Source organism: Sphingomonas sp., assembly GCF_039594485.1.
GTDB lineage: Bacteria > Pseudomonadota > Alphaproteobacteria > Sphingomonadales > Sphingomonadaceae > Sphingomonas.
In genome coordinates, this window is the sequence record NZ_JBCNNI010000001.1 from 1 (window position 1) to 228,224 (window position 228,224).

General features: G+C 65.1%; 211 protein-coding genes, 2 tRNA genes and 3 pseudogenes (1 of these 216 running past the window's edge). 110 read left to right on the forward strand and 106 right to left on the reverse strand.

The annotated features are described in order from the left end of the window. Positions 1-135: 135 nt before the first annotated feature. Positions 136-999 (forward strand): annotated as a pseudogene (locus ABDV78_RS00005) (IS256 family transposase); the annotation flags it as partial. Positions 1,000-1,206: 207 nt separating this feature from the next. Here ABDV78_RS00005 and ABDV78_RS00010 read toward each other — a convergent pair. The 4 genes from ABDV78_RS00010 to ABDV78_RS00025 form a co-directional block, all read right to left on the reverse strand. Then, positions 1,207-1,280, reverse strand: a tRNA-Gly gene (locus tag ABDV78_RS00010). Positions 1,281-1,391: 111 nt separating this feature from the next. Then, positions 1,392-2,027 carry a L,D-transpeptidase family protein gene (locus ABDV78_RS00015; protein ID WP_343525077.1) on the reverse strand — a complete coding sequence of 212 codons (636 nt, stop codon included), beginning with the start codon at positions 2,025-2,027 and terminating at the stop codon, positions 1,392-1,394. A 36-nt stretch (positions 2,028-2,063) separates the two neighbouring features. Then, the gene (gene dmeF / locus ABDV78_RS00020) at positions 2,064-3,023 is read right to left on the reverse strand and encodes a CDF family Co(II)/Ni(II) efflux transporter DmeF (RefSeq protein WP_343525078.1); all 960 of its coding nucleotides are present in this window, start codon (positions 3,021-3,023) and stop codon (positions 2,064-2,066) included. A gap of 35 nt (positions 3,024-3,058) precedes the next feature. After that, entirely contained in the window at positions 3,059-3,334 is a 276-nt protein-coding gene (locus tag ABDV78_RS00025; RefSeq protein WP_343525079.1) for a metal/formaldehyde-sensitive transcriptional repressor, read from the reverse strand. A gap of 112 nt (positions 3,335-3,446) precedes the next feature. Between ABDV78_RS00025 and ABDV78_RS00030 the strand changes: the two genes are divergently transcribed. Further along, positions 3,447-4,325 (forward strand): PEP-CTERM sorting domain-containing protein, encoded by an 879-nt coding sequence (locus tag ABDV78_RS00030; protein WP_343525080.1) that lies wholly within the window; start codon positions 3,447-3,449, stop codon positions 4,323-4,325. 3 nt (positions 4,326-4,328) lie between these two features. Here ABDV78_RS00030 and ABDV78_RS00035 read toward each other — a convergent pair whose 3' ends face one another. From ABDV78_RS00035 to hppD, 4 genes are all read right to left on the reverse strand, one after another. After that, positions 4,329-4,685 carry a Rieske (2Fe-2S) protein gene (locus ABDV78_RS00035; protein ID WP_343525081.1) on the reverse strand — a complete coding sequence of 119 codons (357 nt, stop codon included), beginning with the start codon at positions 4,683-4,685 and terminating at the stop codon, positions 4,329-4,331. Beyond that, positions 4,682-5,314, reverse strand: coding sequence for a maleylacetoacetate isomerase (gene maiA, locus ABDV78_RS00040; protein ID WP_343525082.1), 633 nt, complete (start codon positions 5,312-5,314; stop codon positions 4,682-4,684). Before maiA ends, ABDV78_RS00035 begins: the two co-directional genes overlap by 4 nt. Next, entirely contained in the window at positions 5,311-6,588 is a 1,278-nt protein-coding gene (gene hmgA, locus ABDV78_RS00045) for a homogentisate 1,2-dioxygenase (protein WP_343525083.1), read from the reverse strand. The genes maiA and hmgA overlap by 4 nt, the downstream gene beginning before the upstream one ends. Before the next feature lie 98 nt (positions 6,589-6,686). Further along, positions 6,687-7,748 (reverse strand): 4-hydroxyphenylpyruvate dioxygenase, encoded by a 1,062-nt coding sequence (gene hppD / locus ABDV78_RS00050; RefSeq protein WP_343525084.1) that lies wholly within the window; start codon positions 7,746-7,748, stop codon positions 6,687-6,689. 63 nt (positions 7,749-7,811) lie between these two features. Between hppD and ABDV78_RS00055 the strand changes: the two genes are divergently transcribed. Then, the gene (locus ABDV78_RS00055; RefSeq protein WP_343525085.1) at positions 7,812-8,282 is read left to right on the forward strand and encodes a MarR family transcriptional regulator; all 471 of its coding nucleotides are present in this window, start codon (positions 7,812-7,814) and stop codon (positions 8,280-8,282) included. On the opposite strand, the gene ABDV78_RS00060 is transcribed toward ABDV78_RS00055, so the two are convergent. The 4 genes from ABDV78_RS00060 to ABDV78_RS00075 all read right to left on the reverse strand — a co-directional run bounded on the left by ABDV78_RS00060 (position 8,261) and on the right by ABDV78_RS00075 (position 12,605). Beyond that, on the reverse strand, positions 8,261-9,268 hold the full coding sequence (locus tag ABDV78_RS00060; protein ID WP_343525086.1) for a glycosyltransferase family 4 protein: 1,008 nt from the start codon (positions 9,266-9,268) through the stop codon (positions 8,261-8,263). The genes ABDV78_RS00055 and ABDV78_RS00060 overlap by 22 nt on opposite strands. Then, complete coding sequence (locus tag ABDV78_RS00065) at positions 9,265-10,860, reverse strand: alpha-amylase family glycosyl hydrolase (protein WP_343525087.1); 1,596 nt, start codon at positions 10,858-10,860, stop codon at positions 9,265-9,267. The genes ABDV78_RS00060 and ABDV78_RS00065 overlap by 4 nt, the downstream gene beginning before the upstream one ends. Then, positions 10,857-11,972 (reverse strand): glycosidase, encoded by a 1,116-nt coding sequence (locus tag ABDV78_RS00070; RefSeq protein WP_343525088.1) that lies wholly within the window; start codon positions 11,970-11,972, stop codon positions 10,857-10,859. The genes ABDV78_RS00065 and ABDV78_RS00070 overlap by 4 nt, the downstream gene beginning before the upstream one ends. Before the next feature lie 69 nt (positions 11,973-12,041). Beyond that, positions 12,042-12,605, reverse strand: a complete 564-nt coding sequence (locus ABDV78_RS00075) for a TetR/AcrR family transcriptional regulator (RefSeq protein ID WP_343525089.1) — start codon at positions 12,603-12,605, stop codon at positions 12,042-12,044. A 330-nt stretch (positions 12,606-12,935) separates the two neighbouring features. Between ABDV78_RS00075 and mtnP the strand changes: the two genes are divergently transcribed. Then, on the forward strand, positions 12,936-13,841 hold the full coding sequence (gene mtnP / locus ABDV78_RS00080) for an S-methyl-5'-thioadenosine phosphorylase (protein WP_343525090.1): 906 nt from the start codon (positions 12,936-12,938) through the stop codon (positions 13,839-13,841). 9 nt (positions 13,842-13,850) lie between these two features. Here mtnP and ABDV78_RS00085 read toward each other — a convergent pair whose 3' ends face one another. The 3 genes from ABDV78_RS00085 to ABDV78_RS00095 form a co-directional block, all read right to left on the reverse strand. Beyond that, complete coding sequence (locus ABDV78_RS00085) at positions 13,851-15,143, reverse strand: MFS transporter (RefSeq protein WP_343525091.1); 1,293 nt, start codon at positions 15,141-15,143, stop codon at positions 13,851-13,853. A gap of 43 nt (positions 15,144-15,186) precedes the next feature. Beyond that, a complete protein-coding gene (locus tag ABDV78_RS00090) occupies positions 15,187-16,686 on the reverse strand; it encodes an alginate export family protein (RefSeq protein ID WP_343525092.1) in 1,500 nt (499 codons plus the stop codon). A gap of 104 nt (positions 16,687-16,790) precedes the next feature. Beyond that, on the reverse strand, positions 16,791-18,125 hold the full coding sequence (locus tag ABDV78_RS00095) for a dicarboxylate/amino acid:cation symporter (protein ID WP_343525093.1): 1,335 nt from the start codon (positions 18,123-18,125) through the stop codon (positions 16,791-16,793). Between the two features lie 192 nt (positions 18,126-18,317). Here ABDV78_RS00095 and ABDV78_RS00100 point away from each other — a divergent pair, with 192 nt between their 5' ends. From ABDV78_RS00100 to ABDV78_RS00115, 4 genes are all read left to right on the forward strand, one after another. After that, positions 18,318-20,108, forward strand: coding sequence for an ATP-binding protein (locus ABDV78_RS00100; protein ID WP_343525094.1), 1,791 nt, complete (start codon positions 18,318-18,320; stop codon positions 20,106-20,108). Next, the gene (locus tag ABDV78_RS00105) at positions 20,105-21,421 is read left to right on the forward strand and encodes a sigma-54 dependent transcriptional regulator (protein WP_343525095.1); all 1,317 of its coding nucleotides are present in this window, start codon (positions 20,105-20,107) and stop codon (positions 21,419-21,421) included. The genes ABDV78_RS00100 and ABDV78_RS00105 overlap by 4 nt, the downstream gene beginning before the upstream one ends. Positions 21,422-21,517: 96 nt before the next feature. Beyond that, a complete protein-coding gene (locus ABDV78_RS00110) occupies positions 21,518-21,823 on the forward strand; it encodes a DUF485 domain-containing protein (RefSeq protein WP_343525096.1) in 306 nt (101 codons plus the stop codon). A 23-nt stretch (positions 21,824-21,846) separates the two neighbouring features. Beyond that, positions 21,847-23,523 (forward strand): cation acetate symporter, encoded by a 1,677-nt coding sequence (locus ABDV78_RS00115; RefSeq protein ID WP_343525307.1) that lies wholly within the window; start codon positions 21,847-21,849, stop codon positions 23,521-23,523. Between the two features lie 275 nt (positions 23,524-23,798). Here ABDV78_RS00115 and ABDV78_RS00120 read toward each other — a convergent pair whose 3' ends face one another. Beyond that, positions 23,799-25,109 (reverse strand): MFS transporter, encoded by a 1,311-nt coding sequence (locus ABDV78_RS00120; RefSeq protein ID WP_343525097.1) that lies wholly within the window; start codon positions 25,107-25,109, stop codon positions 23,799-23,801. A gap of 114 nt (positions 25,110-25,223) precedes the next feature. Between ABDV78_RS00120 and pgsA the strand changes: the two genes are divergently transcribed. The 3 genes from pgsA to ABDV78_RS00135 are packed head-to-tail and all read left to right on the forward strand — an operon-like array spanning position 25,224 to position 26,475. Beyond that, on the forward strand, positions 25,224-25,778 hold the full coding sequence (gene pgsA / locus ABDV78_RS00125) for a CDP-diacylglycerol--glycerol-3-phosphate 3-phosphatidyltransferase (RefSeq protein WP_343525098.1): 555 nt from the start codon (positions 25,224-25,226) through the stop codon (positions 25,776-25,778). Continuing rightward, entirely contained in the window at positions 25,778-26,035 is a 258-nt protein-coding gene (gene moaD / locus ABDV78_RS00130; protein WP_343525099.1) for a molybdopterin converting factor subunit 1, read from the forward strand. The genes pgsA and moaD overlap by 1 nt, the downstream gene beginning before the upstream one ends. Then, positions 26,032-26,475 carry a molybdenum cofactor biosynthesis protein MoaE gene (locus ABDV78_RS00135; protein WP_343525100.1) on the forward strand — a complete coding sequence of 148 codons (444 nt, stop codon included), beginning with the start codon at positions 26,032-26,034 and terminating at the stop codon, positions 26,473-26,475. Before moaD ends, ABDV78_RS00135 begins: the two co-directional genes overlap by 4 nt. A gap of 56 nt (positions 26,476-26,531) precedes the next feature. Here ABDV78_RS00135 and ABDV78_RS00140 read toward each other — a convergent pair whose 3' ends face one another. The 3 genes from ABDV78_RS00140 to ABDV78_RS00150 all read right to left on the reverse strand — a co-directional run bounded on the left by ABDV78_RS00140 (position 26,532) and on the right by ABDV78_RS00150 (position 28,846). Then, positions 26,532-27,125 carry a fasciclin domain-containing protein gene (locus ABDV78_RS00140; RefSeq protein WP_343525101.1) on the reverse strand — a complete coding sequence of 198 codons (594 nt, stop codon included), beginning with the start codon at positions 27,123-27,125 and terminating at the stop codon, positions 26,532-26,534. A gap of 114 nt (positions 27,126-27,239) precedes the next feature. Continuing rightward, complete coding sequence (locus ABDV78_RS00145) at positions 27,240-27,701, reverse strand: fasciclin domain-containing protein (protein ID WP_343525102.1); 462 nt, start codon at positions 27,699-27,701, stop codon at positions 27,240-27,242. 242 nt (positions 27,702-27,943) lie between these two features. Continuing rightward, a complete protein-coding gene (locus ABDV78_RS00150) occupies positions 27,944-28,846 on the reverse strand; it encodes a hydrogen peroxide-inducible genes activator (protein ID WP_343525103.1) in 903 nt (300 codons plus the stop codon). Between the two features lie 156 nt (positions 28,847-29,002). On the opposite strand from ABDV78_RS00150, the gene ABDV78_RS00155 reads away from it, so the two are divergent. After that, complete coding sequence (locus ABDV78_RS00155; RefSeq protein ID WP_042488670.1) at positions 29,003-29,548, forward strand: peroxiredoxin; 546 nt, start codon at positions 29,003-29,005, stop codon at positions 29,546-29,548. A gap of 118 nt (positions 29,549-29,666) precedes the next feature. Beyond that, positions 29,667-30,188: a carboxymuconolactone decarboxylase family protein gene (locus ABDV78_RS00160; protein WP_343525105.1), complete on the forward strand. Its 522-nt coding sequence runs from the start codon at positions 29,667-29,669 to the stop codon at positions 30,186-30,188. 52 nt (positions 30,189-30,240) lie between these two features. On the opposite strand, the gene ABDV78_RS00165 is transcribed toward ABDV78_RS00160, so the two are convergent. Further along, positions 30,241-31,005 (reverse strand): sulfite exporter TauE/SafE family protein, encoded by a 765-nt coding sequence (locus ABDV78_RS00165; protein WP_343525308.1) that lies wholly within the window; start codon positions 31,003-31,005, stop codon positions 30,241-30,243. Between the two features lie 157 nt (positions 31,006-31,162). Here ABDV78_RS00165 and epsC point away from each other — a divergent pair, with 157 nt between their 5' ends. Together epsC and ABDV78_RS00175 are read left to right on the forward strand one after the other, a co-directional pair. Continuing rightward, positions 31,163-31,846 carry a serine O-acetyltransferase EpsC gene (gene epsC, locus ABDV78_RS00170; RefSeq protein ID WP_343525106.1) on the forward strand — a complete coding sequence of 228 codons (684 nt, stop codon included), beginning with the start codon at positions 31,163-31,165 and terminating at the stop codon, positions 31,844-31,846. Then, entirely contained in the window at positions 31,846-32,181 is a 336-nt protein-coding gene (locus ABDV78_RS00175; protein ID WP_343525107.1) for a DUF2794 domain-containing protein, read from the forward strand. The genes epsC and ABDV78_RS00175 overlap by 1 nt, the downstream gene beginning before the upstream one ends. 62 nt (positions 32,182-32,243) lie before the next feature. On the opposite strand, the gene ABDV78_RS00180 is transcribed toward ABDV78_RS00175, so the two are convergent. From ABDV78_RS00180 to ABDV78_RS00215, 8 genes are all read right to left on the reverse strand, one after another. Continuing rightward, positions 32,244-32,576, reverse strand: coding sequence for a hypothetical protein (locus ABDV78_RS00180; RefSeq protein WP_343525108.1), 333 nt, complete (start codon positions 32,574-32,576; stop codon positions 32,244-32,246). A gap of 110 nt (positions 32,577-32,686) precedes the next feature. Continuing rightward, positions 32,687-33,379, reverse strand: coding sequence for a phosphate regulon transcriptional regulator PhoB (gene phoB, locus ABDV78_RS00185; protein ID WP_343525109.1), 693 nt, complete (start codon positions 33,377-33,379; stop codon positions 32,687-32,689). Between the two features lie 13 nt (positions 33,380-33,392). Further along, the gene (phoU, locus tag ABDV78_RS00190; RefSeq protein WP_343525110.1) at positions 33,393-34,076 is read right to left on the reverse strand and encodes a phosphate signaling complex protein PhoU; all 684 of its coding nucleotides are present in this window, start codon (positions 34,074-34,076) and stop codon (positions 33,393-33,395) included. A gap of 11 nt (positions 34,077-34,087) precedes the next feature. Continuing rightward, complete coding sequence (gene pstB, locus ABDV78_RS00195; protein ID WP_343525111.1) at positions 34,088-34,849, reverse strand: phosphate ABC transporter ATP-binding protein PstB; 762 nt, start codon at positions 34,847-34,849, stop codon at positions 34,088-34,090. Continuing rightward, entirely contained in the window at positions 34,846-36,060 is a 1,215-nt protein-coding gene (gene pstA, locus ABDV78_RS00200; RefSeq protein WP_343525309.1) for a phosphate ABC transporter permease PstA, read from the reverse strand. The genes pstB and pstA overlap by 4 nt, the downstream gene beginning before the upstream one ends. A gap of 34 nt (positions 36,061-36,094) precedes the next feature. Next, complete coding sequence (gene pstC / locus ABDV78_RS00205) at positions 36,095-37,471, reverse strand: phosphate ABC transporter permease subunit PstC (RefSeq protein ID WP_343525112.1); 1,377 nt, start codon at positions 37,469-37,471, stop codon at positions 36,095-36,097. Continuing rightward, positions 37,468-38,514 (reverse strand): substrate-binding domain-containing protein, encoded by a 1,047-nt coding sequence (locus ABDV78_RS00210; RefSeq protein ID WP_343525113.1) that lies wholly within the window; start codon positions 38,512-38,514, stop codon positions 37,468-37,470. The genes pstC and ABDV78_RS00210 overlap by 4 nt, the downstream gene beginning before the upstream one ends. Positions 38,515-38,609: 95 nt before the next feature. Next, positions 38,610-39,851 carry an ATP-binding protein gene (locus ABDV78_RS00215; RefSeq protein ID WP_343525114.1) on the reverse strand — a complete coding sequence of 414 codons (1,242 nt, stop codon included), beginning with the start codon at positions 39,849-39,851 and terminating at the stop codon, positions 38,610-38,612. A 188-nt stretch (positions 39,852-40,039) separates the two neighbouring features. On the opposite strand from ABDV78_RS00215, the gene ABDV78_RS00220 reads away from it, so the two are divergent. Genes ABDV78_RS00220 through ABDV78_RS00235 form a run of 4 tightly spaced genes read left to right on the forward strand, consistent with a single transcriptional unit; the run spans position 40,040 to position 42,526 of the window. Then, on the forward strand, positions 40,040-40,387 hold the full coding sequence (locus tag ABDV78_RS00220) for a hypothetical protein (protein ID WP_343525310.1): 348 nt from the start codon (positions 40,040-40,042) through the stop codon (positions 40,385-40,387). 5 nt (positions 40,388-40,392) lie between these two features. Then, positions 40,393-40,671, forward strand: a complete 279-nt coding sequence (locus ABDV78_RS00225; RefSeq protein WP_343525116.1) for an HPr-rel-A system PqqD family peptide chaperone — start codon at positions 40,393-40,395, stop codon at positions 40,669-40,671. After that, complete coding sequence (locus ABDV78_RS00230) at positions 40,668-41,513, forward strand: HprK-related kinase A (protein ID WP_343525117.1); 846 nt, start codon at positions 40,668-40,670, stop codon at positions 41,511-41,513. The genes ABDV78_RS00225 and ABDV78_RS00230 overlap by 4 nt, the downstream gene beginning before the upstream one ends. After that, positions 41,498-42,526: a nucleotidyltransferase family protein gene (locus ABDV78_RS00235; RefSeq protein WP_343525118.1), complete on the forward strand. Its 1,029-nt coding sequence runs from the start codon at positions 41,498-41,500 to the stop codon at positions 42,524-42,526. Before ABDV78_RS00230 ends, ABDV78_RS00235 begins: the two co-directional genes overlap by 16 nt. On the opposite strand, the gene ABDV78_RS00240 is transcribed toward ABDV78_RS00235, so the two are convergent. Continuing rightward, a complete protein-coding gene (locus ABDV78_RS00240; RefSeq protein WP_343525119.1) occupies positions 42,486-43,178 on the reverse strand; it encodes an HAD-IA family hydrolase in 693 nt (230 codons plus the stop codon). The genes ABDV78_RS00235 and ABDV78_RS00240 overlap by 41 nt on opposite strands. Before the next feature lie 60 nt (positions 43,179-43,238). Here ABDV78_RS00240 and glmU point away from each other — a divergent pair, with 60 nt between their 5' ends. The 4 genes from glmU (at position 43,239) to ABDV78_RS00260 (ending at position 50,306) form a co-directional block, all read left to right on the forward strand. Further along, complete coding sequence (gene glmU, locus ABDV78_RS00245; protein ID WP_343525311.1) at positions 43,239-44,606, forward strand: bifunctional UDP-N-acetylglucosamine diphosphorylase/glucosamine-1-phosphate N-acetyltransferase GlmU; 1,368 nt, start codon at positions 43,239-43,241, stop codon at positions 44,604-44,606. A gap of 5 nt (positions 44,607-44,611) precedes the next feature. Next, positions 44,612-46,435, forward strand: coding sequence for a glutamine--fructose-6-phosphate transaminase (isomerizing) (gene glmS, locus ABDV78_RS00250; protein WP_343525120.1), 1,824 nt, complete (start codon positions 44,612-44,614; stop codon positions 46,433-46,435). 92 nt (positions 46,436-46,527) lie between these two features. Further along, the gene (locus ABDV78_RS00255; protein ID WP_343525123.1) at positions 46,528-48,438 is read left to right on the forward strand and encodes an EAL domain-containing protein; all 1,911 of its coding nucleotides are present in this window, start codon (positions 46,528-46,530) and stop codon (positions 48,436-48,438) included. Positions 48,439-48,503: 65 nt separating this feature from the next. Then, positions 48,504-50,306, forward strand: coding sequence for a HAMP domain-containing sensor histidine kinase (locus tag ABDV78_RS00260; RefSeq protein ID WP_343525124.1), 1,803 nt, complete (start codon positions 48,504-48,506; stop codon positions 50,304-50,306). A gap of 89 nt (positions 50,307-50,395) precedes the next feature. Here the strand turns inward: ABDV78_RS00260 and ABDV78_RS00265 are convergent, their stop codons facing one another. Continuing rightward, a complete protein-coding gene (locus tag ABDV78_RS00265) occupies positions 50,396-53,740 on the reverse strand; it encodes a PAS domain S-box protein (RefSeq protein ID WP_343525125.1) in 3,345 nt (1,114 codons plus the stop codon). Between the two features lie 204 nt (positions 53,741-53,944). Beyond that, positions 53,945-54,487: pseudogene (locus ABDV78_RS00270) on the reverse strand (Gfo/Idh/MocA family oxidoreductase); the annotation flags it as partial. 438 nt (positions 54,488-54,925) lie between these two features. Here ABDV78_RS00270 and ABDV78_RS00275 point away from each other — a divergent pair. The 3 genes from ABDV78_RS00275 to ABDV78_RS00285 are packed head-to-tail and all read left to right on the forward strand — an operon-like array spanning position 54,926 to position 58,171. Next, on the forward strand, positions 54,926-57,220 hold the full coding sequence (locus ABDV78_RS00275) for a two-component regulator propeller domain-containing protein (protein WP_343525127.1): 2,295 nt from the start codon (positions 54,926-54,928) through the stop codon (positions 57,218-57,220). Continuing rightward, positions 57,153-57,899, forward strand: a complete 747-nt coding sequence (locus ABDV78_RS00280) for a GGDEF domain-containing protein (protein ID WP_343525128.1) — start codon at positions 57,153-57,155, stop codon at positions 57,897-57,899. Before ABDV78_RS00275 ends, ABDV78_RS00280 begins: the two co-directional genes overlap by 68 nt. Positions 57,900-57,946: 47 nt before the next feature. Beyond that, the gene (locus tag ABDV78_RS00285) at positions 57,947-58,171 is read left to right on the forward strand and encodes a DUF5818 domain-containing protein (protein ID WP_343525130.1); all 225 of its coding nucleotides are present in this window, start codon (positions 57,947-57,949) and stop codon (positions 58,169-58,171) included. 11 nt (positions 58,172-58,182) lie between these two features. Here ABDV78_RS00285 and ABDV78_RS00290 read toward each other — a convergent pair whose 3' ends face one another. Together ABDV78_RS00290 and ABDV78_RS00295 are read right to left on the reverse strand one after the other, a co-directional pair. Next, the gene (locus tag ABDV78_RS00290) at positions 58,183-59,121 is read right to left on the reverse strand and encodes a DUF808 domain-containing protein (RefSeq protein WP_343525132.1); all 939 of its coding nucleotides are present in this window, start codon (positions 59,119-59,121) and stop codon (positions 58,183-58,185) included. Positions 59,122-59,203: 82 nt separating this feature from the next. Next, a complete protein-coding gene (locus ABDV78_RS00295) occupies positions 59,204-60,076 on the reverse strand; it encodes a LysR family transcriptional regulator (protein WP_343525134.1) in 873 nt (290 codons plus the stop codon). A gap of 115 nt (positions 60,077-60,191) precedes the next feature. Between ABDV78_RS00295 and ABDV78_RS00300 the strand changes: the two genes are divergently transcribed. Genes ABDV78_RS00300 through ABDV78_RS00315 form a run of 4 tightly spaced genes read left to right on the forward strand, consistent with a single transcriptional unit; the run spans position 60,192 to position 64,905 of the window. Then, positions 60,192-62,291: a malate synthase G gene (locus ABDV78_RS00300; RefSeq protein WP_343525135.1), complete on the forward strand. Its 2,100-nt coding sequence runs from the start codon at positions 60,192-60,194 to the stop codon at positions 62,289-62,291. After that, positions 62,291-62,860: a gamma carbonic anhydrase family protein gene (locus ABDV78_RS00305; protein WP_343525137.1), complete on the forward strand. Its 570-nt coding sequence runs from the start codon at positions 62,291-62,293 to the stop codon at positions 62,858-62,860. The genes ABDV78_RS00300 and ABDV78_RS00305 overlap by 1 nt, the downstream gene beginning before the upstream one ends. 9 nt (positions 62,861-62,869) lie before the next feature. Beyond that, positions 62,870-63,580 carry a response regulator transcription factor gene (locus tag ABDV78_RS00310; RefSeq protein WP_343525138.1) on the forward strand — a complete coding sequence of 237 codons (711 nt, stop codon included), beginning with the start codon at positions 62,870-62,872 and terminating at the stop codon, positions 63,578-63,580. Beyond that, complete coding sequence (locus tag ABDV78_RS00315) at positions 63,577-64,905, forward strand: ATP-binding protein (RefSeq protein ID WP_343525139.1); 1,329 nt, start codon at positions 63,577-63,579, stop codon at positions 64,903-64,905. The genes ABDV78_RS00310 and ABDV78_RS00315 overlap by 4 nt, the downstream gene beginning before the upstream one ends. A 470-nt stretch (positions 64,906-65,375) precedes the next feature. On the opposite strand, the gene ABDV78_RS00320 is transcribed toward ABDV78_RS00315, so the two are convergent. From ABDV78_RS00320 to ABDV78_RS00370, 11 genes are all read right to left on the reverse strand, one after another. Continuing rightward, positions 65,376-68,468: a PAS domain-containing protein gene (locus ABDV78_RS00320; RefSeq protein WP_343525140.1), complete on the reverse strand. Its 3,093-nt coding sequence runs from the start codon at positions 68,466-68,468 to the stop codon at positions 65,376-65,378. Between the two features lie 87 nt (positions 68,469-68,555). Continuing rightward, a complete protein-coding gene (locus tag ABDV78_RS00325; protein WP_343525141.1) occupies positions 68,556-69,185 on the reverse strand; it encodes a TIGR02281 family clan AA aspartic protease in 630 nt (209 codons plus the stop codon). Positions 69,186-69,270: 85 nt separating this feature from the next. Continuing rightward, positions 69,271-69,459, reverse strand: a complete 189-nt coding sequence (locus ABDV78_RS00330; protein ID WP_343525143.1) for a hypothetical protein — start codon at positions 69,457-69,459, stop codon at positions 69,271-69,273. 96 nt (positions 69,460-69,555) lie between these two features. Further along, complete coding sequence (locus ABDV78_RS00335; protein ID WP_343525145.1) at positions 69,556-70,140, reverse strand: DNA-3-methyladenine glycosylase; 585 nt, start codon at positions 70,138-70,140, stop codon at positions 69,556-69,558. Next, positions 70,137-71,441, reverse strand: coding sequence for a nicotinate phosphoribosyltransferase (gene pncB, locus ABDV78_RS00340; protein ID WP_343525147.1), 1,305 nt, complete (start codon positions 71,439-71,441; stop codon positions 70,137-70,139). The genes ABDV78_RS00335 and pncB overlap by 4 nt, the downstream gene beginning before the upstream one ends. A 3-nt stretch (positions 71,442-71,444) precedes the next feature. Next, a complete protein-coding gene (treY, locus tag ABDV78_RS00345) occupies positions 71,445-73,850 on the reverse strand; it encodes a malto-oligosyltrehalose synthase (protein WP_343525148.1) in 2,406 nt (801 codons plus the stop codon). A gap of 27 nt (positions 73,851-73,877) precedes the next feature. Beyond that, positions 73,878-75,788 (reverse strand): 4-alpha-glucanotransferase, encoded by a 1,911-nt coding sequence (malQ, locus tag ABDV78_RS00350; RefSeq protein WP_343525150.1) that lies wholly within the window; start codon positions 75,786-75,788, stop codon positions 73,878-73,880. Continuing rightward, on the reverse strand, positions 75,773-77,467 hold the full coding sequence (gene treZ, locus ABDV78_RS00355) for a malto-oligosyltrehalose trehalohydrolase (protein ID WP_343525151.1): 1,695 nt from the start codon (positions 77,465-77,467) through the stop codon (positions 75,773-75,775). The genes malQ and treZ overlap by 16 nt, the downstream gene beginning before the upstream one ends. Then, entirely contained in the window at positions 77,464-79,566 is a 2,103-nt protein-coding gene (glgX, locus tag ABDV78_RS00360) for a glycogen debranching protein GlgX (protein WP_343525152.1), read from the reverse strand. The genes treZ and glgX overlap by 4 nt, the downstream gene beginning before the upstream one ends. A gap of 102 nt (positions 79,567-79,668) precedes the next feature. Continuing rightward, a complete protein-coding gene (locus ABDV78_RS00365; RefSeq protein ID WP_343525153.1) occupies positions 79,669-79,944 on the reverse strand; it encodes a DUF2934 domain-containing protein in 276 nt (91 codons plus the stop codon). Between the two features lie 87 nt (positions 79,945-80,031). Further along, positions 80,032-81,168: a Gfo/Idh/MocA family oxidoreductase gene (locus ABDV78_RS00370; RefSeq protein ID WP_343525155.1), complete on the reverse strand. Its 1,137-nt coding sequence runs from the start codon at positions 81,166-81,168 to the stop codon at positions 80,032-80,034. Between the two features lie 135 nt (positions 81,169-81,303). Between ABDV78_RS00370 and ABDV78_RS00375 the strand changes: the two genes are divergently transcribed. Then, positions 81,304-83,109: a glycoside hydrolase family 15 protein gene (locus ABDV78_RS00375; RefSeq protein ID WP_343525156.1), complete on the forward strand. Its 1,806-nt coding sequence runs from the start codon at positions 81,304-81,306 to the stop codon at positions 83,107-83,109. 387 nt (positions 83,110-83,496) lie between these two features. Here the strand turns inward: ABDV78_RS00375 and ABDV78_RS00380 are convergent, their stop codons facing one another. The 3 genes from ABDV78_RS00380 to ABDV78_RS00390 all read right to left on the reverse strand — a co-directional run bounded on the left by ABDV78_RS00380 (position 83,497) and on the right by ABDV78_RS00390 (position 85,720). After that, complete coding sequence (locus tag ABDV78_RS00380) at positions 83,497-83,769, reverse strand: DUF1488 family protein (protein WP_343525158.1); 273 nt, start codon at positions 83,767-83,769, stop codon at positions 83,497-83,499. 65 nt (positions 83,770-83,834) lie between these two features. Further along, positions 83,835-84,269, reverse strand: a complete 435-nt coding sequence (locus ABDV78_RS00385; RefSeq protein WP_343525159.1) for a DUF2147 domain-containing protein — start codon at positions 84,267-84,269, stop codon at positions 83,835-83,837. A gap of 116 nt (positions 84,270-84,385) precedes the next feature. Beyond that, the gene (locus ABDV78_RS00390; RefSeq protein ID WP_343525160.1) at positions 84,386-85,720 is read right to left on the reverse strand and encodes an MFS transporter; all 1,335 of its coding nucleotides are present in this window, start codon (positions 85,718-85,720) and stop codon (positions 84,386-84,388) included. Positions 85,721-85,891: 171 nt separating this feature from the next. On the opposite strand from ABDV78_RS00390, the gene cyoA reads away from it, so the two are divergent. From cyoA to ABDV78_RS00425, 7 genes are read left to right on the forward strand one after another with little or no spacing between them, the layout of a single operon-like run. Beyond that, positions 85,892-87,088: a ubiquinol oxidase subunit II gene (gene cyoA / locus ABDV78_RS00395; protein ID WP_343525161.1), complete on the forward strand. Its 1,197-nt coding sequence runs from the start codon at positions 85,892-85,894 to the stop codon at positions 87,086-87,088. Between the two features lie 11 nt (positions 87,089-87,099). Next, a complete protein-coding gene (gene cyoB / locus ABDV78_RS00400) occupies positions 87,100-89,094 on the forward strand; it encodes a cytochrome o ubiquinol oxidase subunit I (RefSeq protein ID WP_343525162.1) in 1,995 nt (664 codons plus the stop codon). 3 nt (positions 89,095-89,097) lie between these two features. Then, on the forward strand, positions 89,098-89,736 hold the full coding sequence (gene cyoC / locus ABDV78_RS00405; protein ID WP_343525163.1) for a cytochrome o ubiquinol oxidase subunit III: 639 nt from the start codon (positions 89,098-89,100) through the stop codon (positions 89,734-89,736). A gap of 50 nt (positions 89,737-89,786) precedes the next feature. Further along, positions 89,787-90,140, forward strand: a complete 354-nt coding sequence (gene cyoD, locus ABDV78_RS00410) for a cytochrome o ubiquinol oxidase subunit IV (RefSeq protein ID WP_343525312.1) — start codon at positions 89,787-89,789, stop codon at positions 90,138-90,140. After that, positions 90,140-90,850 carry an SURF1 family protein gene (locus ABDV78_RS00415; RefSeq protein ID WP_343525164.1) on the forward strand — a complete coding sequence of 237 codons (711 nt, stop codon included), beginning with the start codon at positions 90,140-90,142 and terminating at the stop codon, positions 90,848-90,850. Before cyoD ends, ABDV78_RS00415 begins: the two co-directional genes overlap by 1 nt. Next, positions 90,847-92,160 carry an ATP-binding protein gene (locus tag ABDV78_RS00420; protein WP_343525165.1) on the forward strand — a complete coding sequence of 438 codons (1,314 nt, stop codon included), beginning with the start codon at positions 90,847-90,849 and terminating at the stop codon, positions 92,158-92,160. Before ABDV78_RS00415 ends, ABDV78_RS00420 begins: the two co-directional genes overlap by 4 nt. After that, positions 92,160-92,693, forward strand: coding sequence for a response regulator transcription factor (locus ABDV78_RS00425; RefSeq protein WP_343525313.1), 534 nt, complete (start codon positions 92,160-92,162; stop codon positions 92,691-92,693). Before ABDV78_RS00420 ends, ABDV78_RS00425 begins: the two co-directional genes overlap by 1 nt. A gap of 52 nt (positions 92,694-92,745) precedes the next feature. On the opposite strand, the gene ABDV78_RS00430 is transcribed toward ABDV78_RS00425, so the two are convergent. The 5 genes from ABDV78_RS00430 to ABDV78_RS00450 form a co-directional block, all read right to left on the reverse strand. Continuing rightward, complete coding sequence (locus ABDV78_RS00430; RefSeq protein ID WP_343525166.1) at positions 92,746-94,575, reverse strand: DUF885 domain-containing protein; 1,830 nt, start codon at positions 94,573-94,575, stop codon at positions 92,746-92,748. Between the two features lie 153 nt (positions 94,576-94,728). Further along, on the reverse strand, positions 94,729-95,169 hold the full coding sequence (locus ABDV78_RS00435) for a hypothetical protein (protein ID WP_343525167.1): 441 nt from the start codon (positions 95,167-95,169) through the stop codon (positions 94,729-94,731). A gap of 43 nt (positions 95,170-95,212) precedes the next feature. Beyond that, positions 95,213-95,464 (reverse strand): phosphatase, encoded by a 252-nt coding sequence (locus ABDV78_RS00440; protein WP_343525168.1) that lies wholly within the window; start codon positions 95,462-95,464, stop codon positions 95,213-95,215. Beyond that, on the reverse strand, positions 95,461-95,805 hold the full coding sequence (locus tag ABDV78_RS00445; protein ID WP_343525169.1) for a phage holin family protein: 345 nt from the start codon (positions 95,803-95,805) through the stop codon (positions 95,461-95,463). The genes ABDV78_RS00440 and ABDV78_RS00445 overlap by 4 nt, the downstream gene beginning before the upstream one ends. A 5-nt stretch (positions 95,806-95,810) precedes the next feature. Next, on the reverse strand, positions 95,811-96,326 hold the full coding sequence (locus ABDV78_RS00450) for a hypothetical protein (RefSeq protein ID WP_343525170.1): 516 nt from the start codon (positions 96,324-96,326) through the stop codon (positions 95,811-95,813). Positions 96,327-96,482: 156 nt separating this feature from the next. Here ABDV78_RS00450 and eno point away from each other — a divergent pair, with 156 nt between their 5' ends. Together eno and ABDV78_RS00460 are read left to right on the forward strand one after the other, a co-directional pair. Further along, positions 96,483-97,763, forward strand: a complete 1,281-nt coding sequence (gene eno, locus ABDV78_RS00455; protein WP_343525171.1) for a phosphopyruvate hydratase — start codon at positions 96,483-96,485, stop codon at positions 97,761-97,763. A 56-nt stretch (positions 97,764-97,819) separates the two neighbouring features. Continuing rightward, entirely contained in the window at positions 97,820-98,110 is a 291-nt protein-coding gene (locus ABDV78_RS00460; protein WP_343525172.1) for a septum formation initiator family protein, read from the forward strand. Between the two features lie 36 nt (positions 98,111-98,146). On the opposite strand, the gene ABDV78_RS00465 is transcribed toward ABDV78_RS00460, so the two are convergent. After that, a complete protein-coding gene (locus tag ABDV78_RS00465) occupies positions 98,147-98,971 on the reverse strand; it encodes an alpha/beta hydrolase (protein WP_343525314.1) in 825 nt (274 codons plus the stop codon). Positions 98,972-99,198: 227 nt separating this feature from the next. Between ABDV78_RS00465 and ABDV78_RS00470 the strand changes: the two genes are divergently transcribed. Together ABDV78_RS00470 and ABDV78_RS00475 are read left to right on the forward strand one after the other, a co-directional pair. Next, complete coding sequence (locus tag ABDV78_RS00470; RefSeq protein ID WP_343525173.1) at positions 99,199-101,313, forward strand: prolyl oligopeptidase family serine peptidase; 2,115 nt, start codon at positions 99,199-99,201, stop codon at positions 101,311-101,313. Between the two features lie 114 nt (positions 101,314-101,427). Then, positions 101,428-101,769, forward strand: a complete 342-nt coding sequence (locus ABDV78_RS00475; RefSeq protein WP_343525316.1) for a hypothetical protein — start codon at positions 101,428-101,430, stop codon at positions 101,767-101,769. A gap of 135 nt (positions 101,770-101,904) precedes the next feature. Here ABDV78_RS00475 and ABDV78_RS00480 read toward each other — a convergent pair whose 3' ends face one another. Together ABDV78_RS00480 and ABDV78_RS00485 are read right to left on the reverse strand one after the other, a co-directional pair. Beyond that, positions 101,905-102,471, reverse strand: coding sequence for a glycine zipper 2TM domain-containing protein (locus ABDV78_RS00480; protein WP_343525174.1), 567 nt, complete (start codon positions 102,469-102,471; stop codon positions 101,905-101,907). Positions 102,472-102,558: 87 nt separating this feature from the next. After that, positions 102,559-104,856 carry a UvrD-helicase domain-containing protein gene (locus ABDV78_RS00485; RefSeq protein WP_343525175.1) on the reverse strand — a complete coding sequence of 766 codons (2,298 nt, stop codon included), beginning with the start codon at positions 104,854-104,856 and terminating at the stop codon, positions 102,559-102,561. A gap of 208 nt (positions 104,857-105,064) precedes the next feature. Here ABDV78_RS00485 and ABDV78_RS00490 point away from each other — a divergent pair, with 208 nt between their 5' ends. From ABDV78_RS00490 to ABDV78_RS00500, 3 genes are all read left to right on the forward strand, one after another. After that, entirely contained in the window at positions 105,065-105,373 is a 309-nt protein-coding gene (locus ABDV78_RS00490) for a UrcA family protein (RefSeq protein WP_343525176.1), read from the forward strand. A 246-nt stretch (positions 105,374-105,619) separates the two neighbouring features. Next, positions 105,620-107,164, forward strand: a complete 1,545-nt coding sequence (locus ABDV78_RS00495; RefSeq protein WP_343525177.1) for an inorganic phosphate transporter — start codon at positions 105,620-105,622, stop codon at positions 107,162-107,164. A gap of 81 nt (positions 107,165-107,245) precedes the next feature. Continuing rightward, on the forward strand, positions 107,246-108,520 hold the full coding sequence (locus ABDV78_RS00500) for an MFS transporter (protein ID WP_343525178.1): 1,275 nt from the start codon (positions 107,246-107,248) through the stop codon (positions 108,518-108,520). On the opposite strand, the gene rsmD is transcribed toward ABDV78_RS00500, so the two are convergent. Beyond that, the gene (gene rsmD / locus ABDV78_RS00505; protein ID WP_343525179.1) at positions 108,511-109,047 is read right to left on the reverse strand and encodes a 16S rRNA (guanine(966)-N(2))-methyltransferase RsmD; all 537 of its coding nucleotides are present in this window, start codon (positions 109,045-109,047) and stop codon (positions 108,511-108,513) included. The genes ABDV78_RS00500 and rsmD overlap by 10 nt on opposite strands. Further along, on the reverse strand, positions 109,047-110,354 hold the full coding sequence (locus ABDV78_RS00510; RefSeq protein WP_343525180.1) for a pseudouridine synthase: 1,308 nt from the start codon (positions 110,352-110,354) through the stop codon (positions 109,047-109,049). The genes rsmD and ABDV78_RS00510 overlap by 1 nt, the downstream gene beginning before the upstream one ends. A 109-nt stretch (positions 110,355-110,463) precedes the next feature. Between ABDV78_RS00510 and ABDV78_RS00515 the strand changes: the two genes are divergently transcribed. Further along, a complete protein-coding gene (locus tag ABDV78_RS00515) occupies positions 110,464-110,895 on the forward strand; it encodes a response regulator (protein ID WP_343525181.1) in 432 nt (143 codons plus the stop codon). A gap of 102 nt (positions 110,896-110,997) precedes the next feature. Next, positions 110,998-112,326 carry an MFS transporter gene (locus ABDV78_RS00520; protein ID WP_343525182.1) on the forward strand — a complete coding sequence of 443 codons (1,329 nt, stop codon included), beginning with the start codon at positions 110,998-111,000 and terminating at the stop codon, positions 112,324-112,326. On the opposite strand, the gene ABDV78_RS00525 is transcribed toward ABDV78_RS00520, so the two are convergent. The 13 genes from ABDV78_RS00525 to ABDV78_RS00585 all read right to left on the reverse strand — a co-directional run bounded on the left by ABDV78_RS00525 (position 112,316) and on the right by ABDV78_RS00585 (position 124,286). Further along, a complete protein-coding gene (locus ABDV78_RS00525; protein WP_343525183.1) occupies positions 112,316-112,744 on the reverse strand; it encodes a DUF6628 family protein in 429 nt (142 codons plus the stop codon). The genes ABDV78_RS00520 and ABDV78_RS00525 overlap by 11 nt on opposite strands. 91 nt (positions 112,745-112,835) lie before the next feature. Further along, entirely contained in the window at positions 112,836-114,155 is a 1,320-nt protein-coding gene (locus tag ABDV78_RS00530; RefSeq protein WP_343525184.1) for a folylpolyglutamate synthase/dihydrofolate synthase family protein, read from the reverse strand. A gap of 102 nt (positions 114,156-114,257) precedes the next feature. Beyond that, entirely contained in the window at positions 114,258-115,112 is an 855-nt protein-coding gene (gene accD, locus ABDV78_RS00535; RefSeq protein ID WP_343525186.1) for an acetyl-CoA carboxylase, carboxyltransferase subunit beta, read from the reverse strand. Next, positions 115,109-115,921 carry a tryptophan synthase subunit alpha gene (gene trpA / locus ABDV78_RS00540; RefSeq protein WP_343525188.1) on the reverse strand — a complete coding sequence of 271 codons (813 nt, stop codon included), beginning with the start codon at positions 115,919-115,921 and terminating at the stop codon, positions 115,109-115,111. The genes accD and trpA overlap by 4 nt, the downstream gene beginning before the upstream one ends. Continuing rightward, positions 115,918-117,150, reverse strand: coding sequence for a tryptophan synthase subunit beta (gene trpB / locus ABDV78_RS00545; protein ID WP_343525190.1), 1,233 nt, complete (start codon positions 117,148-117,150; stop codon positions 115,918-115,920). Before trpB ends, trpA begins: the two co-directional genes overlap by 4 nt. Before the next feature lie 48 nt (positions 117,151-117,198). Continuing rightward, on the reverse strand, positions 117,199-117,840 hold the full coding sequence (locus tag ABDV78_RS00550; protein WP_343525192.1) for a phosphoribosylanthranilate isomerase: 642 nt from the start codon (positions 117,838-117,840) through the stop codon (positions 117,199-117,201). 34 nt (positions 117,841-117,874) lie between these two features. Beyond that, positions 117,875-118,549 carry an orotidine-5'-phosphate decarboxylase gene (pyrF, locus tag ABDV78_RS00555; RefSeq protein WP_343525194.1) on the reverse strand — a complete coding sequence of 225 codons (675 nt, stop codon included), beginning with the start codon at positions 118,547-118,549 and terminating at the stop codon, positions 117,875-117,877. Positions 118,550-118,556: 7 nt separating this feature from the next. After that, on the reverse strand, positions 118,557-118,865 hold the full coding sequence (locus ABDV78_RS00560; protein ID WP_343525196.1) for a lipopolysaccharide assembly protein LapA domain-containing protein: 309 nt from the start codon (positions 118,863-118,865) through the stop codon (positions 118,557-118,559). 97 nt (positions 118,866-118,962) lie between these two features. Next, positions 118,963-121,245, reverse strand: a complete 2,283-nt coding sequence (locus tag ABDV78_RS00565) for a patatin-like protein (RefSeq protein WP_343525198.1) — start codon at positions 121,243-121,245, stop codon at positions 118,963-118,965. Further along, the gene (locus ABDV78_RS00570; RefSeq protein WP_343525317.1) at positions 121,245-121,940 is read right to left on the reverse strand and encodes an endonuclease/exonuclease/phosphatase family protein; all 696 of its coding nucleotides are present in this window, start codon (positions 121,938-121,940) and stop codon (positions 121,245-121,247) included. The genes ABDV78_RS00565 and ABDV78_RS00570 overlap by 1 nt, the downstream gene beginning before the upstream one ends. A gap of 62 nt (positions 121,941-122,002) precedes the next feature. Beyond that, positions 122,003-122,077 (reverse strand) — tRNA-Thr (locus ABDV78_RS00575). An 18-nt stretch (positions 122,078-122,095) separates the two neighbouring features. Then, positions 122,096-122,959, reverse strand: coding sequence for a hypothetical protein (locus ABDV78_RS00580; RefSeq protein ID WP_343525200.1), 864 nt, complete (start codon positions 122,957-122,959; stop codon positions 122,096-122,098). Then, positions 122,940-124,286, reverse strand: coding sequence for a replication-associated recombination protein A (locus ABDV78_RS00585; RefSeq protein ID WP_343525202.1), 1,347 nt, complete (start codon positions 124,284-124,286; stop codon positions 122,940-122,942). The genes ABDV78_RS00580 and ABDV78_RS00585 overlap by 20 nt, the downstream gene beginning before the upstream one ends. Before the next feature lie 128 nt (positions 124,287-124,414). Here ABDV78_RS00585 and ABDV78_RS00590 point away from each other — a divergent pair, with 128 nt between their 5' ends. Both ABDV78_RS00590 and ABDV78_RS00595 read left to right on the forward strand, forming a co-directional pair. Beyond that, positions 124,415-125,020, forward strand: coding sequence for a PadR family transcriptional regulator (locus ABDV78_RS00590; protein WP_343525203.1), 606 nt, complete (start codon positions 124,415-124,417; stop codon positions 125,018-125,020). Next, entirely contained in the window at positions 125,017-125,307 is a 291-nt protein-coding gene (locus ABDV78_RS00595; RefSeq protein ID WP_343525205.1) for a DUF2218 domain-containing protein, read from the forward strand. The genes ABDV78_RS00590 and ABDV78_RS00595 overlap by 4 nt, the downstream gene beginning before the upstream one ends. Positions 125,308-125,311: 4 nt before the next feature. Here ABDV78_RS00595 and ABDV78_RS00600 read toward each other — a convergent pair whose 3' ends face one another. Further along, positions 125,312-126,457 (reverse strand): glycosyltransferase family 1 protein, encoded by a 1,146-nt coding sequence (locus ABDV78_RS00600; RefSeq protein ID WP_343525318.1) that lies wholly within the window; start codon positions 126,455-126,457, stop codon positions 125,312-125,314. Between the two features lie 98 nt (positions 126,458-126,555). Between ABDV78_RS00600 and radA the strand changes: the two genes are divergently transcribed. The 10 genes from radA to mazG all read left to right on the forward strand — a co-directional run bounded on the left by radA (position 126,556) and on the right by mazG (position 135,676). Further along, positions 126,556-127,929, forward strand: coding sequence for a DNA repair protein RadA (radA, locus tag ABDV78_RS00605; RefSeq protein WP_343525207.1), 1,374 nt, complete (start codon positions 126,556-126,558; stop codon positions 127,927-127,929). A 122-nt stretch (positions 127,930-128,051) separates the two neighbouring features. Next, positions 128,052-128,606 carry a CvpA family protein gene (locus ABDV78_RS00610; RefSeq protein ID WP_343525209.1) on the forward strand — a complete coding sequence of 185 codons (555 nt, stop codon included), beginning with the start codon at positions 128,052-128,054 and terminating at the stop codon, positions 128,604-128,606. Next, complete coding sequence (locus tag ABDV78_RS00615; RefSeq protein WP_343525210.1) at positions 128,603-129,049, forward strand: iron-sulfur cluster assembly scaffold protein; 447 nt, start codon at positions 128,603-128,605, stop codon at positions 129,047-129,049. Before ABDV78_RS00610 ends, ABDV78_RS00615 begins: the two co-directional genes overlap by 4 nt. Beyond that, positions 129,049-130,797 (forward strand): cation:proton antiporter, encoded by a 1,749-nt coding sequence (locus ABDV78_RS00620; protein WP_343525211.1) that lies wholly within the window; start codon positions 129,049-129,051, stop codon positions 130,795-130,797. The genes ABDV78_RS00615 and ABDV78_RS00620 overlap by 1 nt, the downstream gene beginning before the upstream one ends. Before the next feature lie 3 nt (positions 130,798-130,800). Beyond that, complete coding sequence (locus ABDV78_RS00625) at positions 130,801-131,130, forward strand: DUF423 domain-containing protein (protein ID WP_343525212.1); 330 nt, start codon at positions 130,801-130,803, stop codon at positions 131,128-131,130. A gap of 53 nt (positions 131,131-131,183) precedes the next feature. Then, positions 131,184-132,740, forward strand: a complete 1,557-nt coding sequence (gene metG, locus ABDV78_RS00630) for a methionine--tRNA ligase (protein ID WP_343525213.1) — start codon at positions 131,184-131,186, stop codon at positions 132,738-132,740. After that, the gene (locus tag ABDV78_RS00635; protein WP_343525215.1) at positions 132,740-133,513 is read left to right on the forward strand and encodes a TatD family hydrolase; all 774 of its coding nucleotides are present in this window, start codon (positions 132,740-132,742) and stop codon (positions 133,511-133,513) included. The genes metG and ABDV78_RS00635 overlap by 1 nt, the downstream gene beginning before the upstream one ends. Continuing rightward, the gene (locus tag ABDV78_RS00640; protein WP_343525216.1) at positions 133,510-134,274 is read left to right on the forward strand and encodes an MBL fold metallo-hydrolase; all 765 of its coding nucleotides are present in this window, start codon (positions 133,510-133,512) and stop codon (positions 134,272-134,274) included. Before ABDV78_RS00635 ends, ABDV78_RS00640 begins: the two co-directional genes overlap by 4 nt. After that, positions 134,271-134,846 (forward strand): TIGR02281 family clan AA aspartic protease, encoded by a 576-nt coding sequence (locus tag ABDV78_RS00645; RefSeq protein ID WP_343525217.1) that lies wholly within the window; start codon positions 134,271-134,273, stop codon positions 134,844-134,846. The genes ABDV78_RS00640 and ABDV78_RS00645 overlap by 4 nt, the downstream gene beginning before the upstream one ends. A gap of 113 nt (positions 134,847-134,959) precedes the next feature. Further along, the gene (gene mazG, locus ABDV78_RS00650) at positions 134,960-135,676 is read left to right on the forward strand and encodes a nucleoside triphosphate pyrophosphohydrolase (protein WP_343525319.1); all 717 of its coding nucleotides are present in this window, start codon (positions 134,960-134,962) and stop codon (positions 135,674-135,676) included. Here mazG and hflX read toward each other — a convergent pair. From hflX to dusB, 7 genes are read right to left on the reverse strand one after another with little or no spacing between them, the layout of a single operon-like run. Further along, a complete protein-coding gene (hflX, locus tag ABDV78_RS00655) occupies positions 135,657-136,949 on the reverse strand; it encodes a GTPase HflX (protein ID WP_343525218.1) in 1,293 nt (430 codons plus the stop codon). The two genes, mazG and hflX, sit on opposite strands and share 20 nt — an antisense overlap. Next, positions 136,946-137,548, reverse strand: a complete 603-nt coding sequence (hfq, locus tag ABDV78_RS00660) for an RNA chaperone Hfq (protein ID WP_343525219.1) — start codon at positions 137,546-137,548, stop codon at positions 136,946-136,948. The genes hflX and hfq overlap by 4 nt, the downstream gene beginning before the upstream one ends. A 30-nt stretch (positions 137,549-137,578) precedes the next feature. After that, entirely contained in the window at positions 137,579-138,955 is a 1,377-nt protein-coding gene (locus tag ABDV78_RS00665) for a sigma-54 dependent transcriptional regulator (protein WP_343525221.1), read from the reverse strand. Between the two features lie 7 nt (positions 138,956-138,962). Continuing rightward, a complete protein-coding gene (locus ABDV78_RS00670; protein ID WP_343525223.1) occupies positions 138,963-141,209 on the reverse strand; it encodes an ATP-binding protein in 2,247 nt (748 codons plus the stop codon). A 52-nt stretch (positions 141,210-141,261) separates the two neighbouring features. After that, positions 141,262-142,713 carry a nitrogen regulation protein NR(I) gene (gene ntrC, locus ABDV78_RS00675; protein ID WP_343525224.1) on the reverse strand — a complete coding sequence of 484 codons (1,452 nt, stop codon included), beginning with the start codon at positions 142,711-142,713 and terminating at the stop codon, positions 141,262-141,264. After that, complete coding sequence (locus ABDV78_RS00680; protein WP_343525225.1) at positions 142,710-143,804, reverse strand: ATP-binding protein; 1,095 nt, start codon at positions 143,802-143,804, stop codon at positions 142,710-142,712. The genes ntrC and ABDV78_RS00680 overlap by 4 nt, the downstream gene beginning before the upstream one ends. Then, the gene (gene dusB / locus ABDV78_RS00685; RefSeq protein WP_343525226.1) at positions 143,761-144,762 is read right to left on the reverse strand and encodes a tRNA dihydrouridine synthase DusB; all 1,002 of its coding nucleotides are present in this window, start codon (positions 144,760-144,762) and stop codon (positions 143,761-143,763) included. Before dusB ends, ABDV78_RS00680 begins: the two co-directional genes overlap by 44 nt. Before the next feature lie 92 nt (positions 144,763-144,854). Between dusB and ABDV78_RS00690 the strand changes: the two genes are divergently transcribed. From ABDV78_RS00690 to ABDV78_RS00700, 3 genes are read left to right on the forward strand one after another with little or no spacing between them, the layout of a single operon-like run. After that, on the forward strand, positions 144,855-146,015 hold the full coding sequence (locus ABDV78_RS00690; RefSeq protein WP_343525227.1) for a bifunctional 2-C-methyl-D-erythritol 4-phosphate cytidylyltransferase/2-C-methyl-D-erythritol 2,4-cyclodiphosphate synthase: 1,161 nt from the start codon (positions 144,855-144,857) through the stop codon (positions 146,013-146,015). Next, on the forward strand, positions 146,012-146,539 hold the full coding sequence (locus ABDV78_RS00695) for a hypothetical protein (protein ID WP_343525228.1): 528 nt from the start codon (positions 146,012-146,014) through the stop codon (positions 146,537-146,539). Before ABDV78_RS00690 ends, ABDV78_RS00695 begins: the two co-directional genes overlap by 4 nt. Further along, entirely contained in the window at positions 146,539-147,039 is a 501-nt protein-coding gene (locus tag ABDV78_RS00700; RefSeq protein WP_343525229.1) for a CinA family protein, read from the forward strand. Before ABDV78_RS00695 ends, ABDV78_RS00700 begins: the two co-directional genes overlap by 1 nt. Here the strand turns inward: ABDV78_RS00700 and ABDV78_RS00705 are convergent. Beyond that, a complete protein-coding gene (locus tag ABDV78_RS00705; RefSeq protein ID WP_343525230.1) occupies positions 147,000-147,458 on the reverse strand; it encodes a type II toxin-antitoxin system RatA family toxin in 459 nt (152 codons plus the stop codon). The two genes, ABDV78_RS00700 and ABDV78_RS00705, sit on opposite strands and share 40 nt — an antisense overlap. Then, positions 147,458-148,381, reverse strand: coding sequence for a lipoyl synthase (lipA, locus tag ABDV78_RS00710; protein WP_343525231.1), 924 nt, complete (start codon positions 148,379-148,381; stop codon positions 147,458-147,460). Before lipA ends, ABDV78_RS00705 begins: the two co-directional genes overlap by 1 nt. Before the next feature lie 153 nt (positions 148,382-148,534). On the opposite strand from lipA, the gene ABDV78_RS00715 reads away from it, so the two are divergent. Continuing rightward, a complete protein-coding gene (locus tag ABDV78_RS00715; protein ID WP_343525233.1) occupies positions 148,535-149,185 on the forward strand; it encodes a carbonic anhydrase in 651 nt (216 codons plus the stop codon). Between the two features lie 93 nt (positions 149,186-149,278). Here the strand turns inward: ABDV78_RS00715 and aspS are convergent, their stop codons facing one another. Beyond that, positions 149,279-151,093 carry an aspartate--tRNA ligase gene (gene aspS, locus ABDV78_RS00720; protein WP_343525234.1) on the reverse strand — a complete coding sequence of 605 codons (1,815 nt, stop codon included), beginning with the start codon at positions 151,091-151,093 and terminating at the stop codon, positions 149,279-149,281. A gap of 138 nt (positions 151,094-151,231) precedes the next feature. On the opposite strand from aspS, the gene rnd reads away from it, so the two are divergent. Further along, a complete protein-coding gene (gene rnd / locus ABDV78_RS00725) occupies positions 151,232-152,410 on the forward strand; it encodes a ribonuclease D (RefSeq protein WP_343525320.1) in 1,179 nt (392 codons plus the stop codon). A gap of 23 nt (positions 152,411-152,433) precedes the next feature. After that, positions 152,434-152,712 carry an I78 family peptidase inhibitor gene (locus ABDV78_RS00730; RefSeq protein WP_343525235.1) on the forward strand — a complete coding sequence of 93 codons (279 nt, stop codon included), beginning with the start codon at positions 152,434-152,436 and terminating at the stop codon, positions 152,710-152,712. Here the strand turns inward: ABDV78_RS00730 and ABDV78_RS00735 are convergent. Genes ABDV78_RS00735 through ABDV78_RS00750 form a run of 4 tightly spaced genes read right to left on the reverse strand, consistent with a single transcriptional unit; the run spans position 152,690 to position 158,236 of the window. Then, positions 152,690-154,171: a Ppx/GppA family phosphatase gene (locus ABDV78_RS00735; protein ID WP_343525237.1), complete on the reverse strand. Its 1,482-nt coding sequence runs from the start codon at positions 154,169-154,171 to the stop codon at positions 152,690-152,692. The two genes, ABDV78_RS00730 and ABDV78_RS00735, sit on opposite strands and share 23 nt — an antisense overlap. 16 nt (positions 154,172-154,187) lie before the next feature. Continuing rightward, positions 154,188-156,353 (reverse strand): RNA degradosome polyphosphate kinase, encoded by a 2,166-nt coding sequence (locus tag ABDV78_RS00740; protein ID WP_343525238.1) that lies wholly within the window; start codon positions 156,351-156,353, stop codon positions 154,188-154,190. A 27-nt stretch (positions 156,354-156,380) separates the two neighbouring features. After that, positions 156,381-156,989, reverse strand: coding sequence for a chromosomal replication initiator DnaA (locus ABDV78_RS00745; protein ID WP_343525239.1), 609 nt, complete (start codon positions 156,987-156,989; stop codon positions 156,381-156,383). Then, positions 156,986-158,236 carry a heavy metal-associated domain-containing protein gene (locus ABDV78_RS00750; protein WP_343525240.1) on the reverse strand — a complete coding sequence of 417 codons (1,251 nt, stop codon included), beginning with the start codon at positions 158,234-158,236 and terminating at the stop codon, positions 156,986-156,988. The genes ABDV78_RS00745 and ABDV78_RS00750 overlap by 4 nt, the downstream gene beginning before the upstream one ends. Before the next feature lie 59 nt (positions 158,237-158,295). On the opposite strand from ABDV78_RS00750, the gene purM reads away from it, so the two are divergent. The 4 genes from purM to ABDV78_RS00770 are packed head-to-tail and all read left to right on the forward strand — an operon-like array spanning position 158,296 to position 160,877. Continuing rightward, complete coding sequence (purM, locus tag ABDV78_RS00755) at positions 158,296-159,429, forward strand: phosphoribosylformylglycinamidine cyclo-ligase (RefSeq protein ID WP_343525241.1); 1,134 nt, start codon at positions 158,296-158,298, stop codon at positions 159,427-159,429. Beyond that, entirely contained in the window at positions 159,419-159,997 is a 579-nt protein-coding gene (gene purN / locus ABDV78_RS00760; protein WP_343525242.1) for a phosphoribosylglycinamide formyltransferase, read from the forward strand. Before purM ends, purN begins: the two co-directional genes overlap by 11 nt. Further along, positions 159,994-160,281, forward strand: coding sequence for a hypothetical protein (locus tag ABDV78_RS00765; RefSeq protein WP_343525243.1), 288 nt, complete (start codon positions 159,994-159,996; stop codon positions 160,279-160,281). The genes purN and ABDV78_RS00765 overlap by 4 nt, the downstream gene beginning before the upstream one ends. Beyond that, the gene (locus tag ABDV78_RS00770) at positions 160,278-160,877 is read left to right on the forward strand and encodes a hypothetical protein (RefSeq protein ID WP_343525244.1); all 600 of its coding nucleotides are present in this window, start codon (positions 160,278-160,280) and stop codon (positions 160,875-160,877) included. Before ABDV78_RS00765 ends, ABDV78_RS00770 begins: the two co-directional genes overlap by 4 nt. On the opposite strand, the gene ABDV78_RS00775 is transcribed toward ABDV78_RS00770, so the two are convergent. The 4 genes from ABDV78_RS00775 to ABDV78_RS00790 form a co-directional block, all read right to left on the reverse strand. Further along, a complete protein-coding gene (locus ABDV78_RS00775) occupies positions 160,874-161,392 on the reverse strand; it encodes a GNAT family N-acetyltransferase (RefSeq protein ID WP_343525245.1) in 519 nt (172 codons plus the stop codon). The genes ABDV78_RS00770 and ABDV78_RS00775 overlap by 4 nt on opposite strands. Next, entirely contained in the window at positions 161,392-161,814 is a 423-nt protein-coding gene (ndk, locus tag ABDV78_RS00780) for a nucleoside-diphosphate kinase (protein ID WP_307099160.1), read from the reverse strand. Before ndk ends, ABDV78_RS00775 begins: the two co-directional genes overlap by 1 nt. A 147-nt stretch (positions 161,815-161,961) precedes the next feature. Beyond that, a complete protein-coding gene (locus ABDV78_RS00785; protein WP_343525246.1) occupies positions 161,962-162,402 on the reverse strand; it encodes a DNA polymerase III subunit chi in 441 nt (146 codons plus the stop codon). Between the two features lie 19 nt (positions 162,403-162,421). Beyond that, positions 162,422-163,888, reverse strand: a complete 1,467-nt coding sequence (locus ABDV78_RS00790) for a leucyl aminopeptidase (RefSeq protein WP_343525247.1) — start codon at positions 163,886-163,888, stop codon at positions 162,422-162,424. A gap of 181 nt (positions 163,889-164,069) precedes the next feature. Here ABDV78_RS00790 and lptD point away from each other — a divergent pair, with 181 nt between their 5' ends. Genes lptD through rsmA form a run of 4 tightly spaced genes read left to right on the forward strand, consistent with a single transcriptional unit; the run spans position 164,070 to position 169,574 of the window. Continuing rightward, positions 164,070-166,298 carry an LPS assembly protein LptD gene (gene lptD, locus ABDV78_RS00795; protein WP_343525249.1) on the forward strand — a complete coding sequence of 743 codons (2,229 nt, stop codon included), beginning with the start codon at positions 164,070-164,072 and terminating at the stop codon, positions 166,296-166,298. Positions 166,299-166,356: 58 nt separating this feature from the next. After that, positions 166,357-167,739, forward strand: coding sequence for a peptidylprolyl isomerase (locus ABDV78_RS00800; RefSeq protein ID WP_343525250.1), 1,383 nt, complete (start codon positions 166,357-166,359; stop codon positions 167,737-167,739). Positions 167,740-167,752: 13 nt separating this feature from the next. Then, entirely contained in the window at positions 167,753-168,748 is a 996-nt protein-coding gene (pdxA, locus tag ABDV78_RS00805) for a 4-hydroxythreonine-4-phosphate dehydrogenase PdxA (protein WP_343525251.1), read from the forward strand. 1 nt (position 168,749) lies between these two features. Continuing rightward, positions 168,750-169,574, forward strand: coding sequence for a 16S rRNA (adenine(1518)-N(6)/adenine(1519)-N(6))-dimethyltransferase RsmA (gene rsmA / locus ABDV78_RS00810; RefSeq protein WP_343525252.1), 825 nt, complete (start codon positions 168,750-168,752; stop codon positions 169,572-169,574). A gap of 6 nt (positions 169,575-169,580) precedes the next feature. Here rsmA and ABDV78_RS00815 read toward each other — a convergent pair whose 3' ends face one another. Genes ABDV78_RS00815 through guaB form a run of 3 tightly spaced genes read right to left on the reverse strand, consistent with a single transcriptional unit; the run spans position 169,581 to position 172,771 of the window. Continuing rightward, positions 169,581-170,078 carry a tetratricopeptide repeat protein gene (locus ABDV78_RS00815; protein WP_343525253.1) on the reverse strand — a complete coding sequence of 166 codons (498 nt, stop codon included), beginning with the start codon at positions 170,076-170,078 and terminating at the stop codon, positions 169,581-169,583. A 32-nt stretch (positions 170,079-170,110) separates the two neighbouring features. Continuing rightward, positions 170,111-171,298, reverse strand: a complete 1,188-nt coding sequence (locus ABDV78_RS00820) for an RsmB/NOP family class I SAM-dependent RNA methyltransferase (RefSeq protein WP_343525254.1) — start codon at positions 171,296-171,298, stop codon at positions 170,111-170,113. Between the two features lie 15 nt (positions 171,299-171,313). Continuing rightward, entirely contained in the window at positions 171,314-172,771 is a 1,458-nt protein-coding gene (gene guaB, locus ABDV78_RS00825) for an IMP dehydrogenase (protein WP_343525255.1), read from the reverse strand. Positions 172,772-172,899: 128 nt separating this feature from the next. On the opposite strand from guaB, the gene ABDV78_RS00830 reads away from it, so the two are divergent. Genes ABDV78_RS00830 through ABDV78_RS00840 form a run of 3 tightly spaced genes read left to right on the forward strand, consistent with a single transcriptional unit; the run spans position 172,900 to position 174,322 of the window. Next, complete coding sequence (locus ABDV78_RS00830; RefSeq protein ID WP_343525256.1) at positions 172,900-173,877, forward strand: SPFH domain-containing protein; 978 nt, start codon at positions 172,900-172,902, stop codon at positions 173,875-173,877. Further along, positions 173,874-174,080, forward strand: coding sequence for a hypothetical protein (locus ABDV78_RS00835; protein ID WP_343525257.1), 207 nt, complete (start codon positions 173,874-173,876; stop codon positions 174,078-174,080). The genes ABDV78_RS00830 and ABDV78_RS00835 overlap by 4 nt, the downstream gene beginning before the upstream one ends. Beyond that, positions 174,074-174,322, forward strand: a complete 249-nt coding sequence (locus tag ABDV78_RS00840; protein WP_343525258.1) for an NfeD family protein — start codon at positions 174,074-174,076, stop codon at positions 174,320-174,322. Before ABDV78_RS00835 ends, ABDV78_RS00840 begins: the two co-directional genes overlap by 7 nt. Positions 174,323-174,415: 93 nt before the next feature. Here ABDV78_RS00840 and ABDV78_RS00845 read toward each other — a convergent pair whose 3' ends face one another. Beyond that, the gene (locus tag ABDV78_RS00845; RefSeq protein WP_343525259.1) at positions 174,416-176,023 is read right to left on the reverse strand and encodes a phosphoenolpyruvate carboxykinase; all 1,608 of its coding nucleotides are present in this window, start codon (positions 176,021-176,023) and stop codon (positions 174,416-174,418) included. A gap of 200 nt (positions 176,024-176,223) precedes the next feature. On the opposite strand from ABDV78_RS00845, the gene ABDV78_RS00850 reads away from it, so the two are divergent. The 9 genes from ABDV78_RS00850 (at position 176,224) to ABDV78_RS00890 (ending at position 182,707) form a co-directional block, all read left to right on the forward strand. After that, entirely contained in the window at positions 176,224-176,931 is a 708-nt protein-coding gene (locus ABDV78_RS00850) for a response regulator transcription factor (RefSeq protein WP_343525260.1), read from the forward strand. Next, entirely contained in the window at positions 176,900-178,465 is a 1,566-nt protein-coding gene (locus ABDV78_RS00855) for a stimulus-sensing domain-containing protein (RefSeq protein WP_343525261.1), read from the forward strand. Before ABDV78_RS00850 ends, ABDV78_RS00855 begins: the two co-directional genes overlap by 32 nt. Continuing rightward, positions 178,462-178,914, forward strand: coding sequence for an HPr kinase/phosphatase C-terminal domain-containing protein (locus ABDV78_RS00860; protein ID WP_343525262.1), 453 nt, complete (start codon positions 178,462-178,464; stop codon positions 178,912-178,914). Before ABDV78_RS00855 ends, ABDV78_RS00860 begins: the two co-directional genes overlap by 4 nt. Then, positions 178,914-179,825, forward strand: coding sequence for an RNase adapter RapZ (gene rapZ / locus ABDV78_RS00865; protein ID WP_343525263.1), 912 nt, complete (start codon positions 178,914-178,916; stop codon positions 179,823-179,825). The genes ABDV78_RS00860 and rapZ overlap by 1 nt, the downstream gene beginning before the upstream one ends. Before the next feature lie 18 nt (positions 179,826-179,843). Continuing rightward, complete coding sequence (locus tag ABDV78_RS00870) at positions 179,844-180,251, forward strand: PTS sugar transporter subunit IIA (RefSeq protein WP_343525321.1); 408 nt, start codon at positions 179,844-179,846, stop codon at positions 180,249-180,251. Then, a complete protein-coding gene (locus tag ABDV78_RS00875) occupies positions 180,248-180,520 on the forward strand; it encodes an HPr family phosphocarrier protein (RefSeq protein ID WP_343525264.1) in 273 nt (90 codons plus the stop codon). The genes ABDV78_RS00870 and ABDV78_RS00875 overlap by 4 nt, the downstream gene beginning before the upstream one ends. 1 nt (position 180,521) lies before the next feature. Further along, the gene (locus tag ABDV78_RS00880; RefSeq protein WP_343525265.1) at positions 180,522-181,331 is read left to right on the forward strand and encodes an RNA methyltransferase; all 810 of its coding nucleotides are present in this window, start codon (positions 180,522-180,524) and stop codon (positions 181,329-181,331) included. A gap of 102 nt (positions 181,332-181,433) precedes the next feature. Next, positions 181,434-181,604 (forward strand): (2Fe-2S)-binding protein, encoded by a 171-nt coding sequence (locus ABDV78_RS00885; protein WP_343525266.1) that lies wholly within the window; start codon positions 181,434-181,436, stop codon positions 181,602-181,604. A gap of 200 nt (positions 181,605-181,804) precedes the next feature. Next, a complete protein-coding gene (locus ABDV78_RS00890; protein WP_343525267.1) occupies positions 181,805-182,707 on the forward strand; it encodes a LysR family transcriptional regulator in 903 nt (300 codons plus the stop codon). On the opposite strand, the gene ABDV78_RS00895 is transcribed toward ABDV78_RS00890, so the two are convergent. After that, positions 182,663-183,922 carry a cation:dicarboxylase symporter family transporter gene (locus tag ABDV78_RS00895; RefSeq protein ID WP_343525268.1) on the reverse strand — a complete coding sequence of 420 codons (1,260 nt, stop codon included), beginning with the start codon at positions 183,920-183,922 and terminating at the stop codon, positions 182,663-182,665. The genes ABDV78_RS00890 and ABDV78_RS00895 overlap by 45 nt on opposite strands. A 161-nt stretch (positions 183,923-184,083) precedes the next feature. Between ABDV78_RS00895 and ABDV78_RS00900 the strand changes: the two genes are divergently transcribed. The 3 genes from ABDV78_RS00900 to ABDV78_RS00910 all read left to right on the forward strand — a co-directional run bounded on the left by ABDV78_RS00900 (position 184,084) and on the right by ABDV78_RS00910 (position 187,874). Then, positions 184,084-184,941: a substrate-binding domain-containing protein gene (locus tag ABDV78_RS00900; RefSeq protein ID WP_343525269.1), complete on the forward strand. Its 858-nt coding sequence runs from the start codon at positions 184,084-184,086 to the stop codon at positions 184,939-184,941. Continuing rightward, on the forward strand, positions 184,938-186,287 hold the full coding sequence (locus ABDV78_RS00905; protein WP_343525270.1) for an MFS transporter: 1,350 nt from the start codon (positions 184,938-184,940) through the stop codon (positions 186,285-186,287). Before ABDV78_RS00900 ends, ABDV78_RS00905 begins: the two co-directional genes overlap by 4 nt. A 111-nt stretch (positions 186,288-186,398) precedes the next feature. Continuing rightward, positions 186,399-187,874 carry a porin gene (locus ABDV78_RS00910; RefSeq protein WP_343525271.1) on the forward strand — a complete coding sequence of 492 codons (1,476 nt, stop codon included), beginning with the start codon at positions 186,399-186,401 and terminating at the stop codon, positions 187,872-187,874. Positions 187,875-187,883: 9 nt separating this feature from the next. On the opposite strand, the gene ABDV78_RS00915 is transcribed toward ABDV78_RS00910, so the two are convergent. The 4 genes from ABDV78_RS00915 to ABDV78_RS00930 all read right to left on the reverse strand — a co-directional run bounded on the left by ABDV78_RS00915 (position 187,884) and on the right by ABDV78_RS00930 (position 192,328). Continuing rightward, entirely contained in the window at positions 187,884-189,392 is a 1,509-nt protein-coding gene (locus ABDV78_RS00915; RefSeq protein WP_343525272.1) for a glycoside hydrolase family 32 protein, read from the reverse strand. After that, on the reverse strand, positions 189,389-190,765 hold the full coding sequence (locus ABDV78_RS00920; protein ID WP_343525273.1) for a sugar porter family MFS transporter: 1,377 nt from the start codon (positions 190,763-190,765) through the stop codon (positions 189,389-189,391). Before ABDV78_RS00920 ends, ABDV78_RS00915 begins: the two co-directional genes overlap by 4 nt. Further along, positions 190,758-190,910: a hypothetical protein gene (locus tag ABDV78_RS00925; RefSeq protein ID WP_343525274.1), complete on the reverse strand. Its 153-nt coding sequence runs from the start codon at positions 190,908-190,910 to the stop codon at positions 190,758-190,760. Before ABDV78_RS00925 ends, ABDV78_RS00920 begins: the two co-directional genes overlap by 8 nt. Before the next feature lie 332 nt (positions 190,911-191,242). Beyond that, a complete protein-coding gene (locus ABDV78_RS00930; RefSeq protein ID WP_343525275.1) occupies positions 191,243-192,328 on the reverse strand; it encodes an ROK family transcriptional regulator in 1,086 nt (361 codons plus the stop codon). A gap of 271 nt (positions 192,329-192,599) precedes the next feature. Here ABDV78_RS00930 and ABDV78_RS00935 point away from each other — a divergent pair, with 271 nt between their 5' ends. From ABDV78_RS00935 to ABDV78_RS00965, 7 genes are all read left to right on the forward strand, one after another. After that, positions 192,600-192,947 (forward strand): hypothetical protein, encoded by a 348-nt coding sequence (locus ABDV78_RS00935; protein WP_343525276.1) that lies wholly within the window; start codon positions 192,600-192,602, stop codon positions 192,945-192,947. Positions 192,948-193,268: 321 nt separating this feature from the next. Continuing rightward, positions 193,269-194,621 (forward strand): exopolysaccharide biosynthesis polyprenyl glycosylphosphotransferase, encoded by a 1,353-nt coding sequence (locus tag ABDV78_RS00940; RefSeq protein ID WP_343525277.1) that lies wholly within the window; start codon positions 193,269-193,271, stop codon positions 194,619-194,621. 137 nt (positions 194,622-194,758) lie between these two features. Continuing rightward, positions 194,759-195,322 carry a polysaccharide biosynthesis/export family protein gene (locus ABDV78_RS00945; protein ID WP_343525278.1) on the forward strand — a complete coding sequence of 188 codons (564 nt, stop codon included), beginning with the start codon at positions 194,759-194,761 and terminating at the stop codon, positions 195,320-195,322. Between the two features lie 71 nt (positions 195,323-195,393). After that, positions 195,394-195,903: a hypothetical protein gene (locus tag ABDV78_RS00950; RefSeq protein ID WP_343525279.1), complete on the forward strand. Its 510-nt coding sequence runs from the start codon at positions 195,394-195,396 to the stop codon at positions 195,901-195,903. Positions 195,904-195,940: 37 nt separating this feature from the next. After that, positions 195,941-197,248 (forward strand): outer membrane beta-barrel protein, encoded by a 1,308-nt coding sequence (locus ABDV78_RS00955; RefSeq protein WP_343525280.1) that lies wholly within the window; start codon positions 195,941-195,943, stop codon positions 197,246-197,248. A 34-nt stretch (positions 197,249-197,282) separates the two neighbouring features. Then, complete coding sequence (locus ABDV78_RS00960; RefSeq protein ID WP_343525281.1) at positions 197,283-199,436, forward strand: polysaccharide biosynthesis tyrosine autokinase; 2,154 nt, start codon at positions 197,283-197,285, stop codon at positions 199,434-199,436. Then, positions 199,433-200,104, forward strand: a complete 672-nt coding sequence (locus ABDV78_RS00965; protein WP_343525282.1) for a hypothetical protein — start codon at positions 199,433-199,435, stop codon at positions 200,102-200,104. The genes ABDV78_RS00960 and ABDV78_RS00965 overlap by 4 nt, the downstream gene beginning before the upstream one ends. Here the strand turns inward: ABDV78_RS00965 and ABDV78_RS00970 are convergent. From ABDV78_RS00970 to ABDV78_RS00990, 5 genes are read right to left on the reverse strand one after another with little or no spacing between them, the layout of a single operon-like run. Next, positions 200,075-201,502: an O-antigen ligase family protein gene (locus ABDV78_RS00970; protein ID WP_343525283.1), complete on the reverse strand. Its 1,428-nt coding sequence runs from the start codon at positions 201,500-201,502 to the stop codon at positions 200,075-200,077. The genes ABDV78_RS00965 and ABDV78_RS00970 overlap by 30 nt on opposite strands. Next, a complete protein-coding gene (locus ABDV78_RS00975) occupies positions 201,454-202,656 on the reverse strand; it encodes a glycosyltransferase family 4 protein (protein WP_343525284.1) in 1,203 nt (400 codons plus the stop codon). Before ABDV78_RS00975 ends, ABDV78_RS00970 begins: the two co-directional genes overlap by 49 nt. Before the next feature lie 5 nt (positions 202,657-202,661). After that, a complete protein-coding gene (locus ABDV78_RS00980) occupies positions 202,662-203,174 on the reverse strand; it encodes a glycosyltransferase (RefSeq protein WP_343525285.1) in 513 nt (170 codons plus the stop codon). Next, on the reverse strand, positions 203,171-203,635 hold the full coding sequence (locus tag ABDV78_RS00985) for a hypothetical protein (protein WP_343525286.1): 465 nt from the start codon (positions 203,633-203,635) through the stop codon (positions 203,171-203,173). Before ABDV78_RS00985 ends, ABDV78_RS00980 begins: the two co-directional genes overlap by 4 nt. Further along, the gene (locus ABDV78_RS00990; protein WP_343525287.1) at positions 203,632-204,825 is read right to left on the reverse strand and encodes a glycosyltransferase family 4 protein; all 1,194 of its coding nucleotides are present in this window, start codon (positions 204,823-204,825) and stop codon (positions 203,632-203,634) included. The genes ABDV78_RS00985 and ABDV78_RS00990 overlap by 4 nt, the downstream gene beginning before the upstream one ends. 285 nt (positions 204,826-205,110) lie before the next feature. On the opposite strand from ABDV78_RS00990, the gene ABDV78_RS00995 reads away from it, so the two are divergent. Both ABDV78_RS00995 and ABDV78_RS01000 read left to right on the forward strand, forming a co-directional pair. Beyond that, a complete protein-coding gene (locus ABDV78_RS00995) occupies positions 205,111-205,545 on the forward strand; it encodes a DapH/DapD/GlmU-related protein (protein ID WP_343525288.1) in 435 nt (144 codons plus the stop codon). 5 nt (positions 205,546-205,550) lie between these two features. After that, positions 205,551-206,543, forward strand: coding sequence for a hypothetical protein (locus tag ABDV78_RS01000; protein WP_343525289.1), 993 nt, complete (start codon positions 205,551-205,553; stop codon positions 206,541-206,543). A 5-nt stretch (positions 206,544-206,548) separates the two neighbouring features. On the opposite strand, the gene ABDV78_RS01005 is transcribed toward ABDV78_RS01000, so the two are convergent. Continuing rightward, a complete protein-coding gene (locus ABDV78_RS01005; protein ID WP_343525290.1) occupies positions 206,549-207,649 on the reverse strand; it encodes an endo-1,4-beta-xylanase in 1,101 nt (366 codons plus the stop codon). A gap of 498 nt (positions 207,650-208,147) precedes the next feature. Between ABDV78_RS01005 and ABDV78_RS01010 the strand changes: the two genes are divergently transcribed. The 8 genes from ABDV78_RS01010 (at position 208,148) to ABDV78_RS01045 (ending at position 219,764) form a co-directional block, all read left to right on the forward strand. Beyond that, complete coding sequence (locus ABDV78_RS01010) at positions 208,148-208,663, forward strand: sigma-70 family RNA polymerase sigma factor (protein ID WP_343525291.1); 516 nt, start codon at positions 208,148-208,150, stop codon at positions 208,661-208,663. A 72-nt stretch (positions 208,664-208,735) separates the two neighbouring features. After that, complete coding sequence (locus ABDV78_RS01015) at positions 208,736-209,680, forward strand: FecR domain-containing protein (RefSeq protein ID WP_343525293.1); 945 nt, start codon at positions 208,736-208,738, stop codon at positions 209,678-209,680. A 92-nt stretch (positions 209,681-209,772) separates the two neighbouring features. Then, entirely contained in the window at positions 209,773-212,865 is a 3,093-nt protein-coding gene (locus ABDV78_RS01020) for a TonB-dependent receptor (protein WP_343525294.1), read from the forward strand. Between the two features lie 115 nt (positions 212,866-212,980). Then, complete coding sequence (locus tag ABDV78_RS01025; RefSeq protein ID WP_343525295.1) at positions 212,981-213,751, forward strand: Slam-dependent surface lipoprotein; 771 nt, start codon at positions 212,981-212,983, stop codon at positions 213,749-213,751. Positions 213,752-213,806: 55 nt separating this feature from the next. Continuing rightward, positions 213,807-215,282: a surface lipoprotein assembly modifier gene (locus ABDV78_RS01030; protein ID WP_343525296.1), complete on the forward strand. Its 1,476-nt coding sequence runs from the start codon at positions 213,807-213,809 to the stop codon at positions 215,280-215,282. Next, complete coding sequence (locus ABDV78_RS01035) at positions 215,272-216,015, forward strand: energy transducer TonB (RefSeq protein WP_343525297.1); 744 nt, start codon at positions 215,272-215,274, stop codon at positions 216,013-216,015. Before ABDV78_RS01030 ends, ABDV78_RS01035 begins: the two co-directional genes overlap by 11 nt. Positions 216,016-216,188: 173 nt before the next feature. Continuing rightward, entirely contained in the window at positions 216,189-218,453 is a 2,265-nt protein-coding gene (katG, locus tag ABDV78_RS01040) for a catalase/peroxidase HPI (protein ID WP_343525298.1), read from the forward strand. Positions 218,454-218,660: 207 nt separating this feature from the next. Further along, positions 218,661-219,764, forward strand: a complete 1,104-nt coding sequence (locus ABDV78_RS01045) for a pyridoxal phosphate-dependent aminotransferase (RefSeq protein ID WP_343525299.1) — start codon at positions 218,661-218,663, stop codon at positions 219,762-219,764. Positions 219,765-219,867: 103 nt separating this feature from the next. On the opposite strand, the pseudogene ABDV78_RS01050 reads toward ABDV78_RS01045, so the two are convergent. Further along, positions 219,868-220,083, reverse strand: a pseudogene (locus ABDV78_RS01050) (IS481 family transposase); the annotation flags it as partial. Continuing rightward, positions 220,071-220,334, reverse strand: coding sequence for a hypothetical protein (locus ABDV78_RS01055; protein WP_343525300.1), 264 nt, complete (start codon positions 220,332-220,334; stop codon positions 220,071-220,073). The gene ABDV78_RS01055 and the pseudogene ABDV78_RS01050, both read right to left, overlap by 13 nt. Positions 220,335-220,466: 132 nt before the next feature. Between ABDV78_RS01055 and ABDV78_RS01060 the strand changes: the two genes are divergently transcribed. The 5 genes from ABDV78_RS01060 to ABDV78_RS01080 all read left to right on the forward strand — a co-directional run. After that, the gene (locus tag ABDV78_RS01060) at positions 220,467-221,141 is read left to right on the forward strand and encodes a response regulator transcription factor (protein ID WP_343525301.1); all 675 of its coding nucleotides are present in this window, start codon (positions 220,467-220,469) and stop codon (positions 221,139-221,141) included. Then, positions 221,131-222,483 (forward strand): HAMP domain-containing sensor histidine kinase, encoded by a 1,353-nt coding sequence (locus ABDV78_RS01065; protein ID WP_343525302.1) that lies wholly within the window; start codon positions 221,131-221,133, stop codon positions 222,481-222,483. The genes ABDV78_RS01060 and ABDV78_RS01065 overlap by 11 nt, the downstream gene beginning before the upstream one ends. Positions 222,484-222,606: 123 nt before the next feature. Continuing rightward, entirely contained in the window at positions 222,607-225,828 is a 3,222-nt protein-coding gene (locus tag ABDV78_RS01070; RefSeq protein ID WP_343525303.1) for an efflux RND transporter permease subunit, read from the forward strand. Then, positions 225,821-226,996 (forward strand): efflux RND transporter periplasmic adaptor subunit, encoded by a 1,176-nt coding sequence (locus ABDV78_RS01075; RefSeq protein WP_343525304.1) that lies wholly within the window; start codon positions 225,821-225,823, stop codon positions 226,994-226,996. The genes ABDV78_RS01070 and ABDV78_RS01075 overlap by 8 nt, the downstream gene beginning before the upstream one ends. After that, positions 226,989-228,224 carry the 5' portion of an efflux transporter outer membrane subunit gene (locus tag ABDV78_RS01080; protein ID WP_343525305.1) on the forward strand. Its footprint extends 198 nt past the window's final position, so 1,236 of the gene's 1,434 nt are visible here — the first part of the coding sequence; it begins with the start codon at positions 226,989-226,991; its stop codon lies off the right edge, out of view. The genes ABDV78_RS01075 and ABDV78_RS01080 overlap by 8 nt, the downstream gene beginning before the upstream one ends.

A 228,224-nucleotide genomic window follows, 5' to 3' on the forward strand; every position in this document is an offset into this window, starting at 1 on the left:
CGCGCTTGGCGGCCGAACGCCCGACCAGATATACTTCGCACAGCCGCTTCTCGCAGCGGCATGATCAACCAGCGGCAATCCACTTATTCACGCCGCGAGCCTGTGCAGACAAACCGAGCCACCTCTTTATCGATATTGACCGACGACAGACTACCGCTTGCCGAGTTGATGGCGAAGACCGGAGATGGAGATTTCCTGCGCACGATCGCCGAGAGCGTATTGCAGATCATCATGGAGGCCGATGTTGATGGGTTGGTCGGTGCCGGCCGGCACGAGCGGTCCGGCGATCGCACAACCTGGCGCAATGGCTATCGCGACCGCAGCCTCGATACCCGGCTCGGCACGCTCAACCTCAAGATCCCCAAGCTGCGGACCGGCGCTTACTTCCCCGGCTTCCTGGAGCCGCGCAAGACCGTCGAGAAGGCGCTGGTCTCGGTGATCCAGGAGGCGTGGATCGCCGGCGTCAGCACCCGGCGCGTCGATGAGCTGGGGCAGGCGATGGGCATGACCGGCATTTCCAAGTCGTCGGTCTCCAAGCTGTGCAAGGACATCGACGAGCGCGTCCATGCCTTCCTCAAGCGCCCGCTCGCCGGCGACTGGCCCTACCTCTGGCTCGATGCCACCTACCTCGAGGTGCGCGAAGGCGGGCGGATCGTCAGTGTCGCCGCGATAATCGCCGTTGCCGTCAACACCGAGGGTAAGCGCGAGATCGTCGGCCTGCATATCGGCCCTTCCGAGGCAGAGCCGTTCTGGTCGAGCTTCCTCAAGGACCTCCCCCGCCGCGGCCTGACCGGCGTGAAGCTGGTCATCTCCGATGCCCACGAGGGCCTCAAGGCGGCGATCACCCGCGTGCTTAGCGCTACCTGGCAGCGCTTCCGCGTCCACTTCATGCGCAATGCCCTGGCCTACGTGCCCAAGGGCCAGAACACCGTCGTTGCCGCCGCCATCCGCCAGGTCTCCCTCCAGCCCGACCATGCCGCCGCGACGCAGGTCTGGCGATAGGTCGCCGACCAGTTGCGCGCCCGCTGGCCCAAGCTCGGCGCCTGCATGGACGACGCCGCAAATTGGCCGCAGGTCCATCAAGTGATCCATCATTCGTCTGAGATTGAGTGGAACATGTCCGGAACTGCCCGGAAATTATACCACCGAAAACTCTCAGAAAACAGCCACTTATGAGGCGTTTTGGCACCCCCTGAGAGGGGGCTCTGGAGCGGGTGAAGGGAATCGAACCCTCGTCGTAAGCTTGGGAAGCTTCTGCTCTACCATTGAGCTACACCCGCGGCATCATCGGCGCGTCGGCGATCGGGATCGCTTTGGCTGATGGCCTTGAGCGCCAGTTATGAGACTGCGAGGCGTTTGGCAAGCCGATCATGGACATTTTCCCTGGCGCCTCAGCCGATGATCGACTGTCCCATCGCCAGGCTTTTGCCGTTTGTCACGATCACCCTGTCGCCGATATGGGTCGCGCCGAACAGCTTGCGGGCAAAGGCGGTGGGAACGCCCACACAACCATGGGTGGCATAACCATAGCGGACCTCGCTGCCATGAATGGCGACCCCGTCGCGGGTCAGCCGCAGCATATAAGGCATCGGCGCATCATACAGGTTGGAGACGTGATCGGCATCCTTTTCCAGGATGGGGAACACGCCGAGAGGGGTCGGCATGTTGTCCGCACCATAGATGATCGCCGCCGTGCCGATCTCGAAGCCATTGCGGAAGATCGATACGACTTGAGCGGCCAGGTCCACGGTGATGACGACGGGTCCGGGCGGCGCACCGCTTTCGTCCCAGACATAATCCCCGTGGTGCAGCGGCTTTTTGAGATCCAGGATACGCCGAACCACGAACGGCTCGGGGGTAGGGGAAGGTCTTGGAGTCGGACTTGGTGCCGGGGGCGAAGGTGGCACGGCGGCCGGGGCGGCGCGTCGCACGGGCTTCACGGCTTGCGACGAAGGACGCAACAGCATCGCGGCGCCGCCGGCCGCGCCCAGAATGATCGACCACGCCAGGATCTTGAGCGTTCTCATCGGAGGCATGATAAGGCTATTCGGTTGAACGAAGCGTTAGCGGACCTCGACCGTGACGTGGCCTACGGCGGCCATGTCGTCGAGCCGTTTGTGCACCATCGCGCTGCTGATGGGACCGTCAATCCCTTCGATCGCGAGCACCACGGCATGGGCCGTCGGACCGATCCGCCAGATATGGAAATCATGGATGCGCGTGTCGCCGGGCCCTTCCACCCGCTCACGGACCTCGCTCGCCAGCTTCGGATCGGCCGCGTCGAGCAGGACCGACGAGGCCTGCCGCATCAGTCCGACCGACCAGTTCGCGATGACGATCGCGCCGAGCAAACCGACTGCGGGATCGAGCCACAGCCATCCCAGATAGCGCCCCGCAACCAGGGCGACGATCGCCATGACCGAGGTCAGTGCGTCGGCCAGCACATGGATATAGGCCGCGCGCATGTTAGTATCGCCACCATGCCGGTCATGGGCATCGTCGTGATGATGGTCCTGGTGATGATCGTGCGAATGCCCATGCCCATGTCCATGCCCGTGATGATGTCCATGGTCGTGGGAATGGCCGTGGCCGCCGCCCAGCATCCACGCGCTGACCAGATTGACCAGCAGGCCCAGCACTGCGACGAGGATGGCATCGCGGAACGCCACGGGATGCGGATCGGCGAGCCGGGTGATCGATTCATACGCGATGCCGAGCGAGACAAGGCCGAGCACCATCGCCGATCCGAAACCGGCCAGTTCACCTACCTTGCCGGTCCCCCAGCTATAGCGCGGATTGGCGACATGCTTCTTGGCATAGGAATAGGCGATCGCGGCGATCCCCAATGCGCCGACATGGGTGGCCATGTGAAAACCATCGGCCAGCAGCGCCATCGACCCGGTGAAATAGCCCGCGACGATCTCTCCCACCATCATCCCCGCCGACAGCCAGACGACCAGGCGGGTCCGGCGGGCATTCTCGTCATGGGCATGGCCCAGATAGTCATGGCTGTAGAGGGTCACGGCGGCGTCCTTCGCGGCGGGTCTCGGAATGGTGGTCAACGGAAATGGCGGCGGAGCAGCTTGGCAAGCTCGGCGGCGGCGGCGGTCCGCTCGGGGTCGGACAACCCCTGCGCGGCGACATGGGCGTGCAGATGATCCTCGACCAGCTCGTCCATCAAGCCTGCCACCGCGCCGCGCACCGCCGCGACCAGATGCAGCGTCTCGGCACAATCGGCGTCGTTCGCCACCGATCGTTCGATCGCGGCGACCTGCCCGGCGATCCGACGGACGCGGGCGATGATCTTTTCCTTGCTCGTCGTAACATGCGCCATAATGCATAGGGGTATAGGGTATATGGCGACAGAGTGCAATGCGGTGCTTGCTCCTCCGCGCCGGGTTGGGCATCGAATGGCGGCAATAGGGTCGACGGGGAGATGATCGACAATGCGGCGATGGCGTGCGGTGGTGGCGATGTTCGCCGGAATGGTATCGATGGCGGGCGCGGCAACGTCGGTCCGGGCCGAGTCGATCCTGTTCGTCGGCAACAGCTTTACGTTCGGGGCGCATTCCCCGGTCATGCGCTATCGCCCCGACCTGGTGCGGGATCTGAACAATGAGGGGATCGGGGGGGTGCCTGCCCTGTTCAAGAGCTTTGCCGACCAGGCGGGGCTCAACTGGACGGTCAGCCTGGAGACGGCGGGCGGACGGGACCTGGCATTTCATTACGACGTGAAACGGCGCGAGATCGATCGTCCCTGGGATGTCGTGATCCTTCAGGGCTATAGCACGTTCGATGCACAACGGCCGGGCGATCCGGCGCGCCATGCCGAAGCGGCCGGGCGGATCGCGGCCATGCTGCGCCGTGCCAATCCGCGCGTCCGGGTGGAACTGGTGACCACATGGAGCCGCGCGGACCTGACCTATCGCACGCCCAGCCCGTGGCGGGGGCGCGCGATCAACGCGATGGCCGACGATCTGGCGGCGGGCAACGCCTATGCCTTGCGCCGTTACCCTGAATTATCGGGTGCGATCCCCGTCGGCCAGGCCTGGAACCGCGCATGGCGTGATCGGATCGCCGACCCCAACCCCTATGACGGCATCGCCTTTGGTCAGATCGACCTGTGGACCTGGGACCAGTATCATGCCAGCGCGGCGGGCTATTATCTGGAGGCGCTGGTCATCTTCGGCCGCGTGACCGGCTATGATGTCCGGCGCCTGGGCGAGGGCGAGCGGGCGGGTGCCGATCTGGGGCTCGAACCGCGTCTTGTCGGGCGGTTGCAGGCGATCGCGCAGACCGAACTCGCCCAGCCATCGCCCCGATGACCGCTATGCCGTGACGATCGCCCCGTCGCGGACCGTGACCGGCCAGGGCGTCAGGCTCTGGCCGCGACAGGGCCCGCCAAGGCACAGGCCGTCCTCGATCGCGAAGATCGCGCCATGCCAGGAACACACGACCCGATCGCCATCGGGGGTGAGATAGCCGTCCAGTTCCTGCGCAAGCGGCAGGCCCATATGCGGGCATTGGTCGACATAGCCATGCACGGCTTGCCCCCGCCGCACGACGAAGCCGTGGAAGCGACCCGCCCGCATCTGAAGCACGAAGTTGCGTGCCCGACCGTCCGCGATCAGGTCGAGCGGACCCAGTGCGATGCCGGGTGGTGTCGAGGTCAGCCGGTCGGTCATCCGGCGTCGGCCTGCCTGTCCGGCGCGGCCTGGGGCACCGCATGGCGCAGCTTTTCCGCGCTCGCGACCAGGGCGGGATAGGGTGTCAGATCGACCGCGAAGCGTTCGGCGTTATAGACCTGTGGGAGGATATGACAGTCGGCGAGCGTTGGGGTGTCGCCATAGGCAAAGCCCCGCCCATGCCGCACGATCAGCATTTCCAAAGCGGCAAAGCCTTCAGCGATCCAATGGCCGATCCAGCGCCGGATCGCGGCTTCGTCGGCCCCCATGTCCTGTCGCAGCATGGTCAGCACACGCAGATTGTTGATCGGATGAATGTCGCACGCGACGAGCGCGGCCATGGCGCGCACGACGGCCCGCCCGGCCGTATCGAAGGGGAGCAAGGGCGGATCGGGGAAGCGCTCCTCCAGCCATTCGAGGATCGCGGGGCTCTGGATCAGCGGGCCGTCGGGGCCCTCCAGCACCGGCACGAGCCCTTGCGGCTGCAAGGCGCGATAGTCATCGGCCCTTTGTGCGCCGATGCGCAGGTCATGGGCCACGCTGTCATGATGCAGCCCCTTGAGCGCGAGGGCGAGCCGCACGCGATACGCCGCGCTCGACCGCCAATAGCCGTGCAGCGTCAGGGTCATGGCAGCCGCGCCTTGGGGAAGTCCTTCCACACCGCGTCATAATCGAGCTGGGCCCGGCTCAGTGCATGGGAGGTCGGGCGGTAGGGCCAGCAACTTTCCACCATGAAGGCCATCGTCCCCTCGATCCGGTGGGGTTTCAGGTCGGCATTGCTCGCGGCTTGCCAACTGGCGAGGTCGGGGCCGTGGCCCGCCATCAGGTTGTGGAGCGACAGCCCGCCGGGGCGGAAGCCTTCCGCCTTGGCGTCATAGGCTCCGGTGATAAGCCCCATCGCCTCCGACATGACATTGCGGTGGAACCAGGGGGGGCGGAAGCTGTCCTCGGCGACCATCCAGCGCGGAGGGAAGAGGACGAGATCGGCATTGGCCCGTCCGGGTACGTCGCTGGGCGAGGTCAACAGCGTGAAGATCGAGGGATCGGGATGGTCGAAGCTGACCGTATTGATCGTGTTGAAGCGCGACAGGTCATAACGCCAGGGCGCCAGATTGCCATGCCACGCCACCACGTCGAGCGGGCTGTGATCGAGCGTCATGGTCCAGAGCGATCCGAGGAATTTCTGGACCACCTGTGTCGGTACGTCGCGATCCTCGAACCAGGCCACCGGCGTCTCGAAATCGCGCGGATTGCCCAGGCCGTTCGCACCGATCGGGCCGAGATCGGGGAGGCGGAACAGGCCGCCGTGATTCTCAGCGACATAGCCCGCGGCCTCTCCGTCGGGCAGCTCGACGCGAAAGCGGACGCCGCGCGGCACCAAAGCGATCTGGCCCGGCGCGATGTCGATCCGACCCAACTCGGTCAGGATCGTCAGGCGACCGGCCTGGGGCAGGAAGACGAGTTCGCCATCGGCGTCGACGAACACCCGCTCCATGCTATGGTTGCAGGCATAGACGTGAATCGCCACGCCCTCCAGGTCGGCGGGGTCGCGATTGGCCAGCATCGTCGTCATGCCGTCGATCCAATCGGTGCCGGGCGGCGGCATCGGGGCGGGATCCCAGCGCAGGCGATTGGGGGGCAGCGGAGCGTCGCCGGTGCCCGGTGCGAAGCGGGGCGCGCCGCCATATCGCGCATAGGGCGGATGTTCGGCGGTGGGGCGGAGGCGGTAGAGCCAGGAGCGCCGGTTCTCGTGACGCGGCGCGGTGAAGGCGGTGCCGGAGAGCTGCTCGGCGTAAAGGCCGAAGGCGGGGCGCTGCGGCGAGTTGCGCCCGACGGGCAGCGCGCCCGGTACCGCCTCGGTCGCGACATGGTTGGCGAAGCCCGGGATGTAGGATGTGGTCATGCTTGCTCCTCTCCACAACATGCCAGCGCGTCAGCCGCGACCAAGCCGCGCTTTATGCGCTGGCTCAGTCGCGTGGGCCGGGCGCGCATCGGGGATGCTTATGCATCCACCGTGATGACGCCGCGCCGAATCTGATCCAGCTCGATGCTCTCGAACAAGGCCTGGAAATTGCCGTTGCCGAAGCCCTGATTCCCCTTGCGCTGGATGATCTCGAAGAAGATCGGGCCGACCATATTCTCGGTGAAGATCTGGAGCAGGATTCCTTCCTCGCCGACATTCCCGTCGATCAGGATGCGGTTGCGCTTCAGCCGGTCGAGATCCTCGCCATGACCGGGGACGCGCTTGTCGACCAGTTCGTAATAGGTCTCGATCGTATCCTGCAACCGCACGCCCCGCGCGCGGAGCTTTTCCACCGTGTCGTAGATGTCGTCGGTCGTCAGCGCGAGGTGCTGGATGCCTTCGCCATTATATTCGCGGATGAATTCCTCGATCTGCGATTTCTCGTCCTGACTCTCGTTCAGGGGGATGCGGATCGCCTTGTCGGGGGCGATCATCGCCTGGCTGAACAGGCCGGTCGCCTTGCCCTTGATGTCGAAATACTTCTGCTCCTCGAAACCGAACAGCTTGGAGTAGAAGCCCGACCAGGTGCGCATCTCGCCACGCCGCACATTGTGGGTCAGGTGGTCGAGCAGGTCGAGGCCGACATTATTCTCCACCTCCGCCTGTCGCCAGCCGTCCATCTCGTGCCAGTCGGCGAACAGGTCGCCGCCCGCCTTGACGAGATACAGATAGCTGCCGCCAATCCCTTCGATCGCCTTGGCGTCCGGGGCCAGGCACCCCCGCGCCGCATCGACCGGGGTTGCGCCCCCCTTCACCGCATGATCGAACGCTTCCGCCGGATCGGCGACGTAGAAGCCCATGCCGCTGGCCGAGGGACCATGCTCTGCCCGGAAATCGGCAGCCTGGCCTTCGGATTCGGCGTTGAGGAGCAGGGTGATCCGGCCCTGCTTGTAACGGGTGATCGCCTTTTCGGGGTGACGATGGGTCGGCACGAAGCCCATCATGTCGAATTGCCGTGCCAGCGTGTCGGGTTCGGGGGTGGTGAATTCGCAAAAGGCGAAGCCGTCCAGGCCCAGCGGATTGTTCGGGGTGGTTGCCATGACGTCCATCTCCTGATCCAGTAACGTTCGTCACTAAATCGCAGACCGGAGAAATGGTGTCAAATGTTACGATCTCGCGAATTGCGGCTGGACGCGTTTCTGCCCTATCGCCTGTCCATCACCTCGAACTTGGTCAGCGATCACATCGCCAGCGCCTATCAGCAACTGTTCGGCCTCACGATTCCCGAATGGCGGTTGATCGCGATCGTCGCGGAGGAGGGGGCGGTGGCGCAGTCGGCGGTGTGCGAGCGGAGCCGGATGGACAAGGTCACCGTCTCGCGCGCGGCGATCGCGATGGTGGGGCGGGGCTTGCTGGCCCGGACCGCGCATGACGGCGACCGGCGATCGCATCTGCTCGTCTTGACCGATGCGGGCCGGGAGCTTTATGCCGATGTCTCGCCCAAGGCGCTGGAACTGGAGGAGCAACTGTTCGCCGGATTCGCGCCGGAGGAACTGGAGACGTTCGTCGCCATGCTCCACCGGATCGACGCGGTCGCGCTGGCCTTGCGCGATCAGCCCAGGATCGCGCGGTAGAGCGCCAGATAGTCGTCGGCCATCCGATCGACCGAAAAGCGTTGCGCGGCGGCCCGGCGACAGGCGCTCCGGTCGATCTCGTCGATGCGCTTCACCGCCGCCACCGCCTGTTCGGCATTGTCGACCAGGAAGCCCGTCACGCCGTCCTCGATCAATTCGGGCATCGATCCGCGCCGGATCGCGATGACCGGCGTGCCGCACGCCATCGCCTCGACCACCGAAAGGCCGAACGGTTCGTCGAAGTTGATGAGGTGGAGCAGCGCCCTGGCCCCGCCGAGCGCCCGGGTGCGGTCGACGCCGCCGACCGGGCCGCGATAGACGATGCGTTCGCCATCGACATGGGGCTGGACCTCGCGCTCCCAGTAACCCTGGTCCTGGACGATGCCCGCCATGGTCAGCCGCCGGTCGCATGCGCGGGCAACCGCGATCGCTTGCGCCGCGCCCTTGTCGGGGTGGATGCGGCCGAAGAACAGCAGGTCGTCGCTGCCGATCGGGTCGAAGGGAAATTCGTCGATCGGAATGCCGTGATGGATGGTCGCGGCATAGCGGAGCCGGGGATGCCGGTCGGCGTCCGAAATCGCGACATAGTGAACCCGCTCCTGATAGGGTTCGTACATCGGCATGATCCGCTCGGACGAAAAGCCGTGGATGGTGGTGACCATCGGGGTGTCGACCAGCCCGGAAAAGGCATGGGCGGGGAAGTCCGCCTGGTTGTGGATCAGGTCGAACTCGCCCGCGCGCTCGAACACGGCGGCGAGGTGGCGCATCTCCCAAACCTTGGCGTCGATGGCGGGGTCTTCGGAATAGGCGGCGGGCACCGGCCCGGCCAGCGTCGCGCGCGTGACACTGTCCTGCGTGGCGAACAGGGTGACATCGACCCCGCGCGCGACCAGCGCTTCGGTCAGCAGGCTCGTGACCAGTTCCCAGGGACCATAGGCGCGCGGCGGGGTACGCCACGCGATCGGGGCAAGCATGGCGATCTTCATGCGGCGGTTTCGACTTTCAGGATCAGTCCCTCATCGGGGCGCAGATGGTCTGGCGCCGCGTCCGGCAACGGGCCGGGCAGGGTGGAGAGGACGGGGCGGGCCGGCGGTAGCCAGACCCGCGCGGGGTGAGGACCGAGATTGAGCGCGATGACGTACCGTTCGCCATCCGCTTCCCGTTCATAGGCGAGAACATCCCCCTCCGCCCCGATCAGGCGGATCGAGCCGACCGCCAGGGCGGGCGTCGCACGGCGCAGCGCGAGCAGCGCGCGGTGAAGCGTCAGCATCGAGGTGGGGCATGCCATCTGGACCGCGACATTCTCCTGCGGCCAACCGGCCGCCAGCGGAAGCCAGGGTTCGCCGGTCGTGAAGCCGGCATGCGCGCTCTCGTCCCATGGCATCGGGGTACGAACCGGATCGCGACCGAGGCCCAGGCCGGGTTCGCGCAACTCACGTGGATCGCGGACGCGATCGGGCGGAATGACGCCGTTCCGCAGACCCAGTTCATCGCCATAATAGAGGGTCGGCGTCCCCCGAAGCGTCAGCAGCAGCATCGCGGCGACCCGCGCCTGGTCTGGACCGCGCCTGGTCGCGCTGCGTGGGCGATCGTGATTGCCCAGCACCCAGTTGGGCCAGCCGCCGGGAGGAAGCGCGGCTTCATAGTCCCCGATCATCCGTGCCAGGTCGCGAGCATTCCAGGGTGCGTCGATCAACTGGAAGTTGAAGGGCAGGTGAACCCCTTCGCCATCGACTCCATAATAGCGCATGAGCCGCTCGACCGGCAGATAGATCTCCCCGATCAGCACCCGTTCGTCGCCGTCACGGCCAAAGGCATCGGCGATCGCCCGCATGTCGGCAGCGATGTCATGCACCTCGGGCTGATCGGTCGAGTTCAACTGGAACACCCGGTGCATCTCGCCCATGGCCGGGTCCCAATCGGGGTTCATCGGATTGTCGGGAAAGGCGACATGCTTGATGATGTGCCACAGCACGTCGATGCGGAACCCGTCGACGCCGCGCGCGAACCAGAAGCGCAGGACCTCCAGCATCGCCGCCCGCACCTCCGGGTTGCGCCAGTTGAGGTCAGGCTGTTCCTTCAGAAAGGCATGATAATAATATTGGCCGGTCGCTTCGTCATAGGACCAGGCGGAGCCGCCGAAATCGCTGATCCAGTTGTTCGGCGGACCGCCGTCCGGCCCGGGGTCGCGCCAGATATACCAGTCGCGTTTCCGATTGTCGCGCGACGAGCGGCTTTCAAGGAACCAGGGATGGCGATCGGAACTATGGTTCGGCACGAAATCGAGCAGCAGCTTCAGGCCCCGCGCATGGGCGGAGGCAAGGAGCGAGTCGAAATCGGCCAGCGTCCCGAAGCGCGGATCGACGTCGCAATAGTCCGCCACGTCATAACCGAAGTCCGCCATGGGGGAGGGGAAGATCGGTGACAGCCAGATCGCATCCACACCCAGTTCGACCAGATAGTCGAGCCGGGCCTCGATCCCGCGCAGGTCGCCGATGCCGTCGCCATCGCTATCCTGATAGGACCAGGGATAGATTTGATAGAGGACACCCGATTGCCACCAATGCGCGGCGCTCATTGAAACAACGCCTTGGGCAGGCGGGTCATCCGGCATGCGAGATCGGCTTCTCCGCTGGCGACCAGATAATGATCGCCCATGTCGATGATCCCGGTGGAAAACACGACCGGGGTCGGCAGGTACATCTGGTGTGCGATGGGGGCGGTGAGGGCGGGGTCGGCCTCCAATATCGGATGGTCATCCTCGATCCGCGGCACGCGGGTCGGGTCCGTAGCATCGAACAAGGCCCAGAAACTGCGATAGATACCGACCGATTCGCGGCGCTCCACCCCGTGATAGAGCGTCAGCCATCCCTGATCGGTCAGGATGGGTGGCGTGCCACCCCCGACCTTCATCGCCGAGATCGAGGATTTGCGCGCACGGATGCCCGGCGCCTCGACCGGCTTCCAGTGCAGCGCGTCGGGCGAGGTGGCGAAATTGATCGACGGCCCGCCGACAAAGGGGCTCTCCCCGGGATAGGCGAAATAGACCTCGCCCAGCGGCCGGGTCAGCGCCATGAAGCGGCCGTCCACCAGCCCTTCGAAGAACAGCATGTCCTTGTTCTGATGGTCGAGGATGATCCCCGCCAGCCGATAATCGAGGCCATTGTCGGAGATATGAAGCGTGGTCGAATGCCGCTCGGCCGAAACCGAGCAGGTCGTCATGTACCAGCGATCGCCGATCCGGCTGATCCGTGCGTCTTCCACGCCATAATCCTGCCAGGACGCGGCGGGCTCTATCGCCTTGTCGTAATGGACGGCCAGGATCGTCCCACCGTCGGGCGATACTTCCACGGGAAGGAGCCAGGATAGAGAGGTCAGCGCAAGGATCCGATGCGCTGCCCCCCGGATGGCGAACTGGCGCGGGTCGGTCATGTCGACGCGATCGATCGGATGAGGATCCAGCACATAACCGGCCTCCGTCCAACGGATCGCCCTGACATGCTCACCCTGCACAGGCTCCGACAGCGCCTCGGCCACCCGCACCATCAGCAGGAGGTTGCCGTTCGCCAGCCGGGTCATGCCGGGGTTGAAGGCACCGAGCACATAGGTGGGCTCGTCAATGCCCCGACGCAGCGGAGAACGGGAAAGGTCGACATCGTCGGGGCGGAAGATCAACTGATCGTCGGACATGGCCCGCCAACGCCTGCTGTCACCGCGCGTTCCCGATCATTCCGCGGGAGCCCCTGTCCCGCGCCGCCCCTAACCGGCCGTCGCGACCTTCAGGAATACCGACCAGCGATGTTCGAAGAAATCCTCCGGTTCGAGGCCGAAAAAGGGGTCGGCCAGTTCGAACTGCATCCGCCGGCTCGGCCCGTCCAGAATATCGGCGAGAAGCCCGAACAGCGACAGCGCCGTATCGTCCGAACGCAGCAGGCCCGCATCCTGCGACGCGCTGATGCAGTCGATGATCGGATCGGACAGGACGCGGTCCCACGTCGCGAACCGTTGCCGCAACTCTTCGGAGAAAATCGCCTCCGACGTCAGGAAAGCCGTGAAGCGGACCGTATCGGGCTCGACGCAAAAGAAGAAGAAGCGACGGGCGTTTTCCTTCAGGCGTTCGAGCGGATCATGGCCCGTCGCATCCTCCAGCATCGCGTGACTCAGGCGGTCGAGATCACGGGTCACGACTGCATCCAGCAAGGCCATCTTACCGGCATAGCGGCGGTAAATGGTGTGCTTGCTGACCCCGACGGCGAGCGCGATTTCCTCCATCGACGTGCCCTCGATCCCCCGACGACAGAACGCCTCACGGGCGCCCGACATGATGATATCGTCGATTTGCTGGGCCTGCTCTCGCGTTGGGCGTCCAGCGGTCCGTTTGGTGATGGGCATAATCGCCTTTTGCGGTCTACGGGGCAGAAGGTCAAATTTAATTATACCACGCCGTTGCTTTTTGCGCGTGCGAATTAGACAAGGCCCTAATACCATAAACGTCATGGGCCTGGGGGAGTTTCACAGTGTGTCCAAATATTCCGTCTTGGAGCCATCGATCGCGACGGCCTCGGCATAGGCGGTGACCAGCGGCGACCGCCTATGCCCCTTTGTATCGCGGGCTGTTTGGGGGTAGCGAACGGCCCGCATGGATAAGGCCGCATGGATAAGGAACGCATGGTGACGGGTGAAAGCGGCTGGACGATCGGGATCATCGGCGGGTCCGGGCTCTATGCCATCGATACGATGGTGGATGTCGAGACGCTGGTGCTGGATACACCGTTCGGTGCGCCGTCCGATACGCTGGTGCGCGGTCGGATCGGCGATGTCCGCTTCGTCTTCCTGCCGCGTCACGGCCGGGGGCATCGCCTGTCACCGACCGACGTGAATGCGCGGGCCAATATCCATGCGTTGAAGCAGGCCGGTTGCACCGATGTGCTGGCGATCTCCGCCATCGGATCGCTGCGCGAGGAGTTGGCGCCGGGCCGTTTCGTCGCGGTCGACCAGTTCATCGATCGGACGGTGCACCGTGACACCAGCTTCTTCGGGGCTGGCCTGGTCGCCCATGTCTCGATGGCGGACCCGGTCTGTCCGCGCCTCTCCATCTTCGCGGCGCAGGCGGGCGAGCGGGCCGGGGCCTCGGTAGCCCATGGCGGTACCTATCTGGCGATGGAGGGGCCGCAATTCTCAACCCGCGCCGAAAGCCATCTGTACCGCCAATGGGGCGCGGACGTGATCGGCATGACCGCCATGCCCGAGGCCAAGCTCGCGCGCGAAGCCGAGCTGCCCTATGCCTTGATCGGGATGGTCACCGACTATGATTGCTGGCGCGAGGACGAAGCGCATGTCGAGGTCGATGCGGTGCTGGCGCAACTGGCCGCCAATGCCACGATCGCGCGGGCGCTGGTCGTCGAGCTGGCGAAGCTCCTTCCCCGAGAACGGACGCCGTCACCGATCGACACAGTGCTCGACCAGGCGCTGATCACCCATGTCTCGCATCTCGACCGGGCCAAGGCGGAGAGCCTCGGCCCGGTCGTATCTCGCGTCCTGGCCGCACGGGGTGGCTGATCGATCGTCTCAGTCCTCGACGATCTGGCTGTGCTTGGCGGTGTCGCGCATCCGCAGATAGACAATCAGCGAGACACCGATCATCGCGGTGACATACCAGTAGAAGCCCTGCTCGATCCCGGCCTTCTTGAAGAGCAGGGCGACCGATTCCGCGGTGCCCCCGAAGATGGTGTTGGCCAGCGCATAGGGCAGGGCGACGCCGAGGGCGCGGATATGGGCGGGGAAGAGTTCGGCCTTCACCACCGCGTTGATCGAGGTATAGCCGGTCACGACGACCAGCGCGACCATCACCAGCGCTCCCGCAAGGATCGGATCGCGCGTCGTCGCCAGCGTCGAGAAGATCGGATAGGTGCACAGCACCCCCGCGATGCCGAACCCGACCATCAGCGGCTTGCGACCGATCCGGTCCGACAGGGCGCCCGCCAGCGGCTGGAGCAGCATGAAGATGAACAGGGTGACGGCGTTGATCTGGCTGGCGACCTCGCGGCTGAAGCCGCTGGTGTTGACCAGAAACTTCTGCATGTAGATCGAATAGGCATAGAAGGCGAGGGTGCCACCGGCGGTCAGCAGCATGACCGTGATCGTTTCGCGCGGATGCTTGGTAAAGAGCTGGATCAGGCCCGACTGGGGCGTGCCGTCCTTCTTGGCGTTCTCGAAGCTCTTGGTCTCGGCCAGCCCGCGCCGGATATAGAAGACGACGACCGCCAGCACCGCACCGAGCGCGAAGGGGATGCGCCAGCCCCATTCGTCCAGTTGACCCTCCGACAGGGTGGCTTGCAGGATCAGGAGGACGCAGATGGCGAGCAACTGGCCCGAGATCAGCGTGACATATTGAAAGGACGAGAAGAAACCGCGCCGGTCCTTGCCGGCCATCTCGGTCAGATAGGTCGCGCTGGCGCCATATTCGCCACCGACCGACAGCCCCTGCATCAGGCGGGCGATCACCAGCAGGGCGGGCGCGGCCAGGCCGATCGTGGCATAGCCGGGCGTGATCGCGATGATCAGCGACCCTGCGCACATCAACGTGACCGACAGGCTGAGCCCCGCCTTGCGTCCCTTGCGGTCGGCATAGATGCCCATCACCCATGCCCCGATCGGCCGCATGATGAAGCCGACCGCGAAGACGGCGGCCGCGCTCAGCAGTTGGGCGGTGCGGTCCTCCGACGGAAAGAAATGCGGGGCGAAATAGAGCGTGAAGGCCGAATAGACATACCAGTCAAACCATTCGACGAGATTGCCGGTCGAACCGCCGATAATGGCTTTCAGGCGTTCGCGCCCGGGATCGGCGTGGGCTTTGGTCATGTCATACTCCCCTGTTGCAATGCGTGGGTGTTCGGGCCAATCGTCAGAAGCGGAAGCTGAGCCAACCGGCCCAGAAGTCCGAACTCTTCAGATTGGCCCGCTGGAGGACCGTATCGGCCTTGAAATGTTCGTAACGGCCGGTGAATGAAAGGCGTGGTGTTATGGTCCATACCGCCTGGAGGCGCGCGATCTCGGCGACCTTCTTGCCGCGGACATTCTGCGTGCCCGCCCATGCGGCCCCACTGGCGCGATAGACTGCGTCCTGCTCATCGGGACGCCAGGCAAAGCCGTATTCCGCCGCCACCCGCACGCCCTTCAGCGGGGTGAAGGAGAAGTTCGGCGCGGCGTACAGAAGGTTCGTCGGGGTCAGGAATAGGCCATAGCTGTAATAGACGTTGTTGCCGAACAGTCCGCTCGTCGAGTTCAGCGCGCCAGTCCGCTCATAGCTGCCGCCGCCCGAGCCATAGTCGAAATGGACACCGACCCTGGGCGCGCTGGGCGTCTTGCCGAGCCGATAGGTCTGGGCGACGAACGCCTGCCAGGCCGAGATCGTCCGGTCGCCGAAGTTGCCCCGCTGGTTGTTGACCGTCCAGTCGATATTGAGCGGGCCGACATCGCCATAGGCATGGAGCCCCAGGAAATAGCGTTCCTCCGGGGCCACTATGCCGCCCCATGTCGCGCGCCGGTTGCGCAGCCGCCAGACAAAAGGATCGAGGAACAGCTTGGAGCCGCCGAAGAGCTTGGGGGACAGGCGAAATCCGAAGGTCGCGCCGGTGAAACGAATATCGGGATTGGTCCGGTCGTCGCTGATCCCGCCAAAGCCGTAATTGACATAGTTCAGGTCGAACACGTCGATCCGCGCATTGGCCCCGCGGGCATAGGCCCGCACGCCATCCAGCACGAAATAGAGGCTGTTGTTGTCGCGTCCGACCGTCAGCAACTGGGGCCCGTCGTAAAACTCCTGCCGGCCCGCGCGCACGCCGACGTCGAGCCCCAGCGCCTGCCCCTTCACCTCGGCAAAGAGCTGCTGCACGGTCAGCTGGTTACGCAGATTGGCATTGGGGCTCCCCAGGTTGATCCCCTGGAGCTCGGCGCGGCCCAGTTCGCCAAAGACGCGAAAATGGTCGCCGAGATGAACATCGGCGCCGCCGACGATGCGCGCGATATCCTGTCGCTGCTGCTCGACCTCGCGCAGGTTCGGATTGGTGGTCAGGTTCATCCGGGTGCGAAGCTCACCCGAGAAGGTGACATAGGATGCGCCATCCCGGGTCAGCTTGACGCATTTCAGCGCATCGATCGGATCGTCGCGCTTGGCCGGATCGCACAGCTTGCGCCAGTCCTCAGCCCAACGGGACTGGTTGTATCCCCCGACGGTGTTGCCGTCGCCCGACGCCGCCGCCGGATAGGCTGTGCTGGTCGGGCTGGCGGGTTCCGCTACCGCCTGGGGCGTGACGGTCTGGGCGTCGGCGACCGCGAACGGCAAAGCGGGGGTCAGGCCGGTCGCCGCCATCGCAGCGACCCGGGCGAGCCGGACGAACTTCATATCAGGAACCCTCTACTGGACCGTTTCTCTATCCTATCAAGGATATAACGGTCGAAACGCAGTGAAGAGCCCGGGCGGATCGGCCGACCGGGCCCCTCCGATCTTCAGGCGATGACGGGGGCCGCCTGCGACGGGGCGGGGGCCCCGTTCAGCGCGGCATCGAGCGCGGTCTTGTCCAGCGCCCCTTCCCACCGGGCGACGACGACGGTGGCGACCGCGTTGCCGATGAAGTTTGTGAGGCTGCGGCATTCGGACATGAACCGATCGACACCCAGGATCAACGCCATGCCCGCCAGCGGAACGGTGGGAACGATCGATAGCGTCGCGGCCAGCGTGATGAAGCCCGCGCCGGTCACGCCCGCCGCCCCCTTGGAACTCAGCATCGCAACCAGCAGCAACATCAATTGCTGGCCCAGCGTCAGATCGACACCGCAGGCCTGGGCGATGAACAGCGCCGCCAGGGTCATGTAGATGTTGGTGCCGTCCAGATTGAACGAGTATCCGGTCGGCACCACCAGGCCCACGACCGATTTTTCGCAGCCGGCCTTTTCCATCTTCTGGAGAAGGCTGGGCAGTGCAGCTTCGGACGATGAAGTGCCGAGGACGAGCAGCAGTTCGGCCTTCAGGTAGCGGATCAGCTTCAGGACCGAGAATCCGTTGAGCCGGGCGATGGTGCCCAGCACGACGAGCACGAAAAGCAGCGAGGTGAGGTAGAAGGTGGCGACGAGCGCGCCGAGATTGACCAGGCTGCCGACGCCATATTTGCCGATGGTGAAGGCGATCGCCCCGAAGGCGCCGATCGGGGCGGCGCGCATCAGGATGCCGACCAGACGGAACACCACGATGCTCAGCCGCTCGAGGCTGGCGAGCAGCGGCCGGGCGGGTTCGCCGACCAGCCCCATGGCGATGCCGAACAGGATCGCGACCATCAGCACCTGCAGGATGTTGCCCTGGGTGAAGGCGCTGACCAGCGTGTCGGGAATGATGCCGAGCAGAAAGCCGGTGATCGTCGTCTCATGCGCCTTGTGCGCATAGTCGGCGACCGCGCCGGTATCGAGCGTCGCGGGATTGACGTTCATCCCGGCGCCCGGCTGGACGACGTGCGCGACGATCAGGCCGACGATCAGGGCCAGCGTCGAGACGCTGATGAAATAGAAGAACGCCTTGCCCGCAACCCGCCCGACCGAGCCCAGTTCGCGCATGCCCGCAATGCCGGTCACCACGGTCAGGAAGATCACCGGCGCGATGATCATCTTCACCAGCTTGATGAAGCCGTCGCCGAGCGGCTTCAGCGCTTCGCCGAAGCTGGGCCAGAAATGACCGATGACCGCGCCCAATGCGATCGCGACCAAAACCTGAAAATAGAGATGAGACCAGATGCGTCCCCGCCGGGGTGCCTCGGCGACGGCATAATCCTGTGCGATCACGGCTTTCGTCATCCTCTTCAAAACCAAACGGACGCGGTGGACCGCGCTCCGGTTGCCGCCATTGTGCGGGATCGCGCCAACTTATTCAAAACAAAGGAAATATTAAATAACCGATTGAAATGTATGCACTTTTTCTAAGGTGTCGTAGGTTGAAGGGCGAAATTCCGCATGGCGCTTCCAATCTTGTTGCGGTATTCCGCACAGATGGTTTGGCCGTTCGCCCTGACCCGCCGGAACCTCCGCAATGCGATCCCGCTCCTGGTGGTGGTGGTGCTGACGATCGCGGCGGGGCTGGTCTTGCGTGTCTATGCGCATCGCCAGGCGATGGACACGCTCCGCGCCGATTCGGTCCGTATCGCCCGGCAGCAGGAACGGTTGCTGGACAGCGAGCTACGGCGCTTTCGCCTCCTGCCGATCGTCCTGGTCGAATATCCAGATGTCGGAGAGGCGCTGCGTAACGGATCGCGCGCGGCGGCGGGCCGGTTGAACGAAAAGCTGCGCGGATTGGCCGAGCGTACCGGAGCCCCGGTCATCTATGCGATCAACCGTCACGGCCGGACCGTCGCCGCCTCCAACGCGGGGGAGCCGGACAGTTTCGTGGGACGCGACTATAATTTCCGGCCCTATTTTCAGCAGGCGATGCGCAGCGGCACGTCCGAATATTTCGCGCTCGGCAACACCAGCGGTCGTGCTGGGCTGTTCCTGGCCCGGCGTATCGGACCGGCGAACGCGCCATCCGGCGTGGTCGTGGTGAAGGTCGAGTTCGGCCGTATCGGACTGGCCTGGGCGAGCGACCCGGGACAGACGTTCCTGGTGGACAATCATGGTGTGGTCGCGGTCACCACGGATTCGGCCGCCCGTTTCACCACCATAAGGCCTTTGACCGAGGCAGCGCGGGCTGCGATCGCGCAGAGCCAGCAATTCGGCGGCATCCGGCTGCGGCCCATCCCTTATCATATGGGTCGGGACGCCATGGTCACCGATGAACGGGGAACCCGCTATGTGCTCGGACAGGCCGCCGCGCCGCTACCCGGCTGGCGGTTGCTTCACATCCTGCCGTCCGAACCGGCCTTGCGGGCGGCGGCGGGATGGGTGCGATCGGTCACGGCGCTGTTCGCGATGGTGCTTATCGGACTGGCATTGTTCGCCCTGTGGTGGCGCACGCGTGCCGAGCGCGCCGCGGGTGCGCGCGAGGCGCTGGAGGTCGAGGTCGCGCGCCGAACGGCGGAGTTGCGTGCGATCAATGACCGTCTGACGGTCGAGATCGCCGAGCGGATCCGCGCCGACCAACGCTTCCGGGCGGCTCGCGAGGAATTGGCGCAGGCCAACCGGCTGGGCTCGCTGGGGTCGATCACCACGGGCGTCGCGCATGAGATCAACCAGCCCGTGGCGGCGATACGGACGCTGGCGGAAAATGCGCGCACCTTCCTGTCACGTGCCATGCCCGACAGGGCCGGGGCCAATCTGGCGACGATCGTCGAGATGACGGAGCGGATCGGGTCGATCGTCCAGGAAATGCGCCGCTTTGCCCGACGGGGTGCGCATGGTCTGGGGCCGGTGTCGCTGGACGAGGTTCTGGATGGCACGATGCTGCTGATCGGGGACCGGTTCCGAAGTGCGGGCATCGCATTGGATCGCCCCGCGGGCGGCGCGCTGCCGCAGGTGATCGCCGGACGGGTGCGGCTGGAGCAGGTGCTGGTCAACCTGCTCCAGAACGCCCTTGACGCAGTCGCCGGTCGGCCGGATCCCGTCGTGCGCCTGAGTGTCGCGCAACGGCCCGACGGCGTCGAACTGACGGTGGAAGACAACGGCCCGGGCCTGGACCCGGCGATCGCCTCCGAAATCTTCACCCCCTTCGTGACGGGGAAGCCGGACGGGCTGGGACTGGGCCTGGGGATCGCACGGGACATCATGACGGAGTTTGGAGGCATGCTGGAGGTCACATCCTCTTCGCTGGGCGGGGCGGGCTTTCGCATTCGGATGCGCCGGGCATGAGGGAGGGGTTGCGGGTCCTGCTGGTCGACGATGACACGGTGTTGCGCCAGGCGCTGGCCCAGTCGTTCGAACTGGCCGGGATCGATGTCGAGGCGCATGGCGATCCGCTGGCCGCGTTGTCGGTGATTGATGCCGATTTCCCGGGCATGGTCGTCTCGGACATCCGCATGCCGGGGATCGACGGAATCGAACTCGCCAGGCGGGTGGCGGCGATCGATGCGGAAATTCCGGTGATCCTGATGACCGGGCATGGTGACGTGCCGATGGCGGTCGCCGCCTTGAAGCAGGGCGTGTTCGATTTCGTCGCGAAGCCCTTTGCCGCCGATCACCTGATCGCCAGTGCCGAACGCGCGCTGGAGATGCGGCGGCTGATCCTCGATAATCGGCGGCTGCGGTTGGCGGCGGAGGAAGCACAGGGGGCCTATCCCCTGATCGGCGAGACTCCGGTGATGATGCGCCTGCGCGATACGGTGCGACAGGTCGCGCAGGCCGATGTCGATGTGCTGATCGAGGGGGAGACCGGAACCGGCAAGGAACTGGTCGCGCTGCTCCTGCACCGCTGGAGCGGGCGGCGGACCCGGCCTTTCGTGGCGGTCGATTGCGCCGCACTGCCCGAGACGATCGCCGAGGACGAATTGTTCGGTCAGGCGCATGGTCGCGTGGCGGGGCGGATCGCGGCGGCGAACCGGGGCACCTTGTTTCTCGATGAAGTGGACAGCATGGCCCCCGCGCTTCAGGGGCGGATGCTGCGCGTGGTCGAGGAGCGGGAAGTCCGCGCGATCGGTGCCGAAGATCCCCAGATCCTCGACCTGCGGATCGTTGCGGCGGCCAAGTCCGATCTGGCGAGGGCGGTTACGGAAGGGCGGTTCCGGGCCGATCTCCTCTATCGGCTGGACGCGGTGCGCCTGCGCGTGCCGCCGCTGCGCGAACGTCGCGCCGACGTGCCGCTGCTCTTCGCCCATTTCCTGCGTGAGGCGGCGGAGCGCTTCGGTCGTCCCGTGCCGCTGGTCGATGGGGTCGTCCAGGCGCGATTGTTGTCGCACGACTGGCCGGGCAATGTCCGTGAGGTGAGAAACTATGCCAATCGCGTGGCGCTGGGCCTTTCCGGCGAAGGGCAGGCCGATGGCGACCCATTGCCATTGCCCGAGCGGGTCGAGCGGTTCGAGGGGGCGACGATCCGTGCCGTGCTGGAGGAGGTGGCGGGCGATGTTCGGGCCGCGCTGGCCGTGCTGGGCATTCCGCGCAAGACCTTTTACGACAAGGTGGCGCGACACGGGATCGACCTGAACGCCTATCGACCGACCCGCACCTGATCGTGAACGCTCCCATTGCCGCTTGACGGCAGGGCGGGGGCGGGGGAGCATGGCCGGTATGACGCCGCAACCGGCGCATCATGCTGGGAGAGTGCCATGGAGGATGCCGCCGCCCGTCTGGCGCGCGATCCGCGCTATATCGCGCTGGTTCGCAAGCGAGGGCGTTTCACGATTATCCTGACGGTGATCATGCTGATCGCCTATTTCGGATTCATCCTGACCATCGCCTTTGACAAGGCCCTGTTGTCGACGTCGATCTCGGGGGGCGCGACCTCCTGGGGTATTCCGGTCGGCTTGGGGGTGATCGCACTCGCGATCCTGCTGACCGGGCTTTATGTCTGGCGGGCCAATCGCGATTTCGATCCGGTGATCGATGCCCTGCGCGCGGAGGAGCGCGCATGATCCGCCTCTTCGCCCTTCTGGCCATGCCACTTGCCCTGTTGCCGCTGTCGGCGGCGCAGGCACATGCGATCGGCCCGGCGGTGCAGCAGGCGACAAACTGGACCGCGATCGGAATGTTCGCGGCCTTTGTCGCACTGACCCTGGCGATCACCCGCTGGGCCGCGCGGCGGACGCGGACCGCATCGGATTTCTATACGGCGGGCGGCGGCATCACCGGCTTCCAGAACGGGCTGGCGATCGCGGGTGACTTCATGTCGGCGGCCTCCTTCCTGGGCATTTCGGCGCAGATCTACGCCGATGGCTATGACGGGCTGATCTACTCGATCGGCTTCCTTGTCGGCTGGCCCATCCTGCTATTCCTGATGGCGGAGCGGCTGCGCAATCTCGGGCGTTTCACCTTTGCCGATGTGGCATCGTTCCGTTTCGCCCAGACGCCCGTGCGGATGGTCGCGGCCTGTTCGACATTGCTGGTCGTGCTGTTCTACCTCATCGCGCAGATGGTCGGGGCGGGCCAGTTGATCCGGCTGCTGTTCGGACTGCCCTATGGTTATGCCGTGGTCATCGTCGGCGTGCTGATGACCTTCTATGTGCTGTTCGGCGGCATGACCGCGACGACCTGGGTTCAGATCGTCAAGGCGATGATGCTGCTCGGCGCGGCCAGCTTCATGGCGATCGCGGTGCTGGCGCGGTTCGGATTCAGTCCCGAGGCGCTGTTCGCACGGGCGGTCGACGTGAAGACCGCGCTCGCCGCGCTTGCGGGGGCCGGACCCGACGAGGCGGTCGCCGGGGGCCGCGCGATCATGGGGCCGGGCGGGTTCATCAAGGATCCCGTCTCCGCCATCTCGATCGGCGCGGCCCTGATGTTCGGGACGGCGGGCCTGCCGCATATCCTGATGCGCTTCTTCACCGTGCCCGATGCCAGGGCGGCGCGCAGTTCGGTGCTGTGGGCGACTGGATGGATCGGCTATTTCTACATCCTGACCTTCGTGATCGGCTTCGGTGCGATCGTGCTGGTGGCGACCGATCCGGGCTTCCTGGATGCCGACGGGGCGCTCCGGGGTGGCAGCAACATGGCCGCCATCCATCTGGCGCAGGCGGTGGGTGGAAACCTGTTTCTCGGCTTCATCTCGGCGGTCGCCTTCGCGACGATCCTGGCGGTTGTTGCCGGGCTCACCCTGTCGGGCGCCTCGGCGGTCAGCCACGACCTCTATGCGACCGTCATCAAGCGCGGGGAGGTCGACTCGGCTTCGGAATTGCGGGTGTCGCGGATCACGGTACTTGCGCTCGCGGTGGTGGCTATCCTGCTGGGCATCGTGTTCGAGAAGCAGAATGTGGCCTTCATGGTGAGCCTCGCCTTCGCGCTCGCCGCCTCGGCGAATTTTCCGGTGCTGCTGCTGTCGCTGCTCTGGTCCGGCTGCACCACGCGCGGGGTGGTGGCCGGGGGTGTCGTGGGCCTGTCGACTGCGTTGGTGCTGACCATCCTGTCCCCCGCCATCTGGGTGAAGGTGCTGAGCCATGCCGAGCCAATCTTTCCCTATGGGTCGCCGACCATCTTCTCGATGCCGCTGGCATTCCTGACCATCTGGCTGGTGTCGGTCACCGATCGAAGCGGCCGTGCGGCGGTCGATAAGGCCGGTTACCCGGCACAGCGGGTTCGCTCGGAAACCGGAATCGGCGCGGCGGTGGCGCAGGATCACTAAGGGCCCCGGCCCGCTGTCCCGTAACGGGGCAGTGGGCCGGTGGTCGGATCGTTTCCGCCGGTGCCTTCCCGGTAAGCAAGGCGTTAACAAGGTCGCCATGAGACGCCGACTTGTCCTGACGACCCAAGCCGCCCGCCATCCTTTCCGGCAGAGCATGGCTGCGTCCTTGCAAGAACGCACGCGCCGGAACGACGAACAGGACCTGCGGCTGTTCGTGCTCAGCTTCACCGCCTTCTTCGTCTGTATCTACAGCATCCTGCCCTGAACGGGCGGGGTCAACCAGTCTGGACGCAACCCTCGTCGCAGGCGCGGTGCAGCCTTAGCGCGAGCCAGGCCGATATCAGGCACATCGCCGCCACGACGAACAGCATGTCCTCCGGCGTGACCCCCGCCGCGCTGATCCCGAACACCACGGCCGAACCGATCGTCATCGCAAAGCAATTGACGATATTATTGGCCGCGACGGTCCGCGCCGTCTGGTCCTTTTCGACTGTGGTGGTCAGGAAGGCATAAAGGGGGACGACGAACATGCCGCCCGTCGTGGCGATTGCCAGCAGCGTGGCGAGAATGCCGATCGCGCGGGGTTCCGCCATGAACGCCTGCCAACTGTACAGGCCACCATCGGGCGCCGGGTTCCAGTTCCGGCAAAGGAACGAGAACAGCACGACGAATGCACCCATCGCAACGACCGATATCGGCGAATAGCGCGCCGAAATCTCGCCCTTCAGCATCGTGTTGATGACGACGGACCCGATCGCCACCCCGACCGAGAAGATCGCAATCGCAAGGCTTGCCACCTCCTTGTCGGCGGTCAGGACATTCTTCACCAATGGCGGGAAGATGATGATCAACACCGAGCCGATCGTCCAGAAGAAGCTGATCGCGATGATCGCGAGGAACAGCCGCTTGATGTGCAGGGTGGCAGCGATCAGCCGCCATGACGCGGTGAATGGATTGAAGTTCAGAACTAAGGGCGGTCCCTCGCGGGGGGCAGGGGGAACCTGGCGCGCGGTGAACCAGCCGATGACCGCAACGACCAGCACGCCCGCAGCGGCCACCTCGATCGGCACCCAGCCCGCCACCACCGTACCGAGCAGGATGGCGAGATAGGTTCCCGCCTCGACAAGGCCGGTGCCGCCCAGGATATCGTCCGGCTCCAGATGCTGGGGCAGGATCGCATATTTGATCGGGCCGAAAAACGTCGAATGCACCCCGAGCGCCAGCACGGTTCCGAGCATCAGCCCCAGGCCGATATTGATATAGCCCGCCTTGGCGATCATCAGTCCCAGTGCGCCGACGATCATGATCCCGATCTCCGCCGTCTTCACGATTCGGATGATCCGCGCCTTGTCGTGGCTGTCGGCCAACTGACCCGACAGCGCCGATAGCAGCACGAAGGGAACGATCGACAGGCCCGTGGCCAGGGCATTGAAATTCGCTTCGGCATGGGCGTCGTTGAAGATCGCATAGGTCGCGAACAAGACCATCGACGTCTTGAACAGATTGTCGTTGAACGCGCCGAGAAACTGGGTGGAAAATAACGGCAGGAAGCGACGCCGCTTGAGAAGCCCGAGGGCATTGAGCATGACGAAAAATGGCCCGATCGTGGCAACAGGATGGCATCAACATAGCCATCGCAGCCCGCATCGCCAACCGTTTAAAGCGGTTTGTGATGGCGGGGCTTGTCGTTAGAAGGGCTTATGCTGACGCTGCCCAATCTGTTGACGCTCTCCAGAATCTTCGCCGTACCCCTGTTGGCGGGGCTGTTATGGCAACCCGACTGGACGGTCGGATATGGGGTGGCGTTCGTCCTTTATTGCCTGATGGGCATCACCGACTATTTCGACGGTTATCTGGCCCGGGCCAATGGCGCCGTGTCGAAACTGGGCATTTTTTTGGATCCGATCGCCGACAAGATCATGGTGGCATCGGTCATCCTGGTCCTCGTCGCGGTACAGGTGCTCAGCGGGGCGAGCGTGATCGCCGGCCTGATCATCCTGCTGCGCGAGATCGCGGTTTCGGGGCTTCGCGAATTTCTGGCGCAGTTGCAGGTTTCCGTCCCGGTATCGCGCCTCGCCAAGTGGAAGACGACGCTTCAGCTCGTCGCGCTGGGCGGGTTGATCCTGGGCGGTGCGTTGCCGGGCTGGCCCTGGGTGCAGATGGCGGCGCTCGCGGCCCTGTGGGGGGCCGCGGTCCTGACCCTGATCACCGGCTGGGATTATCTGCGCGTCGGCCTCAAGCATATGGATAGCTGATGCACCTGACGATCCTGTATTTCGCCTGGGTCCGGGAGCGGATCGGGCAGTCCGAAGAGGCCGTCACGCTGCCCGAAGGCGTCAGGACCATGGCCGATCTGATCGGCTGGCTCGCCGGGCGAGGTGGCGGCTATGCCGAGGCGCTGGCGGAGCCCGAGCGGCTGCGCGCGGCCGTGGACCAGAATTTCGTCGGGCTGGACGCGATGATCGGACATGCGCGTGAGGTGGCGATCTTTCCTCCGGTGACCGGCGGATGATCCGCATCCTCGTATCGCCCGATCCGATCGATACCATGGCGGAACTGACGCGGGTGGAGCAGGCCGGGGTCGGCGCGGTCGCCAGCTTCTGTGGACTGGTGCGGGCGGATGACGGTGTCGATCAGCTCGAACTCGAACATTATCCCGGCGCGACCGAGGCGGCGCTGGAGCGGATTGCCGGCGATGCCAAGGTCCGCTGGGCGCTGAACGCCGCGACCATCGTCCACCGGGTCGGACCGATGCGGCCGGGCGAACGCATCGTCCTGGTCGTGACGGCCAGCCCCCACCGGGCCGACGCGCTCGACGCCTGCGCCTATCTGATCGACCGTTTGAAGACCGATGCGCCCTTTTGGAAGCGAGAGACGCGGGGGGAGCAATCGCGCTGGGTCGATGCGCGTGCCAGCGACGACCATGCGGCGGAGCGCTGGAACCGGCGCTGATGCCAGAAAGGCGGAGCCGAAGCCCCGCCTTTCGCATGTCGATCGGTTGATATGGCTCAGCCGATCTTGGGCACGTTGATGCCGTTGGTCAGGTGGACGATGCCGTTGGTCGCGTTGACGTCCGCCTGGTCGACATAGGCCTTCTGGCCATTCACGTCAGTCAGCATGATATTGCCGTTGGGGCCAAGCTGCGCTGTCAGCGGCTGTCCGGCCAGCGTCGTCAACGTAGCGGTGCCGTTGCCGGCCGCAATCTGCGCCTTGAGCTGTTCGGCGGTCAGCTTGCCCGACACGACATGGTATTTCAGGATGGTGGCCAGCGTCGCCTTGGCGGCGGGCTGGCTCAGCGTGTCGAGCGCGCCCGGGGGCATGCGGCTGAACGCCTCGTTGCTGGGCGCGAAGACGGTGAAAGGGCCGGGCCCCGACAGGTCGGCGGTCAGGCCCGCTATGGCCACCAGCTTGGACAGCGTGCTGCGGTCCGGGGTGGCCGCCAGCACCTGGACGATCGTGCCAGTTGCAACAGGCGCGGTCTGGGCCGGTTGGGCCGGTGCCGGCGCGACGGGAGCCGCCGGTGCGGGGGCAGGGGTCGTCTGGGCCAGCACGGGGCCGGACAGGATGGTCGCCGAGGCAAGAATGGCGAAGGTCTTCAACATGAAAAGCATACTCCCGTTCTTCTGGCGGCGGAGCGCGCTGGCGCTGCGCCGCGATATGAAGGGCAGGTCACCCGATCCGGTAGCGAAACGGATGCCCCGCCGGGGGTAACGCATTTAATCCAGTTTCGGCACCAACACGCCGTTGACGATGTGGATCATGCCGTTCGCCTGGGACAGATCGCCCGCCTCGATATAGCTCTTGTTGCCGCTCGCGTCGGTCAGCGTGATGACCGATTGGGTCATGCTGAGCGTCAGGGGTTCGCCCTGTACCGTCATCAACGTCGCCGTACCGCCGCCCGCCGCGATCCGCTGGCGCAGGTCGTTCACCGTCACGGTGCCGTTCACCATATGGAAGCGCAGCACGCGAACCAGCGAGTCGCGGTTCGCGGGCTGGAGAAGCTGTTCCTGAATGCCGGGCGCCAGCCGCCCGAAGGCCTCGTTCGATGGGGCGAAGAGCGTGATCGGTCCCGGCCCGGCCAGTGCCGTGGTCAGCGAAGCCGCGCGGATCGCCGCGACCAGCGACGACAGCGATGGCGTGGCCGCCGCGTTGTCGAGAATGGTGCGGGTCGGCATCATGGGCTGGTCGGGGGCTGCCATGGGTTCGGCCGGGCCGGAGGCTGCGGGCGCTCCCGACGGAGTCGATGGGGCTTTGCGTACTTCGCGTCCGCCACCGCAACCGCCAAGGGTCGTCAGGGTAGCCATTGACAGGACCGCGAGCATCAGCCGGGCATAAGGTTTCATGGGCCGAATATCCTTGTCGGATGAAATGGGATCGAGCGCAAAGTCGTGCCCGCCGGAAGGTGAGGCGCGCCGTCGGGTCAGGCGGCCTCTGCCAGAACCTGGGCGAGCAGACGGAAATCCTTCTCGCGCGGACTGGCCCGGCGCCATACCAGGGCGATCTTGCGCATGGCATTTTCGGCGTCGAGCGGGCGCGCCGTGATATTCGTGTTGTCTAGGATGCCGGACCGCAGCGCCATTTCCGGCAGCATCGTCATGCCCAGGCCGTTGTCGACCATCTGGACGATCGTGTGGAGCGAGGTGCCCAGCATCGTCGCCTCGGCGCGCAATTCCGGCCGGTTGCAGGCGGCGAGCGCATGGTCCTTCAGGCAATGTCCGTCCTCTAGAAGGAGCAGCCGGTTCTCGTCGATCGCGGCGGCGGGAAAGGCGGGCGGCGGTGTGACATTCTCGTCCGTCGGAAAGGCGACGAACAACCGATCGTCGAACAGCGGTTCGGCGGTCACCTCGCCACAGGCGAAGGGCAGGGCGAGCAGCACGCAGTCGGTGCGTCCGTTGTGCAGCCGCTCGCAGGCCGGGCCGCTGGGCTCTTCGCGCAGGAACAGCTTCAGATCGGGATAATCCCGGCGCAGACGCGGCAGGATGCGGGGCAGCATGAAGGGCGCGATGGTCGGGATCACCGACATGCGCATCTCGCCCGACAGCGGGCGGCCGGCGGCGCGCGCCATGTCACCCAGTTCGTCCGCCTCGCGCAGCACCCGCCGCGCCTTGTCGGCGATGCGCTCGCCCAGCGGGGTGAAGCGGACGACTCGCCGGGTCCGCTCCACCAGCGTCACGCCGATCAGCGTCTCCAGTTCGCGCAGGCCCGCCGACAGGGTCGACTGGGTGACGAAGCACGCGTCGGCCGCGCGGCCGAAATGCCCATGGTCCTGCAGGGCCACGAGATATTGAAGCTGTTTCAGGGTCGGTAGATAGGTCGCGGCCATTGATCGTCTCAGTCGATTGCCATTTGACAAATAGCTTGTTGGATCAAACGCGCCAGTCCCCATATCCGTCGTCATAACGAATACAGGCGGGCAAGCCGCCGATCGGGATGAGGATGGCTGACGCCGAATTTTAAGAAGAAGAGGAGGCTCATTGCCATGTTGACCGTTGGAGACAAGCTCCCCGCATTCACCGTTCCCGTCCAGCAGGGGACCAACGCGCTCCCGGCTGGCGAGACGATCAGCGACACGTCCTATGAGGGCAAGTGGAAGGTGCTCTTCTACTGGCCGAAGGACTTCACCTTCGTCTGCCCGACCGAGATCGTCGGCTATTCCGAGCTGAAGGGCGATTTCGAGGATCGCGACGCCGTGCTGATCGGCGCGTCGACCGACACCGCGCACGTCCACCTGGCCTGGCGCAAGTCGGACCCGGATCTCGCCGCGGCCGATTTCCCCTGGATCGCCGACAATGGCCGCGTTCTCGCCGACGCGCTGGGCATCGTCGACAAGAATGAGCATGTCGCCTACCGCGCCACGTTCATCATCGACCCCGACAATGTGATCCAGCATGTCACGATCAACGGCCTGAACGTGGGTCGCAACCCGGCGGAGACGCTGCGTGTCCTCGACGCGCTGCAGACCGACGAGCTGTGCCCGTGCAACTGGAACAAGGGCGACGACGTCCTCCAGCTCGCGGCCGAGTAATCCCTGCCGCCGGGGGGCTTTGCTGTCCCTCGGCCACCCTTTTCGATGCCCCGGCGAGGGTTGCCGACGCTGATCGTCGGCGGCCCGGACTGGGGCGTCGTGTTTTTGGAGCCCTCTCATGTCGCTCAAGGAATTTGCCGGGCAACTGCCCGACTTCGCCAAGGACATCCGCCTCAATGTCGGATCGCTGCTTAACGAGCCGGTGCTGAACGACCAGCGCAAATATGGCCTGCTGCTCGCCTGCGCCCATGGTTCGGGCCACAAGCCGCTGGTCGAGGCGGCCGAAGCCGAATGCGCGCCCAAGCTGTCGCCCGAAGCCGCCAATGCGGCGCGTGCCGCGGCGGCGGTGATGGCGATGAACAACGTTTATTACCGCTTCACCCACCTGGCCGGGAACCAGGAATATCGGAACATGCCCGCCAAGCTGCGCATGAACGTGATCGGCGCGCCCGGCATCGACAAGATCGACTTCGAGCTGTTCAGCCTCGCGGTGTCGGCGATGAACGGTTGCGGGATGTGCATCGACGCGCACGAAGCCGTGCTGAAAAAGGCGGGCGTCTCGGCCGAGATTATCCAGAGCTCGGTGCGGATCGCGGCGGTCATGCAGGCTGTGGCGACGGTCCATTCGGCGATCGCCTGATCGGCCAAAGCCCCTCTCCCATGATGGGAGAGGGGTTCGCGATCGCCAGGCGTCAGGCGGACACCGCCTCGTACAGGCCCCAGAGGCTGGTCAGGGTCAGGATCACACCCACCAGCGCCAGCAGGGTCCGGGCCGGAACGCGCTTTGCGAGCATGGCCCCGAACGGCGCGGCGCAGATGCCGCCGATCAGCAGGCCCACGGTCGCCATGGTGAACGCTCCCCAGCCAAGCTGGCTGATAAAGGTCGCCGAAATCGTCACCGTCAGGAAAAATTCGGCGGTGTTGACCGTCCCGATCGTCGTGCGGGGCGCTGCGCCCTGGACGAGCAGGTTGGAGGTGACGACCGGCCCCCATCCGCCCCCGCCCGCCGCATCCAGGAACCCGCCGATCAGTCCCAGCGGCTCGACCACCCGGGGCTCGCGGCCAACTGCCTTGTGCCGCCACGCGCGGATCAGAAGATACAGGCCGATCCCGCTCAGATAGGCCAGGATGAACGGCTTCACCACCGCCGCATCGATGTTGGACAGGACATAGGCACCCAGTGCCCCGCCGATGACGCCGGGGATCATCAGGCGCAGGAACAGCCGCCAGTTGACGTTGCGATGGACCGCATGGCTGATCCCCGACACCGCGGTCGTGAACGTCTCGACGCTGTGCACGCCAGCCGAAGCGGCGGCGGGTGGCACGCCCAGGCTGATCAGCAGGGTGTTGGAAATCACCCCGAATGCCATGCCGAGCGCGCCGTCGACCACCTGCGCCGCAAAGCCGACGGCGATAAACGGCAGGACGTGGATCAGTTCGGTACTGGTCGGGTCCATCATCTCTCCTTAACGCTGACGACATTCCGGCCCATGCCGTGTCGGGGCCCGTGCCGCAACAAAGATAGACTTTGTGGCGGACGCTCGGGTTCCTCAGGTATCTGGAATTATGCAAAGGCCGTGCTTAAATGCCGGTATCGCATCTGGGGACATGCTCATGCCGAGCCGATTGGCCGCCTATCTTGATTCGATCCGAGCCCGCGATCCGGCGCCACATTCGCGCGCGGAGATCCTGCTTTATCCCGGTGTCTGGGCGCTGGCGGGCCATCGGGTTGCCCATCGCCTGTACCGTGCACGCGCCTTTTTCCTGGCGCGACTGGTCAACCACTTCACCCGGTTCCTCACTGCCATCGATATCCATCCGGGGGCAAAGATCGGGCGCAACTTCTTCATCGACCATGGTTTTGTCGTGATCGGAGAAACCGCCGAGATCGGTGACGACGTGACCATCTATCAATGCGTGACCCTGGGCGGGACCAGTCCCGACAATGGCGTGGCGGGCAAGCGGCACCCGACCCTGATGGACGGATCGATCATCGGGTCGGGCGCACAGGTGCTGGGCCCGATCACGGTCGGTCCGCGCGCCCGCATCGGTGCCAATGCGGTCGTGACGCGCGATGTGGCGGAAGGCGCGGTGATGGTCGGCATCCCGGCGCGCCCGACGATGGTCGAGGGTGGCGTGGCGCCGGAACGTCGCTTCGTTCCCTATGGCACGCCGTGTTCCGAGGTGTTCGATCCCCAGACCCAAAAGATCGAGATGCTGCGCTGCGAACTCGATACATTGCGGCGGCAGATCGACATGCTGCTGACTGAGCAGGAAGAGAAGCGCGATCGCGCCTGATGGGTGTCGTTCCCTTTCCCAAGGCCGCGGCGGGGCAGGTGGGGTTCGAGCGCGTCGAACTGAATCGCATTCTCGATCTGTACGGCCGGATGGTGGCGGCTGGCCATTGGCGTGATTATGCCATGGATCTGGGGCAGGAGGCGGCGGTCTTCTCGGCCTTCAGGCGGGCGGCGGAACGGCCCGAATATCGCATCGAGAAGCGGCCTGCGCTTCGCAATCGACAGGGCATGTGGGCCTTGATCGGGGAGGGGGGCGCGGTTCTCAAGCGCGGTCACGAACTTGGCCCGGTACTAGCCCCGGTCGAGCGGCGGCTGATGAAACTGGTCGAGGAATGAAAAACGCCGGTTCCCCGATCGGGGAACCGGCGTCATCCCGTAGCCGGGTGATCGACTATGGCTTACTTGCCGCCACGCTGGCGACACTGGTCATACTGACCCTTCTTGCAGATCGGATAGCTCTTCAGCGGGGCGGGAGCCGGATAGGCCTGTTCGGGGCTCGGCGCCTGCTTGAAGATCACCGGCGCGCCGGGGGCGGGGGGCGAAGCCATGGGTGGCTGAGCGGGCTGGTAGCCGCCGGCGGTCATCGTCGCCGCCGATGCTGCGGCATCGGCCTGCGCCGAACCCGTGGCATCGGTCTGTACCCCCGCCTGGGCGGTGGCGTCGGTCTGGGTCGTCTGGGCCAGAGCGGGCGTCGCCATCAAAGTGGTGGCGGCGAGAAAAACGAGCTTCATGCGAATCTCCTGTTCAGAAGCGCAAGTGCGATAGCGCGGTGGGGAGAACGCCCGATTGACCACTTGGCTCCCTTGTTTCGCATCCGACCCAATTCCAACGGGCTTTTAGGTCAGCCCCCCGCGTCGAGCGAATAACCCGCCGAGCGGACCGTGCGGATGATGTCGGGCCGATCGCCGATATTGATCGCCTTGCGCAGGCGGCGGATATGCACGTCGACGGTGCGGCTCTCGATATCCGAGTCATGTCCCCACACCGCATCGAGCAGCCGCTCGCGCGAGAAGACCCAGCCCGGATGCTCGAGGAAATGCTTGAGCAGACGGAATTCCGTCGGCCCGAGCGAGACGACCTCGCCCGCACGGCGGACCTTGTGGCCGACCGTGTCCATCTCGATATCGGCATAGCTCAGCGCTTCGCCGGCCAGCGCCGGGCGGACGCGACGCAGCACCGCGCCGACACGGGCGACCAGTTCGCGCGGCGAGAAGGGCTTGGTGACATAATCGTCCGCGCCCGTTTCCAGCCCGCGCACCCGGTCTTCCTCTTCTCCGCGTGCGGTCAGCATGATGATCGGCACATTCGCTGTGTCCGGCGAGCGGCGGAGGCGACGGCATACCTCGATCCCCGAAATCCCCTCGACCATCCAATCGAGGAGGACGATATCCGGCGTGCTTTCCCGCGCCAGCAGCAACGCCTCTTCGCCGTCGGGGGTGTGCGTGACCTCGAAATCCTCGCGCTTGAAGTGGAAGACGAGAAGCTCCGCCAGTGCGGCGTCGTCTTCGACCAGCAACATCTTTACCCGTGCCATCGTGCCTGTTCCTTCAAGAAGGCCAAGTACCGCCGCGGTCCCGCTCGCCCATTTGCGTGCCGGTGGCGGCGAAATAGACCATTTCCGCGACGTTGGTCGCATGGTCACCGATCCGTTCGAGATTCTTGGCGATGAACAGCAGGTGCGCGACCTGCCCGATCGTCCTGGGATTCTCGACCATATGGGTGACGAGCGTGCGGAAAATGGAATCGTAGAAATCGTCGAGCGCATTGTCGCTGTCGCGTACCCGGACGGCCGCCTCGGCATCGCGCGCGGCAAAGGCGTTCAGCACGTCATGGACCATCGCCGAGGCGATCCGCGCCATGGCCGGCAGAATCGAGACGGGCTCGATCCGATCCTCGCTCTCGATCATCGGCACGCGCTTGGCGATGTTCTTGGCATAGTCGCCGATCCGCTCGACGACGCTGGCGATCTTGAGCGCGGCGACGACCTCGCGCAGGTCATTGGCCATGGGGGCCCGGAGCGCGATGGTCCGCACCGCCAGCCGCTCCACCTCGGCCTCGATCAGGTCGATCGCCTTGTCGTCCTCGCGGACCTTGCGGGCCAGTTCCAGATCGGAACGTTGCAGCGCCCTGATGGCGTTGGCGATCGCCTCCTCGGCCAATCCGCCCATCTGGCTGATCAGCCCGCGCAACCGGCCGATATCGTTGTCAAAGGCTTTTACGGTGTGGTCCATGATCCTCGTCCTCAGCCGTATCGGCCCGTGATATAGTCCTTGGTCCGCTCTTCCCTGGGGTTCGTGAAGATGTCGGACGTCTTTCCGTACTCGACGAGCGTGCCGAGGTGGAAGAAGGCGGTACGCTGGGAGACGCGGGCAGCCTGCTGCATGTTGTGGGTGACGATCGCGATGGCGTAGCGCCCGCGCAGGTCGTGGATGAGTTCCTCGATACGCGCGGTCGCGATGGGATCGAGCGCGCTGCACGGCTCGTCCATCAGGATGACTTCGGGGTCGACGGCGATGGCGCGGGCGATGCACAGCCGCTGCTGCTGGCCGCCCGACAGCGCGGTTCCGCTTTCCGACAGACGGTTCTTCACCTCGTTCCACAGGCCGGCCCGGGTCAGCGAGCGCTCGACGATCATGTCCAGTTCGCCGCGTGAGGTCGCGAGGCCATGGATGCGCGGGCCATAGGCCACATTCTCATAGACCGACTTGGGGAACGGATTGGGCTTCTGGAACACCATCCCCACACGTGCGCGGAGCTGCACCACGTCCATGTCGGGGGCATAGATATCCTGCCCGTCGAGCCGAACGTCCCCCGATACGCGCGCCGTGGGAATGGTGTCGTTCATCCGGTTGAGCGTGCGCAGGAAGGTCGACTTGCCGCACCCAGAGGGACCGATGAATGCGATGACGTGATCCATCTCGACATCGATCGAGATGTCGCGAAGGGCCTGCTTGTCGCCATAGGACACGCTGACGTTGCGTGCGGTTATCTTGGGGTTGCTCACCAGCGGGTCTCGAACCGATTGCGGAGATAGATGGCCAGCCCGTTCATCGCGAGCAGGAAGACGAGAAGAATGATGATCGCGGCCGACGTCTTTTCGATGAAGCCATGGTCGACCTGATCGGACCAGAGGAAGATCTGTACCGGCAGGACGGTCGCGGGATCGGTCAGCCCGCGCGGGGGCGCGGCGATGAAGGCGCGCATGCCGATCATCAGCAGCGGGGCGGTCTCGCCCAGCGCGCGCGCCATGCCGATGATCGTGCCGGTCAAGATGCCCGGCAGCGCAAGCGGCAGGACATGGTGGAAGATGACCTGTACCCGCGACGCCCCGATCGCCAGCGCGGCGTCGCGGATCGACGGCGGGACCGCCTTGATCGCATTGCGCCCCGCGATGACGATGACGGGCATCGTCATCAGCGCGAGGGTCAGGCCGCCGACCAGCGGCGCGGAGCGGGGCAGGCCGAACGTGCCCAGGAACACCGCCAGTCCCAGCAACCCGAAGATGATCGAGGGCACCGCCGCCAGATTGTTGATCGACACCTCGATCAGATCGGTCCAGCGGTTCTTGGGCGCATATTCCTCGAGATAAAGCGCGGCCAGCACGCCGATCGGGAAGGCGAGCACGAGCGTGACCAGCATGGTGAGCAGCGACCCCTTGGCCGCCCCCCAGATGCCGACGCGCGTCGGATCGGTCGCATCGGCGTCGGTCAGGAAATTCCAGTTCCAGCCGGTCGTCAGCACACCCCTGGCCCGCAACCGGGCGACTACGGCCTCGGCCTCCGGCGTGCCCACGCCCTTGGCCGCCACATCGTAACGACTGGCGACCGGCAGGGCGAAGGAGGCCGTCCGCCGGAGGAGCGTCGGATCGGCCTTCACCGCATCGCGCACCACGATCCATGCGCCTGGCGAAAGCAGGTCGGCGCCGTCCGCCCCGAACGTGCGGCTCGCCGCCGTCTCGACCGCGTCTTCCAGCCCCGCTCCGGCGAGCGCCAGATCGGCGCCGCGTCCCTTCAACCGCCCCGGTTCGACGGGAAGTTCGGCGGCGGCGAGATTGACCGGCATCGTCACCTGCGTCTCGGTAAAGCCCCGCAGGCCCTGCGCCAGCATCACGATCAGCAGAAAGGCGAGGAAGGCGGCCGACAGCGAGACGGCGGCCAGCCCCAGCAGCCGGAACCGACGCTCCGCCGCATAGCGCCGCCGCAGCCGCCGCGCCATCGCCGGATCGTCCCAGTGCGAGGAGGCGGGCCCCTTAGTCATAGGTTTCCCGATACCGCTTCACGACCGTCAGGGCGATGATGTTGAGGAGCAGGGTGATGAGGAACAATGTCAGGCCCAGCGCAAAGGCGGCCAGCGTCTTGGGGCTGTCGAACTCCGCCTCTCCGGTCAGCAGGTCGACGATCTGCCGCGTCACCGTGGTCGTGCTGGCAAAGGGATTGGCGGTCAGGGTGGCGACGCCGCTGGCGGCCATGACGACGATCATCGTCTCGCCGATCGCGCGACTTACCGCCAGCAGCACGCCGCCGACCACGCCGGGAAGCGCGGCGGGCAGCATGACGCGGGTGATCGTCTCCGATGCGGTGGCGCCCAGCGCCAGGCTGCCGTCGCGCATCGCGTCGGGCACGGCGGCCAGACTGTCGTCCGCCATGGACGACACGAACGGGATGATCATCACCCCCATGACCAGTCCTGCCGCCAGCGCGCTTTCGGACGAGGCCCAGTCGATGCCGATCGCGACCGCCAACTGTCGCACGGCGGGCGCGACGGTAAGCGCCGCGAAATACCCGTAGACGACGGTGGGAATGCCTGCGAGCACCTCCAGCATCGGTTTCATGATGCGGCGCGCGCGCGGGGCGGCATATTGGGTGAGGTAGATCGCGCTCATCAGGCCGAAGGGGATGGCGACCGTCATCGCGATCACCGCCCCGATGAAGAAGGTTCCCCAGAACAGTGGTACCGCGCCCAGCGACGCGCCGGGATCGCGCGGGTCGATCACCTGTGGGCTCCAATGCGTGCCGAACAGGAAATCGGTGACGGGCACGACCGAGAAGAAGCGTCCGGCCTCGTACAGAAGCGACGCGACGATACCCGCCGTCGTCAGGATCGCGATGAGCGAGGCCGCCAGCAACAGGCCGAGCACGACCCGCTCGATCCGTGTCCGCGCCGAGAAATCGGGACGGACACGCAGATAGGCATAGGCGCCCCCCGCAAGCCCCAGCAGCAGGACGATCGCGGTCGCGGTCCAATCGGCCCGGGTCTGCGCCACGGAATAGGCGGGCGCGAGCAGCTTGGACAAGGGATGGAACGCGCCGTAAGCGCGTCCGGCCGCCAGTGCCCGCGCTTCGGACAGGATCGCCGCGCGCTCGAAGCCCGGCGCGGGCAGCCCGGCGGCAGCCGGGGTCGAGAGCACCATGTCCGTCACCAGCGCGGGTGAGGTCGAGGCCCAGACCGCCAGAAACAGAAGCGGCGGCACCGCCGTCCACAGTGCGACATACCAGCCATGATGATGGGGCAGCGAACTGACCCGCACACCGGCGCGCCGTCGAAAGCCCAGCGCGCGCATCCGCGTCGTGGCCCAGGCGATGACACCCAGCCCGACGACCAGGACAAGGAGGATCGCCCCGTTCATGACGGCAGTGTCGCCGGGTCCAGCGGGATTTCACCGGCAATCACCGCACGGGCCCGCGCCTGGGTCGCCTGCGGTGAGGCGATCAGGCCGCGTCGTACCAGCGGACCACCCTGTCCCCAGTTTTCGGCATAAAGCGCCAGGAACCGGCGCAGGCCGGGAATGGCGTCCAGATGCCCCTTTTTCACATAAAGATAGAGGGGGCGGGAACCGGGATAACGATCGGCGGCGATCGCCTGATAGGTCGGGGCGACACCATTGATGCTGACGCCGTTCACCGTCGTCCGGTTCTCCTCCAGATAGGAATAGCCGAACACGCCGATGGCATTGGGATTGGACTGGAGCTTCTGGACGATCAGATTGTCGTTCTCGCCCGCATCGATATAGGCACCGTCGTCGCGGATCCGGGCGCAGAATTGCCGGTGCGCTTCGGGATCGCGCGCCGCCAGCGCCGCCGCGTTGGGCTCGACGGCATCACAGCCCTTCATCAGGATCAGTTCGGCCAGCGCGTCGCGGGTGCCGCTGGTCGCGGGCGGGCCATAGACCTGGATCGGAATGGCGGGCAGCGCGGGATTGACGTCGTGCCACGTCCGCGCGGTGTTGGCACGCCCACCCGGGCGCGCCGCCAACGCACGATAAATGTCGGCGGTGGTCAGGTTCATCCGCGGCCCCCGCTTCGATTCCGCGAAGGCGATACCGTCGATCCCGATCGGGATTTCGAGGATCGAGGAGGCACCATGCGCGGCGCATTCGCGATATTCCGCCGCCTTCATCCGGCGCGAGGCGTTCTCCAGGTCTGGATGGCCCGCGCCCAGCCCCGCGCAGAACAGTTTCATGCCTGCACCCGTGCCGGTCGATTCGATCACGGGCGCCTTGGCGTCGGGGTCCGCCGCGACGAAACGCTCGGCGACGATGGTGGTGAAGGGGTAGACGGTCGATGACCCGACCGCCGTGATCTGATCCCGCACACCCGCGCCGCCGCCATTGGCCTGATCGTGACAGGCCGCCAGCGTCAGGATCGCGGCGATGAGGCAGGGCAGGCGCATTCACTTCCTTATGTCATCGAACCCGGTGCGGGCCGGCGTGCGGACCGACATGCGGACTGGCGCTGCCATGCCCGCCGGACCCCCGTGTGACATTTCTATTGCTCTTTTGTGACAATGGTCTCGATCGCCGGCTTGTCGGGCGACTTCAGCGGAGGGAGGCGGACGGTGACGGTGCTGCCGACGCCAACCTCGCTGGCGATTTCCAGGCGTCCGCGATGCCGCTCGACGATATGCTTGACGATCGCCAATCCCAGGCCGGTGCCACCCAATGTCCGGCTGCGCCCTGAATCGACACGATAGAAGCGCTCGGTCAGCCGGGGCAGATGCCCTGCCGCGATCCCCTCGCCACGGTCCGCCACCGCCAGCCGCAGCATCGGACCGTCGCGATCCAGCGTGACGGTGACGGGCGTGTCCGCCCGGCCATATTTCATCGCATTGCCGATCAGATTGTGCAGCATCTGCGACAATTGCGCCCGGTCGCCCGCAATCGGTGGCAGCGTCTCCGCAATATGGCACTGGATATCCGAGGCGCGCGTCGACCCCGAGTCGAGCAGTTCCTCCCAGACATGATGGATCACTTCGCCCAGATCGACCGGCTGCGCGGGCAGGCGATATTTGTCTGCCTCGATCCGGCTGAGCGAGATCAGATCCTCGACCAGCCGTTGCATCCGCCTGGCCTCGTCGAACATGACCTTCAGGAAGCGGGCACGGATTTCCGCATCCTCGCCCGCCTCGTCGCCCAGCGTTTCGATGAAGCCCAGGATCGAGGCCAGCGGCGTGCGCAACTCATGGCTGGCATTGGCCACGAAATCGACCCGCATCCGCTCGGCGACGTCCTGCCCGGTCTGGTCGATCAGATGGACGATGCGCTGGCCGCCCGTCGTGTCGGCGATGCGCATCTCCCAACGCTGGTCGAGCGAGCCCAGGCCGACAAGCGAAATGGGCTGGTCCGGCTCTGTCGGGCCGCCCGTCAGCAGGCGTTCGGCGGCGGCTGGGTGACGGATCGCGATGCGGGCATCATCGCCGACGATATGCGCGCCCAGCAACTGGCGGGCGGCGCGATTGGCCAGTACGACCCGCCCCCGTTCGATCAGCAGGACTGGCTCGACGATCGCGTCCAGCGCCTCTTCGAGCAGTGGCGATACCGGATCCTCGCGGTCGTCGGGCGCACCATCACCCTCGTCGCTGCTCGGTTGCCCGTCACTGGCGACGAGCGCGGCGGCTATCCCCCCGATCAAAGCGATGATCGCCGGCGCAGGCCCCGCGGTCAGAAAGATGACGGCGGCGGCGACGACCGCGACGACGAGGGCCCATAAGGTACGGATGCCGAATCCCATGATGCGCCGATGTAGCGGTCCGGGCGCGACCTGTCTTCCCTCCCGAACCGGGCCGGGTGGGGACCGATCAGCCGCTTGTCGGCCCAGTGGGAATATGGGAAAGTAGCATGGACATGGACGATATCCCGACGCCCGCTACTGCGACCGAAGACGATGCACGCTCCGCCGACGGCGCGACCACGCGCCGGATGCTGATGCTGGGGGCGGTCGGGACGAGTGCGGTGGTCGCGATCCGTCCGGCCCTGGCGCAGACGGCCGGATCGGTCCTGACCTGCGAAATCCCGGTTCCCGATCCGGGACGGGCGGGCAGCTACATCGCGCGCGACGGATCCACCGTGCCCGCGCGGACCCAGGGGGCCTTCGCGCCACCCGGCCGGCCCTATACCGGCGAGGAAGTCCGGCGCGCTTTGCAGGGCGGGATGTTGCCTAACTCCGATGTTTCCAGCAACCGGGCCTATCTGAACTATATCCGGCGCTTGCAGCGGGGGCAGGGCGGTTTCACCTGCTATGCCTCGTTGCAGATGCCTGGCAACTGAGCATCGTGCCCGGTCCGCGCTATCGCGCGGCGGCGGCGGATCAGGTGCTGGTCGAGCCGCTGGACCTGTTCACGGCCATATTCCACCGTCCCTCCGGCATCACGCACCTGCTGACCGAGCCGGCGCCGCAGATCCTGGCCGTGCTGGCGCAGGAGCCGCTCGATGCCGAGGAATTGCTCGCCCGTCTTGCGCGCGATTACGAGCTGGGCGATGGCGAGGGTGCGGAGCTTCTCGCCGAACGGTTGGGCGAGCTGGAGGCGGCCGGACTGGTCGACCGGGTGTGAGATACCGGCTTTCCCTTAAGGTAGGGCCGGTCGGCTTTCGTATCGGGTCGGACTGGCCCGCGCCTGTCGAGGCGCTGGATGCGCTCTATCACGATTATCCCCGCCCGGCCTTTACCGACTATACCGTCCGGCTCGAAGCCCATGCCCCGTGGCGGCGCTGGTTCCGACCCTCGGTCCATATCGGTGGCGATTTTCGTTTGCCCGAAGCCGCGCCCTTGCCGCTGTCGCAGGGACTGCTGGCCGCCGAGTTGGGGATGAACCTGCAGATGGCGCTGGGGCATCATCGCCACCTGCTTCTCCACGCTTCGGTGGTGGAAAGCGGCGGACGCGCGATCATCATGAGTGGTGTGTCGGGCGCGGGGAAATCGACCCTTTCGCTGTTGCTGGCGCAGCGTGGCTGGCGCTTTCTGGGCGATGAGTTCGCACTGATCGATCCGGCCAGCGGGCTCGCCATGCCCTTTCCCAGGCCGATCAGCCTGAAGAACGAAAGTCTGGCGATGATCCCGCCAGATGGCCGCGCCGGCCCCCTGCTGACGGGAACGCCCAAGGGGCGGATTCGCCATGTCGCTCCCGATGTCGCGGCGATCGCGGCGATGGACGAGCCCGCGCGTCCCGCGCTGCTGCTGTTTCCGCGTTTCGGCTTCCCGATCGCCAGTCGTCCGCTTCCTCCCGCCGAGACCTTTGTGCGGCTGACCCAGGCGTCGACCAACTATATGGCCCTGGGGGAGGCGGGGTTCCGTGCGCTTGTTCGCTTGCGCGCCTCGGTTCCGGCGGTCGCGCTGGACTATCCCGATGGTCCAAGCGGCGTGGCGGCGGTGGAGGCGCTGTGGCACGCGCTTTGACCGCCCTGGAGCAATTGGTGCGGTTGCTGCGCGAGCCGGACGCGGCGTTGACGCTGGCGGCGGCCGCCTGGCCCGATATCCTGACCGCCGCGCGGGCGGAACGCTTGCTGGGAAGCCTGGCCTTTCGGCTGGATGGGCTGGCGCTGCCGGGTGATGTCGTTGCCTGCCTGAACGATGCCCGGCAGGACGCGGAACAGGGTCGGCGAACCGCGCTTTGGGAGGCGGATCGCGTCGCTCATGCCCTCGCGCCGCTGGGATGTCCGGTCATTCTCCTGAAAGGAACGGCGTTCGTCGCTGCCGGGCTGGCCGCCGGGCAGGGGCGGTCGATCGGGGATTGCGACATCCTGTTGCCCCGTCATCTCCTGTCGCGAGCCGAGGCGTTGCTGATCGCGGCGGGGTGGGAATGGGTGAAGTCGGACCCGTATGACGACTTTTACTACCGGCGCTGGATGCACGAACTGCCCCCGCTGATCCACCGCGACCGCGATCACATGCTGGACGTGCACCACAGCATCCTGCCTTTGACAGCGAAGGCGAAACCCGATGCGGATGCGCTGACGGCGGCGGCGGTGAACCTGAACCGGGGTCTGGCCGTGCTGTCCCACCCGGACATGATCGTCCATGCCGCCGCGCATCTCTTTGCCGATGGCGACCTGTCGGGCGGCCTGCGCAACCTGTGGGACATTCACGCGCTGGTCGTGGAGGGAGGCATGCAGGGCGTCGCGGAGCGCGCGCGCCACCATGGCCTGTTTTCCGCCATGGCCCGGGCGATGCGGTTGAGCCACGCGATCTTCGGTACGCCGGTGCCATCCGAATGGCGGAGCCTTGCCGGAATCGACCGGCTATACCGGCGTCGGATAATGGCGCGAGACGGATGGGGGCGCGGGCGGCATCCCATCACCCGTTTCGCATTCTATGTCCGCTCGCACCTGATCCGCATGCCGATACCGCTTCTGCTGCGGCACCTATGGATCAAATGGCGGAAAGGGACAGCCGCTCCAGCGCCGGGATGAGCGCATCGTAATGATCGATGACCGCATCGGCGCCCATCGTGTCGACCGGCTGGCTGAGAAAGCCAAACGAACAGGCGACGACAGGCAGCCCGGCGGCATGCGCGGCCTGCACGTCGAACATCGAATCCCCGACAAAGGCCGCGCGGCCGCCACCGCATCGCTCGACCAAGGACTGGATGGGAACGGGCGAGGGCTTGGCCACGCCCAGCGTATCGCCGCCGATGATCGCGGCGAACCGGTCTGCCAGCCCCAGATCGTTGAGGATGGCCCGCGCGAAGCGCTCCAGCTTGTTGGTCATGATGCCCATCGTCACGCCCTGAGCCGCCAACTCGTCCAGGGCCTCAAGCACGCCCGGGAAGGGGCAGGTGTGGACGGACAGATTGGCCTCGTAATGGTCCAGCAACCGGCGGTGAAGCGTGTCCAGCGTCTCATCGTCGACCCCGCCCGTCGCGGCCAGCCCATGTTCCAGCATCCGACGGGCCCCGCCGCCGATCATCGGCTTGACCACCTCGACGCTCAACGTCGGGCGTCCGATCGATGCCAGGGCGTGATTGACCGCCGCCGCCAGATCGCCGCTGGTGTCCAGCAACGTTCCATCCAGATCGAAGCCGACGATGGAGTAGGGAAAACGACGGAATGAATTTGCGTCCATGATCGGCCTCGATGGAATAGTCTGGCTGGCCTTGGCAAGAAATCCATGGCAGGCGCAACCATCATGACGAGACCAGTCGCCGCCATCATCCTCGCCGCGGGCAAGGGCACCCGCATGAAATCGGACCTGCACAAGGTTCTGCATCCCATCGCCGGGCGGCCGATGCTACTCCACCTGATCGACAGCGTCGGCGGTCTTTCGCCCGAACGTGTGGTGGTGGTGACGGGAGCGGGGCGCGAACAGGTCGAGGCGGCGGTCGCACCGCTGGGCATCGGTACGGCATTGCAGGCGGAGCAACTCGGCACCGGCCATGCGGTGGCGCAGGCGCGCGATGCGCTGGCTGGCTTCCAGGGTGATGTGCTGATCCTGTACGGCGACGTGCCGTTGGTCGAAACGGCGACGATGCGGCGGATGATCGATCGGCTGGCGGCGGACGACGCTCCGGCGGCTGTCGTGCTGGGCTTCCGCCCGGTCGACCCGGCCGCTTATGGCCGGGTGATCGCCGATGTCGAAGGCCGGATCGATCGGATGGTCGAATTCAAGGATGCCAGTCCTGAGGAGCGGGCTGTAACGCTTTGCAATTCCGGGCTTATGGCGGTTCGTTCGGAGGATCTGTTCGGCCTGCTCGAACGGGTCGGCAACGACAATGCGGCGGGTGAATATTATCTGCCCGATATCGTGATGCTGGCGGCGGGCGACGGCCGTCACTCCGCGGTGATCGAGACGGGCGCCAGCGAGGTGGCGGGCGTCAACAGCCGGGCCGAGCTGGCGGCGGTGGAAGGCGACTGGCAGACGCGCCGCCGGGCCCGCGCAATGGCGGAGGGCACGACACTGGTCGCGCCGGAGACGGTGTGGTTTTCGCACGACACCGTGATCGGTCGCGATGTCGTGATCGAACCGCATGTCGTGTTCGGCCCAGGCGTCCGGGTGGCCGATGGTGTGGCGATCCACGCCTTCAGCCATTTGGAAGGTGCGACGGTCGCCGGTGGCGCGGATATCGGCCCCTATGCACGCCTCCGTCCCGGCGCGGACGTGCGCGAAGGCGCGCGGGTCGGCAATTTCGTCGAGATGAAGAAGGCGGTTCTGGGGCCCGGCGCCAAGGCTAACCATCTGACCTATCTGGGCGATGCCGAGGTCGGCGCGGGCGCCAATATCGGCGCGGGCACGATCACCTGCAATTATGATGGCTTCCTGAAATATCGCACGGTGATCGGCGAGGGGGCGTTCATCGGCTCCAACTCCGCGCTGGTTGCGCCGGTTCGGATCGGCGCGGGCGCGATCGTCGGTGCCGGAGCGGTCATCACCAGTGATGTGGAGGCCGATGCGCTGGCGCTGGTCCGCGCCGAGCGGCAGAGCAAGCCCGGTTGGGCAAAGCGTTTTCGCGAGATGATGACGGCCAAGAAGGCCGCGAAGAAGAGCGGGGAGTAAGGCGTATGTGCGGTATCGTGGGCATTTTGGGTGGCGAAGATGTGGCCGAGCGACTGCTCGATGGGCTGCGTCGGCTGGAGTATCGCGGTTATGACTCGGCGGGCATCGCGACCATCGACCATGGCGCGATCGAGCGGCGGCGCGCCTCGGGCAAGCTGATCAATCTGGCCAAGGAACTGGCGGCGCATCCGCTGCCCGGGGCGATCGGCATCGCCCATACCCGTTGGGCGACGCATGGCGGCCCGACGACCAACAACGCCCATCCACACGCGACCGATCACGTCGCGGTCGTCCACAACGGCATCATCGAGAATTTCAAGGCGCTGCGCGACGAGCTGATCGGGCGTGGCCGCGTCTTCACCAGCGAGACCGATACCGAGGTCGTCGCGCATTTGGTCAGCGAGAAGGTCGAGCAGGGCCTCGATCCCGTGACCGCCGTTCGCGACGTCCTGCCTCGGCTGCATGGGGCCTTCGCACTCGCCATCCTGTTCCGTGATCAGCCCGACCTGCTGATCGGCGCACGGCTGGGTTCGCCGCTTGTCGTGGGTTATGGCGACGACGAGACCTATCTCGGCTCGGACGCGCTGGCGCTGGCCCCGCTGACCCAGCGCATCGCCTATCTGGATGAGGGCGACTGGGTTGTCTGCACCCGTGAGGGCGCACAGGTCTATGACCGCGACAACAACCCTGTCGAGCGGCCGGTTACCCTGTCCGGCGTCACCGGCGCGCTGATCGACAAGGGCAATCACCGTCATTTCATGCAGAAGGAAATCTACGAGCAGCCGATCGTCGTCGCCCAGACTCTCCGCTCATATCTCCAGCGACTGGAAGGCCGGATCGCGCTGCCGATCCCGGAATTCGACCTGTCGGGCATCAAGCGCGTCACCATCGTCGCCTGCGGCACCAGCTTCTTTGCGGGCATGGTCGCCAAATACTGGTTCGAGCAGTTCGCGCGGGTGCCGGTCGACCTCGATGTCGCGTCCGAATTTCGGTATCGCGCGCCCGTCATGGAGCCGGGCGGGTTGATGATCGTCATCAGCCAGTCGGGCGAGACGGCCGACACGCTGGCGGCCCTTCGCCATGCCAAGGCCGAGGGACAGACGATCGCGGCCGTCGTCAACGTGCCGACCAGCTCGATGGCGCGCGAGGCGGACCTGCTGCTGCCAACCCATGCCGGGCCGGAGATCGGTGTCGCCTCGACCAAGGCGTTCACCTGCCAGTTGAGCGTGCTGGCCGCGCTTGCCGCCAACCTTGCCAAGGCCAAGGGGCGTCTGTCGGCGGATGACGAACGCCAGATCGTTCGCCATCTGGCCGAGGCGCCCGCCGCGATCAATGGCGCGCTGGCCTATGACGAGGCGATCGAGGGTATGGCGGGCGCGATCGCGGGTGCCCGCGATGTCCTGTATCTGGGCCGGGGCACCGATTATCCGCTGGCGCTGGAGGGTGCGCTCAAGCTGAAGGAGATCAGCTACATCCATGCCGAGGGCTATGCGGCGGGTGAGATGAAGCACGGTCCGATCGCGCTGATCGACGAATCCGTGCCCGTTATCGTCATTGCTCCCTCCGGCCCGCTGTTCGAAAAGACCGTTTCGAACATGCAGGAGGTCCAGGCGCGCGGCGGCAAGGTCGTGTTGATCTCCGACTATGACGGGATCGAGGCGGCGGGCCAGGGCTGTATTGCAACGATCACCATGCCCAAGGTACATCCGCTGATCGCGCCGATCGTCTATGCGGTTCCGGTCCAGTTGCTCGCCTATCATGTGGCGGTGGCGAAGGGGACCGATGTCGACCAGCCGCGTAACCTCGCCAAAAGCGTCACCGTGGAGTGACACTCTAGCGAAACTGTCCATTTACGTCACTTTAAGCGTCTCTTGTTACCATTGGCTCGTTTATTTGGTATTGACGGGCCGATGGTGACCTCATGCGTATCCTGATCGTAGACGACGAGCCTGCGGTCCACGACAGCTACGCTCTCTGCTTTTCTGGCTTTGGCGATGACCGGGGCAGTGCTCGCTACGCGATCGACGCGATGGCGGCCGACCTGTTCGGCGAGGGTGAGGATGTCGTGTCCGAGGCCGGGGTCTCGTTCGAGCCCTGTCACTGCTATCAGGGTGCGGACGCCGTCGATGCGGTCGAGCGATCGCTGGCCGATGGCTGCCCCTTCGCGGTCGCCTTTATCGACATCCGCATGCCGCCGGGGATCGACGGGCGCGAGACTGCGCGCCGGATCCGCGCGCTCGACCCCGATATCAACCTGGTTATCGTCACGGGCTATTCCGATTTCACGCCGGTCGCGATCAGCAAGGTGGCGGGCCCGGCGGACAAGATATTCTACATCGCCAAGCCGTTTGAAATCGCGGAGATCACACAGACGGCGATCGCGCTCGGCCGACGCTGGCGCAACGACCGCGAGCTGGAAGAGGCGCGCGCGCTTCTCGCGGCGCAGGTCATCACGCTGCAGGAGAAGACCGCGGAGTTGGTGGCGAACGAAAGTCGCGCCATCCATGTCGCGATGCATGACCCGCTGACCGATGCGCCAAACCGGACGGCCTTTCTTCGGGGATTGAACGAGCGAGGGCGGATGCCGGGTCGCTTCGTCACTGCGATGCTCGATCTCGACCGCTTCAAGCAGGTCAACGACACGCTGGGCCATTTGGCGGGCGACACGCTGATCCGTGAAATCTGCAAGACAATTCAGCATAGCGCACCGGAGAAGGCGATGGTCGCACGGCTGGGTGGCGACGAGTTCGGCCTGTCCTTCGATGTGGAGGGCGAGGCCGAAGCGGTCGCGGCGTGCGAACGGATCGTGGCGGCATGCGCGCGGACCTTCAGCATTCTCGGCCATTCGGTCCGATGCGGCGCATCCTGTGGCCTGGTGATGAGCGAAGGGTGCAACGAACACGACCTGGCCGATCTCGTCCGGCAAGCCGATATGGCGCTGAACGATGCCAAGCGGTCTGGTCGCGGGATCGTCCGGGTCTTCGACGCGTGCATGGACGAGAGTATCCGGGTTCGGCGCAGGGTCGAGGCGGGATTGACCCAGGCGATCGCACGCGACGAACTGAGCCTGGCATTCCAGCCGATCGTGGGGCGTGACCGTCTGGAGATTGTCGGGTTCGAGGCGCTGGTCCGCTGGACGACGGCCGAGCATGGCGCGGTCAGCCCGGCCATCTTCATCCCCATCGCCGAGGAGAGCAATCTGATCCACGAACTGGGTGACTGGGCGCTCGATCGGGCCCTGGCCGAGGTCCGGCATTGGCCCGACCAATATGTCTCGGTGAATTTCAGCCCGATCCAGTTCCGGCGATCACATTTCGTCGGCCATGTCCTCGACAGCGTTCGCAGGGCGGGCGTCGATCCTGGCCGGGTCCAGATCGAAATTACCGAAACCGCGATATTTGACGACGCCGAACATGCGGCGCAGACCTTGTGCAAGCTGCGCCGATTGGGGTTCAGGATCGCGCTCGACGATTTCGGCACGGGCTATTCCAGCCTTTACAACATCCGCAAATTCGCGCTCGACAGCCTCAAGATCGACCGCAGCTTCATTGATGGGATGGGACGGGAGCGGGAATCGGCGGCGATCGTCCATTCGATCATCCATCTCGGCCGCGCACTGGGCCTGGGCGTCGTGGCCGAAGGCGTGGAGACGGCCGCACAGGCGCAGGCGTTGCGCGTCGCGGGCGCCAGCCATCTTCAGGGCTTCCTGTTTTCGAAGCCTGTTCCCGCCGCGGAGGCCCGGGAACTGGCGATCCGGGGTCGCCTGACGATGGGGGGCGATGACGGGGAGGGGATTTCGACGGACCAGGCCAGCCGTTACGTCCTGGGTTGATCGACATGCGCAATGTCATGCGATGGACTGCGTCCGGTTTCGGCCGACGATCGCTGCGCGATACGATGGTGCAAGTGCTGACGCTGGCGGGCATTGGCGGTGCACTGGCGCTCGCCCTGTTGCTGACGCTGGTCATCTCCCCCAGTTTCAGCCGCTTGGAAGAGCAGGCGGTGCAGGATTATCGCCAACGTGCAGTCGTAGTCCTGAACGACTTTTCCGAGACGGCCGAGATAATCGCGCGCGATCACGCCAGCATCGCACGCACGCTCCAGAATCGGCCTGATCGGGACAATAATGCAGCCATGGCGGAGTGGTCCCGCGCCGAACTCGCACAACATGCCGTGGAGGGAGCCGCCTACCGCCCGGCGGCCGATCGTCAATGGTATGTCCGATGGCGGCCCGCGGTCGACGACACCCAAGGCTTGGCGGTTGAGGCCGGATTAGGGCGAACGCTGGCAAGCGGTTCCGTCGACCGCCTGTTGCGGGATCGCGGCGCGGGGCATTTCTATGTCTTGATCGATGGCCGCGTGCTGGCGGTGGGCGTCGCCCAGGTCCCTGGGCAGGACGGGCCGCGGGGTGCCGTCGCGATCATTCGGCAACTGAGCGCGCACCGTCTGTCGGCCGCACTGGGCAAGGCTGCGCAGCTTGAGGAAGCGTCGACGAGCCCTAGGACGCAGGTCACGTCCGGGCGGGAGTTCGTCGAAATCGCCTTGCCCGTAAAGGGTATCGGCGAAACGCCAGTAGCGACCGCCCGTTTCCGGTTTTCGCGCCAGGTCATGTTGCTCGGGCAGCGCGTGTTGCTGCTCGCCACCGCAGGTTCGGTCCTGCTGCTGTTCTTCCTGCTCCTGATGCTGCGTCGGGGCATCGGATGGCTGGTCCTGGCACCGCTCGACCGGGTGGAGCGGCATATGCAGCGGGTTCGCGTCTCGGGCACCTTGCTGCCCTTTGAAGGGAAGGACGAACGAGACGACGAATTCGGTTCGCTCGGCCGCAGCTTCAACGCGATGCTCAGCCAGCTCAAGGATCTCCGCGAACGGAATGAAATCCAGAGCTTCGCCCTGGGCCGCTCCGAAAGCGCTGTTGGGGTGTTGCATAATGTCCGCAACGCGCTGTCGCCGCTGGGCACGATCCTGAGCCGGAATCCCAACGACCCGAATGAGAATGACCGGGCGCTCATCGATCGGGCGTTGGCGGAACTGCGTCGTGCCGACATCGCATCCGACCGTCGCGAGAAGCTCGTGACCTTTATTCGGACTGCGTTCGATGCCGAGGCGGGGGCGCGGGATGCCGTTCGGCGTCAGCTCGACATCGGCCGCGATGCGATGCGCCAGACGCTTGAGATCATCGGCGCGCAGCAGGCAAGAGCGCATGAGCGCCCTGAACGCGAGCGATGTGATGTGACCGAGATCGTCGCGCGCAACGCCACCATCGCCCGCTATGCGCAAGGCGTGTCGATCCGGTTCACCTTCCCGACCCATCCGGTGCCGGTCATCGCCAATCGCCTGATCCTGAGCCAGGTCATCGGAAACCTGCTCGCCAATGCGGTCGAGGCGATCGTCGCGACCGGGCGCGATCGTGGCGCGATCACCGTCGACATCGCGACGAGCTCAGACGCACGCGTGACCTTGCGCATCATCGACGATGGCGAGGGGTTTGATCCGACCGAGCAGACCCGGTTGTTCCAGCCGGGTTTTTCCACCCGTACCGAGAAGTCGGGTGGCCTGGGGCTCCACTGGTGCGCCAATTCGATGGCGACCATGGGTGGGAGGTTGGAATTGCGGAGCGCAGGGAAAGCCATGGGAGCGGTGGCGATCCTAACCCTCGATGCCGCTGGCCCGGCGGACGACACCACCGGGCTGGCCGCCTGACCGCGAAGGCGGGTCGGAACGACGGCATGTCCTCGTCAGGGTATCCCTCCGCCTGATGATGGATCAGGTCGTCACCCAACTCCGCAGGTTCATGACAGCCTGTCGGGAAGTGCCGGCGGCTCCAGTATCTCGATGATCTTGTTCCCCAGTTCGGTCATGACGAATGGTTTGGTCATGACCGCCATACCGGGTGCCAGATGCCCGTTGCCGACGGCTGCATTTTCCGCAAAACCGGTCACGAACAGGATTTTCAGATCGGGGCGCAATTCCCGCGCGGCATCGGCGACCTGCCGGCCGTTCATCCCGCCCGGCAGGCCGACATCGGTGATCAGCAGGTCGATCGGGACCGCGGATTGAAGGACCTTCATGCCGGAAGGGCCGTCCTCCGCTTCGATGGCGGTATAGCCAGCGTCTTGCAGAACCTCGACGATCAGCATCCTGACCGTGGCTTCGTCATCGATGACCAGTACCGTTCGCCCGGTGCCGTCGTCCATGATCGCTTCGTCCGGCACCTGATCGTCACCGACTTCGCCCAGGTGGCGCGGAAGATAAAGGCACATCGTTGTCCCATGTCCCTCTTCGGAATAGACGCGGATCTGGCCCCCCGACTGGCGAACAAAACCGTGGATCATGGATAGCCCCAGACCAGTGCCCTGACCGATCGGCTTCGTCGTGAAGAACGGGTCGAAGATGCGGTCTCGGATATCCTTGGGAATGCCCGTGCCGCTGTCGGTGACGCAGATCGACAGATACTGGCCGGGCGGCAATTGCCGTTCGCGGGCACCACGATCGTCCAGCCATTTGTTGGCGGTTTCGATCGTCAGCCGCCCGCCGGTCGGCATCGCATCGCGTGCGTTGATCGCCAGGTTCAGGAGCGCGCTTTCCAACTGCGCGGCATCGACCCTGGCAGGCCAGAGGCCACCGGCCCCCACGACCTCGACCTTGATCGCGGGGCCCACCGTCCGACGGATCAAATCCTCCATCCCGAACACCAGCCGGTTGATGTCGGTCGGCTTCGGATCGAGCGTCTGCCGCCGGGAGAAGGCCAGCAGTCGCTGCGTCAGCGCGGCGGCCCGCTGCGCCGATGTCTGGGCGCCGTTGATGAACCGATCCAGGCCATCGACGCGGCCGCTCGACAGGCGGCGCTCGATGATTTCCAGGCTGCCGATGATGCCGGCGAGCAGATTGTTGAAATCATGGGCAATACCCCCGGTAAGCTGGCCGACCGCTTCCATTTTCTGCGCCTGGCGAAGCTGTTCCTCGGCCTCGACAAGGCGGGCCTGGTCGCGCAGCCGGTCGGAGACGTCGACGGCATATTGAAACGCGCCGACGAAATGGCCCATGCGGTCATACAGCGCATTGTAGCGCAGTTCGTAGCAGGGGCGGGCTCGGTCGGGGTCGCCAAACGCCTCGACGATCGAGAAATTCTCGCCCGCCAGGGCACGGCGCCAGATGGCGAGCACGGCTTCGCGATGTTCGGGCATCTGCTCCATCAGGTCGGGCAGATGATCGCCCACCTTCGGCCGCACGCCGAAAATCCGCGCGAATTCGTCGGCATAGGCGGCGTTCAGCGCGAGATAGCGGAATTCGGATGAGATCACCGCGATCAGCGCGTCGGTATTCTCGATGACGTCCGCCCACAATTTGCGTTCGGCCACGGCTTCCTCGACGCGCAGTTCGAGCGTGTCGTTGATCTCGCGCAGCTGCAATTCGGCCTGCCGCCGGGCGCTGACATCGTTGAACAGGATGGCGACCCGGTTCGCGTCTGGCGCTCCGATCCGCAGCGCATGGACATCGAACCAGCGGCCCATCACGTCCGACCCGCTTTCAAAGCGGACGGCCTCGCCGCTGCGGGCAACATGGCCATAGCGATCGAACCAGGATTGCTCGAGACCGGGCACCAGTTCGCGCGCGGTCCGGCCGGTGGCATCGACCAGCCCCGTGTGTCTCTCAAAGGCCGGATTGGCCTCGATGAATCGATAGTCGACGGCGTGGTCGCCCTCGAACTGCATTTCGACAATGCAGAACCCGACTTCGATCGACTCGAAGAGGGTGCGATAGCGTTCCTCGCTGATCCGCAACGCGTTCTCGGCTTCGCGGCGCTCGTTGATGTCGATGACCGAGCCGATATAGCCCAGAAACTCACCTTCCGCGCCGAAGCGCGGCGACGCGGCATCGATCGCCCAGCGATAGCTGCCGTCGCGGTTGCGCAGCCGGTATTCCAGCCGGAACGCCCTGCGCGCGGCATTGGCGGCGAGGAACATGTCGCCCGACCAGCCCCGGTCGTCGGGATGAACGGCATCCAGCCAGCCCAGCCCATGGGCCGCATCCTCGCATTGCCCGGTGAATTCATACCAAGCGCGGTTCAGATAGGTGCAGTTGCCGGTCGCATCCGTGACCCACATCATGACGGGTGCGTGGTCCGCCATGTTGCGGAACCGCGCCTCGGACTCGCGCAGCGCGGCGTCGCGCGCACGGCTGGCGGTGATGTCGCGCGCCTCGATGATCGTGCCCACGGGGCGCCCATGGTCGTCGAGCAGCGGACTGGCGGTGAAGCGGACGGGATAGAAGCTGCCGTCCTGCCGGACGAACAATTCCTCGCCCTCCATTTGCGATCGCTCGGGAAAGGCCCGGTCGATCGGGCATTCCTCCAATGGGTAATGTGATCCGTCGGGCCGGGTGTGATGCAACACGTCGTGCAACGGCCGTCCGGTCATCTGCGGCAGCGAATAGCCCGTCAGTGCCTCCGCGGCCGCGTTCGCATAGACGCAGTGCTGATGCTCATCCATCAGGAACACGGCCATGCGGGTGTTGTCGAGCACGGCGTTCAGGCGGCGTTCGCTTTCGCGATGCGCCTGGTCCGCTGCGACGCGCCCGGCGATCTCGGCCTCCAATTGCCGGGTTCGCTCCTCGCGCATCGCGATCTCATAGCGTAGATCGAGCTGCGCCATGACCTGGCGTGCCAGCAGTTGCAGGGTGAAGCGCTGTCTTTCGGTAATGCCTTCGGGGCGCGGCTTGGTGTCCAGCACGCACAGGGTGCCGATCGGCAGCCCATCGGACGTTTCCAGCAGCGCACTGGCATAGAAGCGGAGCCGAGGATTTCCCGCGACGAGCGGGTTTCGGATGAACCGTTCATCCTTCAGGGTATCGGGTACGACGAACAGACCGGGTTGCAGGATCGCATGCCGACATAGCGACGCATCGAGCGGCAGGCTGTCCGTTCCGACCCCGATCTCCGCCTTGAACCACTGCCGATCGGCCGCGATGAAGTTGATCACGGCGATCGGCGCCTCGAACACGTCGGCGATCAGCCGGACGACATCGTCAAAGGCGGGGTCGCGGCCCGTGTCGAGAATGGCATAGCGATCCAGCGCCGCAAGCCGGGCGTCTTCGTTCCAGGCCGGAAACGGCCCTTCGTCCTTCGATCGTGTCACTGGGGAATCGGAGCCTGATTGTGGATGCGCATTTTTGTTGAACCGAACCAGATTGGTCGCCTTCGATCAACGCTTCGCTGTCCAATTTCGATGCAGCCCATATGCAATGTCGTAGCTGCACGAATGGGTAACGCAGACTTTTCCGTGAGCGACCTCTGTCGGGACCGAGGAATGGCTGCGGATATCGTGATCCTCTGACAGACATCAGATGGGTGGGGTGTATGGCCACCCGTCAATCTCGTCCATCTCGACCACCCGGTGCTCCCGGGCGCTGATTTTCGCCGCCACACCCATCGCAACCGCACGCAAGCCATACTGCGCGGAAACCTGAACCGCTCCATCGCCGCGAACCGCGTCGGCAAAGTCGATGGTGGTGAAGCCGTTGTCGATGATGTCGGGCTTCTGACCATCATAACGCTCGTCCTGATGGTTCACGTCCATCGCGCCCGAGCAATAGACTCGCACCGGCTCAGACCCAACGGTCACACGCATCAGGTCGAAGAGGTGGCAGCATTTCTCCACCATCGTACCGCCGGTGTTGCGGGCGAAGCGGTTCCAGTCGCCGACCTTGGGAAGGAAGGGGAAGCGATGTTCGCGGATCGAGAGCATGCGGAGCTGGCCGACGCGTCCGGCGTGAATGGTGGTGATGAAGGCAACGGCCGGGGGCATGAAGCGATATTCCATCCCCGTCCAGAAGGGGCGCGAACGCCCTGCCGCCTGATCGACGATCCAGCGGGCGTCTGCGACCATCCGCAACTTCAACTGCCCGGTCGGCGCACCGGTCAGCTGCAACATCGACGGCACTTTTGGCGGTACCGTGCGCTTCGTGCCGCGTGACGACCGGCGCTATGCGGGGCTTTTGCTGCGAAAGGATTTCTGAGACCGACGGGATGACGCTCGGCCGCTTCTTCTCCGGTGTTTGTCAGGCCGAGGGATGATCTGGCCGATCCGAAGGTGATGGGCGGACACTTACAATCGCGTGAACGCAGGGGGTACGACGATTAACCCGACCTTATTTGATCTTGCCTAAGGTATCCGCCGACGGATGGTGGAATGAAGCGCGATAGAATCCTTTCTTCGGCGATTTGCCTGCTTTTTATGGTTTGGCCCCTGCAGGCCTTCGCAATGTCCGCCGACCCCTGGTCGGCCTGGCGTTGGACGTCATTCGATAATCTCGGTGAGTCGGTGGGGTTGCCCCATATCACGACGACCGCGATCGCCCGGGCGCGGGACGGAACGATGTGGATCGGAACGCGCGGGGGACTGACCCGCTATGATGGGCAGCGCGTACGCGTGTTCAAGCAGGTCCAGGTCGATCCACACTCGCTACCCGACAATTATGTTCGTGCGTTGATCGCGCTGCCCGATGGCGGGGTCCTGGTCGGAACCAATGTCGGTGGATTGGCGCGTTACGATCCGCAAAAAGGCTATTTCGTCCGGCTGAAGGCCATGCGGGGCCATATCGGTTCGCGGATATTCGGCTTCACCTCGGACGGCGCGGGGGGCGCCTATGTGGCGTCGGACGGTGGGGTCCATCGATATCTGGCGAGTTCCGACGCGATCGATCCGATGGCGGAAAGTGCCATCCCATCCGCGAATGGGCAGCATCAGGGCGCTTTCGCCGTCCACCGGGACCCCGACGGAACCCTGTGGGCCGGGTGCGAGCAGGGCCTTTGGGTCCTGCGTCCTGGCGCACATCGCTTTGATCCGGTGCCACTGGCCGGCAACAGGCTGACGGGCGATGTATGGGCGATCATGCGCGACCGGCGCGGTCAACTCTGGGTCGGGACGGGGGCCGATGGCATCTTCCGATCGACGGGTGGGGGCAGCCAGGTGTCGTTTCGGCAGGACCCGATGTTGGCGGGCAATGCACCGCTGATAGGACATCGCACCATCCGGGCGATCCTGGAGGATCGGCAAGGCCGTGTCTGGATCGGCACAGACGGGATGGGCATCGTGTTGGTCGATCCCTCCCGGCCCTCGGCCGTGACGGCATTGCGCCGGATTCCCGCCAACCCCTTTTCGCTAGCTGGCGACACGGTGCGCTCGCTGGCGCTCGACGGAAATGGCGGCGTGTGGGCGGCGACCGAACTGGGGGCCTCGCGGGCAAGCCGTCGCGACGATGCCGTCCTGCGAATTGGATCGGCGATGACGAATGCGCGCCTTTCGCTCAGTGACGATAATGTGCGCGGAATCCTGATCGACCGCCGCGGCCGGATCTGGCTGGGTCTCAGCAGCGGGGCGATCGACCAGTTGGATCGGGATGCGGGTCGCGTTCGCCACCTGACGTTGAATGGTCATCATTCGGGACAGGACATCAAGGCGCTGATCGACGCATCCGACGGGTCGATCCTGGTCGGTGCGCGGGGTCTGGTCGCGATCGACCCGATCACCCTGGCGCAGCACGACGTTCCCATTCCTGAACTCGGCGGACTGCCCGTCATCTCGCTCGCCGAAACCGGGCGCCATCTGCTAATCGGGACATATAAGGGGCTTTACGCGCGCGATAAGGCGACCGGCCGGGTGACCTTGTACGAGCATGATCCTGCCAACCCCCGATCGCTGCCGAACAACGAGGTGATCAATATCGTCGTGGCGGGCGACGGGCAGGTGCTGGTGGCGACGCCTGGCGGGATCGGGCGGCTTGACGTGGCGAGTGGACGGTTTGCCAACTATGCCAATCGCGCGAACGATCCAGACAGCCTGCCCCAGGACTATACGGCGTCGATCGTGTCAGCGGGCCGCAATCTATGGGTCGGCACCTATGGCGGAGTCGCCTTCGGACAGTCGACGAAAAGCGGATGGCGTTTCCGCGCGATTTCCGAGGCGCATGGCCTGTCGGGCGACAATGTGGCGTCGCTGGTGCTCGACAGTCGCAGCCGGGTTTGGGCGGCGAGCGCCGGCGGCATTTCCGTCATCGACCCGGCGGCGCGCTATGTCCATGCCATGAGCCGCCGCGATGGCCTGACCATTCGCGCCTTCAACCAGCGCGCGGCGGCGCGGATGACCGACGGCTCGCTTCTCTTCGGATCGCCCACGGGGCTGACCGTGCTGCAACCCGAGACTCTTCTCAAGCGGCAGCGTGAGGCGGAGGGAGCGAACCTGATCGTCAGCGAGGCGCATGTGGATGGGCGGCGACTGCCTATAAACTCGGCGCTGCGCAATCCGACGCTGCGGCTCGGGCGGGACGGGCGAACGCTGCGGCTCGGTTTTGCACTGACCGACTATGACGCGCCGGAAGAGATCACCTACAGCTATCGCCTCGATGGGTTTGACCGCGAATGGATGGAGATTCCGGCGGGAACGCCCGCCGGTGCCACCTATACGAACCTCCCGGCAGGGAGGTATACCTTGCAATTGCGCGCGCAGGTGCCGGGTCTCGCAGCGCAGACCATCACGCGACCGATATCGGGTGCCGGGTCTCGCAGCGCAGACCATCACGCGACCGATATCGATCGAGGTCGACCCCCAATGGTATGAGACATGGCCTGCAAGGCTGGCCATCGTCACGCTGGTGCTGGTGTCGCTCGGCGGAGCCTTCTGGCTGGTCGCGGCGGTCGTCCGACGCCGCGCGTGCGTGCTGGAGGCGATGGTGCAGGAGCGGACGAGCGCGTTGCGCGTGGCGAATGCACAGCTCGATCGCCTGGCCAATACCGATCCGCTGACCGGACTGGCCAATCGCCGGACGTTGATGACCGCGATAGACGCGGCCTGCGAACGGGGGCGGCGGCTAGGCCAGGGCTTTTCCTTCGCACTGCTCGATCTCGATCACTTCAAGCGCATCAACGATCAGTATGGACACAGCGTCGGGGATGCCGTGCTGGTGGCGGTATCCGCACGGATCGAGCGCGACGTGCGGCCCGACGACCAGGTCGCGCGCTATGGTGGAGAGGAAATCGCCATCCTGTTCCGCGACACCTCGCTCGGTAATGCAGAGGCCATCGTCGAGCGGCTGCGCGAGGACATGGACGCCTCGCCGATCGCCACGGCCGACCACTTCATCGGGGTGACGATGAGCGCGGGCGTTGCGGCCTGGCGCGAAGGCGAAACCGTCGCCGAACTGATCCGCCGGGCGGACGAGGCACTTTATCGTGCCAAGCGAGGCGGTCGCAATCGTATTGAGCTTGCCACGGATGCGGCGGCCCACCTGTTGGTCTAGCGGTGTTTGACGGGAACCATCGGGACAGCAGCGCCGTTCGCCTGTCCATGCCCATACCCGCATCGATCGATCCGCTCCCGCCCGGGCCTGACACACTGACCGGCCGCCTGGTTCGGCAGGCGGGCGCGTTCGTCCTGCAATGCGATGACGGCCGCGTGATCGAGCTTCGGATGCCCCGGGTACCCGTCGATCATGTCGGCAAATCCGTTCTGCTGACCGGACGCCCGCTTGGCGAGACGCTGTGGGAAGCGGAGGGCATCCGCTCCTTCTGAGCGGACGATAATCAGTGAGCGGACGATTTGCGTGGCAGGATGTGGATGATCCCGACGATCACCGCGCCGACCACCAGCCCGACAATCGCCGATCCGATCGCCCCCACGATCCAGGCGACCACCGGCCCGGCCGCGCCGACTGTCTCGCCCGCATGATGGGCGGCGTCATGGATCAGGTGGGGGAGGGTGGTAAGCCCGAATTCTTCCATGCCGTGAACGATGATTCCGCCCCCGACCCAGATCATCGCCGCGGTTCCCACGATGGCCAGGATGCGCAGCAGGTACGGCATGCCCTTGACCAGCCCGCGCCCGACCGTTTGCGCGATCGCATTGTCTCGCTGCGCGAGATGGAGGCCGATATCGTCCATCTTCACGATCGCGGCCACCACGCCGTAAACACCGACCGTTATGGCGATACCGACCACCGCCAGCGCGATCGCCTGCGTGCCGATCGACAGATCGGGCAGTTCGGACAGCGCGATCGCCATGATCTCCGCCGACAGGATCAGGTCGGTGCGGATCGCCCCCGACACCTGTCGATCCTCCAGCAGCTTGGGATCGGTCTCGGCGACGGCCTCGTCCGCGTCATGACTGCCGGTCAGGCTTTCGAGTATCTTCTCGCTCGCCTCGAAGCAGAGGAACGCGCCACCCGCCATCAGGATCGGCGTGATCGCCCAGGGTGCGAAAGCGCTGAGCAGCAGCGCGGCGGGCAGCAGGAACAACAGCTTGTTACGCAGCGAACCTAGCGCGATCTTGCCGATGATCGGCAGTTCCCGCTGCGGGGCCAGACCGACGACATAGCGCGGCGTGACGGCGGTATCGTCGATCACCACGCCCGCGGCCTTCGCCCCGGCCCGCGCCGACGCGCCGGCGACATCGTCCAGTGATGCCGCTGCCAGCTTGGCGATCGCCGCCACGTCGTCGAGCAATGCGACCAGACCCCCTGCCATCGACCGTCCCACTTCCCTTTGTTGTTCGTGCGCTCTGCCTATAAGCTGTCCGCCACGTATGCACGGGAAAATGACGACGATGTCATCCTTTCCAGTCCAGGTCACGCCAGTGCTCGGCCAGATGGGCGATCAGGGCAGGCACCGCCGCCGGAGCGCCCTGCGGCGCGTAGAGCGCCCAGATGCCGACCGCCACCGATCCCTGATGCGGCGGGAGAATGCGCAGGAGCCGCCCGTCCGCCAGCGCACCGGAAATGTCCCACAGGGACCGCAGCCCGATGCCGGCCCCGGCCAGCACCAGTTCGCGCACCGCATCGCTGCTATTGGTCTTTATCCAGCTTTCGCCGGTGATCGTCCGTCCCGCCAGACGCCAGGGAAGTTGGCCGTTCGCGGCGATCAGCCGGTGCGAGGCCAGTTCGTCCAGCGTCTCCGGCATGCCATGCCGCGCGATATAGGCGGGGCTTGCGCATAGCACCCGGTGGTTGTCGGCAAGACGATATTGCCCCAGGCCCGGTGGCGGACCGGCGGTGATCCTGATGGCAAGATCGACGCGGCGATCGAACAGATCCACCTGATCGTCGGACAGGTCGAGGTCCAGTCGCACCGCGGGATAACGGTCGAGATAGGCGGGCAGATAGGGTGCGATCCAGAGCCGCCCGAACGAGGTCGGTGCGGTGACCCGGAGTGGCCCGGCGGGCTCGTCACCGGCATGGGCCAGCCTCGCCTCTGCCGCACGCAGCCCGGCGATCAGCGGCGCCACCTCGTCATGGAATGTCGCCCCCGCCTCCGTCATGGCGAGCCGCCGGGTCGTTCGATGCAGAAGCCGGACGCCAAGCCGCGCCTCCAGCCGGGCGATCCGTTTCGACACCATCGCCGGCGAGAGTGTCCAGGCCCGTGCGCCACCCGCCAGACTGCCTGCGCGCACCACGTCGACAAACAGGGCGATGTCGGGATCCATTCGTTCCTCCAGCGATCGACAGACTCATGATTATGGCATCTACCGAAGGGGCTGGCGATCGCCTAATCTTGGGCCTTCACCGGCCATGTCGGCTTTACGCTTGGGAGAGGGTCTGATGATCGACCGCCATGGATTGTCCATCGCTCCGGCGCTGGTCACTTTTCTGGAGGAGCGCGCCCTGCCGGGCAGTGGCGTTGCGCCCGATCGGTTCTGGCGAGGCATGGCGGACATCTTCGCTCGCTTCGCGCCGGAGAATGCCGCGCTGCTCGCCCGTCGCGACGCGCTTCAGGCGCGTATCGATGCCTGGTATCAGGGCGGCGGCGGCTCAACCGACGGCGGGGCGCAGCGTGGCTTTCTGGGCGAGATCGGCTATCTGGCTACCGATCCGGCGCCTTTCACCATCGCGCCCGAGCATGTCGATGATGAGGTCGCCCGGTGTGCCGGGCCGCAACTGGTCGTGCCGATGCTCAATGCGCGCTTCCTGCTGAACGCCGCCAATGCGCGCTGGGGCAGCCTGTACGACGCGCTCTACGGCACGGACGCGATTGCGCCGCCCCTCAAGGGGCCCGACTATGATGCCGGGCGCGGCGTGCTGGTGATCGCGTGGGCGCGGGCGTTTCTGGACGAAGCCCTGCCGATCGCGGGAAGCTGGAGGACCATAACCGATCTGGAGAGCGCCGTGGCCGCCCTTCACGAACCCGGCCTTTATGTCGGGCGGAGCCAGACGGGTTGGTTGTTCCGCCACCATGGGCTGCATATCGAGATCGTGGTCGATCGGACGCATCCGATCGGACGTACCGATCCGGCGGGGATCGCCGACATCCTGCTCGAATCGGCGATCACGACCATCTGTGACCTGGAGGATTCGGTCGCGGCGGTCGATGCGGCGGACAAGGTGGCGGGCTATGCCAATTGGCTGGGCCTGATCGACGGCACGTTGATGGCCGAGCTGGAAAAGGGCGGCCGGACGATTACCCGGCGTCTGGCGGAAGATCGCGCCTATCGCGCGCCCGACGGTACGGCCTTCACGCTGCCGGGGCGCAGCCTGTTGTTCGTTCGCAATGTCGGCCATCTGATGACCACGCCAGCCGTCCTGCTGCCCGATGGGGCAGAGGTCCCCGAGGGCATATTGGACGCTATCGTCACCAGTCTGATCGCGATGCGCGACGGCCAGGGCGGACCACGCCGAAACGGCCGGTCCGGTTCAATCTATATCGTGAAGCCCAAGATGCACGGTCCCGACGAAGCGGGCTTCGCCGACCGCCTGTTCGATGCGGTCGAGGATATGCTGGGCCTGGACCGGCACAGGATCAAGATCGGTGTGATGGACGAGGAACGCCGGACATCCGCCAATCTGGCGGCGTGTATCCATGCGGTGAAGGACCGTATCGTCTTCATCAACACTGGCTTCCTCGACCGGACGGGCGACGAGATCCACACCGCGATGCATGCCGGGCCGATGGTTCGGAAGAGTGCGATGAAGGAAAGCGACTGGATCGCGGCCTATGAGGACCGCAATGTGCAGATCGGCCTTGCTTGCGGCTTTGCAGGGCGGGCGCAGATCGGCAAGGGCATGTGGGCCACACCCGACCGGATGGCGGACATGCTGGCACAGAAGGGCGCGCATCCGGCGGCGGGCGCGTCGACCGCTTGGGTGCCGTCACCGACCGCCGCCACCTTGCACGCGACCCATTATCACCGGGTCGACGTGGCACGGCGACAGGCTGAGCGGGCCGGGGAAGCGATCGCGTCGCTTGACCGCCTGCTGACCCCGCCTATCGCCCCGTCGCCGGATTGGAGCGCGGAGGATATCGCCGCGGAACTGGACAATAATGCACAGGGTCTGCTCGGCTATGTCGTGCGCTGGATCGATCAGGGCGTGGGGTGTTCGAAGGTGCCCGATCTGAACGATATCGGCCTGATGGAGGACCGCGCCACCCTGCGCATCTCGGCCCAGCATATTGCCAACTGGCTGTTGCACGGTATCGTTTCGGCCGATCAGGTCGAGGAGACGCTCGAACGCATGGCGGCGAAGGTCGATCGCCAGAATGCCGATGACCCCGCCTATCGCCCGATGGCGGGCCGCCGCGATCTGGCCTTCCAGGCGGCACGGGCGCTGATATTCGAGGGCGTTGTCCAGCCCAACGGTTATACCGAACCGCTGCTCCACCGCTTTCGCCAACAGGCCAAGCAGACATTTGAAAAGGCCGCCTGATGCCCCTCTACGCGCTTGCCGATCGCCGTCCGGCCCTGCATCCCACCGCGTGGGTGGCCCCTTCGGCGGACATCATCGGCGAAGCGGTCGTGGCGGCGGGGGCGAGCATCTGGTTCGGCGCGGTGCTGCGCGCCGACAACACGCCGATCCGCATCGGGCGGAACAGCAATATCCAGGACGGCGCGGTCCTCCATTCCGACCCCGGCAGCCCGCTGACCATCGGTGACGATTGCACGATCGGGCACCGCGCGATCCTGCACGGATGCTCGATCGGGGATGGTTGCCTGATCGGGATGGGCGCAACCATCCTGAACGACGCGATGATCGGCGAGGGCTCGCTGGTCGGGGCGGGGGCGCTGGTGACCGAGGGAAAGATATTTCCGCCGCACAGCCTGATCGTCGGGGCGCCCGCCCGTGTCGTCCGTACGCTTGCGCCGGAGGATGCCGCCCGCCTGCGTCGATCCGCGACCGGATATGCCGAGCGTGCGCAGCAATATACCGCATGTCTCCAGCAGCTTGACGAGGATCAGTCCGGTGCGGCCGTTGACGCCGGGCCGTCACCTGCCTAGCCAAGTGGCGTGACCCCGCCCACCATCCTGATCGTCGAGGACGATCCCGCCCTCCGCACCCTGACCGCACGCGCGCTTCAGGAGAATGGATTCGCCGTCAAACTCGCCAATGCCGCACCCGAAATGTGGCAGGCGCTGGAGGTCGGGCAGATCGACCTGATCCTGCTCGACATCATGCTGCCCGGCACGAGCGGGATCGATCTGTGTCGGCAGGTCCGCCAGAAGAGCAGCGTCCCGATCATCTTCATCAGCGCCAGGGGAAGCGAGGTCGATCGGGTCGTCGGGCTGGAACTGGGCGCGGACGATTACCTGGCCAAGCCATTCGGCACCCGCGAACTCGTCGCCCGCATCCGCGCGGTGCTGCGACGCGGGGGATTGGAGAACACGCCGGGCGAGCGCGAGGCGGGGATATTGGGCTTTGACGGCTGGACCGCGAACCTGCCTCGCCGCGAACTCATGTCGCCATCGGGTGCGCAGGTCGAGTTGACCGGTGCCGAATTCGATCTGCTGGTCGCGTTCCTCGACAATGCGCAGCGTGTGGTCGCGCGTGAGCGTCTGATCGAACTGTCGCGGGCGCGGATCGGCGACAGTTCGGATCGCAGTATCGACGTGCTGGTCAGCCGGCTTCGCCGCAAGCTCTCCGGCGCCGGTGGGGCCGCCCCGATCGTCACCGTGCGGGGGGTCGGCTATATGCTCAACGTGCCGGTGGAGCGGCGGTGATCCGGCCATCGGTCGGTTTGCTGGGCCGGATCGTCGCGATCCTGTTGCTGGCGGTCACGATCGAGTTCGCGGTTTCCACCTATCTGTACGAACGCGCGAGCCATGTGCTGGTCCGCGATGACGAGGCTCGCCGGCTGGCCGAGCATCTGGTCGTCGCGCGGCGCATCCTGAACGAGCGTCAGCCTGTCGAACGGCTTGAGGCCACGCGCGAACTGACCACGGACCGGTACATCATCGGCTGGTCGGCCGAGACACCACCTCGTCCTCCCATCGCGCCGGCGATGGACGGGATGAGGAGCCAGATCGTCGATTGGGAACCGTCGCTGGCATCGACCGACATGCATTTGCGGCTGACCTCTCCGGGGCGGACATCGGTGGTGTCGGGCGACCTGGCGCTGGATGACGGCTCCCTCCTGAGCTTTCGGATGAGGGAGGGGCTGCGTACCCTGGACCTGGCGTTGGGGCGGGTCCTGCTGGCACTGATCCCCGCGATCGCGCTGATGCTGGTAAGCGGCGCTTTGATCGGGCGCATCCTACATCCCCTGCGGATGCTGGCCCGTGCGGCGGACAAGCTGGGACGCGGGCAGGGGAGTGCTGGTGCTGCGCTGATCGTGCCCGAACGGGGGCCGGGGGAGGTGCGGCACGTGACGCGCGCCTTCAACCGGATGCAGGCGCGTATCGGCCGCCTGATCGACGAGCGGACTCGCGCGCTGGCTGCGGTGGGGCATGACCTGCGCACCCCGCTCGCCCGGCTTCGGCTGCGCGCGGATGCGATCCATGACGCCGACGTGCGCGAAGCGATCGGAACCGACATCGATGAGATGGAGGCGATGGTTTCCTCGCTTCTGGCCTTTCTGGGCGGGGAAGGGGATGTCGAGCAGCCGGAACTGACCGACCTCGCCATTCTCTGCGCCAATCTTGCCGACGATGCGGCCGATCATGGTCGCGACGTCCGTTATGAGGGGCCCGACCATTTCGACTGTCGGTTGCGGCGCTTCGGTATGAAGCGCGCGCTGACCAACCTCGTGGAGAACGCGCTTCACTACGGCGAGCGTGCCGTCATCAGCCTGAGTGCCGACCGACGCGATGCGGTGCGCATCCGGGTGGAGGATGACGGGCCCGGCATTCCCGAGGAGTCACTGGAGCTGGTGCTGGAACCCTTTGTCCGGCTCGACACCGCGCGTCGACGCGACACGGTGGGCTTCGGCCTCGGCCTGTCGATCGTCGCCCGCGTGGTCGCGCAGGAGGGCGGCGAACTGACGCTCGCCAATCGTCCGCAAGGTGGTCTCTGCGCCGAAATCTGCCTTCCGCACTGCCGGAAATGATTTGTCATCAATACGCTGCACGGCAGCAAAGTTAGAGGCGTATCTCCTATCCGTGAAGGAAAGGAATGCCGCGCCGATGAACGACACCCTGGACCAAACCCGTTGCGCCGTCGCGGTGACCGGATCATGTCGGGGTGTACCGCACCACATCAGGGTGGGCCGTGGGCGCTGATCGGACATCCCTCGCGACGATCACCCGCCACCCGGCGAGGTCCTTCGCGGACAAGCGGCCGGGTGACTTTTCACTCTGACATCTTTCGGGAGAAGAGCGATGACGATGGAGTTCGATTTGACCGCACTGGAATTGCAGGGTGCCCTGCTCGTGCTGGCCGTGATCATCACGTTCGCCGCGATCGAGGGCTGGAAGGCCCGCTAACGCTTTTAATGTTTCGTAAGGGCTCCCCTGCCTCCCCCCTCAGGCATGAGCCCGGTCGAAGGGGGTAGGCGGTCCGACCTCAGGGGCGGACCGCCTACCCCGCAATCGCCAGACGCCCGCGGATGGCGTCAACCAACTGCGTCACCGTATAGGGCTTGGCGAGCAGTACAGCGTCCATGTCGGCGGCTTCGGTTGCCATCCCGCCATCCCCGGTGGCAAAGACGACCGACAGGTTCGGACGCAATTGCCGCGCCCGCCGCGCCAACTCGATCCCTGACTCGCCGGGCAGGTTGATGTCGGTCACCAGCACGTCGATCTGCGCGGTCTGGAAGGCGGTCATCGCCTCTTCCGCGGTCGTGGCGTGAACGACGATGAAGTCCGCTTCCTGCAGCGTTTCGGCCGTGTTGGCACGGATCAGATCATCGTCCTCGACCAGCAATATGGTCCGGCCGTCCGCAATCGGGTGCGGGGCGTCATCGGTCGGGGCGGAATCCTCCTTTGTGATCACCCCTCCGGCCGCAGTCACGCGCCGCTGCCGCTGATTGGCGAGGACGTGCCGGAACTTCCGCGCCAGCGCCTCGCGTGTGTAGGGCTTGGACAGAAGTTCGACCCCCTTGTCCAGCCGCCCGCCATGGACGATCGAGTTCTCGGTATAGCCGGACGTGAACAGGACCGCGATATCGGGCAGTCGTTCGCGGGCCTTGCGCGCCAGTTCCGGGCTCTTGAGCGTGCCGGGCATCACGACATCGGTGAACAACATGTCGATCGGAATGCCGCTCTCGATGACGTTGAGCGCACTTTGCGCATCGACCGCCTTCAGAACGCGGTAGCCGAGGTCGGACAGGAGTTCGACCACGGTCGCGCGAACCTCGGCATCGTCCTCGACCACCAGCACGGTTTCCGTGCCGCCGGTGATCGGTCCGGTATCGACCGCGACCTCGATATCCTCGCTCTCCATCGCCCGGGGCAGATAGAGCTTGATCGTCGTGCCGTGCCCGACCTCGGAATAGATTTTCACATGGCCGCCCGACTGCTTGACGAAGCCATAGACCATCGACAGTCCAAGTCCTGAGCCCTTGCCCTCGCCCTTGGTCGAGAAAAAGGGTTCGAAGACCTTCTGGATGATCTCCTCGCTCATTCCCGATCCGGTGTCGGACACCGCCAGCATGACATATTGGCCGGGCGTAACCTCTTCATGCGTGCGGGCATAGGCATCGTCGAGATGCGCATTGCTCAATTCGATGGTCAGCTTGCCCTGGCCGTCCATGGCGTCGCGCGCATTGATCGCCAGGTTGAGCAAGGCATTCTCGATCTGGGCGGGATCGATGAAGGTGTTCCACAGGCCGCCGCCCACGATCGTTTCGATCTCCACCCCCTCGCCGATGGCGCGGCGGAGCATGTCGTCCATGCCCTGGACGAAGCGGGTGACGTTGACGACCTTGGGCTCCAACGCCTGCCGCCGCCCGAAGGCCAGCAACTGGGACGCCAGCTTGGACCCGCGCGAAACGCCCGCCATCGCATTGGCGACACGCTGTTCGGCCCGAGCATTGCCGGCTACGTCCTTGCCCAGAAGCTGGAGGTTGCCCGACACGACCTGCAACAGATTGTTGAAGTCGTGCGCGACACCGCCGGTCAGCTTCCCGATCGTCTCCATCTTCTGCGACTGCGCCAGCGCGCGTTCGGCCTGTCGACGCTCGCTGATCTCCTCGATCACGCGGCTTTCGAGCGTCTCGTTGAGCTGGCGGAGCTGCGCCTCGGCGCGTTCGCGGTGATGGACCTGCCGGGCGAGAACATCGGCCTGATCGCGCAGGGCCTGTTCGGCCGCGCGCTGTTCGGTGATGTCGGTATGGACGCCGACCCATTCGATCAGATCACCATCCGCCCCGATGATCGGCAGCGCGCGGATGGCATAGGTCCGCCACACGCCATCGTGCCGCCGGACGCGATGTTCATGGACGAACATGGCCTTGTCGGCGACCGCGCGATTCCAGGCCGCGATGCTGTCCGCGCCATCGTCGGGGTGGACGGCGTTCGCCCAGCCAAAGCCCTGATATTCCTCGCGGCTCTGCCCGGTGATCGCCGCCCAACCGGGCTGTTCCCCCACCATCTGGCCATCGGCGCTGTTGGTCCAGAGCACGCCGTGGACCGCATCCATCGCGGCGCGGAAACGACGATTGCTCCGCTCGATCGCATCGGCATGGCGCATCCGTTCATCCACGTCGAAGACCAGGATATGGAAACCGATCACCACGCCATTCTCGTCCCGGCGTGGCAAGTAGCGCGTTTCCGCCCGGCGCAGCGTGCCGTCACGGTGCTGAATGCGAACGTCCGCTACCACCGCCTCACCGACCAGCGCCCGCGCGATCAGGGGTTTCCGCTCGGCATAATCGGCCTCGGTCAGCACATCGCTGATCCGCGCGCCCAGCATCGATTCCGGGTCGACGCCCAGGAATTCGCGGTAATAGTCATTGGCGAAGCGATAGCGTTCTTCACGGTCGACAAAGGCAACCAGCATCGGCAGCGAGTCGGTGATGATCCGCAATTCCGCTTCGCTTTCGGCCAGCCTCCGCTCCGCCGCGACCCGGCCGGTATTCTCGACCACGGTGCACATCACACCGCCGACCTGACCCTGTTCCAGGTAGATGGGGGTGTAATAGAGGTCGAAGACCACATTCTCCTGCCGGCCCGCACGGGTTAGCACGAGCGGACGGTCATGAAAGGCGAAGTCCTCGCCCGCGAATCCCCGCGCCAGAATGTCGCGGTTAAAATCCCAGATTTCGGGCCAGACCTCTGGCACCAATCCGCCAAAGGCCGCCGGGTGGCGCGGCCCCGCAATGGCGCGATAGGCATCGTTGTAGATCATCACATGATCCACGCCCCACATCAGCACCTTGGCGATCGGCGAATGGACGATATTGGCGACCGTCGCACGCAGGGGCGCGGGCCAGCCCGCGATCGGGCCAAGCGAGGACTTCGACCAGTCATGGTCGCGCACCCTCTCGCCACACTCACCGCCCCCGATGAGCCAGGACGCGACATCGCAGAAGGGCTGATCGACGCGCAGCCGCTCGATCGCGGCGATCACCATCGCCTGCTCATCGGGATACAGCCCCGCCTCAAGCGACTGGCTGACATATCGTTCGAGCTGTGCCGGCAGCGACAGCGTTCGCGACAGGGAGAGAGTCATGGGCTGACGCATGGGTAAGCAAAACCGCCAAGTCAATCGGCTATGGTGCCGATCATATTGATGTCCATCAGCTTAGCACATGGGACGTCAGGATTGTTCCGCGCCGCCCTGCGGATGGTGTGGCTCGAGGATCAGCATATTGTCCTCGACCCGCCAGCTTTTCAGGCGCGACAGGAAGTTCATGCCGAGCACGTCGGTATCGCCGAAGGCGGGCGATATCACCACGGGCAGCCTGTCCGCGCGGATGGTGCCGATGCGCAGGCTGGCGATCCTCCCGGTTTGCGCCCGGATCATGCCGTTGGCGGTGTTGAGCACGACCGGAAACATAGGCGCTGCAGGACGGAGCCCTGCGGCCTTCGCGGTATCGACAGACAGGGCAGTCAGGGTCGCACCGCTGTCGATCAGCATGCGGCGGCTGGTCCCGTCGATCGAAACCCGCGCCCAGAAATGGCCATCGGGCGACATGCGGATGCGTACCGTGTCGCCAACAACACTCTGGTCCTGAAGGTTCAGGATCCGCATAGCGCGTTGAACATAGGGATCGAACTGTTCGCGCTGGTGCAGCACGGCCAGCAATAGTCCCGCCAGCAACAGCGCGCTCACCACATTGATGGCGAAGCGTAGAACGGGAACCCGGCGCGCGATCAGGCCAGCGAAGACAACGGCAAATACCAGCAATAGTGCAGGCATCGGGATGCCAAGATCGGGAAAGGTCAACGCGTCATCCTCTACCACCCTCAAAACAAGGATGATCAGGCCGGACTAGCGCATTCAATCTGTACCCGCGCTGACCGGGTGTGGCTCAGCCTCTATCCGCTTCACCCAGTTCATCGGCACTGAAGCGACGCCCGCCATACCAGCGGCGAAAGCTGCCGTCCGGTTGACGAAAATATCGATTCCCATTGTGAAGAACCGGCGCACCCAAGGATCGATAGGCCGCCCAGATTCCATAGACCATGGCGATCACCGCCAGGACCTTGATCCACTCCATCGACTCGTCCTTCTTTATTATCAAAGAGAGGCTCGCGATAAATATGGTGGTTGGCAAGAAAATACGTTGCTGCGCTGCAAGATGAGTACTGTGGATCTATACTGCGGTGCAGGGAGAGGCGATGGGAAATCGGCGGCTCAGCCAAGGCGACCCGGCTGCGCCGAACCGGCGCAACCGATCGGCCGCCAGTGTGATGCCGATGCGCGGCCCCGTCTGGATCGACACCGGCTCGACACGCTCGAACAATGCGAAGGGCGGCAAGGCCATCGACGCACCGTCCAGCCGTTGATCGATACCCAGCGCCGAACAAAGCCGCCCGGGTCCGGCGCAGAGTTGATTGACACGCATCGCCGCGCCCCGCCGCTCCTGCATCCGTTCGACCCCATGGAGCGGCTCGATCGCGCGGATCAGCACGGCGCTGCCGGGTGAGCCGCACACGATGTTCAGGCAGAGATGAAGGCCATAGATGCGGTAGATATAGGCATGGCCGACAGGGCCAAACATCGCCGCGTTGCGGGCCGTTCGCCCGACGAAGCTGTGCGATGCGGGATCGGCGGCATCATAAGCCTCGGTCTCCACGATCACTCCGCCCACGCCATCGACCAGCAGTGTCGCACCAATCAGATCGCGCGCGACGCGATCGACATCGCCGCTGTAAAAGCTCGCAGGGATCGCCCTCATACTTCGGTATCGCGCCGGGTTCGTCCCTGGTCGCCGAAAACGGACAAATATCGCGCGATCTCATCGGGACTGCCGCTGGCCTTGGCGGGATTGTCTGACAGCTTGACCGCGGGACGGCCATCGACCTCGACGACCTTGGCCACGAGCGAAATTGGCTCCAGTCCGGGAAGGCCGTCAGGATCGCAGCCGCGAAAGTCATTGGTCAGATTGGTCCCCCAGCCAAAGCTCATCCGCACGCGACCATTGAAATGGCGATAGGTACGCTCGATCGTGTCCACGTCCATGCCGTCGGAAAAGATCAGCAGCTTGTCACGCGGATCGCGGCCGCGCGTTCGCCACCATTCCAGGATCGCCTCGCCCGCCTCGATCGGTGGGGCGCTGTCGGGGCGAAAGCCCGTCCAGTCGGCGACCCAGTCGGGCGCATCGCGCAGGAAAGCGGCGGTGCCGAAGGCGTCGGGCAGAACGATCAGGAGGTTGCCGTGGTAATGCTGCTGCCACTCGGCCAGCACGCGGTAAGGGGCCTGGCGAAGCGCGTCATCGTCGCGTGCCATCGCGGCGATCGCCATTGGCAGTTCATGCGCATTGGTGCCGATCGCCTCCAGATCATTGTCCATGGCGAGCAGCACGTTGGAGGTGCCGATCAGCCGATCGCCCAGACCTTCCTTCAAGGCCTCCACGCACCAGCGCTGCCACAGGAAACCATGTCGCCGTCGCGTGCCGAAATCCGAAATCGCCAGATCGGGCAGGGCGCGCAGTCGTTCGACCTTGCCCCAGAGCCGGGCCTTGGCCCGCGCATAGAGAATGTCGAGCGCAAACCGGCCCTTGCGATGGAGCGCGGCGCGCGCGCGGAGTTCATTGACGATCGCGAGCGCCGGAATTTCCCACATGGTCGTCGCGCACCATGGGCCTGAAAAACGCAGCTCGAACTGGCCGTCGCGACGGCTGAGTTCATAATCGGGCAACTGGAATTCGGCGAGCCACGCCAGAAAATCGGGCGCGAACATGCGCGTCTGGCCATAGAAGCTGTTGCCTGCCAGCCAGATCAACTCCTTCTTGGTGAAGCGAAGCGTGCGGGCATGGTCGAGCTGGGCACGCAGTTCGCCCTCATCGATGACCTCCGCCAACCTGACCGACCGGGTACGATTGTGAAGCGCGAAGGTCGCGTGCGTATCCGGATAGAGGTTCCGAATCATCTGCAGCATCAGCAGCTTGTAGAAGTCGGTATCGAGGAGGCTGCGAATGATCGGGTCCAGCCGCCAGCCATGGTCCCAGGTCCGTGTCGCGATATCTGTGACCGCCATTCCCTATCCCCCGGCCGTGCGCCGCTTGATGTCGTACCAGACCGGCGAAGCCTTCAGCAGCTTCGCCACTGCAACGGGCGCACCGTCGATCATCACCTGGGTATCGCGCCAGTTCATGCGACCGTCCTCGCCCATCAAGGGGGCGAGGCGCAAGCCGAAGACGCAGGCAAGCGTCAGGTCACCATGCCGTCGCTCAAAGGCGATGATGCGGTCCCTTCCATGGCCGGTCACGTCCAGCGCGTCATAGTCGCCGCAGGCAAAAAGATCGGGATGTCGCCGCCGGGCATCGAGCAGATCGGCCAGGAGCGCGATCTTGGGATGGGTTCGCCCCTGCAACGCCGCTTCGCGCGCGGGATAGTCGACCGGTCGCCGATTATCGGGATCGACCAGGCTGAGATCGGGCAATTCGGTGCCCTGATAGCAATCCGGGATACCCGGCACGGTATAACGCAGGGCCAGTTGCACCAGCGAATTGGCCGAGGCGGCAGGTTCGGTCCGGGCCAGCCAGCGGGTAAGCCCCTTGCGGAACGGCGCGCCCGCCCCACCCTCGATCAGGGTTTTGGCCAGCGCGTTGCACCGTTCCTCATAATCGCTGTCGGGCTGTTCCCAGGACGAACGGAGCTTGGCCTCTCTCAGCGCCTTTTCCTGCCAGGCCGCAACCCGCTCGAAGAAGTCATGCCCTTCGGCGGGCGCGGGCCACGCGCCGACCAGGGTCTGGATCAGCATGTACCAATCGGCGGGGTGGACGCCCTCGGACAGGGACAGCGTGTCCCGACGCCATGCCTCGACCAGATGCCGCCACTCGTCCGGCAGCGCGCTGATGACGGCCAGACGCGCCCGGACGTCCTCCCCCCGCTTATGATCATGGGTCGCCGTGGTCAGCATCGCATGCGGGAAGTCGGCTGCGCGTTCCTTCATCCGCGCGTGGAACGAGGCGATGGGCATGCTCATCCGCCCGGCATCGAAGCCGACATCGTTGCGCGACAGGAGGACACCGTGGCGATAGAAGGCCGTGTCCTCCACCGCCTTGGCGGCGATGGGAGCGGAGAGTTGCTGGAACCGGCGAACCGCTTCGCCCTTGCGAATGCCGTCGCCAGGACCTTCCCCGGCGAGCCATTCCAAAAGCTGGTCCACCACGAACCCTTCGCCCGGCGGCACGAACCGTGCGACGCGGGCGCTGACACTCTGGCGGATCGCCGCATCGGTGGCAGGCGCGTCGGGGCCATAGGTGCGATAAACCGGAAAGACCCACAGCAGCCGCTCGATCGCGCGCCGAAGCATCGCGGTTGTGATCACGCCACTCAGTTCGGGCGCGGAGGCGGTCAGCGCCGCAAACGCCGCCACGCACTGGTCCAACTGACCCGCGAATTGCCAGGCGAGCAGATCCTGCCGGGCCTGCAATTCCTCCGGCGCGAAATCGGCCGATCGCCAGCTCACTTTCGCCCATAGGTCGGCCAGCGGGCGCGCGCCCTCCGGCGCGTGGAGCAATGCGGCGACGTCCTCCATGAAATCATAGCCGCTGGTGCCGTCGACGCCCCAATCGCGACCCATCGGCTCGTCGGCGGCCAGAATCTTCTCGACCACGATATAGGCGCGGTTGCCGTCGTCTCGCGCGATCGCATCGAAGCGCGCGCGCAATTTGCGACAATAGCCGACGGGATCGGTCAGCCCGTCGACATGATCGATCCGCACCCCGTCGATCAGCCCTTCGGCATAGAGCCGGAAGTAAAGGGCATGTGTTTCCTCGAACACCGCGTCGTCCTCGACGCGCAGCCCGGCCAGATCGTTGATCGTGAAGAAGCGCCGCCAGTTGAGTTCATCGTTCGACACCCGCCAGGAGGCCAGGCGATAATGCTGGCGCTCCAGAAGATCGGGCAGCGCCAGAGTGTCCGCAACATCCTGATCCTCGTCGCGGATCGGCAGGCGATGTTCGCCATAGGCGACGATCTCGGCACGGGCATCCGGGCGTTCGACCGTGATCTGCCCCTCCGCCAGCACGCGGGCAAGGCTCTCCCCCAGGATCGGCAGGACGAGTCTGCGCGACCAGTCGATATCGAAAAACCGCGCATAACGGCTCTGTTCGCCGCGCGTCAGTACGTCGTTCCACCAGCGATTGCCGCCGCCGGCGACGCCCATGTGATTGGGCACGATATCGATGATCACGCCCATGCCGCGCGCGCGCGCCGCTTGTGAGAGCGACCGGAATGCCGGCTCGCCGCCCAGTTCGGGGTTGATCCGGGTGGGATCGATCACATCATAGCCATGAGTGGATCCCGCCGCCGCCATGGTGACGGGGGAGGCATAGACATGACTGATCCCCAGCCTGTCGAGATAGGGCAACAGCGCCTCGGCCCGAGCAAAGGGAAAGTCCTTATGAAACTGGAAACGATAGGTGGCGCGCGGCGTCATGGCGGCGTCCTTCTGTCGGGGAACGGGTCAGCGGGCGTTGAGCGTGGCGACCCGCGCCGCTACATCCGGCCGCTCCAGCAGCGGGGAGAGCGTGTCGGGCAGACGGCGACGCCAATTGGGATGCTCGTCGATCGTTCCGGGCAAATTGGGCTGTTCGTCGAGCGCCAGCAAATCCTCGATCGGCACGATGGCGAGCGGGCAGGGCGTTCGTGCCACGGCCGCGATCGCGGCATCCACCACCGGCGTGGGATCGTCGGGGGGCATCGCACCGTCTCCCAGCGTCGCCCAGAGCGATGACCGCTCCCGGTCGCGCCACGCGGCATCCTCCGGGTTCACCGGGCGGTCGGCGATCCGGGCGCGCCATTCCAGGTCACGTCCTTTCCACCATCCCGCGACGGTGGCGACGTCATGCGTGGCGGTCATCGCGATCGCTTCCGCATCCCAGGTTTCGGGCGGCTTGAACCCGCCATGGTCGTCACGCTCGAAGGGCAGGACGCGCATTCCCAATATCCCGGCGGCGGCCATGATGTCGCGAAAGCCGGGTGGGATCGTGCCCAAGTCCTCACCGATGACGATCGCGCCCCGGCCTTGATTGGCGCGGTGCGCCTCGATCTTCAAGATGCGCAACATATGGTCGAAGGGCATGGCGAGATAGGCGCCCTGATCGGCGACCGCGCCCTCCGGGATGACCCATAGGCGGCACAATCCCAGCGCGTGGTCGATCCGCACCCCACCCGCATGGGCGAATATGGCGCGAAGTGTTTGAATGAAGGGTTCGAAGCCTTGCCTTTGAAGCGCGAAGGGGGAGAGGGCGGTGATGCCCCAGTTCTGGCCATTGGGGCCGAGCGGATCGGGCGGCGCGCCGATCGAGAGTCCGGTCAGCAGATCGCCGCGCCTGCTCCATGCGTCCGCGCCGTCCGATGCGACGCCGATGGCGAGGTCGGCGACCAGTCCGATCGGCATCCCTGCACCACGTGCCGTCTCGGCGGCATCGCGAAGGCCGCATTCGGCACGCCACTGGGCGAAGGCGTAGAATGCGATGGCATCCTCATGGTCCGCGGAAAAGGCCCGTACTGCTTCGCCTGCCGGGTCGTGGAACGGCGCAGGCCAGGCGGGCCAGCCGCTTGCGCCGTCGCGGACGTGTAAATAGCCGTGCAACGCATCGAAGACCGCGTGCGCCTGGAGCCGTTCACCCTGTTCCGCGCGCCAGGCCATGAATACGGACCGCTGCTCCGAAGACAACGCGTCATAGGCGACGCGCAGATCGCGCAGCCGATCCGGGGCGGCCCCCGCCCAGTCGATCAGCGCGCCCTGCTCCGTGACCGCCTCTCCCGCGGGAGCCAGCCAGACATTGCGAAACAACCGGCTGGAGGGTGCATAGGGGCTGAACCGCGCGGCATCGGCCGGGAACAGCGCATGGACGGGGCTGATCGCCAGAGCGGCCGCACCCGCCCGGCCGAACGCCTCAGCCGCGCGTGAAAGGCTGGCGAAATCGCCATAGGCGCCGCCGCCCTCACGCAGCGACGGGATCTGGACGGCGCTCCCCCAGAGGCGTCCGATCGGCGGCGGCGGACAGCGGGGCGGTGCGATCGCAACCGTCACGGACCGGCCGTCCTGTTCCAACCGATGATAACCATGGCGGGAAGGGGCGATCAGGCGAACCTCGCCATCGCCATCTTCCAGAAAGACCGAGAGTTGATCCCCGGTCTCCAGAACCAGTGATGCAGATCCAGCTCGCCACCCTTCCGGCAGCGAGATGGGATGATCCCCTTCGCCCGACAGGAAGCGGATTTCGCTCGCCGATGCGTCCAGCCGGTCGAGGATCGCGGACAGAGCCTCATCCGACACGCGCTGCTGGAGGCCCCTGGCATCCTGCCATTCTCGCGACAGCCCGGCGGCGCGGGCGCGATGGTCGAGATCGCTCATGGCGTCAGCCATGCGGCAAAGCGATCGCCCTCTCGGTACAACAGATTGCCTTCCTCGTCCGGCAGAGGTGGCGGTGCGTCGCCCAGGTCGATCAGCATGGTCAGGCAGGCTCCGTCCGCCATCCGCCAGCGCGCCTTAACGGCGCGATTGGCCATGACCTCCCCCGCCAAGCCGACCGCTCCCTTGAGGCGCGGCATGATATGAACGCGTCTCAGTGCCAGCAACTCGCGGTAAAAGGCGCGCCATTCCCCTGCCTGCGGACCGGGTGACGGTACCGAAGCATCGAAAGTTGCCCGGGCATTGGGGTCGGGAATGCGCGCACGCGCCCGTTCATCGGCAAAGGCGTCGAAGCCCGCGAACTCGCGCCGACGCCCTTCGCGGACGGCATCCGCCAGTTTGTCATGGAAATCGGTGAAAAACAGGAACGGGCTCTCGCTTCCCTCATCCTCGCCCATGAACAGCAGCGGAATCTGCGGACCGAGCAGCAACAGGGCGGTTGCCGCGCGCAGGCGGTTCGGGTCGGTCAACTGGATCAGCCGCTCGCCCATCGCCCGGTTGCCGACCTGATCGTGGTTCTGGAGAAACGCGACAAAGGCGGTCGCCGGCAGCATGCCGGACGGCTTGCCCCGTGGTTTGCCATCGTGATTGGGTGAGCCCTCGCCCTGATAGATGAAGCCTTCCTTGAGGCATCGGGCAAGCCGTTCCGTCGGACGATCCGCGAAATCGCGATAATAGGCACTCGTCTCGCCGGTCAGCAGGACATGCAGCACATTGTGGAAATCGTCGTTCCACTGGGCGTCAAACCGCCCCGCGACGAGCCGCTCGGCGTCGTTCTTCTCATTCTCCAGGACCAGATGAACGTGACGATTGGGCAGGGCGGCACGGATTTCATGCGCCATGCGATCGAGGAAGCCGTCATTGTCGATCGCGTGAACCGCGTCGAAACGCAGGCCGTCGATCCGATAGTCGCGCAGCCACATGAGCGCATTGTCGACGAAGAAGCGATGCACCGGGTCGGCGTCCACCGCCACCGCGCCGCCCCAGGGCGTGTCCACATCCTTGTGGAAGAACGCGCTCGCATAGGCGTTCAGATAATTTCCGTCGGGGCCGAAATGATTATAGACCACATCGAGAAACACCGAGAGGCCGAGCGAATGCGCGGTGTCGACCAGCGTGCGCAACTCGGCCGGCGAACCATAGGCCTCCGCGACCGCATAGGGCAGCACGCCGTCATAGCCCCAATTGCGGGTACCCCCGAACGCATTGACCGGCATCAGCTCGATCGCGGTAATTCCCATCGCCGCAATCGCCGTCAGCCGCTCGCGCACACCGGCGAAGCCGCCAAGCGTTCCGACATGGACCTCCATCAGCACCATCTCTTCCCAAGGACGGCCCGACCATTCGGTGGCGCTCCAGGCGAAGCTGGGATCGACGATCACGCTCCAGCCATGGACGCCGCCCGATTGCAGTCGGGACGCCGGGTCCGGCACCGCAAGATCGCCATCCAGACGGAACCGATAGCGTGTGCCTGGCGGTGCCGGGGCGCTGACGGAGAACCAGCCTTCCGCGTCGCGCACCATGTCGACGGACGGGCGACCATCGATCTCCAGCGCAACCGCCTGCCGGTCGGGCGCCCAGAGACGGAAGCGGACGTCGCCTCCCTCGCGAAGCTCGGGGCCCCAATGCGTCATTCGGAAATCACGTCCTGCCAGGTGATCAGCGCCGCACTTTGGGGCCCGAGTTCATAGCTGTCCTCGATCACGATCTCGCCTTGTTCGGGCTTGGCGCTGTCGATCAGGACGGTTCGTTCGGAATGGGGCGGGGGCAGGCTGAACAGGATGGGATCGGGCGAGGCATTGAGGAGCAGCGACACCGCCTCGACCTTGCCGTCCTCGGTGGCCGTGGCACGGCGCATCATCAGCGCGCGCCCTTCCGGGTTGTCCCAGTCCTCCGCGCTCAACGGCTCACCCCGTTCGTCCCACCATTCGATATCGTTGATACCGTTGCCGGGCGTATCCTGCCCGTACAGGAACTGCGGCGCATGCAGGACGGAGAAGCGGCGGCGCAGTGCGGCCAGACGCGCGGTGAAGGCGATCATCGTCTCGCCCTCCTCGGAGGCCGCAGCCTTCCAGTCGAGCCAGCTTATCTCATTGTCCTGGCAATAGGCATTGTTGTTGCCGTGCTGGGTCCGGCCGAACTCGTCGCCCGCGACGATCATCGGCGTACCGAGCGAGGCGAGCAACGTGGTCATCATCGACCGCATCACGCGCCCGCGCGCGGCCTTGATATTCTCGTCATTGGTCGGCCCTTCCGCGCCCCAGTTGCGCGAATAATTTTCGGAATGGCCGTCGCGATTGTCTTCCTTGTTCGCCTCGTTATGCCGTTCCTCATACATGACGGTATCGGCCAGCGTGAAGCCGTCATGGGCGGCCAGCAGGTTGAGACTGGCCCAGGGGCGCCGCGAACGCCGGTCGAACAGGTCGCCGGAGCCCGCCAGCCGCGCCGCAAGATCGCCACGCTGCCCGGGGTCGCCGCGCCAGAACCGGCGTACCGTGTCGCGATACTTGTCGTTCCACTCGGAAAAACCGGGCGGGAAATTGCCGAGTTGATAACCGCCCGGCCCGACATCCCAAGGCTCAGTCAGCAGCTTCAACCGGCCGAGTACGGGGTCTTGGCGAAGGACATCGAAAAAGGCCGAACCCGGATCGAATCCGTCCGCCTCTCGCCCAAGCGTGAGACCCAGGTCGAAGCGGAAGCCGTCGACGCCGAAGCTCGTCGCCCAATAGCGAAGCGAGTCCGTCACCATCTGGATCACGCGCGCCTTGGACAGGTTCAGCGTGTTGCCCGTGCCCGTATCGTTGATCGTGTAGCGAGGCTGGTCCTGGACCAGGCGATAATAGCTGGCATTGTCCAGCCCGCGCCATGACAAGGTGGGCCCTTTCTCGGAACCCTCGCATGTGTGATTGTACACCACGTCCAGAATGACCTCGATCCCCGCCTTGTGCAGCTTGTGCACCGCGCGGCGCAGTTCATCCTGTGTATCGCTCGCGAAATAGGCCTGTTCCGGCGCGAAGAAGCCGAGTGTGTTATAGCCCCAGTAATTGCGCAGCCCCTTTTCCTGGAGAAATCGGTCCTGCGTAAAGCTGTGGATCGGCAACAACTCGATCGCGGTGACGCCGATCCGCTTCAAATGCTTGATGACGGCCGGATGCCCAAGCGCGGCATAGGTGCCGCGCTCGCGCGGGGGAACCAGTTCCATCAGCTTGGTCAGACCCTTGACGTGCGCTTCGTAGATCACGGTCTGGGACCAAGGGGTGTTCGGCTTCACGTCGCGGGACCAGTCGAAATGGTCGTCGACGACCACCGCCTTGGGCATCGCCGCGGCGCTGTCACGCTTGTCGAAGCTCAGATCCTCTTTCTTGGATCGAATCTGATAGCCATGGAGCGCGTCGGTCCACCTGATCTCACCATGAAGCTTGCGCGCATAGGGATCGAGCAAGAGCTTGTTGGGATTGAACCGGTGCCCCGCCTCGGGCTTATAGCGCCCATGGGCCCTGTAGCCATAGAGCAGGCCTGGGCCGACATCCGGCAGATAGCCGTGCCAGACCTCGTCCGTGCATTCCGGCAGGGTATAACGCTTCAACTCGCGCTTGCCCTGAGGATCGAAGATGCACAGTTCGATCCGGTCGGCATTGGCGGAGAAGACCGCGAAATTCACCCCTTCGCCATCGAAGCTTGCGCCCAGCGGATAGGGGGAACCGGCAAGGGTCTGATCAGGCAATGCGGTCAAGAAGGCTCTCCGGCAAAAGTCGCGAAAGGACTGTCCGTTCGGTCAACATGGGGTATGGACGTCGATGCCCGGGCGATGACGACCGCCCGGGCTTTCGCCGGGTCAGCTCGTTTTGGCGGCGCGGGGCTTGCGTGCCTTGGGCTTGGGCGCGGGTTCGGCGGCAGGGGTTTCCGCGACGGGCTCGGGCACCTCTTTCGCCTTGCGGCGCCTGGGTGCCGGCTTGGATGACGCCTTGGCGGGCGCGTCGCCCACGGCTCCCTCGGTCAGTTCACGCTCGGCCATTTCCCAATGATCGCGGTCGCGACCATGCGGCTGACCTTCGTCTTGCCAGATGCCATATGCCCGCTGGCGAAGCTGTTCTTCCCTATTGTCCACCATCGACTCCCTGTCGCGACAGATCATCTGTCATCGCAATCGTAACGACTGACCATGCGTTCCGCTCCGCAAAAAACGCACGCATCCTCATCAGCTGTTTCCGGTCGGCGACTTGACCTTGACCGGGGCAGGGCGATCGACCGCCGACAGTGTCTGTCGCTGGCTTGCCGGGTCGATCCGGCGCGTCCGGGCGAAGGGGGGCAGGGTGACGCGGCCACCCGTCTCCAGCGCCTTCACGATCCCCTCGACAACGCGCAGATCGGCAAGCCCCTCCTCCGCATCGGGTTCGGGGTCGCGATCATGGAGGATACAATCCGAGAAATAGCGCATCTCGCCGCCGAAATGATCGGTATGCTTGAAGCGCTCATGGCTCTTCTTGTCGCCGATGGTGAGGTTCTGCTCGATCGGGGACTGGAAGCCATAGGCCGGGCTCATATGGATCGAACCCTTCATGCCCGCCACGATCAGGCTGTCGACGTCATTCATCGCGTAGCTGACGGTGAAGCTGGCCAGCTTGTCGCCCGGCATGCGCAGGATGACGGCGAAAGTATCGTCCAGATCGCCCAGGCCCGCACCGGGCTGTCGCGTCGCGACCGCGCTTTCCACCGCGACGGGTTCGGCGCCGAACAGATACCGGATCGCGTTGATCGGATAGGGCGCCATGTCGAACAACGGACCCGCCTGGAGGCCATGCTTTGCACGATGATTGTCAGGGTCCAGCTTCTGGCCGAAGCAGGAGGTGAAGGCGACCAGTTCCCCCAGTTCGCCGTTCCGAATCTTCTCGATTGCATCCAGCGTGCCGGGCTCGAAATGCAGGCGATAGGCGGTCATCAGCTTGGCGGAGGAGCGCCGCTCCGCCTCCTGGATGGCACGCCCCTGTTCCACCGATATGTCGAGCGGTTTTTCGCACAGGACATGGATACCGGCGTCGAGCGCGGGGATCGCGAATTCGGCATGTCGCCAGTTCGGCGTCGCCAGATAGATCGCATCGCACACATTGGCGGTCAGCAGCTTGTCGAATTCCGAATAGGAATAGACATGCTCGACGCCGTATTTGTCCGCAAGAAGACGGCCCTTTTCGGCGTCGCCGGTGACGATCGCGGTCAGTTCCGAATTGCCGGTATGTTTGATGCCCGGCAACATCGCCGACTGGGTGATATCCCCTGCGCCCACGACGGCATAGCGAACCTTCTTCGCGCCGAAACCGAATGCCGATACCAGGCTCATGCCACTGCTCCCAAAAGATCGTAACGGATGCTGCAACGCGCCAATTCGGGGAAGGTCCCACGGAGATTTACCGGATTTGGCGAGTTTTCCTCGCTCTAACCTGGATTGTTTCCTCCGACGTGGAGCCCGCCGCCCGTGACCTTGCCCGATCAGCACGCCGATCCGCTCCGTGACGGCGACGGTTTCCTCGATCTGGAGAATTACGCGGCGCTGGGCGATGGGCGGAGCGTCGCGCTGAGCGGTGCCGACGGGGCGATCGACTGGTGGTGCGTACCCAATATGGACTCCGCGCCGTTGTTCGACCGGTTGCTCGATGCGGCCGATGGCGGCACCTTCTCCATCACGCCTGACATGCCCTTTGCGGTCGAGCGCCGATACCGCAGGGACAGCAACGTGTTGGAGACGATCTTCACCACGGCAACCGGCCGGGCCAAGCTGGTGGAGTCGATCAACAGCGGCCCCGCGGGGCGGCTGCCCTGGGCCGAACTGGCGCGGCGGGTCGAGGGGCTGGACGGCCATGTGCGGTTCGCGATCACCCTCCGCTTCAGTCGTCGGGCGGACACCGTCAGTCCCTATTTCGCGCCAGCGGGCGGACACAATGTCTTCCATGTCGACCGGGTGCTGGGCGTCTTCCGGCATTGCGGGCATGTGATCGTCGATTCCGTGGAAGACGGGTTGGTCACAGCGCATGCCTCGGTCGGGCCAGGGGACCGGGCCCGGATTGCGATCATCGCGGGCGAGGACGAACCCTTGGTGTGTCAGGACATCGAGCAGATCGACGCGCGAATTGATTTGTCCGACGCGGAATGGCGGCAATGGACCGGGGGACTGACGGCCCCCGTTGAATATCGCGATCGTATCCTGCGCAGCGCACTTGCGCTCAAGCTCCTGCTCTACTCCCCGACAGGCGCGATCACGGCGGCGGCGACCACTTCACTGCCAGAAGGGATTGGTGGCGCGAAGAACTATGACTATCGCTATGCCTGGGTCCGCGATGCCGGTTACACGATCAAGGCGTTCCTGCGGATCGGCGCCCATGCCGAGGCAAAGGCGGCCTTCACCTGGCTGCTCAAGCGACTTGGGGAGGGTCAGCCGCAGGTCTGCTACACACTTGAAGGGCAAGCGGTTCCGGCCGAGCGCGAGGTCGCAGTCGGTGGTTATCGCTACTCCAAACCCGTGCGCGTGGGCAATCTGGCCGGGTCGCAGCACCAGCATGGCATCTATGGCGACATCTTCGAAACGGCGAGCCGCTTCGTGGCGTGCGGCAATTTCCTGGATACCGCCAGCGCCGAGACCCTTTCCCACCTTGCCAACACCTGTGCCGATCGCTGGCGTCAGCCGGACGCGGGCATCTGGGAACTGCCGAAGCAGGAACATTACACCATGTCCAAGATCAGTTGCTGGCAGGCGCTGGCGCGGGCGGTCGAACTGGCCGACCAGGGACAGATCCCCACTACCTGCCGCGACCGCTGGGCGCGCGAACGCGACCGGATCGAGGCGTGGATCGGGGAGCATTGCTGGTCGGAGAAGCGCGGTGCGTATCTGATGTATCCGGGCAATGATGCTCTGGATGCCAGCCTCGCACTCGCCGTCCGGTTCCGCTTTGATGGGCAGGACCGCCTGGCCCGAACGCTCGATGCGCTTGACGAGGAACTGGGCGAGGGCGCGTTTCACTACCGCTATTCGGGTGTGCATCGGGAAGAGGCGTGTTTCCTCGCCTGTACCTTCTGGATGATCGAGGCGCGGGCGATCCTGGGCCAGCAGGAGCGGGCTCGGGCTGCCTTCGACGCTGCTACGGTCGCGCTGGATAGCCGGGGGGCGGGGCTCTATGCCGAGATGATCGATCCGGCGACCGGCCGGTATCTGGGGAACATGCCGCAAGGACTGACCCATCTGGCCGTGATTCAGGCGGCGGCGACATTGGCGGGTCAGGAACTATGACCCCCATGCCGACCTTCCACCAGGACGGTGGAACCGCCCGTTCCGAGTGCTAACAGGGGTGCGATCCGATCCGAATGTGCCGATCCGCGACTGGTTTTCCGGCAGGGGGCGGAGAGGCCACGCGGCTGGTCTGGGCAATGGGGGCTCGGTACGATGAAGTCTGGTCCGATTGCGATGGACAGGCGCGCCTGATCATGGACGATGTACTGTCCGCCTGGACCCGGCGCTTCGCCGGTCTGCCATGGAAGCTTGATACCGACCGGGGCGAAGCTCGCACGTTGAAGAGGGCAGTTGCTGCTTAGCTCTGCTGCGCAAGGCCCATATGCTGGTGGAGCTTGCGCAGCAGAGTGATCGGTTGTTCAAAGCCTGACCGGCGGCCCTCGCTCGTCAGTCCAGATCATTCTCGCTGACGACGATCAGCGATTGTTCCATGTCGCGGCCGAGTGCGGCCAAGGCGGCTTCGAGGATATCATCCGAATAGCGCTCGAACATGTCGATCGCATCGCCATCGGGGGCGTCGCCGCTCAGCGCCTCAAGCAGATCATACTGCACGGCGAACTGGTATTCGTCGCCATCGACTTCACCCACGAACTCGACCTGCCGCTCGCCGATATTGTCTTCCACCGTACCCTTGATGACCGTCAGCGTGTCGTCCGCCATGACTTTCCTTCCTCCATCGTCTGCGTCGGGGACGCGGAAAGAGCCTTCGGGTTCCCTGAACCGGCTTATTTGACTCGCCGCCAACGCTGTTCCCGGCATCCCAGCGAGCCGAACAGGCAGCCCTGACCGACCAGGGTTCGTGCGTCGATCTGCGTGATCGTTCCTTCGACTTCGCGGCCGATATCGGGGATGAAGACGGTGCCGGACCAGCGGCCGGGTTCTTCCTCTTCAAAGTCGGTGAACAGGCGCGTGCCGGTCAGCCGCTCCGAGCCGCCGCGCGCCGCATCCGCCTTGGCCTGTTCGCTGGCCCAGACAACTGTGCCGCACATCAGTCGCGCATCGCGGCCGGACCCACAGGGCGCAAAGCGGACCTGAACCGTGTTCGAGGGATTGGCCCAGGTTCCGGCGGGAACGCGCGCGTCCGCCGCGCCCGCGATCAGCCCGGTGCTCGACAGGGCGAGTGTTCCGGCCGCTATCCATTTCTTGCCGATCTTCGTCATGGGGCGATCCCTCGATGTTTCCGATGATCCCGGCGATGTAGGAAGGCGGGGCTCAAAAGCAAAACGGCCGACGGATTGCTCCGCCGGCCGCTTGAACGTTCGACCGATAGGCCGGATCAGTTGGAACGCTTTGCCAGTTCCTTGTTGATGCCCAGCGCCGCCAGTGTGCAGACCGCACCCGACAGCAGATAGACACCCACCGACAACAGGCCGAAGTTGCTCGACAGCAGCAGCGCGGCCAGCGGCGCGAAACCGGCACCGATCAGCCAGGCGAGATCCGATGTGATCGCGGCACCAGTATAGCGGCGCAGCGGCGAAAAGCCCGAATTGATGACGCCCGAGGACTGGCCGAAGCCGAGACCCAGCAGGAGGAAGCCGAGGACGATATAGACGGTTTCACCGACGCCGCCCTGGCTCAGCAATTGCGGTGCGAAGCCCGCATAGGCCGCGATCGCCGCAGCCGAAGCGCCGAGCAGCGTGCGACGGCCGACCCGGTCCGCGATCTTGCCCGAGGCGAGGATGGCGAACACGCCGACGATGCTGCCAACGATCTCGATCATCATGAAGTCCTGCGGGCGCTCGCGATTGAACAGCACGACCCAGGAAAGCGGGAACACGGTGACGATGTGGAACATCGCAAAGCTGGCCAGCGGAGCGAAAGCACCCAGGATGACCGTGCGACCCTCGGCGCTCAGCGTCTCGCCCACCGGCGCGGGCTGAAGCTCGCGGCTTTCGAACAGGCGCTGGAACTCGGGCGTCGCAACGATGCGGAGACGCGCGAACAGCGCCACGACGTTGATCGCGAAGGCGACGAAGAATGGATAGCGCCAGCCCCAGTCGAGGAAGTCTGCCGTGCTGAGCGTCGTCAGGAAGAAGGCAAACAGGCCGTTGGCGACCAGCAGGCCCAGCGGCGCGCCGAGCTGCGGAATCATCGCGTACCAGCCGCGACGACGCTCCGGTGCATTGAGCGACAGCAGCGAAGGCAGGCCGTCCCAGGCGCCGCCCAGCGCAAGCCCCTGCATGATGCGGAAGATGCCGAGCAGTACGGCGGCCGACGTCCCGATCTGCGCATAGCCGGGCAGGAAGGCGATCGCCATGGTCGAGCCGCCGAGCAGGAACAAGGCGATGGTCAGCTTGACACCACGACCGAGGTTGCGATCGACCGCCATGAAGATGAAGGTGCCGATCGGACGTGCGATGAATGCGAGCGAGAACAGCGCAAAGGAATAGAGCGTGCCCGTCAGCGCATCGACATAGGGGAAGATCAGCGACGGGAACACCAGCACCGAGGCGATGGCGTAGACGAAGAAGTCAAAAAACTCCGACGTGCGCCCGATGATGACGCCGATGGCGATATCACCCGGCGCGACATGGTGCGGATCGCGGGCATTGACCAGTCGCGCATCCCGTTCCAGGGGCGTCGAGGTCGATGCGGTTAACTCTGCGCTCATCAGCTGCCGGTCCTGACTTCTTCCAAGGTATTGAGACGGAACATTCGCAGTGCAAAAGGACCGCGCATGACCGCCATTGTCGTGCGCCTATGCGCCTTTCCGGGCGATGCGGGGATTGGACAAACTGTCCAATGTGCGCAGGTGCAGCAAAGGCGTAGCGGCCCTTGCCATATGTCTCATTCGTCGAGCCTTGCGCGCCTGCGCCCTCTTCGCTGGGCCGCCTTGCCCCTCCTGGCCATGCTGGGGGGCTGCGATGCGGTCGTGCTCCATCCTGCGGGCGACGTCGCCATGCAGCAACGCGATCTGGTGCTGATCGCGACGGCCCTGATGCTGCTGATCATCATTCCGGTGATGGCGCTGACGGTGCTGTTCGCGTGGCGCTATCGCAAGAGCAATATCGACGCGGAATATGATCCGAATTTCGACCACTCGACGATGCTCGAACTGGTGATCTGGTCGGCGCCGCTGCTGATCATCATCTGCCTGGGCGCGGTGACCTGGACGAGCACCCATCTGCTCGATCCGTATCGCCCGATCGAGCGCACTGCCCCGGGGCAGCCGGTCACGACGAACGTCAAGCCGCTGGAAATCCAGGTGGTCTCGCTCGACTGGAAGTGGCTGTTCATCTATCCCGAGCAGGGCATCGCCACGGTCAACGAACTCGCGCTGCCCGTCGACCGTCCGGTCGAATTCCGCCTGACCAGCACCTCGGTGATGAACGCCTTCTACGTTCCGGCGATGGCGGGCATGATCTACACCATGCCTGGCATGGAGACGAAGCTCCACGCGGTCCTGAACCGCGAGGGCACGTACAAGGGGCTTTCGTCGCACTATAGCGGCGCGGGTTTCTCGGGCATGAACTTCCCGGTCTATGCCCTCCAGGCGAACGGCTTCGATCAATGGGTCGAGACGGTCCGCGCCTCGCAGGCTGGTCAGGCCAAGGGCAAGGGCGAACTTACCCGTGCCGCCTTCCTGACGATCGAAAAGCCCAGCGAATATGTGCCTGCCATGTATTTCGGCACGGTGCAGAGCGGTCTGTTCGATCGCGTCGTCAACCGCTGCGTCGCGGATAATACGCCGTGCATGTCCGACGTGATGATGCATGACCGGATGAGCGGTGGCGGTGACCCGCACAAGATGAAGGTCGGCGAGGGCAATCCGCCGGTCAACAACACCGGCCCGATGCACGGGGATCGCACCAAGGGCGCGCTCGAAAAGTCGCCCGAAGAGATCCAGACCTCGCCGCATCAGAGCAAGGAACCTGTGCCGTCGAACGGCGTGCAGGAGCCGGGTGAGATGAAGAACCGCCGTATGTCCTTCCTTTCCATCCCGCAGACCCCCGGCCATGCCGGCGCGGGTCGCGGCTGAGGCACGCCATCATGGATCAAATCATAAAGACCATCTTCGGACGCCTGTCGTTCGAATCGCTGCCGATCCACGAGCCCATTGTCGTCGGCACCTTCCTGGGTGTCGCGGTCGGCGGGCTCGCGGTGCTGGCGCTCATCACCAAGTTCAAGCTGTGGGGCTATCTCTGGAAGGAGTGGTTCACCACGGTCGATCACAAGCGGATCGGGATCATGTATATGGCCCTGGGTATCGTGATGCTGCTGCGCGGCTTTGCCGATGCGCTGATGATGCGCGGCCAGCAGGCGATCGCCTTCGGTGACAATCAGGGCTTCCTGAATTCGCACCATTATGATCAGGTGTTCACCGCCCATGGCGTCATCATGATCTTCTTCGTCGCGATGCCGATCATCACCGGCCTGATGAACTATGTCATCCCGCTCCAGATCGGCGCGCGCGACGTGTCCTTCCCCTATCTGAACAATCTCAGCTTCTGGATGACCGCGGGCGGCGTCGTGCTGGTGATGGCGTCGCTGTTCATCGGCGAATTCGCCCGGACCGGCTGGCTGGCCTTCCCGCCGCTTTCTGAGCTGGATTTCAGTCCAGATGTCGGCGTCGACTATTATATCTGGGCGTTGCAGGTGGCGGGCGTCGGTACGACCCTGTCGGGCATCAACCTGATCGCGACCATCATCAAGATGCGCGCACCGGGCATGACCATGATGAAGCTGCCGGTGTTCTGCTGGACCTCGCTCTGCGCGAACGTCCTGATCGTCGCCAGTTTCCCCGTCCTTACCGCCACCCTGGTCCTGCTGTCGCTCGACCGCTATGTCGGCACCAACTTCTTCACGAACAATCTCGGCGGCAACCCGATGATGTACGTGAACCTCATCTGGATCTGGGGCCACCCGGAGGTCTACATCCTGATCCTGCCGCTGTTCGGCGTCTTCTCGGAAGTCACTTCGACCTTCTCGGGGAAGCGGCTGTTCGGCTATACCTCGATGGTCTACGCCTCGATCGTCATCACCATCCTGTCCTACCTGGTCTGGCTGCACCACTTCTTCACCATGGGGTCGGGGGCGAGCGTTAATTCGTTCTTCGGCATCACGACCATGGTGATCTCGATCCCGACCGGGGCGAAGATCTTCAACTGGCTGTTCACCATGTACAAGGGGCGCATCCGGTTCGAACTGCCGATGATGTGGACCATCGCGTTCATGCTGACCTTCACCATCGGCGGCATGACCGGCGTTCTGCTGGCCGTTCCCCCCGCCGACTTCGTGCTGCACAACTCGCTGTTCCTGATCGCGCACTTCCACAATGTGATCATCGGCGGCGTGCTGTTCGGTGCCTTTGCCGCGATCAACTATTGGTGGCCCAAGGCCTTCGGGTTCAAGCTCAACCAGTTCTGGGGCAAGGTTTCGTTCTGGCTGTGGGTCGTCGGCTTCTGGGTCGCCTTCACGCCGCTCTATATCATGGGCCTGATGGGCGTGACGCGTCGCCTCCATCATTTCGACGATCCCTCGCTGCAAATCTATTTCGTCGTCGCCCTGCTGGGTGCGCTGATGATCGCGGGTGGCATCGGGGCCTTCCTGGTTCAGATCGGCGTGTCGATCTGGAAGAAGGAAGAGCTGCGCGACACCACGGGCGATCCCTGGAACGGCCGGACGCTGGAATGGGCGACGTCCTCGCCGCCGCCGGATTACAACTTCGCCTTCACGCCCGTCATCCATGATCTGGATGCCTGGTATGACATGAAGGACAAGAAGGCGGAGGCACCCACCGAGGGATATCGTCCGATCCACATGCCGAAGAACACGGGAACCGGCGTGATCATCGCCGCTCTGTCGACGGCGGCCGGCTTCGGCATGATCTGGTACATGTGGTGGCTCGCTGCCCTCGGCCTGCTTGGCGTCGTCGTCGTCGCCATCTGGCATACATTCAACTATGACCGCGATTACTACATCCCCGTCGATGAGGTCGTGGCGATCGAAAGCGAGCGGCGTCGCCTGCTCGGTCAGGGGGCCTGATCCATGTCGACCGATGTTCTGAGCGCCGATCCGGCGAAGAACCCGACCTATTATCTGGTCGAGGACGAGGATCATCATCACGAATCCGGTGGCTCGACCGCCATCGGCTTCTGGATGTACCTGATGAGCGACTGCCTCATCTTCGCGATCCTCTTCGCCACCTATGGCGTGCTGGGCACCAGCTATGCGGGCGGGCCGACCCCGCGGGAAATCTTTGAACTCCCGCTGGTCGCGCTCAACACCTCGATGCTGCTGCTGTCGTCGATCACCTATGGCTTCGCCATGATCGCGATGGAGAAGAACCAGAAGCAGCAGACGCTGATCTGGCTCGGCATCACCGGCCTGTTCGGCCTGGCCTTCCTGTCGATCGAACTCTACGAATTCGCCAACCTCATCCATGAGGGCGCGGGTCCGCAGCGTTCGGCCTTCCTGTCGTCCTTCTTCACGCTGGTCGGAACGCACGGTCTGCACGTCACCTTCGGTTCGATCTGGCTGGTCACACTGATGGTACAGGTCGGTCGTTTCGGCCTGATCGAAGCGAACAAGCGCCGCCTGATGTGCCTGTCGATGTTCTGGCACTTCCTGGACGTCGTCTGGATCGGCGTCTTCACCTTTGTCTATCTGCTCGGAGTTCTCCGGTGAGCGCTCATCCTCCCCATGGTCATGGCGACCACGCCAATCTCGACCACGATCTGCATTCGCACGGCGACACGCACGGCCATGGCTCCTTGAAGGGCTATATGATCGGGTTCGTGCTCTCGGTGATCCTGACGGCCATCCCGTTCTGGGCGGTGATGACCGGGGCGCTGGGTGATACGCAGACGACCGCGCTGGTCATCATGGGCCTGGCCTTCGTCCAGATCGTCGTCCACATGATCTACTTCCTCCACATGAACACCAAGTCGGAGGGAGGCTGGACGATGATGGCGCTGGTCTTCACCGCAGTGCTGGTCGTCATCACGCTGAGCGGCTCGATCTGGGTCATGTATCACATGAACACCAACATGATGCCGGACATGGCCGCCCAATTGGGCGGCGGCATGTAATGACCGATGCTGGCCCAGCGGGCGGGCGGCGGGGCCGCTCGCCGCTGGTGCTGGCGGTCCTGACCGCGATCGGGTTGGCCCTGGTTGCGGCGTTCATATCCCTGGGCGTGTGGCAGTTGCAGCGCCGTGTCTGGAAACTGAACCTGATCGCGACGGTTGAGGCCCGGCTTCACGCCGCCCCCGTTGCGGCCCCCCCTGCCGCCGGGCCCGCGGATACCTATCGTCGTGTCAGCGTGCGCGGTGTATTTCGGAACGACCGGGAAACCTTCGTCCAGGCCGTGACCGAACGGGGGCCGGGCTATTGGGTTCTCACGCCCCTTGTTGGTTCGAACTTTACCGTCCTCGTCAATCGTGGCTTCGTACCGCCCGAGAAGCGCGCCGAGCATGACAGGCCGAGCGGGCCCGTCCCTGTTACCGGCCTGATCCGTTTGACCGAGCCGAAGGGGGGCTTCCTCCGCTCGAATGATGCGGCTGCCGATCGCTGGTATTCGCGCGACGTGGCAGCGATCGCGTCCGCCAAGCATCTTGGTGCGGTCGCCCCCTATTTCATCGATGCCGATAGAACCCCGAACCCTGGTGGCTACCCGATCGGCGGGCTGACCGTCGTCGCCTTCCGCAACAGTCATTTGTCCTATGCCTTGACCTGGTTCGGTCTGGCGATCCTGACGGTCGTGGCACTCGTCATTCTTTGGCGTAAAAGGCGCGAATGACGACCGGCGTTCATCCCTTCCTGCCGTTCACGGTCCGCCCGCGCGAGCCCGACGCGACGGCGGGTACGGCGAATATGCGCCAGCTCATTCATCTGCGCTGGTTGGCCGTCATCGGTCAGTTGGTGACGATCCTGTTCGTCAACCGCGTGATGCGCGTCGAGCTGCCTGTGGCGGCGATGATGGGCGTGGTGGGCATGGCGACGGCGATCAATCTGCTCAGCCATTTCCGCCTGCGCTTCCACCGGATCACCAATACCGAGTTGCTGTTCGCGCTGATGTTCGATGTGGGGACGCTGACGCTTCAGCTCTTCCTGGCGGGCGGGGCCACCAACCCCTTCATCTCGCTTTACCTCATTCAGGTCGTGCTGGGCGCGGTTCTGCTGGAGACTTGGTCCGCCTGGGCGTTGGCGGGGATCACCGGGATCTGCTTCGGACTCCTGTCGCTGCACCACCGGCCGCTTGCCTTTCCGCCCTGGCTGTTCGGTGACATCGCGGGGCTGCATACACTCGGCAACTGGCTGGGTTTCGCGCTGGTCGCGGTGCTGCTCATCCTGTTCGTCACCCGCATCACGCATAATCTTCGCGAGAGCGCAGCGCGGCTCGCGGACTTTCGGCAGCAGGCGTCGGAGGAAGAGCACATCGTTCGGATGGGCCTGCTCGCCTCTGGAGCGGCGCATGAGCTAGGCACTCCGCTGGCCAGCCTGTCCGTGATCCTCAGCGACTGGCGACGCGTCCCTAAGCTGCGCGACGATGTCGAGTTGATGGGCGAGATTGCCGAGATGCAGGCTGAGGTCCAGCGGTGCAAGGCCATCGTCACCCGCATCCTGCAATCGGCGGGCGAACCGCGCGGCGAGGCGGCGGAATTGTCGGAGGTCGGGCGCTTCATCGATGCGATCGTCGGCGAATGGCGGCAGAGCCATGCGCACGTCACGCTCGATTATCAGCGGACTGATGACGACGCGCCGATCGTGTCGGACCCGGCCATCAAGCAGGCGGTCTGGAACGTCCTCGACAATGCGGCGGAGGCATCGCCCCAATGGGTGGGGCTGTCCGTCGCGCGCGAGGGTGGCGCGGTAGCGGTGCGGGTCGCGGATCGCGGGGCGGGCTTCACCGCCACCACGCTGGCCCAGGTCGGGCGCCCTCAGCAGTCAACAAAGGGGGAGGGGCATGGCGTGGGCCTGTTCCTCGTATCCAGCGTGGTGCGCAAGCTGGGCGGACGGGTCGAGGCCGCCAATCGCCCGGAGGGTGGCGCGCTCGTCACGCTGACCCTACCTCTCAGTATGATCGGCTTTTCGGATCGGGAGAAATGATGGACAGCGAACGTTCGCTGGTAATCGTCGAGGATGACGAAACATTCGCACGCACGCTGCAACGCTCGTTCGAGCGGCGGGGTTATCGTGTCTGGGTGGCGGCTAGTCCCGACATGCTGGTCGAAATCCTCGGCCAGGTCACGCCGCATTATGCGGTGGTCGACCTGAAGCTGGGCCAGGCCTCTGGGTTGGCTTGCGTCCAGACGCTTCATGCGCATGACCCCGAGATGCTGATTGTCGTGCTGACCGGATTTGCGAGCATCGCGACCGCGGTGGAGGCGATCAAGCTGGGCGCTTGCCACTATCTGGCAAAGCCGTCCAACACCGACGATATCGAAGCCGCCTTTCATAAGGCGGGCGGCGACACGACCACCGCGATCACCGACCGTCCAAGTTCGATCAAGACCCTGGAATGGGAACGGATCAACGAAACCCTGGCCGAGACCAATTTCAACATCTCGGAAACCGCGCGGCGGCTTGGCATGCACCGCCGGACGCTCGCGCGGAAACTCGAAAAGCGGCACGTCCCCTGACATGGGCCGTCCGGCAGGCGGGAAGGGCGGACCTAGCCCCTCCCGCCACCGATCACGCCCGGCGCTTTTCCGCCGCGATCCAGTCTTCGACCTTCTTTTCCAGCACCGGCATCGGCAACGCCCCGGTGTCGAGGATCACCGCATGGAAGCGACGCGGATCGAACTTGCCACCCAGCTCGGCCTTGGCTTTGGCCTTCATCCGGCTGATCGTGATCTGGCCGATCTTGTAAGCGAGCGCCTGTCCCGGAATGGCGATATATCGCTCCACCTCGGCGGTCGCATCGGTCCGCGCCATCGGCGAATTGGCGAGCATATAATCGATCGCCTGGTCGCGCGTCCAACCCTTGGCATGGATGCCGGTATCGACCACGAGCCGCATCGCACGCAGCATCTCGTCGCTTAGGCCGCCCATCCGCTGATAGGGATCGGTCTCCATGCCCAGTTCGGGCCACAGCGTCTCGGCATAGAGCGCCCAGCCCTCTGCATAGGCGGTATTGCCGCCGAAGCGCATGAAGGCCGGAAGCGCGGCATTCTCCTGCGCCAGGCTGATCTGGAAATGATGTCCCGGCACGGCCTCGTGCAGGTACAGCGTCTCCATCTCCCACATGTAGCGCGACGGCAGGTCATAGGTGTTGTAGTAGAATACGCCCGGCCGCGTTCCGTCCGGCGTGCCGCCCTGATAGGAACCGCCCGCATCGGTCTTTTCCTTGAAGGCGGGAACGGGGCGGATCTCCAACGCGGTCTTCGGGATCAGCGAGAATTGTTCGCGGATGCGGGTGTCGATCCGCCGCCCGATCGCTTCATAGCCTTCGCGAAGCTGGGCCGCCGATTTGGGCTGGAAGCGGGGGTCGGTACGCAGGAAGGTGAAGAAGTCGCTGAGGCTGCCGGTAAAGCCGACGGCCTGTTTCTGCACGTCCATCGCTTTCAGGATTCGCGCGACCTCTGACAGGCCGAGCTGGTGGACCGCTTCGGCCTGGAGTGGCAAGGTGGTGTTCTGCTCGATCAGATAGGCATAGAGCCGGTCGCCGCCCTTCATCCCCGACAGGCCGATGCTGTCGCGTGCGGCCGGAAGATAGGTGTCGGCCAGGAAGTCGCGCATCCGCTTTTCGGCGGGGATGATCACGTCGCGGATCTGCGTGGCATAAGCCGTCTTCAGCCGGGCCTGATCCGCCGCTGAAATGCTGGCGGGGAAGCGCCGGACCGGGCCGTAGAAGGTCGAGTCCTCCACCGATCCGGCGAGAAGATTGTCGAACTGCGCGATCATATTGCGCACGACGAGCTTGGGCTGGACCACGCCGCTGGCCATGCCTTGGCGGAAGCGCCCGATGGCCTCGTCGAGCAGCCGCGCATATTCGACGTTTCGCTTCAGATTATTCTCGTAATCCGCCAGCGTATTGAACGGGGCCGCCCCCTGGCCGGACGCGAATTCGGGATAGAAGGTCTGGATGCCATAGAAATGATCCATCGGCCGAACGATGGTCAGCGCGACGAGCGCGGGATCGAAGCCCTTCAGCGTGGTCTCGGTCTGCTGCCGGAACACGTCATAGGCGATCTGATCCGTCGGTGTCAGCTTCGCTCGGTCGATCTGGCCCAGACGCTTAAGGTCGCTCTGCGCTGCGTTGCGTTCGCCAGCGATATAGGCATCGGAAAAGAAATCGCCGATCCGGTCGGCGCGACGCATATCGCCCCGGAACAGCCCGCTGATCGGATTGCGGGCAAGGCTGGCCTCGTCGCTGTCATGGAAAAGCTGCTTGAGGCGGGCATCTTCCCTGCCGTCGCCGGGTTGCGCCGGTGCGGGGGGCAAAGCCTGCGCGCAACTGACCGAAAAAGGGATGGGCAGGGCAGTGGCGGCGAGCAGGGCGGCGATAGGCAGAAGGCGCAAGCGGATGTCCCGTTCTGGATGAGAAAGCCCGATCCTAGAAAGGCCGCTTTCGGACGGCAAGGTCGTTGGCGCGCGTATAGACGATATGGAAAGGGGGCATCGCCGCCGCGAAAGGCGATGCTCCCCTGTCTTTTCGGCGGCCTATAAGACGCGTCAGGCGGACTTGCTTGTTGCCGCCTTCGCTGCTGCCGACCCCGCATTGCCTGCCGCCTTCACGACATGGTCGAACAGCGACTTGGCGCGATCCTTGGCCGCATCCTTGGTCAGGCCCGCATCTTCCAGTTCACGCAGGCCCGTTTCACGAGCAGCCTGCGTCGCCTGTCGAACCGTCTCGCCCAGCTTCTTGCCGAGGGGGGCGAGGATTTCCTTCTCCCTCGGCGAACGGGGCAGCAAGGCACCCGCAATCACGCCGACCGCCAGACCGCCGACGAGTATGCCCAGCGGATTGGCCTCGATGCTACGGGCAGTCTTGTGGGCCAGTTCGCCGGCCTTGTCCTTGGCATCATGATAGGCTTGCGATGCGGTCTCGCGCGTATGGTCCAGCGTCTCGCGGATCCGGCCGGTCTGCTGATCGAGATGGGGTTCGGTGGTCATTGCGATCATCCTTATGAATGGGGGTGCCGGGGCGAGATCCGGGTCAGCCTTTGCGTTTGAACAGGCTGGCGATCCGTCGGCGGTTGAGCAGCAGGCCGAGGATGGCGACGCCGCCCGCAACCGCCGCCTTGTTGTCCTTGGCTGTTTCCAGTCCGATCCTGGCGGCACACAGGCCCGCATCCCGTGCCTGGATGGCGAGCGCTTGCGGCTCCAATTTCGCCTGGATACGCGCTGCGGTGCGGTTCATCCGCTCGCGTGCCTCGGCCGCACGAGCTTCCGCTTCGGTGACGCTCATGCTCCACCTCCCGTCAAGCGGCTTTTGCCGACCAGGGCCAGAATCCCGGCGACCAGTATCGTTGCGCCCACGACGATCAGCGTTGCCCCGAACGGCCCGGCCAGCGGGGTCAAAGACAGGATCAGCCCGACCAGCAGGGCGACCAGCGCAGACAGGCCGAGCACCGCCGCCGCGCCAAAAAATATTGCCGCATTACGATACCGGGTCACCTTGTCGGTGGCGCGGGCCTTGGCCAGGTCGATCTCCGCCGTGATGTACGACCGGCCATCATCGACCAGCTGTGATACCAGCGAGGTCAAGCTCTCGGACGGCGCCGTCGCAGCCGATAGGGGAGCGGTCACGCGGCTCACGCCTTCGCATCACTCGTTTCGCGGGTTTCGATACCCGACTGGACCACCCGCGCGAGCACGAAGCCTAGCGCCGCGGCGATGCCGATCGCGACCGCCGGGCTCTTGCTGACAAAGGCCCGCGCATCGTCGAGCAATTCCTCGACGTCCTTGTCCTTGATCGCACCTGACAGCGAGGTCACGGTATCGGCCGCCGATCGGGCATATTGGCCATATTGGCTGCCCAGCTTCTCATCGACCTGCCCCGCCGCATCGTTCAGCAACTGGGCGACCTGATCCAGCGCGGACCCTGCCTTGGCCTTGCCGTCCCCGGCGAGCGCGTGAATTTTATCCACCGCCTGCTGCTGGACCTTGCTGGCGCCTTCCTTCACCGACTGCTTGGCGTCGGCAAGGCTGGCCTTGGGCTTTTCGGTTTCGCCGAACGGCGCCGCGCCTCCTGCGGTGATCCCAGTATTTGCCCCGAATTTCGGGGTGTTATCCTGGGTCGGCGGCAAAATGCTGTCCGTGTCAGCCATCGGAAACCCTTTCTCCTTGGCCCGGCACGCCGGGCGGTTTGCGTTCTAACCCCGGTGACGGAAGCACGGTTCCATGCTTTTCCCGCAATTGCCCTTCGCGCAGTCACGCGATAGAGCGCCGCCGAGATATTCAGGCTGATGTAGGAGCATCGTTACGTGACCGCAATCATCGACATCCACGGGCGCCAGATCCTGGACAGCCGCGGCAATCCCACGGTCGAGGTGGATGTGCTGCTCGAAGACGGCAGCTTCGGTCGCGCCGCCGTGCCCTCGGGCGCATCGACCGGCGCGCATGAGGCGGTCGAAAAGCGCGACGGCGACAAGAGCCGCTGGATGGGCAAGGGCGTCGAGGCGGCAGTCGAGGCGGTCAACGACGAGATCGCGCAGGCCGTGATCGGCCTCGATGCCGAGGATCAGGCCGATCTCGATCGCACCATGATCGAGCTGGACGGGACCGAGAACAAGGGCCGGCTGGGCGCCAACGCGATCCTGGGCGTCAGCCTGGCGGCGGCCAAGGCGGCGGCAGAGGCGCGCGGCCTGCCGCTCTACAAATATGTCGGCGGTGTCTCGGCGCACCTGCTGCCGGTGCCGATGATGAACATCATCAATGGCGGCGAACATGCCGACAATCCGATCGATTTCCAGGAATTCATGATCATGCCGGTCGGAGCGACCAGCATCATGGAAGCGGTCCGCTGCGGCTCGGAGATCTTCCACACGCTCAAGAAGGCGCTGCATGACAAGGGGCTGGCGACCGGCGTGGGCGACGAGGGCGGCTTCGCCCCCAACATCGCGTCGACCACCGAAGCACTCGACTTCATCATGGCGTCGGTCGAGAAGGCCGGGTACAAGCCGGGCGACGACGTGATGATCGCGCTCGACTGCGCCGCGACCGAGTTCTTCAAGGACGGCAAGTACAATATCTCGGGCGAAGGCAAGATCCTGTCGAGCCATGAGATGGCCGAATATCTCGCCAACCTGACCCGCAACTACCCGATCCTGTCGATCGAGGACGGCATGGCCGAGGACGATTGGGAAGGCTGGAAGGCGCTGACCGACCTGATCGGCGACAAGGTGCAGCTGGTCGGCGACGATCTGTTCGTGACCAATCCGAAGCGCCTGAAGCAGGGTATCGAGGGCGGCTATGCCAACTCGCTGCTGGTGAAGGTCAACCAGATCGGCACGCTGACCGAAACGCTGGAGGCCGTGTCGCTGGCGCAGCGTTCGCGCTACACTGCGGTCATGTCACACCGTTCGGGCGAGACCGAGGACGCGACCATCGCCGATCTGGCGGTCGCGACCAACTGCGGCCAGATCAAGACGGGCAGCCTGGCGCGTTCGGACCGGCTTGCAAAGTATAACCAGTTGATCCGTATCGAGGAGGAACTGGGCGATGCGGCGCGCTATGCGGGTCGCGATGTGCTGATCCGCGCTTGAAATTATCGGGCGTCGGTACGAGTATAGGTTTTGTGACCAGAAAGCCGACGCCTTTCATGCGAACCATGCGACGGGCTGCCCTGCCCGCGCTGGGGTTGACGATCGTTGCGTTCTTCGGCGCCTATGCGGTGCTGGGGCGCAACGGTCTGCTTGCCTATGGCGAGTATCAGCGGCAATTGGTGAAGCGTGAGCAGGAATATGCGGCGCTGGATAAAAGGCGGCTGGTCCTGAAGAATCGGGTCGCGCTGCTCGATCCCGATCATGCCAATCCCGATATGGTGGACGAGATGGTGCGCCGCGAATTGAACGTCGCGCATCCCGACGAGGTTATCGTCCCGCTACGATAAGGGCGGTCCGCAAGGTCGCGGACCACCCCCTTTCGATCATCGACCCAGGAAGGTCAGCAGATCGCGGCTGAGACGTTCGCCATGCGTGACGTTCAGGCCATGTGGTGCGCCGTCATATTCCACCAGTTGCGAATGGGCGATGCCCGCCGCCGCCGCGCGACCAGCCGCGTCGATCGGCACCGTCTGGTCGCCGGTCCCATGGATGATGAGCGTCGGGACGCGGAAGGCCGACAGGTCGGGGCGGAAGTCAGTCTGGCTGAATGCCTCGGCACAGGCCAGGGTCGGCTTGAGCCCCGCCTGCATCGCCACGCTGGTCGCCCAGTCCAGAACCTCGTCGCTGACCGGACTGGAGATATAGCCGACGCCGAAGAACTGCTTGAAAAAGCTATGCCTCAGGAAATGCGCGCGATCGTCGCGCAGGCCCTGGCCGATCTGCTCGAACACCGACTGGTCGGTCCCCTGCGGATTGTCCTCGGTCTTGGGCATATAGGGGACAACGGACGCGATCAGTCCCGCCGCGACGACGCCCTTGCCTTCATGGCGGCTCATATAGCGCGCCACCTCGCCGCCGCCCATGGAGAAGCCGATGATTGCTGCATCCTGCGCGCCTGTTGCTTCTAGAACATCGGCGAGATCGTCGGACAGGGTATCATAGTCATAACCGGACCAGGGCTGGCCGGATCGTCCGAAGCCGCGCCGATCATAGGCAATCGCCCGGAAACCAGCATCGGCCAGAGCGATCATCTGCGCGTCCCACATATCGGCCGACAGAGGCCATCCATGGAGCAGCACCACAGGGCGGCCTTCACCCCAATCCTTCACATAGATATCGGTGCCATCGCGCGTCTTCACATAGGGCATGGTCTGCTCCTGGATCATTATGGGATTGGGTTCGTCCTGAACGGGCCTGCCCGCCCGCCGTTCCGTCCGAACCGCGCCAGCAGAGGGGCGGCAAAAGGCTGGATTCTCAGTATATCCCTGTCGATCAGGACCGATCTGCATCGCAATAAAGCGGCCCGGTCGCATTGCCATCGCCATGTGATGAAGTCACATAAGCATCACGGGCGAACAATGCGGAGCGAACGGAAATGCGGGGATGGCGTGGGATGCTGGCGGGTACGATGCTGGCCGGACAATTTGTAACAGGGACGGCAATGGCCCAGGTGAACCCGATGACCGAAAACGACCCCTATATCTGGCTGGAGGACAAGGACGGTGCAAAGGCGCTGGCCTGGGTCGAGGCGGAGAATGCCAAGACCCTGCCTCGCCTCCAAAATGATCCACGCTATCAGAGTTTCTACCAGGAAGCGCTGGCCATCGCCTCGGCCAAGGATCGCATCCCGATGCCGGGCCAGCTCTACGGCCGGATCGTCAATTTCTGGCGCGACGCCGATCATCCCCAGGGCCTGTGGCGGTGGACGAGCGAGGCGGACTATGCCTCCGCCGATCCGCACTGGACGACGCTGCTCGACCTCGACGCACTGAGCAAGGCCGAGAACAGGAAATGGGTGTGGAAGGGCGTGACCTGCCTCAGCCCCGAGGATCGGCTGTGCCTTGTCGCTCTGTCGGAAGGTGGCGAGGACGCGATCGAATATCGCGAGTTCGACATGGAGACCGGGCAGTTTGTGCCCAACGGCTTCCGCCTGTCGACCTCGAAACAGGGCGCGGCATGGCTCGACAAGGATACATTGCTGGTCAGCCGGGACTGGGGGCAGGGGACGCTGACCAAGTCCAGCTATCCCTTCGTCGTGAAGATGGTGAAGCGCGGCCAGCCGATCGAGCAGGCCACTGAGATATTCCGGGGCGCCCCCTCGGACGAACTGGGCACCTATGCCGAGGTGCTGACCGACGCTCAGGGAAACCGCGCGGTGGTGATCGAGCGGCGGCAGGCCTTTTTTGGCGGCGACAAACTGTTCTGGTCGCCGCAAGGCGGGGCAAAGCCGATCGCGATGCCCGCGCGCGCCTTTCCCGTCGGGATGGTCGATGGCCGGGTGATCTTCCAGACCAGCGATGCCTGGGGCCGGTTCCCCGCCGGCGCGGTCCTCTGGGCTCCGCTGGCCGAACTGGAGGCTGGGACGATCACGCCGCGCGCGTTGTTCATCCCGACCGATCGCCAGGCGGTGGAGGGCGTTTCGACCACCAGGGACCGGGTCGTCATCACCTATATCGACAATGTTCGGGGCCGGGCGAGCGTCTTCGCGCCGACCGCCCAGGGCTGGACTGCCTCGGCGGTGCAGGTTCCCGATAATATGGCGGTCGATGTGGTCAGCACCAGCGATCGGTCGGACACCGTGTATCTGTCGACTTCGGGGTTCACCACGCCGACCGTCCTGTCGCGTTTCGACGCCGCCGCTCCGGGAGCGACGCAGGTGCTGAAGACGTTGCCGGCCCGGTTCGATGCGACCGGTACGACCGTCCATCAATATGAGGCAGTGTCGACCGATGGCACGAAGATCCCCTATTTCGTCGTCCTGCCCAGGGGCGCGAAGCTGAATGGTGCCACCCCTACGCTGATGACGGCCTATGGCGGGTTCGAGATCGCACGCCTGCCCTATTATCTTGGCTCGACGGGCAAGATCTGGACCGAGCGGGGCGGTGCGTTCGTCCTTGCCAATATCCGGGGCGGTGGCGAATTCGGGCCGAAATGGCATGATGCGGGCCGCAAGACCAAGCGGCAGGTCATCTATGATGATTTCGCCTCGGTCGGGAAGGACCTGTTCGCACGCAAGATCACCAACCCGCAGAAGCTGGGCATCTATGGCGGCTCGAACGGGGGCCTGTTGATGGGCGTCGAACTCACCCAACACCCCGAACTGTGGAAGGCGGTGACGATCCAGGTGCCGCTGCTCGACATGGTTCGTTATCAGAAGATTGCGGCGGGCGATTCGTGGAAGGACGAATATGGCTCGATTGATGTGCCCGAGGAGGCCGCGTTCCTGCGAAAGATTTCGCCCTATGCCAATATCCGCAAGGGTGCCGTCTATCCTGAGCCCTATATCTGGACGACGACCAAGGATGATCGGGTGGGGCCGCAACATGCTCGCAAGTTTGCGGCACGCCTGTCGGAATATGGCATCCCCTATCTTTTTTACGAGGACACGGCGGGCGGCCATTCGGGCGATGCCGACATCTCGCAGGGTGCCCGGCTGAGCGCGCAACAGATGGTCTATTTCGCGCAGAAGCTGATGGGCCCGGCAAAGTGAGGCGAGGGGGGGCGAGGTGCCTCAGGCACCCGTCCCCCGAATTAGGTTGACGATTGCGGCAATATTGCTCTTGCTGCATCGCAATAGGATCGGCAAATGCAGGGCATGAGCGATATGACCACGACCGAGCGCCGCCCGGCGGAGCCGGCGGCGGGCGCCCCCGCCATCATTTTTGAAGCCATCGTCAAGATGCAGGCGGTGTCCGCCATGTACAATCGTGGCGAAGTCGTGCTGGCACCGCACGTCATCTACACACGACATGACGAACTTTATGTCGATGCGACGACCGTGGAGCGGGACGGCAAGCCCCCTCGCGAGGAGAAGCTGGGTACGTTCAAGCTGGCGGGCTTGGGCGCGTTACGGCTGACGCCCCGCCGTTTCACGATCAGCACCCTGTTCGAGCGCGATGCCGAAAAATACGCCAATACCGCGCTGATGATGGTCGAGCCCGCCTGAACCCCGTCTGCGGCCTGCGTGGCGTGGTGTTCTGCGAGCATGTGAGCCGTCAGACGAAGCTTGTCCCGGTCGGGCAAGGCCATCCTGGGTCCCGCATGGTGTCCCTGGACCGCCTCGCCCGGCAAACATGAGGGATCAGCGGCAGCGGAACTGGTTCTGTTCGATCGAACGCCCCGCCAGCGCTCCGCCCGCCGCGCCCAGCAGCGTCGCGATCGTGCTGCTGCGGCCACCGACCAGATTGCCCAGGATACCGCCGGCCGCGCCGCCGATGATCAACCCCGTCGTACCGTCGGGGCGTCGGCAATAATAGCGGCCATCGGTGCCCGCATAGACACGGTCCTGCGGCTGCAAAACGCGCTCGCGATACTGCGATCCATCGCGATAATCGCCGACCGGATCATAATAGGGCTCGCCATTCTGGCCATAGCCGTCGGCCGGAACCGGCGGTGCGACCCGATATCCGCCGGGACCGCCGGGCGGCGGCGGGGCGGGACGGTAATTGCCGTCATAATATCCGCCGCCCCGGTTCCGCTCGGACATGTAGAGATCGAGTTCCTGCCGATAAATCTGATATTCGCGATCAAATCGCGCCTGCGCCGCGCGGAACCGCGCATCTTCCGCGGCGGTTTGCGCGGAGGCGGGAATGGCGGTCAGGGTGACGGCGGTCGTCATTGCGACGATGGCCAGGCGACGAAAGCCCATCGGTTATCCTCCAGCGCCCGGACAATCGGGCGAGTGCGACCGATACGGCTACGAATCGATATGGTTCCTGAATGACGCGAACGTCATCTACTTGCCGTCCTTGGTGACGAAGCTGTCCATCACCCGCTTGCGGCCCGCCTGCTCGAAATCGATCTCCAGCTTGTTGCCCTCGATCGCCGCGACTGCGCCATAGCCGAATTTCTGGTGGAAGACCCGATCGCCGACGCTCAGGTCGCCGCGTCCCTTCTGGCCAAGCCCGACCGAAGGCGAGCGCGACTCGACGATCCGTGCCGGACGGGCGGCGGGGCCGCCCTGGCTCGTCGCCGCCCGCTGCCATCCGGGCCCGCGTCCGGTGCCGCGCGCGACATTGGCAAAGGGATCGGCATGTTCGGACCAATTGGCTCGCCAGAGACTTTCGCCGCCGGTCATGCTCGTCTCGCTCTCGATATGCTCGGGCGGCAGCTCGCCGACGAAGCGGCTGGGCAGGCTGGAGGTCCATTGGCCGTAGATGCGGCGGTTGGCCGCATGCAGGATGATGGCCTTGCGCCGCGCCCGCGTGATCGCGACATAGGCGAGACGTCGCTCCTCCTCCAGGCTGCGCGTGCCGCCCTCGTCGATGGCGCGTTGCGACGGGAAAAGCCCTTCCTCCCAACCCGCCAGGAATACCGTGTCGAATTCCAGGCCCTTGGCGGCATGGATGGTCATGATCGTGACTTCGGGTTCGCGCTGATCGCCATCACGGTCCATCACCAAGGACACATGTTCGAGGAACGCGCCGAGCGAATCGTAATCCTCCATCGCGCGGACCAGTTCGGACAGGTTCTCCAGCCGCCCCGCCGCTTCGGCCGATTTCTCGTTCTGGTAAATGGCGGTATAGCCGCTCTCGTCCAGCATCTGACGCGCCAGTTCGGGATGCGGCAGGTCGCGTGCCATGTCGCGCCAGCGCGCGATATCGCCGATCAGATTGCCGAGGCTCCGTCGTGCCTGCGGTGTCAGTTCATCGGTGTCCAGGATACGCGCGGAGGCCAGGGTCAGCGGCAGGCCATCGGCGCGCGCTAGCTGATGGATCTTCGCCAGCGCCTTGTCGCCGAGCCCACGCTTGGGGACGTTGACGATTCGCTCGAACGCCAGATCGTCCGAGGGCTGGTTGACGACCCGCAGATAGGCCAGCGCGTCGCGGATTTCGGCCCGCTCATAGAAGCGGAAGCCACCGACGATCCGATAGGGCAGGCCGATCGCGATGAATCGGTCCTCGAACTCGCGCGTCTGATGCTGGGCGCGGACGAGGATCGCGATATCGCTATAGGAGGTGCCCGAACGCCGTGCCGCCTCGATCTCTTCCCCGACGCGCCGCGCTTCTTCGGGGCCGTCCCAGACGCCCAGCACGCGCACCTTCTCGCCGACGTCCAACTCGGTCCATAGCGTCTTTCCCAGGCGTCCGCCATTGTTGGCGATCACCCCGGACGCCGCACCCAGGATATGGGGGGTCGAGCGATAATTCTGCTCCAGCCGGATGACCTTGGCGCCGGGAAAGTCGCGTTCGAACCGGAGGATGTTCTCCACCTGCGCGCCGCGCCAGGAATAGATGGACTGATCATCGTCACCCACGCAGGCGATGTTCTTGCGCGCCTGGGCCAGCAGGCGCAGCCAGAGATACTGGACGCTGTTGGTGTCCTGATATTCGTCGACCATGATGTAGCGGAAGCGCTGCTGATAATGCTCCAGCACGTCGCGATGCGTCTTCAGGACGGTCAGCATGTGAAGCAGCAGGTCGCCGAAATCGCAGGCATTCACGCTGCGCAGCCGTTCCTGATATTGCCGGTAAAGTTCGGCACCTTGCCCGTTGGCGTAGCGCTCGGCCTCGCCCGCATCGATGTCGGCCGGCACCAGCCCCTTGTTTTTCCACTCGTCGATCAGACCGCCCAGCGCGCGGGCCGGAAAGCGCTTCTCATCGATGTCGGCCGCGACGATCAACTGTTTGAGCAGACGCAGCTGATCGTCGGTGTCGAGGATGGTGAAGTTGGACTGGAGTCCCACCAGTTCGGCATGGCGGCGAAGCATCTTGGCTCCGATCGCGTGGAAGGTGCCCAGCCATGGCATGCCCTCCACCGCATCCCCGACGAGCCGACCGACCCGTTCGCGCATCTCGCGAGCCGCCTTGTTGGTGAAGGTGACCGACAGAATTTCCGATGGCCAGGCCTTTCGCGTGTAGAGAAGATGCGCCAGCCGAGCGGTCAGCGCCGCCGTCTTGCCCGTTCCCGCGCCCGCCAGAACCAGCACTGGCCCGTCGGTGGTCAACACGGCCTCGCGTTGCGCCGGGTTCAGCGTGCGGAGATAGGGGTAATCGGCCAGCGATGCGGCGGGATCGGGAGAAACGGCGGTCATCGCGAACAGTTAGGGAACGTTTGCAGCGGCGGCAACCTTGGCCTGTCGATCCAGTGTGACGGGCCATGTCGGAATTCGTCTCGAAACTGTCGCTGGCACGACCTGAAAGCGACACGCCTTCATCCTACAGCCCCGATCGCGCCGATGAGCGGTGGGCCTCATGGCCACGCCGTCATGACGGGCGCGACCCGATGCAGGAGCGATTTCCATGAGCAAGATCATCGCCGCGGCCTTTGCCGCGTCTGTCTTCATGTGCGGCGCATCCGTTGAGGCCCAGATGCGCGAGCCGATTACGGTCAAGGTTCACTATGCCGATCTGAACCTGGCGCGCGCCGACCAGCGCGCCGTCCTGGATGCCCGCATCCGCCGGGCGGCCAATAGCGCGTGCGGCCCGATCACGGTCGATATCGCCAGCAACGCCGATGTGTTGCACTGTCGGAAAGAAATGCACGCCGACGCCGCCGTCAAGCTCGCCGGACTGTCCCCTGCGCCAATCGCTCTGGCCAGCAATCGATAAGATACTGGCCGAGACGGTGCCGAGAGCGTGGATTCCCGCTTCGGCACCGGCTGACTGGACCGGTGTCCGACGCGAGGCGGGGAACCGCAAGCCATGTGCGGCGTCGAGCGTCATCAAAATGTCACCTCCCGAGCGCAACGGACATACACGATGACAAGTTATGCGCTTGACGGCGGTCGAACCGAAAACAGGGTCCGTGGACCCAGGTTGGACTCGCAGCTTCATCCACTGGGGCGGTGGATTTTCATGGCCCTGCTGGTCGGCGGCCTGGCTTATGCGGGCGTCAGCGTCGCGACCGATACGGCGCGGGTTGGCGAGCCTCTGGCGATCGGTGTCTTCGCCTTTCTCGGGTTGGCGCTGCTGATCGCGCTGGGCTTCGAGTTCGTCAACGGGTTCCACGATACCGCCAATGCGGTGGCGACGGTGATCTACACCCATTCCATGCCCGCGCCGCTGGCGGTGGTGTGGTCGGGCATCTTCAATTTTCTGGGCGTGGTGACGTCCAGCGGTGCGGTCGCCTATTCGATTATCACCCTGCTGCCCATCGACCTGATGCTGCATGTCGGTTCGGCCGGGGGCTTTGCGATGATATTCGCGCTCCTCCTGGCGGCGGTGCTGTGGAATCTGGCGACCTGGGCCGCCGGACTGCCCAATTCGTCAAGCCATGCCCTGATCGGATCGATCCTGGGCGTCGGGCTCGCCAACCAGCTTTTGTCGGACGTTCCGGGTGCATCTGGCGTCGACATGGTGCAGGTCCAGAAGGTGCTCTCCGCCCTGTTGTTCAGCCCATTGATCGGTTTCACGGGCGCCCTGATGTTGCTTCTGCTCATGAAGCGCTTCCTGAAGGACCGGCGTCTCTACCAGGAACCGGTGGGTGAAGCCCCGCCGCCGCGCGGCATCCGCGCCCTGCTGATCTTCACCTGCACCGCGGTCAGCTTCGCGCATGGCGGCAATGACGGGCAAAAGGGGATGGGCCTGATCATGCTGATCCTGATCGGCTGCGCTCCCACAGCCTATGCCCTCAATCGGACGCTGCCCGAAAGCGCGATGCCCGCCTTCGTGCGGAGCGCGCAGGTCGCTTCGTCCGCCTATGCCGCGCATGGCACTGGCTTTGCCATGCGCGTGGACGAAGCCCGCGCCATCGTGGTGCGGGGCGTTCGTACCAAGGCGATCGACGAGGCACAGGTCTATGAAGGGCTTTCGGTGCTGTCGCGCGATATCGGGCAGCGGATCGACAATTACGGCGCGTTGAGCCGCGTTCCCTCTGCGGTCGTCCCCAATCTGCGCAACGACATGTATCTGGTACTCGACACCACGCGCATGGTGACCAAGGACGAGGGGGCAAAGAAGCGCTTCACGGCGGCCGAGATCGACTCGCTCGGCCGCTATGCCGGGGAATTGGAGCGAGGCACGCGCTACATACCGCTGTGGGTCAAGGTGACCGTCGCGCTGGCCCTGGGACTGGGCACCATGATCGGATGGCGTCGGATCGTGGTGACGGTGGGCGAACGGATCGGCAAGCGCCATCTGACCTATGGCATGGGCGCCGCCGCCGAACTGATGACGGCCGCAACCATCCTGCTCGCGGATCAACTGGGGCGGCCGGTGTCGACCACGCATATCCTGTCATCGGGCGTGGCGGGGGCTTCGGTCGCCAACGGAGCGGGCCTTCAGGCGAGCACGATCCGTAACATGGCGCTGGCATGGGTGTTGACCCTGCCGGTCGCGATGCTGCTTTCGGGCACGCTCTACTGGCTGATGCTGGCCCTCACGCGGATGCTGGCGGCCTAGCGCTTTGATGGGGCATTCTTCAGGATCCGGCATCGCGTTGGGTCTTTACGAAACCGTATCGCTTCTGCACGAGCGGTCGCCATGACTCGATCCTCCGCCCCGTCGCACCGTCATATCCTGCTCGCCAGCCTGACCGGCACGGCGGTCGAATTCTATGACTTCTACATCTATGCCACGGCGGCGGCCCTGGTGTTCGGCCCCTTGTTCTTCCCGGCCTCATCACCGACCGCGCAATTGTTGCTGTCCTATGCCAGTTTCGGCCTGGCGTTCGTCGCGCGGCCGGTCGGAGCCGTCGCGTTCGGGCATTTCGGCGACCGGGTCGGGCGGAAGTCGACCCTGGTGGTCAGCCTGATGTTGATGGGCGGGTCGACGGTCGCCATCGCCTTCCTGCCGACCTATGCGCAGGCGGGTTGGATCGCGCCGCTGCTGCTGTGCATGGCGCGTCTGGGGCAGGGGCTGGGGCTTGGCGGCGAATGGGGCGGTGCGGCTCTTCTCGCGGTGGAGAACGCGCCACCCGGACGCCGGAACACCTGGGGCATGTTCCCGCCGCTGGGCGCGCCGGTGGGGTTCATCCTGGCCAATGGCTTTTTCCTGATCCTGGGCCTCGTCCTGACCGACGCCCAGTTCCGGGCATGGGGCTGGCGTCTGCCGTTCCTGGCGAGCGCCATCCTCGTCGTGCTCGGCCTGTGGGTTCGCCTTCGCCTGACCGAAACCCCCGACTTCACCGAGGCCAAGCAAAGCGAGTCGCTGCCGCGCGTGCCGATCGCTACCTTGCTTCAGAACCATGGTCGTGCGCTGCTGGCGGGGACAGGCGGTGTGATCGCCTGTTTCGCGATCTTCTATCTCGCGACCGCCTTTGCCCTGGGATATGGCACCACGACGCTGGGTTATCCGCGCGAAGCGTTTCTGGGCGTGCAGTTGGTGGCGATCCTGTTCCTGGCACTGGGCGTCGTGGTGTCGAGCGTGATGGCGGATCGCCGTGGCGCCACCGCGATGTTGGGGCTCGGCTTTGGTGGTTGTGCGCTGGTCGGCCTGGCGATGGGGCCGATGCTGGGGTCGGGTTCGCTGGCCCTGGTCTTCCTTTGGCTGGCGGTAGCGCTTTTCGTGATGGGATTTGCCTATGGCCCGCTCGGCGGCTGGTTGCCCGCGTTGTTCCCGGCGGGGGTGCGCTATACCGGCGTTTCGATGACCTTCAATCTGGGTGGCATCATCGGCGGCGCACTGGCCCCGATCGCCGCTCAGACCCTGACCGAGCGGGGCGGGCTGAACTGGGTCGGGGCCTATCTGGTCGCGGCGGGGCTGCTCAGCCTGGGCGGCCTTGCGCTGATGCGCGGGCGGGGCGTCGCTCAGCCCTGACGCAACAGCGTCAGCCGCGCCTTGCCGTGGACGCGGGAAGCGTCGATGACGAAGCCCGCCAGCGCAACCTCCTCCTGCTTGGCGGTTTCGATGCTGATCCAGGTGCCCGCGCCGATCCAGCCGAGCCGGGCCAGCTTGTCGAGTGCCACCACCCCTGCGCCGGTTCCGTAGGGGGGGTCCATCAGGATCAGGTCCAGCGGCTGGCGTGCGGGCCCCAGCGCCATGACCGAAGCCGCGCGCACGTCGCCCGAGGCACCCAGCTTCTCCAGATTGGCGCGAAGCGCATCCAGTGCGCCGCGATCCTGCTCGACGAACAGGCAAGAAGCCGCTCCCCGCGATAGCGCCTCGATGCCGAGCGCCCCCGAACCGGCGAAGAAGTCACCAACCGCCAGCCCCTCGAAGTCCCCGAGCCGCGCGGTCAGCATCGAGAACAGCGCCTCGCGCGTGCGGTCCGCGGTCGGACGGGTCACATCGCCCTTGGGCGCCACGAGTGGGCGGCCCCGCCATTGTCCTGCGATCACGCGCATCAGCGACGGCCTCCCTGACGGCCGGAACGTCCGCCGCCACGGGGGCGTCCACCGGGCCCGTCCGGCGTCGATGTCGGCCTATTCCGGCCGGACGGAGATTGAGGGCCACGGACCGGCCGTCCGGTCCGTTCGCCGCGATCGTCGGAGCGACCGAAACCTTGGGCTTTTCCATCCCTGGCGAAAGGCTTGCCTTCTGGGCGAGCCCGGCCAGACCGCTCGTTCGTCGCGAAAGGTGATGGCGACCGGCCATCATCCAGGCGAGTCGAGCGCTGCCCCGTCGACATGGCCCGATCATCCGGCGCACCCTTGGAGTAAGGCTTCGCATCCTGTCGCGGACGCCCCGGACGATCCGTCTTGGCGAAGGGCGTGGATGACCGGCCGTCTTCGCGACGCAGCCGTTCGCCGCTCGGCTTCCGCTCCGGCGATCTGGGTCGGTCGCTCACGGCGTTGTGCGGCCGGCGAGTGGTTCCGCCTGCCGGAGCGTCCGTCGCGGTGCGCGCCGGGCGCTCGGCAGGCGTTCGGGCAGGGGGCGTGCGAAACCCGGGCTTCGGCTTGGCCGGCTTGATCGCATCGGCGGGAATCCCTCCGGCCAGCGTCTTGCGAAACTCGACGATATCCACGCCCCTGACCTCGCCAACCTCTCCCACGGGCAGTTCATCGAGCACGAACGGGCCATAGCGAAGACGGATCAGGCGACTGACCTGGAGGCCCAGATGTTCCAGCACGCGGCGAACTTCGCGGTTCTTGCCCTCGCGCAGGGTCATCTCGATCCAGACATTGGCACCGGTGCGACGTTCCAGATTGGCGTCGATCTGACCATAGCGCACGCCGTCGATCTCGATGCCGTGGATCAGTTCCTCGAGTTGGGCCTGTGACACGTCGCCATAGGCCCGGGCACGATAGGTCCGCTCGACCCCGGTTGCGGGCAGTTCAAGCTGACGCTTGAAACCGCCATCGGTGGTCAGCAGCAACAGGCCTTCGGTATTCAGGTCGAGCCGCCCCACGGGCACGACACGCGGCAATCCGGCAGGCAGCCGATCATAGATGGTCGGCCGCCCCTTGGGATCGCGCTCCGTCACCAACAGGCCATTGGGCTTGTGGTACAGGAACAGCCGGGTGGGCTCCGGCGCGGCGACCGGCTGGCCATCGACGGTCACGCCGTCGAGCGAACTCAACAGTGTCGCAGGGGTGTCGATCGCCACGCCGTTGAGCGCGATCCGCCCCTCGGCGATCATCCGTTCGACTTCCCGGCGCGAGGCGACTCCGGCACGGGCGAGCAGCTTGGCGATACGTTGTTCAGGTGTCATGGTCGCCGCTGATACATAGGGTAGGGGCCAAAGGAAAATAATTGCGTCGTTTCTCTCGGACAAAGCGTTACGCGGAGACAACGGGCAGGGAAGACGGACCTAAAACGGGATGAGACTCTTCGGGCGAAAGAAGCGGCAGATCGAGAAGCTGCTGGTAGTCGAAGACGAACCTTTGGTCGCGTTCGACACCGAGCATGTGCTGACCGATGCCGATTACGAGGTGGTCGCGACCGTCGACCGCGTCAGCAAGGCCGTTGCGCTGATCGAAAGCGGGGTCGCCATCGATCTCGTACTGGCCGATGTCCGGCTGGCCGATGGCAGTGGGCTGGACGTGGCGCGGGCTGCCCAGGCTCGTCAGATCCCGGTGCTGTTCCTGACTGGCACGCCGCCCGATGAGGCCAATGGCCTGGCCGAGGGGATATTGATGAAGCCCTATGCCCCTCGCGAGCTTCTCGGCGCGATCATGGTCGTCGAGGAGCGCCGGACCGGCAAGGTTCCTGCTCGGCTTCCCTCCGGTTTCCGGCTTCTGGCGGGAATCTGATCGGGGCCATCACCACTCACGTCCCGACATGACGGCGGCATTGCCCCTGCCAAGGAAGCTCTTTACCGTACCTGCGATACGCACAAAAGGGACAGGTTGAGTATGGCGAGTGGTCGGTGGGTGGATGGTGTGCGACCCTATGTGGAATCGGCACCGCTTGCATCGCTGGCGCTTGGCATTTCCTCCGCCTTTCCGCTGACCATGATCAACGCCACGCTCGCCAGTCGTCTGGCCGAGGCGGGCATCGAGAAGAAAAGCGTCACCGCCTTTGCACTCGTCATCCTGGCCTATAATTTCAAATGGCTATGGGCGTGGATCGTGGAGGGCGTGAAGATTCCGCTGCTTCACCGGTTCGGCCAGCGCGTGTCGTGGCTGTTCGTCGTCGCCGCCCTGGTCTGCGCCGCGGCCGTTGGGCTGGGGCTGTCCGATCCCACGGTTTCCCTGGCCCAGACCGCGATGGCGGCGATCCTCCTCGGTATCGCGGGGGCTACGTTCGACATCGTGATCGACGCCTATCGCATCGAACTGCTCGAACCTCGGCAACTGGGCGTCGGCGCAGGGATGGGGCAATATGGCTGGCGGATCGGATCGGCGCTGGTCGCCTCCATGGCGCTGTTCATCGCCGCGCGAGGTGGGTGGAGCATGGCCTATATCGCCAGTTGCGCCTTCGCCCTTCCGGCCCTGTTGACCGCACTGGTGATGGGCGAGCCCAAGCGCCATGCAGAGATCACCACCAAGCGCCCCACCGAGGGCGTCGTGCGCGCGGTGGTGGGGCCGTTCGCGGAATTCTTCCGCCGCGAGGGCGCGATCATCGTGCTGGCCTTCATCCTGCTGCACAAGATCGGCGATACGCTCGCCAACCTGACCTTTCGGCTGCTGTTCAACGACCTGGGGTTCAGCAAGGACGAGATCGCGCTGTATGATGTCGGCGTCGGCTTCTGGGCACTTCTGGTCGGCGTCTTTGTCGGCGGCATCCTCTATGCCCGGCTGGGGATGAAGCGCTCGGTGTTGATAAGCCTTGTTCTGATGGCGATCTCCAACCTGTCCTTTGCGGGACTGGCGGCGGCGGGGCATTCCAACTGGGGAATGGCGGGTGCGATCGGGTTCGAGAATTTCTCGAGCGGTATCGGCGGCGTCACCGTCGTTGCCTATTTCTCGGCCCTTACCGACCTGCGCTTCACCGCGGCACAATATGCGTTGATCTCGGCGGCCTCCAGCGTGGTCGGGCGCATCCTGAGCGGGACGACCGCGGGGGCGTTGGTCGAGCGGTTCGGCTATGTGGACTTCTACCTGTTCACCACGGTCGTCGCACTGCCCGGTGTCGCGCTGTTCTGGTGGATGGCGCGATCGGGGCTGGTCGATCGCTCGATCGGCAGCGCGGGCGTCGAGGGCGAGGGGGACGCCCGCACCGACCAGCCGATCAGTAGCTGATCGGCCGCCCCTCATCGGCAAAGGCCGCGCTAGCCGCGGCGGCACTCGCCAGCACGCCGTCGACCCGCCGCACCCCGAGCAGGTCCGACATCAGGAAGCGCGCCTTGTCCGGCGCCGTCTCCATCTGCGCCAGGATGGTCATCAACGCGGCTTCGGCGGCGGTCATCCGCGCGCAGCAGCACGGTGCGATCGCGATCTGTCCCGAGGCGTGCGAAGCGAGATCGGCCATCAGCGCGCGCATGAGGACCAGCGGCCGCCGGAAATCCTGTCCGAAGACGGTGAACAGCGTGTGTGCGGCGCGCGCATCGGCCAGGCCATGCGCCCCCATGCGCCGGATGGCGAACAGAGCGATCCGCGCATGCGGGCAGGCCGGCAGGACATGCGGCAGGGTGGTGGCGAGGGTGGTCGTTTCGGCCATCGGCGGGACTCCGTGATTGCCCGCCCATGCTAAAGCTGCGCTATTGATAGTCAATCGCAAATAAGCGCTACTCAGCCTTCGGTTCGTCGCATCATTGCGGCTCTTCGGCATTAGACGCCAACACCTGCCCGGCCAGGTAGAGCGAACCGGCGATCAGCGTGCGGACCGGACGATCGAAACGCGCCGCGATCTGCGACAGCGCGGCGGCGGGATCGGCGGCGGCGAGAGAATCGCATCCCATGGCACGGACCTGCGCGGCCAGGGCCTCGGGCGGGTGACAGGCATGATCGGGCACAGGCACCGTCACGACGAGATCCACCATCGATGCCAGCTTGGCCAAGACGGGCTCTGCCTCCTTGTTCGCCAGCATTCCCAGCACCAAGGCTGATGGCCCTTCCTTCCGCCAGTTGGCCATGGCCTGCGCAATGGGCACCGCGGCGGAAGGATTATGGGCACCGTCCAGCCAGCACTCGCTTCCCTCGGGCAACAGATTGGTCAACGGCCCGGTCGCGAGCCGCTGCATCCGGGCGGGCCAATGCGCGCCGGTCGCGGCGGCCTTCAGTGCGTACTGGGGCAGCATGACGGCCTTCTGGTGGCGCAGCATGGCGACGGCCAATGCCAGATTGCGGGCCTGATGGACGCCGGACAGGGCAGGCCGGGGGAGGCGAAGCGTGCCGTATCCATCTTCATAGGTCACTCCGCGCGCATCCGCCCGACTGAACCACGCCTCGCCGCGTGCGAGGACGCGGGCATCGGCGGCATCCGCCATGGCGCCGATTGCAACGCGCAGGGTACGTGAATAATCCATCGTGACCAGTGGCGTGCCCCGCTTGGCGATCCCGGCCTTTTCCCTCGCAATGCCGGTCAGGCTGCGCCCCAGAAAAGCCTCGTGGTCGATCCCGAGTGCGGCGATGCCGCAGACGGCCGGTGGAGGCAGGACGTTGGTCGCGTCGAGCCGCCCGCCGAGCCCGACCTCGATGATCGCCGCGTCGGCGGGATTGCGCGCAAAGCATAGAAAGGCGGCCGCTGTCGTCACCTCGAAGAAACTGGCGCCGATGCCCTCGGCCTGACCCAGCACTTCGTCGAGAATCGTCGCCAGCGATGAATCGTCGATCAGACGACCGGCGATGCGGATCCGCTCGTTGAAGCGGACGAGATGGGGACTGGAATAGACATGGACACTTCGGCCCGACGCCTCGATCGCCGCACGCAGGAAGGCGCAGGTCGATCCCTTGCCGTTGGTCCCCGCCACATGAAACACCGGAGGCAGAGCATTGTGCGGATTGCCGAGCCGGGAAAGCAGCGTCGTGATCCGTTCCAGCCCAAGAACATCCGCGCCCGGCGATAGCGACCATAGCCGGTCAAGCTGCGCCTGCACGGCGGGGTTTTGCGAACGGGCATGATCGGGCATCGGCCGGTCTCTTCAAACGGAATGAAAAGAGGCGGACCTTTCGGCCCGCCCCTCCAGGCCGCCCGCGCGTCAAAAGGGACGCGGGGCGTGAGCAGGGACGAATCAGGCCGCCTGACGGGCCGCCGTCAGATAGCCGATCACCGTCGCCAGCCGATCGCGCAGGGCATGACGGTGAACGACCATGTCCAGCATGCCATGATCGAGATAATATTCCGACGTCTGGAAATCCTCGGGCAGCTTTTCGCGGATCGTGCTTTCGATCACGCGACGTCCGGTAAAGGCCAGCGTCGCCTTGGGCTCGGCGATCTGGACATCCCCCAGCATGGCATAGGCGGCCATGACGCCGCCCGAGGTCGGGTCGGTCAGTACGACAATGTACGGCAGGCCCGCATCGTGCAGCATCTGAATCGCGACCGTGGTGCGCGGCATCTGCATCAGGCTGAGAATGCCTTCCTGCATGCGCGCACCGCCTGAGGCTGTGAAGATGACGTAGGGGCTGTTGTCGGCGATCGCCGCCTCGACGCCGCGAACAAAGGCTTCGCCCACGGCGAGGCCCATCGATCCGCCCATGAAGGCGAAGTCCTGAACCCCGACCACGACCTTGTGACCATGGATCGTGCCGCGCGCGTTGATCAGCGCATCCGCCTCGCCCTGTCCGGTACGCGCCGCCTTCAGGCGATCGGCATAGCGCTTGGAATCGCGGAACTTCAGCGGATCCTCAGGGACCTTGGGCGCGGGCAGTTCGGTGCAGCTTCCCTCGTCGAACAACTGGCGGAAACGCAACTTCGGACCGATGCGATCATGGTGATCGCATTTCGGGCAGACGTTCAGATTGTCTTCCAGCTCCTTGGTGAAGACCATCTGCCCGCACCCCTTGCACTTGTGCCACAGATTGTCGGGCGTCTCCCGCTTGGTGACAAAGGGGATGACGTTGCGGACGCTGTTGAGCCAGCTCATGCGAGTTCCTTGCGCGCGTCGGCCAGGGCCGACGACAGAGTTTGTATATAGGACCGGACGGGCGCGGGCGCATCGGCGCCATGCTGGCCCACCAGATCGACAATGGCGGAGCCGACGACGACCCCGTCAGCGACCCGGCCGATCGCCGCCGCCTGTTCGGGCGTGCGAACGCCGAAGCCCACCGCGACGGGCAGCGCGGTCGCTGCCTTCAGCCGGGCCACCGCATCCTCGATCGAGGACTGGGCGGCCTGCTGCTGTCCCGTGATCCCAGCGACCGAGACGTAGTAGAGGAAACCATTCGCCCCAGCCAGAATGGTCGGCAGGCGCTGGGCATCGCTGGTCGGCGTCGCCAAGCGGATGAGCGCGATGCCCTCCGCGCGGAGCGCCACGCCCAACGCGTCGTCCTCCTCGGCGGGCACATCGACGCAGATCACGCCGTCCACGCCAGCTTCGGCGGCAGCCCTTGCGAACCATTCAGGACCGCGCACCGTCATCGGATTGGCATAGCCCATCAGGACGAGCGGCACGTCCGGGTGACGCGCGCGGAAGGACGATGCGATCGCCAGCACATCGGCGGTCCGCGTGCCTGCCGCCAGACTGCGCAGATTGGCCTTCTGGATCGCCGGCCCGTCGGCCATCGGATCGGTGAAGGGCATTCCCAGTTCGATCAGGTCCGCGCCGCCCTCGACGAGCGCGTCGAGGATCGCCGCCGTATCGCCCGGCGTGGGATCGCCCGCCGTGACGAAAGTCACGAGCGCAGCGCGCCCCGCCTGTTGGCAGCGAGCGAAGCTATCGGCGATCCGGCTCACATCTTCACTCCCATCGCGTCGGCAACGGTGAAGATGTCCTTGTCACCGCGGCCCGAGATATTGACGAGCGCGATCTGATCGCGGTCCATCATCGGCGCGCGCTTGATGAGACCGGCCAATGCGTGGCTGCTCTCCAGCGCCGGGATGATCCCTTCGATCTTGCAGCAAAGCTGGAACGCCTCAAGTGCCTCGGTATCGGTGATGCCCTCATAGACCACGCGGCCGGTATCGTTCAGCCAGCTATGCTCCGGGCCGATGCCCGGATAGTCGAGCCCGGCCGAGATCGAATGCGCCTCGGTGATCTGGCCATCCTCGTCCTGGAGCAGATAGGTCTTGTTGCCGTGCAGGATGCCGGGCTTTCCGCCGGTCAGGCTGGCGGCGTGCTGGGTGGTGGACAGCCCATGGCCGGCTGCCTCGATCCCCAGCATCTGCACCTCGGGATCGTCGAGGAAGGGATGGAAAAGGCCGATCGCGTTCGATCCGCCGCCGACCGCCGCGACGAGCAGATCGGGCAGGCGGCCCTCGGCCTCGAGCATCTGCGCGCGCGATTCGGTGCCGATCACCGACTGGAAATCGCGGACCATCTCTGGATAGGGATGCGGCCCCGCTGCGGTGCCGATGATGTAGAAGGTGTCGTGGACGTTCGCGACCCAGTCGCGCAGCGCCTCGTTCATCGCGTCCTTCAGCGTCTGCGCGCCCGACGTCACCGGACGGACCTCAGCGCCGAGCAGCTTCATGCGGAACACGTTCGGCGCCTGCCGCTCGATATCGCGCGCACCCATGAAGATGGTGCAGGGCAGGCCGAAACGCGCGGCGACGGTCGCGGTCGCGACGCCGTGCTGGCCCGCGCCCGTCTCCGCGATGATCCGGGTCTTGCCCATCCGCTTGGCGAGCAGGATCTGGCCGATGCAGTTGTTGATCTTGTGCGCGCCGGTGTGGTTCAGTTCCTCGCGCTTGAAATAGACCTTCGGGCCCTTGCCCTCCGGCGCATTTTCGCGGAGCAGTTCGGTCATCCGTTCCGCATAATACATCGGGCTGGGCCGACCGACATAATGGGTCATCAGACCGTCGAACTCGGCGGCGAAGGCCGGATCGGTCTTGGCTGCGCGATATTCACGCTCCAGATCGAGGATGAGCGGCATCAGCGTCTCGGCGACGTAGCGGCCGCCATAGTCGCCGAAATGGCCCCGCTCGTCAGGCTGGGCGCGGAAGGAATTGGGCGCGTTCATCTCGTTTCCCTTGGTCGTATGGCGGGGTGGCCCCTGCCAACGATCCTGTCACTGATTTGTCGCAACGGCTTTAAGGAACGCGGCGATCTTGTCCATATCCTTGACGCCTGGTGCGCTTTCGACGCCCGAAGACACGTCCACCAGTCGCGCGCCCGTCCGCCGGATCGCCTCGCCCACATTACCGGCATCCAGCCCGCCGGACAAAGCCCAGCGTAATGGATGACGCGCGCCATCGAGGAGGCTCCAGTCAAAACGCAGGCCCATGCCGCCGGGCAGCGAGGCGTCGTCGGGCGTCTTGGCGTCGTAGAGGACAAGGCTCGCCGCCCCCGCATAGTCGCGCGCCTTCTCGACATCTTCGCGGACCTTGACCGCGACGGCGGCCCAGACTTCCCGGTCGAACCTTGCGCGGATCGCCGCCACGCGGGCGGGCGTGGTGCGGTGAAGCTGGATCGCGTCCAGCATGCCCGCGCGCACCGCGGCTTCCAGCAACTGGTCGTCGGGATCGACGAAAACACCCACTCGCCGGACATGGTCGGGCACTCGCCCGGCCAGCCCCGCTGCCATGTCGAAGGTCAGGTGCCGGGGGGAGGCCGGAAAGAAGACGAAACCGACATGGCTCGCCCCGCCGCCCAGCGCGGCGTCGAGCGTGGCGGGCGTCGTCAAACCGCAAATCTTGGCAGTGATGGGCATGGCCGTTTCCCGGATGGGAGGGGGACGAAGATCGTCAGAGAGTGGCGGCGATCGCCCGTGCCGCCGCATCGGGATCATCCGCCTGCGTGATCGGGCGGCCGATGACCAGGATCGACGCACCGGCGTCGAGTGCCGCGCGCGGCGTCACGACCCGCTTCTGGTCGCCGACCGGACCATCGGCCGGGCGTACGCCGGGGACGACGAAGAAGCCTTTCGGCCACGCCTTGCGAACCGCGCCGACCTCCGCGCCGGAGCAGACGATGCCATCGACACCCGCTTCCGCCGCAAGGTCGGCCAGACGCCGGACATGATCGGCGGGCGAGCCGGTCACGCCGGTATCCGACAGGTCGTTGGCGTCGAGGCTGGTCAGCATGGTCACGGCGACCACCTTGGTCCCGGTCGGCGCGGCGGCCTTGGCATCTTCCAGCATCGCGCGTCCCCCGGCGGCATGGACCGTCAGGATGGCGGGGGCGATCGGTCCCAGCGACTGCACCGCCTTGGCCACGGTGTTGGGGATGTCGTGCAGCTTCAGGTCGAGGAAGATGGGCAAGCCGATATGCGCCATTTCCCGCACACCACCCGCACCATGCGCGCAGAAGAACTCAAGTCCGAGCTTCAGCCCGCCGACATGATGGCGCACCTTCTGAGCCAGGGCATGCGCGCGGGCCAGGTCGGGGGTATCGATGGCGACGTAGATGCGGTTGCTCATGAGGGGCTCAGACCGTGGGTTGGGTGATGATGGCGGATTCGGCCGGTGCGGCATAGGCCACGGGTTCGGCAGTCGCGGCGGCGAGTGCGCGTTCGGCCGCGCTCAATCGCTGGCGAAGCCGCCAACGCGCGGCATGCTGCCAGATCAGGGTGGGGATCAGGCCAAGCAGGAAGGTCAGGAACAGCAGCAGCGGCAGATTGACGTCCGCGACGAGGCCGCCGACCAGCCGGATCGGCACGGTCGTCCAGTTCCCCAGCGTGAAGGCCGCGGCCAGAAAGGCCAGCAGGCACCAGAACAGCATTTTCAGGAACTGCATGCGTTTCTCCGCGTAACCGTGCTCGCGCCCGGCACCATGGGGCCGGGCATCGCTCGCGCCTCGCGGTCTAGCGGCCTTGTCCCGGCATGACCAGCCTTCAGCCGATCTCGCGTCGTAACGAGGCGATCAGGGGAGCAATCGCGGTCAGGCGCTCCTCTTCCTCATCGAGGATCGCCACGAAGGCACGCCGCTTGAAGGCCGCCACCGCCCCGGGTTTCAGCCGGATGGTCGCGGGCAGGGTCGAAATGATGATGTCGATCATCCGCTCCGCCCCGTGCAGCCGTCCCCAGAGATAGTCGTTCTCGCGATAGCTGCGGCTGAAGAACGCGCCGAAGGTCAGGAACTGGATACCCTTCAGCGTCGCCTCTGCGCCGCCCGCCCGGATCGCGGTCGCGTCGTCAGGCGAGATGCGGTCGACCTTGATCGGATCGAACTCGTCCAGCCCTTCGCCCTGGAGCAGCGGCAATGTCGCAACGTCGAAATAGGCAAAGCCAAGATAGGCCAGCAACAGGGTACGCCGTGTCGCCCGAGGAAGTCCCGCAAAAGCCGCCGCAAGCCGTGCGTCGGTTTCGCCGTCCAGCCGGATCAGGTCCAGCCTGGCCGCCAGTCGATCGATCAGCGGCCCGGCATCGTCTCGGTTGGCGCGGATATCGGCGGCTAGTTCGACATGCGCGGAGCCGTGCTGTCGCTCCAGAAATCCGGCCAGCGATTCGTAGATAGCATCGCGGACCGGCGACAGTTGCGCCTCCGAATGGTCTGCCTCCAATTCGGTCAGCCGCCGCGCGAGCAATCGCAATCGACGGATGCGATAGCCCAGATCGAAGGCGCGCAGAAAGTTTCTCGCCCCCGGGGTAGCGCCGCCGGTGAAGCCGATCGGATCGCCCTCCGCGCTTCGCTGTGCGACGGCCCGTTCGACTGCGGCGCGCAGCCGGCTACGCTGCTGCTGCCCGTCATCGCCGGCAGCCTCCGCCAGGATCGTCGCGATCGCATCGATGACATTGGCCAGCTTCAGGTGACCATAGGCGCCATAGCTGAACCCCGCCTTGGCGGCGGAGGCGGCCTGGGCACGCACGCGCCATGATGCGAGACGCGGGGCGGTGGGGCGATCGAGGAAGAAGGTGCCGCCGAAAAGCTGCTCGATTTCCTGCTCGACCTCCTCGCGGATCGCGGCGACGATCGCCTGCATCCGATCGATCCGCCCGGACCGTGCGGCGATCGCTTCCAGATTGTCGCGGATCGGCTGTTGCCGGGGCAGTTCACTGATCGCGCCGATGATCGTCTGGAAGAAGCCGGGATGGCCGCCGCCGCCGGGCAGGCGGAAATGCATCCCCGGGAAGGGGTCGATATAGACGAAGCGGCGATCGATCTGTCGCCGTGCGGGACGACGGCCCAGCGCATCGATGGCCGGGCGGAAGGGCGCGTTGACCAGCACCGATCCGTCGATCAGCACCGCCTTGTCCGCTGCGCCTGCCGCATGATGGCGCGGCAGGACCCGGCGAAGAAACGCATCGCGCGTCTGCCACGCTTCGTTCCGCGTGGCGAGCACGCGGTCCAGTTCCGCGACCGTGAAGGGGGGGAAGGCGCCGGGGAAGCTGGACGTGGCGCGCGCGGCGAAGACCAGTTCGGGCACCGCCGCCAGCCGACCATCGCCATGGTCGGTGAAGTCCACCACCATGCGGTGCTCGGTCTCCACGACTTCTCCCGGCGAATGGAGGCGCAGGCGCTGGGGCTGGCCGGTGAAGTCCGTGACCGTCACGAACAGGTCGAGCGGCTGGCCGGGTGGGAGCAGACGCTTGCCCAATGGGGCGGCCGCCATCCGGTCGAACGCCTCCAGCAGCTTGGTCGTGAAATCATCGGCGGAGAAGGGCGGCTCGAACCAGCGCGACCGGACGAGGTGGCCGACCTTGCGGCGCACTTCCTCCCGCGTGTCCTCATCCAGCGCGGCCAGATTGTCACCGCTGCGCCCTGCGGCCATCCAGGCGATGGGCAGCGCCCACATCTTGGAAAAGCGCGAGGTCGGGGCAGCATCGGGGGCGATCAGCGATTCGATATCCGCGGCGTCCAGCCACAAATCGGTCAGGGGATCGAGTGATTGCCCAGTGGACAGCGCCTGGCTGAGGAAGATGCCGTTGATCCCGCCCGCGCTGGCTCCTGCGATGATGTCGGCCAGCACCCGAACCCGCACGCCGCCGCGTTCCTCCATCTCGGCAAGCAGGTCGTGATAGACGGCATCGACCGCAGAGGCTGGCGCATCCCCTTCATGCGAGGCGCGGCTGGCGCGCACGACGCGCCAAATCTCCTTGGTGATGCCGTGCATATAGACGGCCAGGCTGATCCCGCCATAGCAGACCAGCGCCAGCCGCAGTTCCTTTTCCCGCATCAGCGGCGACCGATCGTCGCCCAGATGGGCAGGTGATCCGAAGCTTTGCGCGACGTCGGAGAGGCATGGACGCCGCAGGTCGCGATATGCAGTTCGGGCGAGACCATGATGCGATCCAGCCGTCCGATCGGCCTGCGAGCGTGGAAGCTCGGCCCCGTTTCCGCAAAAGCGAAATCACGGGCGAAGTCGCGCAGGCATCCCGCGGCTCGTGTCCATTCGTTCAAATCGCCCATCATCACCGTCGGATGATGGTGGGTGCAGGCGGTCAGATGGGACAGGATCGTCGCCGCCTGCCGCCGCCGCCACAGTCCCGACAGATCCAGGTGCATGCCGACAATCCGCAGCATCCCCGCCCTGGTGCGTAGATCGGCCATCACGGCTCCGCGCGGCTCCAGCGAGGGCAGGTGGATCGCCTCGAAATCCACCACCTCGATCGTCTTGCGCACCAGGATCGTGTTGCCATGCCAGCCCAGCGAACGGGCCTTCATGCCATAGACCACCGGCTTCCAATCGCTGTGATCGTCCAACAGGTGAAGCGGGATAACGCCCTCACGCTCGCCGAAGCGGCGATCTGCCTCCTGAAGTGCGATGATGTCGGCATCGACCTCGCGCAGGACATCGAGAATCCGGTCGGGACTGCGGCGGCGATCGGCGCCGATGCCTTTGCGGATATTGTAACTGGCGACCTTGATCATTCCGCCACTGTAACGCCCATCGTTCAAAATGGTGCCGTTCATCGGTCGTCGATCAAGGACTATGGTGCCGGATGAGGGGATCGAACCCCCGACCTTCGGTTTACAAAACCGCTGCACTACCGCTGTGCTAATCCGGCATCGCCGCTCCCCTAGCGTCAACACACGCCAAAGGTCCAGCCCTCCGTTTGTGCGATAAGCGGCGAAAGGCCCGACGGATGCCAGAGACAGGGGCGATCGACGGCGCGGCGCAACCAAGCGGCGGTGACGATGGCATCGGTGCTGTGATCGTCATAGGAGTCCAGCGCGGCATGGGGACGACTGTCCAGATGGGACAGCGCCTCATCCAGCGACGTCGCGTCGCGAATCTTGCTCCGCCCGCGCGGACGCCCCGCATCGCGCGCGGCGATGGCGGTATAGATTTCGACGATCACTGCCCCCTTGGACGGTACCGGATCGAACGGCCATATCGCGACATGCCCCGACAGACGATGGAGCAGCCGCATCCCCGCAAAGCTCGCCTTGGCCACTTGCGAGGCACCGATCGCGTCATAGACGGTGGACGGCTTGCGCGCTCCGTCAGCGGCGATTTCGCACTGCCGCCAGTGAAGGAAGTCGGCCTTTCGCCCATCGGCCGCGCCGAAATAGAAATGACGGCCACGTCGTTCCTCCAGGAAGCTGCGCGCGCCCAGATCGGGATCGTCGCAACTCTGTTCGACATGGCGCCACAAGGCGCGGGCGTCGGCCGTGGGTGGATCGCCGGGCAGATGGGCACCGCGCCCGACAAAGGGGGCGGAGAAGCTGAAGTCGAAACCGATCAGCAGCGGCTCTTCGGCCCGATCGCGTAACCAGCGCGCGACCGCCTCGCGCGACCAGAATCGCTCCGGCGGCGGCACCAAGGTCGGCGAATCCTCGCCGGTGCGGCACTGCGCCATGCGGATGCCCCTGTGTGCGACGCCCTGTGCCCCGGACCAGTCGATCGCGACGAAACCGGAGAAACGATCAGCCGCGATGGGCGTCACGCGCCTCGCCTTCCTGCAGAGCCCGGCGGCGCTCGTCCCACCACGCCATGCGCTCGGCGATGCGCTTTTCCAGCCCCCGTCCCGACGGTTCGTAAAGTGGCTGGGGCGACAGTTCGTCGGGCCAGTAATTGGCCCCCGAAAAGCCCCCCTCGGCATCATGGTCATATTGATATCCCGCGCCATAGCCGATCTGCTTCATCAACTTGGTTGGTGCATTCAGGATATTGGCGGGGGGCATCAGCGAGCCCGTCTCCTTCGCCACCCGCCAGGCCTGCTTTTGTGCCTTATAGGCGGCGTTGGACTTGGGCGCGGTCGCGCAATAGAGACAAGCCTGGACAATCGCCAATTCCCCCTCGGGTGATCCGAGGAACTCATAGGCATCCTTGGCCGCCAGACACTGGGTCAGAGCCTGCGGGTCGGCCAGGCCGATATCCTCGATCGCTGCGCGGGTCAGGCGACGCAGCACATAGAGCGGTTCCTCGCCCGCGGTCAGCATCCGCGCCAGATAATAGAGCGCCGCCTGTGGATCGGAGCCGCGGATCGATTTGTGAAGCGCGGAGATCAGGTTGTAATGCCCCTCGCGGTCCTTGTCGTACACCGCGACCCGACGCTGGAGGAACGTCGACAGACCGGCGGCGTCGAGCGGTTCGGGCAGGTCGACCGAGAAGAGCGTCTCCGCCTGGTTCAACAGGAACCGGCCATCGCCGTCGGCACTGGCGATCAGGGCGTCGCGTGCGCCGGGTCGCAGGGGCAGGGGGCGCTCCATCTCGACCTCGGCACGGTCCAGCAATTGTTCGAGCGCGGTCTGTCCCAATCGGTGGAGAATCAGGACTTGTGCACGGCTGAGCAAGGCGGCGTTGAGTTCGAACGAAGGATTTTCCGTCGTCGCGCCGACCAGGGTGACCGTACCATCCTCGACAAAGGGCAGGAAGCCATCCTGTTGCGCGCGGTTGAACCTGTGAATCTCGTCCACGAACAACAATGTGCGTTGGCCCGCCCGTGCATGATCGCGGGCCTCGGCAAAGACCTTCTTCAGATCGGCGACACCGGAAAACACGGCCGATATCGCCGCATAGCGTAGTCCCACCGCAGCGGCGAGCAGCCGCGCAATCGTCGTCTTGCCCGTGCCCGGCGGCCCCCAGAGGATCATCGAAGACAACCGCCCGGCGGCGACCATCCGACCGATCGCACCCTCCGGCCCGGTCAGATGATCCTGTCCCACCACATCGCTCAGCGTTTCAGGGCGAAGCCGATCGGCCAGCGGCGCATTTGCCGACACGGGGGACGGGGCGGGGGCGGGGTCCATGCCCGCAAACAGATCGGCCATGACGGCCATGTAGGATACGCGAACGGTATCGTCACCCTCACATATGAAGATATATCTAAGACGGTCTTGACTGTCCGAGATTAAGATATATCTTGAGTGCATCACGATAAGGATGTGAAGGACAAATCATGTTTCGCTTTTCCCATGGCGGCGGTCGCCACCATCACACTTCCCGACACGCCACCCGTCCCGAGATGGATGTCGAGCGGTTCTTTCATTGGATCGAGCGGCTGAACGACGGCGATACGCGCCGTCGGGGCGGAGGACGCAGCCGGCGCATGTTCGACGGTGGGGAGCTGCGCCTCGTGCTCCTCAAGCTGATCGCCGACGAACCACGGCACGGCTACGACCTGATCCGCGAGATCGAGACGATGACCGGCGGCGCCTACGCGCCCAGCCCCGGCGTCATCTATCCGACGATCACGCTTCTCGACGAAATGGGCTTTATCGAGGAGCAGCAGTCCGCCGGTTCCAAGAAGCGTTTCGCGGTGACCGAGCAGGGCCGGACCCATCTTTCCGAAAATGCGGAACAGGTCGATGCCCTGATCGCCCGTTTGCTGGCTTTGGGCGAGCAGCGCGAGCGGGTCGACGCCGCGCCGATCCGGCGCGCGATGGGGGGATTGAAGATGGCTCTCGGCGAGCGCTTCGGACGTGGTAATGCGTCGCAGGACATGATGCACGAGGTCGCGGCGATGATCGATGAACTTGCCCAGAAAGTGGAGCGCATGAAATGAGCATTTCGGTCGCACGCGTACCGACCCTGTCGGCCAGCCGTTATCTCCAGCAACTCGCCAAGCACTGGAGCCACAAGATGGAGGTCAGCTTTACGCCGGAGGAGGGGACAATCGTCTTCCCCAACGGATCGAAGCTGGAAATGCGCGCGGACAGCGAGATGCTAGACGTCGTGCTGTCCGTGCCGGAGGACGGGGATACGGCCCGTATGCGCGAGGTTGTGTCGAGCCATCTCGACCGCTTCGCCTTTCGCGAGGCTCCTCTTACCTTCGACTGGCGCGAAGGCTGATGTTTCAGGGACGATCCTCGAACAACGCCCCATAGGCGTCCAGCATGGCATCGTTGACCTTGTCCCAACGGTAATCGGCGACGCGGGCCTGCCCCGCATCGCTGAACCGGCGGCGGAGATCGGGGTCGGTCGCGATCCGCTGCAGGGCATCGGCATAGCCGGCGATGTCGCGGGCCGGCACCAGGAAGCCTGTCTTGCCGTCCGCGACCAGATCCATCGCACCCGTGGCATTCGCCGCCACGACCGGCACGCCGGCCGCCATCGCCTCGGTCGTCACGTTGCCGAATGTCTCGGTGACGCTGGGGTTGAAGAAGATGTCCATCGACGCCACGGCCCGCCCCAGATCGTCACCCGTCTGGTACCCCGCGAAGATCGCATCCGGTGTCGCCCGCGCGAACCAGTCCTGCGCAGGCCCCTTGCCGACGATCAGGACCTTGTGCGCGACCCCGCGACGCCGCAGTTCCGCCAGCACCTCGGCAAAGACGTCGAGCCCCTTCTCCTTGACCAACCGGCCGAGGAACCCGATCGCGACCTCATGATCAGCGATGCCCAGCGATCGACGCCATTCCAGGCTACGCCGCGACGGCTGGAAGCGATCATGGTCGATGCCGCGAGACCAGATGCTCATCGGCGGCGTCACCCCCCAACCACGTAAGAGCGCGATCATGCTGGGGCTCGGCGCGACGATCCGGTCGAATTTGTTATAGAAACGGGTCAGCAGCCGGACGATCATCGGCTCCAGGAAGCCCAGGCCATAATAGGCCGGATAGGTTTCGAACCGGGTATGCACCGACGCGATCGAGGCGACCTGATGCTCGCGCGCCCAGCGCACCGCCGCATGGCCCAGAAACTCGGGCGCCGAGACATGGACGATGTTCGGCGCGAAGTCCTCCAGATCGCGGCGCGTATTCGCAGGGAGGCCGCGGCCCAGCCGATAATCGGCGCGGAAGGGCAGGGGGATGGCGGGCACGTCGACCAGGTCGCCGACCGGGGGGAAGGCGGGGGTCGAGGAGGTCGGCGAGTAGACGCGCACCGCGACGCCCCGTTCCAGCAGGTGTCCGACCAGCAGGTTCAGGCTCTGGTTCGCGCCGTCGCGCGTGTAATTATAATTGCCGCTGAACAGGGCGACACGAAACTGGTCTGGGGTCATGGAATCCGCCCCATAGCGGGCGGCGAGCATGATGACCACTCCCGCCGGCACGCGCCGTCTCTGTTCCATTTTCGTTCCAGTGGCGCTAGAGCGTGGTCATGGCCAAGATCCAGAAGCGTTATGTCTGCCAATCCTGTGGCTCGGTATCCTCGCGCTGGCAGGGGCAGTGCCCGGACTGTTCCGAGTGGAACACCATGCTGGAAGAGGCGCCGGTCCAGGTCACGCCCTTCGCCGCCAAGCATAACCTCCAGGGGGGAGGGCGTGCGATCCAGCTCGTCGGGCTGGATGCCGATATCCCGCTGCCCGACCGGATGGCCACCGGCATCGCTGAACTGGACCGCGCGCTGGGCGGTGGTTTCGTCGAGGGTTCGGCGACCCTGATCGGCGGCGATCCCGGAATCGGCAAGTCGACCCTGTTGCTACAGGCCGCGGCGAAGCTTGCCATGGCGGGGCGGCCGGTCGCCTATGTTTCGGGCGAAGAGGCCGCGGATCAGGTCCGGTTGCGCGCGCGTCGGCTGGGGCTGGGGCAGGCGCCGGTGCGGCTCGCGGCGGCGACGTCGGTCCGCGACATCCTGACGACTTTGTCGCTCGGCACGCCGCCTGCGCTGCTAATCATCGACTCGATCCAGACAATGCATTCCGACCTGATCGAGGGTGCGCCCGGCACGGTCAGCCAGGTGCGCGCGTCGGGCCAGGAACTGATCCGCTTCGCCAAGGAACGGGGTACGGCCGTCGTGCTGGTCGGACACGTCACCAAGGACGGCTCGATCGCGGGCCCGCGCGTGCTCGAACATATGGTCGACACGGTGCTGGCCTTCGAGGGCGAGCGTAGCCATCAATATCGTATCCTGCGGGCGATCAAGAACCGTTTCGGCGGCACCGACGAGATCGGCGTCTTCGCCATGCAGACCGAGGGCCTGAGCGAGGTGGGCAATCCCTCCTCTCTGTTCCTGACCAACCGCGAAGAGGGCGTGACCGGCGCGACGGTCTTTCCCGCGCTGGAGGGAACGCGTCCGGTTCTGGTCGAGATTCAGGCGCTGACCGTGCGCCTGGCCTCGGGTGCGACGCCGCGGCGGGCGGTGGTCGGCTGGGATACGGGGCGGCTGGCGATGATCCTGGCGGTGCTGGAGGCACGGTGCGGGCTCAGTTTCTCATCGGCGGAAGTCTATCTGAACATCGCCGGGGGGTACCGGGTGCAGGATCCGGCCGCCGATCTGGCCGTTGCCGCCGCGCTGATCTCCGCTCTGTCGGAGCGGCCGGTGTCTTCGAGTGCGGTGGTCTTCGGCGAGATCGCCTTGTCGGGCGAAATCCGTTCGGTCGCGCATGGGCCCCTCCGGCTGAAGGAGGCGGGCAAGCTGGGCTTCGAGCGGGCGATGCTCCCGCGATCCATGGCGGGTGACGAGGGCGGGCTGAGCATGACCGGGTTCCGCACGCTGGCCGAGTTCGTTGACCATATGCTGGGGCGGGGGTAGCGAGGGACCGACGCGAACATGCCCGCCACATGCCCCCTTGGCGGTCATGGCCCTGACGAACGGCCGGTGACGGTCCTCGCCGGGACAGGCGCGGCGGCGGGCGTGAAAGTTGGGTACAGGCGTTGACGGCCCTTGATATTCTCGTCCTGATCGCGGTCTTCGGGGCTGCGATCCAGGGTTTTCTCCGCGGCTTCGTGACCGAGGTCTTGGCGTTGTTCGCCTGGGTCGCGATCGTTGCCGCGCTGAAGCTGTTTCACATCCCGTTGGCGCAGGCGCTGACGGGCATTGTCGGGACGGTCTCGGGCGCGGCGGTGCTGGCGTTCGCCCTGATCGTCGGCGTGACCTATCTGGGTGGTCGCATGGTCGCCCGCGCGATCGGGCAGCGGACGCGCACGTCGGTCCTGGGCCCGGTCGACCGGGCATTGGGTTTCGGCTTCGGGGCGTTGAAAGGTCTGATCCTGGCGAGCCTCGTCTTCCTGGTCGTCGCGCTCATGGTCGATACGGTCGGCGGCGGCCCAGCGCGGCGGCCCGAATGGATGGTCAAGAGCCGCACCTACAAGCTGCTGAATGCAACCAGCGCAGGCATTGCGGACTTCGTGGATCGCCGCCGGCGTGGCCTTCCCGTCTTCGGCGCGCCCACGCCGCCCGCCGACAATAGCAGCGAGAATCCATCATGAGCGCCCCCCTCTACAATGCCGAGATCCTGCGGTTGACCACCGCCATTCCGCATGACCGACGGCTGAGCGATCCGATGGCCAGCGTCGAGCGACGATCGCCCATTTGCGGCAGTCGCGTCACCGTCGACGTCAATCTGGATGCCGATGGTCGCGTCGCCGAGGTCGGGATGCTGGTACGTGCCTGCGCGCTGGGACAGGCGTCATCGGCATTGCTGGCGAACCATGTGATCGGACGGACCCCGGACGAGTTGGCGGCCGCACGCGACAGGCTGACCGAATGGCTGGCGACGGGAGAGGGAAGCGCCCCCGACTGGCCGGGGCTTGGCGTCTTCGCTCCTGCCTTGCCCCATACCGCCCGGCATCCCTCGATCCGGCTGGCGTTCGAGGCGGCGGCCCAAGCGGCCCAGGCGGCCCAGCACGCAGCAGCCGGGACGATGCGCTGATGCACGGGGAAATCTCGCTGTTGCGCGACGGCGCGATCCTGTTCGGAAGCGCGCTCGCCTTCGTCCTGGTGTTCCGCCGACTGGGTCTGGGTGCGACGCTGGGCTATCTGGTCGCGGGCGCGGTCGTCGGGCCGCACGTGCTGGGGCTGGTCGGTGATGCAGAATCCAAGCTCGGCATCGCCGAAATCGGTATCACCCTTCTTCTCTTCATCGTCGGCCTCGAACTGAACCCCGCCCGGCTGTGGCGGATGAAGCATGAGATTTTCGGGCTGGGCCTCCTTCAGGTGGTGGCGTGCGGTCTGGCGATCACCGGGATCGTCCTGCTCGCAAATTTCTCGATCGAGGCGGCACTGGCGCTTGGCCTGCCACTTGCCCTGTCCTCGACCGCGCAGGTGCTGCCGATGCTGCAATCCTCGGGGCGGTTGCGAACACCCTTTGGCGAACGGGCCTTTTCGATCCTGCTGTTTCAGGACCTGTCCATCGTTCCGCTCATCACCATCGTCGCGGCGATGTCACGCAACCCAGCGGATCATACCGGGCCGCCAGGATGGATATTGGCGTTGGAAACGGTGGGGGCGATCATCGGCCTGATCGTCGCGGGCCGTTTCCTGTTGCGTCCGCTGTTCCGCCTGATCGGCAATATGGGCGAGCGCGAGATGTTCGTCTTTGCCGGGCTGTTCACCGTCATCGCCAGCGCGGCGGTGATGGAGGTGCTGGGCCTATCGACCGCCCTTGGCGCCTTCATCGCGGGCGTGATGCTCGCCGACAGCCCCTATCGACACGAACTGGAGGCCGATGTCGAGCCGTTCCGCTCGATCCTGCTCGGCCTGTTCTTCCTGGCGGTTGGGATGATGTTGAACCTGCCCGCCATCGCCGAGCGACCGCTCTTCGTCGCTGTCATGGCGATGGCGCTGATCGCGGCGAAGACCCTGGTCATCGCGCTGATCGGTCTGGCGTTCCGGATGAACTGGCGCTCGGCGCTCGCGCTCGGCCTGTTGATGAGCCAGGGCGGCGAATTCGGCTTCGTGCTGTTCGCCCAGGCCCAGCAAGGGTATCTGATCGCCCCGGAAGCCGCCAGCCTGTTCGGCGCCATCATCACCCTCTCGATGGCCACCACACCGTTCCTGATGCGGCTGACACGCCGGATCCGCGAAGAGCCGGTGATCACCCGAGGGGAGGAGCGCGACGGGCCGAAGACCGACGGGGCGAATGCCCTGATCGTCGGCTATGGTCGTTTCGGCCAGACGGTCGCGCAGATGCTGATCGCCAGCGACGTGCCGGTGACGCTGATCGACCGCGATATCGAAATGATCGACATCGCTGCGTCGTTCGGGGCCAAGGTCTATTATGGCGATGGCACCCGGCTCGACCTGCTGCGACAGGCGGGCGCGGCCGAGGCCGAACTGATCCTCTTCTGTCTTGACGAGGACCAGATCACGCTCGAACTGCTCGAAAGCGTTCATGCGGCCTTCCCGAACGCGGCGCTGTTCGTGCGCGCCTATGACCGCCGGGCGGTATTGCGGCTGAAGGGGAGCCCCGCGCAATATGTGGTTCGCGAGGTTCTCGAATCGGCGGTCAAGATGGCCCGGCTCGCGCTGGGCAGCCTGGAGGTCGATCATGCTGAAATCGACCGGGTGGAAACCATGTACCGGGCACGGGACAAGGAACGACTGGCCGCACAGGCGGCCGCCGGGGACCTGCACGCCGCCAGCGAGCGGGTCATTACGCAGGATGAGCGAAAGGGCTGACCAATGGGATTGATAGCCGTTCTGGCCGCGCTGTCGGGCGCGATCGCGATCGCCGCCGGGGCCTTCGGCGCTCACTGGGCCGATGGGGTGGCCGTCGAATGGCTGCGCACGGGTGGCCAGTATCAGCTTGTCCACGCGGTCGCCGCGCTCGTTGCGTTGCGCTTCGAGGCGAGGGGCGTGGCTTGGTTGTTCGTCGCTGGTGCGGCGATCTTTGCCGGGACCTTATACGCCATGGCCTTTGGCGCACCGCGATGGCTGGGCGCGATCACCCCGATAGGGGGCACCCTCCTGATCGTCGGATGGCTTTGGTTCGCCTGGGGCCTGCGCGGGTAAGAGGCGGAGCACACGGGCTTCACCTGCGCGAGGGGATGTTCTAGGGACCGGCTATGGCCGATCCATTCTATATCACCACCGCCATCCATTATCCCAATGGCCGTCCGCATATCGGCCATGCTTATGAAATGGTGGCTGCCGACGTCATCGCCCGGTTCCAGCGTCAGGCGGGACGCGATGTCCTGTTCCAGACCGGCACCGACGAGCATGGTCTCAAAATGGCCCAGGCCGCACGTGCGCGGGGCATTCCAACGCGCGAGTTCGCCGATGAAATGTCGAGCCATTTCCATGTGATGGCGGATCGTCTTGATATCTCTTACGACCGCTTCATCCGAACGGTCGATGCCGATCATTACGCCGCCAGCCAAGCGATCTGGAAGGCGATGCAGGCCAAGGGCGATCTGTATCTCGACCGCTACGAGGGCTGGTATTCGGTCCGGGACGAGGCCTTTTATGACGAGAGCGAACTGTCCGTCGGCGAGGACGGCACCAAGCTGTCGCCGCAGGGAACCCCGGTCGAATGGACGGCCGAGGAAACCTGGTTCTTCCGCCTGTCCCATTATCAGCAGCGGCTGCTAGACCTTTATCGCGACAATCCCGATTTCATCCGTCCCGAAAGCCGCCGCAATGAGGTGATGCGTTTCGTCGAGGGCGGACTGTCCGATCTGTCCGTGTCGCGCACCAGCTTCGACTGGGGTGTGCCGGTGCCCGGCAGCCCCGGCCACGTCATGTATGTCTGGGTCGATGCACTGACCAATTACCTGACCGGCACCGGCTATCCCGATGCGACGAGCGATCTGGCGCGCTTCTGGCCGGCGAATCTTCACCTGATCGGCAAGGACATCATCCGCTTCCATACGGTCTATTGGCCTGCCTTCCTCATGTCGGCCGACCTGCCGCTGCCCCGGTCGGTTTTCGGCCACGGTTTCCTGCTCCACCGGGGCGAGAAGATGTCGAAGTCGATCGGCAATGTCGTCGATCCGATGGGGTTGGCCGATGCGTTCGGCGTCGATGCGCTGCGGTATTTCTTCCTGCGTGAGGTCAGCTTCGGACAGGATGGATCTTATTCGGCCGAAGCCATCGTCACCCGCGTCAATGCCGAACTGGCCAACAGCTTCGGCAATCTGGCGCAGCGAACCCTTTCGTTCATCGCCAAGAATTTGGGTGGCGAACTCCCCGGGGCGGGACGGAGTGACCCGGCCGATGCCATGCTCCTGGAAGAGGTCGTCGTCGCCTGTGCGGGAATGAAGACCGCCTTTGACGATCTTCTGCTCAGCCAGGGGATCGAGGCGTGGATGCGCGGCGTCTATGCCTGCAACCAGTATATTGATGTGCAGGCCCCCTGGTCGCTGCGCAAGACCGATCCAGAGCGGATGCACGCGGTGCTCGGCACGCTGGTCCGCGCCATCCGCATGCTGGCGATATCGATCCTGCCGGTGACGCCGCGTGGCGCGGGGCTGATCCTCGACACGCTGGGGGCGGATGAACGCGATCACGTCGCGATCGACGATGACGGATGGTATGCGCGCCGCGCCGCGCAAGGGGTTCCGCTCGATCCGCCGACACCGGCTTTCCCTCGTCTCGAAATCCCGGCCGAGGCTGTCTCCTGATGCTGGCCGACAGCCATTGCCACCTCAATTACAAGGGCTTGCCGGAGGATCCGGCCGTTCTTGCCCGCGCGCGGGAGCGGGGGGTGACGGCCATGCTCAACATCGCGACGCGAGAGAATGAGTGGGATGCGGTGATCGCCACCGCCGAGCGGGAGCCCGATGTCTGGGCCACGGTCGGCATTCATCCGCACGAGGCCGACGCCCATCCGAATGTCGATACGGCTCGACTGGTCGAGCGGGCGGCGCATCCCCGCGTCGTCGGTATCGGTGAAACCGGGCTGGATTACTATTACGATCATAGCGATCGTGCCCGCCAGCAGGCGAGCTTTCGCGCCCATATCGCGGCATGTCGCGAGACCGGCCTGCCACTCATTGTCCATACCCGCGAAGCCGAGGAGGACACTGCGGCTATTCTGGCCGAGGAGATGGGGAAGGGGGCTTATCCGGGGGTTATCCACTGCTTCACGGCGAGTGGAGATTTCGCCGATAAGGCCCTGGCATTAGGACTTTATATATCCATTTCGGGTATCGTTACGTTCAAGAGTGCCAAAGACCTTCAGGAAACGGCCGCACGCCTTCCGCTCGAACGGTTGCTGATCGAAACGGACGCTCCGTTCCTGGCGCCGGTACCGCATCGGGGGAAGACCGGCGAACCGGCCTTTGTCGCCGACACTGCCCGGTTCCTCGCCGACCTTCGTGGTGAGACGGTGGACATGCTGACCCAGGCAACCGCCGAGAATTTCCATCGCCTGTTTGCAAAGACTCGCGTGTGAAAATCCGTATCCTGGGTTGCGGTACATCCTCGGGCGTCCCGCGGATCGGTAATGATTGGGGGCAGTGCAATCCCACCAATCCCCGCAACCGCCGGATGCGCCAGGCTGCATTGGTTGAGCATGACGCGACCCGTATCCTGATCGACACGGGGCCCGACATGCGGGAGCAGTTGCTTGCGGCCGGAGTCGGCACGGTCGACGCCGTCGTCTGGACGCATGATCACGCCGATCACTGTCACGGCATCGACGATCTCCGTCAAATATATCACGCTCTTGGGCATCCGGTCGCCGGTTATGCACGCCCCTTTACCGCCCAGTCGCTGGAAAGCCGGTTTGGCTATGTCTTTCGAGGCAAGACCGGCTATCCGCCCACGGCGACCATGGCGGTGCTGGAGGACCAGATGACCTTGGGCGAGATCGCTGTCTCCGTGGTCGACCAGCCGCATGGCCGGATCAGCTCGGCCGGATTACGGTTCGAGCATGATGGCCGAAGAGTAGGCTATGCCACTGATTTTCATGAGTTAACGGACGAGATGGCTGATTTTTACAGCGATCTCGACGTGTGGGTTGTCGATGCGTTGCGTCGTCGTCCGCATCCGGCCCATGCCGATCTGCCATCCGTACTCAAATGGATCAAGATGCTTCGCCCCAAGCGGAGTGTCCTCATCCACATGGACCACTCCATGGACTATGCCACGTTGACCCGGGAACTGCCCGAGGGCGTGGTTCCGGCTTATGACGGGATGGAGATCGTCGTGTGACCGGCGACCGGGCCATGGACCTGGTCTATTATGGCATCCTGTTGCTGTTGCCGTTGAGTGCCTTGGCGGCCCGTCGCATTCCCATCGGACGGACTGTCAAAATGGGACTGGTTTGGATCGCTATCTTTTGTGTCGGCTTTCTTCTGATAGCGCAACGGGACCGATTCCTGGCACTCTGGCCATCCACCAGACCGCAGGGCGGGACAGTGCGCATTCCCATAGCCTCTGATGGACATTTCTGGGCGAATGTTCGGATCAACGGGATCGAGCGGCGAATGCTGATCGACAGCGGTGCGACCACCACCGCGCTGTCGGTCGCCACAGCCCGGGCAGCAGGACTCGATCTGGCCCAAAGTCCGTTTCCAGCGATCCTGGAAACCGCGAATGGCCCAGTCACCGCCGATCATAGCACTATCCGCCAGTTAAGTATCGGCACCATCGTCCTGAACGATGTCGGAGCCGTGGTGTCGCCGTCGTTTGGCGATCAGGACGTGATCGGAATGAATGTCTTGAAGCGGATCGGACGCTGGAGAGCCGAGAAGGGTACTCTGATCCTCAATCCAGAAAACTAACTTAGTTTCACATAATATATATTATCGATTTTACACTATGACGTTCTGTCGGGGTGTCACTGCCCCCACTGGACCATCGAGGAGCAACGCCGTTGGATCGCCTGCTGACCATCATGAAGCGCCTGAGGAACCCACAGACTGGTTGCGAATGGGACGTGGCGCAGAGCTTCGAGAGCATTGCTCCGTATACCATTGAAGAGGCCCATGAGGTGGCCGACGCGATCGCGCGTCGCGACCTGGCGGACCTGAAGGACGAACTTGGCGACCTGTTGCTTCAAGTCGTATTTCACGCGCAAATCGCGGAAGATATGGGCTATTTCAATTTCGCGGATGTCGTCACCGCGATCAGCGACAAGATGGAACGTCGCCATCCCCATATCTTCGGCGAATCCAGCGAAGGTGGCCATCATCTGTGGGAACAGATCAAGGCCGAGGAACGACGCACCAAGGCTGCGGGCGGAACGTTGGATGGCGTCGCCCTGGGCCTGCCCGCCCTGATGCGGGCCGAGAAACTTCAGAAGCGCGCGGCGCGGGGCGGCTTTGACTGGCCCGATGCAAGTGGTGCCCGCGCCAAGATCGACGAAGAATTGCAGGAGATCGCCGAAGCCACGCCCGAAACCCTCGAGGAGGAATTTGGCGACCTGCTCTTTGCCGTCGTGAACTGGGCGCGCCACCATGGTATCGACGCGGAGACGGCCTTGCGCGCCGGCAATAGAAAGTTCGAGCGCCGCTTTCGAGCCATGGAAGCCGAGGGTGGCGAAGCGTTCGCGACCCTCGACCTCGACGGCAAGGAAGCCTTATGGAAGCGCGTCAAGCACCGCGACGGGTAAAGCGCTCATAATCCGCCGGGGACAGGCGGACATCATAGACGAGCTGAGCGTCTTCGATCGCCTGATCCAGGACTTCGCCATGTGCGTGGAGCCATGCCGCCCCCGCCCCGTCACCGGCGTCGAGCGCGATGCGGTAACGCCGGTGCCCCTGGGTCAGTGCGGCAGCGACCTGCTCGATCAGGTCATCGACACCCTCCCCCGTCATCGCGGATACCGTGACGATGTTCGGACGCCTTTCGGCCTCGGTTAACAGGTCGTCGCGCAGGTCGCCTTGGACCAGATCGATCTTGTTCCACGCCTCGAACCGTGGTGTCTCTGGATCGACGCCGATCTCGGTCAGCACCGCCTCGACGTCGGCGCGTTGCGCTTCGCTGTCCGGGTGAGCAATGTCGCGCACATGGATCAATAGGTCGGCGGATACGACCTCCTCGAGCGTAGCCTTGAACGCGGCGACCAATTGAGTGGGAAGATCGGAGACGAAGCCCACGGTATCCGACAGGATCGCCTTGTCGATCCCAGGCAACTGGATTTGTCGCAGAGTAGGGTCAAGCGTGGCGAACAAAAGGTCCTTCGCCATGACATCAGCGCCGGTCAATCGATTGAAAAGGGTCGATTTTCCAGCATTGGTATAGCCGACCAGTGCAATCACTGGCCAGGGCGCGCGCTGACGCCGGTCACGATGGAGCCCACGGGTCCGACTGACCTGATCCAATTCGCGGCGCAGCCGGGCCATCCGGTCGCGGATCATCCGGCGGTCTGCCTCGATCTGGGTTTCACCGGGGCCGCCGAGAAAGCCGAAACCGCCCCTCTGACGCTCAAGATGTGTCCAGCTTCGGACGAGTCGTCCTGCCTGGTAATCCAGATGCGCCAATTCGACCTGCAACCGCCCTTCGGCCGTCGCAGCCCGCTCGCCGAAGATTTCGAGGATCAGGCCGGTTCGGTCGATGACCTTGGCTTCCAGGGCCGTCTCCAGATTGCGTTGCTGCACCGGAGTCAGCGCACCGTCGAATACGACAAGCTGCGCCTCCTCCATCCGCACCTGTTGCGCAACCTGTTCGACCTGACCGCTACCGATCAGCGTCGCGGGCTTGGGCGCACGGACACGCAAAGCAATGCGCTCGACCACGTCGAGCCCGATCGCCATGGCGAGACCGGCGGTCTCATCCAACCGGGCCTCGGCATCGCGTGCCGCATCGCCCTGATCGGGCAGAACGATGACGGTTCGCGCACCCCGCGCGAACTCGCCACGATCACGATCGAAGCCGGTACTCAATCCTCGGCCGATCCAGCCTGCTCTTCGGCCAGGTTCAGCGGACGGGCCGGCTGAATGGTCGAAACGGCATGTTTGTAGACGAGCTGCGCCATGCCTTCGCGCTGAAGCAGCATGCAGAAGAGGTCGAAGCCCGCAATCTGGCCCTGCAGCATCACGCCGTTGATCAGGAACATTGTCACAGGGTCTTCGGACTTGCGCACTGCATTCAGGAAAATCTCCTGCAAAAGCGGATGCTTGCGCTGCTGTTCGTTCACACCGTCGACGATCGCCGCCACGTCGAGCGGCCCCGAAGGCATGATGGTGGATATCGCGTGCTTATAGATGAGCTGGGACTGCCCGTCGCGGCGGAGCAGAACCGAGAAGTTATCGAACCAGGTCACGATACCCTGGAGTTTGACGCCCTTGACGAGAAACATCGTCACCGGCGCCTTGGAACGCCGCAATGCGTTCAGAAACAGATCCTGGAGCGAACCTGATTTTTCGGCCATCATAGAGCCCTTGTTCTTGGCGGATCCGTGCCCGCGGGTTGCGCCGTTTCCCGGCGTCGGAACAGCGCCCGTCCACCGGGCGCCTTCGTCATTTATGGTTTCATCGATCATTCGTCCAGAGGCTCACGACCGCCCAAGCCGTCATTCCTCGCGCGTTTCACTGATACCCAGCAGCTTGAGCTTGCGATGCAGCGCCGATCGCTCCATCCCGATGAAGCTCGCGGTGCGTGAAATGTTGCCCGAGAAACGGCGGATCTGGATGCGCAGATACTCACGTTCCCAGCTTTCCCGCGCCTCGCGGAGCGGCGCACCCATGATCGAAGCAGTGCCGCCGCCACCCATGTCCGCCCCCTCGCCCAGAACTTCGGCGGGCAACAGATCGAGGTCGATCCGCGCGATCCGGTCCCCGGGTGCCAGGATGATCGTCCGCTCGACGACGTTGCGCAACTGGCGGACATTGCCGGGCCAGTCATAGGACTGCATCGCCACCATCGCATCGGGGGCGATCTCTGGCGTGCGGACACGACGCTCGGTGGCGTAATGCGCCATGAAATGCTCGACCAGGGGCGGGATATCCTCACGGCGCTCGGCCAGCGACGGAATCGTGACCGGCACGACGTTCAGGCGGTAATAGAGGTCCTCGCGGAACCGGCCCTCGGCGATCTCCTGCGTCAGGTCGCGCGCGGTCGCGGAAACGACGCGGACATCGACCTTGACGACCCGCGTACCGCCCACCCGGGTAAAGCTCTGGTCGGTCAGCACGCGGAGAATGCGTGCCTGGGTCGCGATCGGCATGTCGGCGATCTCGTCGAGGAACAGCGTGCCGCCATGCGCCTGTTCGAGCAGGCCGGTGCGAACGAGATCGCCCCCCTCCTCAACCCCGAACAGCTCTTCCTCGACTCGTTCCGGCGTCATGCGCGCGGCGCTGACGACGACAAAGGGCGCATCGGCACGGTTGCTCCAGCCATGGAGCAGCCGTGCGGCGACTTCCTTGCCGACCCCCGCGGCGCCCATGATCAACACCCGGCTGCCGGTCGCAGCGACACGTTTCAGGGTCGCACGGATGCCGTTGATCGCACTCGACGATCCGGTCAGGTCGTTCTCCCGCCCGGCACTCGCCCGCAACGAGGCGTTCTCGCGCCTGAGCCGCTCGGTTTCGGTCGCGCGGCCGACCATCAGCAGCAGGCGCTCGGCCTCGAACGGCTTTTCGATAAAGTCCGCCGCGCCCTTTCGGATCGCGGCCACCGCCGTATCCAGATTGCCATGGCCGGAAATGACCAGGACCGGGATGGAAGGGTCGCGGCGCTTGATCTCGTCCAGCAGTTCCAGGCCGTCCAGTCGCGAGCCTTGCAACCATACGTCAAGCAGCACGAGCGAGGGCCGACGCACGGCCATCGCCTCCAGCGCGGAATCGCTGTCGGCGGCGACGCGGGCATCATAGCCTTCGTCTTCCAGCACGCCCGCGACCAGTTCGCGAATGTCGAGTTCGTCGTCGACGACGAGGATGTCCAAAGCCATGATCTTGTTATGTCCGGGTACGAGTCAAAGCGGTAAGCTGGCCCTCCCCGGCCAGTTCAGGTTCGGCGCCCCCCTGATCCAGCGCCGCCAACGCACCGGCATCGAACATCATGGAGATGATCGTGCCGCCGGTCGGATTATCGGAAAAGCCGATCGTGCCGGCATGTTCCTCGATGATCTTGTTGACGATGGCGAGGCCCAGCCCCGTCCCGCGTGCGCGGGTCGTCATATAGGGCTCGATGATGCGGTCCCGTTCGGGCGGAAGGCCTACGCCGTTATCGGTCACGGTGATCGTGATCATGTCGCCATGCTGTCCGACGTGCATGTTCACCATGCCGCCAGTTGTACCTTCTGGCCGGGATTCAATCGCTTCGACAGCATTTTTGACAATGTTCGTCAGTGCCTGGCTCAGCTGACGGCGGTCGCAGACCAGCATCGGGCCGGGCTCTTCCTGGACGAGCTGGAACCGGATTTCGGGATGCGCGACCTCGTGCAGGAACATGACCTGCCCACAAATGTCGGCGATCGCTTCCTCCCGGAAGACCGGCTTGGGCATGCGCGCGAACGAGGAAAATTCATCGACCATCCGTCGCAGATCGCCGACCTGGCGTACGATCGTCTCGGTCAACCGGCCAAAGGTTGAGTCCTCTGGACCAATGACCTTGCCATAACGGCGCTGCAGGCGCTCGGCGGCCAACTGGATCGGGGTCAAAGGGTTCTTGATCTCATGAGCGATCCGGCGAGCAACGTCGGACCATGCGGCACGACGCTGATCGAGCAATTGCTGCGTGATGTCGTCAAAGGTGAGGATCGGACCATCGCCGGTCTGCGCGATACGGACCGCCAAAGTCCGCATATCGCCGTGTAGTGCGACCTGCACCGTTGCTTCCCGCCGCCCCTGGTCGAGCAGTTCGTCCAGCTCCGGCGCGACCTCGCCGAGCTTACGCCCGACCAGACCGCCCTCATCCGCGCCCAGCAGCATATCGGCGGAATTGTTGGCGATCCGCACCTGTCGATCGCGGCCGATCGCGACCACGCCGGCCGATACGCCCGCCATCACCGCCTCGATCAGCGCGCGGCGGGTATCGAGTTGGGCATTGGCCGTGACGAGTTCGGTATTCTGCTGTTCCAACTGGCCCGTCATCTGGTTGAAGGCGTTGGCCAGGGTCCCCACCTCGTCATGGGTGCGCGGATCGGGCACGCGGGCGGTCAGGTCGCCGCCCGCAATTCGCCGCGCCGCGTCGACAAGTTCGCCGACCGGCCGCACCAGTCGATCCGCCACGGCCAACGCGATCCAGACCGCGATCCCCACGATCAACAGCGCGACAAGGTAGAATGTCAGGTTGAACTGAAGCTGGAGCGCTCGCGCCCGTCCCTGAAGCGCGCGATAACCGTCGACCACGTCCTCTGCCGCGAAATGCTGCTTGCTGAGAAATTCGGCATTCACGCTGGTCCCGACATACAGCATCACACCGCCCGCCCCGGGCAGCGGCGTCACCACCCAGACCCGTCGCTCATTGATACCGACCTCGGGCCGGTTCGACTGTCCCGCCTGCTGGATCATCTCGGGCGTCACCAGTTCGCGAAACCGCGCGTCCGAAGGCTGATTGAAGAAATCATAGAATTTGAAGCCGGTCTTCGCATCGTAGGAGAACAAGACGGCCTCTTCCAGATCGCGCACGACCGTCTGCTGGGCCATATAGTCATGAAAATCGCGCGGATTTTCACGCAGCACCGGCAGATTGCGACCGAGATCCTTGGCCATGGCATGGCCCGCCAGAACCCAGCGATTGATGATCTGCTGCTGAGACTGGCGGGCGATGCCCATCGCGTCGCCAAACGCCTTTCGGGCGCGGTCGGAAATCCAGAACTCGGCGGTGGACTGGAACATCATCGACGCCGTGATCCCGGTCAGCAGGATCGGAACGCTGGCGGTCAGCGAGAAGATCGCCACCAACCTGACATGCAGGCGGCCGCCACCGCCGACCGCCGACTCCGCCGCTCGCCGCATCGCGACACGACGCCCCAGGAGCATCAGCAACAGGATGCCCGGGACCAGATTGAGCGCGAGAAGTCCAGCAATCACCGGCGGAGCGATCAGCCCCTGCTCGACGGGGCGACTGGCGATGAACCAATAGGTGACGATCGCGATCGTCACCGCGCCGATCATTACCGCGATTTCGACCGCAGGGGTCACCACGAACCGGGATCGCGGCGCTGCAGAGGGATCGGCAGGCTTCAAAAACGCCAACATCGTTGTAATCGTACAACGTGGGGCGTGTCCCGCAAGCCACAATTCATAAAAATTACGTCAGGTTTTCGCCTTCGTCATCGACGCTCCCGGTGATCCGCAGGCTGTCCAATCGCTTCTTCAGGGTATTGCGATTGATCCCCATCGCACGCGCAGTCCGCAACTGGTTGCCGCCGTGCCGAGCCAACATCGCTTCGATCAACGGTCGCTCGACTTCGCCAATGATCCGGTCATACAGCGTACCATCGTCCAGCGCGGCCGGGCGTTCCATCGCCAGGCGGGCCAGATAGCCGCGGACCGCCGCGACCAGATCGCCGTCCCCCCCTCCACTGTTCCCGGAAAAGTTGGCCGGCGGCTGTTGACCGATCATGTCGCGAACCGCCTCGGCATCGATCACTTCGTCGCGCGCCAGGACCGCCAGCCGCCGCATCAGGTTTTCCAACTCGCGGACATTGCCCGGCCATTCATGCGCAACGAGCACATCGAGCGCATGCGCATCGACCCGGCGACGCGGCAACCCTTGCGCGGCGGCATTTTCCAGGAAATGCCGGGCGAGCAACGGGATATCCTGCCGTCGTTCACGCAGCGATGGCAGGGTTATCGGCACGACGTTCAGCCGATAGAACAGGTCCTCGCGAAACTGGCCCGATGCGACCTGCTGGCTGAGGTCGCGGTTGGTGGCGGCGACGATGCGGACATCGGTGCGGATCGTGCGGGCACCGCCGACCGTCGTGAACTCGCCCGATTGGAGGACGCGAAGCAGACGCGTCTGCGCCTCCATTGGCATGTCGCCGATCTCGTCGAGGAACAGGGTGCCACCGGTCGCCTGCTCGAACCGTCCCGCATTGCGCTGGGCCGCGCCGGTGAAGGCCCCCCGTTCATGGCCGAACAGTTCGGCCTCGATCAGTTCGCGCGGGATCGCCGCCATGTTGATCGCGACGAAGGGTGCATGACGGCGCGGCCCCAGATCATGGATCGCGCGGGCGACCAATTCCTTCCCCGTTCCCGACTCGCCGGAAACCAGCACGGTCAGATCGGTCGCCACCACCCGGGCAATGACGCGATAGACGCTCTGCATCGCCTGGGAACGTCCGATCAGCGGCAAGGCACGATCATCCTCGGCCAGGCCGTCCTCGACCAGAACCCCACCGCGCGCCAGCGCACCGGCAACGGCATTGGTCAGCGCGTCGAGATCGAACGGCTTGGGCAGATACTCATAGGCGCCGACCTCGGCCGCTCGGACCGCCGTGGTCAGGGTGTTCTGCGCCGACAGGATGATGATGGGCAGTGCGGGAAAGCGCGCCGCCACGCCCCGGATATGATCGATACCATCGCCGTCCGGCAGGATGACGTCGGTCACCAGGACATCAGGTGCGCCGCCCGCCAGGATGCGGTCGAGCTTGGACAGCGTCTCGACGGCGGTCACCTCATGCCCGGCCCGGCGGAGCGCCTGTCCGACGACGGTGCGGATCGCGGCGTCGTCGTCGACAACCAGGACATGGCTCATGCCTGCGCCCGGGGCAGCAGAAGACGCAGGACGGTCATTTCGGGCGAACCCTCTCTCGCATATTGGATGATTCCGTTCATATCGCGCACGAGCTTGTCGACCAGCGCGAGACCGAGCCCCTGCCCCTCACGCCGGCCGGAGACGAACGGGTCGAACAGGTGATCGGCAATGTCGGACGGCGCACCGGGGCCATTGTCGATCACGCAAATCTCGATCGGGAGCGGCAGCCGTTCACGTTCATCGCCGATGCTGACCGACATGCCGTGACGATAGGCGGTGGTCAGGATGATTCGAGGATTCCGTTCCTGTCGAATGGCTTCACGTGCATTCTTCAGCAGATTGATGATGATCTGAAGCAGCGCGTCACGGTTGACCCGCGCGGGTGGCAGGGAAGGATCGAACCGTTCCTCGATCGGAATGCCGCGCGCGAACCCCGCCGAGGCGACCCCGCGCGCATGGTCCAGAAGCGGATAGATATTCTCCGATGCGAGGGGCAAGGGTCTGGTATCGCTAAAATCCTGCATTCGATCGATCAACGCCGCGATGCGATCGACCTCGGTGGTGATCAGGGTGGTCAGTTCGCCGCCGTTCAGCAATTGGGCGGCCCCCCGGATACCGGATAGCGGGTTCTTTATCTCATGCGCCAGCATCGCGGCGGCCCCTACCGCCGCCCGTGCGCCCGCGCCCCGCTCTGACGCGTGGCCCAAGCGCCGGGAAGGGCCCGCGCTGTGCAGCGTGATCGCGCGCCAGCCCGGGTGATCGGGAATCTGGGCCTCTACGAAATCGACACGGATCTTGGGGCCACGGGGCGTCGCGATCACCGTATCGTAAACCGCAAAGCCGTGCCCGTCGCGGCTGCGGGGGGCGTCGGGGGGCGGCAGGATCGCCGCGAGCGGCTGTCCCACCATCACCCGTTCGGACAGGTTCAGCAGTTGTTCGGCCAGCGCATTGGCATGGGCGATGCGGTGGTCAGGATCGACCACCACCACCGCAACCGGCAAGGCGGCGAAGAGCGCCCCAAAGCCCGGTCGTCCATGGCGCGCGCGGTCAGGCAGCGGCGGCAAGCTCGATCTGCGGCATGTAGAAATCATGCAGCATCGCTTTCACACGATCGGCACTGGCTTCCTGATTGACCTTGTTCCGAAACTCCGCCGAGCCATGCAGGCCGCGCGTGTACCACCCAATATGCTTGCGGGCCATGTTGACCCCAGTCTCCGTGCCATAATGCTCGAGCATCGCGTCATAATGCCCGGTGACTGCGCGATATTGTTCATCCAAGGCCGGGTCGTCACGACGCTCGCCGGTGGCGAACCAGTGCATGACCTGACCCAGCAGCCATGGGCGACCATAGGCCCCGCGCCCGATCATCACGCCATCGGCCCCCGACTGATCCAGCGCGGCATCGGCATCGTCAAGCGAGCAAATATCGCCATTGGCGATGACCGGAATGCTGACCGCGTTCTTCACATTGCGGATGAAGGCCCAGTCGGCCTGCCCCTTGTACATCTGGTTCCGGGTGCGGCCATGGACGGTGATCATCTTCACGCCGATATCCTCGGCGATGCGGGCCAGTTCGGGGGCGTTCAAACTGTCATGGCACCACCCCATGCGCATCTTCAACGTGACCGGCACATCGACCGCCTCGACCGTTGCCCGAATGATCTCGGACGCCAGCTTCAGATCCCGCATCAAGGCGGAACCTGCATCGCCGTTGACGACCTTGCGCACCGGGCAACCCATGTTGATGTCGATGATCGCCGCACCGCGATCGGCGTTCAGCTTCGCCGCCTCACCCATCTCATAGGGGGTGCAGCCGACGAGCTGCATCGACACCGGCTCTTCCAGCGGGTGCCACGCCGCCTTCTGGATCGACTGCCTGGTTTCGCGAATGGCGGCCTGGCTGGCGATCATTTCGGTCACATTCAGGCCCGAGCCATAGCGGCGGACCAGCGTGCGGAACGGCATGTCCGTCACCCCGGTCATGGGCGCCAGAACGACGGGGCTGTCGATCGTGACCGGACCGACCTGAATGGGGGCGAGATTACGCATGAAACTGCCTGAAAAATAAGCAGCGCTCTACGGCAAAGAGCCCACCAAGGCAAGGTTGGCGAGCTACCCCAAAAGCCGCTAGGCCAGCGCGCATGAGCCAGAATGGAAAGATCGCCGCCCTCATCGTCGCGGCGGGCGGCAGCAGCCGCATGGGCGGCGGCACACCCAAACAGTTTCGCGACCTGGGCGGCAAGCCCATGCTTCGTTGGAGCCATGAAAGCTTCAGCGCCCATCCTTCCATCGCCGCCGTCCTGACCATGGTGGCAGACGACCATAGGGATCACGCTCGCGCCATCCTGCCCGATGCATGGATCGAAACCGGAGGGGCGAGCAGGCGCGAGTCGGTGGCGCGTGGCCTTAGGCTTCTGGCACTAAAAGGCGTCGAGCGGGTGCTGATCCATGATGCGGCTCGTCCCTTTCTGTCCCATGCGGTGATCGACCGCGTACTGGCCGCTTTGGTTTCGGCCGATGGCGCGATGCCTGTTCTCCCCGTGGCCGACACCTTGGCGCGTGGAGCCGATCACGTGCTCGGCGATATCGTCCCCCGTGACGGCGTGGTCCGCGTGCAGACGCCGCAAGGTTTCCATCTTCAATCCGTCATCGCCGCGCACGCCGCCTGGCCGGCCGATGCGGAAGCCACCGACGATGCGCAGATGGTGCGACGACTTGGCGGGCGCGTCGCTTTGGTGCAGGGCGATGCGATGCTCGAGAAGATCACCTATCCCGACGATTTGGCCGGTGCGGACATGCGACTGGCCTGGGAAACCCGCACCGCCATGGGCTTCGACGTCCATCGACTGGAGGATGGGGAGGAACTGTGGCTGGGGGGCGTGCTGATCCCGCATCATCGGGGCCTGTCGGGGCATAGCGACGCGGACGTGGCGCTCCACGCGCTGACCGACGCGCTGTTGGGCACGATCGCGGCGGGCGATATAGGCACGCATTTCCCGCCCAGCGACCCGCAATGGAAGGGAGCCGAATCGGGCCAGTTCCTGGAACATGCCGCCAGCCTGATCGCCCAGCGTGGCGGACGGATCGATTTCGTCGACCTCACGATCATCTGTGAGGCCCCCAAGATCGGGCCGCACCGCGCCGCCATGGTGGAACGCATTGCCGGTCTGCTGAACATCGACCAGAGCCGGGTCAGCCTGAAGGCCACGACGACCGAGCGGCTTGGCTTTACCGGACGCGGCGAAGGGATCGCGACTCAGGCGGTTGCGACCGTGCGCCTGCCCATGGCGGCTTCGGCGTGAAAGCGCCCGGCCTGGTCCTGGCACTCGCGGCGTTGCTCGCACCGGAGGCCGCAGCGGCACAGCAGGGCTGCATCACCGCGCCCGAGGCGGAGGTGATGACACTTGTTGCGATGCCCGACATCCTGCGTGAAACGGGGCGGGTCTGTGGTGCGCGCCTCCCCGCCGGGAGCCTGATCCGAGGCAATAGCGCGCTGATCGCCAAATATGAGAGCGCGGCGGATCAGGCGTGGCCAGCCGCACGGGCCGCGATCGTCAAGCTGTCCGATCCGGCAATCGATACCCTGCTGCAATCCGATTATGCCCGCCCCCTGCTGACCTCGTTGCTGGTGCCGTTCATCGTGGGGCGGATCGGCCTGGAGGACTGCGGCACGATCGATCGGCTGGTGACGCAGCTTGCCCCCCTGCCCCCGCGCAACATGGCGTCGGTGGTCGTGACCGCCCTGCAATATCTCAAGAGCGAAAAGGCACGGGGACGGCAGGTCGCCGTGCCGGACCTGCCGCTTTGCCCGAACGGAAACCGTTGATGGACACCCTCCTTCCCCCCGAACTCGTCGCACTGGCCGAGCGGGTCGTATCCGCCAATCGCGCGATCGGTCGCCGTGTCGCGCTGGCCGAAAGCTGCACGGGTGGGCTCGTGTCCGCCGCGCTGACTGAAATTCCCGGTTCGTCCGATGTGGTCGAGGCGGGTTTCGTCACCTATTCAAACGATGCCAAGATCAGGCTGCTGAACGTCAGCCCGGACGTGATCGACACGTTCGGCGCGGTGTCCACCGCCACCGCCTGGGGGATGGCGCAGGGGGCGCTGGCGGCGAGCGAGGCGGATATCGCGGTGGCGATCACCGGCGTCGCCGGACCGGGCGGCGGCACGCCGAAGAAACCCGTCGGCACGGTCGTCTTCGCCCAGGCGCTACGCGACGGCGACCCGGAAGAGGTGAAGGCCGAACGCCATGAATTTGGCGAGATCGGCCGGGGCGGTATCCGGCTTCAGGCGGCGCTATTGGCGCTGGAGCTGCTGTTGCCATAGAGCTTGGCGGCGCGCTCCTCGAACGCGCCGATCATGCGACGCAGGGCGGTGCCGAACACCTGCCCGGCGAGCATTTCGAACACCCGGTTCTTGAAGGCGAAGTCGACGGTGAAGTCGACCGCGCAACCCTGTTCCTCGGGCCGGAAACGCCAGTTATTGCGGAGATATTTGAGCGGGCCGTCGAGATACTCGACGTCGATCGTCTCCGGCCGAGCCTTGGTCACGCGGCTGGTAAAGGTCTCGCGCAGGCCCTTGAAGCCGACGATCATGTCGGCGACCGTCTCGTTCGGCGAATCCGATCGCACGCGCATCGCCGATACCCAGGGGAGGAACTCGGGATAGCGCGCGACGTCGGCGACCAGATCGAACATCTGCGCCGGGGTGTAGGGCAGATGCCGTGTCTCGCTATGCTTCGGCATCAGCGATGGGCAGCCAGCTTCGCCTCACGCGCGGCGCGAAGCCGCTCGAAATCGTCGCCGGCGTGATAGCTGGACCGGGTCAAAGGCGAGCTGGCGACCAGCAGGAAGCCCTTGGCCCGCGCGATCGAGGCATAAGCGTCGAACGCCTTGGGGGTCACGAACTCCGCGACCTTGGCGTGGCGCGGCGTCGGCTGAAGATACTGGCCCATGGTCAGGAAATCGATGTCGGCGGAACGCATGTCGTCCATCACCTGATGGACCTCCAGCCGTTCCTCGCCCAGGCCCAGCATCACGCCCGACTTGGTGAAGATCGACGGATCGTGACGCTTCACGCTTTCCAGCAGGCGGAGCGACGCATAATAGCGCGCGCCCGGCCGGATCGTCGGATAGAGCCGGGGCACCGTTTCCAGATTGTGGTTATAGACGTCCGGCCGCGCCTCGACGATCGATTCGATCGCGGCCTGGGCCTTGTTGCGGAAATCGGGCGTCAGGATCTCGATGGTCGTGTCGGGCGTAGTCCGGCGCAGCGCCTGGATCACCTTCACGAACTGCGACGCGCCACCATCGGGCAGGTCGTCGCGATCGACCGAGGTGACGACGATATGCTTCAGGCCCATCTGCGCGGCGGCATCCGCGACATTCTGCGGCTCCATCGCATCGACCTTGCGCGGCATGCCCGTCTTGACGTTGCAGAACGCACAGGCGCGCGTGCACGTGTCGCCCAGGATCATGACGGTCGCGTGCTTCTTCGACCAGCATTCCCCGATATTCGGGCAAGCGGCCTCTTCGCAGACGGTTGTCAGGCTCTTGGCACGCATCAGTTCGCGGGTCGCGGCGAAACCGGCGCTGGTTGGAGCCTTGACCCGGATCCAATCGGGCTTGCGCGCACGCACCGGTGCGGCCAACGGAGTCAACTCGTTCATGCCCGCGAAATAGCGACGCTCTTCGCCCGACACAATGCCTGGTGACGGACGCGCGAATATCGCCGGACAGACACAATTTGATATGGAACCGAAACGGCCGGGATCGGGTTCGCCTGCTATATCCCGACCTCCTTAACAGGATAAGAGAGAGCAATGACCGACTTTAACGACCTCGTGGATGGCTATCAGCGCTTTCGGACCTCCGATTGGCGTCGCCAGCGCGACCGCTGGGCCGAATTGAAGGAAGGCCAGAGCCCCAAGGTTATGGTGATCGCCTGTTCGGACAGCCGCGTCGATCCGGCACAGATTTTCGACACGCTGCCCGGTGAAATCTTCGTCGTGCGCAACGTCGCCAACCTCGTGCCGCCGTTCGAGACCGGCGGCGGTCATCACGGCGTTTCGGCGGCATTGGAGTTCGCGGTGACCCAGCTCGAAGTGTCCGACGTGGTGGTGATGGGCCATGGCGCGTGCGGCGGCTGCAAGGCGGCGCTGACGCAGGGCTTCGCCCATGCGCCGCAGGGCGAAGGCGGCTTCATCTCGGATTGGGTGCATCTGCTCGACGGCGCGCGTGAGAAGGTCGTCGCCAAGCATGGCGATGGGCCGGATGCGATGCGCGAGATGGAACTGGAAGCGGTCCGCACCTCAATCGCCAATATGCGCACCTTCCCGTTCGTCACAAAGCGCGAAGAGGCCGGCACGTTGAAGCTGCGCGGTGCATATTTCGCGATCGCCGATGGTATCCTGCACCTGATGAACGACGACGGCGAGTTCAAGCCGGCCGGGTTGGCCGCCGCGGTCGCATGACGCAGAACGCCCGCGCAGGCTCTTACCTGCGCGGGCGCCAAGCCGATCAGGGGGCGGATGCCGATCGCGGCACCCGCCCCTTTTTCATGCCGGTCAGTGGCTTGCGGCCACCACCGTCTGATCGCCTTCCTTCTTCGGTTCGGCGGTCGAGCGGAGATGGAGTTCGCGCATCTGTCGCGGCTCGGGCAGGCTGGGCGCGCCCATCAGCAGGTCTTCGGCGCGCTGGTTCATCGGGAACAGCGAGATTTCGCGCAGGTTCTGTGCGCCGCAGATCAGCATGACGATGCGGTCGACGCCCGCCGCCATACCGCCGTGCGGCGGCGCGCCATATTGGAAGGCGCGGTAGAGGCCGCCGAACCGCTCTTCCACATCCGCCTTGGAGAGGCCGACAAGCTCGAACGCCTTGACCATCAGTTCCGGCGACTGGTTGCGGATCGAACCCGATGCGATCTCATAGCCGTTGCAGACCAGATCATATTGATAGGCCTTGATCGACAGCGGATCGGCGGAGGTCAGCGCCTCCATGCCACCCTGCGGCATCGAGAAGGGGTTGTGGGCGAACTCGACCTTCTTTTCGTCCTCGTCCCATTCATAGAAGGGGAAATCGACGATCCAGCACAGGCGGAATGCCCCCTCTTCGATCAGGCCGAGCTGTTCCGCGACGCGGGTACGCGCCAGGCCCGCCAGCTTGGCGGCCTGCTCGACCTTGCCCGCGGCGAAGAACAGGCCGTCATCGGGGCCGAGGCCGAGCGCGGCATAGATCGCCTCCATGCCCTCGGTGCCGTGATTCTTGGCGATCGGACCACCAAACTCGCCGCCCTTGCGGGTGACATAGCCCAGGCCCGCATGACCCTCGGCCCGCGCCCATTCGTTCATCTCATCGAAGAACTTGCGGCTCTTCTCGGCGGTGCCCGGAGCCGGGATCGCACGGACGACGCCGCCCGACCCAACGATCTTCTCGAACAGGCCGAAGCCCGATGTCGTGAAATGCTCCGAGACATCGGTGATGATCAGCGGGTTGCGCAGATCGGGCTTGTCGCTGCCGTATTTCAGCATCGATTCCGAATAGGGAATGCGCGGGAACTGACCGATCGGCGTGACGGTCCGTCCATCCGCGAACTTTTCGAAGATGCCGCCGATCACCGGCTCCATCGTCTCCCACACCTCTTCCTGGGTGACGAAGCTCATCTCCAGGTCGAGCTGGTAGAACTCGCCCGGCAGGCGGTCGGCGCGCGGATCCTCGTCGCGGAAACAGGGCGCAATCTGGAAATAGCGGTCGAACCCTGCGACCATCAGCAACTGCTTATACTGCTGCGGCGCCTGCGGCAGCGCGTAGAACTTGCCCGGATGGATGCGGCTGGGGACCAGGAAGTCGCGCGCGCCTTCCGGCGAGGAGGCGGTCAGGATGGGGGTCGAATATTCGGTGAAGCCCGCCCCTTCCATGCGACGCCGCATGTCGGAGATTACCTGGGTCCGACGCACGATATTGGCGTGCAGCGTCTCGCGGCGAAGATCCAGGAAGCGATAGCGCAGGCGGATGTCTTCTGGATATTCCTGCTCGCCCGCCACCGGCATCGGCAGTTCCTCGGCGGCAGAGAGGATGGTCGCTCCCTTCGCGAAGACCTCGATTTCGCCGGTTGCGAGGTTGGGATTGATCGTGCCCGCCGAGCGCGCCTTCACCACGCCATCGATCGTGACGACCGATTCGACGCGGACCGCTTCCAGGATCGCGAGTGCGGGGGTGTCGCTGTCCGCTACGATCTGGGTGATGCCGTAATGGTCGCGCAGGTCGACGAACAGAACACCGCCATGATCGCGCTTGCGATGGACCCAGCCGGACAGGCGAACCGTCTGGCCGACCGCTTCGGCGGTCAGCGCGGCGCAGGTGTGAGTACGATAGGCGTGCATGGCGGGCATTCTCTGTACGTCTGGGGAAACTGTCGCCGCTTCCCCGCCCACCCCCGGTTTGTCAATCCCAATGTGGTCAAACAGGGCATATGCGGGTTCCGCTTTGTCAAGCCGCCCCTGCAGCGCTATGTGCACATGATGCACGTTCATCCGTTGATTACCGACAGCGCCACGCTCGCCAATCTCTGCGCCCGCCTCTCGCAAGCCGACTATGTCATGGTCGATACCGAGTTCATGCGCGAAAGCACCTACTGGCCGGAGCTTTGCCTGATCCAGATCGCCGACACCGAAGAGGCCGCTGCGATCGATCCCAAGGCCCCGGGCCTCGACATGACGCCGCTGCTCGACCTGCTGGTCAACAATGACGAAGTGCTGAAGGTCTTCCATGCCGGTGGGCAGGATATCGAGATCATCTACAACCTGACCGGCAAGACGCCGCACCCCCTGTTCGACACACAGGTCGCCGCGATGGCGCTGGGTCAGGGAGAGCAGATCGGCTATTCCAATCTGGTCGATAGCTGGCTGGGCATCTCGATCGACAAGGGCGCGCGCTTCACCGACTGGTCGCGCCGCCCGCTTGACCAGCGGCAGGTCGATTATGCGATTGGCGACGTCACCCATCTCTCCGCCATCTTCCCCAAGATGCTGGAGCGCCTGCGCAAGACCGGACGCGGCGCATGGCTGGATCAGGAGATGGAGCGGCTGGCCGATCCCGCACATTACGCCAACGACCCGGATTGCGCGTGGAAGCGCGTTCGCGTTTCGGGACGCAAGCCCGACATGCTCGGCCGCCTCAAGGCGCTGGCCCGCTGGCGCGAGCTGGAGGCTCAGGCCAAGGACCTGCCGCGCGGCCGCATCGTCAAGGACGAGACGCTGGCCGATCTGGCGGGCCACCCGCCGCGCAAGCAGGCCGATCTCGCAAAAGTGCGCGGCCTGTCCGCGACCTGGGCGGGCAATGATATCGGCGCGCGCCTGATGGATGCGCTGGAGTCGGCCACCCCGCTCGACGCGGACGAACTGCCCGCGCGTGACGATCGCAAGCCGGGCCTGGGTCGCGAGGGTGCCCTGGTCGCCGATCTGCTGAAGCTGCTGCTCAAGATCCGCGCGCGGGATATCGACGTCGCGCCGCGCCTGCTCGCCCGCGCGGACGATCTGGAAATGCTGGCCGCTGGCGTTCGTACCGGCCTGTCGGTGCTGGACGGATGGCGCTTCGAGCAGTTCGGCCGCGACGCGCTGGATCTCGTCGAGGGGCGGCTGGGCTTCGTGGTCAAGGGTGGCAAGCTCAAGATGGTACGGACCGAGGAGGAAGTCGCATGATCCGCATGGCACCTATCATCGCAATGGCCGCCCTAGCCGCCTGCACCCAGACCAAGGCCCCGCCGTCCCGCGCCGAGCAGATGGCCGAGTTGCCGGCCGAGGCATGCGGTGATGGGCGCGTCGCGGACCTGATGGGGAAGCGCTGGAACGAATCGATGCGGGCCGCGACTCTGGCGCGGGCGGGGGCGAAGACCTTGCGGGTAATCGCGCCGGGAATGGCGGTCACGATGGACTATCGCGTCGATCGCCTGAACATCGAAACCGATGCCGCAGGAACGATCACTCGGATCCGCTGCGGGTGAGGCGCACCGGCGTCCGCCCCAGCGCGTTCGCCAAGGCGGCATGGCGTCGTTCCACCGCCTCGCCGTAGAAGCCGCCATCGGCCTCGTCCATCACCAGCCCCAGCGTTGAGGCATCGAGCCGCAGCCCGGTACGCTCCAGCGGCCCGGCCAAGCCTCCACTCAACCGCTGTCCCAGCCGGATCGCCAACCCCCAGCCGGTGGCCAGCTTCAACTGCGCCGGGGTGGCGAGTTCGGAGAGCGACGCGGGAACATCCAGCCCCCCGCCCAGACTGGTGTGCAGCGCCTGTGCCAGCATCGCGCGGCCGACCGCGTCGATCCCGACCCAGTTGCCGTGCAGCGCGATTTCGACGCCGCGCTCGGCCCGAAACTCTGGATTGGCGCGCCATCCGACGTCGGCGAGGAGGCAGGCGGCGTGACGCAGCCGCTCGTCGGTCGCGGACTCGCCCGCAAATAGCGGGGCGATCCAGCTTTCCAGCAAATCACCATGTTCGGGGAACCGGCCGAGCAACCGCCCCTCCTCACGTGCGGCGACAATCAACGGGTCCTGTTGCCGAGTGCGGGCGTCGAGCGCGCCATAGAGCAGCCCTTCGCGCAGCCCATAGGCCGATACGACCGTCGTGCTGCTACCCAGATGCTTGAGGAGCACGGACAATAGCGCCGTCGCATCGCCCAAAGTCGCTGCGCGACTGGTCGACAGACCCTTTATCTCTCGCAGCCGGGGCTTGGACAGATGCGGGATCGTCCGTGACAGACGTAATATGTCGATCGGGGTGAGTTCGTAATGATGGATGATGGGCAACGGATAATCGGCCAGCGCCATGTCCAGTCGCGCCAGCGCGCGCCACGATCCGCCGACCAGATAGAAGGGCAGTCCTCGTCCGCGCCCGTCCCAGCCCGCTTCATCGATCAGCCGGCCGACATGGCGCTCGAATGTCTTGCCCCCACGTTCGCGCAGCGCCGGGATGCGCAGCACGCCAAGCGGAAAGGACACCCGGTCCTCGACATCGCCATCGCGGATGCGAACCAGTTCAAGGCTGCCGCCGCCCAGATCGCCGACGATGCCGTCGGCATCGGGAATGGCGGACAGCACGCCGAGCCCCGCCCCCATGGCCTCCTGCTCGCCCGATAGCAGCTCGACCTCAAGGCCGAGTGCGGTCGCGCTGTCGATCAGGTCCTGTCCGTTGGCGGCATCGCGCACCGCCGCCGTCGCCACGGTCCGAAGCGTCGATACGCCCATCTCCCGCGCGAGGCTGGCGAAGCGGGCCAGGGCGATGCGCGCCTTGGCCAGGGCCCCCGGATCGATCGCGCCGGTCGCCGCCAGCCCGCGACCCAGCCCCGCCATCACCTTCTCGTTGAACAGGATCGCCGGCAACCGCGCCGGGCCTTGATAGACGACCAGCCGGATCGAATTCGAACCGATATCGATGATCGCGGTGCGTGGTGCTCGGGTGCCTGACATCGTTCCGTGCGGCCCTTCAGCGCTGCCGCCGGAGCGACAGGGTCGGCACGGCCTTGCTGGTGTCGAGCGCCGCGCCGCGTCCCGAAAGCGATGGATTGGTCATGAAATACCGATGCAGGTTGAAGGGACGATCGCCGGGTTCGTCGCGGACATAGCTGCCATCGGGTTCCAGTTCCCAGCTCTGCTCATTGTCGAGCAGGTTGGCGACCATGACCTGATCCAGGATCTGGTCATGCACCGTCGGGTTCAGGATGGGCAGCATATATTCCACGCGACGATCAAAATTTCGCGGCATCCAGTCGGCGGAGGAGATGAACAGCTTGGCCGCATCGTGCGGCAGCATCTTCCCGTCGCCGAATGCCCAGATACGGCTATGCTCCAGGAAGCGGCCAATGACCGACTTGACCCGGATGTGCTCGGACATGCCGGATACGCCGGGGCGCAGGCAACAGATGCCGCGAATGATCAGGTCCACCTCGACCCCGGCGCCGCTCGCCTCATACAGCTTCTCGATGATCAGCGGGTCGACCAGCGAGTTCATCTTGGCCCAGATGCTGCCCGGTCGCCCGGCGCGGGCATGGGCGATCTCCGCATCGATCAGCGCCATCAGATTGTGGCGCAGGTCACGCGGCGACAGGCTGACGCGGTTCATCGCGATCGGCTCGACATAGCCGGTGATGTAGTTGAACATCTGGGCGGCATCCCGGCCGATCAGCGGGTCGGCGGTGAAGAAGCTGATATCGGTGTAGATGCGCGCGGTCACCGGATGATAATTGCCCGTGCCGAAATGGCAGTAGGTGCGGAAGTCGCTGCCTTCGCGCCGGACGACCATCGACACCTTGGCATGGGTCTTCCAGTCGATGAAGCCATATACGACCTGGACCCCCGCCCGTTCCAGCGCGGACGCCCAGTAGAGATTCTGCTCCTCGTCGAAGCGCGCCTTCAATTCGACGATCGCCGTAACCGACTTGCCGGCTTCGGCGGCCGCGATCAGCGCGTTGATCACGGCCGATTGCTTGCCCGCCCGGTAGAGCGTCTGCTTGATCGCCACCACATCGGGATCGGCCGCCGCCTGCTTGAGGAAGGCGATCACGACCTCGAACGTCTCATAGGGGTGATGGACGACGATATCCTTGGCCTTGATCGCGGCGAAGCAATCACCGGCGAATTCCCGAATCCGCTCCGGGAAGCGAGGGGCATAGGCCGGGAACTTCAGGTCGGGGCGGTTCTCGTCCACCAGCATGTCGAGGTCACCGATGCCGAGCAGGTTGCCGCTCTCCGTGATGATCGCATCCGAGCCGCCCAGCTCGTCGCGCAGGACATCGGCCAGTTCGTCGGGCATGCCCGTTTCCAGCTCCAGCCGGATGACGCGCCCGCGCCGCCGCCGCTTGATCGCGTTGGCGAAATAGCGGACCAGGTCCTCCGCCTCTTCCTCGATCTCGATATCGCTGTCGCGCAACACGCGGAAGGTCGCCGCGCCATTGACCACGTACCCCGGGAAGAGCAGCCCCGAAAACCGTCTCAGGATCGTCTCGATCGCGACATAGCGCGCGCCGTCGCCGGGCAGGCGGACGAAGCGCGGCATGGTCGGCGGAATCATGACCAGTTCGCGGATCGGTTCATTGTCCGATATGCGGGTCAGGTCAAAGATCATCGACAGCCCCTTGTTCGGAATGAACGGAAAGGGATGCGCAGGGTCCAGGGCCTGAGGGGTCAGAATCGGGAAAATCTGGTCACGGACATGGCTTTCCAGCCAGGCGCTCGCCTGCTGGTCGATCGCGTCGCGTCGCAACACAAAGACGCCCGCCTCGTCGAGCAGGTTGCGCAGGTCGCCCCACACCTCCTGCTGGCTGGCCATCAGGCGATCCGCCTCGGCGACGATACCGCTCAACTGCTGCGCCGGGGTCAGGCCGTCGACCGAGCGCTGTTCGAGATCCTGCGCCTGCTGGCCCTTCAACCCGGCGACACGCACCATGAAGAACTCGTCCAGATTGGACCCGGAGATCGACAGGAAGCGCAACCGCTCCAGCAGGGGATGCGCGGTATTGCACGCCTCCTCGAGAACCCGGCGGTTGAAGGCCAGCCAGGAAAGCTCTCGGTTGAAATAGCGGCCATTGGGCTCGGGAGCGAAATGATCGTCGTCCGGCTCGGACATTTGCGCGATATGGGCAGGACGGTTCATCGTTTCTCGCTCAGGCTCCGCGGCGGCTCAAGGCTCGGTGACGAGGCCCGCCGAAATCAAAGTGGATCGTGCAAGGGCAATCGACAACCGCGCACGGCGTTCCATCGCTCCCTGGTCCAGCATATCCACTGCTCGGATGACAGAAAGGTGACTGCGCTCGATTCGGGCCGTCAACCATTCGATCAGATCGGGCCGGGCATCCAGTCCGCGACGCTGGAACAGCAATTCGAACAGCGCCGCGACCAGTTCGTCGTCCGGGGCCTTGATCTCCGCCAGGCTGCTATTGGCCAGCCGCGAGCGCAGGTCGGGGAGCTTGACCGCCCAGCGCGGCGGGGGCGCATCGGCCACGATGAGCAGCGGCCGCCGCTCGGCCTGCGCGGTGTTCCAGGCGTGGAAGATCTGGACCTCGGGCACGCGTTCGGCATCGTCGATGATCGTGCCGCCACTGCGCGCGGCAAAGATGCGCGCCAATAACGACCGCCCCGACTTGCGCGGGCCGGTCAGGATGGCGGCCATGGTCGGCCAAGCCTCCCATTGTTCGAGCATCCGGGCCGCGATGCGGTTGGAATCGGTCAGCAGGAAGGCATCGGATCGGGGGTCCGCCGGCCATTCCAGCGGAAGCGCAATCTGGTTCATCCGTTAATCACATTATCCGATGGAGGAGTGGGCGTCGGTGCCGTACGCCGGACCCGCAAGGTCGTACCCGAGCCGGATACCTGGAAGCCACGTTGCTCCAGGGCCCGCCGCAACTGCTCTGGGTCACCGTCATAGGTCACCGCCATGATCGACACCCCGCCGAGCGCTAGGCTGGTCGTCCCGGCACGGAGGACGCCCGGAATGGACCGGATCAGCCCCTCGACATTGGCAACCGCACTGGCGGTCGGCGCGTCATATTGCAGGCTGACCGCAATCCCCGCCCCCGACTGGGCGATGGCGGCATCGAGACCCTGGATGGGCTCGTCCGGCAGGGCGGTATCGACCACCTCCGCCTGCGGCTTGGGCGGCGGGCTGAGCGTCGGGTCGAGGTGGAGCGTTCCGCTGGCCAGGGCCCGCTGATACAGGCCATCCAACCGCGCCACGCCGGTATCTAGGAGTTGCGCCAGTCCATCGGTGCTGCCGATCCGCAGCGTCACCGACCCCAGCGACACATTGTCCGGTCCATACCGGGCCTCGAACACGCCGATCACCGGGCCGCCGGGCGATTGGCGATAGAGATGGACGACCGGGATCAGGATGTCCGAGGCGCCATATTGGTCGAGAATGCTGCGCCACCATCCGCGCGAACGGCGACCGAGCTGCCCGGCGTTCAGCAACAGCGCGTCGGCGCCGGTCCCTGACGGGCGGATATAATCGATGCTGCTATTGCCGGTACGGAACCGGGCCCAGGCCTGTTGCCAGGGCGTGCGGGTCTCGAACATCTGCGACGTGCCGCCCGACACCTGAAGCGGCATGACCAGCATCGGCGGCGATCGATCGGCATAGGCGGATACGCCCAGCACCGAGGCCGCCCGAACCCGATCGAACAATATGCCGAGCTTCGCGACATAGCGCGTCGGCCCGATCTGTTCATTTTCGACCACGATGCCTGATACCAGCGAATCGAGCAGCCCATCGGACGCGCCGACATCACTGCGGCCCAGGCGCTGCGCCAGGATCGCCCAGCCCCTGCGCTGCGCGATACGCCATCCGCCGAGCCGCGCAGCCTCCGCCGTGCCGGCCGAGACATCCACCGAAACGCCGGTCACCTCATAGGAACTGCCGCTGTCCACGGGAGCGACGCCGCGTTCCTGCCCTTCGATCTGGGCAAGTACCGCACTCCCCCCAAGCCCGAGCGCGGCAAGGGCGGTCAGGCCATACTTCAATGGAGGCAAACGCAAACGCATCGCGGCCTTTTGGCGAAGCAGACGTGGAAATCCAAGCGCGATGTGGCTAACGGGCAAACATGACCGACAACAGCACGCCGTCCACCACCCCGTCGCCCGCCGAAACCGGCGCTTCCTACACCTATGCCGATGCGGGCGTTTCTATCGCCGCCGGCAATGCGCTGGTCCGCGCGATCGGCCCGCTGGCCAAGGCGACGCGGCGGCCGGGTGCGGACGCGGATCTCGGCGGGTTCGGCGGCTTTTTCGACCTGAAGGCGGCGGGCTTCAACGATCCGTTGCTGGTCGCCGCGAATGACGGCGTGGGTACCAAGTTGAAGCTCGCGATCGAACATGACCGCCATGACGGCGTCGGTATCGACCTGGTGGCGATGTGCGCCAATGACTTGGTTGTGCAGGGTGCCGAGCCCTTGTTCTTCCTCGATTATTACGCGACGGCGAAGCTGGAGGGCGATGTCCCGGAACGCGTCATCGCATCGATTGCCGAGGGTTGCCGCATCGCAGGCTGCGCCCTGATCGGCGGCGAGACGGCGGAAATGCCCGGCATGTATGCACCGGGCGATTATGATCTGGCGGGTTTCTGCGTCGGCGCGGTGGAGCGGGACCAGGTGCTGACCGGCGCGACCATCGGCGATGGCGACGTGATCCTGGGTCTCGCCTCATCCGGTGTCCATTCCAATGGCTTCTCGCTTGTCCGGCGACTGGCGGCGGACAAGGGCTGGAAGCTGGATCGTCCCGCCCTGTTCGATCAGGAGCGCCTTTTGATCGAGGCGCTGATGGCTCCGACTCGGATTTATGTCCGATCGCTGCTGCCCTCGATCAAGGCCGGCACGATCAAGGGGCTGGCCCATATCACCGGCGGCGGGTTGCTGGAGAACATCCCCCGCGTCCTTCCCAAGGGCGCGCACGCCGTGGTCGATGCGGACGGCTGGGAACAGCCGCGCCTGATGGCCTTCCTGCAGGCACAGGGCGGGATCGAACCGGAAGAGATGGCACGGACCTTCAACTGCGGGATCGGCATGGCGGTGATCGTCGCGGCCGACCAGGCCGGATCCGTCGCCGGAACGCTGCGCGCGGCGGGCGAAACCGTCGTCACCATCGGCCGGGTTGAGGCGGGTGAGCGGGGCTGCACCGTCAAGGGATCGGCGGGCACCTGGAGCGCCAAGGCCGACTGGACGGCGACCCATGCGGCCTGAAGGGCCGGTCAAGGTCGGTATCCTGATTTCCGGCCGGGGCTCCAACATGCAGTCGCTCGTCGCGGCGTCGCAGGGCCCCGCGTCAGCCTATCAGATCGCGCTCGTGGCCTCGGACAAGCCGGACGCTGCGGGGCTCGCCTGGGCTGCGGAACGGGGCCTTGCCACCTTCGCGCTGTCGCCGAAGGGGATCGGCAAACCCGCCTATGAGGCTGCGATCGACCAGGCGCTGCGCGAGGCGGGCGTCGAGGTGATCGCCCTTGCAGGCTATATGCGGTTGCTGTCGGGGGAATTTGTTCGCCGCTGGCAGGGACGCATCCTCAACATCCACCCGTCGCTCCTGCCTCTCTACAAGGGGCTCGACACCCATGCCCGGGCGATCGAGGCCGGGGATGCCAAGGCGGGCTGCTCGGTCCATATCGTCACCGAGCAACTCGACGATGGTGAAGTCCTCGGACAGGCGGAAGTGCCGATCCTGCCGGATGACGACGCCACGGCACTTGCGGCGCGCGTACTCGTTGAGGAACATCGTCTCTACCCCCAAGTGCTGACGGAGTTCGTGCGCCGATGACCGATTTCCTGAGCCGTATCCGCGACGTCGCCCTGCTCCTGCCGGGAAGCTCGGAAAAGAGCGAGGCGGGCGAAACCCAGTTTCTGGTAGAGGGGGAGCCCTTCGTTCGTGTGAACGGCACGGGAACGGTGGTTCAGCTGTGCATGGCGGACGCCGACACGGCACCGCACTGGAGCGCGATCGCCCTGGCCCCGGACGTGGACTGGGCAATGATCGAGGACCGGATCGCACGAAGTTGGGAACTCGTCGCTCCCACCGAATTGCTGGAGGCGGGCGGACGATGAGCAAGCCGGCCGGCGATGAAGCAGCCGACCGCGCCAGATCGCGCCGACGGCTCCTGTCGCTTGCGGAGTTCGTCGCGGTCGCGGGCCTTATCGTGGCGGCGCTGACTCTTTACCTCAACTGGTCGCAACGCAGAAGCGACGCGGCCGACAAGGCCGCCAGCGCCAACGCGCAGCAGCATGAGCGAGGACGTCTGGACCTGGTCGCGACGGTCGAGAATGATGGCCGCCGTATCGCGCTCCGCGATCCGAACCACGACATCCAGGACGTGACCATCGACTTCCCCGCCAAGTCGGGAATTGCGCGACAGGCACCGGTCGGCGATCCCGTCATCGACGCCGATCCGATCGCGGGACCGATGCTGGCGCTGACCGATGGACAGGCGGACACGAAGGAGGGGCGCCTGCCGGTGCTGATCACCACCCGCTATTGGGATGGCGATACCGCACGGACCGCCACCGGGCTTTATGACGTGATCTGGAGCACCCATGGGCGCTGGCTGCGCGGCCGTGCGCTACGGCTGGAAGGTTTGCGGCTCAAGGATCGCCACGGCACGGTGGCTAAACTGGACGCCGCCTGGGCGGCCAGACGGGGCTAAAGCCCCCGGGCATAGACGACATCGTCATAGACGGTGTCGCCGACCCGAAATTGTCTCGTGCCTGCCAGGACGAAACCTTCACGCTCGTAAAAGGCGCGGGCGCGTGCGTTGATACCCAATACGCCCAGCAGCATCCGGCGACGGCCGAGCGCACGGGCATCATCGATCGCCCTGGTCATCAGCTTGTGGCCAAGGCCGGTGCCGCGCGTCTGCGACAAGGCATAGATGCGGCGGAGTTCGATATCCCGCGCATCCGTGTCGATGGGGAGGTCGGGTGGAACCAGAAGCGTATAGCCGACAGGCGCCGCGCCGTCGGGATGTTCCGCCAATGTCACGACACAGGCCGAATCGGTGGTCCAGCCATTGAACTTGGCCGCCGAACTATTGGTGGTGCAATGACGCACCATGTCGGGACCGGCAATGATCCCGGCAAAAGTCTCGAGGAAAGTGGCGGCCGCGACGAGCGACAGCGCGGGCGCATCGCCCGACCCTGCGCGCCGCAGCCGCCATTCCATCAGCCGACGATCTCTTCGGGCTTGAAGAAATAGGCGATCTCAATCGCGGCATTCTCGTCCGAGTCCGAACCATGGACGGTGTTGGCTTCGATCGATTCGGCCAGTTCCTTGCGGATGGTGCCCGGCTCCGCATTGGCCGGGTTGGTCGCACCCATGATATCGCGGTTGCGCTGCATGGCGTTCTCGCCCTCGAGAACCTGCACGACGACCGGGCCCGAGATCATGAATTCAACCAGATCGTTGAAGAAGGGGCGCTCCTTGTGCACCGCGTAGAAGCCCTCGGCCTGCTCGCGGGTCATGTGGATGCGCTTCGACGCGACGACGCGCAGACCGGCGTCCTCCAGCATCTTGGTGACGGCGCCGGTCAGGTTGCGGCGGGTCGCGTCGGGCTTGATGATCGAAAAGGTACGGTTCGCGGCCATGATGGTCACGCAGCTCCTGAAATAGGGGTTGGCTGGAAGTGGCGTCGCCCTAGTCGCGGCGGACACGCAATGCAACGTTTATGACTAAGGCCATGTGCCGGGCGGGAGCAGCGGCCGTGCCGTGGCCGCAGGGGATGTTGCCCCGCCTCAGGCTGCCTGTTCCCAGCGCCCCTGGTCGTTCTGTTTCCAGTATCGCCGTTCCACCCCCTCGCGCTCGCCGAGCGAACGCCAGGCGGCCCGCGCCTCGGCGATGCGATCGCCGTCGAAGAAGTGAAAGGCGCGATCGAAGTCCAGCGCCGCCTCCCGCCAGATACCGTCGGCGAGCGCGACATGGCGCGCGCCGTTGCCCGGCTCGATTTCCGCCGCGATCAGGATCGGCTGGATGCTGTCATCCCCCTCCCCCGCCTGCGCGTGCGGGAGGAAGCCGTCGGCGGGGACCATCCAGAGTTGCCGGTCGAGGGCGGTGCGCTGATCCGCATCACCGCTGACGATCAGCAATCGGCCGCCTCCCGCCATCACCCGATCGGCGATGACGGGAAGCAACCGGTCGAGCGGCGCCATGGTCAGGTGGTAGAAGTCGACCTGCATCGCCACCGCTCCTATCGGATCACGCCTCGAACCGGTCCGCGACGAACTGGTCGAGCAGGCGCACGCCGTAACCGGTCGCCCCCTTGTCATGGTTCGTGCCCGGCTTTTCCGACCAGACCATGCCCGCAATATCGAGATGCGCCCAGGCTACGCCCTCGTTGATGTAGCGCTTCAGGAACTGCGCCGCCGTGATCGAGCCGCCACCGCGCGGGCCGACATTCTTCATGTCGGCGATCTGGCTGTCGATCAGCTTGTCATACGCATCGGCCAGTGGGAAGCGCCACAGCTTCTCGTCGGTCGCCTTGCCCGCCGCCAGCAGCGCCTCGGCCAGCGAATCGTCATTGGCGAACAGGCCGCCATGCTCGTGGCCCAGGCTGATGATCATCGCGCCGGTCAGCGTGGCGAGATCGACGATGGTCGAGGGCGAATGCGTTTTCTGAACCCAGGTCAGCGCGTCGCACAGGACCAGACGCCCCTCGGCGTCGGTATTGATGACCTCGATCGTCTGGCCCGACATCGACGTCACCACGTCGCCGGGGCGCTGTGCATTGCCGTCGGGCATGTTCTCGACCAGGCCCATCACACCGACGACATTGGCCTTCGCCTTGCGCGCCGCGATGGCCTTCATCGCACCTGCAACCGCACCGGCGCCACCCATGTCCCACTTCATGTCTTCCATGCCGGCGGCGGGCTTGATCGAGATGCCGCCGGTATCGAAGGTCACGCCCTTGCCGACCAGGGCCAGCGTTTCCGCATCGGCCGCGCCGCCATTCCACTTCAGGACCAGCAGCCGCCCTTCGCGCACCGAACCCTGGCTGACACCGAGCAGCGCGCCCATGCCCAGGTCGCGCATCTGCGCCTCGTCGAGCACGGTGACTTCGAGACCCAGCCCCTCGACATCGTTCAGGACACGTTCGACGAAGCTTTCCGGGTACAGCTTGTTCGGCGGCTCCGAGACGAGCGTACGCGTCAGCTCCAGCCCGCCATTGACCGCATGGACACGGGCATAGGCCGCTTCGGCCTCGCCCCCGGCATCAACGATCGCGATCCGGGTCAGCATCGGCTTCGCCGTTTCGGGCAGCTTGGTCCGGTATACGTCATGGCGCCAGCCGCGCTGCACCGCCGCGCCAGCGAAGGCCGCCAGCGCCTGTGCCGAAGGCTTGGCCGCGAGCCCGGTCAGCGAAACCGATGCGGAGGAGGCGCTGGTCAACAGCCTGGCGGTCAGCGCGCCGCCCGCCTTGCGCCAATCCGCCTCGTCGCCATCGCCCACGCCCAGCAGTACGACGCGACGCACGTCGCCGCCCTCCGGCGCGAAGAACTCGGCGATCGATCCGGCCTCACCCTTGAACCGCGCAGCGTCAACCGCCGCCTGGCCGATCGCTGCCATGTCCGCCCCGCCCGCTTTGGCGACATCCACGCCACCCTTGCCCAAAGGAAGGATGAGGACATCACCGGACTCGACGGTGGTGGTGAACACGATCTGCATGGGTAACCCCTGATGAACTAGTAACCGGTGCTATCATCTAGGCTCTTGGGCCGTCGTGGCAAGCGTGCGATTGCAGCGAGCGCCCGGTGATGCGATAGGCGGGCCATTCGCGGCGTCGCCCTGCCGGGGGAGGCTTCATCATCATGTCGGCAAGGACGGACTTGATATCAACGTGCGCAGAATGACGCTTCTGACCGGCAGCGCCCTGCCTCTCGCCCTGCTGGCCGCGATCCCCGCGGCCGCCCAGGATCTGCAGGACCGGCCCGTCGCGCCGCCCCCCACGGATGGCCCCGCGCCGGACGATCCCAACCAGGTGCGTTTCAGTTCCGCCGCGCTGGAATATGACATCAACGCCGATATCGTCACGGCGACCGGCGACGTGCGCATGATCCGCCAGGGCGAACGCCTGCGCGCCGACAAGGTGACCTGGAACCGCAAGACCGGCAAGGTTCTCGCGACCGGCAATATCGCGATCACCAATCCAGAAGGCGATATCGCCTATGGCGACCAGATCGAGCTGACCGATTCGCTGAAGGACGGCGTGGTCGACAACATGCTGCTCGTCCTCGAACAGGGCGGGCGTCTGGCGGCCGATCGCGGCACGCGCCAGCCCGACGGCACGGTCAATCTGGAACGGGCGGCCTATACGCCTTGTGCGGTCGAGACGTCGGAGGGGTGCCCGAAGGAGCCCTCGTGGAAGATCACGGCAGTCCGCGTCACCTATCGCCCCGACCGCGAACGCGTCTATTTCAACGGCGCGCGGCTCAACCTCTTCGGGCTGCCGACCATTCCTCTGCCGCGCCTGTCCGCCCCGATCGGCCCGGGTGGAGACAGCGGCTTCCTGACGCCCGATATCCGGCTCGACCGGGTGAACGGCATCGAGGTCGCGGTGCCCTATTACTGGAAACTGGCCCCCAACAAGGGGCTGACCGTCACGCCCCATGTCTTTACCGCCGTGCTGCCGATGATGGAGGCGCAATATGAAGCGCTGAACACCCTCGGGGCGTTCCGTATCACCGGCTATGCCACGGCCAGCCGGCGCAGCGACGATCTCAACACACTGAACCCCACCGACACGACCCAGGCGTTTCGTGGTTATCTGGACGGGATCGGTCGCTATCAGTTCTCGCCCGAATGGAGCCTGTCGGGCTCGCTACGCGTGACGACCGACCGCACCTTCCTGCGCCGCTACGACATCTCGCGCGATGACCGGCTGCGTACCACGGCGAGCCTGGAGCATATCGACGCCGACAGCTATTTCGCGATCAATGGCTGGTACGTGCAGACACTGCGCGTCAACGACCCGCAGGGGCAACAGCCGATCGCGCTACCCGAAATCGACTATCGCCGGCGCTTCAACGACGGGCTCCTGGGCGGCAAGTTCGAGATGCAACTCAACACCCTGGCGATCAGCCGCACTGCCGGACAGGATACGCAGCGCGCCTTTGCCAGCCTGCGATGGGATCTTCGACGCCTGACCAACTGGGGTCAGGAGGTGACGTTCACCGCCTATGCGCGGGGCGACGCCTATAATGCCAGCAACATCGCAACGACCCCGCTCGTCTATCAGGGGCTCGATGGCTTTCAGGGGCGTGCGATCGGCGCGGTCGCGGTCGATGTGAAATGGCCGTTCGTCGGCGAACTCTGGGGTGGTAGCCAGCGCTTCACCCCACGCGTCCAGATCGTCGCCAGCCCGCCGATCCGCAATATCGACATCCCCAACGAGGATGCACGTTCGGTCGATCTGGAGGACTCGAATCTTTTCGCGCTGAACCGCTTCCCCGGCTATGATCGGTTCGAGGATTCGACCCGCATCACCTATGGCGCGCAATGGTCGCTGACGCTGCCCGGCTTCACCTTCGACACGGTCGTCGGGCAGAGTTTCCGGCTGAACGACCGCCAGTCGATCCTTTACCCGGGCACCGGGCTTTCGGACCGTTGGTCGGATATCGTCGGACGGACCGAATTGCGGTTCCGCGATTTCGTATCGCTGACCCACCGCTTCCGCCTTGACAAGGACAGCTTCGCCGTTCGTCGCAACGAAATCGACGCGACGATCGGATCGCGGGCCACCTATTTCCAGGCGGGCTATCTTCGCCTGAACCGGAATATCTTCACCTCGATCGAGGATTTGCAGGACCGCGAGGAGCTTCGCCTGGCGGGGCGTGTGCAGTTCGCGCGCTTCTGGTCGGCCTTCGGATCGACCGTGATCGACCTGACCGACCGGTCGGAGGACGCATTGTCGCTTTCCAACGGCTTCGACCCGATCCGCCACCGTCTTGGAGTCCAATATGAGGATGATTGTCTTCGCCTGGGCTTCACCTGGCGGCGCGATTACGTGAACACGGGCGATGCGCGAGCGGGCAACAGCTTCCTGTTGACGCTGGCGTTCACCAATCTCGGTCGCTAAGCCGCTATTCAGCATGTTTGAACCATATCGCGACGGTTACGCGCCCCATGCAGGCGTGATGAGGATCACAGACACCGTGAAGCACGACATTCGTACCAAGGGCCGTTCCCTCCGCGTGGCCGGCGCTCTGATGCTGACGGCCGTGGCGGCCGGTGCCCTGGCGCAGACCGTTCCCGATCAGCAGGTGCCCGATACGGGCGGCCTGAACATCCCGTCCAACCTGCAGTTGTTCGGCAAGCTGGACCCCAATGTCCGCAAGCCCACCGCGATCGTGAACGACACGGTGCTGACCGGTACGGATGTCGACCAGCGCATGGCGCTGGCGATGGCGCTGAACAATGTTACCAAGCTGTCGCCCGAGGATCGCGACCGCCTGCGCATGCAGATCCTGCGGCAGTTGATCGACGAGACGTTGCAGATCCAGGAAGCCAAGACCGCCGACGTCAAGATCACGCCGGAAGAGATCAACCAGGCCTATGCCCGCTTCTCGCAGCAATTCGGCAAGTCGCCCGCCGACATGACCAAATATCTCCGCTCGGTCGGCTCGTCCGAGCGGTCGATGCGCCGCCAGATCGAGGGCGAACTGGCCTGGAGCCGCTATCTGCGTCGCCGCGTCGAACCCTTCGTCAATGTCGGCGAAGAGGAAGTGAATGCGATCCGCGCCCGTCTGGAAGCCGCCAAGGGCACCGAGGAATATAACCTCAAGGAAATCTTCCTGTCGGCCAATGAGGCGACCTCGCAGCAGGTGTTCGCCAATGCCCGCCAGATCATCGGCGAAATCCAGAAGGGGCAGCAGCCGTTCGAATATTTCGCGCGCAGCTTTTCGGAGGCATCGACCCGCGCGGTGAATGGCGACCTGGGCTGGGTTCGTGCGGCACAGCTTCCCCCCGAACTTCAGTCCGCGGTGCAGCAGATGGAGGTCGGCCAGGTCGCTGGTCCGATCCAGATTCCGGGCGGCTTCTCGATCCTGTACCTGACCGACAAGCGCCAGGTACTGACCGCCGATCCGCGCGATTCGCGCCTGTCGCTCAAGCAGTTGACGGTCAAGTTCCCGGCGGGAACGACGACCGCACAGGCCACGGCACGCGCCGGTGATTTCGCCAAGGCGATCCAGACCATTCGCGGATGCGGCGACGTGCAGCGTGTGGCGACGGAACTGAAGGCTGAGGTCGTCGACAACGATCAGGTCACCATCCGCCAGTTGCCCGCCCCCTTGCAGGAAATCCTGCTCAAGGTTCAGATAGGGCAGGCGACACCACCTTTCGGTTCACCCGAACAGGGCGTGCGCTCGCTGGTGCTATGTGACCGCGAGGAGCCGCGTTCCGGCAATCTGCCCACCGCGGACCAGATCCAGAATCAGGTGGAGCAGCAGCGTGTGAACCTGCGCGCCAACCAGAAGATGCGCGACCTTCGTCGCGATGCCGTCATCGAATATCGATGATGGGGGCAAGGCGATGATCCGGCCACTGGCAATCTCCATGGGCGACCCGGCCGGTATCGGGCCTGAGATCATCGCCAAGGCGTGGGCGGCACGGCGCACGGCGGCGCTGCAGCCCTTCGTGGCGGTCGGCGACGCCCGCGCGATCGAGCGCGTCTGGCAGGGGCCGACCCAGCGCGTCTCGGACATATTATCGGCGGTGGCCGCGTTCGATGATGCGCTGCCCATCCTGTCGGTCGACGATGCCGGCGATATCCATCCGGGATCCCCCGATGTCGAGGGTGCCCGTTGCGCGCTGCATTCGCTGGAATTGGCGGTCGGGCTCGTTCGCTCGGATGCCGCATGTGCGCTGGTGACGGGACCGGTCAGCAAGGCGCAACTGTACGATATCGGCTTCACCCATCCGGGTCAGACCGAATTTGTGGCCGAACGCTGCGGCGTGGCGGGTGCCAATGCCGTTATGATGCTGGCGGGCCCCTCGCTGCGGGTCGTGCCGATCACGACCCATGTGCCGCTGGCGGCGGTGTCGGGCCTATTGTCGGTCGAGTTGATCGTGGCCAAGGGACGCGCGACCGCGCGGGGGCTGACGCGCAATTTCGGTATTGTCGCCCCCCGCCTCGCCTTTGCGGGCCTCAATCCCCATGCGGGCGAAAGCGGCGCGATCGGGCGCGAGGAGATCGAACTGATCGAGCCCGCCATTGCACAGCTCCGCGCCGAAGGGATTGACGCGATCGGTCCGTTCGCCGCCGACACCCTGTTCCACGCACGCGCACGGACCGGATATGATGCGGTCCTTTGCTGTTATCACGATCAGGCGCTGGTGCCGATCAAGACGCTTCATTTCGACGAGGGCGTCAACATCACGCTCGGGTTGCCGATCGTCCGCACCTCGCCCGACCATGGCACGGCTTTCGGCATAGCCGGACAGGATCGCGCGCACCCCGGCGCGATGATCGCCGCCATCGCGATGGCGGGCGAGGCTGCACACCGGCGCGCGCAGACGGCGAACTGAGGTGGAACCCGTCATCCCATTGCCGCCTCTGCGTGAGGTGATCGCCCGCCATGGCCTGTCCGCTTCCAAGTCGCTGGGCCAGAATTTCCTGTTCGACGGGCAATTGCTGGCCCGCATTGCGGCCATTCCCGGCGACCTGACCGATCAGGACGTGTTGGAGATCGGACCTGGGCCCGGCGGCCTGACCCGTGCCTTGCTGATGGCGGGGGCGCGGGTGACCGCGATCGAACGCGACCGGCGCTGCATTCCCGCGCTTGCCGAACTGGCCGAGGCCTTTCCCGACCGCCTGCGGGTGATCGAAGGGGATGCCCTGCGCATCAACGCGCCCGCGCTGTTCGAGGACAAGCCGCACATCGTCTCCAACCTGCCCTACAATGTGGGCACGCCATTGCTCGTCGGCTGGCTGTCGGGCGCGTGGTTGCCCTGGTGGCAGTCCTGCACGCTCATGTTCCAGAAGGAAGTCGCCGAGCGGATCGTCGCAGCCGCGGATCAGTCCGCCTATGGTCGTCTGGCGGTCCTGACCCAATGGCGCAGCCACGCCCGGATCGCGATGCCGGTCCATCGATCGGCCTTCACGCCGCCACCCAAGGTCATGTCGGCGGTCGTTCACATCACCCCGGCGGAGGCGCCCGAAGGTGTCACCTTCCGCACGCTCGAACGCCTGACGGCGGCGGCCTTCGGACAGCGGCGCAAGATGCTCCGGCAGAGCCTGAAGCCCGTGTCAGGGGCGGTCGAGGCGCTGGAGTCGATCGGGATCGATCCGGCGCGTCGCGCGGAAACCCTGTCGGTGGCCGAGTTCGTCGCGCTCGCCCGCGCCTTGGGCTGAACGGGATTACGGCTTTGCGGTGCCCTTGGTCTCGACCTGCGCGGTCGTCACCGGGGGCCCCTTGGCGATCAGCGCGGACAGGGCCGTTGCGTCGGCGCAATCCTGTTTGCAAAGCGTCTTGATCTTGGCGAGATTGTCGCGCGCACGGGTGATCGCCCCCTTCTGCACCAGCGCTTCTCCCTGTCCGCGGAGGGCGTGAGTATCGTTGGGATCGAGCAGCAGCGCCTCGCGATAAAGGCGGATCGCCTTGCCCGGCAGTCCGCGTGCATCGGCCACCTCGGCCAGCAATATGAAGGCTCCACGATTGCGCGGATCGACGGCGACTGCGGTCTCCAGCACGTCGGTCGCGCCGTCCAGATTGCCCGCCGCCTTCAGCCCTCGCCCCTGCTCCAGCAGTTGCAGGGACCGGGCGTCGATCTGCGTATCCGGGCGCTGGCCGCTGAGCGAGGTGGACAGGGAAACCACCGCCAATGCGGCGGCGGCGGCCATGGACGACAAACGCATGAGGAACTCCGGGCTGGGCACTGGCCCGAATGCTAGCATGGTGCCCGGAGGCACGCGACAAAAAATCCGTCGGTGCCATGGGTCGCCGGATCGAGCCTGTGGCCCGGCCCGTGCGGTGTCCCGATCGTCGGTTCGCCCTCATCGGCGGACCAGTCGGGATGGCGGGCGAGAAAGGCTTCCACCTGATCTCGGCCCTCGGCGTCGAGTAGCGAGCACACGATATAGACCAGCCGACCGCCCGGCTTTACCAGCGCCGCGCCAATCTCCAGCACCTGTTCCTGCGTGTCATGCAACCGTGCCAGGCGATCGGGCGTCAACCGCCAGCGCGCCTCTGGGTTGCGGCGCCAGGTTCCCGTCCCCGAACAGGGCGCGTCGATCAGGACGCCGTCCGCCTTGCCGCTCCAGTCGGACAGCATTTCCGCTTCCCGGCCGGGATTGAGCAACCGGCTTTCGACGATCGTAGCCCCCGCCCGCTCGGCACGAGGGGCCAGCCTCTGGAGCCGCGTGCGATCGATATCGCAGGCGAGCAGCGCGCCCTGATTGCCCATCGCCGCCGCGATCTGAAGCGTCTTGCCACCGGCACCGGCGCACAGATCGACCAGCCATTCGCCGGGCTTGGCGGCCAAGGTCGCGCCGACCAGCTGGCTGCCCTCGTCCTGCACTTCGACCAGCCCGGCACGATAGATATCGGATTGCTCGACAGGCGTGCCGTTAGGCAGGCGCAGGCCGATCGGCGAAAGCGGCGTCGGACCCGCCTCCGGCCATTGCTCCAGCACCGCTTCGCGGTTGGTCGCCAGCGTATTGACCCGGAGATCGAGCGGCGCGCGCTCGACCAGAGCGGCCTGTTGCCGTTCGTCGAGCCCGGATGCCGTCAATGCCTCGACCAGCCAGTCCGGCGCGACGCCGCCCTCGGCCCGCGGTTCGTCGGATGCGATCGGCGCGGGGCCATGACCCACGCCGTCGAACGTCGCGGCGATGGCGGATTCATGATCCGCCACCGCCAGCATCGCAGCCCGCCCGCTGGCCGGGGCAGGGCCCGCCTGACGGATGGCGGCATAGACCAGCTCGCGAACAGCCCGCCGGTCCTTCGACCCGGCATAGCGGCGGGTGGAGAAATAGCGGGCAATCAGCGTGTCCGCCGCCGCGCCGCCCTGGACGGCGGCGGCGACGATCTCGTCGAGCAGTTCGATCGCCGCCTGGGTGCGCGCGCCGGGGGTCATGCCGCGTTCCTCATATCAGCGCGTGGGATAATTGGGGGCCTCGCGCGTGATCGTCACGTCGTGGACATGGCTTTCCTTCAGGCCCGCGCCGGTGATCTGCACGAACTGCGCCCGCTCGCGCAGATCCTTCAACGTCGCGGATCCGGTATAGCCCATCGCCGCCTTGATACCGCCGACAAGCTGATGGATGACATCGCGTGCCGGCCCCTTATAGGCAACCTGCCCCTCGATGCCCTCCGGCACCAGCTTCATCTGGTCCTTGATATCGCCCTGGAAATAGCGGTCCGCCGAACCGCGACCCATGGCGCCCACCGAACCCATGCCGCGATAGGACTTGTAAGCCCGGCCCTGGTACAGGAAGGTCTCACCCGGTGCCTCCTCGGTCCCTGCCAGCAGCGAGCCGACCATGCAGGCGCCCGCGCCCGCCGCCAGCGCCTTGGCAAGGTCGCCCGAGGTACGCAAACCGCCATCGGCGATCACGGGCACGCCCGACTTCCAGCCTTCCTCGGCGCAGTCCATCACGGCGGTGAGCTGAGGCACGCCGACGCCGGCCACGACGCGGGTGGTGCAGATCGAGCCCGGCCCGATGCCGACCTTCACCGCATCCGCGCCCGCATCGATCAGCGCACGGGTCGCGGCGGCGGTCGCGACGTTGCCGGCGATCACCTGCACGGTGTCGGACAGCTTCTTGGCCGCTTCCACGGCACGCGCGACGTCGCGATTGTGGCCGTGCGCGGTATCGATGATGACGCAGTCGACCTCCGCCTCGATCAGTGCGCGGGTCCGCTCGAACCCCTTTTCGCCCACCGTTGATGCAGCGGCAACGCGCAGCCGACCGGCGGCGTCCTTGGTGGCCGACGGATAGGTGACGGCCTTCTCGATGTCCTTGACGGTGATGAGCCCGACGCAGCGATAGCTGTCGTCGACGACCAGAAGCTTCTCGATCCGCCGCGCATGGAGCAGGCGGCGCGCTTCCTCCTGGCCGACGCCGACCTTCACAGTCGCCAGATCCTCGCGGGTCATCAGCTCGGAGACCGGCTGCTGCGGGTTCTCGGCGAAGCGCACGTCGCGGTTGGTCAGGATGCCGACCAGGCGACCGTCGAACTCGACGACAGGAATGCCGCTGATCCGATGACGCGCCATCAGCGCCTGCGCCTCGGCCAGCGTCGCGGTCGGCGAGATGGTGATCGGATTGACGACCATTCCACTCTCGAACCGCTTGACCTGGCGCACGGCGGCGACCTGCTGCTCGACGGTCAGGTTGCGGTGGAGCACGCCCATACCGCCCAGCTGGGCCATGACGATCGCCATGTCGGCCTCGGTCACGGTATCCATCGCCGCCGACAGGACCGGAATGTTGAGCGCGATCGAGCGGGTCAGTTGCGTGCGCGTGTCCGCGCTGCTCGGCAGGACGTCGGACTCCTGGGGTATGAGGAGCACGTCGTCGAAGGTGAGGCCGAGGCGGATATCCATGGGGCTGCCAAATCCTGCGGAGGGAACAAGTGGCGGGCCATGTAACCAAAGCGAGCCGTTCCCGCTAGGCCCTTGCTGCATCGCCATGCTAGAACGCCCGTGAGACATATAAACGGGGGAAGCCGCCCATGGGCCTGATCATCGCCGCACTCGCCGTCCTGCTGGTGCTGATGTATCTGATGATGTCGATCAAGATCGTCCGACAGGGTTATCAATACACGATCGAGCATTTCGGTCGCTATACCGGCACGGCGGTCCCCGGCTTCAACTTCTACCCCGCCTTTTTCTATCGTGTCGGCCGCCGGGTGAACATGATGGAGCAGGTGATCGACATTCCAGGGCAGGAGATCATCACCAAGGACAATGCGATGATCTCGACCGACGGGGTCGTCTTCTTCCAGGTGCTGGACGCACCCAAGGCGGCCTATGAGGTGTCGGACCTCTATGTCGCGCTGCTCAACCTCGTCACAACCAATCTGCGCACCGTCATGGGATCGATGGACCTGGACGAGACGCTGTCGAAGCGCGACGAGATCAACGCGCGACTGCTCAACGTCGTCGATCATGCCACGACGCCCTGGGGGGTCAAGATCACCCGCGTCGAGATCAAGGACATCCGCCCGCCGGTCGATATCGTCAATGCGATGGCCCGCCAGATGAAGGCCGAACGCGAAAAGCGCGCGAACATCCTGGAGGCCGAAGGCTCGCGCGCGTCCGAAATTCTGCGTGCCGAGGGACAGAAGCAGGCCCGCATCCTCGAAGCCGAAGGCCGCCGCGAGTCGGCGTTCCGCGACTCGGAGGCGCGCGAGCGCGCCGCCGAGGCGGAGGCGAAGGCGACGCGCGTCGTGTCCGACGCCATCGCGTCGGGCGGCACCCAGGCGATCAACTATTTCGTCGCACAGAAATATGTCGAGGCGGTCGGCAAGTTCGCGACCAGCCCCAATGCCAAGACGATCCTGTTCCCGGTCGAGGCGACCCAGCTGATCGGGACGCTGGGCGGGATCGGCGAACTCGCCAAGGATGCACTGGCCTCGAGCAAGACCGGCGGTGCACCCGCCTCGCGCCCCGCCACGAAGCCAGGGCCGTTCGACCAGTCCGGTTCGTGACGATCGGCGACTTCGACCCCGCCGCGCTGTGGCTGGCGGCGGGGTTGGCGCTCGGGATCGCCGAATTGCTGGTGCCGGGCGTGTTCCTCGTCTTCCTCGCTATCGCGGCGGGCGTCACGGCGCTGACCGTGTGGGCGCTCCCCGACCTGCCCGCCGGGCTGCAACTCGCGGACTTCGCGCTATGGATGTCGTGTGCGTGGTGATCGGACGGCGCTGGTACCGGGACTTTCCGGTAGAGAGCGACGCGCCGGTCCTGAACGAGCCCGCGCTGCGACTGCGGGGGCAGGTCGTGACCGTCACGACGCCGATCGTGGACGGCGAAGGGCGTGCGCGGCTGGGTGACGGGGAATGGCCGGTGCGCGGCCCGGATTCGGATCGCGGCACGCGGTTGCGGGTCGCGCATGTCGATGGCGGGATATTGCTGGTCGAACCGCTTGAAATCTGAAGCTCGGTCGACGCCCTGGCCTTGATGTGCCTCGGGACGAACGGGCTCCGGGCCGGGGGAAGGAACTGGCCACAGGTCCCCTCCCCCCACTGACTAGACCGCGACCGTCACCTTCGGCGCCGCCCTGCGGACACCTTCGTCGACATGATCGGCGAACTGCTTGAAATTCTCGTTGAACAGATCGACCAGCTTGGCGGCGGTGGCGTCATAGGCGGCCTTGTCCGACCAGGTATCGCGCGGATCGAGGATCGCCGGATCGACGCCGGGAACGGCAACCGGCACCTGAAAGCCGAAATTCGGATCGGTCCGAAACTCCGCCTGATTCAGGCTGCCATCAAGCGCCGCATTGAGGAGCGCACGGGTCGCCTTGATCGGCATGCGATGACCGACGCCGTATTTGCCGCCAGTCCAGCCGGTGTTGACCAGCCAGCAATCGACTCCGCCCTTGGCGATCCGTTCCTTCAGCAGGTTGCCATAGACGGAAGGATGACGGGGCATGAACGGCGCACCGAAGCAGGTCGAGAAGGTCGCATCCGGCTCGGTCACGCCGATTTCTGTTCCCGCGACTCGGGCGGTGTAACCCGACAGGAAGTGATACATGGCCTGCTCCGGCGTCAGCTTGGCGATCGGCGGCAGGACGCCATAAGCGTCGGCCGTCAGCATCACGATGTTGCGTGGCACGCCCCCCATATTGTCCTTCGACGCGTTGGGGATGAAGTCGATCGGGTAGGCACCCCGACTGTTCTCGGCCAGACTGTTGTCGTCCAGGTCGAGTTGGCGCGTCACCGGGTCCATGACGACATTTTCCAGGACTGTGCCGAACCGCTTGGTCGTCGCGAAGATCTCGGGTTCCGCCTCGGGCGAAAGACGGATCATCTTGGCATAGCAGCCGCCCTCGAAATTGAAGACCGCCGTATCCGACCAGCCATGCTCGTCATCGCCGATCAGCGTGCGGCTGGCATCGGCCGACAATGTGGTCTTGCCCGTGCCGGACAGGCCGAAGAACACCGCCGTCGAGCCATCCACGCCCATATTGGCCGAACAGTGCATCGGCATCACGCCAGTCGTCGGGAGCAGATAGTTGAGCAGGCCGAAGACCGACTTCTTCATCTCGCCCGCATAGCGCGTGCCGCCGATCAGGATCAGCTTCTCGGTCATGTTGACCGCGATGACAGTCGAGGAGCGACAACCGTGACGCGCCGGGTCGGCACGGAAGCTCGGCAGGTCGATGATCGTGTAGTCGGCGACGAACTTGCGGAGTTCCTGCTCTTCGGGGCGGACCAGCATCGTGCGAATGAACAGATTGTGCCAGGCAAGTTCGGTCACGACCCGAACGCGAACGCGGTGTTCGGGCTGCGATCCGCCATAGAGGTCCTGGACGAACAGGTCTTCCTTCTGGCCCAGCGCCGTGAAGAAATCGGCTTTCAACGCAGCGAAATCGTCGGGGCTCATCGGCTTGTTGGTCTTGCCCCACCAGACGGTATCACGCGTTTCGGCGTCGCGGACCATGAACTTGTCCTGCGCCGAACGGCCGGTATGCTCGCCGGTTTCCACGACCAGCGGGCCATCGGCGGACAGCTTGCCCTCGCCGCGCGCCACCGCCGTTTCGATGAGTCGGGCCGTCACCAGGTTCCAGTGCAGAGTCGCCCGGGTCTCGATCCCCTGGGCCGCCAGACCGATTTCTGGAATCCGTTCGTTCATAAGAGCTTCCTCTATCCCTCGCTGCCGGGTCTTGCCGCCCGTTACTGTTTTCGGTCGCATGAGATGCCCCATGCGCTGAAAGCGTCATAGCCGTTTTGTTAAACACGTCAAACAACCGAATGCGCAAAGGCGGTTGAGCCGTGCCTCGCTTTGGCCTAACCGATGCGCATGGCCGATCGCTCCCAAGGCACATTTTCCGCATGACCGCCACGATCGCGCTGGTCGATGACGACCGGAACATCCTGACCTCCGTTTCCATCGCGCTCCAGGCCGAAGGGTTTCTGACCCGCATCTATGCCGATGGCGAGGCCGCGCTGAAGGCGTTGATCGACAATCCGCCCGATCTCGCGATCTTCGATATCAAGATGCCGCGCATGGATGGTCTGGAACTGCTACGCCGTTTGCGTGAGAAGAGTCAGATTCCGGTCATCTTCCTGACGAGCAAGGATGACGAGCTGGACGAAGCGCTGGGCCTGGCGATGGGCGCGGACGATTATATCGCCAAGCCCTTCTCGCAACGCCTGTTGATCGCACGGATCCGAGCGATCCTGCGCCGGTCCGAAGCAACAGGGCAGGCGCAGGGTATGCCCGCGGCAGAGGCGCAGGGCCCGCTGACCCGCGGCCAACTCGCCATGGACCCCGCCCGCCACAAGGTGACGTGGAAGGGCGAGCCGGTCACCCTGACCGTGACCGAATTCCTGATCCTGGAAACGCTGGCCCAGCGGCCCGGCATCGTGCGGACCCGCAACCAGTTGATGGACGCCGCCTATCAGGACGACATCTATGTCGACGACCGGACGATCGACAGCCATATCAAGCGCCTGCGCCGCAAGTTTCGTCAGGTAGATCCCGAATTCGATGCCATCGAGACGCTCTATGGCGCCGGTTACCGATTCTCCGAAGAGTGAAGCCCCCGACCTCGCGCTGCGCTGGTCGGGCCAGATTTCGCTGACCCAGCGGATTCTGGCGCTCAACATCTTCGCGCTGTTGCTGCTGGCGGGCGGGTTCTTCTATCTCGATTCCTATCGGGCACGCCTGCTCGACAACCGGGTCGCACAGGCGCTGCGCGAAGTCCGGCTGATCGGGGAAGCGCTGGCGTCGGTCCGGCCGGGCGAACGCGATGGCCTGATCGTGCGGATCGCCAACGATACGCGTGGGCGAATCCGGTTGTTCGATTCGGATGGGCGCCCGTCCGCCGACAGCCGGACGCTGGGCGTCCGCAATTTCATCCTCCGCGACCCCGACAAGCAGGATTGGGGGCAGTCGATCGCGCGCTTCCTGGACGCGGGGATCGATACGGTGGTCGGTGCCGCGCGACCGCCGCTCTATCGCGAACGGCGTGAGGGCGCGGAATGGCCCGACGTGCAGGCAGCCCGGCGGGGCATGATTTCGGGTTCGGTATGGCGCGCACCCGATCGCACCCCGGTCATCACCGCCGCCGCACCCCTGCCCGGCGGGGGGGCGATCATGTCGACCGAGAATGCCCGCTTCATCACCGAAACCGTGCGGATCGAACGTTTTCGGTTGAGCGTGCTGCTGGCGCTCGTCGCGTTGATCTCCGTCTTGCTGTCGCTGTTCCTCGCGCGCACCATCGTCCGTCCCCTGAGACGGCTGGCGCGGGCAGCCGTCCGGGTCCGGCTGGGCCGGGCGCGCGAGGTGGTGGTGCCCAGGCTGCCCGATCGCCGCGACGAACTGGGAATGCTGGCCCGCGCGCTGTCGGACATGAGTCTGGCACTGCGGGCGCGAATCGACGCGACTGAGGCCTTTGCGGCCGATGTGACGCATGAGCTGAAAAACCCGCTTGCGTCGCTCCGGTCGGCGGTCGACAGCCTGGAGGCCGTTCGCGATCCCGATCTTCAGGCGCAGTTGCTGGCGATCGTCCGCGACGACGTCCGGCGTCTGGATCGGTTGATCACCGACATTTCCGACGCGTCGCGTCTGGATGCCCAGCTCAGCCGGGCGAAATTCGATCCGGTGGACCTCCAGGCGCTGATCCAGGGGCTGATCGCCCAGCGCGAGGCGCGCGGGGTCGAACGTGGTATCCGGCTGCGCTTCGACTCGACAATCCCCGGACCCGCCATCGTCTCGGGCGAGGGTGCAAGGCTGGAAAGGGTGTTCGAAAACCTGATCGCCAACGCGCTGTCCTTCTCGCCGGATAACGCGGTCGTTGCGATCAGCCTGGCGCGCGAGCAGGGCGACTGGATCGTTCGTGTGGAAGACGAAGGTCCCGGCGTTCCCGAGGAAGCGCGTGAGGCGATCTTCCGCCGGTTCCATTCGGTCCGCCCCAGTGGAGAACATTTCGGCGAGCATTCGGGCCTGGGGCTCGCGATCGCGCGGACCATCGTGGAGGCGCACCAGGGCCGCCTTTATGTCGAGGCGCGCGAGGATCGGCTGAGCGGCGCGCGCTTCGTCGTCAAGCTTCCGCGAGCGCCCGACGCATGAACTCCGATCCGGCCCCGCCCCCCCCGCCCCCTGATGCGGTGCTGATCCATGCGACCTGCGTCACGATCGAGGGCGTCGGTGTCCTGCTTCGTGGTCCATCGGGATCGGGCAAATCGGATCTCGCGCTCCGTCTGATCGACCGGGGCGCGGAGTTGGTGGCCGATGATTATGTCCATGCGGTTGCCGAGGCGGACGGGCTGCGCGTGACCGTCCCCGAAACCATCGCGGGGCTGATCGAGGTCCGGGGTGTGGGCATCCTGCCCCGGCCTAACCGCTCCCATGCGACGGTTGCATTGGTGATCGATCTGGGCGAGGAGGAGCGCCTGCCCGATCCGACCACGACGATCATCGCGGGGGTGACCCTGCCCTGTCATCGCCTGAACCCGCTTCCCGCTTCGGCCGTAATCAAGGTCGAGCTTTTGCTAGCACGCCTCAAGGAACGTCCGTGATGGAGCGCAAACGAATCCTGCTCGTGACCGGCATGTCCGGTGCGGGTACGTCGACCACGCTCAAGACGCTCGAGGATCTCGGCTGGGAGGTGGTCGACAACCTTCCCCTGTTCCTGCTCGATGGCCTGCTCGACGCGCCGCCGCCGACCGGGATGGAGGGCAAGAACCGGCCGCTCGCCATCAGCCTGGGCGTCCGCACCCGCGATTTCGACCCGGCGCAGATCACCCAGCGCGTCCGGCGACTGAACGAAAGCCCAAGTCTGGCGATCGAGACGCTGTTCCTCAATTGCGGCGGCGAGGAACTGAAGCGCCGCTATGCCGAGACCCGCCACCGGCATCCGCTGGCGATGGACCGGGCGGCGGACGATGGCATTGCCCATGAACGGATGCTGTTGACGCCGGTTCGCGACATGGCCGATCGTCTGCTCGACACCACCAACATGACCAGCAACGATCTGGGGCAATGGATCCGCGCCAATTATGCGGTCAACGGCCTGAGCGAGCCGGTGCTGACCGTCATGTCGTTCGGTTTCTCCAAAGGGTTGCCGCGCAACGCCGATCTCGTCTTCGACATGCGCTTCCTGCGCAATCCCCACTGGTCGGCCGAACTGCGCCCCGGCACCGGGCTGGATCAGCCGGTGGTCGACTATATCCGGCAGGATCCCGCCTATGAAAGCTCGGTCGGCCAGATCGAGGGGCTGCTTGAGACGCTCGTTCCCCGTTACATCGCCTCGGGCAAATCCTATATCACCATCGCGATCGGATGTACCGGAGGGAGACATCGGTCCGTTCATGTTGCGGACAGGATCGCTGGGCGGTTGCGCCAGAACGGTTTTTCGCCCACGGTGGTACATCGTGATTTGAGCGCCGTGCCAAAAGACTCACTCGAAGCGAGGCCGGCCAAACAATGATGGATATGCGTGTCTGACATGATCGGTCTGGTTCTGGTGACGCACGGGCGGCTCGCCGATGAGTTCGTGACCGCGATGGTGCATGTGGTCGGCCCACAGGAGCGGATCGCGACGATCGCCATCGGGCCCGAGGATGACATGGAAGAGCGTCGCGCCGACATCGCGGGCGCGATTGCCGCCGTCGATGCGGGGCGGGGCGTGATCGTCCTGACCGATCTTTTTGGGGGGACGCCCTCCAACCTCGCCATCTCGCTGATGGAACGTGGCCGGGTCGAGGTGATCGCGGGCATGAACCTGCCCATGCTGATCCGCCTGGGTTCGGCGCGCAAGTCGATGAAGGTCGTCGACGCCGTTGCCGCCGCGCGGGAGGCGGGACGCAAATATATCTCCGTCGCCTCCGAAGTGCTGGGCGAGGCCGCCGCATGACGGAACGGTCGCAAAGCGTCCTGATCACCAATCGCCGGGGTCTTCACGCCCGCGCCAGCGCCAAGTTCGTCACCCTCGCCTCCTCGCAACCTTGCGAGGTTCGGGTCGGCAAGGACGGCAGCACGGTGACGGGCACCTCGATCATGGGATTGATGATGCTCGGTGCGGCGATGGGAGACACCATCACGATCAGCGCGGACGGCGATGGCGCCGACGCCACGGTCGAAGCGCTGGTGGCGCTGGTGGAAGCGAAGTTCGGCGAAGACTAATATGCCTCGTGAGATTACGGCTTATTCCAACCCGCTGATCAAGTGGGCGCGCGATCTGCGCGACAAGCGCCATCGTCGGCAGGCGCGCCAGTTCCTGGCCGAGGGCCTGCGCATCCTGACCGAAGCGCGCGAAACCGGCCGCCTGCCCACCCTGTTGTTCTTTGCCAAGCCATCGGCGGGCCATCCGCTGGTGCGCGAGTTGATTGAGGCCGTCGAGGCATCGGACGGCGAGGCGATCGAGACCACGCCCGACATCCTGTCCAAGCTGTCGGGCAAGGACAATCCGCAGGCGGTGGTCGGCGTGTTCGAGGAGTTCGCCGTCACGCTCGACGACCTCGACCGGTCATCGGCGGGCATCTGGCTGGTCGCCGAGCGGCTGCGAGATCCGGGTAATCTGGGCACCATCCTGCGAACCGGGGACGCAGTCGGCGCCGGGGGCCTGATCCTGGTTGGTGAATGCGTCGATCCCTTTTCGGTCGAGGCGGTACGCGCCAGCATGGGCGCGCTGTTCACCGTTCCGATCGTGCGGACCGAGTGGCAGCCTTTCCTGGACTGGCTGCGCCGGGGGCCGGGGCAGTTGGTCGGACTCAGTCTCGACACTGATTTCGACTATCGCGGCGCATCCTATACCGCTCCGACATTCCTGCTGACCGGCAACGAAGCGCAGGGTATGCCGGACGATTATGCGGCGGCATGCGACCTGCTCGTCAAGATTCCGATGCTCGGCAAGGCGGACAGTCTGAACGCCGCCATTGCGACGGCCGTGATGGCCTATGAGGTGCTGGCGCAGCAGGGCGGCGCCAAGAGGTAGCCGCCTGGCACGCCCAGTATTTTTTCTGCAAACGACTTGCAAGAGACTTGCGATCCAGTCGCATTAGCGGTACTAAGGGCCAGCTTTTGTTGGAGGGCACCCTTGGTCGTCTGCGTTTGCAATGCCATTCGGGAATCCCAGGTCCGTGACGCGGCGCGGGCGGGATCGATGACTCCCTGTCAAATGTACCGCGCGCTCGGTCGCCAGCCCAAATGCGGCCAATGCGTCCCCCTTGCCCGCGCGATCATCGACGAGGAGCGCACGGCAGCGTAATCCCGGCGGACACTCAGTCCCCTGGTTTGTCGAAGCGACGTCTTGAGCCTCGGCTGGTCCGATCGCCAAGACGCCTGCCAAGGCCCGTGATCGCATACTGGATCGCCGTTTCGACGCGGCCGATGACCCAGTCTGTGCGTTAAGCGTCAGCCCATCCTAGCGGACTGGCAGAGGCAAAGCCTTTGATGCTACGGTCTTTCATGGCCCCTTTGAATTGCGAGCTTCTGGACATCCGGGCGTTGGTGGCCATCGCGGACGGCAAGAGCTTCCTGCGCGCCGCCGAACAGTTGAACCTTTCGCAACCCGCGCTGACCCGCCGGATCCAGAAGCTGGAGGCGACGGTCGGCACGCCGCTGCTGGAGCGAACCACGCGGACCGTGCGACTGACCCCCGCGGGGCAGGAGATCGTCCCGCTGCTGCGCCGGCTGCTCGAAGAGATGGACGGCTCGCTTCTGGGCATGATGGCGCTGGGTGAGCGGCAGGCGGGACGGCTGACCGTGGCCAGCATTCCCAGCGCCACCGTCCGGTTCCTGCCCGACGTGCTGGAAGTTCTGGGTCGCGACTATCGCAACGTCCGGGTCCGTGTCCTGGACCTGTCGGCGACCGAATGCGCCGAGGCGGTGCGGACCGGCGAGGCCGAATTCGGCATCACCCTGCCCGTCGCCTCGGACGGCGACCTGGTCTATGAACCTCTGACCGATGATCCTTATGGCCTGGTCTGTCGCGCGGACGACCCGCTGGCTCGCCTTGCCGACCCGGCCTGGAGCGACCTGGCGGGCATGCGGCTGGTGACGGTCCATCCGGGCAGCGGCAATCGGACTGCGCTGGATGCCGGGTTGGCGCGCGCTGGAATCGAACTGCGCTGGTTCTATGAAGTGACCCGGCTGACATCGGCCCTGGCATTGGTGCATGCGGGCCTGGGCCCGTCGGTTTTGCCAAGGCTGGCATGTCAGGGCCCCGATGCGCGCGACCTGGTATGGCGGCCCGTGCGAGGCGCGGAGGTCGTTCGGACGATCGGTGTGCTCCGCCGCCCCACCGCGACCTTGTCGCCCGCCGCATCACGACTGATGGAGTTGCTCTCCGACGCCTGGGGCCTGCGCTGACCCGAGTTTTGCTCCGCCCCAGCGCGAAACCAGCAGCGAGGCGGCGACATTGGCCGTCGCACTGGTGAGGGCGCGAATTTCGGAAAGGAAGCGGTCGACCGCGATCAGCATCGCGGCCGCTCCGACCGGTATATCGGGCATCAGCGACAGCGTGAGCAGCAGGGCCGAGAAGCCGCTGCCGGTAACCCCCGCCGCCGCCTTCGATGTCAGGAGCATGACTGCCAGATAGGCGGCGATCCGGGTCGGCGACAGGACGACGCCCAGGGCCTCGCCCAGGAACAGCGTGGCGACCACCAGATAGACCGCCGTGCCCGCCAGATTGAGCGAGTAGCCGAGCGGTATCGTCAACCCCACCACCCTGCGCGGGCATCCCAACGCCTCCAGCTTCAGGATGAGGCGGGGCAGCACGACTTCGGTAGAGGAGGTGCCAAGCACGATCAGTATCTCGTCACGAAACTCTCGCAGCAGCCGCGCACCGCCGATCCCCGTCGCCACCCAGACCAGGAGAGTCAATGCCGCGATCAGCACCGCACAGGCCGCCGCCAACGCCGCCGCCAGCAGTCCCAGCGAGCCGATAAAGCCGATACCATAGGTGCCGACGGTATAGGCGATCGCACCGAACGCACCGACTGGCGCCGCACGGATCAGGAAACCGAAGATCGCGAACTGAAGCCGGGTCAGCGCCTCGATGCCTCGCACGATCGGCGCGCCCGCGTCGCCGATGCGCAACAACCCGAAGCCAACCAGGGCTGCGACAAACAGCACCGGCAGCACATCGCCCGCTGTAAAGGCCGAGAACAGTGTATCGGGCACCATCCGCACCAGGAAGTCGCCCGCCCCCGTGATGTGTCGCCCCGCCAACTGCTGTTCGAGCGACTGCGCAGCCTCGGCATATGGCGGAAGGGGCAGGCCGCGCCCCGGTTGGAGCAGCAGCGTCACCCCCAGCCCTATCGCGAGGGCGGCGAGGGTGATCCCCAGAAAGACGATCAGGCTTCGAAGCACGGTCGCACCCGTATCGCGCGCCGCGCCGTGGCGGACGATCCCCTCGACGATGGTACAGAACAGAACCGGCGGAACCATCATCCGCATCGCCTTCACGAACGCGATGCCCAGCGGCCCCAGATCGCGCCCCAGGGCCGGAGCAAGCGTGCCGATCACCGTGCCCGCGACGATCCCGAGCAGCATCTGGGCATATAGGTGCCGAAAGGCGTGCAACCTGTCTCCTCTCATTTATGCACATAACACATAAAGCGGACCGATCATTGCATTTGATTGATCGATGGATCGTGATGCTTACTGCCCGTTGAGGCACGATCACTCAAGCCTCTGTCACAAAGAGAGCCCGCCGCTAAGCGGGGCCAGCATGAGAGGTATGCATGACCGTGCCGTTTCAAACACCGCCGTCCCGGCAAAGGACGATATTGCCCCGGCGTGGCGCGCTCGGTTTCGCCCTGCTTCTCGGGGTTTCGGCGCTGTCCAGCGCCGTCGCCGCGCGCGAGTCTCGACCGATTGCGGTGCGCGAACTGCATGTCGTCACGTCCGGCGGCTTTACGGCGGCCTTTCATGCGCTGGCGGCCAAATATGAACGTGACACCGGCGTCCATGTCGTCGCCGAACACGGTCCCTCGATGGGCGACACGCCGCAGGCGATTCCCGCCCGGCTGGCCCGGCACGAGGACGCGGATGTCGTCATCCTCGCGCGCGGCGCGCTCGACAAGCTGGCCGAACAGGGCAGCGTCACCCCCGGCATCGTCACCGATCTGGGCCTCTCCAAGATCGCGGTCGCGGTGAAGGCGGGCGCGACGGTGCCCGATATCGCCACGCCGGACGCGCTGCGTGACACCCTGATCCACGCCAAATCTGTCGCGTGGTCGGACAGCGCCTCCGGCGTCTACATCCAGTCGATCATGCTCGACCGGCTGGGCATCGCCGATCAGGTCCGCGCCAAGGGCCGCATGATCCCCGCCACCCCGGTCGGGCGGATCGTAGCCAGCGGCCAGGCGGAGATTGGCTTCCAGCAGTTGAGCGAACTGAAGCCCGTCAAGGGCATCCATATCATCGGACTGGTTCCAGAATCCCTGCAGAAGGTCACACCCTTCTCCGCCGGGGTCGTCGCCTATTCGCCGCGTCAGACCGAGGCACGTGCGCTGATCGCCTATCTCGCCTCCCCCAAAGCTCATTCGATCATCCGCGACAGCGGATTGGAACCCGCTTCGCAAAAGGCCAAGCCATGAATCAGGCAACCGCATCCCTTCCTGCCGCCGCCACGGGCCAGCCGACCGCGACCGATATGATGCCACCCGTCCCCTCTTCCGAGCGTCGCAGCTCCGCCTTCAAGTCGATCTTCATCGTCGCCAGCGGCAACTTCCTCGAAATGTTCGACTTCATGGTGTTCGGCTATTACGCCACCTACATCTCGAAGGCGTTTTTCCCGACGGGCAGCGAGTTCGCGTCGTTGATGCTGACGCTGATGACCTTCGGCGCGGGCTTCCTGATGCGGCCCGTCGGCGCACTGGTGCTGGGCGCCTATATCGACCGTCACGGTCGCCGCCAGGGCCTGCTCCTGACGCTGGGCCTGATGGCACTGGGCACGCTCGCCATCGCCGTCACCCCCACCTATGCGCAGATCGGCCTCGCCGCGCCGATCATCATCCTGATCGGCCGTCTGGTGCAGGGCCTGTCCGCCGGTGTCGAGGTCGGCGGCGTGTCGGTCTATCTCAACGAGATCGCGCCCCCCCATCGTCGCGGTTTCTTCTGCTCTTGGCAGTCGGCCAGCCAACAGGCGGCAGTGGTCTTCGCCGCGCTGATCGGGCTGCTCGTGTCGACCAGCCTCGATCCGGTAACCATGCAGGACTGGGGCTGGCGCATTCCGTTCATCATCGGCTGCGTCATGATCCCGTTCCTCTTCATCATTCGTCGCCACATGGAGGAGACCGAGGCCTTTCTGAAGCGCAAGGAGCACCCCCCGCTGTCGCAGATCATCCGCACCATCGGCGGCAACTGGGGCATCGTGCTTCAGGGCGCGCTGATGGCGGTGATGACGACCGTCTTCTTCTATATGATCACCGCCTATACCCCCACGTTCGGCAACAAGGTGCTCTCGCTGACACCGGGCGCGGCGCTGTTCGTGACCGCCTGTGTCGGCGTGACCAACTTCGTCCTGCTGCCGGTGATGGGGGCCCTGTCGGATCGGATCGGACGCAAGCCCTTGCTGATCGCGGCTACGCTGTGTGGTCTGGTCCTGGCCTATCCGCTGATGAGCTGGCTGGTCGCCGCGCCCAGCTTCGGCCGATTGCTGGCCGTCGAACTGCTGCTCGCCGCCATTTATGCCACCTATAATGGCGCGTTCATCGTGTACCTGACGGAGGTGATCCCCGCGCATGTCCGCACCGTGGGCTTCAGCCTGGCCTATAGCCTGGCCACGGCCATCTTCGGTGGTTTCACGCCGGCGATCAGCACGGCGTTGATCGGTGCGACCGGCGACAAGGCGATCCCCGGCGCCTGGTGCGCCGCCGCCGCGCTGCTGTCCCTCTTGGCTCTGGTGATCGGATCGCGCGTCACGCGCCGCGCCGCCCACTGAGCCTCTTCCCTCGCCGCGCCCTTCCCCCCCGGGGCGCGGCGACCCCTGATTTCATATCGAGGCGATGGCCATGCAGCCTCTCGCCCGGCCCCCGAGAGGATCTTTCGTGCCATGTATCGAGGAGCGCTGCTCGTCATCGGCCTGTCCGCGTCCGTGCCTGTCGCCGCCCAGAGTGGCGATGACGTCGTCCGGCTGACCCGGCTGGTCGAGGCTCAACAGGCCCAGATCGCGCGGCTGGAGGCAAGGCTGGCGGCGATTGAGGGCGCAGCCGCCCGGCCTGCGGCCGATGCCGCGACGATCGCCTCGCCCGCGTCAGCCGCTCCCCCCGCCGCGCTCGCTCAAGCACGCCCCCCGGCCCCGCTGGGCCAGGCGCTGCCATCCGACGCGCATCCTCCGTCGCTGGAGCAAAGGCTGGCGCGGATCGAGCGTGCGCAGAGGGACGATGGCCATATCGATTGGTCGAAGGGGACGCCCGAATTCACCAGTGCCGATGGACGATTTTCCTTCCGCCCACGCGGCCGCGCGCTCATCGACTGGGCGACCACGACCGGCAGCGAACAGCCGGGACGCAACATGACTGCCACCCAGGCCCGATCCTTGCGACTGGGGTTCGAGGGCGGGATCGGCAAGCACCTGTCCTATCTGCTGGAGGGGGATTTCGCGGACAATGAGGTGGCGATCAAGTCGGCTTACATCGCCTGGACCACAGCCTTCATGGGGCAGCAGGCGGAATTCGCATTGGGTAACCGGCTGAACGATCGCGGGCTCGATGGTTCGAGCGGCACGATCTCGGTCCCGTTTGTGGAGCGTAATTTCGTGGGCCAGGGCATCATTCCGGTGCGTGGTTTTTTCGGACTGGGCGCGGCCGCGCGTGTCTATGGCGACGGCTGGCATGTCGGCGTTCAGGTATCGGGCGACGATATCAGCAATCCGGGTAACGAAAGCGACGGACTGACGATCGGCGCGCGCGCGCACTGGAACCCGATCAGGACCGCCGACTGGCTCGTCCATCTGGGGCTATGGGGCTTTCACGAACGGATTGCCGCCGATGCCGCGCGACCCAGTCGCAGCATCGCGGTGGGGGGCTTCTTCAATGACAATCTGCGTATCCTGCCGGGCACCTTTACGGGAGCCCGGTCGGGGAATGCCCTCGGCTATGAACTGGGCCTCTTCCGGCGCGCACTCTGGGCCTATGGCGAATATGGCGGACGGCGGCTGGAGAATATTGCAGGTACCCGCATCGACCAATCCGCCTGGGCCGTGTCGGCCGGATGGTTCCTGACCGGCGAGAACTCCCCCTATCTCTCGCGTGGCGGCGTCTGGAGTCGCCCAAAGGTGCTGCGCCCCGTCACCTCGGGCGGGCGCGGGGCGATCGAACTCGCGACCCGCTATGAGGAACTGGACTATAGCGACAATGCCACCGGCGGACGCGGCACCGCGCTGACGCTTGGAGTGAACTGGTATCTGAACAATTTCGTGCGGCTGCAACTGAACGCCATCGACTGGACCATCGCCAATCCAACTCAGAGATCGGGCGCGACCGATCATGGACAGACACTGATCGGCCGCGCGCAAATCGCGTTCTAACCGCTCATGTCAGCGTGTATCCTTCGTCGCGTCGGCCATGGGCCATGCCTGTAGGCTAAGACGAGCCGACCCGCCGCGCGCGCTGGCGCTCCAACGCAGCTGGCCACCACCGCGAAAGAAGCGGTCGGTGATCGTCCGCGTACCATCAGCGGCATAGACTTCGAGGATCGACTGATCGGCCAGCACACGCAGCCGTACCCGCTTTCCTTTCATATCGACCGGGGCGATATGGCGGGCGGGGAAACCGTCATGGAAATGCGGCCCCGAGCGGGTGCGGTCGACGAACAGCTCATCCACGCCAGGATTGACGCCGATCAGCGTCTGATATCCCTGTTCGTCGGTCAGCGCGATCGTAACCTGATCCGCGCTGCCGGTGTCCAGATCGACCATAAGGTCGGCCGAGCCGCCCGCGATCGGCAGGTCTAACGGCGTTTCCCCGAGCGTCGCGGTAAAGTCCTGGCGCGTGCCGCGCAGCCGCTCGACCTCTCGCACCGGTGCCTGAGCGAGACGATAGCCTAGCGGTGTCTTCCAGAGCGTCACCTCGCGCGGTACGGTCATCAATCCGCGCGCGGGCCAGGTCGGGATCGCCTCGGCATAACGCCAGTCATTTGCCCAGCCGATCCAGATGCGACGGGGATCGTCCTTGGGCAGATCGTTCCAGGACACGGCCGCATAGAAGTCCGCGCCATAGTCCATCCACTGCGCATCGCTCGGCCAGCCCGCCACAAGGGTAAAGCGTGTGCCGTCGAAATCCCCGACGAAATACTGACCGCCCGAACCACCGCCAATCGCATTGTCGCCCAGGTTGATGCTGAGCACCCAGCGCCTTTCGCCGGGCGCCCCGCCCTGGACCGGCAGTTCGAACAGGTCGGGGCATTCCCAGTTCTTGCCGTGCCCGCCCGCAGGACCAAAGCTGCTGGCGAAGCGCCATTGCTTCAGGTCGGGCGAGGTGAAGAGGACCGCCCGGTTCTCCAGCGCCATCACCGCCACCATCACCCAGCGCTTGGTGGCCGCGTGCCAGAAGACCTTGGGGTCACGAAATTCGGGCGAACCGACGCTCAGCACCTCGCCATGGACCGTCCAGCTCCGCCCACGATCATTGCTATAGGCGAGATACTGGGATTGCAGCTTCGCCTTGGGGTTGTGGCCGGTATAGATCGCGATCAAGGGCGGCTTGCCGTTCCGGCCGAACCCGGTCGTGTTGTTCCAGTCGACGACCGCGCTTCCCGAAAAGGCCATGATGTCGGCGGTTTCGGGAATGGCGACCGGCAGTTCCTCCCAATGGACCAGGTCGCGGCTGACCGCATGGCCCCAACTCATATGGCCCCAGCGATCGCCATGCGGGTTATATTGGTAGAACAGGTGATACTCGCCGTCATAATAGACGAGCCCATTCGGATCGTTCATCCAGTTGCGCTGCGGCGCGAAGTGGAAGGCCGGACGCGGGTCGGGCCGCTGTGCCGACGCGCCGGTCGCCAGAACAGCCCCGGCCATGGCGAGCAGGGTCATGGTCTTCATGCCGCCCTGCCCTGCAGGTTCATGTCCTCCAGCGCGACGCCATTGGTTTCCGGCATGACCCGGATCGTCCAGATCAACTGCAACAGCATCATCGCGCCGAAGAAAGCGAAGACCCATCCGCCGACCGCGCTTGCGACGATCGGGAACAGCCAGGTGATCGCCGCCGCCGCGACCCAATGGGTGGTCGAGCCCAGCGCCTGCCCCTTGCCGCGCACCGTGCTGGGGAAAACCTCGGAAATGAACACCCAGATCACCGCGCCCTGGCTGATCGCGAAGGCGGCGATGAAGGCGAGCAATCCGCCCAGGATCAACGTCCCGTTGGGAGCGCTGCGCTCAAGCTGCCATCCGACCAGCAGCAGCGCGGCGGCGCAGACGATCGAGCCGACGAACAATAGCGGCTTGCGCCCGAACCGGTCGATGAAGAACAGCGCCGCGACCGTGAAAAGCAGATTGGTGCCACCGACCGCGATCGACTGGAGCAGCGCACTGTCCGCTCCCGCGCCCGCCAGTTCGAAGATACGTGGCGCATAATAGAGCAGCGCGTTGATGCCCGAGAGCTGATTGAACAGCGCGATGGCGATCGCACAGGCGACCGGGAAGCTGTACGCCGTCGTGAACAGCCGAGCGTCGGCCTGCCCCGCGTCGCGGTGTTCCGCCGCCTCGATCCGCACCAGTTCGGCCTGCGGATCGACAAAGCCCAGCCGGGTCATCACCGCCGCCGCCCTGGCCCGGTCGCCCTTTACGGCAAGCCAGCGCGGGCTTTCGGGCAGGACGAAAGTCACCGCAAGGAAGAGTGCCGACGGTACCGCGACGATCCCGAACATCCATCGCCATGCGGCCTCAGGCGGCAGCGCCTGCGCGATCAGATAGTTGCTGAGGAACGCGATGAGGATGCCGAGCACGATGTTGAGCTGGTTCATCGCGACCAGACGGCCGCGGAACTTCGCGGGCGAGACTTCGGCGATATAGATCGGGGTCACCACCGATGCCGCGCCGATGGCAAGACCACCCAGGAACCGGAAGCCGATCAGGATCGGCCAGCTTTCCGCCAGCGCGGTGCCGAGCGACGACACGACATAGGCGATCGCGACCGACAGCATGATGGCCTTGCGGCCATAACGGTCCGCGGGTGCGCCCGTGACCAGCGAACCGATGACGGTGCCGATCAACGCCGAGGCGACGGTGAAACCCAGCGACGCATCGGTCAGCGCAAACCGCGCCTGCAAGGCCTGGGTAGCGCCGGAGATCACGGCGGTATCGAACCCGAACAGCAAACCGCCAAGCGCCGCCCCGGCCGCGCTCAATATGATCGCGACGGTCGCCCGCGCATCGTCTCCATCGTGCCGGATACCCGGCGTCGCGATGCTATGCATCGACTGTCTCCTCGATCGTCTGAAAGGGTTCTACCGAACGCCAGTGCGTCGGCCATTGATGGGGCGCACTGCGACAGGCGAGCGCCAGCACGCCGGTCAGCCCCGCCGAGGCTCCCGCGCTCGGCACGATGATATCGTCGTCCATCGCAACGGCCTGCATCTCTGCTGGCCTCGTGATCGCGATCCACGCGCCCGCGAGGGTGCGCCCGTCCCGATCGGTGACGGCGCAGGAAGACTTGGTAGCTCCGGCCCCCGTGCCACCTTGCAATAGTGGATCGATCACGAACCGCCCCCTGGAGGGCCTGATCCCAGCATATCCCTCGCCACGCACCCATCTCCCGTTCTCGCCGCTTTACCCGGTCGCCATGACTAAATCTACAAATGTGATTTAGTGGGTCAAGGACGGTTCACGCTGGCAGCGCAAGGACCTGCCGAACTATCATTTTGTCGCTGCCGCGAACGGATATCGGCCTTTCCTCATTCACGCTTAAACAAGCTAGTGAGATCAGGCGAATATTGCGCATGTAAAGGAAGCAGGCCCGCCCCGATCGCAGTCGCCCGCTTTCCCAGCGCTCCGATACGAAGGTCCGGCGGGAAGAAATCCGGTGGGGCATTGACCGCCAGATGAGTCTCCACCGCCGCTCCGATATCGGCGAGTTCGCCAGCCTCCAGGCATCCGTCTAGAATCACCGCCTCGAGATCGAGCAGGCTGTTCGCCCCCGCAATCGCAAAGGCCAGCGCCTGCGCGCAACGGTCGCGCCACGCCGCCAGTTTCGCAGGTGTTGCCGCGCGGTCGCGATCATAAAGCGATGCGTGATGGATCAGCGCGTCGCGACGACCTTCGGCCATCACCGGCATCGATGCCAAGGCACCCGCATTGCCGTGCCGCCCCTGAAAGACCTGCCCACCCAATACCAGCCCTCCGCCGACAAAGGTGCCGAGATGGATCAGCAGATAATTCTGGAGATACACCCCCGCCCCGCAGAGCAGATGCGCCAATGCCGCGGCATTGCCGTCATTGTCGAAAAAGGTCGGCCAGTTCAGCCCGGCGCGCAATTGGTCGGCGACATCGGCGCGCCGCCATTCCTCCGCCTGCTGTTCCGAAATGCCCAACTCGTCGCGCCACTCGCCGAGGAACCATGGCATGGCGATGCCGATGCCCAAGAAGGTCCGCGCCTCGCGCATCAGTGCTGGTAACTGCTCCTCCAGGAAGCGATCGATGCGCTCAATGGCGAGATCTATCGTCGGAAAGGTGCCGGTGTAACATTGCAGCGCCTGTTGCTGTCCGTCGAAGTCGAGCAGCACCATCGTCATCGCCTCACGGCCGATCTCGACGCCAACCGTATAGCCCCGCGCGCCGTTGATGCGGTACACCGTCGCGGGCTGGCCCATTCCCCCGGTCCGCTTTTCGGCCTGGAACAGCATGGCTTCGCTTTCCAACTCGTCGATGATCCGCGCAACGGCCTGCGCGGACAGGCCCGTCACGCGCGCCAACTCGGCCTTCGACGCGCCGTTCATCCGCCTTATGGCCGACAGGATCAATCGCTCATTATAGCGCCGCATCCCCCTCGCATTCGTGCCCTTGCGCGCCATGTGCATGCGCCGATCCGCTCCCATATCGGTTCTCGTTTTCCCGCAGAATCTACACCAAGACCGACGCAAGACCAGGGTTGGCACCTTCGACGCGATGCGGACGACCGCACCCGGCCGCCAAACATGGCCGGGATTGGTGCTTTGACAACCGCCCGAACCGACTTATCCTTGGATGTCGGCGGCGCGCCCTCCAGGCACGAGAGTCCCGAGCGCAGGACCGCAGTTCGCCATGCCATTGGATATGACGATGACCTATCTGAAACTCTTCGCTTCCAGCGGCGCGCTCGCATGTTTCGCGGCGGCGATCTCCACGCCGGCCGCTTCGCAGACGGCTCAGCCATCGCAAGACGCAGTGGACCGACAGATTGCCCGTGTCGGCGCGGATGCGCAGACCGTTGGGGAGCTGCAAACCGGTATCGCGAGCGCCTGCGCGATCCAGCCCTGGCAACTTATCCTGCGCTCGACCGGGCCAAGGGGGATTCGCATCGAGGCATCCCCCACCCTTTCCCGCCTGAAGCTGCGCTGCGCCTTTGCCGTCGTAGACAATAGCCGCTTTTACGTCGCCAATCCCAAACGCGAACGCCCTTAAATCCCGTAGCCAGAAATTATGCTGCACCTGCTAGCGCGGCTGTCCCATTTTCGATCAGTTTGCGAAATGGCCGCTAAATTGGCGGCGGATCACATCGAATAAATTCCTGATTTCTCGACCATAATTTGACCAAAAATGCGTTTGTTTCTTCGGTGAGACAATTGAGGCCTTGCCCTCCTGTCCCGATGACGCCCCTTCATTGTTGAGTTATCAAAAATCTCTGCATCGACACGTTCTCTTTTTTTGAGACGGCGAGGCGCCACAATTTCCCGGGGGGGCTTTTGGATGGATGTTGCGCACGTCCATGAGCTGGCTGATGCCATGACGACGCCGACGGTCTGGTCTAACCGCCGACGGATACGTCGTCGCTGCTATATGGCGTTGCTGGCGATCGACGCGGGGGCGCTGGCGGCTGGGTTTTCGTTCGCCAATCTCCTGCGTTTCGGCGACATTGCCGATCCACAGGGTCTTGGCCTGTTCGCGATCACCTTTGCCCTCTACCTGATGTGCGCCGGACGCGCCTATCATGCCGATATTCTGTGCGAATGGATCCGTGCCATCCCCTCGGCCTTGATGGGATTGACGATCAGCGCCCTGATCATCGTGCTCACCGCCTTTTGCCTGCACAGTTCCACCGACATCTCGCGCATCGTCTTCGTGGCGGGGATCGTGACCAGTACGATCCTGCTTGTGCTGGGCCGCGCGGCACTTGGACATACGGCCCGAGCCCTTTTGGGCGGCAGCGCGATCACCGAAGTTCTGTTCGTCGATGGCGATGAAGGCGGCGTGCGCTATCCCGAAACCGTAAGGCGCCTGGATGGCGGCCCGATCGGCCGCAAGCTGGCCGGCAACAATCCAGAGGCGCTGGACGAACTGGCCCGCACGCTCGACGGCGTCGACCGGGTCGTGGTGACCTGTCCGCCGGAGCGTCGCGGCACCTGGGCGATGATGCTGAAAGGGTGCAACATCCGGGCGGAAATCGTCATTCCCGAGCTGGACCGGATCGGTGTCCTCGGGTCGTCGCACTTCCATGGCATATCGACCATGCTGATCTCGACCGGGCCTTTGCGGACGCGGGACCAGATCGTGAAGCGCGGGCTCGACCTGGCGATCGTCATTCCGATGATCCTCCTGTTCCTGCCACTGCTGACCCTGATCCCCCTTCTCATCCGGCTGGACAGCCCGGGGCCGGTGCTGTTCGTGCAGAAGCGCATCGGGCTGAACAACCGCCTGTTCTCGGTGTACAAATTCCGAAGCATGTACACGGATCGATGCGATGCGAACGGCAACACCTCCGCGGGCCGCACCGACAACCGGATCACCCGCGTCGGCCGCTTCATCCGTGCAACCAGCGTCGACGAACTGCCGCAACTGCTAAATATCCTTGGCGGCAGCATGAGCTTCGTCGGTCCACGTCCCCATGCGCTGGGTTCGCTCGCCGGGCAGCAGCTATTCTGGGAAGTCGACGCCCGCTACTGGCATCGCCATGTGTGCAAGCCCGGCCTCACCGGCCTAGCCCAGGTTCGTGGCTTTCGCGGTGCGACCCATCGTCGCGAAGACCTGATCAATCGCCTCCAGGCCGATCTGGAATATGTGAACGGCTGGAGTATCTGGCGTGATCTCTGGATTTTGCTGACCACGGTACGGGTCGTCGTCCACCCGAATGCCTATTGAGCATGAGCGGTCCTCCCCTTTCATTCCGCGATCCGTCGGACGGACGCATCGCTCGCCCGCGACGCGGGCTGTCCGCGTATCCTGTTGAGAGAGTATCGACCATGGCCCCTTCGCTGCGTCTATGTTGGAAGGCCGCAATGCTGGCGATATGGGCATGGACCGGCGCGATAGCGCATGCCAAGAGCGTGACCGGCACCGCGCCACCCGCCACACAGGGCGAAGGCGCAAAGATCGCCAGTCCCGACAGCTATCGTCTGGGCACGGCGGACAAGGTCCGTATCATCGTGTTCAATGAACCGACCTTGTCGGGGGAGTTTATCGTGGGCGACGGCGGCCAATTGTCATTGCCGTTGATCGGCGACGTCGCGGCGACGGGGCGCAGCGCCGGCGAGGTGACGGCCGAAATCCAGCGCCGTCTGGCCGATGGCTATCTGCGCGATCCGCGCGTCAGCATGGACGTGCTGACCTATCGTCCCTTCTACATCCTGGGCGAAGTCAGCAAGCCGGGCGAATATCCCTATGCCAGCGGGCTGACCGTGATGAACGCCGTCGCGCGTGCGGAGGGCTTCACCTACCGCGCGAACAAGAAAAAGGTCTTCATCAAGCATGCGGGTGAAGCCGAGGAAAAGGAAGTGAAGCTGAGTGCCGACGTGACCGTCGCACCGGGCGACACGATCCGCATCGGCGAACGGTATTTCTGATGCGGATATCTGATCATCAGCGGGGCCTTGGCCCAGACGCGCCGCAGACCAGCAACGAGGAGCGAGAAACCATGAGAAAGACGATGGTGAAGACGATCGCGGCTGGCGTCGCCGGCCTGATCGGAACGGCATTGGGCGCGCAGGCGACGGCAATGTTCGCCGCAGGCCAGACCGCCCCCGTCCAAAGCTCCACGCCCGATCCGCAGGCGGTCGCGAACCTGATCGCCGCGATCGAGACGCAGCTCGCCTCGGTTCCGACCGATGGCAGCATCGACGCCTATCAGGGCGCGATCGCCTTTGCGGTCGATCAGGCACAGGCGCCCGCCAATGTCGTACTGGCGGCCCTGCAGGCGCTTCAACGGGCACGACCGAACGCCAGCCGCGCGCTGACTGCCGCGCTGGGCAGCATGATCGGCAATTATCAGAGCCTGGCCGGAACGAGCGGTACTGGCGGCACGACCGCCAACGCCGCGCCTGTCACGCAGCAATCGGTCACGTCCCAAGGTGTCGCACCCGCCCTGAGTACCGGTCCTACGGTCAGCGGAGGCGGCTCCAATAACTATTCGCGGCCGACGTCCTGATCAGGGGCGCGGCCGACAGGCTCAGGGAACGGGGGATATGATGTTCCGCAGAACCAATATGGCGGCGCTGGCCCTTTGGGGCGGACTGTCCGCTCTTCCGTCGGCGGCGGCCGCCCAGACGATCACGGCAAGCGTCTTCGACACCATCGTCCCGTTCGATTATAATCGCGGGCGCAACGAAAGCGTCCTGGATCGTCCTCGCACCGCCTTCGATCCGATCGGGCTGAAGGCGGGCTCGTTCACGGTCCTGCCCAGCCTGGCCACGAGCGTGGGCTTCAACAGCAACGTCTACCAGGTGCCGACCGAAAAGACCTCGGACGGCTTCGTCCTGATCGCGCCGTCGGTACGCGCGGTTTCGGACTGGTCGGTACACAGCCTGTCAGTCGACGCATCGGCCGGTCTAAAACGTTTCTCTTCGGCCGCGCCGCGCAACGAAGATGCCTGGTCGCTCGGCACCGATGGTCGGATCGATGTCGACGCCGACGATTTCCTGTCGCTGGGCGTCCGAACTTCGCGGATCTACGAAAGCCAGTTTTCCGGGGCGTCGCTGAACAATATCCGGTCGTCGGTACCGGCCCAGGTCACGACCTTCCGCGGGTCGAGCGAAAGCCGCCTGTCGCGCGTGCGCCTTGTCTTTTCGGGCGATCATTCGGTCTTCGATTACCAGCCGGTCACCAATTTCAGCAATGTCGTGATCGCGCAGACTGACCGCAATCGCGACATCACGCGTGCGATCGGTCACGTCGAATATGGATTGATGCCCGATGCGGGCCTGTTCGTGCAGGTCGTCGGCGTCCGCACCCATTACAAGACGCCGCTGGCGACCGGCGCGCCGAACCGCAACTCGCGCGATCTGCGGATCCTGACCGGCATCAGCCTGGATATTTCCGCACTCGTCCGTGGCAGCGTGGGCGTCGGCTACACTGACCGCAATTACGACTCGCCCGTCTACAGGAACATCGGGGGCCTGTCCGTCAACGCGCGGCTGGAATATTTCCCGTCCAAGATGACCACCGTGTCGCTGGCCGCCCGTCGCGAGGTGGAGGACGCCGTGATTGCGACCACCAGCGGATACTTCAACAACGGCGTCACGCTGCGTATCGACCATGAATTGCTGCGCAACCTGCTGCTGAACGCAGCCGTCGATTATGAGCGCGACGTGTTCATCGGCATCGACGGTCGCGCGACGATCCTGCGGACGACAGGTGGCGCGCGCTACATGGTCAACAATCTCATCGGGCTCGACGCATCCGTCGGCTATTCCCGCCGGTCGAGCAACAGCGTGGCAACCGGCCCCAGCCTGGACGAAATGCGCGGATTGCTGGGCATCATCATTCACCGCTGATCGCTCGACAGTAGGCTTAAAGGACAAAGACGACATGGACGCGATAGCAACCGGCCCGCTTCGCCCTTCACAAAATGGCCAGGGACCAGCGGACGGCGACACACTGTCCTCCGCCATTCACGGCGCGCTGGGCATCGTCAGGCGACGCTGGCGGACGATGGCGCTGATCGCGGCGGTCATCTTCGCGGCCGCGATCGCCATCGTGTTCATGATGACGCCGCGTTTCGAAGCCGCCGCGCGTGTCCGTATCGATCCGTCGCGAAGCGCCGCGATGGGCCAGTTGAGCGACCAGCCTGTGGGCATGCCCGACCAGTCGATCGTCGATACCGAAGTCGGCGTGATGCGCTCGATCGAGATCGCACGGGCCGTCGTGCGCAAGCTGAACCTGTTTGACGACAAGGAGTTCACTGCCGGGCTTTCCATGCCCGCCAAACCCACCGAAGCGCAGCGGGAGGACATGGAAAACCAGGTGGCGGCGCGTCTGCTCAGGGCGATGACCGCCGAGCGCGAGAAATCAACCTATATCGTCGAGATCGCCATCGAGTCGACCAATGCCGACAAGGCGGCACGGATCGCCAATGCGTGGGCGGACCAGTATATCGAATATACCGTCGGACGCCGCTCCGGCACCGCAGAACGCCAGGGTCGCTTTCTCGACGAACGGCTGCGCACCCTGAGCGGCCAGGCGGCAGAGGCGGATCAGCAACTGGCCCAGTACCGGGCCCAGGCGGGGATCGTCGATGTCGCTTCAGGCGCGCAATCGGTCACCGATCAGCAGATCGCTCCGCTGGCGTCACAGCTTGCGACGGCGGAGTCGGAAGCTGCGGCGGCGCGTTCCAAGCTGGCGATCGCCCGTGCCCAGATCCGGGGCGGCGGTATCGACGCAGTTTCGGCGGTCCTCAACTCGGAAGTGATCCGCAATTTGCGGGCGCAGCGCGCGCAACTCGCCGCGGAGCAGGGCGAGATCGCAACCCGCTATGGCCCGCGCCACCCCGAATCCATCAAGATCGCCCAGCAGATCGAAGCACAGGACAAGCAGATCGCCGAGGAGGCCAACCGGGTCGTCGGTGGCCTGGAGAGCGAAGCGAATGCCGCCTCCGCCCGCGCCGCAAGCCTGCGTTCCGACCTGTCGCGGCTGCGTTCGCAGCAATCGGCCGACATCCGCTCCTCGGCTCAGGCCGAAACGCTGAAGCGCAAGGCCGAAATCTCCCGCGACAATTACAACCGCATCGCAACGCAGGCGCAGTCGGTCAACCAGATGGCCAGCAGTTCGCTCAGCCAGGCGCAGATCATCGAGGCGGCCACCCCGCCCGCGCGGCCCAGCAAGCCCAAGCGCGGCCAGTTGCTCGCGGCAGGGCTGTTGTTCGCGCTGGTCGCGGGGATCGGCGTAGGTGGTGCGCAGGAGTTGCTGACCTCCGGCTTGCGGACCGTTGCCGATGTACGCCGACTGGGGTTCGACGTGGCGGCATCGATCCCGCGAGTCCGGTCGAGCCAGGGACTCGCGGCCGACCAGGTCAATATTCGTCCGATGGGTTTCTTCGCCGAAGCGTTCCGAGGCTTGCGGCGCTATTTGTCGCTCGGCGATGCGCAGGCACACAGGGTCATCGCCATCACCTCAACTTTGCCCGACGAAGGCAAGACGACGTCCTCTCTGTCATTGGCACGGGTCATGGCGCTGGCGGGGGAGCGCGTTCTCTTGATCGACGCCGATATCCGCCGGGCGACGATCGCCGATATCGCAGGCTTCTCGCCGACCATGGGCCTGGTCGAGGTGCTGCGCGGCGAGGCCACGCTGGATCAGGCGATCGTGACCGAGGCGGGCAGCGTGGTCGATATCCTGCCGGTCGCCAAGTCCACGTTCACGCCCGAGGATCTGTTCAGCAATGCGGCGATGGCACCATTGCTGGATCTGGCGCGCGAGCGTTATGATCATGTGGTGATCGACACCCCGCCGCTGTTGGGTGTGGCCGACGCGCGCGTCATCGTGACTTATGCCGATGCCGTAATGCTCGCGGTCAAGTGGAACGCGACGCCCCGAAATGCCGTGAAGACGGCGCTGGACATATTGCGGCACGACAAGGCGAATATTGTCGGCGCGATCTACACGATGGTCGATGCCTCGTCCGAGATCTACGGCGCTCTCTATTACTCGCGTAAATACGCCAAATATTACACGCCCGAGGAATGAGTGGCCCGCCTCTGGAGCGCCGCCCCGGGCGGATGGCCCGCCTGGGTGTGGGCTGTATCCTCAGCGGTGCGCTCGGGCTGTCCTTCTACAATCTTGGCCACGAATGGGCGATCGCAAGGGCTGGGGGCTTGGCCGCTGGAGCGACCCGGTGGACCGATCCCCCACCGCCCGCCGCGATCCCCCCGCGCGCTGCGCTCGCCTATGGAGCATTGGCAACGCGGCTTGCGGCGGAAACCGCAGACCCGGCGGCGCGCGGTCGCTATCTCGATCTTGCCGATCGGTATCTGACGCCGCTCGAGACCGCACGCTCGCACTGGGGCCAGTTCTGCGCGGCCGATATTTTCCGGCAGCTAGTGCGTTACGGCGCGACGGCACACCCGACGATCGCCGCCCTGGACCGGAGCTTTGACTGCGCGCCCTATCTCGATACGGCCTCCACATGGCGGCTTCGTGTCGGGCTTGAGGCCTGGCCGCGACTGCCGGTCCGCGTGCGGAATGCCGTCATGATGGAGGCGTCATGGATGGGTTCTCTGTCCGCTCGGCAGTCCATCCTCATCCGCAGCATCGTTGGTTTCGCGCCGGACAAGCTGCGCGCATATCACCGTGCCCAGCAGCGGTTTAACGAGGCACGGGCACGTTCAACGGTCGCCGTCGTCGGCGCGCCGTAACGCCTGCCCCCACAACATCGCAACGAGCACCGTAGTCGTCGCGATGACGACTGGTACGTCAAGCGCAATATCAGTCCATCCGCAGATCACCGAGAGCAGGGCCGCCGCCAGCATGCCCAGAGACAAGGGCCTGCCCCGATTGCCGTTCCTACCGTTCTGGACGACCACCCATGGCGCATAAAACCGGCTGACTGGCGACAGAAGTGCGGCCACGAGGACTATCAGCAGCATGGCATAGGGAAGGCCGCCGGTCATGAACAGTCGCAGCGCCCAATTATGAGGCGAGTGAATATACCAGAAGTTGGCGGCTGAAAAAGGATCGCGCATCGCCAGCATGTTGAGTTGGTCGAAAGACAAAAGCCCATAGCCGGTCATCAACGCGGGCTGGATCGCAAACCAGTAATGCGCCCAGATCATATGGCGATCGGTGATGTCCGCCTCCGCGCGATAAACGCGATCCAGCGTCGCATCGCCGATCATCACCACAAGTAACATGATGGCCAACAGAATGAGGCCGATCAGCGCCGCGCGACCACGCTTTCGCTCTGCCCGAATCGGCGTCGCCGCAACCATCAGGACCGCCAGTACCAGGGTTGCGATCAGGGCGGTGCGCGACCCGCTGATCGCACAGCTTCCCAGGCCGATGACCGCCGCCAGCGCCGAACAGGCCACGCTGGCCCAGCGCGGATTGACCGGATCGATCCGGCCCAAGCCATCCATCGCATAACCCGTCGCCAACAGCACCAGCATTCCCGACAGGCAGCCATGGGCATTGGCATTGAGCATCGTCCCCGAAAAACGGTCGGCATGAAGACCCTTGGACAGACCCCACACGCTGCCCGCATCGATCTGGCGCAGGACCAGGCCGATGATGATAGCCACCGTACCGAAGGCGATCATCCAGCCGAGCGCACGCCGGATCATGCCATAACGATAGCCGAGCCAGCCTGCCGCCAATAGAAGTGCAAAGCCGCCCATGACGCGGACCAGACCGGACAACGCAAGGTCGGGCACCAGTTGCAGCCGCGCGCGAGCGGGCCAGAATCCGGGCCACACCACCGGCTGGGCAAGCCAGGCCAGGATCGCCATCATCAGGGCGATAACCGGCCAAGCCCTTCGCCAGAAGCGACTATCCGGCATCAGCATCGGCAGGAAGAACAAGGTTAGCAGGATTTCTCCGCTCGCCGCCATTGCCGCCAACAGGGCGCCGTCCACGCCCAGCGCCAATTGTTCAGCGAACAGGAGCAGAGGCAGCAAGAGGGCCGCCAGACCCGCCTCTTTCGAATCCAATGCCGTCGTCGCGCGTTCCACCCCAGTCCCTCCCAGCCCAGGACGCGTGCGAGCGTCGATCAGGCGGCGCGTGTTTCCAGCCCTTGCAGCACGCGGTGATCGCGCCACAATTTGCCGAGCAGCGTAGCCGCACCGAACGGCTCCACCAAGGCTGCAACGCCATCGGGCGTGATCTCACCTGTCTCAATCGCGCGATATGTGTCGATCAGACGCCGGGCGTGAAGCCGTGTCTGCTCCTCGCCACGCGGGATGAGATAGCCGCTGACGCCATCGCGAACCACCACTTCAAGCTGCGGCAGGTGCAGGGCGACGACCGGCCGACCAACGGTCAGGCTTTCCATCACGACGCGCGGCATGCCTTCAAAATCCGATGTGAGGATGCAGATATGCATGTCACCCAGCAGTTCGGCGATTTCCTCGCTGGTCTTGCGCCCATGACGGGTGGTGATGTCCCGGATCGGGGCGAATTCCGGGAACGCCTCAGGATCGCCGTCGCCGACATAATGGAAGCGAACCTGATCGGACAACTTATGGGCCTCGGCGATCGTCGCGAACATCAGGTCGGGGCGCTTGAACAGGTCGAGCCGCCCCGTGAAGATCACGTTGATCGGCCCATCCATACGGAACGGCCGCCGCCGAAAGATATTGGGGTTCGCCCATGTCGGCAGCGTACCGAGCTTGTGGGCATGACGTGGGTAGGTCGCCTTCAGCCGGTCGGTCAGATCCTGATTGACGCAGTAGAAGGCCCCGGCCTGCCGGACCGAGAAGCGCTCTGCCGCGACCTTGACCCACCAGAATCGCTTCAGGAGCGAACTCATCGCCTTGTCCTTGGTCGCACCGTCATGCAGCATCTGAACACTGCGCACACCGAAAAGCGCCGGCAGGATGGACAATTCGATGCGGCGCAAATCGAGCGTGTAGCGACCCTTCTTCAGGATGCGCCGGATCTTCGCGTAATGGCGCAGCACCCCCATCATGAGCTGCAACAGCACGGCCTTGAAGAAACCGCCGCTGGGCACGCTGCTCACATCATCGGGGATATGCACGACGGGCATGAAGTCGATCTCGCGCCCGCGCACCGTCACCCGATGAACCTTGCCGAGTTCCAGGTCACCGAACCCGTCGACCCCGATCAGCATGATGCCCATGTCCTCGGGATGCAGGTTGATATAGTCGCGGACGAAGGTTTCGATGCCGCCAACCTTCACCCCCCGCGGATCGATCGGATGGATCAGGGCTACACGATAGCGCTTGTCGGTCATCATCATCATCCTTTCGGGCCGGTACCGCCGCCCATCGCCGAACGGACGAAGGCGCCGACATTGGCGAGCAATTCGGGGGAAGCGCGGTCGGGAATCCCGCCGCCAACCTGCAACGGCTCCGCGAGCAGGCGGGTCATTTCACGTTGCAGGGCCTGTTCGTCGTCAACGATCGACAGCCCCGGCATCCCACGAAAGCGGGATGCGGTTTCCAGTTGGTGGTCGGTGGTATGCTCGCCCCGTGCCGCGAGCCGGGGAAGCAGCAGCATCTGCTTGCGTTCCTCCAGCCCCTGCAGGATCGAACCCATGCCGACATGCGCGACGAACAGGCTGCATTGCTGAAGAAGCCGTCGATATTCGGTGATCGGCATCAGTCGGGACCAGGGGGCATGACGCGGTTCGTAGCGCCCCTCGCCGATCTGGATATGGATCGCCTCGTTCGGGTTCGCGGCCGCCCATCCGTCAGCGGCCTGGACGAGGCGGTCGAAGGCCAGGAGCGAACCCACCGATACGAAGATCACAGAACGGCTCCCCAATGCTCGACGCCGTCTTTCGCCGCCGCCTCGGGCCATTGCGCGACCACCTTGTGCGCGAAGCGCCGGGCGATCCGGGCGGAAGTCGCCAGCTCGTTCGGCTGAGCGATGCTGTCGATCCACAGCGTGCGGGCACCGAGCAACCGCGCGAACAGCAGGATGAACAGCATCGGCGCCGACCCGGTGGTCACCACCGCACAGGGGCGTTCGCGCAGGACGATCCCCAGCGCCTTCCAGGCGACCACCGGAAACGCGGCCAGATCGAAGCGCGTCGCATCAGGCAGGGTGTAGAGGCGTCGTCCGGGCACCGCCTCCGAATGGCTTTCGAAGGTCGATACATAGGCGGTATCCCATTCGGCGAACACCGGGTGCAGCCGCAACAGCTCGATCCAATGACCGCCGCCCGAGGCGCAGGCCAGGAGGCGCCCTTCCCGCGTGAAACTGATCATGCCTCCCCTTCCCCCGCCTGTCCGGTGCCATAGGTGCGAGCCGCGACATCGCTCCATCGCATCCCCTCGGCCTTTTGCCTGGCGCCCCTGGAAAGGCGCGCGCGCAGGTCTTTGTCATCCGCCAGCCGCTCAAATGCTTGGGCCACCGCCGCGACATCATGCTCCGCCACCAGCAGGCCGCTTTCGCCGTCCGCCACAGCCTCGGGAATGCCGCCGGACCGCGTCGCGAGCGCGGGCACGCCGTACGCGCCGGCCTCGATGAAAACGAGACCGAAGCCCTCGACCCGGCCCCCTTCATCCTGATAGCCCGGGAGGCAGAACAGATCGGCGGCGGCCAGCCGGTGGCGGACCTCCTCGAACGGCAGCGGGCCGGTGATCTCCACCTCGATGGGAAGGGCGGCGACTTTCCTACGCAATTCGGCCGAGAAATCCTCGTCGATCGCAGGTCCGACAACCCACCATTTCCAGTGACGCATGACTTCGGGCGGCAGAGAGGCCAGCGCCTCGGCAATCACGCCATGCCCTTTACGCGGCACGACACGTCCCAACGACAGGATGACGAAGCTATCCTCGCCCAATCCCATCCGCTCGCGGCCCACGACGCGATCGACACGCTGTTCGAGCCAGTGATCGGACACCGCCAGAGGGATCGCGACACTATCATCCCGTGCCACGCGTGGCAGCCCCCGATGCAGTAACTCGCGGGTATAGTCGCTATTGGCGATCCACGTGGCCCATCCCCTGCGCCAGAAACCCGTGGCGTCCAGCATCACACGCCGCTTTGGCGCCTGCATGTAGATGATTTCCGAACCGTGCACGGTGAGCAGGATTTTCGGTGTCGTTCGTCGAAACAGCCGCTCGCGCAGAACGGCCATGCGGAGCGGCAGAAAGAACGGCCAGTCGATCGCATGGACGATGTCGAAACGCCGCCGCGCCATGAGGGCCGCGACGCTGCGCACCCGCCCCGGCAATCCTGCGAGCGTCGCTGGGCCGCCATGATAGCGTATAACCTCGAACGGAAAGCCGGCATCGAGCGCCGTCTGATCCGCTCCATAGTCGGGCGCGTAGACAACGACCTCGTCCCCCATCGCCGCCGCTGCGGCGGCCAGTTCCCGGGCATAGGTGCCAATGCCGCCCCGAAAGGGATCGAACTCGCTGGTCAGCAGCAACAGGCGGCGACACGCGGTCATGCGTCAGCCGATCCGGCAAGACCCATGCCGTCCCACGCATCATGAAGACGCCCGCGAACGGTGCGCACGCCACTGCCCCTGTTCATGTCGCCCCCCGCTTCCCGAACCCCTTGTGCATTGCGGCATGCCTCGACCGGCCACGCCCTCGCAAGACCGATCATCCGCCTGTCGCGGCGCGTACCGTCGCAATTTGGAACGCTTTCAAAATGACTGGGGCCCCTTTGCCGTTGAGCCATAACCATCATTTGCTATGCGCCAGAAGGTCAGGGGTCGGGGGATGCGGACATGCGAAGTCTCAACAAGTTGCTGTGGCTTCGGCGGCTGCTGGTACGCGTCCGTTATCTCTATTATACCAAGTTCTGGGGCATGGATATTCATCCGACGGCCACCTTTTCGCTCAGCGCGCACTTCGACCGCACCTATCCCAGGGGTATCCATGTCGGGGCCGAAACCTATGTCGCGCTGGGTGTGACGATCCTGGCGCATGACATGACGCGCTCTCTCTATTGCGACACACGGATCGGACAGCGTTGTTTCATCGGGGCGCGCAGCGTGATCCTGCCGGGTGTCACGATCGGCGACGGCAGCGTGGTCGGAGCGGGCAGCGTCGTGACCAAGGACGTGCCACCGCATAGCGTCGTGGCCGGAAACCCCGCCCGGGTGATCCGATCCGACATCACGGTCGGTCCTTATGGGCGCTTTCCGAAGCAGGCGGCCTGAGGTCCATGCGTCCCGTCATCCTGCTGACCGTTCGTCCGGTGGAAAGCGATTTTCGCTATCCTCTCGCGTCGGAGCTGAACGCTCTGGGCCATCCGGCAGAATATATCTTCCTGAAGCGCCAGCCGCTGGTCACCGACATGGCGACCGGAACGATCGAAACCTGGTCACTGGGCGGGCTGTTCCGCCATTTCGCTGGCCTGCGCCGCCGGCCCGCCGATCGGCGGCCGGTGGTCTTCAACTCCACCAATCTCGCCTTCCCCTGGACCTCGATCGGTCTGCGCGCGGTCAGCGGAACGCGCTGGTGCCTGGATATGCACGATGAGTTGCTATACGGCGCGACGGGGTGGCAGCGGGCGAAGATGGCGACCGCTCAGCGGATGCTCGTCGCGCAGTCGGACATGATCGTCCACGCTTCGCCCTCTTTGGCCGCGCTATTTCCAACATCGCATCATATCGGCAACGCGTCCTCGCTGGCGATGCGGCCGAAGGTCGATCCCGATCCTTTGCGGGTGCTGGTCCTGGCCAGCATCGATGACCGCTTCGACTTCGACGCGCTGGCCGAGGGCGCGCGTGTCGCGGCCGATCATGTCTTTGAGGTCCATGGCAGAATACAGCGCGACGACGACGCCAATCGGGCAAGGCTGGAGGCGATCTGCGCCGAACGGCCCAATGTCCGCTACATGGGCCCTTATTCCGACGCGACGCTGCCCGACCTGCTGTCGCATTATATCGTCAGCTTTGCGCCTTATCGGACCGACACGGCCTTGACGGAATATATCGATCCGTTGCGCTTCTATCATTGCCTGGCGTCGGGCGTGGGCATCGTATCGACGCCCATCGCCCAGGCCAGGCGCATGAGCGATCGCATCACCCTGTTGTGCGATATCGCCGATCTGCCAACCAAGCTCGCCGAGGCGGCGGCCCGTCCAGTCTCGGCGGCACGGAGTTGGCGGGATGTGGCGCAGGCCGTTTCCCGCCTGATCGCGGATTTGCGCTGAGGCGGCTACCAGTGCGACCGGACGGGCGCCGCGTCAAAGGCTGCCCCGATTGCGCTCCATAGCGGTTTTGGCTGCAATTGCGCATCATAGGGCAAGGGACGAAGCGGCTCACCATCGGCGCGCTTCATATGCGCATCACCTTGCATCCAGCTCTGGTCGTCGTGCACGCCCCAGCACATCACACCCTTGACCGCAGCCTCGTCCAGACAGGTATCGAGAAAGGCGCGGGCATAGCCAGCCGTCAGGGCATCGCGGGCAGCGATATTGCCGGGTGCATCACTGTCGCGGAAATCCATCTCGGTGATCCGAATACGCAGCCCCATGGCCGCCACGTCGCGCAGAAAGGCCCGCAACTTGCCATGATCGATCCGCCAGGTCACACCCAGATGGCTCTGCATCCCGAGTGCATCGACGGGAGCCCCGCGCCGCTGCAACTCCGCGAGCAGGCCCAGCACAGCCGCCCGCTTCGTGTCGGAGGCGGCATCGGCATTCTCGATGCCATAGTCATTGTAGAAAAGATGCGCCGCCGGATCCGCCTCGCGCGCGGCAAAGAAACAATCGGCAATATAGCCCGTATCCATGGGCCGGCCGAACGGCGCGATCCGCAGGCCGCCTGCCTGCCCATCACGCGGCTCGATCGCTTCATTCACGACGTCCCATTCGGCGACGCGACCGCGATAATGGCCGACGATCGACTGAACCCGCGCCAGGAGGGTGGCGCGCCATTCGGGGCCCTGAAGCGCGCTCTCCGCCATCGCCGGGATCGATCGATACCAGAAGGCGGTATGGCCACGGATCGTTAGGCCATGCGTCCGCGCGAAATCGACATAGCGGTCCGCCTGGTCGTAAAAGGGGCTCCCGGCGGCATCGACCGTCCGGCTCCACTTCATCGCATTTTCGGGCACGACCATCGAGGCGTCACGGGCGACGATCGCCCCCACTGGCGATTGCGGCGCGATCGCCGCATCATTCAGCATATAGCCGAAATCCAGCCCCTTGGTACCGGCCCTGTGACCAAGCGACGCCGTCTCGGCCGCGCGCCCGTGCGAACCCGGAGTGAAACAGCCAGCCACCGCCCCCGCCAGAAACAAGCGTCGATCGATCATCTCACGATCCTCCAACACCACTCCGCCAGTGTCGAATGCCTGGCGAGCCTCTCATGGACGCCCCTGATGTACGCGCGGGGCAAGCATTAGCCCAGCGCCGAGTGTCGGGCTTTAATACCAGGCAAGGCAGGTCCCCGCCGATAACTGATGCGGTCGTTCCGACATCCGACATCGCCCTTCCCCCTCGCGCGTCAGGAAGGGGGCGCTGGCCATATGTGCGATTGACTCGCATTATCTTGCAATATAGTTCGGCGTCCATCATGGCCGGAAACGCTGTGGACGGTGCCGACAAGGGCGATCGGGAGCAACGGAAATGCAAAAAACCGGGGCGCTGCTGCTCATCCCTCATGCCGATTTGCGGGCCGTTCCGACCATCGTCGCTGCCCTTGGAGGCGAGCGGGAGGCTCGACCAGGCTTGATGCCACGCCCATTGCCCAAGCCCCGCATCGACAACCGACCGACATTGCCAGATCGCCCGGCGGCTGCACGGCCCGTTTCATGACAGCCGACGTCACCTTCATCGCGCTGTTCGCCAATCAGAGGCCGCGGCTGATCAGCGAGGCGGCGCGATTCACCGGCGACATCGCCTCGGCGGAAGATGTCGTACAGGATGCCTGGTTGAGACTGGCGCAGCGGAACACCGACCAGACCCTGGTTGAGCCGATCGGTTATATCCGACGGGTGGTGCGCAATCTGGCGCTCGATGAATATCGGCAGCGGCGGCGCAGGGAGAAACTCATGCCGCCCGGCTCCGACGTGGAAAGCGATACGGTCGAGGCGATCGGGGTCGATGCGGAACAGCGCGCCATCGCCGCTCAGGAACTGGCGCTTGTCGCCGCCGAACTGAGCCGGATGCCGGATCGCATGCGTCAGGCGGTGGAATTGCATCGCCTGTCCGGCACCCCTCTTCGCGAAATCGCGGCGGAACTGGGCGTTTCCGTCACGACGGCGCATGGGCTGGTGATGGAGGGGGTGGAACGATGCCGTCGTGCACTACGCCCGAAACTCTATTAGGACCGGCTTCCGAAAATTTGCCCTTCTTGCTCGTCTACATCCAGAAAGACGGCTCGGGGTGGATTAATCGTGATGACGGACGAGAAGGACGAGCCTCACCGGCGCGAGGCGCTGGAGTGGATGATCGCGTTGCAGGAGCAGCCCGATGACGCAGCGCTACGCGCCCGATTTGATCTCTGGCGGCGGATGCCCATGCATGACGCAGCCTGGAACGAACTGGCCCATGTCAGCACGTTGATCCGTATGGCGCCGCAATCGGGCAAAGCTGCACCCTCTCTCCCGCAACCCAGCCGACGCTGGCGACGCAGTAGCAGGGCCATGACGGTCCCCATCGCCATGGCCGCATGCCTGACGGCGGTCTTCCTGGGTCGTGACCTGCTCCCGGACATCCGAGCGGATGCGGCGACCAGCACGGGAGAGATACGGACTCTGAGCCTCGGCGATGGCAGTCGCGTCACGCTGGCACCGCATAGTGCGATCGCCTTTGACGGCACCCGCCATGCGCGGCTGCTCCGTGGCTCCGCCTACTTTCACATCCGCCACGACGATGCCAACCCCTTTCGCGTCGCGGCTGGCGATGCCGTCGCCACGGATCTGGGAACCGCTTTCGAAGTCCAGATGAATGGATCGACAACCCACATCGCGGTCAGAGAAGGCGCTGTCGGTGCATCCTGTACCCAGGGGTGGCGTGATGCCCTGCCCTTGCGCCCTGGCGAGACCGCGACCCTCGACTGCGCGACGGGTATCCATCGCCGTGGAGTGGTCGCCCCGTCCCACGTGGCCGCCTGGACAACCGGAAAGCTCGTCATCATCGACCGCCCTCTGGCAGAAGCCATCGCGGCGCTCCGTCCATGGCATCAGGGCTGGTTGATGACGAGAGGTCCCGGGATGGCCCGCCATGTGACGGGCGTTTACGACCTGCGCCAGCCTGACCGTGCACTTGCCGCGATGCGTCAGGCCCATGGCCTTGGCATCGTCAAGATCACGCCCTGGATCACGATCGTTCGCTCCGACTGAGCGGTCGCTTCAAAAAAAAGACCGAAAAGCCGGAGCGTTGAAACGTCTACCCCATGAATGCGAACGATACGCATTATCATCATTAACATTGAATGATCTTGGGGGCAGACGTGACGAACGGACGGATCGGTTTTGGATGGAAGCGGATGGGCATCGGCATGATGCTCACGGCGTCGGCCCTGGGCCTCATGGCCGTGCCGCTGGCGGCTCAGACCAGACAGGCACCGGTCAGCCTTGCCATTCCGGCACAACCGCTGGCCGATGCCCTGGCCCAATTCGCGCGACAGGCGCAGCTTCAGTTGAGCGTCGATGCGGCCCTGCTTGCCGGACTGCGCTCACCAGGCGCGACGGGCCGGATGGACCGCGCACAGGCGCTGGATCGCCTGCTGGCTGGGACCGGACTCGACTGGCGCTTGGCGGATGGGGTGCTGACGCTCCGACGTCGCCCGACGCAGTCCTCGACGTCGGGCGATGGCCAGCCGGGGCGATTGGCGACCGATTCCCTGCGGGTCGAGGGGGACGACAGCCCGCGTGATGTGGCCGAAACACGCGCCCAGCGCGGCCATGACACCGTCTTCGACGCTGATTTTTCCAGCGGTTACAAGGATCGGGCCGAGATCGAACGCTACAAGGGCGTCACCACCTCGGACCTGCTGACCGGCATGGTCAATGTGCTGAGCGGCGACGCGCGCAACAGCGGCGCGCTCGACCCCAGCATTCGCGGTATTCAGGGGCCAGGGCGCGTGCCCGTGGTGATCGACGGCACCGAACAGGCGCTGACCGTCTGGCGCGGCTATAATGGTGCAAGCAACCGGGCCTATGTCGACCCCAACCTGATTTCCGGCTTGCAGGTGCTCCGCGGCCCGACCGACCAGGGCAATATCCGCAGCTCGACCGGCGGCACGGTCGTCATCAACACGCTGGACGCCGATGACGTTCTGCGCCCCGGCCACAATTTCGGCCTCGACATGCGGCTGGAGGGCGGCAACAATTCGACCGATCCGCGCCTGCCGACGCTGTTGACGGGCCGCGATTATCGCACCGTACCGGGTTTTCCCCAGAGTTCGCCCAGCTTCGCGCTGAACGACCCGTATTTGCGCGTCGTGCCGCGGACCGGGTCGGACAACCGCTTCTTCTCATTCGGCGACCGCGCCGTCCGGGTGGCCAGTGCCTTGCGGATCGAGGGGCTTGATCTGTTCGCCGCCTATGCCTTTCGCGAGCGGGGCAATTATTTCTCCGGTACGACCGGCGCGGATTATTATCAGCAGACGTCGCTGCCGTCGCGAAACCTCAATCGCATCCGGCGGATGGCGGTCGGTTTCGTGCCCGGCAACGAGGTGCCCAACACCTCCAGCGATCTGGAATCGGTGCTGCTCAAGGCGACCTGGCATATCGCCGACGACCAGTATCTGCTGGTCAGCCTGCGCGACAGCGTCACTCGCTATGGCGAAATCATGCCGTCGCGTATCCCGATCGACACCGGAAATGTCCAATGGCCGCTCAGCAAGGTCCATGCCCGTGCCTATAATGCGGAATATAAGTGGCAGCCGGACAGCCGCTGGATCGACCTGAAGGCCAATCTCTGGGCCACCGACACCCGGAGCGACACCTATAATTCCGGCGGCATGCCCAATTTCGCGACATTCGCGAATCCGATCCTCATCGACAATGCCCGCGCCAATGCGATCAACAATCGCTACGGCTTCAACGCCAGCAACACGGTGCGTTTCGGCTCGACGTTCGACCTGACGCTGAGCGGTAACTGGCAGCATGAGAAGCTGGGATCGCAGGACGTCTACAATGCCGCGAATTTCCAGGGCTGGCGGCAATTCCCGCGCGCCGGGCGGCGGGAGGAGTTTCTCGTCCGGCTGGACGGCGAGTGGCGTCCAGCCAGCTTCCTGAAGCTGAATGCCGGGCTCAGCTATGCCGGATATTGGGCGGTGGACGATTTCGCGCGTAGCCAGATCGCCAAGGGCAATTCGAACCTGAATTCGGTCCTCTACAAGGGATTCCAATCCTATTTCAGCGTTCGTGGAACCGGCGCGTCGATTGCCGAGCAATATTGGCGCAGCCTGTTGACCGATATGGATCCGCAGGAGGTCAACGCCCTGATTGCGGAACTGCTGCCGGAATATCTGGCGAACCCCTATGAAGTGTCGTTCGAACAGCCTGGGCCCATTTGGGCACCCGACGCCCTGGGCCGCTATGCGCGGTCGGGCAATCCCTGTCTGAACGGGACGATCAACACGATCCAGGGCAATGACGGCAGGTGCCGCCTGGCGTATCTCAACCAGACCGTCCCGATCACGGCACCGCGTCGCTCCGCCCATCACTGGGCACCGAGCCTGTCCGCCACCATCTATGCCGACGAACATACCCGCGCCTATGCCCGCTATATCGAGACGTGGCGTTTCCCGAGCATGTTCGAAAGTACGCTCGGCTTCTCCGCCTCGTTCAACCCTCTCACGCCGCTGCGTCCCGAGCATGCCCGGCTCTATGAGGTCGGACTGGTCCGCGACCTGCGCAGCCTGTTGCGGCTGAACAGGGAGGATCAGCGCGCCGACATCAAGCTGACCTTCTATCACAACCGCATCACCGATGTGGTCGAGCGGTCCACCACTCTTCAGTTCAGCAATGTCCAGGAACAGACGATCGCCGGAATCGAGGCGGAGGCGCGGATCGATACCGGCGGCTTCTATACCCAGCTCGGCGCGGCCTTCATGACCACCAACCGGGTATGCGACGAAAGCGCCGCCGCTCTGGCCGACCGGAAGAATGGCAGCATTCCCAATTGCGTCAAATATGGCTTCCCGGACGGGTTCCTGCTGACCCAGGCGACGCCAGAGCAGACGGTCAACTGGACGATGGGCGGACGCTTCTTCGACAAGCTGCTCGAGATCGGCGGACGGCTGACCTATTACAGCCGCTACAACAATCCGCTGTTCCAGAAGATCGCGGACCTGCCAGCCGAACAGCAGCTTGACGTCTATTCGCTCAACGTGCCGTTCAGTTGGGGCGAGATCGTCACCGCCGACGCCTATGTCCGCTATCGCCTGAACGACCGTTTCTCGGCCGAGCTGGTCGGGACCAACCTCAATGATCGTTATTATGCCGACCCGCTGACCCGTTCGATGATGCCCGCACCGGGCCGCACCGTGCGGCTGAGCCTGACGGGCCGCTTTTGACGATCCCGAAATTCGGCCCCGCCGTCATGATCCTTCGTGAAAGCCGGACATGGATGGCGGGGCCGGATCGATGCGCCCGAAACGATCGAGCGCACACAACCGCAGGAGTAATAGCATGACCTCCATCAGGATGAAGACCATCGTTCTGGCTGGCCTCGCCACGGTCCTGGCCGCAGGCACGGCGCAGGCCCAGTTCGCCGGTGGCTCCAGCGACACCGACAAGGTGACGGTCGGCGAGAGCAATGTGAATGGCGGCCCCCATGTTTCGGGGCGCGCCGGGATCGCCGTGCCGGGAACCGAGGGGAAGCGCGTCGACTTCCAGGGGCTGAGCCTCTACGCGCTTCCCGACCTGAACGGGGTTCGCCATCTCAACATGGCGAGCAGCAGCACCCAGGATCACAGCCGCTATGGCGATTTCCGCTTCGCCCAGGTCGGCTCGGCGGACCTGTGGTTCGGTGAATGGTCGCAGACCGGCAATGCCTCGGCGGGCGACCATACAGTCTATTATGTCGGCAATAGCAGCGGCACGACCGTACCGACCAGCGGCACCGCAACCTATGCCGTCAAGGGCATCAGCGACTACGCCAATAAGGGCGTACTGACCGGGACGCTGACCGCCAATTTCGGATCGGGCACCTCGGGTACGCTGAGCGGCAGCCTGTCCAACGCCTCCACCGGGGCCGGCGTGAATATCGGCACCGCGCGGATTATCGGGGCCAGCTTCACGGGCAACGGGGCCGTCGCCACCCAGTCCGGCACCACTGTCGCATCCGCTGGCGCGGTGAGCGGCCGCTTCTTCGGAGCCAGCGCGGCGGCGCTGGCCGGCACCGTCAAGTTCGACGGGGCCCGTCAGCATGACACCGCCTTCGGCGGCACGAAGAACTGACGCGAAGGGCCGGGCTCCCGTCGCTCCCTTGCGGGAGTCCGGTTCCGCCACGATCATGATGCGCGATACCCCTATACCCTGTCTGCTGACGCTCACCACGCTGGCGCTGGCCGCGCCCGCCGCCGCACAGAGCGCCCGCAGCGACGATAATCGCCTACGCCTCGACCCCGGCATCGACCGCCGCGCCACCGCACAGGAGCGAGAGGCGATCGATGGTGACGCGCCACCGGATCGCATCACCATCGATGGACAGGTCTATACGGTCGCGAACACACCTGACGATCTCGGCCGCGCAATATACCTGTCGGTCGGGCGCAAAAACTGGGCCGATGTTCGCCGCTTCCTGCCCCGCTACCGGGCGCTTCCCCGGCCCGACCCGATGCTGGTCACCTGGGCCCTGGGCGGCCTTGCGCGGAGCGAAGGCCGGTTGAGCGAGGCGGAGCGCCAGTATCGCGCATTGCTGGCGATCCAGCCCGATTTCCTGCCCGGCCGCCTCGAACTCGGCCGTGTCCTGTTCGAGGATCGCAAGGACCGCGAGGCGAAGCGCCTGTTCCGTGCCATCCGCGAAGACTTGGCAAGACAGGGCGATCAGGCCGCCGGGGTCCGCAAGACCGTGGACACCTTCCTCTCGGTCCTCGGGCGACGGAGCGGCTGGCAGGGCATGATCGCGCTCGGCCCCGGCTATAGCAGCAACCTGAACCAGAGTTCCGCCAGCCAGACCTGTCTGCTGACCGGCGAGGACGGCACCTGCCTGATCGACCGAACCCTGCCACCCGCGATCGCATCGGTCGGCGTCAATGTCGAAGGGAATGTCAGCCGCCGGATACCGTTGAACGGACAGGGCGGCCTGCTCGCCCGTGCCTTCGTCTATGGCGACATCTGGCCGGACCATGGCTCGTTCGATCAGGTGACGCTGAGTGCGCAGATCGGCTATGATCACCAGACCGCGCGGCGCAGCCTGACCCTATCGCCGACCATCGATCTCGCGGGTTTGGGCGACCGGCTGCTCTACACCGCACCGGGTCTTCGTGCTGAAGCGATGGTCAGCCTGTCGCCGAACAGAGCGATCCGCGTCGAACTGGCGCGTCGGTGGTTCGATTATCGTCATGACTATGACGACCTGGACGGTGCTTTGACCGAAGCGAATATCACCGGCTGGCAGTCGCTGCGCGGCGGATGGACGTTGTTCGGCGGGGTCGAGGGTGGCGACAAGCAGGCCGATGCGAGGGCCAATGCCTATCGCCATTTTGGCGCGCGGATGGGCCTGGCGCGCAGCTTATCCGATTGGGCCGACCTCTCCCTAATCGCCTCGGCCCGCCAACGCGACTACCGGGGCTATAGCCCATTGCTCGAAGCGGTGCGGCACGACCGCGAGACGAACGTCACCGCCGTGCTGCGCCTGCCCAAGTTCCGCCTCGCCGGACTGACTCCCAATATCCTTGTCCAGCACAACCGGGTGACGAGCAATGTCGACTGGCTCTATTCCTTCCACCGCACCGCCGCCAGCATCAGGCTTGAACATGGTTTTTAGCACAACTTCCAATCGGTCCGGCTATTGCCAGCCGGTCCAGGCACGGGCGTTCGGCACGGGAACGCTGATCGTCGGCGGCGCGGTGGGTGCACTCCTGCTCAGCATTCACTGGATCGCGCCGCCGAGAAGGATGGTCGATGTCGGGCAGACGGCGGTGTTCGTCGCGCAGTCCATTCCGATCGAGCCAAAGACGGAGCCCGTCGAACGCCCGACACCGCCGCAGCCGCCGGCCGTGCCCTCCCCCTCTTCACCGCCCGCGGTGACGGTCCCGGCCGCGCCTGCATCGATCGCTCCGACTTATCCCGCCACAGCCAATCCCGTTACGCTGGCTGCCCCATCCCCAATGCCGCAAGCGAGTGACGGCGCGGCATCGACGGGTACGGGCGAGGCCCCGGCCCGCAGCGTCACCACCACAGCCGCCGTTGCGGCCGCATCCAGCGCCGCCGCCGGAGACTGGCGTTCCAGACTGCTCGGGCATCTCAAACGGTACCGGCGCTATCCCCGCCAGGCCGAGGCAGCGCGGCAGCAGGGTATCGCGCGCATCGCCATCACCGTACGTCGCTCTGGAGAGGTGACGGCGGTCGAGCTGATACAGGGCAGCGGTTATCCATTGCTCGACCAGGAAGCGCGCGCGACGGCGCGACGCGCCTCCCCCGTGCCACCCGTCGATGACGACATTCCCGGCGACCCCGTCACCGTGGAGGTGCCCATCGACTTCGCGCTCCGGCGTTGACCTTGCCGACCAAGCGAGACGCCCATCCTGCCCTTGTCCGGCATGGCTTCCGCGCTCCATGCTCAGGCCCACGCCCCTGCAATCGATGACTGTGATCGGGTTAACTCGTTTTCCCCCAAGAGTCCGGCTTCCTAATCCACCCCGATACAAGAATAACCATCAAAAGGGGTCTTATGCCGATTGCACCTGTATCGTTGATCGCGATGATGACCGCGCTGGCCAGCCCGGCGCAGCAAACCGATCGCCCGCAACCCAAGGCGCCGACCGCGGCCAAGACCGTGACGCAGGACCCGCCCGCGCCGGTCGTCGCCAAGCCCGGCGGCATGACGAACCGCGACTGGTGGCCGAGCCGCCTGGACCTGACCGCGCTGCGCCAGCATGAGGACACGCGGGCCAATCCCTATGGCGCCGACTATGACTATGTGAAGGAGTTCAACAGCCTGGACCTGGATGCGGTCAAGGCCGACATCCGCCGCGTGCTGCACACCTCGCAAGCCTGGTGGCCGTCCGACTATGGCAATTACGGTCCCTTCTTCATCCGTATGGCATGGCACAGCGCCGGCACCTACCGCGCGGGCGACGGGCGCGGCGGTTCGGATGGCGGCGAGCAGCGTTTCGACCCGCTCAACAGCTGGCCCGACAATGTCAGCCTGGACAAGGCGCGCCGCCTGGTCTGGCCGATCAAGCAGAAATATGGCCGCAAGCTCAGCTGGGGCGACCTGATGGTGCTCAGTGGCAATGTCGCGCTGGAGGATATGGGCTTCAAGACGGTCGGCTTTGCCGGTGGTCGCGTCGATGCCTGGCAGCCGGACGTGGTCTTCTGGGGCCCCGAGACCAAGATGATGGGCACCGAGCGTTCCAACCCGGACGGCACGCTGAAGCGTCCGCTGGCAGCGACCACCATGGGTCTGATCTACGTCAATCCAGAAGGGCCGAACGGCAACCACGATCCGATCGGCGCGGCCGCGGATATCCGCCATGCCTTTGGCAACATGGCGATGAACGACGAAGAGACGCTGGCGCTGATCGCCGGCGGCCACACCTTCGGCAAGGCGCATGGCGCGCATCCGCAAAAGGCGTGCCTGGGTGCCGAGCCGACCGCGGGCGCGATCGAGCAGCAGGGCCTGGGCTGGGCCAACAAGTGCGGCAAGGGCAATGCCGAGGACACGATCACCTCGGGTCTGGAAGGAGCATGGTCGGCGAGCCCCACCCAGTTCACCACCCAGTATATCGACAATCTGCTGAACTATGACTGGGTGAAGACCAAGAGCCCGGCGGGCGCGACCCAATGGATCCCCACCGATCCGGCGGCGGCGCAACTGGTGCCCGACGCGCATCTTCCCGATGTGCGTCACGCGCCGATCATGTTCACCACCGACATCGCGCTGAAGGATGATCCCGGCTTCCGCAAGATCCTGGAAAGCTGGCAGAAGAATCCCGAGCTGTTCAGCAAGGCCTTTGCCCGTGCCTGGTTCAAACTGACCCATCGCGATCTCGGCCCGCGCGCCCGTTATCTGGGCAAGGAGGTGCCGGGCGAAACCTATAACTGGCAAGACCCCCTGCCCGCGGCGGCCTTCGCACCGATCGGGGCCGCGGATCAGGCGAAGCTGAAGTCCATGGTGCTTGCATCGGGTCTGTCGGGTCCAGCGTTGATCCGTACCGCCTGGGCCTCGGCCTCGACCTTCCGCAGCACGGACATGCGCGGCGGTGCGAACGGTGCACGCCTGCGTCTCGACCCCCAGCAGAACTGGGCCGTCAATGATCCGGCTGAATTGAAGACCGTGCTGGCCCGGCTGACCGCCATCCAGAAGGATTTCGCGCGTGGCGGACGGCAGGTGTCGATGGCTGACCTGATCGTCCTTGGCGGCAATGCCGCAATCGAACAGGCTGCGCAGCGTGGCGGCATGACGATCAGCATTCCGTTCAAGCCCGGCCGCGTCGATGCCACCCAGGCACAGACCGACCCCACCTCCTTTGCGCATCTGGAGCCGGTGGCGGATGGCTTCCGCAACTATTATGGTCCCAAGGCGGAGGTCAGCGCACCCGAGGCCCTGGTCGACAAGGCGGACTCGCTCGATCTGACCGTGCCGGAAATGACCGTGCTCGTCGGCGGAATGCGAGCGCTGGACGCCAATAGCAGCGGGTCGCAGAACGGCGTGCTGACAAGCCGCCCCGGCACGCTCAGCAACGACTTCTTCGTCAATCTGCTGAGCATGGACACGGTGTGGACCAAGTCGGCGACGCCGGGCCTGTACGAAGGCAAGGACCGCGCGACGGGGGCGGCTCGCTGGACCGCGACGCCGGTCGATCTGATCTTCGGATCGAACTCCGAACTGCGCGCCGTGGCGGAGGTCTATGCCGCAGACGATGCCAAGGAGAAGTTCGTGAACGACTTCGTCGCATCGTGGACCAAGGTCATGAACGCGGATCGCTTCTGACCGAAACGGGGTCCGGCAAGTTCCACATTGCCGGACCCACCATTCTCCTGCGGCTATGGATGTGGTGGTCGAACAGCCTGCGCGTCACGCCCGCGCGCCAGTGTTTTCCCGGTTTCATCCCGCAATGGAACGGGAATAGAGCATTGGCCGGTCTGGAGCGAAGGTGGTAGCGATCGGGCCATCAACACAGCTGGATCGCCACCGGACATGGACCTGCATCCCTTTCTCCTCGATCAATGGACGGCACGATTTGCCGATGCGTCACCGGCGATCCGCTTTCATCTCGCGGGCAGCACCGGCCCAAGCTGGACCCTGGCCGAAATCGCCGCTCTCGGCGACACGCCGCTCGACCTGACGAACACTCCGCTCGGCTATTCGTCCGCCGAGGGAAGCCGTGCGCTCCGCGAGGCGATCGGCGCGTATCATGGCGTCGACCCCGATTGGGTGGTGATAACGACGGGTGGCTCGGAAGCGCTTTCACTTCTGTTCTGCGTGCTCGAACGCCCCGGCGCGGACATCCTCGTCCCCGATCCCGGCTATCCCGCTTATGACGCCATGGCGAGGGCGTGGCGCCTGAAGACCCAAACATATCGGCTGACGCGCGAGGCGCGCTATGCGCAAACCGCCGATGTCGTGCTGGCGGCCATGACGGCCCACAGCGTGGCGGCCATCGTCAACACCCCGCATAATCCGACCGGATCGGTGATGAAGCGGTCAGAGCTGGCTCTCCTGGCCGGTGAGGCGGCGGGTCGAGGCATGGCGCTGATCGTCGACGAGGTCTTCCATCCCATTTATTTCGGGATGCCACAGCCCTCGGCGGCGGACCTCGACAACGTGATCGTGGTGGGTGACATGTCCAAGGCCCTGTCGCTGCCGGGATTGCGGCTTGGCTGGATCATCGACCGCGACGCCGAACGGCGCTCGCGTCTCATCACGGCACGAAGCTATTTCGCGATCAGCCACTCGCCCCTTCTGGAGATCGTTGCAACCCACGCCCTCACCCATTCCGCAGCGATCCTCGCTCGTGCGCAGGCGGTGGCGGACGCGAACCTGCGGGCGGTGGAAGCGATGGTCGAGAATTTGCGGGGGTTGCTCGACTGGGTAAAGCCGGAGGGCGGGACCACCGTCTTTCCATGGTTCGTCGACGGCCGGGACAGCCGTCCGTTCTGCGAGGCGGCCGCCGCCAAGGGCGTCCTCATCGCGCCCGGTGATTGCTTCGGGCAATCGCACCATCTGCGGATCGGCATCGCCAACCATTGCGAGGGATTGGAGCATGGCCTTGAGATCGCTGCGGCGATCATCAAGGCCTAGCAGAACCGATGACGTCCTGGATCATGCGACGATAGCGAGCAGTTCACCACAACCGGGCCAGACCTGCATAACGATCGTCCGCGCTCGCGACGATCAGCGTCGGGAACGGCACAACCATTGCTCCCTCCGCGTCGGACAGGGTGGTGGAATGAGGGGCCTTCGGCCCGGTCTTCAGATCCTCCACCGTTCCCCGCTTGCGCCACTTCGCAACGGTCTTCGGGTTGATCCCCAGCTCCCGGCTCAGCCTCGCGAGCGAGGCTTGCGATCGCTATATTGCTGCTCGGACGGCGCACAGGGTCGTTGCAGCTATCTCGGCGATTTCGCTGTCGCCGGTTCGTCCCCCGCTTGCGGTATCGTTTTGCCGTCATCTCTCTTGCTGGGGTTCTGACCGTGACGAATGCGATGGGCGTGTTTCTCACGCCCGGCTTCGAGGCACGGCATCGCCTCGGCCATCGGAGCAGCCACGTCGTAGCAGTCGCCGGGGAGCTCGTTCTGGTTTTGTGAGGCGAAGGCAGGCACGGCGATCAAGCCGAGCGGGATGACAATCGCCCGGAAGCGGGTGCGGCGCATTCAAAGCCCTTCGAACAGATTCCGTGATGTGATGCCTTTGTCGTCCCAAAAAATGGCCCTGCCGACTTAAATGAATTTCACCTGCCGCGACCGAGCTTGGCCGCACATGGGATGTAAGGCTATGCCGATGGCATGGCTGCCATCCTGGTGATTGAAGACGACGACGCCACCGCCACGGCGATCATGGCCGAATTGGAACGGCATGGACATGGGACACGCCGCGCCGCCGATGGCGATATCGGCCTCAATCTCGCCACGCATGAGGCATTCGATGCGATCACCCTCGACCGGATGCTCCCGACACTGGACGGATTGACCCTGGTCGCGCGACTGCGGGAACGTCACGTCACCATCCCGGTGCTGATGCTGAGTGCCTTGAGCGACGTCGATGAGCGGATCGCGGGCCTGCGCGCAGGCGGTGACGACTATCTGACCAAGCCGTTCGATTTCGCGGAAATGGCGATGCGGGTCGAGGTCCTGCTCCGCCGGCGCGAGCAGGCGGAGGCGGTGGTCCTGCGCGGCGGCGGGATCGAATGCGACCTCGTCCGCCGCTCGGTCAGGGTGGATGGCGAGCCGACCCGATTGCTCCATATGGAATTCCGGCTGCTCGAATTCCTGATGCGCAACCAGGGGGAGGTGATGACCCGGCGGATCATCTTCGAGCGCGTCTGGGGCTATTATTTCGATCCCGGCGCCAATCTCATCAGTGTTCATATCGCGCGGCTTCGCAAGAAGATCGATCGGCCGGGCCGCCCTTCGCCGATTCAGACGGTCAAGGGAGAGGGCTATCTCTTCGATGCCGGTTGAGCCCTTGCGCTGGCGCGATATCATTCGGATCAGCACCTTCCAACTGTCCGCGATGCTGGGGGCGCTGTTCGTCACCGGATTGATCGCCATGCTGGGTGTCGTCTATCTCGTCACCGCGCGCGACCTGACTGCGCGGAGCGACCACATCCTGCACGCGGCCGCCGAACCGCTGCTGCAGGTGCCCGCCGATGCCTTGCCGGACCGCATTCGGGAAGAGCTGCGGCGCAACCGATCCGGCTTCAACTATCTGGCGCTGATCGCGGCGGACGGAACGCAGATCATCGGGAATGTCCGTCTCCTGCGCCCTCTCGCTCCGGGGCATCCGGTCGATGTCGAAAGCCAGACGCGAAAACCCTTTCGCCTGGTCGCCCTGCGCACCCGCGAAGGCGAAACGTTGCTGGTCGGACGCGACATCAGCCTGTTGCACGATCTGCGTCGCACGATCCTGGAAACCCTGATCGTCAGCGGATTGCTGATGCTGTTGTGCGTCACGGCGGCGGCGATCGAATTCAGCCGAATGCCACTCCGCCGCGTCCAGGCGCTGCAACGGGCCAGTCGGGAGATCGCTGCGGGTGACTTTTCGGTGCGGATGCCGATCGCGGGGCGGCACGACGAACTCGACCAGTTCGCCAGCACGGTGAATGCGACCGTGGAGGAGGTCGGCCGTGTCGTCGCGCAGGTCAAGGGCGTGACCGACGCCGTCGCCCATGATCTGCGCACTCCCCTGACCCGCGTTCGTGCGACCCTGAACGCACTGGCGCATCGGCCTCATGACGCGGACGAGGTGGCGGCGGGCATCGGCCGGGCGACCGCCGATCTTGACCTGGTGCTGGAGCGGTTCGCCGCACTCCTGCGCATCTCGGAACTCGAAGCCGGGCGGCGACGTGCGGGATTTCGCAGGATCGACCTGGCCGTCCTCGTCGCGCAGGTCGCCGAGCTTTACGAGCCGCTGGCCGAGGACCGCGACATCCGTCTGTCGGTCGCGACCAGGCCCCTATGGGTCGAGGGCGACGACAAGCTGTTGTTCGAGGCGCTCAGCAACCTTCTCGACAACGCCATCAAGTTCGGACGCCCCGGCGGCCAGGTCGCGATCATGCTGACCAGGGACGAAGAACGGGGAAGCGGCATCGAAGTCCGCGACGACGGCCCCGGCATCCCATCCGAGGAGCGCGATGCCGTTCTGCGCCGTTTCCACCGGGCCACGCAGGCTCATGACGTACCGGGTAGCGGGCTTGGCCTGAGCATCGTCGTCGCGATTCTGCACCTTCACGGCTTTCGCCTGCACCTGTCCGATGCGCGGCCCGGCTTGTGCGTCAGGATTGCGCTGCCCCAGGCCGGGTGAAATTCATTTAAGTCGCCTGCGCCCCCGATTGGCGCGAAGACGCGGTGTCGGCGACGCGGCTGCGGTTCCCCCCTATCCCGCGCCGTCGCCGACACCCTGTTCGTGTCCGACACCGGGATGCCCATGCTTCAACTCGTCAAGCTCGCCCTTGCCAAGCCCTATAGCTTCGTCGTCCTCGCGATCCTGATCGTGCTGGGCGGCGGCATCGCGGCGGTCGAGACGCCGACCGACATCTTCCCCGACATCCGCATCCCCGTGATCGCCGCAGTGTGGACCTATCACGGCCTGCCGCCACGCGACATGTCGGGGCGCGTCATCTATTATTACGAGCGCTCGCTGTCCTCGACGGTCGGTGACATCGACCATATCGAGAGCCAATCGCTGTCCGGCGTCGGTATCGTGAAAATCTTCTTTCGCCCCGGCGTCGACATCCGCACCGCCACCGCACAGGTTACGTCCGCCTCGCAGACCGTGCTGAAGCAGATGCCGCCGGGCATCACCCCGCCGCTGATCCTGAACTACAACGCCTCGACCGTGCCGATCCTCCAGTTGGCGCTGTCGGGGAAGGGCCTCTCCGAGCAGAAGATCTACGACCTGGGGCAGAATATGATCCGCCCGGCGCTCGCGTCGGTGCAGGGCGCGGCGATCCCCTCGCCCTATGGCGGCAAGGAACGCCAGATCCAGATCGACCTCGATCCTGCCGCGCTTCAGGCGCACCGGCTGTCGGCGACCGACGTCGCGAACGCGCTGGCGCAGCAGAACCAGATCGTGCCCGCCGGGACCGCCAAGATCGGCCAGTACGAATATAATCTCCGCCTGAACAACAGTCCCGACGCGATCGACGAGCTCAACGACCTGCCGATCAAGACGATCGACGGAACGACCGTCATGATGCGCGATGTCGCGCATGTCCGCGATGGCTCTCCGCCGCAGCGTAACGAGGTGCGCGTTGATGGCGCGCGCTCGGTCCTGATGACCGTGCTGAAGAGCGGGTCGGCCTCGACCATCGCCATTGTCGATCAGGTCAAGGCGCTGATGCCCAAGCTGGAAGCGACGCTGCCGCCGGAATTGAGCGTGAAGCCGCTCTCCGACCAGTCGGTCTTCGTGAAGGCGGCGGTGTCGGGCGTGATGCGCGAAGGCGTGATCGCCGCCGCGCTGACCAGCCTGATGATCCTGCTGTTCCTGGGCTCGTGGCGATCGACCGTCATCATCGCCGCCTCGATCCCCCTCGCCATCCTGGCTGCCATTGCCGGGCTGGCGCTGGCCGGGCAGACGCTCAACATCATGACGTTGGGCGGGCTGGCGCTGGCGGTCGGCATCCTGGTCGACGACGCGACGGTGACCATCGAGAACATCAACTGGCACCTGGAACAGGGCAAGTCGGTGCGCGAGGCGATCCTGGACGGCGCGAGGCAGATCGTCGGCCCGGCCTTTGTCTCGCTGCTGTGCATCTGCATCGCCTTCGTGCCGATGTTCTTCCTGCCGGGCGTCGCGGGTTTCCTGTTCGCGCCCATGGCAATGGCGGTGGTGTTCGCGATGATCGCCTCGTTCATCCTGTCGCGCACGCTGGTGCCGACCATGGGCAACTACCTGTTGCGTGATCATGGCGGCGCCCACACCGCCGAGGTGATGGTGACGCATGACGCGCAGGCCGGACGGCCGGAAAGCCGCAATCCGCTGCGCCGGTTCCAGCATGGCTTCGAGCGTCGGTTCGAGGCTGTGCGCCGCTATTATACCGGCCTGCTCGCCTTCGCGCTCTCCCGGCGGCGGCCCTTCGTCATCGGCTTCATGATCGTGGTGCTGATGTCGTTCGCGCTAGTGCCGATGCTCGGCCGCAATTTCTTCCCCGCGGTGGACGCCGGGCAGATCAGCCTCCATGTCCGCGCACCCGTCGGCACCCGGATCGAGGAAACGGCGGCGCTGTTCGACCATATCGAGAACCGCATCCGCCAGGTCATTCCCGCCGACCAGCTGGACACCATCGTCGACAATATCGGCCTGCCGGTCAGCGGCATCAACCGCGCCTATTCCAACACCGGCGGCGTGGGTCCGCAGGACGGCGACATCCTGGTCACGCTGAAGGAAGACCACGGCCCGACCGCCCTTTTCGTCAAGGCGCTGCGCGAACAGCTGCCGCGGGACTTCCCCGGCTCGTCCTTCGCGTTCCTGCCGGCCGACATCGTCAGCCAGATCCTGAACTTCGGCTCGCCTGCCCCCATCGACGTCCAGGTCGCCGGGCCCGACATCAAGGGGAACGAGGCCTATGCCCGGATGCTCGTCGCCCGACTGTCGAAGGTGCCGGGGCTGGCCGATGTCCGCCTGCAACAGGCGTCCAACTATCCCGAATATGCCGTCGACGTGGACCGCGCGCAGGCCAGCCGCCTGGGCATCACCGAAAACGACGTGACCCGCAGCCTGTCGGTCAATCTTGCGGGCAGCTCACAGCTTGCACCGACCTTCTGGCTCAATCCCAAGAACGGCGTGTCCTATCCGATCGTGGTCCAGGCCCCCGAATATCGCGCGGACACCATTGAACAGCTTGACAATCTGCCGATCACCGGGAGCACGCCGGGCAGTTTCCAGACCCTGCGCGCACTCGGCATCCTCCATCGCGAACCCAGCCCCGCGCTCGTCTCGCATTATGCGGTACAGCCGGTGTTCGACGTCTATGCGACGCCGCAGGATCGCGATCTGGGCGCGGTCGCCGCCGACATCAATCGGGTGCTTGCCCAGACCAAGGGCCAACTGCCCAAGGGTGCGACGGTCGCGATGCGCGGACAGGTGGAAACGATGAACATCGCCTTCACCGGCCTGATCCTGGGCTTGGCGAGTGCGGTCATCCTGATCTACCTGCTGATCGTCGTGAACTTCCAGAGCTGGACCGATCCGCTGGTGATCGTGTCCGCCCTGCCCGCCGCGCTGGCCGGAATCGTGTGGATGCTGTTCGCGACCCATACGCCGCTCAGCGTGCCCGCGCTTACCGGCGCCATCATGTGCATGGGCGTCGCCACCGCCAACAGCGTGCTGGTCGTCAGTTTCGCCCGCGAAAGGCTGGCGGCGTGCGGTGACGCGGTCCAGGCGGCGATGGAGGCCGGGGCGACCCGCTTCCGCCCGGTGCTGATGACCGCCCTGTCGATGATGATCGGCATGGCCCCCATGGCGCTGGGTCTGGGCGAAGGCGGCGAACAGAACGCCCCCCTCGGCCGGGCCGTGATCGGTGGCCTGCTCTGCGCCACGCTCGCCACCCTCATTTTCGTCCCCGTCGTCTTCGCCATCGCGCACCGCCGCCAGAAGGCGACCGCCCCCTCTCCCGTTATGCCCTTTGGAGAAGCCATCCATGCATGAAGCCGCCCCGGCCCCCGCTGTGTCGGCCGCTACGCCCGCACCCAGGGGCCTGAAGATCACGGGTTTCGTCGCCGCTGCCCTGGCGATCGGCATCGTGGGTATCGGAACCCTCGCCCGAAGCCATGACGTCTCTGCCGCCGCCAGCTGGTCCACGGCCAATGCCATTCCGACCGTCCACCTCGTCGCCGTCAAGGGCGGTTCGGTGAGCAACGCGCTGGACCTGCCCGCCACGCTGGAGGCCTGGGAAGCCGCGCGCCTCTTCCCGCGTGTCAGCGGCTATGTACATAGCTGGTCGCAGGATATCGGCGCTCACGTCGCGAGGGGGCAGGCGCTGGGCATAATCGACACGCCCGAACTGGATGAACAGATCGGCCAGGCCCGCGCCGCGCTCGCCAGCGCCCTGGCGCATGAAAGGCTGGCGCGGAGCACGGCTGCCCGCTGGAGTGACCTGCTCACCAGTTCCTCGGTTTCCAGACAGGAGGTCGATGAGAAGAATGGCGACCTGGCCGTCAAGACCGCCGAAGTCGCCGAAGCACGCGCGGCGCTGTCCCGATTGGAAGCGATGAAGCGCTATGCCGTCGTCCGGGCACCCTTTGCCGGGGTGGTGACAGCGCGCAACGCCGAGGTCGGCGATCTGGTCGGCCCCGGCGCGGCGGCACAGGCACCGATGTTCGGCGTCGCAGACACACATTCCATCCGCGTCTATGTGAACGTACCTCAGTCGCTGTCCGCGACGATCAGGCCGGGCATGTCCGCGATGCTGGTCGTTCCCGCCTTCCCGGGTCGCCGATTCCCCGCGACGGTGGCGGGCCTTTCGAGCGCCATCGACCCGCAATCGGGTGCCTTCCGCGTCCAGTTGCTAGCCCCCAATACCGATGGCGCATTGAAGCCGGGCGGTTATGCCCAGACACATTTCGACCTGCCCGGACAGGCTGGCGCGGCGCTGGTGCCGTCCAGCGCGATCCTTTTCGGCTCGGGGGGAGCGCAGGTCGCCACGGTCGACCCGCATGGTCGCATCATGATGCACAAGATCCATATCGGGCAGGACAACGGCCCCACCGTCGAGGTCCTGTCGGGTGTGCAGCCGGGCGAGATGGTCGTCGACAATCCACCGGACTCGCTGAGCCAGGGCGAGCTGGTCCGCGTGGGAGCGAACCAGCATGGCTAAGCCCCTCGCCCGATGGATCGCGGGGGTGACACTGGCCCTTCTGGGCGGCTGTTCGATGGCACCCGCCTATCGTCCGCCCGTCCTGGCGACGCCTCCGGCCTTCAAGGAGATGCCGATGGCGGGGGATCGGCTCTGGAAGCCGATCGATGCGATCCCGGCCGCCCCACCGGCGGCATGGTGGACCGGGTTCGGCGATCCGCTGCTCGATCGGCTGGAAGCGCGGATCGACAGCGACAATCCCACCCTGGCCGGCGCGCTGGCGCGTTATGACCTGGCCCGCGCGACGCTTGCGGGCGCGCGATCGGGGATGTTCCCCCATGTGGAACTGACCCCCGGCCTGCTGCGCAACCGACAGTCGGACAACCGGCCATTGCGGGGTGGATCTCAACCGGATTTCTACACCGCCGCGACGCTGGGCGGAACCATATCCTATGAGGCGGACCTGTGGGGCCGCGTGCGCAACTCCGTCACGTCCAGCCACGCGCTCGCGGAAGCAAGCCGGGACGACTTGGCGGCCGTAAAGCTAGCATTGCAGGGACAACTCGCAGCCGATTTCGTGTTATTGCGCGGGCAGGATCTGCAACTCGCCCTGCTCTCCCAGACGATCAATGCCTTCGCAAAGGCCGACGCGCTGACCCGGAACCGGTTCCGCGGCGGTATCGCGACCGGGATGGACGTCGGCCGGGCGGGCGCCTTGCTGGGCGAGGCGCGCGCCCAATATGCCGAGCTGGAGGCCGCCCGCGCCGTCACCGAACATGCGATCGCCAGCCTGGTCGGCCAGCCCGCCTCCACCTTCGCAATACCGCGCCGCGACGCGCCGTTGATCCAACCCATCATCCCGGTCGGCCTGCCGTCGACGCTGCTCGCCAGACGCCCCGATGTCGCAGCGGCGGAGCGGCGAATGGCGGCGGCAAATGCGCGGATCGGCGTCGCGAAGGCCGCATTCTTCCCCCAGATCGCGCTGGGGGGCACAGGAGGGTTTCAAAGCACGGCACTGGCCGGGCTGATCGCCGCGCCGAACCTCTTCTGGGCGATCGGGCCGGGGGCTGTCCTGAACCTGTTCGATGGCGGAAAGCGCCGCGCCGATCTCGCCGCCGCACGCGCCGACTGGAATGCCGCCACGGTCGAGTATCGCAGCCGCGCCCTGGCGGCGTTCCAGGACGTCGAGGATGCTCTGGCCACACTCCGTCACCTGGATACCGCCCAGACCGCGCAGGCCCAGGCGGTT

Bases quoted from the DNA above. Each gene is read 5' to 3' on its own strand.
- ABDV78_RS00015 (WP_343525077.1), bottom strand. From the start codon at position 2,027: ATGAGAACGCTCAAGATCCTGGCGTGGTCGATCATTCTGGGCGCGGCC.
- ABDV78_RS00025 (WP_343525079.1), bottom strand. From the start codon at position 3,334: ATGGCGCATGTTACGACGAGCAAGGAAAAGATCATCGCCCGCGTCCGT.
- ABDV78_RS00030 (WP_343525080.1), top strand. From the start codon at position 3,447: ATGCGGCGATGGCGTGCGGTGGTGGCGATGTTCGCCGGAATGGTATCG.
- ABDV78_RS00035 (WP_343525081.1), bottom strand. From the start codon at position 4,685: ATGACCGACCGGCTGACCTCGACACCACCCGGCATCGCACTGGGTCCG.
- maiA (WP_343525082.1), bottom strand. From the start codon at position 5,314: ATGACCCTGACGCTGCACGGCTATTGGCGGTCGAGCGCGGCGTATCGC.
- hmgA (WP_343525083.1), bottom strand. From the start codon at position 6,588: ATGACCACATCCTACATCCCGGGCTTCGCCAACCATGTCGCGACCGAG.
- hppD (WP_343525084.1), bottom strand. From the start codon at position 7,748: ATGGCAACCACCCCGAACAATCCGCTGGGCCTGGACGGCTTCGCCTTT.
- ABDV78_RS00055 (WP_343525085.1), top strand. From the start codon at position 7,812: ATGTTACGATCTCGCGAATTGCGGCTGGACGCGTTTCTGCCCTATCGC.
- ABDV78_RS00060 (WP_343525086.1), bottom strand. From the start codon at position 9,268: ATGAAGATCGCCATGCTTGCCCCGATCGCGTGGCGTACCCCGCCGCGC.
- ABDV78_RS00065 (WP_343525087.1), bottom strand. From the start codon at position 10,860: ATGAGCGCCGCGCATTGGTGGCAATCGGGTGTCCTCTATCAAATCTAT.
- ABDV78_RS00070 (WP_343525088.1), bottom strand. From the start codon at position 11,972: ATGTCCGACGATCAGTTGATCTTCCGCCCCGACGATGTCGACCTTTCC.
- ABDV78_RS00075 (WP_343525089.1), bottom strand. From the start codon at position 12,605: ATGTCGGGCGCCCGTGAGGCGTTCTGTCGTCGGGGGATCGAGGGCACG.
- mtnP (WP_343525090.1), top strand. From the start codon at position 12,936: ATGGATAAGGAACGCATGGTGACGGGTGAAAGCGGCTGGACGATCGGG.
- ABDV78_RS00085 (WP_343525091.1), bottom strand. From the start codon at position 15,143: ATGACCAAAGCCCACGCCGATCCCGGGCGCGAACGCCTGAAAGCCATT.
- ABDV78_RS00090 (WP_343525092.1), bottom strand. From the start codon at position 16,686: ATGAAGTTCGTCCGGCTCGCCCGGGTCGCTGCGATGGCGGCGACCGGC.
- ABDV78_RS00095 (WP_343525093.1), bottom strand. From the start codon at position 18,125: ATGACGAAAGCCGTGATCGCACAGGATTATGCCGTCGCCGAGGCACCC.
- ABDV78_RS00100 (WP_343525094.1), top strand. From the start codon at position 18,318: ATGGTTTGGCCGTTCGCCCTGACCCGCCGGAACCTCCGCAATGCGATC.
- ABDV78_RS00105 (WP_343525095.1), top strand. From the start codon at position 20,105: ATGAGGGAGGGGTTGCGGGTCCTGCTGGTCGACGATGACACGGTGTTG.
- ABDV78_RS00110 (WP_343525096.1), top strand. From the start codon at position 21,518: ATGGAGGATGCCGCCGCCCGTCTGGCGCGCGATCCGCGCTATATCGCG.
- ABDV78_RS00115 (WP_343525307.1), top strand. From the start codon at position 21,847: ATGCCACTTGCCCTGTTGCCGCTGTCGGCGGCGCAGGCACATGCGATC.
- ABDV78_RS00120 (WP_343525097.1), bottom strand. From the start codon at position 25,109: ATGCTCAATGCCCTCGGGCTTCTCAAGCGGCGTCGCTTCCTGCCGTTA.
- pgsA (WP_343525098.1), top strand. From the start codon at position 25,224: ATGCTGACGCTGCCCAATCTGTTGACGCTCTCCAGAATCTTCGCCGTA.
- moaD (WP_343525099.1), top strand. From the start codon at position 25,778: ATGCACCTGACGATCCTGTATTTCGCCTGGGTCCGGGAGCGGATCGGG.
- ABDV78_RS00135 (WP_343525100.1), top strand. From the start codon at position 26,032: ATGATCCGCATCCTCGTATCGCCCGATCCGATCGATACCATGGCGGAA.
- ABDV78_RS00140 (WP_343525101.1), bottom strand. From the start codon at position 27,125: ATGTTGAAGACCTTCGCCATTCTTGCCTCGGCGACCATCCTGTCCGGC.
- ABDV78_RS00145 (WP_343525102.1), bottom strand. From the start codon at position 27,701: ATGATGCCGACCCGCACCATTCTCGACAACGCGGCGGCCACGCCATCG.
- ABDV78_RS00150 (WP_343525103.1), bottom strand. From the start codon at position 28,846: ATGGCCGCGACCTATCTACCGACCCTGAAACAGCTTCAATATCTCGTG.
- ABDV78_RS00155 (WP_042488670.1), top strand. From the start codon at position 29,003: ATGTTGACCGTTGGAGACAAGCTCCCCGCATTCACCGTTCCCGTCCAG.
- ABDV78_RS00160 (WP_343525105.1), top strand. From the start codon at position 29,667: ATGTCGCTCAAGGAATTTGCCGGGCAACTGCCCGACTTCGCCAAGGAC.
- ABDV78_RS00165 (WP_343525308.1), bottom strand. From the start codon at position 31,005: ATGGACCCGACCAGTACCGAACTGATCCACGTCCTGCCGTTTATCGCC.
- epsC (WP_343525106.1), top strand. From the start codon at position 31,163: ATGCCGAGCCGATTGGCCGCCTATCTTGATTCGATCCGAGCCCGCGAT.
- ABDV78_RS00175 (WP_343525107.1), top strand. From the start codon at position 31,846: ATGGGTGTCGTTCCCTTTCCCAAGGCCGCGGCGGGGCAGGTGGGGTTC.
- ABDV78_RS00180 (WP_343525108.1), bottom strand. From the start codon at position 32,576: ATGAAGCTCGTTTTTCTCGCCGCCACCACTTTGATGGCGACGCCCGCT.
- phoB (WP_343525109.1), bottom strand. From the start codon at position 33,379: ATGGCACGGGTAAAGATGTTGCTGGTCGAAGACGACGCCGCACTGGCG.
- phoU (WP_343525110.1), bottom strand. From the start codon at position 34,076: ATGGACCACACCGTAAAAGCCTTTGACAACGATATCGGCCGGTTGCGC.
- pstA (WP_343525309.1), bottom strand. From the start codon at position 36,060: ATGGCGCGGCGGCTGCGGCGGCGCTATGCGGCGGAGCGTCGGTTCCGG.
- pstC (WP_343525112.1), bottom strand. From the start codon at position 37,471: ATGAACGGGGCGATCCTCCTTGTCCTGGTCGTCGGGCTGGGTGTCATC.
- ABDV78_RS00210 (WP_343525113.1), bottom strand. From the start codon at position 38,514: ATGCGCCTGCCCTGCCTCATCGCCGCGATCCTGACGCTGGCGGCCTGT.
- ABDV78_RS00215 (WP_343525114.1), bottom strand. From the start codon at position 39,851: ATGGGATTCGGCATCCGTACCTTATGGGCCCTCGTCGTCGCGGTCGTC.
- ABDV78_RS00220 (WP_343525310.1), top strand. From the start codon at position 40,040: ATGCTGATGCTGGGGGCGGTCGGGACGAGTGCGGTGGTCGCGATCCGT.
- ABDV78_RS00240 (WP_343525119.1), bottom strand. From the start codon at position 43,178: ATGGACGCAAATTCATTCCGTCGTTTTCCCTACTCCATCGTCGGCTTC.
- glmS (WP_343525120.1), top strand. From the start codon at position 44,612: ATGTGCGGTATCGTGGGCATTTTGGGTGGCGAAGATGTGGCCGAGCGA.
- ABDV78_RS00255 (WP_343525123.1), top strand. From the start codon at position 46,528: ATGCGTATCCTGATCGTAGACGACGAGCCTGCGGTCCACGACAGCTAC.
- ABDV78_RS00260 (WP_343525124.1), top strand. From the start codon at position 48,504: ATGGTGCAAGTGCTGACGCTGGCGGGCATTGGCGGTGCACTGGCGCTC.
- ABDV78_RS00285 (WP_343525130.1), top strand. From the start codon at position 57,947: ATGCCCATACCCGCATCGATCGATCCGCTCCCGCCCGGGCCTGACACA.
- ABDV78_RS00290 (WP_343525132.1), bottom strand. From the start codon at position 59,121: ATGGCAGGGGGTCTGGTCGCATTGCTCGACGACGTGGCGGCGATCGCC.
- ABDV78_RS00295 (WP_343525134.1), bottom strand. From the start codon at position 60,076: ATGGATCCCGACATCGCCCTGTTTGTCGACGTGGTGCGCGCAGGCAGT.
- ABDV78_RS00300 (WP_343525135.1), top strand. From the start codon at position 60,192: ATGATCGACCGCCATGGATTGTCCATCGCTCCGGCGCTGGTCACTTTT.
- ABDV78_RS00305 (WP_343525137.1), top strand. From the start codon at position 62,291: ATGCCCCTCTACGCGCTTGCCGATCGCCGTCCGGCCCTGCATCCCACC.
- ABDV78_RS00320 (WP_343525140.1), bottom strand. From the start codon at position 68,468: ATGACTCTCTCCCTGTCGCGAACGCTGTCGCTGCCGGCACAGCTCGAA.
- ABDV78_RS00330 (WP_343525143.1), bottom strand. From the start codon at position 69,459: ATGGAGTGGATCAAGGTCCTGGCGGTGATCGCCATGGTCTATGGAATC.
- ABDV78_RS00335 (WP_343525145.1), bottom strand. From the start codon at position 70,140: ATGAGGGCGATCCCTGCGAGCTTTTACAGCGGCGATGTCGATCGCGTC.
- pncB (WP_343525147.1), bottom strand. From the start codon at position 71,441: ATGGCGGTCACAGATATCGCGACACGGACCTGGGACCATGGCTGGCGG.
- treY (WP_343525148.1), bottom strand. From the start codon at position 73,850: ATGACGCCGCGCGCCACCTATCGTTTCCAGTTTCATAAGGACTTTCCC.
- malQ (WP_343525150.1), bottom strand. From the start codon at position 75,788: ATGGCTGACGCCATGAGCGATCTCGACCATCGCGCCCGCGCCGCCGGG.
- treZ (WP_343525151.1), bottom strand. From the start codon at position 77,467: ATGACGCATTGGGGCCCCGAGCTTCGCGAGGGAGGCGACGTCCGCTTC.
- ABDV78_RS00365 (WP_343525153.1), bottom strand. From the start codon at position 79,944: ATGGTGGACAATAGGGAAGAACAGCTTCGCCAGCGGGCATATGGCATC.
- ABDV78_RS00370 (WP_343525155.1), bottom strand. From the start codon at position 81,168: ATGAGCCTGGTATCGGCATTCGGTTTCGGCGCGAAGAAGGTTCGCTAT.
- ABDV78_RS00380 (WP_343525158.1), bottom strand. From the start codon at position 83,769: ATGGCGGACGACACGCTGACGGTCATCAAGGGTACGGTGGAAGACAAT.
- ABDV78_RS00385 (WP_343525159.1), bottom strand. From the start codon at position 84,269: ATGACGAAGATCGGCAAGAAATGGATAGCGGCCGGAACACTCGCCCTG.
- ABDV78_RS00390 (WP_343525160.1), bottom strand. From the start codon at position 85,720: ATGAGCGCAGAGTTAACCGCATCGACCTCGACGCCCCTGGAACGGGAT.
- cyoA (WP_343525161.1), top strand. From the start codon at position 85,892: ATGTCTCATTCGTCGAGCCTTGCGCGCCTGCGCCCTCTTCGCTGGGCC.
- cyoB (WP_343525162.1), top strand. From the start codon at position 87,100: ATGGATCAAATCATAAAGACCATCTTCGGACGCCTGTCGTTCGAATCG.
- cyoC (WP_343525163.1), top strand. From the start codon at position 89,098: ATGTCGACCGATGTTCTGAGCGCCGATCCGGCGAAGAACCCGACCTAT.
- ABDV78_RS00415 (WP_343525164.1), top strand. From the start codon at position 90,140: ATGACCGATGCTGGCCCAGCGGGCGGGCGGCGGGGCCGCTCGCCGCTG.
- ABDV78_RS00420 (WP_343525165.1), top strand. From the start codon at position 90,847: ATGACGACCGGCGTTCATCCCTTCCTGCCGTTCACGGTCCGCCCGCGC.
- ABDV78_RS00425 (WP_343525313.1), top strand. From the start codon at position 92,160: ATGGACAGCGAACGTTCGCTGGTAATCGTCGAGGATGACGAAACATTC.
- ABDV78_RS00435 (WP_343525167.1), bottom strand. From the start codon at position 95,169: ATGACCACCGAACCCCATCTCGATCAGCAGACCGGCCGGATCCGCGAG.
- ABDV78_RS00440 (WP_343525168.1), bottom strand. From the start codon at position 95,464: ATGAGCGTCACCGAAGCGGAAGCTCGTGCGGCCGAGGCACGCGAGCGG.
- ABDV78_RS00450 (WP_343525170.1), bottom strand. From the start codon at position 96,326: ATGGCTGACACGGACAGCATTTTGCCGCCGACCCAGGATAACACCCCG.
- ABDV78_RS00460 (WP_343525172.1), top strand. From the start codon at position 97,820: ATGCGAACCATGCGACGGGCTGCCCTGCCCGCGCTGGGGTTGACGATC.
- ABDV78_RS00465 (WP_343525314.1), bottom strand. From the start codon at position 98,971: ATGCCCTATGTGAAGACGCGCGATGGCACCGATATCTATGTGAAGGAT.
- ABDV78_RS00470 (WP_343525173.1), top strand. From the start codon at position 99,199: ATGCGGGGATGGCGTGGGATGCTGGCGGGTACGATGCTGGCCGGACAA.
- ABDV78_RS00475 (WP_343525316.1), top strand. From the start codon at position 101,428: ATGACCACGACCGAGCGCCGCCCGGCGGAGCCGGCGGCGGGCGCCCCC.
- ABDV78_RS00480 (WP_343525174.1), bottom strand. From the start codon at position 102,471: ATGGGCTTTCGTCGCCTGGCCATCGTCGCAATGACGACCGCCGTCACC.
- ABDV78_RS00485 (WP_343525175.1), bottom strand. From the start codon at position 104,856: ATGACCGCCGTTTCTCCCGATCCCGCCGCATCGCTGGCCGATTACCCC.
- ABDV78_RS00490 (WP_343525176.1), top strand. From the start codon at position 105,065: ATGAGCAAGATCATCGCCGCGGCCTTTGCCGCGTCTGTCTTCATGTGC.
- ABDV78_RS00495 (WP_343525177.1), top strand. From the start codon at position 105,620: ATGGCCCTGCTGGTCGGCGGCCTGGCTTATGCGGGCGTCAGCGTCGCG.
- ABDV78_RS00500 (WP_343525178.1), top strand. From the start codon at position 107,246: ATGACTCGATCCTCCGCCCCGTCGCACCGTCATATCCTGCTCGCCAGC.
- rsmD (WP_343525179.1), bottom strand. From the start codon at position 109,047: ATGCGCGTGATCGCAGGACAATGGCGGGGCCGCCCACTCGTGGCGCCC.
- ABDV78_RS00510 (WP_343525180.1), bottom strand. From the start codon at position 110,354: ATGACACCTGAACAACGTATCGCCAAGCTGCTCGCCCGTGCCGGAGTC.
- ABDV78_RS00515 (WP_343525181.1), top strand. From the start codon at position 110,464: ATGAGACTCTTCGGGCGAAAGAAGCGGCAGATCGAGAAGCTGCTGGTA.
- ABDV78_RS00520 (WP_343525182.1), top strand. From the start codon at position 110,998: ATGGCGAGTGGTCGGTGGGTGGATGGTGTGCGACCCTATGTGGAATCG.
- ABDV78_RS00525 (WP_343525183.1), bottom strand. From the start codon at position 112,744: ATGGCCGAAACGACCACCCTCGCCACCACCCTGCCGCATGTCCTGCCG.
- ABDV78_RS00530 (WP_343525184.1), bottom strand. From the start codon at position 114,155: ATGCCCGATCATGCCCGTTCGCAAAACCCCGCCGTGCAGGCGCAGCTT.
- accD (WP_343525186.1), bottom strand. From the start codon at position 115,112: ATGAGCTGGCTCAACAGCGTCCGCAACGTCATCCCCTTTGTCACCAAG.
- trpB (WP_343525190.1), bottom strand. From the start codon at position 117,150: ATGAACGCGCCCAATTCCTTCCGCGCCCAGCCTGACGAGCGGGGCCAT.
- ABDV78_RS00550 (WP_343525192.1), bottom strand. From the start codon at position 117,840: ATGCCCATCACTGCCAAGATTTGCGGTTTGACGACGCCCGCCACGCTC.
- pyrF (WP_343525194.1), bottom strand. From the start codon at position 118,549: ATGAGCAACCGCATCTACGTCGCCATCGATACCCCCGACCTGGCCCGC.
- ABDV78_RS00560 (WP_343525196.1), bottom strand. From the start codon at position 118,865: ATGCAGTTCCTGAAAATGCTGTTCTGGTGCCTGCTGGCCTTTCTGGCC.
- ABDV78_RS00565 (WP_343525198.1), bottom strand. From the start codon at position 121,245: ATGCGGGAAAAGGAACTGCGGCTGGCGCTGGTCTGCTATGGCGGGATC.
- ABDV78_RS00570 (WP_343525317.1), bottom strand. From the start codon at position 121,940: ATGATCAAGGTCGCCAGTTACAATATCCGCAAAGGCATCGGCGCCGAT.
- ABDV78_RS00585 (WP_343525202.1), bottom strand. From the start codon at position 124,286: ATGGCCGATCTGTTTGCGGGCATGGACCCCGCCCCCGCCCCGTCCCCC.
- ABDV78_RS00590 (WP_343525203.1), top strand. From the start codon at position 124,415: ATGTTTCGCTTTTCCCATGGCGGCGGTCGCCACCATCACACTTCCCGA.
- ABDV78_RS00595 (WP_343525205.1), top strand. From the start codon at position 125,017: ATGAGCATTTCGGTCGCACGCGTACCGACCCTGTCGGCCAGCCGTTAT.
- ABDV78_RS00600 (WP_343525318.1), bottom strand. From the start codon at position 126,457: ATGACCCCAGACCAGTTTCGTGTCGCCCTGTTCAGCGGCAATTATAAT.
- radA (WP_343525207.1), top strand. From the start codon at position 126,556: ATGGCCAAGATCCAGAAGCGTTATGTCTGCCAATCCTGTGGCTCGGTA.
- ABDV78_RS00615 (WP_343525210.1), top strand. From the start codon at position 128,603: ATGAGCGCCCCCCTCTACAATGCCGAGATCCTGCGGTTGACCACCGCC.
- ABDV78_RS00620 (WP_343525211.1), top strand. From the start codon at position 129,049: ATGCACGGGGAAATCTCGCTGTTGCGCGACGGCGCGATCCTGTTCGGA.
- ABDV78_RS00625 (WP_343525212.1), top strand. From the start codon at position 130,801: ATGGGATTGATAGCCGTTCTGGCCGCGCTGTCGGGCGCGATCGCGATC.
- metG (WP_343525213.1), top strand. From the start codon at position 131,184: ATGGCCGATCCATTCTATATCACCACCGCCATCCATTATCCCAATGGC.
- ABDV78_RS00635 (WP_343525215.1), top strand. From the start codon at position 132,740: ATGCTGGCCGACAGCCATTGCCACCTCAATTACAAGGGCTTGCCGGAG.
- mazG (WP_343525319.1), top strand. From the start codon at position 134,960: ATGAAGCGCCTGAGGAACCCACAGACTGGTTGCGAATGGGACGTGGCG.
- hfq (WP_343525219.1), bottom strand. From the start codon at position 137,548: ATGATCGATGAAACCATAAATGACGAAGGCGCCCGGTGGACGGGCGCT.
- ABDV78_RS00665 (WP_343525221.1), bottom strand. From the start codon at position 138,955: ATGGCTTTGGACATCCTCGTCGTCGACGACGAACTCGACATTCGCGAA.
- ABDV78_RS00670 (WP_343525223.1), bottom strand. From the start codon at position 141,209: ATGTTGGCGTTTTTGAAGCCTGCCGATCCCTCTGCAGCGCCGCGATCC.
- ntrC (WP_343525224.1), bottom strand. From the start codon at position 142,713: ATGAGCCATGTCCTGGTTGTCGACGACGACGCCGCGATCCGCACCGTC.
- ABDV78_RS00680 (WP_343525225.1), bottom strand. From the start codon at position 143,804: ATGATTTCTACATGCCGCAGATCGAGCTTGCCGCCGCTGCCTGACCGC.
- dusB (WP_343525226.1), bottom strand. From the start codon at position 144,762: ATGCGTAATCTCGCCCCCATTCAGGTCGGTCCGGTCACGATCGACAGC.
- ABDV78_RS00690 (WP_343525227.1), top strand. From the start codon at position 144,855: ATGAGCCAGAATGGAAAGATCGCCGCCCTCATCGTCGCGGCGGGCGGC.
- ABDV78_RS00700 (WP_343525229.1), top strand. From the start codon at position 146,539: ATGGACACCCTCCTTCCCCCCGAACTCGTCGCACTGGCCGAGCGGGTC.
- ABDV78_RS00705 (WP_343525230.1), bottom strand. From the start codon at position 147,458: ATGCCGAAGCATAGCGAGACACGGCATCTGCCCTACACCCCGGCGCAG.
- lipA (WP_343525231.1), bottom strand. From the start codon at position 148,381: ATGAACGAGTTGACTCCGTTGGCCGCACCGGTGCGTGCGCGCAAGCCC.
- ABDV78_RS00715 (WP_343525233.1), top strand. From the start codon at position 148,535: ATGACCGACTTTAACGACCTCGTGGATGGCTATCAGCGCTTTCGGACC.
- aspS (WP_343525234.1), bottom strand. From the start codon at position 151,093: ATGCACGCCTATCGTACTCACACCTGCGCCGCGCTGACCGCCGAAGCG.
- rnd (WP_343525320.1), top strand. From the start codon at position 151,232: ATGCACGTTCATCCGTTGATTACCGACAGCGCCACGCTCGCCAATCTC.
- ABDV78_RS00730 (WP_343525235.1), top strand. From the start codon at position 152,434: ATGGCCGCCCTAGCCGCCTGCACCCAGACCAAGGCCCCGCCGTCCCGC.
- ABDV78_RS00735 (WP_343525237.1), bottom strand. From the start codon at position 154,171: ATGTCAGGCACCCGAGCACCACGCACCGCGATCATCGATATCGGTTCG.
- ABDV78_RS00740 (WP_343525238.1), bottom strand. From the start codon at position 156,353: ATGAACCGTCCTGCCCATATCGCGCAAATGTCCGAGCCGGACGACGAT.
- ABDV78_RS00745 (WP_343525239.1), bottom strand. From the start codon at position 156,989: ATGAACCAGATTGCGCTTCCGCTGGAATGGCCGGCGGACCCCCGATCC.
- ABDV78_RS00750 (WP_343525240.1), bottom strand. From the start codon at position 158,236: ATGCGTTTGCGTTTGCCTCCATTGAAGTATGGCCTGACCGCCCTTGCC.
- purM (WP_343525241.1), top strand. From the start codon at position 158,296: ATGACCGACAACAGCACGCCGTCCACCACCCCGTCGCCCGCCGAAACC.
- purN (WP_343525242.1), top strand. From the start codon at position 159,419: ATGCGGCCTGAAGGGCCGGTCAAGGTCGGTATCCTGATTTCCGGCCGG.
- ABDV78_RS00765 (WP_343525243.1), top strand. From the start codon at position 159,994: ATGACCGATTTCCTGAGCCGTATCCGCGACGTCGCCCTGCTCCTGCCG.
- ABDV78_RS00770 (WP_343525244.1), top strand. From the start codon at position 160,278: ATGAGCAAGCCGGCCGGCGATGAAGCAGCCGACCGCGCCAGATCGCGC.
- ABDV78_RS00775 (WP_343525245.1), bottom strand. From the start codon at position 161,392: ATGGAATGGCGGCTGCGGCGCGCAGGGTCGGGCGATGCGCCCGCGCTG.
- ndk (WP_307099160.1), bottom strand. From the start codon at position 161,814: ATGGCCGCGAACCGTACCTTTTCGATCATCAAGCCCGACGCGACCCGC.
- ABDV78_RS00785 (WP_343525246.1), bottom strand. From the start codon at position 162,402: ATGCAGGTCGACTTCTACCACCTGACCATGGCGCCGCTCGACCGGTTG.
- ABDV78_RS00790 (WP_343525247.1), bottom strand. From the start codon at position 163,888: ATGCAGATCGTGTTCACCACCACCGTCGAGTCCGGTGATGTCCTCATC.
- lptD (WP_343525249.1), top strand. From the start codon at position 164,070: ATGACGCTTCTGACCGGCAGCGCCCTGCCTCTCGCCCTGCTGGCCGCG.
- ABDV78_RS00800 (WP_343525250.1), top strand. From the start codon at position 166,357: ATGAGGATCACAGACACCGTGAAGCACGACATTCGTACCAAGGGCCGT.
- pdxA (WP_343525251.1), top strand. From the start codon at position 167,753: ATGATCCGGCCACTGGCAATCTCCATGGGCGACCCGGCCGGTATCGGG.
- ABDV78_RS00815 (WP_343525253.1), bottom strand. From the start codon at position 170,078: ATGCGTTTGTCGTCCATGGCCGCCGCCGCCGCATTGGCGGTGGTTTCC.
- ABDV78_RS00820 (WP_343525254.1), bottom strand. From the start codon at position 171,298: ATGACCCCCGGCGCGCGCACCCAGGCGGCGATCGAACTGCTCGACGAG.
- guaB (WP_343525255.1), bottom strand. From the start codon at position 172,771: ATGGATATCCGCCTCGGCCTCACCTTCGACGACGTGCTCCTCATACCC.
- ABDV78_RS00830 (WP_343525256.1), top strand. From the start codon at position 172,900: ATGGGCCTGATCATCGCCGCACTCGCCGTCCTGCTGGTGCTGATGTAT.
- ABDV78_RS00845 (WP_343525259.1), bottom strand. From the start codon at position 176,023: ATGAACGAACGGATTCCAGAAATCGGTCTGGCGGCCCAGGGGATCGAG.
- ABDV78_RS00850 (WP_343525260.1), top strand. From the start codon at position 176,224: ATGACCGCCACGATCGCGCTGGTCGATGACGACCGGAACATCCTGACC.
- ABDV78_RS00855 (WP_343525261.1), top strand. From the start codon at position 176,900: ATGGCGCCGGTTACCGATTCTCCGAAGAGTGAAGCCCCCGACCTCGCG.
- ABDV78_RS00860 (WP_343525262.1), top strand. From the start codon at position 178,462: ATGAACTCCGATCCGGCCCCGCCCCCCCCGCCCCCTGATGCGGTGCTG.
- rapZ (WP_343525263.1), top strand. From the start codon at position 178,914: ATGGAGCGCAAACGAATCCTGCTCGTGACCGGCATGTCCGGTGCGGGT.
- ABDV78_RS00870 (WP_343525321.1), top strand. From the start codon at position 179,844: ATGATCGGTCTGGTTCTGGTGACGCACGGGCGGCTCGCCGATGAGTTC.
- ABDV78_RS00875 (WP_343525264.1), top strand. From the start codon at position 180,248: ATGACGGAACGGTCGCAAAGCGTCCTGATCACCAATCGCCGGGGTCTT.
- ABDV78_RS00880 (WP_343525265.1), top strand. From the start codon at position 180,522: ATGCCTCGTGAGATTACGGCTTATTCCAACCCGCTGATCAAGTGGGCG.
- ABDV78_RS00890 (WP_343525267.1), top strand. From the start codon at position 181,805: ATGGCCCCTTTGAATTGCGAGCTTCTGGACATCCGGGCGTTGGTGGCC.
- ABDV78_RS00900 (WP_343525269.1), top strand. From the start codon at position 184,084: ATGACCGTGCCGTTTCAAACACCGCCGTCCCGGCAAAGGACGATATTG.
- ABDV78_RS00905 (WP_343525270.1), top strand. From the start codon at position 184,938: ATGAATCAGGCAACCGCATCCCTTCCTGCCGCCGCCACGGGCCAGCCG.
- ABDV78_RS00910 (WP_343525271.1), top strand. From the start codon at position 186,399: ATGTATCGAGGAGCGCTGCTCGTCATCGGCCTGTCCGCGTCCGTGCCT.
- ABDV78_RS00915 (WP_343525272.1), bottom strand. From the start codon at position 189,392: ATGAAGACCATGACCCTGCTCGCCATGGCCGGGGCTGTTCTGGCGACC.
- ABDV78_RS00920 (WP_343525273.1), bottom strand. From the start codon at position 190,765: ATGCATAGCATCGCGACGCCGGGTATCCGGCACGATGGAGACGATGCG.
- ABDV78_RS00925 (WP_343525274.1), bottom strand. From the start codon at position 190,910: ATGGACGACGATATCATCGTGCCGAGCGCGGGAGCCTCGGCGGGGCTG.
- ABDV78_RS00930 (WP_343525275.1), bottom strand. From the start codon at position 192,328: ATGCGGCGCTATAATGAGCGATTGATCCTGTCGGCCATAAGGCGGATG.
- ABDV78_RS00935 (WP_343525276.1), top strand. From the start codon at position 192,600: ATGACGATGACCTATCTGAAACTCTTCGCTTCCAGCGGCGCGCTCGCA.
- ABDV78_RS00940 (WP_343525277.1), top strand. From the start codon at position 193,269: ATGACGACGCCGACGGTCTGGTCTAACCGCCGACGGATACGTCGTCGC.
- ABDV78_RS00945 (WP_343525278.1), top strand. From the start codon at position 194,759: ATGCTGGCGATATGGGCATGGACCGGCGCGATAGCGCATGCCAAGAGC.
- ABDV78_RS00950 (WP_343525279.1), top strand. From the start codon at position 195,394: ATGAGAAAGACGATGGTGAAGACGATCGCGGCTGGCGTCGCCGGCCTG.
- ABDV78_RS00955 (WP_343525280.1), top strand. From the start codon at position 195,941: ATGATGTTCCGCAGAACCAATATGGCGGCGCTGGCCCTTTGGGGCGGA.
- ABDV78_RS00960 (WP_343525281.1), top strand. From the start codon at position 197,283: ATGGACGCGATAGCAACCGGCCCGCTTCGCCCTTCACAAAATGGCCAG.
- ABDV78_RS00965 (WP_343525282.1), top strand. From the start codon at position 199,433: ATGAGTGGCCCGCCTCTGGAGCGCCGCCCCGGGCGGATGGCCCGCCTG.
- ABDV78_RS00975 (WP_343525284.1), bottom strand. From the start codon at position 202,656: ATGACCGACAAGCGCTATCGTGTAGCCCTGATCCATCCGATCGATCCG.
- ABDV78_RS00985 (WP_343525286.1), bottom strand. From the start codon at position 203,635: ATGATCAGTTTCACGCGGGAAGGGCGCCTCCTGGCCTGCGCCTCGGGC.
- ABDV78_RS00990 (WP_343525287.1), bottom strand. From the start codon at position 204,825: ATGACCGCGTGTCGCCGCCTGTTGCTGCTGACCAGCGAGTTCGATCCC.
- ABDV78_RS00995 (WP_343525288.1), top strand. From the start codon at position 205,111: ATGCGAAGTCTCAACAAGTTGCTGTGGCTTCGGCGGCTGCTGGTACGC.
- ABDV78_RS01000 (WP_343525289.1), top strand. From the start codon at position 205,551: ATGCGTCCCGTCATCCTGCTGACCGTTCGTCCGGTGGAAAGCGATTTT.
- ABDV78_RS01005 (WP_343525290.1), bottom strand. From the start codon at position 207,649: ATGATCGATCGACGCTTGTTTCTGGCGGGGGCGGTGGCTGGCTGTTTC.
- ABDV78_RS01010 (WP_343525291.1), top strand. From the start codon at position 208,148: ATGACAGCCGACGTCACCTTCATCGCGCTGTTCGCCAATCAGAGGCCG.
- ABDV78_RS01015 (WP_343525293.1), top strand. From the start codon at position 208,736: ATGACGGACGAGAAGGACGAGCCTCACCGGCGCGAGGCGCTGGAGTGG.
- ABDV78_RS01020 (WP_343525294.1), top strand. From the start codon at position 209,773: ATGATCTTGGGGGCAGACGTGACGAACGGACGGATCGGTTTTGGATGG.
- ABDV78_RS01025 (WP_343525295.1), top strand. From the start codon at position 212,981: ATGACCTCCATCAGGATGAAGACCATCGTTCTGGCTGGCCTCGCCACG.
- ABDV78_RS01030 (WP_343525296.1), top strand. From the start codon at position 213,807: ATGATGCGCGATACCCCTATACCCTGTCTGCTGACGCTCACCACGCTG.
- ABDV78_RS01035 (WP_343525297.1), top strand. From the start codon at position 215,272: ATGGTTTTTAGCACAACTTCCAATCGGTCCGGCTATTGCCAGCCGGTC.
- katG (WP_343525298.1), top strand. From the start codon at position 216,189: ATGCCGATTGCACCTGTATCGTTGATCGCGATGATGACCGCGCTGGCC.
- ABDV78_RS01045 (WP_343525299.1), top strand. From the start codon at position 218,661: ATGGACCTGCATCCCTTTCTCCTCGATCAATGGACGGCACGATTTGCC.
- ABDV78_RS01055 (WP_343525300.1), bottom strand. From the start codon at position 220,334: ATGCGCCGCACCCGCTTCCGGGCGATTGTCATCCCGCTCGGCTTGATC.
- ABDV78_RS01060 (WP_343525301.1), top strand. From the start codon at position 220,467: ATGGCTGCCATCCTGGTGATTGAAGACGACGACGCCACCGCCACGGCG.
- ABDV78_RS01065 (WP_343525302.1), top strand. From the start codon at position 221,131: ATGCCGGTTGAGCCCTTGCGCTGGCGCGATATCATTCGGATCAGCACC.
- ABDV78_RS01070 (WP_343525303.1), top strand. From the start codon at position 222,607: ATGCTTCAACTCGTCAAGCTCGCCCTTGCCAAGCCCTATAGCTTCGTC.
- ABDV78_RS01075 (WP_343525304.1), top strand. From the start codon at position 225,821: ATGCATGAAGCCGCCCCGGCCCCCGCTGTGTCGGCCGCTACGCCCGCA.